Here is a 228,265-nt window from a genome sequence, read left to right on the forward strand (position 1 = left end):
TTGCGGTTCTCGTCCTCCAGCGCCTTCAACTTCCGGGCGTCAGAGACCTCCATCCCGCCGAAGCGGGAACGCCACTTGTAAAAGGTCGCATCGCTGATGCCGTGCTTTCGGCACACATCGCTGGCCGACAGTCCAGCAGCGTGCTCCTTTAAGATCCTGATGATCTGCTCTTCGCTGAACCTACTCTTACGCATCTCTGTCTCCTTGGCGGAGAACAGAACCCTAACTTAAAACCGAGGGCATTTCGGGGGAGCAGGTCAGCCGTTACTCAGCTTTGGCCCGCAACTTCCATCGCGTTACGAACGCTGGGTCAACTTCAGATTGAGCAGAGTGCCGCCATTCGCCCCGAAAGCCGTCGGCTTGTCACATTATTAACGCCGGAATGAGAATCATTCCAAAACTCGAGTCGAAAGCAAACCTGCTTTGGGATGAGGGTCAAGCATGCGCACTTTCTTGTGGGGGAAACGTATGGCGCCGAGCTTCGGATCAACGTCGAGAATTTCGATTGGTTTGCGCGCGAAGCTTTTAACGATCTTTGGTGCGACAACACTAACTTTAATCGGGACAGCCGCATTCGCGTTCTGGTCCTTTAGCGCTGCGCTTAATCAATTCGAAGATACGCTCGGTACGACACAAACGAACGCCATCGCGGTCGTTGCGATGGAAGCAGATTTCAAGAAACAGGTTCAAGAGTGGAAGGATACCCTGCTTAGGGGAAAGAACCCGGATGCCCTTAAAAAACACTGGGGCAATTTCCAGGTACTTGACAAGCAAGTCAGACAAGAGGCGGACACGCTTGCTAGTTCGATTGCAGACCAAGATGCCAACGCCCTTGTAAAAAAGTTCGCCGCTGCACACACGGTAATGAGCGAGAAGTATCATCGGGCGTTCGATAACTTCAAGGATAGCAAGTTTGATAGCGTTGTTGGCGACGCTGCCGTCGCCGGAATGGACCGCCCGCCAACAGAGTTTCTCACGCAAGCCAGGGCAAGACTGCAAACTTTGCTTCGCGCGTCGAACGAGCAGTCGGCGACTGCTGCAGCAAAGGGTCGTTCCGCTATCACTATCGATCTGATCTTGTTTGCGTTGGCGACAATCTTATCCGCAGTGGCGCTCGTCGCGATGACTCAGAAAATATTGATTGCGCCGATAAAGCAGCTCGGCAGCATCATGCGTAAAATGGCGGCCGGCGATATGCAGGTCGTTTATGAAGGATCAATTCAGAATGATGAGATCGGCGATCTAATCAGGTCTGCGTCTGATACAACGCGTCGGATCTCTAATAGTCTGGCCAATATCAAGTCTTCAACGAACGAGGTGAACAGCGCTTCCGCAGAGATTTCGACCTCGACGACTGATCTGTCGCAGCGCACCGAGGAACAAGCGGCAAGCCTCGAAGAGACTTCGGCCGCGATGGAAGAATTGGCCGCGACCGTGCGCAAAAATGCGGAAAACGCCCAACTCGCCAACCAAGACGCCGCGATGACTCGCGAGGTCGCGGAACGCGGCGGTCAGGTCGTAGCCAAGGCTGTCAATGCTATGGCGCGGATTGAGGAGTCGTCACGAAAGGTTTCAGACATCATCGGCGTCATCGACGAGATCGCCCGCCAGACCAACCTCCTGGCGCTGAATGCCGCGGTCGAAGCGGCGCGCGCGGGCGAGGCCGGCCGCGGCTTCGCGGTGGTGGCGTCGGAAGTGCGTAGTCTGGCGCAGCGCTCGTCGCAGGCGGCAAAGGACATTAAGGATCTGATCACCAACTCGAACGGTCAGGTGAAGGATGGCGTTGATCTTGTTAATAAAGCCGGAGCGTCGCTTAATGAGATCGTCGAGTCGATCAAAAAGGTGGCTGTTGTGGTCTCCGAGATCGCCAATGCCTCGGCCGAGCAGGCCACCGGCATCGACCAGATCAACAGAGCTCTGACTCAAATGGACGAGGTCACGCAGCAGAACTCGGCGTTGGTCGAGGAAAATGCTGCAACTGCCAAGACGCTCGAGCAGCAGGCCAAAGCGATGGACGAGCAAGTCTCAGTCTTCAAGATCGGCAAGGAGGTGTCGGCGAACGCGACGGCGATATCGACGAGACTCAAGCCCGCTGAAGCAAAAGCGGCCATGACGCGGTCGGCGAAGCCCGCTATCAAGCCGGCGGCCAATGCCCGCGAGATGCAGAGATCGCTTGCGACGGCTGTGGGCCAAGACTGGAAAGAGTTCTGAATCTTGCCCCCGACAGCGCTATCGTGCACGCCACGTCCGGTACGGTGGTGGCTTTTACCCAGCGGAAGGCACCCGGAGAAGGGGCTCAGCGCAGACGGAACTCCGCAAGTCCAACGGTTCCGGCTGTGACGTACGACACGGGACGCTACGTTGCGGTATCTGGGGCGACCCGTGCAAGCATGCGTTATTTGGCGATGCCGACTGACTTGCTCCCCTGAAATGCCTTCGGTTTTAAGTTAGGTTCTGTTCTCCGGCAAGGAGACAGACGATGCGTAAGAGTAGATTCAGCGAAGAGTAGATCATCGGGATATTGAAGGAGCACGCCGCTTCGGCGATCCGCCAGCGATGTGTACAGCAAGCACGGCATCAGCGATACGAACTTCTACAAGTGCCGGTCTCGCTTCGGCGGAATGGAGACCTCTGACGCCGGGATTGCGGAGACGCGCCGTGACCTGGGCGATCCCGAGAGAAGGGCTACTCGCAACGACGGGCTTGTCGCCTCTTTGGCCGGCATGCGTAGACCTGTCGCTATGTCTCCAAGAGCACTGGCGATGAAGGGCGCCGCAGCAAGCGGCGGGAGCTGACCTCACAGCGGCGGCGGTTTCGGCTACCGGCGTCTTGGGCTGCTGCAGCCATGGGGAGGAGTTGGATATCGGCCCCCCGAGGCAGGAACCAGAAAAGCGCTTGATCGTTTTTTCGGTTGGGAGGTGGAACATGGGAGTACGAGAATTTCTATTTTCCATTGTCGGGGCGTGCGTTGTGCTCGCGCTTCTCGTCTATGCCGTCATTCGGGTGCGTCCTACCCATCCAGCGCAGAAGGTGGAGCGGAACTTCCCCGAGGAAGGCTGATCGCACCGATGAACACCGTGCTTTTGATAGCCTTGGTACTTTCAATAGCCGCCGTACTCACCTTGGTGTCGGTGGTTTCGCGCGACTAGTTATTAATCCGCATCATGTGCTGGATCGTGAAGGCCTTCGCCTTGGCAGCCCATACCGCTGTTGACATACCGCAAAGCGGGGCCGTGGCCGCGTCCCCTATTCTAAGGCATGATCTATTCGGATGTGCCTATATGTCCGAAGTGCGGACAGCCGATGCGCCTCGTCAAAGTCATCCCAGGCTTCGGAGGACTACCAGCCCTGCGCGTGTTCCAGTGCAAGCCCTGCAACACGGCAGAAACTGTCGAGGTAGGCCATTCCTTCCTCAGAACGTCGAGCCAAGCACTCTAATGGAACTTGTCTACCCCGATGCGTTGCAATCTGATTTTTTGCAGTGGCGTGCGGGGGGCCATGGAAGCCGACGAGTTGACCGACCTCGTGGTCTAGGATGATTTTCTACTACAGGCTGAATTGGTCGAGCTTCTCGAATAGGCGGGTTTCCAGGTTCTCGGACCCGCTAAAGGCGAGGAAGCAATTGCCGTCCTGATGCGTGAAGGCGACAATCTGCAAGCGGTTGTTACTGATATTAACCTGGGGAGCACGGTTACTGGCTGGGTTCTCGCCCACAAAGGCCGCGAGCTCAATCCGAACCTCCCCGTGATCTACACCACCACCTGCGGCCCTGAAGAGTGGTCAGCACACTGTTGCAAACCGGGTGCAGGCCAACGGAATCCAATTTATCAACTATCGACGCCTTAAATTACACCGTACGCTCACTCCGCTCGCCGCCGTGAGGTCGGAAAAACCCTTAGTGGCTGTACAAAAATCAAATGTTGTGCCGTTACCTTCCGCGTGCCAGCGCAAATTTTGCGCATTCGCCCTCGTCAATTCTATAGGAAAGACCCTCCCACTTGAGATTTTTAAGAGCGTCATCGACTTCAAGGGGATAGGTCCTTCCGTTCTCCTTGCACGTATAGCTAAACGTCGGCACGTGCGGAGGAGGATAGGACGACGAGGATCGTGGAAGTAGCAGCGAGAGTTGTTCTTGCGATTGCCATTTTTCAATTTCCTCCTTCACCAGATTATCATCACCCCGGCGTTCTCGTAGTGGACGTCCGCCACGAGCATCATCCGGAGGGCGGCTTTTTAGTCGCCCTTGCAGATTTGCAGCACCTGCCAAAGGTCATCATCGACTGGTGCGCTTTTCTTCCTGGCATCCTCTGCCGGCCAGCCGACTCGAGCTCGAGATCACCGAGGCTGTGCTTCTCGAAGACAATGGAATTACTCTCGGCATTCTTCACGAACTGCGAAACCTGGGAGTCCTCATCTCGATGGACGACTTCGGGACAGGCTATTCCTCCCTCGGCTATTTGCGGAGTTTCCCCTTTGATAAGATCAAGATCGACCGTTCGTTCGTCCGAGACATCGCGAAGCGTGCCGATGCGATGGCGATCGTGCGTGCGGTGACCGGCCTCGGCCGAAGTCTTGGTATCCCGACAACCGCGGAAGGGGTCGAGACATCGGAACAAGCGCTGATGCTTCAGACCGAAGGCTGCACGGAGGTTCAGGGCTTCTATTTCAACGAGCCGCGGCCGGCCAATGAGGTCGAGGCGATGCTCGAAGGAAAGATCAAGCTCGTATCGTGAGGGAACGGGCGAAAGGCCCATCCGCGAAACCGAACGGGCCGAAGTCAGTCGCTCCGACCCCAGTGCCTAACTTTCCTTACGATGCAGCATTTAGGGCCTCGTCGCGGTTACACATGCAACGGTCACGCGCCTTAATTTGACGTGCTCGATGTCGGGGTAAGCGCCAGCATGTGGCGGGCATTGGATTCGGCGGCGTCCAAGACCACTCTGACCCTGGCGCGGATCGAAGGGCCTGCGTTGACGAATTCGCCGGTCGGGCTACGGACTTCGGCTTCCAGCTTCGCGAGGCTTTCTTCAGCGACCGCTCTGGCATGAAGTAGGCCATCATTGGGGGAATTTCCCACCACCTTCGCATGAGCAACCATAAGGTCCGTCACTATCGCAAATAGGCCCCCGGCAATCGCCTTTGTATTCAAAAGTTCTTGCTCAAATTTGAGAGTTTTCGGATCGGGCATCGCCGATGTCTTCCTGAACAAAAGATTGAGCGCAATGCGCCGCTAGCAGGTGTGTTGAGTTTTGGATTATTAGACTGCGATATGGCTGGACGCCGTCAACTGTCAAACCGGCGGCGGGTTCCCATCCCGGTCGACCGTACGCGTCGCCTCATGTCGGCATTGCCGACAGGTGAATCGCTGTTCTTCGTAAAGACTGCCCAGTTGTGGATCTGGGGAGCGTCGCGTTAGGATCATTTCGCCCCCGCAAAGCTTGCAGGTCAGCACGTCGGCGGCGCCGAAATTCCCCGGTTCGTGACGCATAAGAAACATGGGAACATTCAAGCACAGCTTCTGGCGGGCGGCCATATCTACCGCTGGTGACAGTGGGAACGGCCGGGGCGGTACTGCGTTACTCGGCAATGCCGCACTTTTATTTCGACACGAAGAACGAAGAACAGTTATCGGAATTCGATTGCTTCGACTTCGACGACGCCGAGCAAGCAAAGAAGCATGCAATTCGCTATCTCGCAGAGGCTGCGGCCGACCATGTCACGCACCTAACGCCTGCCATCACGTGCACGGTGATGGACGAGAAAAAGCGGCCGATTATCAGGTTAAGGCTCATCCTGGAAGTCGATAAAAGAAATTGAAGCAGGTCAGGTTTGCGCAGGTCGCGCGCACGGGGCTTTTCCCATACCGGCGGCCGATTGATGTCTTTGATCTCGGCCGTCATGCCCGTTTCGCGCTCGACGATTTCCACGGTCGATGAGAGATTGCGCATCTTCAGAAACGTCGCGGCCTCGATCGCGATTTCCTTGACGTCTCGGAAGGTGCGCGGGACGTCGTTGATGTAGATATCGTAGCCGGGGATAGCCAAAGATTACAGGCTCCTATTGGTCAGCCCCGTGAAGCATTCTACAAAGTCCGTAAGCACCCTCCGGTCGATCGCTTGTGCATTGTGAACGCCCCCCACCCTTCGCGGGCCGCTTGATCCCTAAACTGCTGCAGGTATCAGGGCGACCATTAAGGGTGTCTTCCAAGAGTTATTTGGCATTGCCGCCGGCAAAGACGTCGGGATGCGCCGAGACGCGCAGGTGCCCAAGAGGGCAAGCGATCGGCTGGATGCAATGCTCCGAGAGTGAGCCTCTTGCCTTCGATCATTGTTTAAGTCGCTTTAGGACCTCCGATTGCGACTGCCATTCCAGCGGCAAAGGCCGCGTGACGACTTTTAGGGTAAGATCACAGTTCTGTTTTCCATCCAGAATTGCCTCCACAGTCTCAGGAGCAAGCAAAGTCAGTCGCAAAAGCCGGCATGCATAAGAATCGTTTACGCTCTTTGCTCGCGCGAGCTCAGTGATCGAGGAAAAATCCCCCTCCTCGATCTGCTTGCGCCAACGGAAGGCCTTGGCCAGCGCCTTCAGAAGAGCGCTTTCCGTACGGTGCGGCATGGCCAGCGAAGGAATGACGTCTGCGACAATAGTCTTCCGTCCCCGGCCAAGTCTGAACGCCATCGGCACGTGCACAGTCACTGTTTTCGGCTCCGGTGGCTCCCTGCTCATGCAGCGCTCCTCTCGGAAGTGTTATGCAAGTCATTGAAAACCATTGCCAGACCGCTTACGCGGAGGCGGATGTCGGCTCCTGTTTCAGAAACATCGACGCGATCGACTAGTAGCTGGACGATGCGAGCTTGCTCAGCCGGAAACAGTTCGTTCCATAGTTCTTCAAATCGAAACAACTCGTCGCGCACAGCGCGTTCGGTGAGACCCTTGATTGACGCGCGCGCGAATCGCCAAGTCGCCACTATGATTTCTGGACTCTGGAGCAAGGTCTTGATCTGGGAGACGACGACGGCCTCGATGTCTGCCGCGGGGATGCGACGCAGCAGCGAAGAGGAGCCTGTCCGTTTCAGGCAGTCCGTTGAGGCGTAGTAGCGATAGAGCTTGCCGCGTTTTCGTGTGTGGCAGGGGGTCATAGCGACGCCCTTCGGACCGAACAGGAGGCCTTTGAGGAGAGCAGGCGTTCGTCCGAGTTGTCGCGTCTTTTTGGTGTGAGGGCCCCCCTTGATAAGCCCGTGGACTTGATTCCAGAGATCGAGTTCCACAATTGGGTCGTGCTCGCCAGGAAAGGCGGTCCCTTTGTGCACGGCATCCCCGAGGTAAACCCGGTTATTGAGCACCCGGTATAAATACCCTTTATCAATCGGCTTTCCCTGCTTATTGAGTTGGCCCTCCTGGTTAAGCTGTTCGATTAGGATCTGGGGCGGGGTGCCGCGACTGAATCGGATGAAGATCGAGCGCACCAGATCGGCTTCGGTCTCATTCACCACGAGCTTCCGCTCCTTTACGTCGTAGCCGAGGGGCGCCCATCCGCCCATCCACATGCCCTTCCGGCGTGAAGCAGCAACCTTGTCACGGATGCGCTCGCCAATGACCTCCCGCTCGAATTGGGCGAAAGACAGCAGGACGTTGAGAGTGAGCCGGCCCATCGACGTTGTGGTGTTGAAGGACTGCGTCACGCTGACAAAGGTGACCTGCCGACGGTCGAAAACTTCGACCAGCCGGGCGAAGTCCATCAGGGAACGGCTGAGACGGTCGATCTTGTAGACGACCACCACGTCGACCTTCCCCGCCTCGATATCAGCCAGCAGGCGCCTTAGCGCGGGCCGCTCAAGCGTTCCCCCGGAGAAGCCGCCGTCGTCGTAACGATCGGGCACCAGGAGCCATCCTTCGGCCTTCTGGCTGGCGACATAGGCTTCGCAGGCCTCCCGCTGGGCATCGAGGCTGTTGAACTCTTGGTCGAGGCCTTCCTCGCTCGATTTGCGGGTATAGACCCCGCATCGGACCTTGGGTTTGGTAGAAGTGAGCGGGGCCATCACGATCCACCACGCTGGCTTTTCAGTCCGAAGAAGACCAAGCCATTCCACTTGGTGCCTGTAATATGGCGCGCGACCGCCGACAGCGATTTGTAAGGCCGTCCTTGGTATTCGAAATCGTCCCGGCGAACGGTGACGCAATGCTCCACGCCCCGCCATTCTCGGATGAGGCGGGTTCCGGCAAGGGGCCGCCCCTCTACCTGCAGGGCCTTCTTGCGCGGCTTGCCCTCTAGCTCGTCGGCTATGGCGTCGAGGCGTTCCAGGGTCTCGGGGCTCAGCCCACCGAATGCCAGTTCCTGGATCCTGTAGGCCAGCCGGCTCTCCAAAAAGCGCCTGTTGTAGGGTGGTGGCTCCCGGTCGAAGAGTTCGCGCCATTTTTGCTTCAGGTCGCCAACAGGGGCCGATTTTAGGGCCGCCAACCGGGCCAGCACCGACTCGCTCATTTCCGCCTCTCCCGCCTATTCCGGGTGGGATCACTGCTCTTGGGGGGCGAGCTGTCGAGCGAACTCTCTGGCGCCTGAGCGCCAATTTGACTGGACTTCCGAGCGACAAGACGCATGAGGCCGGCGGCCAGAATGTCGCCGATTTCGGGGACGACGCTTGTGGCTGGGCCCGAAATATCGAGTTCAAAACTGCCACAGCGCCGAGACGGGATAGACCGTGCCATAGCGTTGCGGCTCAGGCCGCGGTCGAACGCTTGTCGCGCCGATCACATTCGTCGAGCCAGGCGTCGATCTCGTCCTTGAAATAATAAACGATCCGCGGCCCACAGCGATGAAACGCGGGTCCCTGGTCGCGCATTCGCCATTTAGCGAGGGTCGAGCGGCTAATACCGAGATAGACCGCCGCTTCGGCAGCTCTCAGACGCGTATGCGCTGGGGCGAGCATGGTCATCGCTATATCTCCTGGCTAACGCGATTCCGTTTCGCCAGTGAAGATGACAGCGATTCCGCTACGGCGTCAGATCCCAAAAAGGCACGATTTTTGTACCCGGGTAGACTGTGCCCGGCCAATTCAGTCCGATCTTAAAAGTGAAATCGCCCCACAAAAGATGGTATCGATGAGCCGCCACGCGATTGCGCATGGTTCTGCTGACGCGTTGATAAGCTCTTTTCACGGTGATTGGACTTGCCTGTGCCGGTCCACCTTTCAGCGCCATTGCAGCACATTCGAAGGTCCCGTGACGTAGCCATTTCCTTGCCTTCGACAAATGCGGATATGCGTGCTTTCGCTGGGGATCTTGAGCGACGATCTCAGCCTCCTCTTTAATACGACGTCGCAACTCGCGAACTTGGTAAACGGCGTCCCAGCGCTCAAAATCCAGAAGGTCCTGACGATATCTTCCGATCCGCCCCGCCGCACGACCTCTTCTTGCGGCCTTCTCGCGCTTAAGAAGTTCAATCAAAAGGTTGGCGGCGCCCTGCACCAGCCACGGCGGCGGACAAATTCGTTCGTTGGCGCAATGGTACATACCTGCAGCAAACGCGATCTCATTGTGAGAACTCATTTGCTTGATTCTATCCAGTTCCTCCTCATGAAGGCGATCGACCGGACGGTCGGGCCTGCAATGCAGCATGGTGGGCCTCCAGGAATCCGATATATTCTGACGCTCAGGAACGATCGCTGGTGCGCATAGGAACACGAATCTCGCTTGGGAACGATAATCGCAGCAATCGCGATATGTTTCTCGGGAAACAGTCGGTCGTCCACCAATTCGCCGTTGTCCGGTCGCTGTAAATTGATTTCCTGGTGGATGAGGGAATTCTGTTCACGCGAGGGAAACGCTCGGAATTATCTTCACAATTTCAATCGGAAGTTCGAGCTGCAAGCATTCCAGTGAGCCCGACTCACTGGTCGAAGATGTGAAATGCAGCCGCAACGGCTTGATATAACCCTCGCCTTTAAAGCGATTTGCCTTTCCGACGAGCTCTCAGGCACGGAGAAGCAAGTCGCTGCGGCCATTGTCGACAGCTTCAACTTCCGAACGCTGCAATGCGATCCGAGCTTTGATCGGATCGCTCATCTGGTCGGGAAAAGCCGTCGGACGGTTATCCGGGCGGTCGAGCGTCTGGAAAAAGGCAGGTTCCTAACGAAGATCAGGCATGGCGGCCAATTCCACCGCAACGCCTACCAACCCAATTGGCCGCAGTTCAGGTTGATCGAATCTCAATGGAACGCCCGCCGAAAGACGCGCCACTGGGGTTCAACGATGTCACCTACAAACGTGTCAGCAGTGGGTCACATTGCGGGTGACAAGTGTGTCACCCAAACCATACTAATCAATCAATCTAGTGAAACCAGTCCAGCAGCAACAACGTCAGCAGATCAAAATGCCGCTACGGCCGCTAAGGGAAGCGAACTTCCGACGAGGCAGATCGAAGTAAAGGTGCGACAGGAACTCTCTTCGAGACCGTCCCATCCCAACACGCCAGTCGCCTTAACGAACGCGAGGGCCGCTGCGCGGCTATCGGCCGAGAGAAGATGGAATACGGCGCTCCTTGCGCGGCTTCGCGATAGGCCTGACTTACTCGAAAAAGCCATCGAAGCCATCGACCCGAAGCTTCAGGTCGACGCGACTGAAGTTGAGCTGGCGCGCAAAGGCTCTGGCCTACGATACATTCTCGAACAACTGGTCACGCGAGGATTGCACCTATGATGACGGCAGTCGGGCAGGGGGGAGGGGGGTCTAAAACTCTGGGGAGTTACACTTCACCGGACCGGCGGTGGTCTCATACAGGGATTTTTTTTCCGAGGCGCGAAGATTTCGGGCTTCGCAGCCACTCGAAGAATCAAAAGCCTTTGCATTTCAATGGTCGGCTGCGTCGAGCCGCAGCATCGAAGGCATTTATTTTCACCACCCCCAGGGGGAAGGTCAAAACTCTCGGACCTTTCGATCGCGGACCGGTGGGCTAGGCGCGCGCATCTTTTCGGGAATTTCCGAGAACTTTTTTTCCAGCTCCGGCAGCCTCAGAAAAATGCGCGAAATTCAGGGTGGGGGGGGGNCAAGCTAGAGATGTGGCCGACAGATCGCGTCCTGCCGTCACCCCGAAACGCCCGTACCCATAAGGATGCCCAGGTCGCCGAGATCGCGGGCTCGATACGCGCATTCGGCTTCACGAATCCGATCTTGATCGGAGACGCGGGTGAAGTGATCGCCGGGCATGGTCGTCTCGCGGCGGCCCGCATGCTCCGCTTGACCGAAGTACCTGTCATCCTGTTGAAAGGATTGGACGAGACGCAGCGACGCCAGTTAATGCTCGCTGACAACCGGATTGCGCTGAACGCGGGGTGGGATCTTGAGCTACTTCACCTCGAGCTGAAGGACCTGTCGGTAATCGGAGCAGACCTTAAGTTGCTCGGATTCACCAAGGGTGAACTCGCGAAGGCACTTACGCCACCGGGCCGAGGCCTGACCGACGAAGACGCCACACCGGCTGTCGAAGACATCGCTGTTACGCGGCCCGGAGACATCTGGGTCTTGGGTCCGCATCGGATTGCCTGCGGGGACAGCACTGACGCGTCCATCGTTGAGAAAGTGCTGGCAGGTTCACTGCCCAACCTGATGGTTACGGATCCGCCCTACGGTGTGAACTACGATCCTGAATGGCGCCACCGGACCGGCGTCAATAATTCAAGCCGCACTGGCAAGGTCGAGAACGATAGTCGGGCCGACTGGGAGGCGGCATGGGCACTGTTTCCCGGCAACATTGCCTACGTGTGGCATGGTGCCCTCCATGCAGCCACAGTCGCCGCCAGCCTAGAGCGCCAGGGCTTTGCCATCCGGGCCCAGATCATCTGGGCAAAGGAGCGCCTCGTCATCGGCCGCGGCGATTATCACTGGCAGCATGAGCCCTGCTGGTATGCGGTCCGGTCGAAAGGCAACTGGACCGGCGATCGCAAGCAGACAACGCTCTGGACGATCTCCAGCAAGGACCAGGACGCCGAAACCGTTCACGGGACCCAGAAGCCGGTCGAGTGTATGCGCCGGCCGATCCTCAACAACACGAGCCCTGGCGACCTGATCTACGAGCCTTTTCTCGGGAGCGGCACGACCCTCATCGCGGCTGAGAGCTGCGGTCGGGTCTGCCGCGCTGTCGAGCTCTCGCCCCTCTATGTGGACGTGACCATCCGGCGCTGGCAGGCCTTCACGGGGCGCGCCGCAATTAGGGAAGGCGACGGCCTTTCATTCGATGAAGTCGTCGTAAAGGCAGCGGAAAATCCGGAGGGGTGACATGCGAGGCCGTCGACCAACACCCACACGTATGAAGGTCCTCACCGGCAATCCGGGAAAGCGGCCGCTCAACGAGCACGAACCGCGGCCTGAACCGAAAATTCCGGATTGTCCGCCTCAACTGGGGCCAATAGCTCGCGAGGAATGGGATCGGCTTATGGCCGAGCTCTCAAGCCTTCGTATCATCACCGCTTTGGATCGCTCAGCGCTCGCAGCTTACTGCAACGCGTACGGACTCTGGGCCGAGGCTACTGAGGCTGTTCAGAAATACGGAACGATGGTCAAATCGCCCACCGGCTATCCAATACAGTCACCTTACGTCTCAATCGCAAACCGCCAAGCTGAAATCATGATGCGTATTGCGTCTGAGTTTGGATTCACACCGGCAAGCCGTAGCCGAATTGTATCGGCTCCTGAACCGGAGGCTTCATTGTTTGACTGGCCTGAGCCAAAGGAATGACAGCAGTATTGGGCCTCGTATATGAGGGGCATGTAATTGATGGCCCGCCCCGCTATCGAGGCCGTAGGAAGAATAATGAATCTCGGGCCGACTTGATTTTCCGCAAAGCAAGTATGACAGTTTTTGGAGAACTATTTGATGCGGGTACCCGGGGACCCTCGGAGCCGGACGGCGCGAAATAACGCCGCCTCGACGCCGGGGGCTCTCTCTACGACCAGGGTCGCCATCCGTGAGAAGGTCTTAGACGTTAGACGTCTTTTTTGATGACAGACAAGTTGCCGCTGCGCTCAAGCCGCGCTTCCTTAACGTCCGCCGGACTTTCTATCCCGTGCGCACGCAGGTCTTCTGCCAAGTCGTCATTGGACATATGAGCCTGACGTCGTGCGGCCTCGTCCACCCGACCTCGTTCGATAATCTTGGTGCTATACCCTTTGATCAGCGTGCCTAGACGCGGCGAATCCCGCGAAATATAGGATAGCAGCCAATGGGCCAAGATAAGCGTTAGAGTTCCAGCAAAGGACGCGATAAATGGGGCCGTGCCGGATATCGCCCTGCTGGCAAGAGAGCCGATAATAATTACCAAGATGGCGTCAAAAGCGGTCGCGGAGCTAAGAAAGCGCTTTTTTGCTATCCGCACGTAGAAAATTAGTACGGCGAACACAACGACGGCGCGGGCGCAAACTTGAAGCACGCTGAGCTCTTGCGCTTTGTCGGCCGATAGACCCAGCACCGCATCCAACGTAATCGCAAACCACAGCCCATCGATTTGCATCAAGTGCCGAATCTTCGTCGGATTGCAGGCGAAGTCCTCGCCTCATGGAGAGGACTCAACCCGCTTTAGCTTCTTTGGCAGGGCTTTCGCCTTTTCCTCAACTAAGAGCCTTTGGATAGGCCGTGCAACTCCGCGTCCTTTCCGTCCTAAAACAAACGGCCTGGCGCTCTAACTTGCCCAGCCGACAAACCGCTCCGCGGTTAGCTTCCATGATTGTTTTGAACGCTTTATTTTAATATCTCGATACCGAAATTCAAGGCGACCAGTAGTCAGAATTATCCGTGTGCCCGGAAGCGCAGAGCTCTGGATTGACTCGTGCCACGCTCAACAAGTTTCGTTAGCGAATTGGCCGAAAATCTCGACGGCCGTCCAGTGTAAAGTTTCTTCTACCCTCGTTTGGCTCGATTCGGTATGCAAGAAGCGCCAAAGCGAGTGTCGCCTATATGTCTGAATTGGACCAATCCCTAGTCTCTGGGTTCCCCTTGTTTAGCGGTCTGCAAAAGGCCGATCTGGACGAAATCCTGAGAGAGGCACACCCATTGCATCGACCCAAGAACACGGTGGTGTTCGAACAGGGCGAAGATGCGCACTCCTTCTTCGTGCTACTGCATGGGCACGTGCGTGCGACGAAGATGACGCCGAATGGCCACCAGATTGTCGTGCGCTACGTCACCCCCGGTGAGACTTTCGGCGTCGCCGCCGCGCTCGGGTTGGACGCTTACCCGGCTACGGCGACTGCGGTCGATGACAGTCTTGTTCTGGCTTGGCCGTCGGCCTCGTGGCCGCGACTGTCGGCGAGATATCCGGTATTGGTGGCGAAAACCTTGCAGACCGTGGGCGAGCGTCTCCAAGACTCGCATACCCGGATTGTCGAGATGTCGACCGAGCAGGTCGAACGGCGCGTGGCTCGGGCGCTGCTGCGTCTCATCCGCCAAGCGGGACGCAAGACGGACAAGGGCATCGAGATCGATTTTCCCATAAGCCGCCAGGACATCGCCGAAATGACCGGGACGACGCTTTACAGCGTTAGCCGCGTCCTGAGCAGTTGGGAAGGGCAGGGCATCGTCGAGGGCGGACGCCAGAAAATCCTGGTGTGCAATCCGCATAAGCTGGCTCAGATCGGAGACGAAGTTAGTTGAACCGCTCGGGCTCTGTTCAAGGCGGCGAGGAATGTCGCCGTTTCGATTCCGTATTCCTCGCAGGAATCACGAATAGTGTGGAACGGCGCGATAGGACAGCCCACGCAGCCCATGCGAAAGTCAAGAAACACGCGGATCGTCGCCGGCCACGTGTGCATCACATCACCCACGAAGCTCTCGGATTGGATGTCTTCCATGTCGCCTGTCATGAAGAAGAGCGTAGCTGGCCGAAATGGTAATTTGTTGCGCGAGAGCAAACAGGTCCTCATTTCGGCGCTGCACAAACGGCCTCAAGGATCGGGCGTCTGGCCGGCGTAGCGGTGCAGGAACGCATTGAAGGCCTTCCATGAGGTCGGCGAATTTTCGCGCAGAGCGGCGCAGGCTTGCCCCGCAAGCCGGCAAGCGGCTTCAATCTGGCCGAGTGCCGCAAGCGCCTTTAGACTCTCCAGAAGAAGCTTCTCAAGCTGCGGCGGAATGGGTTCGGGCGGATCGATCGAGACTCGATGCGCAGTCATGTGTCGTTATCCGGACCGAAGCCGAGTTGCACGCGGGCCGAGGCCGTCATCATTTCCGGCGTCCAGGCGGGGTCGTAAGTGAGCGAGACTTCGGCGGAGGTTACGCCAGGGACGGCAATGGCCGCTTCGCGTGCGCCGTCCTTCAGGAATGACGACGCCGGGCAGCCACGCGTCGTCGTCGTCATGAGGATGCGCGCGCGGCCGCAATCGTTGACGCCGATGACATAGACCAATCCGAGGTCGACAATGTTGAGACCGAGCTCGGGGTCGATGACAAGGCGTAGCGCGTTTTCGATGCGCTGGCCGAGTTCCTCCTGAGGCGCCACCATCAGGAAGCCTCCGGTCGTCCGACCCGCACCAGAACCTTGTAGGTGGTGCCGTCCGGCTCAAAGCCGCCACGCCAGGTATGACCGCGCTTGGCGAGCTGCGGAAACAGGAAGACTGGCTCGCGGCAGAGCAGGGCGCTCAGCACGTCGCCGGGCTGCATGGTCTCGAGCCCGGCAAGGATGCGCACCATCGGCTCCGGTGGATCGAGGTCGCGATTGTCGAGATTGCGAACCGGGCTTGGCCACGGCTCATCGCAAGCGGCGCCTTTCGGCGCGGCTGTTTCCACCACCAAATCCGCGGGGGTGAGCAGCACCTCCCAGTCGCCGCCGTCGATTTCCTTGGCATCATGGGTAAAGCCTTTCGAGCCGAGCACGTGCAGCAGCGGTGTCGGCTTGAATGTCGCGTAGAGCCGCAAGCCTTGGCCGGGCGTGAGTGCATTCACGGCGGCCATGATCTCTCCGAAGGGCTCGCCGCCGGCCCTCAGGGTCGGCCGCACGTCAACTTCCACAAATTCTGTCATGATCATCTCCTCAGTGAGGGGGCTATGAAGAAAGCAAAGCCAGTCTCTGCGTCAGTTGTGGCAGCCGCATTTCCGGTTTGACGTCGAGCATCAGGCGGATGCGCACGATGTGCATTGCGACGCCGACCGTTCCGGCGAGCATCAGCGCCGCTGACAGGCGAAACCCGACGGGCGCCTCGAGCAACAGACAGGAGGTCGCGCTCCAAACGGCTGTGAAATAGAGCCAGAACCATTTGGCAGCCCGCGACTCGACAACCAGGTCCTGAACGCGTGGCGTCGCGGTTTTGCCGAGCACCGGGCCGTAGCATTCCAGCCAGGTCAGGAAGGCGACGATTTTGTAGAGCTTCGCGAGGCCGAGGCCCGTGAGCCAGCCGAAGACCGCCAGGAAGACGACGGCTCCGATCTGGGCCTCGAAGCGGCCAGCGGCGGCCAGAACGATCGACAGCAGGAGAACACCGCCAAGACAGACGAGCGCGACGGCGGCCATGCGAGCGTTGAGCTCGATCTTACGGCGTTTCCGGGCCTGGTACAGATGCAGGACATCTCTGCCATAACGTACCAGTGCGAAGGATCCGATTAGACTCGCGGCAAGGAGGATGGCGCCGGGGTCCCGACCGAGGCTGATCGCGCCGGCTCCACCCAATATGGCGAGTGCCAGCGCCGCCGTGCCGAAATTCAGAACTGCGCGCGATCGGGCCGTTTCGGCTTCCGGCGCCAGCATGAACATGGCGAGTAGCCGATAGCTGACGCCGATCGCGGTAAATGTCAGCCAGCCGGCGAGGCCCGCTGTTGCGTGTACGGGAATTCCGTAAGCCGCCATGTCACCGAGCGATGTGGCGCCGGTCGTGCCATCGAGGACCAACGCAAAGATGATGCCGAGCGCAACTGTGGCCGCGGCGCAGAGCAGGCCAATCGTAACGAAACGCGCCGCAAGCGGTAGCGGTCGCGCTCGCCACAAGGAGCGGCCAAGGTTCCACAGCGCCAGTGCGAAGCCTGTGCCGAGCAGGGCCGCCGCGGCAGTGAGACAAGAATGCGGCGCGGGAATGCGGCCCCCAAGCTGCAGAAAGCCGCCAAGCAGCGCGAGCAAACCTGCTACGAGCAGCACGAGGGTCGGCAAGGGCAGGGTGTTGCTGTAGATCGGCTTGGCGATCAGCACCGGCACAAACTGAAATAATGCGCCGAGCATCAGCAGGCTAAGCCAGCCGATCGCGATGAGGTGGACGACGACGAGCGATTCGGGACTACTGAGCGCGGCGGCGGGAAATCCGAATCCAGCCGCCATCAGCGCTTCACCTGCCAGTAGGCACGCCAGCGCAGCGGCGAAGTAGGACATCGACCAGCGGGAGAGGGTAGCGCCGATCACGAGGGCCGTCTTTCAGGTGAGGCACCGGCGGCGGGCCGCCGGCGCCGGTGGGTGGACGGGGTTATGCGGCCTTCTGCTGTCGGCCGATCTCGACGCGCCAGACCTCCGGACCGCGCTCGAGATAGGTCCAGGAGAACTGGCGCGGGTATTCGGCCTCGAGCTGGTAATAGAGCGGCTTCGGATCGTGATCGTTGACCAGGACGAAGGCGCCGCCGACCGCGAGTTGATTGACCAGTTCGAAAATCTTGCGATGCCGTTGGGCGGGCACGAGGCTTCGGACGTCGACTTCGCCAGGCGAGGATTGGGTCATTCAAGTTCTCCTTCGATTGATTCCAATTTGCAGGTGTGCCGCCGGGGCGTGACTGAAGCGGATGCTTACCGCTCACGCGTCGGGGCAGCGCGGATGCATCATTGATCGCAGTCAGCCTCGGCGAGTTTGCGCCAGCGCAAAGAAAACGCGCGACGTTGGCCGCACATACGCTCCCGTCGGCCTGAGGAGACCGCGCATCCTGCACGGGCGCCGCCTAGGGCGACGAAGAGGAGCGAAAGATGAGACTTGCGAAAGTTCTGCTTGCCGCGAGCGTGATCGTGCTCGCCAGCGGCGTTGCGGCCGGAGCGGCCGAATATCAGGTCCAGACACTGAACATGTCGGCCCACGGCATGTTCCAGTTTGAGCCGCAGCAGCTGAAGATTCAGCCGGGCGACACCGTGCACTTCATCGCCAAGGACAAGGGCCATAATGTCGAATCGATCGAAGGGATGCTGCCGGACGGTGCGACGCCGTTCAAAGGCGGCTTCGGCCAAGATCTCACCGTCACCTTCACGCAGGCCGGCGTGTACGGCATCAAATGCGCGCCGCACTACGGCATGGGCATGGTCGGCCTGATCGTGGTCGGCGATGCTGCCGTGAACCTGCAGAAGGCGGAAGTGGTCAACCACCCCGGCAAGGCCAAGCCGACCTTCGCGGCGCTCTTCAAGGCGATCGGCACGCAAACCGCGCAGCACTGACCTCCATACCCGAATCGTAAAATGGAACCTGGGCGGAGGACGAATAGCTCGTCCTCCTCAACCCGTGCCGTGGCGCGTTTGCCCGTTCAGCGGACCGGCCCATGGCCGAATGTATCGTATTGCGATGGATCAAGGACGCACACTGGTCCTCGCGGCAAGGTGCCGTCCGGCCGTGCCAAACGGCCGGCAACTGCCGGAATAGCATTCGATGATCCAAGAAATATGGCGTTGCAAGCACAGCCTGTGGGGCGCGCTGGTCGTTTGCCTGATGCTTGCTGCGACGGCGCTGCCGGCGGCGGCGCAGGGTACACCAAGCCGGCTTGCCGAGTTTCTCCAGCACCTCCAACCGCACGATATCGACCCGGCGGCGGATCAATTCGGCGCGGTGGCCGGCGCGGTGCCGGCGGCGCCACTGCTGCAGCAGGGCAAGCTTGTCGGTTACGCGTTCCTGAATTCCGACATCGTCGATTCGACCGGTTATTCAGGCAAGCCGATCAACATCGTGGTTGGCCTCGATAACGAGGCCCGCATCACCGGGGCCAAGCTCGTCGAGCACCATGAGCCTATCTTTCTGGTCGGCATTCCGCAGAGCAAGGTGGAAAAGTTCATCCACGACTACATCGGCCGCAGCGTGCTCGCTGCCGACAGCGAATCGGGTTCCGCAGCGGATATCGTCAGCGGTGCCACCGTCAGTTCGATGGTGATCGGCGACAGCATTACGCGCGCGGCGATCAAGGTGGCGCAAGCCTACAAGCTTGGCGGCGGCGCAGCGGCCGTCGCGACGGCAGAGCCGGTGTCACGCAAGATCGACCCGGGGAAAATCCTGTCGAAAAGCTGGGTCGAACTCACCGGCGATGGATCGGTGCGCCGCTTGCTGCTCACCAATGACGATGTCAACAAGGCCTTCGCCAAGTCCGGCAATACCGCCGCCATCGCGCGTCCGATACAAGGCGAGCCCGACGCGCCGTTCGTCGATCTCTACGTCGCGCTCGTGAGCGTGCCGAGTATCGGCGAGAGCCTGCTCGGATCGGCCGCATATAAAAATCTGAAGAAACGTCTTGGCGATGACGGCCAGGCCGTCCTCATTGCCGGCGCCGGTTCGTATTCGTTCCGCGGCTCGGGCTACGTGCGCGGCGGCATTTTCGATCGCATCGAGGTCATCCAGGGCCAGACCAGCATTCGCTTTCGCGACCGCGATTACGAACGCGTGGGTTCGCTGACAGCCGCCGGCGCGCCGGAATTTCCAGAGATTGGCCTGTTCTTTCTGGCCAAAGGACAGCAGTTCGATCCGGGCAAACCGTGGCGCTTGCAATTGCTGGTGCAGCGGGTGACGGGCGCTCTGGACAAGGCATTCCTCAATGTCGGCGTCGGTTATTCGGTCCCGGAGCCATACTTACTTCCGGTCGAAACCGCGGCGCCCGCTGCGCTGGTCCCGGTCACCGCAGGCGCGGCGGCCCAGCCGGCATCGGCCCAATTTGCGGCGCCCTCGGCAGGCGAACCGCTGTGGTTGAAGATCTGGCGAGGCAAAGCGATCGACATCGCCATCCTGCTTGTCGCCATCCTGGTGCTGACCGGCATCTTCTTCTTCCAGGACGTGTTGGTGAAGCGGCCGAAGCTGTTCGAGCGTATCCGGATGACCTATCTGGCGTTCACGCTGCTGTGGCTCGGCTGGTACCAGCACGCGCAGCTCTCCGTGGTCAATGTCTTCACCTTCTTCCAGGAGCTACGCGGCCACTTCCAGTGGGAGCATTTTCTCAACGACCCACTGATCTTCATCCTGTGGAGCTCGGTCGCGGCTGCCCTTCTGTTCTGGGGGCGCGGCGCCTATTGCGGCTGGCTTTGTCCCTTCGGTGCTCTCCAGGAGTGGATGAACAAGATCGCGCGCTGGCTGCACGTGCCGCAGCTGAAGGTGCCGTTCGGGCTGCACCAGCGGCTCTGGCCGATCAAATACATCATCTTTCTAGTGCTTTTCGGCGTGTCGCTGGGGTCATTAGCGCTCGCGGAAACCCTCGCCGAGGTCGAACCGTTCAAGACCGCGATCATCCTTCATTTCATGCGCGACTGGTGGTTCGTGCTTATCGCTGTCGCTTTCCTATTGCCGGGGCTTTTCGTCGAGCGCTTTTACTGCCGGTACATGTGCCCGCTGGGTGGTGCATTGGCGATACCGGCGCGCGTGCGCATGTTCGATTGGCTGCGACGTTATCGCGAGTGCGGATCGCCCTGTCAGCGCTGCGCGCAGGAATGCCCGGTCCAAGCGATACACCCTGAAGGGCAAATCAATCCGAATGAATGCATCCAGTGCATGAACTGCCAGGTGCTTTACCACCATGACCAGAAGTGCCCGGTGATGATCCAGTTGCGGCTCAAGCGCGAGAAGTTCCACGCGCTGTCTTCGCCGTCGATGAGACCAGGCGCCAGGACCGCGCCTGCCTTTCCCCCTGCCACCGCCGGCGAGAAATCGCTGGACAAGACCGAGGTGCGCCTGCCGGCCACCGATTAAAGGAGCAAACCAATGAAGGATCACGATAAGAATGAGGACGGCCTCAGCAGGCGCAAGTTACTCAAGCGCGGGACAAGTGCTGTTGCGCTGACCGGACTGGCGGCTGGCGGCGGCACGGCAGGCATGCTGGAGCTTTCGCAGGCGGCGCTCGCCCAACAGGCGTCGCGGCGACCGGGCGGCTCGGTTGAGGTGCGGCCCGGTGACCTCGACGAATATTACGGCTTCAGCAGCAGCGGCCAATGCGGCGAGATCCGCGTGATGGGCATCCCGTCGATGCGCGAAATCATGCGCATTCCCGTGTTCAACCGTGACAGCGCCACCGGCTGGGGCCTGACCAACGAGAGCCGCAAGGTTCTCACCGAGGGCCTGTTGCCTGCAACGCGCAAGTTCCTCGAAACGCGCGGCGGGTCCTTCGTCAACGGCGATGCGCACCATCCCCACATGTCGTTCACTGACGGCACGTATGATGGCCGCTACATCTTCATCAATGACAAGGCCAATTGTCGCGTGGCGCGCATCCGCTGCGACGTGATGAAGTGCGACAAGATCATCGAAATTCCGAACGCCTCGGACATCCACGGCCTGCGGCCACAGAAATATCCGCGCACGGGCTACGTCTTCGCCAACAGCGAGCACATCGTCCCGATTCCGAACGACGGCAGCGTACTCGATGACCCGAAGCAATATTGGTCGGTGTTCACTGCGATTGATGGCGACAGCATGACCGTCGCCTGGCAGGTGCTAGTCGATGGCAACCTCGACAACTGCGATGCCGATTACGAGGGTAAATATGCCTTCTCCAGCTGCTACAATTCGGAACGCGGCGTCACCCTGGCGGACATGACGTCTGCCGAACGCGATTGGGTCGTGGTGTTCGACATCAAGCTCATCGAGCAGGCGATCGCCAAGGGCGATTTCAAGACGATGGGCGGCGTCAAGGTCGTCGACGGGCGAAAGGGGGCGCCGTACACCCGGTATATCCCGGTCGCCAACAATCCCCACGGCTGCAACATGGCGCCGGACGGCATCCATCTGGTGCTCGCCGGCAAGCTGTCGCCGACGGTCACGGTGATTGATGTGCGCCAACTGGCCGACGTGTTCACCGACAAGATCAAGCCACGCGATGCCGTGGTCGCCGAGCCGGAACTGGGTCTCGGACCGCTGCATACGGCTTATGACGGCAAGGGCAACGCCTTCACCACGCTGTTCATCGACAGCCAGGTGGTGAAATGGAGCATCGACAAGGCCAAGCGCGCGTACAAGGGCGAGAAGGTCGATCCGATCATCGAAAAGATCGATGTACACTATCAACCGGGTCACAATCACACGTCGATGGGCGAGACCAAGGAGGCGGATGGCCGCTGGCTGATGTCGCTGAACAAGTTCTCGAAGGACCGCTTCCTGCCGGCCGGTCCCCTGCATCCCGAGAACGATCAGCTCATCGACATCTCCGGCGCCAAGATGGAGCTGGTTCACGACGGCCCGAGCTATGCCGAACCCCATGACATCTGCATCGTGCACCGCTCCAAGGTGAGCCCGCTGCGCGTGTGGAAGCGCGATGACCCGAGTTGGGAAGAGGCACGGAACTGGGCAGCCAAGGACGGCATCAAGCTGGAGGAGGGCGCCAATGTCGTTCGCGACGGCAACAAGGTGCGTGTTTACATGTACTCGGTTGCGCCGGCCTACAGCCTCGAGAAGTTCACGGTCAAGCAGGGCGATGAGGTCACCATCTTCGTCACCAATATGGATGACGTGGAGGATCTGACGCACGGCTTCACCATCGTCCGCTACGGCGTGATGATGGAGATCTCGCCGCAACAGACCGCCTCGGTGACGTTCGTTGCCGATCGTCCCGGCGTGCATTGGTACTATTGCCAGTGGTTCTGCCACGCCATGCACATGGAAATGGCCGGTCGGATGATCGTCGAGCCACATAAGGCATGAGGCAAGCGTACACCATAGCGCTCAGGCGACTTGCCGCGGCGTTCATCGCCGCGGTCGTCGCTGCCTGGCTGGGAACGGGCTGCACCCTTGCGGCGACAGTTTCGGTAACGGCCGGCGGCGAGCGCTTGCGCACCGCCATTGCTGCCGCTGCGGTCGGCGATGTCCTCCAGCTCGAGGCGGGTGTCCACGACGGCCCGGTGGTCGTCGACAAGCCGCTCACGCTGGAGGGCCGGCCTGGCGCGGTGGTCGATGGCGGCGGCCGCGGTCGCACCATCGAGGTGGTTGCCCCGGGTGTCACCGTCCGTGGCCTTGGCGTGCGCGGCTCCGGTATCGACCACGAAATGGACGCCGGCATTTACCTGGAACAGAGCGCCACCGGAGCGAAGGTTTTGGACAACACCGTCAGCGACAATCTGGTTGGCGTGTATGTCCACGGCGCGTCCGGTGCGATCGTGCGCGGCAATACGATCGTCGGGCGTACCGATCTGCGGCTCAACGACCGCGGTAATGGCGTCTATGTCTGGAACGCGCCGGGCGCGCAGGTGATCGACAATGACATTTCCGGGGGACGCGATGGCATTTTCACCAATACGAGCCGCCGCAACGTGTTTCGCGGCAACCGGATCCACGGTGTCCGTTTCGCGGTGCATTACATGTACACGAATGACAGCGAGGTCAGCGCCAACGTCTCGGTCGGCAATCACGCCGGCTACGTCATCATGTTTTCGGACCATCTGAAGATTCACGGCAACGTGTCGCGCGGCGACCGCGATCATGGTCTGCTGCTGAACTATGCCAACGACTCGCGCATTGACAGTAATGTGGTCAGCGGCAGTCAGAAGTGCGTGTTCATCTACAATGCCAACAAGAACGACATTGCCGCGAACCGCTTCGAGAACTGCGCGATCGGCATCCATTTCACGGCTGGATCGGAGCGCAATGCGGTCAGCGGTAATGCCTTCATCAACAATCAGACCCAAGTCAAATACGTCGGCACCCGTTCGATCGACTGGTCGGTAAAGGGTCGCGGCAATTACTGGAGCGACAATCCCGTCTTTGATCTTAACGGCGACGGCATTGCCGACGCCGCCTACCGGCCCAATGATCTCGTGGACCGCGTTGTTTGGGCTTACGGCGCCGCGAAACTGCTGCTGAATAGCCCGGTCGTTGAAGTCCTGCGCTGGGCGCAGTCGCAGTTTCCCGCCTTGCATCCCGGGGGCGTCGTGGACAGCGCGCCATTGATGACGCCGCCGCAAGTCGGCCCGGCAACCGAAACGGCACGCCTGAAGCAAGGGGAGGCCGCCAATGACCGTCGTTGAAGCCCATCACGTCAGTCGCCGTTACGGCGCGCAATTGGCGGTCGACGATGTCACAGTCACGTTCCAGTCGGGCCAGTGTACGGCCATCGTCGGCCATAACGGCGCCGGCAAGAGCACGCTAATCAAGATGCTGCTGGGCTTGGGGCGGCCGACGGCGGGCCGGATCACCATATTCGGTGAGGATCCCACCGCCGGAAACCGCCGCTGGCGCAGTCAGGTCGGGTTTCTCCCGGAGAATGTTAGTTTCCCGCCCAGCCTGTCGGGGCGCGAGACCCTCGACTTCTATGCCCGCCTCAAGGGCCAATCGACTGCCGCGAACGGGGACCTGCTTGATCGCGTCGGTCTGAGCGCCGCCGCGGCCAATCGGCGGGTCTCGACTTATTCGAAGGGCATGCGGCAGCGGCTGGGCCTGGCGCAGGCGCTGCTCGGCAGCCCGCGACTGCTCGTCCTCGACGAACCGACAAGTGGTCTCGATCCGAGCTCGCGGCAAAGCTTCTACGCGATCCTGCGCGACCTCGTCGCCGACGGCGCCGCCGTCCTGTTGTCGTCTCACGCGCTGGAGGAAATCGAGGGGCAGGCCGACCGCATCGCCGTAATGAGTCACGGCCGTCTGATGGCTTTCGGGAGCCTCGACGAATTGCGCGGGCTATCACAACTCCCCGTCCGGATCCAACTGCGCGTCGCCAACGGTCACGCCGCGGCGCTGGCTCACTCACTCGGTGTGCCGGCGACTGTGCAGGGGCATGACATTGCGCTGTCCTGTATGGCGACGGCAAAGATGGACGTGCTGCGTCGCGTCGCATCCTGCGAAGAGGTCGTCGACTTCCATGTCCAGCCGCCGAGCCTCGATTCACTCTACGCGTGGTTCATGGAGGTCGGGCGATGACAGCGGTGCTCACCGTCGCCGCTGGCGAAATTCGTTCCGCGCTGCGCAATCGCTGGGTGTTGTCGGCGACGCTGGTTCTGGCCGCTCTGGCGCTCAGCCTGGCGCTGCTCGGCAGCGCGCCGACCGGAACCGTCGGCGTCGCACCGCTCGATGTGACCGTGATCAGCCTGACCAGTCTGACGATATTCCTGGTGCCGCTTATCGCACTGCTGCTGTCGCATGATGCTATTGTCGGCGAAAGTGAGCGCGGCACATTGCTTCTATTGCTATCCTATCCGCTCTCGAGATGGCAGGTGATCACCGGCAAGTTCATCGGCCATACGGCGGTCGTCGTTATCGCCGTGACGCTCGGCTACGGCAGCGCTGGCCTGATGATCGGCTGGCTGTTCGGCGGCGTCGACTCCGAGAGTATAACCGCTTTTGCCGCGTTGATCGGTTCGTCAATCGTGCTTGGCGCAGCATTCCTAGCGCTGGGCTATCTGGTCAGCGTCTGTGCTCCTCAGCGTGCCACTGCGATTGGCGTCGCCATCGCGATCTGGTTGGTGCTGGTGCTCGCTTATGATGCGGCACTACTTGGCATCCTGGTTGCCGACACGAGTCGTTCGATCCCGGCCGAACTGGTGCAGGCGCTGCTCGTCCTCAATCCAGCCGATGCGTTCCGATTGTTCAATCTGGCTGGGCTCGGCAGGGTCGGAACCCTCTCCGGCATGGCGGCCGTCTCACAGCAGGCTCATGCCGGCGACGGCCTTTTGATATCGATGCTGATCCTGTGGACCGCTCTGCCGCTACTGGTCGCGGCGGTGGTTTTTCGCCGGAGGGAAGTGTGATGCGCCGCGCAGTGGTTGGAATACTCCTGATCCTCCTGGGCGGCGGCCTTGCCGGCTGCGATCGCGGGTCGGCCGACTTGCCCCACCCCATGGAGCCGACGGCAGAATCTACCTCGCATTTCTGCGGCATGCTTTTGGCCGAACATGCCGGGCCGAAAGGTCAGATATTCCTCAAGGGCCGTGCGCAGCCGATCTGGTTCAGTTCAGTTAGCGAGACTGTCGCTTTTACCTTCCTGCCCGAGGAGCCCGCGGGGGTGGCTGCCATTTACGTGAACGATATGGGGCACGTGGAGAACTGGGACCGCCCGAAACCCGGTACATGGGTGGAGGCGAGGCGCGCCTGGTTCGTGCTCGGTAGCGACAAACGCGGCGTGATCGGCATGGGCGATATACGGCGGGAGCCTATCCCATTTGCAGAGCAAGCGGCCGCCCAAAGCTATCAAGCCGACCACGGGGGACGCATCCTGCGATTCTCCGAAATTCCACAAGACGCAATCTTGGGGAGCGGTAGGGAAGCGGACAGCCGCGAGGGCGTCGGGTTCGCACCACCGGCCCACTGAGAGGACGATATGAATAGAAAAGTCACGCGTCGCCGATTTATCCGTATTGCAGCAATCGCCGGAGGTACTTCACTTCTCCCGAGTATAGCGTTCGCGCGCTCATCGTCCGCAGGACTGCGGCAATGGCGGGGCATTGCGTTGGGGGCCGACGCTTCGCTGCAGGTCTTTCATCCCGACCCTGCCGCAGCCGACCGGCTCATCGCCGCGTCACTGGACGAGGTGCTACGCCTAGAGGGCATCTTCAGCCTTTATAGACAGGACTCTGATCTCGCGCGCCTAAACCGGGACGGCCGTCTTGATGCGCCCGCGCCCGAAATGGTCGAACTCTTGTCGATCGCCGCTCAGTTCTCCCGCCTCACGGCGGGTGCCTTCGACGTTACCGTGCAGCCGCTGTGGGAGCTCTACGCGAAGCATTTTTCTTTACCAAACGCCGATCCTGCCGGGCCGACCGAAGCGGCACTAGCAGCAGCGCGTGCTCTTGTCGGCTACGAAGCACTCGAAATCGATGCAGCAAGGGTTTGTCTGTTGCAGCCCGGCGCCAAAGTTACGCTTAACGGGATCGCCCAAGGTTACGTTACCGATCGCGTCGCCGATGTTCTGCGGGCCGCGGGTTGTGAACACACCCTGGTAGATATGGGCGAAATCCGGGCCATCGGGGCTCACCCAGCTGGTCGGCCTTGGGATGTGGCAATTCGCGACCCGCGAGACGGGTCGCGCACGTTCGCCGGGCTGCAGCTGGACAACATGTCGGTTGCGACATCGAGCGGCATGGGCACTCCGTTCGACGCCACCGGGCGATTCAATCACATCTTCGACCCATCTAAGGGTACCTGTGCTTCAAAGTATCTGAGCGTGTCCGTCAAGACTATGCGCGCGACCTCTGCCGATGCACTTTCGACGGCCCTTTCTCTCATGCCGACAGAGGCCGCCACGAGCGTTCTCCAAGCGACTGGCGGGGGCGAAGCCTTATTCTGGGAGAAAAGCCGAACGCTGACCAGCATTCAAGTCGCCTAGACCACAACCCGCCGGGCGTGCCCTGTTGCGATTTTTTCGAACCCACAATCCAGTTAATGTCCCGATCCGGGCTCTATCTTGCCATCGTAGATCTCAGAATTCGGCGGACCTTCGACATGTAGAATGCCAACAAGGCCGCGCTCGGCGCGTGACAGAGCGTGGTCTACTAGCGTGTAATTTCCGGGTACGTCGACTTTGAATTCTGTGATCACGGCGCCGCCGGCGGGAACTGTAACCGTCTGGACGCCACGCAACGGTTCGCTAAGCACGCCACCGAGATTATAGACCTTATCAAATATTTCCCCAATCACGTGGAATGACGAAGTATGGTTGGGACCGCCGACACCGAAGAATATTCGAACAGTATCACCGACTTTGGCCCGAAGGGGATGGAGGCGGGAAAGTGCGCCAACTGAGCCGTTGAACACGAAATATTCGGGACGTTCGTTGAGCAGCTTTTCGACGTTAAATTCCTGGCTGCCATGCTGGCCAAAAGCGCCTTCGGTATAAATCTCGCCTTGCATGACATAAAACTCATGATCAACCGCAGGCAGACCTTCTTCTGGTTCGACCAGAATTAGTCCATACATTCCGTTTGCGATGTGATGCGCGACCATCGGTGTAGCGCAGTGATAAACGTAAAGACCCGGCGTCAGAGCCTTGAACTTGAAGCTCTTCTCCTCGCCCGGATTGGTCTGCGTCGACACCGCGCCGCCGCCTGGTCCGGTCGCGGCGTGAAAATCGACCGAATGGACCATGGCGCTGTTATCCGCATTCTTGAGATGAACTTCTACAGTGTCGCCTACCCGGACGCGCAACATTGGACCGGGCACCTTGCCATTAAAAGTCCAATAGCCGAACGTAGTGCCCTCCGCGAGACGACCCTCCAGTTCTACGGTCACAAGGTCGACCCGAACGGTCTGCGGCTCGCGCTTGCCGATTGGCTTTGGAACGTCAGACGCCACATGCGAAATGTCGGCCTCGGTGACTGTTTGCGGAGGCGGCTGTGGCGTAATGAGGAATTGGCCCTCCATTCCAGCGAGCCGGTGTCCAGGCACGCTACAGAAATAGACGTAATCGCCAGCCTTGGACGCGACAAAGGCTATATTTGTGCTGGCGCCCTTGCCGAAGACGTGCGGTGAGCTTCCGGCCGGTCCCTGACTGTCGAAGACAATGTCGTGCTCTGCGCCCTCGCCGTTGATCAGGGTAACCTGAACCAACTGCCCCTCGGCAGCCGAAAGTACAGGATTAGTCTGCCCATCAATTGTCCCACCGATCCCGATGAAGACCATGCGGCCCTCGGCAATACCCGAGCGAAGCGTGTACCGTATAGCGGGGATGTAGCTCGTGCCGGTGTCACGGCCCGAAGGAGTTGCAGCCTGGGTCGACGCTTGCGGCAGCGCAGGCACGGACTTCGCCGGTTGGGCTTGGGCGGTGGCAGACGCTGGCCCTGACGTAGGGGACGACGCGGAAGCAGCAAGATATGCAAGCAACCCCTTCCGTTCATTCTCAGTCTTCAACCCAGGAAAAGGCATCTTATTGCCGGGCACAACCTTCTGCGGGTCGGTTAGATAGGCATCAAGCGTCTTTTCATCCCATGTAAGCGCAATCGATTTCATCGCTTGGGAATAGTTGTAGCCTTCGACGCCAGCAGTCTTCTTGCCGATGATGTTTGCCAAGGATGGTCCGATACCGTTCTTTCCGGCTTGGAGCGAATGACAAGCTTGGCATTTGCGAAATACTTGACTACCTGCAGTCGCTTCCGCGGATAAGGTGGGTTGCGGCGACGCGGTTCTCGGTCCGGAGACGGTCGGTCGTTTCGGCGCAGACGGCTGTTGAGCCACAGTGTGATGTTCAGTTGCCGTGGCAGCGCCCGCGGACGTTAGGGCCGTCCGTTCGGTTGCGCGGGTCTCAGGAATTTCTTTACTGCCTTTGCCGGTTAACGTTTCTCGGGAAGGCAATGTTGATTGATTTTCAGAGGCAACCGGTGCTTCGGACGGTCTTCGCTGAACGAGTGAGGTCGCCGCAAATCCGCCGATCAAAAGCGCCAGCCCAATAATCAGAATGAACCACTCGCGAATCCGTGCAAAAACCCATTCCATTCGGTGACCTCATCGTATTCGATCGCTCCTACCGCCCTAGCACAAACCAATTAAGTTCAATAGAGTTTCGGACATGCGACCTAGTTGGCATCAGGATGACTCTCAGGCCCATGCGCGATGAATCCGTTCTTCACAATTGGCCATTCGACGCGTTCCGTCGTCGAATTCGTGGAATTGTTGCGCAGCGTCAAAGTCACGCTTGTTGTTGACGTCAGGACCGCACCACGCTCGCGGACGAATCCACAATATAACATTGATGTTTTGCCAAATACGCTGGCGCCGCTTCAAATTGGGTACGAACACATAGCGGAACTTGGCGGCCTTCGTGGGATCGAACGCAACGTCCCATCAAGCGTGAATGCTTTCTGGCAGAATAGGAGCTTTCACAACTATGCCGACTACGCCTTAGGCAGCGAATTCCAAAATGGTCTTATTCGACTGAGCGAGCTCGGCCTTCGGGAATGCTGCGCCATCATGTGCTCAGAAGCCGTCTGGTGGCGGTGCCATCGGAGAATAATTGCCGATTACTTGCTGGTCGCCGGCCGATCCGTCTTCCATATTATGGGACCGGCAAAGGTCGAGCCGGCCAAGCTGACAGAAGGTGCGCAGCTCTCGGCGATAGGCTTAACATATCCCGCGGCTACTCGAGGAGAGAATTAAACGTTGGGCATCCGACTAGCTTCCCGAAGCTCGCATGCTTTCGCAGCGACCGGCGGAGAATGTTAGTTTCCGGTTTCTCTCTCTCCGCCAATACTTTTTGGCTAACCGCCGCTTGCACCAACTTTGCCGGCAAAAATCGCGCCGTCTTTGCGAGATTTTCGAGCCGGCCGTTGAACTGTCGAATGCGGCTAGCTTACTAATTCCGTTCTCAGGAGCGCCGTTTTCTCTATGGCTCTGTACTTTCGCCCCCAGTAACGGTTTCGGAAACCTCCGGAAGCTAGGCACTTTATCAAACGCGGTGTCCGCCGAATTTGGTATATCTGGCCGATCTAATTCACAGGCCTGTCATTCTATTCAGCTGCTGATGCGCAGCAAACTCCTCCCGGAGCGCCCGCAGCCGTCCGTATTCCGATGGCGTGGAGTTCGCCAACAGTCCGTCGACTTCCACAAGCGCCTCTGGAAGTGTCATCCATGGGAACTCGCTCTTGGCGCCGCGCACTCGGCGCCTGACCTCTTCGTCAAACGCAAGACGATCACCGGGCCGCAAAAGTTCGGGCCGCTCGAAGTAGACGATGCGCCTGCCGAGCCGGCGGAACCGCGGGTCCGAAAGTCCCAAGGCGATGTCGAGCCTCGCCTCCCATGCCGCCTCATGAAACTGCCTGCACGCGGCGAGGTCGTCATTAGAGGGCCAACCGGTGCCGTATATCTGAAGTTCGACGTGCTCGGACGGCGGATACGTCCGGTCGGTCGTGCGCGCCGCAGCAACCAGCCGCGCAACGAATTCCTGGTCTGACTGAACAGCCTGGGCCGACCTCATGAGTTCATCTTCGTCGGCGGGCTCCAAATTGGCTACGCCGATTTCCCAAAGCGGCGAGACGAACGGAGAGGCGTTCACCTTCAGGCGACGGATCGGTGACGTGGATTTCGTCTGGACCGCTTCGGCAAGTTCGCTCTCGGTGAGCCTTCGCAGAGCGCCGATGTCATGCGTAAGGTCGAGACAGTAGTGGATGTTCGTGTCCAGCGCGCTGATGCCGATACGCGTGAGTGGCCGTACGCTTCGCGTGCCTTCAAAGTCGTCGAAATAGCCGAACGCCGGCTCCTCCCGGATGAAAGCAATAACCGCCTGCTTGGAGGCAAAGCGCATGAAGCTCGACCAGATGTCGGGAGCTCCTTCTCGCACGCGCTGGCAGAGCTGAAGGGTAAGCTCGACGTCGCGCATGGCGTCGTGCGCGCCCCCGGGAGCGACCCCGTTCGCGGCGGCGAGATCGGCAAGGCGGAACACCTGACGCCCTTCCGGGTCGCGCGGCACCTGAAGTACACCCGGGCGCAGGCACGCGACGGCGCGCATCATGTTGAGGACATCCGCGCGCGCGTTGTTGTTCGTGTTCGTCAGAAACGTCGGGTGTAGGCACTGATAGAACGCCTGACGGAGAAACTCCTCGTCAAAGCGTATGGAGTTGTATCCGAGAAACAGCGCGGGCGACCAATCAGCCAGCGTCCTCTGGATCTCGCAGACCATTTCGTAGTGCGAAGGCCGGCGGGGATCGGTTATGTCCCGAAGCGACGTTCCGGTGAGCAGGAGTGCCTTCGGCGAAGGCACGACGTAGGGCAGCCGGCATTGGTCGGGCAGCGTGATATCGTACCGAGTCTCAACGCTAAAATAATCTACCCCCACGGACCGGCGGCATTTTCAGTGTTTCGGTACGGCAAGAACGTTGATTGTTACGTGAGCACTCGCGGAATTTCAAATCTCGGCTGAAGCAGATGCGCACCTCCCGCAGCCGCGTACGGTCGCAATCGATGGTGATACCAGTGGGGGCTAGTCCTTCATTGGCGTTGATAAAGGCATTGACTACTTGGTTCGGAGTAACCCTCAACGGCACCGTAGTATCGGCATACTGCGATGGGATTTTCACGTTTGCCCGCGCCTTGCGAACAACATCAAAATATTCGCGCGCTTCAAGGCCAGAGCAGGTGCCGTGCTGATCCCATTCATGAAATATAAGCCCCGGTGCCGGCATTAAATCGAGCATGCTCGTCATAATTCTGCGGTCAAGTCGGGGTGGTGGCACCTGGCAGGACTCAGGGAAGCCCCGTTCATATTGTGGCCACAAGCCATGCACCACGAATGAGTAAGGGCGGGGACCGCATTGCTCGCGGCGGGCATTACCAGTTGCGGTCTCGCAGAATGACGGCGACCAAGATAAAGACAAAACGTAATAGTCAAATTGCCCTGGCGCATTTTGCCGATTGTCTTGGGCCCAGGCTGCGCCGAGCATCAGTTCGAACGCTGCAATAAGGAACAGGATCCTCATTCCGGAGAAGCGGAACATCGGCCAGGCACCTGTTGAATATAAGTTTGTAAGTCTAAAGCTATGTGCGCACAGCAGTCGGATTATATTCGAGGACCCGCACCGGGATCGGAAATAACCCGGTGAGCGACAAGTCGATTCCATACAAACAAGACGATTAGAGCGCCAACCGTCGCGCCGATGAATCCAGCTCCTTGGTCAGGACGGTACCAACCAATCGCCTGACCAATGAATGTTGCGAGAAATGATCCCGCGATGCCAAGGACCACCGTGAGAATAAATCCTGATGGATTGTTGGGACCTGACGACAGTAGGCGCGCGATAATTCCCGCAACGCCGCCGATTATAACGATCCACAAGATGCCCATGATAAAACCTCTAAAATGGTTGTTGAGCGTCAGTGTCAGATCAGACGTGATGCTTCGTGTTCAGTTGGAAGACGCCCGTTCGGGGTCAACTGATTGATCAGCTCCGGCAAGTGCTGACTGAGACTCGCGATTAATTCATCGCGTGACATTCCGCTATGCGCCATGAGCGTCTTGATCTGGTCTTCACTGAGCACTTTTGACAAATCGTCCGGAGAAATACCCTTGTTTGGTCCTGCGCCGACCCAAGACTGAGCGACATCGCTCTGTCCGCCCTGCTGAAATTGCTTGAGCAGATCGCTCAGCCCGCCACTCAACACGCTTCCGGCAGCCCCGCCGGCAAGCAAGCCACCCAGCGGACCCTGGAGCAAACTGCCAAGCCCGCCGGAAAGCATGCCGCCAAGCCCGCCACCGGACGGATTGGCAGAGGGAGGAGCATTCGGACTGGTCGTAGCAGGATTGGTTTGGCCAGGGCTCAGTTGCTTGATTGCTTTGTAAGCCAGAAGGCCCATCAGGGCTATGGTGACCGGCGACATGCCGCTACTGCTAGCGGGAGTGCTTGTAGAGTTGCCACGCGGCCCATTTTGCATGCCGTTGAGGATGTCGAGAAGTCCCATGTGTCCCTCCTGCCTATCGTTTATCGTCTATTCCTAAACCGCCGCTTTGCGAACGACGGCCTAGGATAGTTGCGGACCAAAATATCAGGTCTTGATGTCTGCAGGGAGCGTACCGCCGTTGGCGGCAAGCTTGCCCATGATTTGCTTATGCAACCAGATATTCATGGTGGCGGAGTCGTTCGTGTCGCCAGTGTAGTTCAATTCCTTGGCGAGCTCTTTACGGGCGGTCAGGCTGCTGTCGAGACCCAGCGCCTTCATCAGATCAACGATGGAGGTTCGCCATGCGAGTTTTTCACCTGTTGCCGCCGCCGCTTTATCAACGATAGCTGCGACGTCGACCGGCTGTGCTGGAGCTGCGGCCGGTGCTGCTGCGGGCGACGCGCTCGCTTGCGGTGAACCGTGCCCAAAGATTGCTCCCATAATGCTTCCGAAAATTCCCATGGTCGCTCTCCTTATTGTTGGTTATTGGCCGCCACCAATTATTAACGCATATTTCGTGTCAATTGGTCAAATTGGCGACGCGGGCGCTTTGCAGCCCGCCGCAAAGGTGCAACCATTGCCAAATCGAGTTGTTTTTTATTTTAATTCAACTGGAGGCCAAAATGGCGGATAACAAAGCGAAGCGTCGCGGCACCGACAGCAAGCTGATTGCCTTGCTTGAGCCTTACGAGGTTCGGTACTGGTCCAAGAAACTCAAAGTAACGCCGGCCAAGCTCAAATATGCCGTGAAGAAAGTCGGCCATTCGGCAAGGAAGGTTGAGGCTTACATCAAACTTCAAAAGCACAAAGCGCGTGACAAGGCTTTGATCGCGCTGAGCCAGCCTTACGAAGTCCGCTACTGGTCCAAGAAATTCAAGATCACGCCGGCAAAGCTCAAAGCGGCAGTAAAAGCTGCTGGCCACTCGTCGAAAAAAGTTGCTGCCTATCTAGCGAAGAAAAGGACAACGAAGCGCAAGAAGAAATGAACTGCTACTGGAATTGAAATTGGCGGTGCCAAACTACCCCCGGCTACGTTCAGAACAGATAAGCGGGGTTCTCATTGGCGGCCCAGTGTCCCGCAGGCCATGTCCGTCTCCGAATACGGATACCCACACTGCTTTAATGGCTCCACATTGGGATTGGTTTTCTGAGGGTTGAGTTACGGCTCAACCTTTTCGAGCTCGTTACGGTTGGCCGTCGTTTGGTAGTCAGCCGATGTTTGCCTTAAGCCTAGCACTAGTCTCACGATGCAAATGGGCGCGTAACGTTGGTGCTATCCTGAACATGCGGTTCGCCCGTTTCCTTTGCGAGACGTTCATGCGACATTCAGTTCGGCTAAATTAATGTCACCAAATAACCTTCAGGGAGTTGTGCCATGAGAATGCTATATGCGGTCGCCCTCTGCGCGACTGTCGGCCTTATTGCTGCATCGCCTTCAGCGCATGCCCAGCAAAAGACCGTCAAGGCATGCGAGGATGAATGGAAAGCCAACAAGGCAGCAAACCAAGCGGCTAAAATTACCCAAAAAGCATATGTGGCTCAGTGCAGAACGGGCGCTGCAGCTCCTGCCAAACCAGCCGCAGTTGCTCCTGCAGCCACAGCCCCTGCCAAGCCAGCTGCAGTTGCTCCGGCAGCGACAGCACCTGCCGCACCGGCGGTAGCGGCCCCCGTCGCAACCAGACCGGCAGCTCCAGTTTCGGCGGCTACCGATAAACCAAAGGATGGAACCGCGGCAATGCGTGCTCGGCAAAAGGAATGTGGCGCGGAGTGGAAAGCCGATAAAGCCGCCGGCAAGACTGGCGGTTTGACATGGCCGAAATATTGGAGCGCTTGCAATACACGTAAAAAAGCTGCGGGAATGTGATCGCCACTTAATTTGCTATCAAATTCAGAGGTCGCCTGAGTTGGCGGCCTCTTCTATTTAAAGCACGCGATGTCGCATTTTGGCACTTGGCGGATACCATGGCTGCGTTCTAGCGAGATGCCGAACAGTTTATGCCAGCAAGCTAGCCAGAATCGCGCGGGCATCCTTGACGTTCTTCGAAAGCCGCCGCTTTCGATTCCCCGTCAGCTTGAACAGCACCTGTGTGGAACCCATTAAATATTCAACGAAATCGATCGCGGTACTTATGATCCGAGGCAATCCAGCAACCTCGGTGCTCCAGCCCATCGGCGTGAAATGAGAAAAATTATTTCGGAATTCTGCGTGGAGCCTTATTACGTCCTTTAGTTGCTCCTCTGTGACCACCAATGGCTCATCTTCCATTAGTAACTTGTCCTGGCACCGCGCCAACAAGGTCTCAAATTCCGCCAGCCATTGGGTTGGCATCGTGCCTGCCCGCGTGTCGTGCCATTCAAGCGTTTTACGCGCGGACTTATCAGCTAGAACATTTACACTTGAGGTGTCGTTTAAAGCGCAAACCATTGATCCTTGAAGCGCATCATGGGCGGCGACAATGACCCATTTCCAATACGCTGGCTGTTTTCGAACTAGCCCAGCAACAAGCGCTAAAAGGTCTAGCGATGAAAGAACGTCCTCGATCTCGTCGAAACGCAGGTAGTGTTCGCTGTCGGTGGCCATAATCGGATTGACCCGCCCCCACTGAGTGGTCCGTTTGGCATGTTAGTTTAGGGATTGCATTTGCGCCACCGGTTTGGTTGAGACCAGACTAGGGCCTCAGGTGCCGTCGGCCGGTATCCCAGCGAAGAAAAGACGCTGTGGGCCATAAGCCGGCATCTTTCATCGCGCGGTCTTTACTTCGAACAATCCCGCAGTTCTGCCTAGGGGGGGGCCGACAATCGCACGCGATCCGAGGAGTTCCGATAGGATGCATGTCGGTCTCTCCTGCCGTTGCAGATTTATGGGGTGTAATCGTGTTTCAAACCGCAGTGGCGTTTCTTGATTGGTGCGGAGTGATCGTGTTCGCGATCTCGGGCGCTCTTGTGGCTTCGCGAAAGCAAATGGACATAGTCGGATTCGTGTTGCTGGGAACGGCCACAGGGATCGGCGGCGGAACACTCCGTGACGTTCTGCTCGGAGCTAGTCCGGTATTCTGGATCAACGCACCCATTTATCTGGTCGCGTGCGTAACTGTTTCTAGCGTTGTGTTCTTCACAGCTCACATCCCGCAGTCCCGGTACCAGTTTCTACTTTGGTTTGATGCGCTCGGCCTCGGCATTTTTGCCGTCGTCGGAGCTGAGAAGGCGCTATTAATGGGAGGCGGCCCGACGGTTGCCAATGGGAGTAATCACAGCCACCTTCGGCGGTATTTTGCGGGATCTACTTGGAGCGGAAAACCCGGTCGTGCTTAGCCGCGAAATATACGTCACGGCAGCCCTCGCCGGCGCCGCGAGTTTCGTAGCCGGTTCTGCTGCCGGCATGCCTCGCGAAGTCGCCGTTGTCGCGGGACTACTCATCAGTTTGGTAATGCGCGGCGCCGCCATACAGCGCGGCTGGTCATTGCCCCGTTACAAATCACGCCCTGACAGTAAATGAGACCGCTTGTTCATTGGCTAAGGCCGACGCTAGCACTTGGACGCCGCCACGCCACGCGACGAAAGCCCGGCCATGGAGGCTCGCATGTGGCGCAGGCCGACAAAGCTAATGGATGTTTGTTTTGCGTCGGCCATGAGATTTTCCCTTACGGTTGAATGTTCGCCGCGACCCACGCGGCATAAGCCTGCATGAAGCTTTCGAGAAATTTGCGCGTCCCGTCGTTCGTGAGCTTACCGGACGCGTCAAACAACTTGTCGGCGGCACCGAGATAGGCTTCCGGCTGTGCCATAGTAGGAACGTTCAGAAACACCAGCGACTGTCGCAGATGATGATTGGCGCCAAATCCCGCGATGGCGCCCGGTGACGCGCTGACGACCGCGCCAGGTTTGCTGTTCCAGGCGTTCTTGCCATAGGGCCGCGAGCCGATGTCCAACGCATTCTTCAGTGCGGCGGGCACCGATCGATTGTGTTCCGGCGTCACAAAGAGAACCGCGTCGGATGCCTTGATCCGCTCACGAAATTCTGTCCATGCCGCAGGCGGATTTTCATCACTGTCCTGATTGTAGATCGACAAGTGCCCGATATCGACGATGCTTAGTTTCATTCCCGCAGGCGCAAGTTCGGCGAGCGCGTTCGCCACCTTCCGGTTGATGGAATCCTTTCGGAGGCTGCCGACGATCACGGCGACGTTGCGTGTCTTATCCATGAGGCACTTTCCTTGTTCTGGTTGAATTTGTCAGTAACTATCCGATTTGCACCGACAGCATGGAGATCGACCCGCCATCGACACCCTCGACCGGGAAGTGGATGCGGTCGCTTTGCTGTCCGGTTGCAAGCACGTAGAGCAGCGGCAGATAATGATCTGGAGTGGGGATCGAGAGCGCTGCATCTTTCCCCAGGGTCTCGTAGTTGATGAGGGGGGTGAGGTCGCCGGTAAGGATCATATCCTTCGCCGCAGCCTCGAACCGAACCGCCCAGTCGTAAGGATCGCGTGGATGCCGTCCCCACGCGTAAGTATGGAGATTGTGCACAAGGTTGCCGCTGCCGACGATCAGAACGCCTTCATCCCGGAGCCGCGCAAGCTTTTTGCCGACCTCAAAATGAAACGACGCAGGCTTGGTCTCATCGATGCTGATCCGTACGATCGGGATGTCTGCTGCGGGATAAACGTGCCTGAGCACCGACCAAGTCCCGTGATCCAATCCCCAAGAATTGTCGAGCTTTACCTCTAGGGGCGATAGTAGCTTCTGCACGCGGAGCGCCAGCGCGGCGTCGCCAGGAGCGGGATATTGGATCTGATAAAGTTCCGAGGGAAATCCGCCGAAGTCGTGAATGGTCTTAGGCGCTGTCGAGATCGTCACGCCGGTTTCAGGAACGAACCAGTGTGCGGAGATGGAGAGGATTGCCTTTGGTCTTGGCGTTTCCAGTCCAATGCGCCGCCATGCTTCCGTGTAGCCATTGTTGGCAACCGCATTCATGGGATTGCCATGACCGAAAAGGATTGCAGGCAGCATATGTGGCCTTTTTACGCTGATCGATCTCCTATGTCTTCGCGTATCCTGCTTCTCGCAGCTGGCGTGAATGAAGTGACCCGCGCCCAAATAACTTACAATGTCAGCTTGATGTTTGAATTGTGCTCCCATGCTGGGGGATTAGCAACGGAGGAAACCGCTCACGCTTTCGTGACGAAATACGATAGTTGGCGGAAGATATCGGTTGTCCGACATCTCAATTTGCATGCGAGGCTCGCCTTACCGCTGCCCGTCTTGGTGGCGTGCCTGCTTCAGCGCATATATTTTGCGTAACCTACTCGTTGGCTTGTTGTTGGCTTCGGTTCGTGTCCGGCTCAATGGTTTCTTCGACCATGGTATACAAGTTGGCTTTCGACTAGATTGCTTACTGTGCTGAGCATTCCAAGGAGACTTCCATGTCGCGCGCGGAACTCGTCCAGTACGGTACCTTTCTTTTGCGCCTAGCCTTGGGAACTTTGTTTTTGGCGCATGGCTCGCTCAAATTGTTCGTCTTCAAGCCCGCCGGGACGGCGGCGTATTTCCGCTCGCTCGGCCTGCCCGGTGTCGTGGGTTATCTAACGATACTGGGTGAATTAGGCGGCGGGATATTGCTAGTCTTTGGCATCGCTACAAGTCTGGTGGCGATCGCGCTCGTGCCGCTCATCATAGGCACAATTGTTATGGTGCACGGCTCTAAGGGCTGGATGTTTTCCAACGAAGGTGGCGGATGGGAATTTCCGGCTTTCTGGGCGTTGGCCCTCGTAGTCCAAGCGTTGCTTGGCAGCGGCGCTTATTCACTTGGGCAGATGTTCAATATTGGTTGGTAGTGACTGTCGACCAATAGGTTCAGTTACCTCGACGAGGCGATGTGGCCTTGCGAAGTAAGGTAAACAATGTCCAGCCTCGATATCTTGGGTTGGGTGCTTCTGAACTAAACGGACCGACGAGCTAGCAGGTCGCGAATTTCTTCAAGCAGCTTTTCGGTGGGGCTCGGCGGTGCGGGAGCCGAAGGTTGAGCTTCTTCCTTTTTCTTCATTTTGTTGATGCCTTGAATCGCTAGAAACAAGACGAACGCGATAATCAAGAAGTTCAGTGTGGCGGTGATGAAGCTGCCATAAGCCAAGACCGCTCCTGCCTTCTTTGCATCGGCGAGCGGCATACCGGTTTTAACCGCCGCGCTCAGTGGCGTGTAGTAATTCGAAAAATCGAGGCCGCCTGTGATCGCGCCGATCACCGGCATGATTATGTCGCCTACTATCGAAGATACGATTGCTCCAAAGGCCGCGCCAATGATAACACCGACCGCGAGATCAACGACATTTCCTCGCAAGGCAAATTTTTTGAACTCAGCTAGCATCTCAATCTCCTCTCCCAAAAGGGTTGGATTGCCTCAGAAAAACTTTCCACTCTTCAGGCGTGGCTAGATTGAAGGCTACGCTTGCACGGAACTATTGTCGATAAGGCCTCCTTGAACCCGATATTGCGGGCGCTCTTATGCCCGTAACCGCCTATCTGGCCGGTCAACGCTTGGCTAAACGCATTCTGCAAAAAATGATTGCCCGAGCTGGCTGAATGGTCAGAATAAGAAGGTGACAGTCATGCTGACTGACGATAGCGCCTGATCCTGGAAATCGGAAATTGAAGGACTTATCAACCCAAGGAGAATAGCGATGAAAGGACTTGTTCTTACGGTCGCCTTCGTATTGGCCTCAAGCGCCGCATTTGCGGATTCATGTAAAATCGAAGCGGGCAATAAGAAGCTTGCCGGTGCGGCAATGAACAGCTTCATGAAAAAGTGCGAGACCGATGCCGCAGCGTCCTGCGACAAAGCTGCGGCCGAGAAAAAATTGGCTGGAGCTGCAAAGACCAGCTTTACTACTAAATGCGTCAAAGACGCTGTCGGCAGTTGAACGTAATCGTTATGAAGTTGACCCCAGCGGGTGAGCTCGTTGGGGTCAATTTTTATCCAAATGGTAAAGGATAATAGCCATTCCTCTCAGCGGAGATTGATAGCAGTGCAACTTCATGCGTGAGAACATTAAGCCGAAACTCTACGGCATGAACAGCAGTAATGATAAATGGGAGGCGATGATCTATTCCTCGTCTTTTCGAATTTGACGGCCAATCTCGTCTTATCCGCGTTGCGCGCTGTAGAAGAGCAAAAACATCAGCCCGCAGCCTATGACGATAGTAACGAAAATACCCCCGACCATTGAGCCTATCGCAAATCCACTTATCTCGACGTCGCCTGCGCTGTTCTAGCCGACGATCATAGGCCGCCCCCTCTTTCGTTTCGCGGGCTTTTAGCTCGAATTCGCCACACCGTTGGCGCCCCCAACCTGCAGGACGGTCAACGAACGCCAGCCGCCGGTAGGCGTCTCCCATTCGATCGATTGCCCGACCGATAGGCCGATTAGCGCCGCGCCGACCGGCGAGAGGACCGAGAGCTTGCCGTCGGCGAGGTCAGCCTGGTCGGGATAAACGAGGTTAAGCTGAGCGATGCTGTACGGACCAATATGAAGAAAGACAGCGATCCTGTCGTAATCGCGGAAGAAGTGGTCGCTTCACTTACAAGGCCGTGATTGCAGGCGCACCACAGCGACGGCTTGAATATTGCAGAGTACTCGCGGCGGCTAAATAGCTTTGAATGTCGCCTTCTGGCACTTAGCCGACAAACCGACCCCGTCCGAATTTGTCGCCTTTTGGACCAACAGCAGACAAAGGGCTGAGCAGGGTACTCAACAGATGCGTAGCGAATGACCCATGAGCGACAAAATGGCCGCCATACTAAGGGCGAACTATTCCAAGTTCCGAGGAACCCATAATGTCGCGCTGAAAATTATATCGTAATTTCAATAACATAATAGTTCGCAGTTTTATTCCGACTGGCGCGCCATTTAAGTCAGATGCTTCGCAAGCCGACGCTTGCTCCCTTAAGCGGCTGTCAGCGGCCGTCGCCTCTGGCCTCGCTTCTTGAGCAGTTCAGCCTTTCGCGCGCGTCCGCCGCGCTTGCCTGCCACGTCAACGAGCCGCCGGAAGGTGGGGCACTCCATATGCGAAGGCGCGGGGCATTCCGCGACATGTCGGAGCGTGTCGCGCAGCGCAGCCAATTCGCGTATCTGACGATCAAGCTCATCAGCCCTCTTTCGCAGTGTCTTGCGCGGAATTTGCGGAAGTCCATTGCGGCCGAACATGCCGGCGATCTCGTGAAGCGAGAAACCCGCGGATTTTCCCATGGCGATCAGCTTCAGCTGTAACAGCACCTCCGGCGAAAACTGCCGACGCAGCCCGTGCCGTGCAACTGAACAGATCAGCCCGGCCTCCTCGTAGTAGCGCAGCGCCGACGGCTTGATACCGCTCCTTGCGGCAACCTCTCCAATATCCAGCAGCTTCACGCTTGACCTCAAGTTGACTTGAAGTGGCAGGGTGCCCGCAGACCCGCATTTGGGCAAGAGGGCACGAGCATGGAAAAGGTGGAATCTCCCGCAACGACGGCGTCTTCAGCCGGTATCACCATCGCACTCTCCCTTGCGATGCTCCTGGCCTCGCTTGGCACCAGCATAGTCAATATTGCGCTGCCAATACTGGCTGAGGCGTTCGCGGCGCCGTTCTCCGAAGTTCAGGCGGCCGTCGTCGCCTATCTGGCGGCTCTAACGATCTCGGTGGTGGTCGCCGGGCGGTTCGGCGACAGCCGCGGGTTAAAGCCCATGCTTGTTGCCGGGCTTGTCATCTTCGCTATTGGAGCGTTGCTGTGCGCGATCGCGCCAAGTCTGTGGTTTCTGGTCGCTGCGCGGACTCTGCAAGGCATCGGCGCTGCTTTCCTGATGACGCTTTCAATGGCCCTGATGCGACAGACCGCGACCGAAGCGCGTGTCGGGCGGGCGATGGGTCTGCTTGGTACCGTATCGGCGGTCGGGACGGCGCTTGGACCCGCGCTCGGCGGTTTGCTGATCTCGGTGACGGGGTGGCGCGGCATCTTCTGGTTACAAGTCTGCCTGACGGTTCTTGCGCTGATCGCCGTCGTCACCACGCTCCCGAACACGCGCCGAAAAAACGGGCCATCCGCCAGCTTGCGCTCGGTAGTCGATCGAGGCCTCGCGCCAAACATCCTCGTCAACATGCTCGTGGCTGCCGTCATGATGACGACACTGGTGGTTGGTCCCTTCTATCTCAGCCGTGGCCTCGGCTTGGAAGCAGGAGAGGTCGGATTGATCATGGCGGTTGGCCCTGCCATTTCAATCTTCAGTGGGGTCCCGTCCGGTCGGCTTGTCGATTCCTGCGGAAGCCGCCGCATACTCGCCGCCGGGCTGATCCTGCTCACTGCCGGATCCTTCTTGCTCGCGCTCATGCCGAACATGGTGGGTGTCGTCGGCTATCTGGTGTCCATTTTCGTGCTGACCCCCGGCTACCAGCTCTTTCAGGCCGCTAACAACACCGAAGCACTCGCGGATGTGCCCAAGGAAAGACATGGAACAGTCTCGGGCGTTCTCAACCTGTCGCGCAACATAGGCCTGATCGCGGGCGCATCAATCATGGCCAGCATCTTCGCCATCGGTGTCGGAACTGGAGAGTTCACTAACGCCACCGCCCCGGATATCGCCGCAGGGATGCGCCTGACTTTCCTGATCGCCGGCGCAGTAATGCTCGGAGCAATCGGCATCGCAGTTGCACCGAGCAATCTCGCGAAAAGAAGTCCGGAGAGTATGAGCGGATGAACGATCTGGAATGATCCGGAAGCGTTCAGAGGACCTGAGCCGGTAGGTCCGGCGCAGTTCGCCTGGATCCCGTGATTGGCTTCGTTAGCGCTTTCGCAGGCTGCGGATCATCGACAGCTTGACGGCCAGAACATGCTGGCGCATCTGGCTCTCGGCCTCTCGCGGCTCGCGGCCGAGGATCGCCTCGTATATTCGATGATGCGATTCATGGCGCTTGCGTATGTCGTCCAATTCGAATGCCATCACATTGTGAGCGGAAGCCTGTGGCATGCGCTGGCAAAGCCGCACGACCTCCTGGATCAGACTGGATCCCGCCGCCTCGAATATCGCACGGTGGAAGGACTGATTGACGGCGGCATAGGCGGTCCGCTGCGCCTCGGCTGATGAGCGCCTCTGCAGCACCACGTCGCCCTCCGCCAGGATTTGCTCCAGTCGCTGCCGAACTTCATCGGTCACTCCCCGCTCGGCCGCCAGCCTCGCCGCCAGTCCTTCTGCAAGCGAGCGCATCTCAAAGGCGTCGATGATGTCAGAGACCGGGAATTCGCGAACGGTGAAACCCTTGTTGGGTGTGTGATGCAACAGGCCCTCGCCGGCCAGCATCTGGAGTGCGGCGCGAACCGGTGTGCGCGAGACCTTGAGTTCTTCGCTCAGGCGGACTTCGTTCAAGCGGCTGCCGAGCTTGAACTTTCCGTCGAGCAGGCGCTGACGCAGGTGCTCGAGGAGCCAAGCCCCCTGGCGCTTGGTTTTGCGGTCGATCATCGCGCTTCTTGCCATGTTGATAGGCACCGCCGCCCGGCTCGTGGTCGTCCGCCGCCAATCTCGATTCGCCCACCATATGCGCGGTCCTGCCTGTCGCATAGGCATATCTGCATACAAACAGTCATTGACGATGGCAAAGTGTGTACACTAGGCTGCATTGAAACAATGAATGTATACAGCTTGGTTGTGCCATGTCGGATCGTTTTGTCGTCGCCCCTACCGTTCACGCTTTGCCAGTCACCGGCTCTTCGGACCTTTTCGCCGTCCGTCGCATTTACTGCGTCGGCCGTAACTACCTGGATCATATTCGTGAAATGAAGGAGGCGGATGAGCGCGATCCGCCCTTCTTCTTTCAGAAGCCGACCGACGCCTTGGTCCAGAATGATGCGACCGTTGCGTATCCGATGGACACGCAGGATTTTCAGTTCGAAATCGAACTCGTCGTCGCCCTCAAGGCCGGCGGCCGCCGCATCCCGGTCGAGGCGGCGGAGGCGACGATCTTCGGTTATGCCGTTGGCCTCGACATGACGCGCCGCGATCGTCAGCGCGAGGCGCGGGACCGTTCGCTGGCCTGGGAGATGGGCAAGTCGTTCGACCAATCGGCGCCGTGCAGCGCGCTCTTTCCCGTGTCGGCGGTTGGACATCCCAAAAGTGGCTCGATCACGCTTTCGGTCAACGGCCAGGAGCGGCAGCGAGGTGATCTCTCGCAGCTGATTTGGAATGTGCCCGAAATCATTTCCAAGCTGTCGCACCAGTACGAGCTTAAAGCCGGCGATCTGATCTACACCGGCACGCCCGCCGGCGTCGGCCCCGTCGTGCCGGGCGATACGCTCGTCGGCGAGATCGACCGCGTCGGGCGGCTGACGATCACGATCGGTCCGGAGGACAAATAGATGTTGCCAAACGAGCGTCTCAAGTATTCGCCGATTTCGCAACGCAAAGCCCTGACGTTGCCCAATGGAGCGCGCTGCGTCGTCTGGGTGATCGTCAATATCGAAGAATGGAATCCGCTGGAAACGATGCCGCGGACCGTGTTGACGCCTCCGGCCGGAGGAGCGCCGATGCCCGACATTCCGAACTGGGCTTGGCACGAATATGGCAACCGCGTCGGCTTCTGGCGCATCGTCGACGTGCTCGACCAGCTCGGCCTGCCGGCGGCACTGGCGATCAACGGTTCGGCGATCGCCGCCTACGAGCCGATCTCGCGCGCCGCCCTAGACCGCAAATGGGAGTTCATGGGGCACGGCTTCTCGCAAAAGAATATGCAGAAGGTCGCCAATGAGCGCGAGGATATCGTCAAGACACGCCAGGCCATCGCCGATTTCACGGGTCGGCCCCCGCGCGGCTGGCTCGGCCCCGGACTGACCGAGACCTGGGAGACGCCCGACATCCTTGTGGAGGAGGGCTACGACTACGTGTGCGACTGGGTGCTCGACGACCAGCCGGTGTGGCTCAAGACCAAGACCAAGCCGATCTTGAACGTGCCTTACACGCAGGAGTGCAACGACGTTGCCATGATGCTGATTCAGCATCATACCGCCGCTGAATATCGCAATCGCGCCGTCGACCAGTTCGAACAGATTTACGCGGACGCCGCCGGTTCGGCTCGCGTCATGGCCTTGGTCGTGCACCCGTACATCATGGGCGCTCCGCATCGCCTGCGTTATTTCCGCGAGGCGCTGGAGCACATCAAGAAACACTCGGACGTCCTGTTCTGGACCGGCGAGCAGATACACGACTGGTATGTCGGCAACAATCCCGCAGCTTGATCGGCGCCTTAAACAGGAAGAGTCACCTCATGCAAAAGTCGATTGAAACCGTCAAACCCGCCACAGCCTATGTGCTCGTCGGCGCGGGAGTGTTGATCCTGTCCTATTGCGTAAATGCGATGGATCGCACGCTGTTTCCTCTGCTGCTAACCGATGTGCGTCGCGAATACGGCCTCGGCCTGCCCGAGGCTGGCCTGCTGTCGACCATCTTCACCCTCGGCATGGCCGTCGCGGGTTTGCCCACCGGTTATCTGCTGTCGCGCTATTCGCGCAAGGCCGTGATCCAGATCGGCATGCTGATCTATTCTGCCGGCACGATCATCACCATCATGTCGTACGGCTTTTCCGACATGCTGGTGTACCGCGCTCTCACCGGCGTCGGTGAGGCCATGCAGCTGACCGCACTGCTCGCCGTGTTCTCGAGCTACTTTGTGCGGCATCGCGCGGTTGCGGTCGGTGCGCTCAACTATGCTTATGCATTCGGCGCCATCATCGCGCCGATGCTCGGCACGAAGCTGCTGGTCAGCTACGGCAGCTGGCACGCGCCCATGATCGCGTTTGGGGTGCTTGGCTTCGCTTTGATGATCCTGGTGGCCGTGCTCGTCCGGTCCTGGCTCAGCGAAGCAACCGGCGAAGCCCAGGCCCATGCCGCCCTCGGCGGCGCCGCCACGCTGCAGAACCGAAATACCTACGTGCTGACGGCCCTGAGCGTCGTATTCGGCCTGGGCCTGTATGGCTATCTCGGCATGTATCCGACCTTCCTGCGTGAGCAACTGCACTTTGCGCCGTCAGACATTGGCCGTGTGATGAGCAGCTACGGGCTCGGTGTGCTCGTGTCCGCGCTGGCGGGCTGGCTCGGCGACCGATTCTCGCCTCGCGTTGTACTCAGCGTGAGCTTCTTGGCCGCTGCGGTTATTTCCGCCGCCTTGTTCAACGGGCCTGCCGCAGTTGGCACGCAAGCGGCCTTGTCGTTCTGTCTCGGCATGGCCTTCAGCGGTACAATTTTCGTCAATCTCGCCGCCTATCACGTCAAGGCGGTGCGCGGCGAACTTGCGGGTCGTGCCTCCGGCGTATTCGTGACCTCGGTCTATGCGTCGGCGACGGTCGCCGGCTATCTCATTGGCTGGCTCGTCAAGCTGTTCGGCTGGAGCACTGCCGGTGACGTCCAGCTTGCCGCGTTGTGCTTGCTGGCCGCCGTCCTGTCACTGTTAGTCCGTCCCGACTTGATGACTCGCCGTTTCGTCGAGCAGGCTTCGTGACCGCAATGTCGGAGCTGCCGCAACTCACAGTCAACGTCTTCCCGGGAGGCTTCAACTGGGGGCTCTATGTCGGCATCGACCAGGGCTTCTTCACCGGGCAGGGGATCGGTATCTCCGTGCTGCCGACACCGAATTCGGTCACGCAAATGACCGAACTGTCGGAAGGGAAGTTCGATATCGCGATGACGGCGGTCGACAACATCGTCGCCTATCGGGAAGGACAGGGCGAGGCCCCGATTGGGGTCCAGCCCGAATTCTTCGCGTTCATGGGCAGCGACAGCGGATTTCTCCGCCTGGTCGCAGCCGCGGTCATCGGATCGATCGGAGATTTGCGTGGCAAGCTGCTGTCCGTGGATGCGATGACAACGGGTTACGTCTTCGTTCTTTACGACATCCTGCGGCGCAACGGGATGAATCGGGACGATTATCAGCTTCGGCGCGTCGGCGGCATGATCCAGCGCCTCAACAGCATGCTGGACGGCAACGAAGTAGCGACGCTGCTGTCCGCGCCCTACAACCTCGTCGCCACGTCGCGTGGGCTGACACAACTCGTCTCCGCGGTCTCCGTCATCGGGCCTTATCAGGGCAATGTCGCCGCTGCGCGGCGCTCCTGGGCCGAGGCTAATCGCGACAAGGTCGTTGCGTTCATCCGGGCTTATCGACAGGCGATCGCGTGGCTCTACGCACCGGGCAATCGCGGGAACGCGATCGCGACACTGGTGCGGCACGTACCGGGAATGACGCAGGATCTTGCGGAGCTGAGCTATTCGGAACTGCTGGCCCCGGAAGACGGCTTCTTCCGTGAATGCAGGATCGATCTTGCCGGGCTTCGCTGCGTGCTCGAATTGCGCAGCCGATATGCGCTGCCGCGCAAGGATCTGACCGATCCAATGGCCTATTGCGATCTCAGCTATTTCGAACAGGCGACGGTCGGCTGACCGATCGCGCCCGCATCAAAAGAGGTTGTGCGAAATGATCAACGTACCGCCGTTGCCCGAGCAACTCGAGCGCTTGTCCCGCACCGAATATCCGCGATTTTCAGACGCGGAGATGCGGCGCCGGCGCGTGCTTGTCGAAGCCTTGCTCAGCGACAGCAACTGCGATCACTTGATCTTCTGCGGGGCGCAACGCTCCGGCTCGGTCGTACAATGGCTGACTCACTGGCCGGTGACCGCCGAGGCGGTAGGCGTTTTTACGCCTGGCGAGCGCACCGCGATGTTTGTGCAGTACGTCAACCACGCGGAGTTGGCGGGCATTATCGCGAAGGACAGCGATGTCAGCTGGGGCGATCCGACTTCGGTTGCAGCTGTTGTCGCGGAGCTGAAGAAGCGCAGGGCGAAGCCGGGGCGTATCGCATTCATGGGCCCGCTTGGGGTGCGCCAGTATGAAGCGCTGGCGAATGAGTTCGGGCGCGTTCATGACCTCAACGCCGACTATGTGCGGCTTCGGCAAGTCAAGTCTGACGAAGAACTCGACTGGTTTCGTATCGGCGCCTATTTCGCAGATCTTGGCATGGCCGCGCTGCGGAATCACCTGCAACCCGGGATCAGCGAAATCGAGCTTGGCGCCATAATCGAGCAAGCCTATGTGCCGCTTGGTGGCGGTCACGCAATTCATTTCGTCGGCACCACTCCAATGGACCAACCTACGGTGCCGGTGCCGCGGCAATATGCGTCACGCCGGCGCATCGAGGTCGGCGACGCGGTGAGCGCCGAGATCAGCGCCGCATTCTGGGATCACTCCGGTCAGGTCCTGCGCAGCTTCACTGTGGGGCGGGAGCCGAATTCGCTGTACCGCGACTTGCATCAAGCGGCGGACGCCGCCTTCGACGCGGTCTGCCGGGTGCTGCGACCCGGCGCTCGACCCATCGAGGTCATTGAGGCCGCCGGGGTCATAGAAGCTGCCGGGTTCACGATCATTGACGATCTGCTGCACGGTTATGGCGGCGGTTACCTCGCCCCAATTCTCGGCAGCAAGAGCCGCCCTGCAGGTCCGGTCCCGACTGAACCCTTCCGCCTCGGCCAGACGGTTGTGGTGCAGCCGAACGTTGTCACACGTGACCGCAAGGCGGGCGTGCAGATGGGTGAGTTCATGGTGATCACCGACAGAGGACCAGAACGCCTGCATCGCTATCCGCGCGGATTTGAAGTGATTACGGTTTGAGTCCGGCAGCAAGAACCGCACTCATCGAGATATAATTTACGGTGCGGCGGCGAGCGGCAGCGGTTAGTCGTTTAAGCCGACGCCGAGATATTTCGCTCACGTAGCGCAAGGCGCTGCTGAGGGCGACGCGGAAGCGCGGCCTTCCGCTCGATCGCCGGCAGCATCAATATAAACCCTTACCTCTATTGTGGACGCCTTGTTTGCGGCGACGCCGATTCCATCGGCGTGCTGTCCGGCCGCTATCCCATGCCCACTCGATGGCTCAAAGCGGAGGAAAGCGCTGACCAAAATATAGACCGCGGCTGCATATTAAAGTGACTTGCATAGGATGCATGAACATTTACAATTCATCCATCGACGGTAGGAGAGACCTGCATGAAGGATCTCGCTTCAGGGGCGGCAGCACCGCTCTCGCGTTACGCGCCCTTCCGCCGCGCCGGAGATATCGTTTATTTCTCCGGCATTATCGCCGCCGACCCGGCGAGCATGCGCATCATCAAGGGTTACGCCGATCTTCCGCCGGAGGCGCGCAAGATCGCCGGCGAGATCGGCGAGATGTCGTCTGATCTCAAGGACGGCCCGATCGCCGCGCAGTCGTGGTGGGTTTTGAACAGCTTGCGTCTCACGGTCGAGTCGGCCGGAGGCACGCTGAACGATGTGGTCAAGCTCACGCAGTTCTTCCGGAATTTGCGAGACTTCCCGATCTACAACCGCATCCGCGCCACGTTCTTCGAGATGCCGCCGGCGAGCACGGTGGTGCAGGTCTCTGAGCTGCTGCCGACCTCGGAAACGCTGATCGAAGTCGAGGCCGTTGCTTACATTCCACTCAAGGAGCGCCAGCCGTGACCTCGATCCGTCCGGCACCCGAGGCCACCGCGTCCGCGCAAGACGGCATTCCGCTCGTGGCGCTGCGCGATCTGGCGAAGGGCTATCCCGGCGTGCGGGCGCTGCGCGGCGTGTCGCTCGACCTGCGGCCGGGCGAAGTTCACGCCCTGGTCGGCGAAAACGGCGCCGGAAAATCGACGCTGATCCGCATCCTGTCGGGGGACGTCAAGCCGGACGGTGGCTCGATCGAGATCACGGGGACGACCACCGTGTTCGACAGCCCGCGCGATGCGCGGGCACGGGGCATCGTGACGATTTTCCAGGAACTGATGATCGCGCCCGATCTCAGCGTCGCGGAAAACATCTTTCTCGGCAACGAGCCAGGGCCCGGGCTTTTATATTCCCGCGGCAAGGCCGAGCGGATGGCTGCCGAGGTGCTCGCCGAACTCGGCGTCGGCTCCCGCATCGATCCGTCGGAACGCGCCGGCAACCTGTCGACCGCCCGGCGTCAGCTTATCGAGATCGCGCGCGCCCTGGTGCTGCGCGCGCCGGTCATCGTGATGGATGAGCCGACGGCGGCCCTGTCGGAGCACGAGGCGTCGGCACTGCGCGGCCTGATCATGCGAATGCGCGCCGAGGGCACCAGCTTCCTTTACGTCTCGCACCGGCTCGACGAGGTGATGGAGATCGCGGACCGGGTCACCGTGCTGCGCGGCGGCGAGCACGTCGCAACGATGAATGCGTCGGCGATCAAGGATACGGCCGAGCTGATCGGTCTGATGGTGGGCCGGCCGATGGCCGAGCTCTTCCCGCCGCGCAACGAAACGATCGGCGACGTCGTCTTGAGCGTATCGGGCCTGACCCGGCACGGCGCGTTCCACGACGTCGGCTTCCAGGTGCGCGCGGGTGAAGTCGTCGGCTTCGCCGGACTGGTCGGCGCCGGCCGCACCGAGGTCATGCGCGCCATCTTCGGCGCCGACGCGCTCGACGCCGGCGAGATCCGCAAGGACGGAGCGCCGATCGTCATCAGGAGCCCGCGCGACGCCATCGCCCGCGGCATCGCCTATCTCCCCGAGGACCGCAAGGACCAGGGCCTCGTGCTGACTATGTCAGGCACCGAGAATGTGATGATGGCCTCGCTCGATCAGGCCTGCGTCGCTGGCTTCGTGTCTGGGCCCGCGATGCGCAAGGCGGCACGACGGACCGCCGACAGCCTCCAGTTCAAAGGGCAGCTCGATGCGCCGGCGGGAACGGCGTCCGGCGGCAATCAGCAGAAGCTCGTCATCGGCAAGTCCATTCTGACGGGCGCCAAAGTTCTTATCTTCGACGAGCCGACGCGCGGCATCGATGTCGGCGCCAAGGCGGAAATCTATCGCCTGATCCATGAACTGGCAGCCAATGGTGCCGCGGTGATCATGGTGTCCTCCGAACTGCCGGAGCTGATGGGCACCTGCCATCGCATCTATGCAATGTCGGGCGGCCGCATTCGCGACGAACTGTCGCTCGCCGAGTTCGATGAGAAACGCATTCTGGCTGGAGCCTTCGCCGCTCATATGGCGCCGCAGGCCAGCTTGCGCGGGGTGGGAGCATCATGACGATGATTGTCTCGGAGAGGGGCCCGGCCCGCAACGACAGCCGCATTAAGCCGCTCGCCTTCCTTCAGCGCTACGGCCGGGAGATCGGTTTGCCGATCATCGTCGCGCTCATGGTGCTGGTCTTCTCCCTCAATTCCGCGGTGTTCATGTCGCTGCCGAACTTCCGCAACATCGGCGTGTCGGCCGCGGCCCTTGCTGCGGTCTCTTTCGGCCAGACCTTCGCCATCCTCACCGCGGGGCTGGATCTGTCCGTCGGCGCTATCGTCGCGCTGGTCAGCATCGTCGGCGCCCTGGTCATGCGCGACCACGGCGTGGCAGCCGGCGTGGCGGCGGCGCTTGCCACCGGAGCGGCCGTCGGCCTGGTAAACGGCCTGGTCATCACGCGATTCAAGGTCTTTCCGTTCATCGCCACGCTGGCGATGATGTCGATCGTCTCGGGGCTGGCGCTCGGCCTGAGCGGGGGTGTCGCGGTCACCGGCGTGCCGGGAGCGTTCTCGAACCTGGCCTATGCCCGCACCTTCGGCGTGCCGGTGCCGGTCGTCATCTCCGTCGGCGTGCTCGCGGCCTGTATCGTCATCCTGCGCTTCACCAAGCTTGGCCGCCGCATTTACGCCGCCGGCGGCAATGAAGAAGCGGCGCGTCTGTCGGGCATATCGGTCGGCAGCGTGAAGATCGCCGCCTATGTGCTCAGTGGCCTTTGTGCCTCGGTCGGTTCGCTCATTCTCACCGCACGCGTTGCCTCGGGACAACCGTCGCTCGGCGCGACGCTGCCGCTGGAGTCCGTCGCGGCAGTCGTGCTCGGCGGCGTCTCCTTGTTCGGCGGACGCGGCTCGGTGGTCGGCGTCGCCTTCGGCGTGCTGTTCATCAGCATCCTCTCGAACGGCCTCAACCTTCTCAACGTTCCTTCCTACACGCAGATGATGGTCATCGGCGGGGCGCTGATCCTCGCGGTCTCGCTCGACCAGATCTTCATCGGCGCCAAAGCCGGCAGAAAGTGAGCTTGGTAATCCAACATGACAGGAGAGATCAGATGAAGTCTCGCGTCGTTCACAAGACCTGGCTGGCAGCGCTCGCAGCCGCCGGTTTCGCGCTCATGGCCGCGCACCCCGCTCAGGCCGCCGACAAGATCGGCGTGACCATGCCCAATATCAAGGGCCCCTGGTTTACGCCGGTGCTCTATGGCATCTCGGACGAGGCGAAGAAGCTCGGCTATGAGGTCACGATCCAGGATGCCGGCGGCTACGCCAACGTCGACAAGCAGGTGAGCCAGTTCTCCAATCTGATCGTGCAGAAGGTCTCGGCCATCCTGATCGATCCGGCGAATCCATCCTCGTTCAACGGTGTCGTGCGCGAGGCGAAGGCCGAAAAGATTCCGGTGATCGGGGCGGGCAGCCCGATCGCCGCCAGCGACGTCGAGGCCGATGCCGCTGCATCGTCGAGCCACTGCAACATCGGCCACGAGTTGGCCAAGGGCGCCAAGACGTTGCTGCCGAACGGGGGCACCATTGCCGTGCTCGCCGGTCCGCCGGGCGCCTTCTGGGCCTCGGATCGTCTGCGTTGCTTCAAGCAGGATCTCGCCGGCGGCAACATCAAGATCATCGCCGAACAGACCAGCGAGCAGGACCCGGCCGTTGCGCTGTCACTCGCCAACGATTTCCTCCAACGGTTTCCTGATGTGAACGTGCTCTACGGCGCCGACGACACTTACGGCGTCGGCGCGGCGCGCGCGGCGCAAGGCGCCCAGAAGTGCGGCAAGGTGAAAATCCTGTTCGCCGTGCTCGGCGAAGCGGCCGAGGAGATGATGCGGGCAGGTTGCGCCGACTACGTGGTGGCGCAGCAGCCCGTCGTCATCGGCCGCACCGCGGTCCAGCTCATGGATGCGGTGGTGAAGGGCAAGCCGCTGCCGTCGAAGAGTGTCGAAGTGCCGCTCATCCCGGTCACCATGGCGAACCTGGACAGCATCAACAAGACCGGCATGCAGGCCCCGAAGGGCTGGACGCCGTAACTGACGCCGACCTGTCGCCCCCACGCCGCTCACGGCGTGGGGGACGACACTGAGGGAGCAGGGCACTATGGCCACGACGAAGGTGAAGCTGCGTCTCAATCAGCAGCAACTCGAACTGATCGACAACACCATCAAGGCCGGCGAGAGCAACAGCCGGGATGACCTGGTGCGGCGCGCCCTGCGCGAGTTTGCCAAGGCCCGGCTTCCCGCGGCGGAAGAGGATAAGTAATGCCGAGCGACCGCAAGCTGCTTCAGGAAATCGTCATCCTGCCGGGTACCGGAAAGGCGCTGGAAATGCGCCGTGGCCAGGTCTTGCGCATCGCGCAGACGGCCGGCCGGCAATGTGCCGACTTCAACTGCTTCAATCTGCACGATTACAAGGAATTCTTCCACACCGGCCGGACCCGCCATCTCCACGGGATGCACCCCACCAAGGGCGATTTCCTGTGGTCCGCGCCGCCTCGCGAACGTCCGATGATGGCGATCATCGAGGACACCGTCGGCACCAACGATGTGCTCTATCCGCGCTGCAGCGCTTTCCTGTTCGAGCACCATTACGGGCTCGCCGTGCATACGAACTGCCATGACATCCAGGCGGAGGCACAACGCGAATACGGCCTCACTCCGGACGACGTGCATGACTCATTCAATTTCTTTATGCACACCGGCATTTCGTCGGACGGTCATCCCTACATCGCGAAGAATACGGCCAAAGCCGGTGATTATGTCGAACTGCTGGCGCTGATGGACGTCCTGGCGGTACCGAATGTCTGCGGCGCTGATGTCATGATGACGAGCGATTTCGAGCTGAAGCCGCTCAAGCTGAGCGTATTCGAGGCGTCCGATGCCGATTGGGCCAAGGTCACCGAGCCGCCCCGCATGAAGAACCAGCGCAATCCGGACATGTTCAAAATCAAGAGCATCAAGGCCGATCGCGAACTGTACAAGGACGCCGCCTATCAGCCCGATTTCACCAACGTCCCGATCGAGATCTCGGAGGTCGAAGTCGACCTCAACGACGAAGAAATGGCATTACTGTCGCGGCTGGCGGCCACCGGAAAATATGGCGAAACCGATGCCGAGGTGCTGCGCTATGTCTTCCATACTTGGTGGATCGACAAGTTCATGCGCGGGCCCAAGCACGTGCCCAAGGATTGAAGTTTGACGAACTCCCCTGGGGACCGCAGGCGACACGTGTGGGCATCGAAACGGTTTGAACCTATAAACCAGATCGGACGACCGGCTGCACCGGCCGTCCAGTCCATGAACGGTCCTGGGAAGCAACGAATGAAGGCTGCGGCTCGGAAGAAGGCGAACGGCGTCAAGACGCCTGAAGGTCGGGTCGGCCTGAAGATGAAGCATATGAGGCTGCTCAAGGGGCTGACCTTGAAGGAGCTGGCGGGCCTCGCACATTGTTCGGAGTCGATGCTGTCTCGTATCGAGAACGGCAGCGCCAATCCGTCGATTAAGACCATGCACCGCGTCGCGCTCGCGCTGAACATGCCGGTTTCCGGTCTGTTTCAGGGTTCGGATGACGACGACGAGAATGTCGTTCTGCGTCAGGGCGAACGCCCGACCGTTCAGGCCGGACAGGGCAAGGGACACAAGCTCGAGGCGCTGATCCCAAGCCGACGCGGCAATCTCTTGTCCGGCTACATCAACGACATCGAGCCGGGCGGCGGCAGCGAAGGCATCATCAAGCACGAAGGCGAAGAATTCGGCTACGTGCTTGAGGGTGAGCTCGATTTGGTCGTGGACAAGAAGAAATATCGGTTGCGGGCCGGCGACAGTTTCCATTTCCGCTCGGAGCGGCCGCATTCCTACACCAACAGCCGGAAAAAGGTGGCGCGCATTCTGTGGCTCAACACGCCGCCATCATTCTGAATCAGTACGGGAGACCCTGACGTGGACAAGAAATTCATTCACCCGCCGGAGCTTTTCAAGCATCCGGCCTACAGCCGCGTCATAACGGTCACCGGCCCCAGCAAGATGATCTTTATCGCGGGCCAGACGGCTTCCGACGAGAACTACAAGCCGATGTTCGTCGGCGACATGCGCGGGCAGTATCAGCGTGTCATGGAGGCTCTGACGATCCAGTTGAAGGCCGCCGGCGCGACCTGGGACGATGTGGTTTTCCGGCGCCTGTTCGTCCTGGACATGGACGCTTTCATCAAGATCCAGACCGACCCGTCGATGAGCTTTCCGTGGCATCCCGACCGGCCGCCGCCGAGCACGCTCATCGGCGTGACGCGGCTGTCGCATCCCGACTTCCTCATCGAAATCGACCTGATGGCCGTCACCAACGGCTGAGTCGCGACGAAGTCCGCGCTTTATCCGATGCGGAACAGTCGCGCCGCGTTGTCGTGGAGAACGCCCTGGCGGTCGGCAGCCTTGATGCCTGCTTTGTCCAAGGTGCCGACCGGATCGTCATCGCCCATGTCGAACGGGTAGTCCGAACCCAGCATGACGCGGTCGGCGCCGACGGTTTCGACGAGGCGGGCGACCAGCACTGGGTCGAAGACGCAGGTGTCGTACCAGAAGCGCTTCAGATAAGTCGAAGGCGCTTGCGGGCACAGCCTGCGCACTTCCGGTCGCGCCTTCCAGGCATGATCGAAGCGACCGGCATAAAACGGATAGAAGCCGCCGCCATGGGCGATGATGACGTCGAGATTCGGGTGGCGGTCGAGCACGCCGCCGAGGATGAAATGCGAGATCGCGATGGTCTCTTCGAGCGGCTGCGCCACGGTGTTGACCATGAAGAACGGACTTAGCCGCTGGCCGTGCGAAAATCCGAGCGGATGAACGAACAGCGGCGCGTGCAACTCGGCGAGTCGCTTGTAGAGCGGATCGAAGGCCGCATCGGACAGTTCCAGCGCTTCGACGTGGCTGTCGATCTGGAAGGCGCGCAGGCCCAGCGTCTCGACGGCATGAACGGCCTCCTCGATGGCGCGCTTGGGAAAGCGCATCGGCAGTGTGCCCATGGCCACGAAGCGCGCTGGATCCTGTCCGGCCAGCGCGGCGAGGTCCTCGTTCTGGACCCGCGACAGCGCGACCTGTCGCTCTTCGTCGGCCCAGTAATGTTGTTGAGCCGGGGCCGGGGCGATGACCTGAACATCGACCCCCATGCGTTTCATGGTGCTGCGCCGTTCGTCGAGGTTGAGCATCCGCTCAGGAACGATCTTGCCCTGTTCGACATCGGTCGCCGCGCTTTCCGGCGACATGTCGCGGATATACGGGTTCGACTTCGGATCGAACACGCCGGCGATCAACGGATTGACGCGGCGGCTGAGCGCATGGGTGTGCATGTCGATGACAGGCATGGGTCAGTTCCAGTTCAGGTCGGCGGAAGGCGGGATGCGGGTGTGCCAGTCGGTCGCCTCCTGATAGGCGGCGGCCGCGTTCAGGATCGTCGTCTCGGCGAAGGGACGTCCGATAAGCTGAAAGCCGATCGGAAGCCCGGCGCTGTCGAAGCCGCAAGGCACCGATGCGCCCGGCAGACCGAGATAATTGATGCCGCGGGTGCAATGCGTCACTGAGGCGATGGCGCGCGCGACATCGGCCGGCGTTCCTTCTGTCGTCGCCGCAATCGTCGGCACCGGCACCGGAATCGCGGGAATGAAGGCGAGGTCCGCACCGCCGAGGCAGGCAGCGAGCCATTCTTCCGTTAACGTTGCGCGCATCGCCAGCGCCTCGACATAGCGCGTCGCCGGATAGAACAGGCCGGGCTCGATGCGGGCGCGCACCTGATCGGCATAGTCGCCGGGGCGCTCGATCAGCCAGCGGCGATGGATGGTCGCGGCCTCGACGCTCATCACGAGATGCATCATGGCGTTGATCAGCGCCATGTCGGGCGGCGCTGTCTCGACCAGCGTGGCGCCGCGATCGCGGAAGACCGCCTCTGCCTCGCCCAGCGCCTTGGCGATTTCGGGGTGCAGGGTCTCGCGGTAATAGCCACCGGGCAGAGCTATCGTCATGCCGCGCATGTCGCCCGCCACAGTGAATTCGCGGCCGGTGAGCACGCTCATCATCAAAGCGGCGTCGCGCGCGGTTCGCGTCAGCGGGCCGGGGCAATCGAGCGAGGCTGACAGCGGCATCACGCCGTCGCCCGGGACCAGCCCCCAGGTCGGCTTCAAACCGACCAGGCCGCACATCGCGCCGGGGTGGCGCAGCGAGCCGCCCGTGTCGGTACCGAGCGACGCGGCAACGCAACGCGCGGAAACGGCAATGCCCGAACCGGACGACGAGCCGCCCGGCACATGCGCGGCATTCCAGGGATTGAGCGGATGGCCTTCGTGCTCATTGTAACCGGTTGGGCTGAGGGCGAACTCGGCCAGTTGCAATCGGCCGATATCGAGCGCGCCGGCGGCATCGAGCCGCTCGATGACGGTCGCGGTTGTTTCGGCGCGAAATCCGGAACGGATCTTCGCGCCGCCTTCGGAGAGTTCGCCCTTGCGATAGAATAGGTCCTTGTGCGCCAGCGGCACGCCATGCAGCGGGCCGGGCGCGGCACCGGCGGCGCGGGCCTTGTCGGCGGCGCGCGCTGCTTCAAGGGCGCCGGTGCGGTCGAGCCGCTTCACGGCCTTGAGCTTGCGTCCGACCGTCTCGAGGCGATCGAGCGCGACCGTTGTCGCCGCTTCCGACGTCAGGTCGCCGGAGGCGATGGCGGAAGCTAGCGCGGTGAGATCGAGCGTTGCGACGCTAGCCGTCATTTCGAGCGCCGGGACGTGTCGAGGACCGCGAGCCATTGCGGGAAGGCGTAGGGCGTGCTGTCGAACGGCAGGGCCGTGGCGGCGTCGGCGATGCGCTTGTTGGTGTCGGCGACCAGGGACGCCGAACGTTCCGCACGCGCGCCGGTGCCGGGAACGCCGTTGAAATCGGCCGCAATCCGTCGCAGCAGGTCGTCGTCCATGGCGCCCCTCAATGAACGCCGAGATGCTTCATCAGCGTCTCGGTCTGTTGCGCCATCACTTTGGCGTCGCCTTGATGAACGACCTTGCCGGTCTCGAGAATGTAGACGCGGTCGGCGACCGCCAGCGCGCTGTAGAGGTTCTGTTCGACCAGCAGGATCGACAGGCCCTCGCGCTTGAGGTCGAGCACGATGCTTTCCAGGTGCTGCACCATGACCGGCGCGAGGCCCTCCGACGGCTCGTCCATCAGAATGAGGTCCGGATCGATCATCAGCGCGCGACCGACCGCCAGCATCTGCCGCTCGCCGCCCGACAATTGCCCGCCGCGATGATTGCGGCGTTCGGCCAGGCGCGGGAAAATGCCGAACACACGCTCGACGGTCCAGCCGGTCTTGACCCGTGCGCCTTTCAGCATGGTCAGATGCTCGATGACGCTCAGCGAAGGGAACAGCCGCCGGCCCTGCGGCACGATGGCGATCTTGCGCCCGGCGATCTCATGAGGCGTCAGCCCGACGAGGTCGTGGCCACGCCAGCGCACGCTGCCGCCCGTAACGCGCGGCGGCGTGAGACCCATGATCGAGCGGATGAGGGTGGTCTTGCCCATGCCGTTACGGCCGAGCAGGGCGACGACCTCGCCCTCGCCGACATCGAGCGACACGCCGCGGACGACCTGCGCCTCACCATAGCCGCTGTGCAGATCGCGAATCTCAAGCATGGCGCGGCTTTCCGAGATAGACTTCCTGCACCCTCTGGTCGTTGCGGATTTCCGAGGGCGGCTCCTCAACCAGCACCTGACCTTCGTGCAGGCAGGTGACGAAATCGACGAGGCCCAGCGCGAGGTCCATGTCGTGCTCGATGAGGATCACGGTCAGTTCGCGGCCGAGCGAGCGGATGATCTCGGCGACAATGGAACGCTCGGCCGGCGACAGACCGGCGGCCGGCTCGTCGAGCAATAACAGGCGCGGCTCGGTGACGAGCGCCAGCGCGATTTCAAGCTGACGCTGTTCGCCATAGGACAGCTCTTTGACCGGTATGTTCGCACGCTCGTGCATGCGCGAGGCCTCCAACGCGGCGGCGATGCGGCGAGCCTCGCCCGCATCGGCGTCCGGCGAGCCGAACAGCGAAAACTTGCGCGGCGACAGCCCGCGCACGGCCAGGATCATGTTGTCGCCGACGGTCAGCGTCGGGAACAGGTTGGTGATCTGGAAGGTGCGCGAAATGCCGAGCCGTGCGCGCTTGTGCGGCGGCAGCCGCGTGATCGTGTGGCCGTCGAACACGATCTGGCCGGACGTCGGCTGGATCACGCCGGTGATCGCATTGAACAAGGTTGTCTTGCCGGCGCCGTTCGGGCCGATGATGGCGCGGCGCTCACCCTTCGGGACGGCAATCGTCACGCCATTGACGGCCTTCAGCGCGTCAAAAGCGACCTCGACGTCGGTCAATGACAGGATGATGTTGCTCACGACATGCTTTCGTTATCCGGGCGCGGCGTCTCCGCCGCGCCCGCTTGCTGAACCGATCAGGTCTTCTTGATGCCCTGGAAGTTGCGCGAGTAGGGCGGCTGCTTCATGTAGGTCGCCGGGTCGTATTTCCAGAATTGCGACACCGCCGGATAGGTCTCGACCGGCACGTTCCAGAACTTGCCGTTCGGCGCCTTCTTCACCTCGCGGATATAAACGTCGTAGATCGGGTTGCCGTATTCATCGAGCTTGACCGTCTTGCCGAGCGGCGAGTTGTCGAGTTCGGTCTTGAGTACGGTGTCGATGAAGGCACTGCGGTCGTCCAGCTTGCCCTTGAGCGTCTCGATCGCCTTAGACACCCACATCACACCCGAATACATCGAGAAGCCGTAGAGCGACGGCGTCTTGCTGTACTTGGCCGTGTATTCCTTGACGAAGGCTGCGGTCGCCGGATTGTCGGACCCTTCGGCGAAGTGCGCCGCCGAGACGATGCCTTCGCACTCCTCGCCGAGCGTGCGGATCACCGACTGATCGGTGGCGTTCATGGCGCCGAGCAGCGGAATCTTGCCCTTCAGCCCGAAGCTCGCATACTGCGTGATGAAGCGCGTCGCGTCGGCGCCGGTCTCCATCGCGAACACGGCGTCGACCTGCATGTTGGCGATCTGGCCGAGATAGGGGCTGAAGTCCGCGGTGTTCAGCGGATGCCAGAACTGTTGCACGATCTGGCCGCCGCCTTCGGTGAAGACCTGGGCGAGCCCGCCGCATTGTTCGTGGCCGAACGTGTAGTCCTGACCGACGGTGACGATCTTCTTGTAGCCTTTCTTGAGCGCCCAGTCGCCGAGCGGATGCGCGAACTGGCTGGCAGAGTAGCCGGCGACGCGGATGACATTCTTGATGCGGTCGCGTTGCGTCAGGTCGTCGGCCGCGATGATCGGGATGAAGTAGGGCGTGCCGGTGCCCTTGACGTAGTTGGCGACCGCGAGGCCGGTATTGGCGAGCAGGTTGCCGATGAGGAAATCGACCTTGCCTTGTTCGACCAGTTTGCGTGCCTTCTGGATCGAAGTGTCCGGATTGGAGCCGTCATCTTCAATAACGAGTTCGATCGGCCGGCCGGCGACCTTGTTGCCCTGCTTCTCGAAAAAGAACTGGACGCCTTCGACCATTTCCTTGCCGCCGGAAGCGACAACGCCGGTGAGCGGCGCCAGCACTCCGACCTTGATGGGGGCGTCGGCGGCGCGTGCCGCCCACGGGCTGATGCCAAAGCCGGCCGCGGCGATCGTCAGGCCGGAAGTCTGCAGAAATTTTCTACGATCCATTGTCTGTCCTTTCTGGGTGTCAATGCTTCAGGCGTGCCACAAGGGCACGGATCGTCCCGACAATGCCTTCCGGTGCGAAGATCATGATCAGGATAAAGGTCACGCCGAGTACGGTCTGCCAGCGTTCGGTGTAGGAGCTGGCGATGTTCTCGAGCGCGATGATCGCCGCCGACCCGACGAAGGCGCCGAACAGGGTTCCGACGCCGCCAGCGATGGTCATCAGCAGCGCTTCGACCGACTGGGAAACCGCGACGGTGGATGGGCTGACGAAGCTGTTGAACAGCGCGTACATCGCGCCCGCGGCGCCGGCGAAGAGGCCGGACACCGTAAAGCCGATGAAGAGATGAAGCGACACATCGTAGCCGAGGCTGCGCATGCGGCTGTCGCTGTCGCGGATGCCGCGCAAAGTCAGCCCGAAAGGCGAGCGCACGAAGCGCCAGATCGCCAGCGACAGCACGGCAGTAACGGCAAGCACCATCCAGTAGAAGGCGCGGTAGTCGGAAAGCAGCGCCGGGCGGATGGCGCCGCGCAGGCCATTTTCGCCTCCCGTCACTTGCGTCCAGCGCAGGCAAATGCCCCAGACGATCATGCCGAGCGCAAGCGTCAGCAGAAGGAAATAGACGCCGGAGGTGCGCACAGCGAGCAAACCGAACACGGCGCCGAGCGCGGTCGCTGCCAGCACGCCGAGCAGGCAGGCGACGAGAGGCGACAGACCGGCAGTCATCACCGCGTAGACAACGACATAGGTTGAGACGCCGAAGATCGCCCCGTGGCCGAGCGAGGTGCGTCCGGCGAAGCCTGCAAGAATGTCGATCGACATCGCCAGCAGGCCGAAGATCAGCACTTCGGTGGCGAGGCCGAGGTGGTAGGTCGACAGCATAAGCGGCAGCAGCGCCGCCACCGTGATCACGGCCAGGGCGGTGATGATGGCGCCGGTGCTCAATGAGCGCGGTGCGCCGATGGCCGGTGAGGCGGTGATGTTCGACACGGGGTCAGGTCGCCTTTCCGAAAAGTCCGAGCGGCCGGAAGGCGAGAAGCAAAGCCATCGGCCCGAAGATGACGAAGTAGGCAAGCTCGGGGAACATCACCTGGCCCACGGTATTCAAGAGGCCGACCAGCAGGCTGCCGATGGCGACGCCAAGCAGGCTGCCGCGGCCGCCGATGATGACGACGGCCAGGCTGAAAACCAGGATTTCGGAATCCGCCGAGGGGTAAAGCGAAAGGAACGCGCCGCCCATCATGCCGCCCAGGCCGGCCAGCGCCGATCCGAGCACGAAGGTTGCGAGGAAGACGCGGCGGATATTGATGCCCGAGGCTTCCACCATCTCGGCGTCATCGACGCCCGCGCGGATGAGCGCGCCAAGGCGCGTTCTGAACAGCAGCAGATAGAGCGCGATCAGCACCAGGACGCCGACCAGCAGCACAAACAGGCGATACTTCGGATAAAATATGCCGAAGAAGGTCAGGCCGCCCTTGAGAGCGTCCGGAATCGGCACCGTGAAGCTGTCTCCGCCCCAGATCACCAGTGCCATGTCGTTGAGCACGAAGGCGACGCCAAGCGTCAGCAGCACCTGGCGCAGGTCGTTGCCGCGCACGAAGCGCAGCAGGCCCTGGTTGAGCGCGAGGCCGATCAGCGCCACCGCGATCATCGCGGCAATGGCGCCGAGCGTGAAGCTACCTGTCTTCACCGCAACCGTGTAGCCGACATAACCGCCGAACAGATACAGCGCGCCGTGAGCCAGATTGACGATCCGCAGCAGGCCGAAAATGAGCGTGAAGCCGCTCGCCACGATGAACAGCAGCGCGGCGAAGGTCAGCCCGTTCAGCAACTGGAATGCGTTCATTCCCATGAAATCAGGCCCAAATCGTCTTGTTCATGTCACGGCGCCTTCGGTCCGGCGCCGCGGTACCAGTCGTAGATCTGCTCGCCGGTCCAGAACAGGACGCCGGGCTTGGAGCGGATCTGCTCGAAGAACTTGCGGACGTATTTGAGCCGGTGCGGCGCGCCGACGATGTAGGGATGCTGCACGACCGCCATGATGCGCGCCGAGCCTTCGGCGTCTTCATAGATCTGGTCGAACTGATCGATGGCGCGCTCGTAGTATTCCGAGGCTTTGTGATGCTGGATCAACATCATCGCGACGTCGTTGCATTCCTGCGTATAGGGCACGTTGACGATCGGCCTGGTGCGTGTCTTCAGCCATACCGGCTGATCGTCGAGCACCCAGTCGCAGACATAGTCGTAGCCTTCCTCGACGAGATGATCCGGCGTCTCCCAGGTTTCGGTCAGGCCAGGCCCAAGCCAGCCGCGCGGCCGCTTGCCGGTGAATTTCTCGATCGCGTCGGCGGTCTTGCGGATGTCTTCGCGCTCGTTCTCCACCTTCTGCATGTTGCGCTGGGTGAAGCCGTGGCCCATGAATTCCCATTTGCGCTCCAGCGCTGCCTCGGCGATGGCCGGATAGGCGGAGAGCGCCGAGCCGTTGATCGCGAGCACACCTGGAATTTTGAGGTCGTCGAAGACCTTGAGCAGCCGCCAGAAGCCGACCCGGTTGCCGTATTCGTGCCAGCACCAGTTCGGAATGTCGGGCATCGGCGCGCCGCCGGCCGGCGGCGTCAGTACCGTGCGTGGCATCGTCAATTTCGGGTCCCATTCCTCGATATTGACGATACTCCACACCACCATGCGCGCCCCATCCGGCAGCTTGAGCGGCGGACGCTTATGGATCGGCGAATAATCGATACGCTCCGTCGGCAGCATGGCTATTTCTCTGGCGAGCGTGGTGTGATGGGGAAGGGGTCGCGCTCGCGGCGCGCCGGATAAACAGGGCGGCCGGCGACCGGCAGCGCATTCTGCTCGACCGGCAGCACTAGGCGCGCGGCGGCGTTCACTTCGAGCCTCCCAGCGCCGGATTGATGCCGCGATACCAGTTGTAAATCTCTTCGCCGTTCCAGTGCAGCACGCCGTCGAATTTGTTGACGTAGTCGTAGATGTCCCGCAGCGCCTTGATGCGGAACGGCTGGCCGCTGATGTAGGGGTGGATGGCGATCGCCATGATCTTGGCGCGGTCCTGGCCCTCTTCGTAAAGCGTGTTGAAGGACTCCACGGTGCGTTTGTAGAGGTGGTCGCTCTCGTGATGCTGCACCATCATCATCGGGATATCGTTGAGTTCGACCGTGTAGGGCAGGGTGACCAGCGGGCCGTTGGTGGTCTTGATGACGGTTGGCTCGTCGTCATAGACCCAGTCGCCAATATACTTGACGCCGGCGGCGGTCAGGTTGTCCGGCGTCTCCAGGGTTTGAGTGAGGCCGGGTCCGAGCCAGCCGACCGGGCGCTTGCCGGTGAATTTCTCGATCACGTCCATGCTGCGATGGATCATCGCCTTCTGGTCGGGATCCTTGTGGATCGGGCCCTGTTCATAGGCGTGGCCCATGAACTCCCAGCCGAGATCCTTGGCCTCCTGGGCGACGCGCGGATAATCCTCGCAGACACGGGCGTTGATCGAGAGCGTCGGGCGGATGCCGAGTTTCTTGAATAGATCGAAGAAACGCCAGCAGCCGACGCGCATGCCGTATTCGTGCCAGCTCCAGTTCGGCACGTCGGGCAGCAGCGGCACGCCGGTCGGTGCCGGAATCACCTGCCGCGCCATCGGCTTGGAAATATCCCAAACCTCGTAATTGACGATGGTCCAGATGACGATGCGGCTGTTGCCCGGGAGCTTGAGCGGCGGGCGATCGACGATCGCGGAATATTCGGCGCGCTCGCGCGGGATCATCGGCTGGGTCATCGTCTGGTCTCCTCAGGCGCGGCGCTGGGCGGGCGGCGCGAAGGCCGCGATCAATTCACTGGCGGTGGCGACCTGGCCGAAGGCGGTGCCGATGACGCGCAGCGCGGCGGCATGCAGCTCCGGCCCGTCCATCGTATCGACGCAGTCGGAGACGACGACGGTCGCGTAGTCGCGGCAGCAGGCGGCGGCCGCGGTCGCCATGACGCATGAATTGGTGTTGACGCCGGTGATCAGCACGGTGTCGACGCCGTGGGCGCGCAGGCTCAGATCAAGATCGGTGGCGATGAAGCAGTCATAGCGCTTCTTGGCGTCGACGATGAAATCGTTCGCCTCATAGACCTCCGGCATCACCTCGCAGCCGGGCATGCCGATGATGTTGTGCTTGAGCACATTCTTGCGCGGATTGTTCGGATCGGCGGCGCGGGCGCGCCAGGCCGGATTCGACGCGATTTCCTGGGAGTCGCGATAAGTGGCAAGGCAATGGAAGACCGGAATGCCGGCGGCCCGGGCCTTCTGAAAGAACGCCGCATTGGCGGCGACCACCTTGCGCGCGGCCTCGGCCTCGAGCGGCATGGTCGCCACCGACGGGTCGAGATGACCGCGGTGCAGGTCGATGGCGATAATGCCAAGGCGCGCGTTCTCGATTCCTTTGACCATCGGTCGGGTCCTCAGATCAGCGGCGCCCAGGAGCGCTTGAGCAGCGCTTCCTGATCGATGCCGAATTTGTCGGCCAGCCAGTCGCAGAGGACTTCCTGGCCGAGGGTGGGATTGTCGTGCTGGCAGTGTTCGGCGCCGGTCTCTTCCGTGTCGAGAATGCGCAGCGTGGCGTCGACGCCGTTGGCAATGGCGCTGTCGTAGGTCTGTTTCGCCGCCTTCACGGTGAGGACGTCGTGGCCGCCGTGCAGCACCAGGTAAGGACACTTCATATTCTTGAGATGGCCTTCGAGCGTAAAGGGCTCCATCTTCTTGTGCGCTTCGGCCATGGTCTTGGCGCCCATCACCCAGCGGATATGCATGGCGAGGCCGAAATCGTCGCCCTTGTTGCCCCACATCTCGGGCAGCGACCAGATGGCGCCGTGCGAGATGGCGGCGGCGAGGCGCGGCTCGTAGCAGGCGGCGCGCGCGGCATAGTAGCCGCCCATGCTGGACCCGCAAACGGCAATCCGCGCCGGATCGACGTCGTCGCGAGTCAAAAGCCAGTCGATGCACTTGCCGATCGGCACTTCGGTGTCATGGCGGCTGACGACGCCGTGGCGGCGCAGCGTGCCGCCCTGGCCGGGGCCGTCGATCATCAGGACCGAGATGCCGCGTTGCAGGCAGCCATGCGCCTGCATGAACCACATTTCGTCCTTGATGGAATCGAGGCCGCCCATGCAGATCAGCACGGGCAGCTTCTCGCCGGGGAACGGAGCGCGGACGAAATAGGCGCAGATCGGTTTGCCGGGTTCGTAGGGAATGTCGACGGCGATACCGGGCGGATTGAGCCGGGCGAGGAATTTCTGCGAGCAGGCTTCCATCTTCTCGAAGGTCGGCAGCCGGCGCGGGTCGGTCGGCTCGAGGTGGAATTCGGCCTGCCGGTAGTAATCGGCGGCGCGCAGGAAGCAGTTCATCGCGGTGCGGATATGGCCGGCTTTTTCCGCTTCATGACCGCGTGTCATGTTTCGGGCGGCAATACGCAACCATTCCGTATGCCAGCTCCCCAGATCGCCGGGGATCATGCGGCTGGCGGCCTGGAAAACCTCGCTGACGGCACCGCCGCCCTCCTGCGTTTCGCCGAGACCGCGGCGGAATTGATAGGAGAGCCACGGATGTTCGGGCCAGTGATGCCAGCCGAAGAGCTCGTAATGCGCCGAGCGATCTGCGGTGATCTGGTCGATCGTATCGTCGGCGGACATGACACCCCGTTCTGAAACAACGCCCAACCGAGCGCCGCGATAGCGGATCGTCGAATCCAAGGATCAGGGAGTCAAGGAAAAATGTATACACTTTTCAAAATGGCTGACATTTTTGCGGCAGGCCTACTTAGTGGGCATCTTAAACTCTTCGGATATACGCTTCATTCGAGCATCGCTTCCCGGAAATAGTCCGCAGCCAAGTGATAGTGTATCCACTTATGCCTTGATGCGAAGCCGATGGCGCGTATCAATAAGGCCGGAGACGACGCCATGGCGGAAAGCCCACTCGGTCAATCTACTCGCGATCATGAAATGGCCGGCTCGGTCCGTGATGGCCGCAGCGCCCTGTCGGTCACTGACCGGCTGCGCGAAGCCATCCTGGGCGGCGAGATCGCGACGGGCGTCCGCCTCAATGAAGTTCGGCTGAGTCAGATGATGGAGGTGTCGCGCACACCGGTGCGCGCAGCGCTGCAGGCGTTGGCTGGTGAGGGGCTGCTCGATTACGTGCCGAACCGCGGCTTCCTTGTACGCACGTTTCCACTGTCGGAAATTGTCGATGCGTACGAGATACGTGCCCAGCTCGAGGGTCTTGCCACGCGCTTCGCCGCAGAGCGCGGCCTGAGTGAGCAGGACCGTCACATCATCGAACAGGCTCTGGCCGATGGCGATGCGCTCCTCGCCAAGGGCGTGTTCGAGACCGGTGATATGTCGCGCTATCGCCGGATCAACGGTGATATCCATGATACCATTCTCGGCGCGGCCAAGAACCGTATGCTCGGCGAAATGATCCGGATCTGCCACCACGTGCCGGTGTCGTCGAACCGCAACATCGTGGCGTTCGAGTACCGTTACGTCCGGCGCCGCCATGACGATCACCACCGCATCTACGAGGCGATTCTCGCGCGCGAACCGCATCGCGCCGAAGCGCTGATGCGGGAGCATATCGCGGGTATCAAATCATCGCTGGTAAACTCGTTGCGTCACCAAGCCCCCGATACCAGTGAATATCGGACAAGCCTCTGACGCCTGCAAAGTGCAGATCCTGCGACGGGTCAATTAAGGGCGCATTACGACCTTGATGACGCCGTCCTTTTTGTCTCTGAACTTTTCATACATCTCGGGCGCGTCCTCGAGGCTCGCAGGGTGGGTCACCACGAAACTCGGGTCGATCCTGCCGGCTTCAATAAGCTTGAGCAGTGGCTTGGTATAGGCCTGCACATGCGTCTGGCCCATCTTGAGGGTCAAACCTTTATTCATTGCCGCGCCAATCGGAATGTTATCTCCCATCCCAACATAGACGCCGGGGATGGAAACCGTCCCTGCTTTGCGGCACGCCATGATGGCCTGACGTAGAACGTGGACTCTGTCGGTCGCCAGGAAAGCCGCTGCCTTGACCTTATCAAGCACAGCGTCCGCCGCACCGTGACCGGCCGCTTCGCAGCCAACCGCGTCGATGCAGCTGTCGGGACCGCGATTATTCGTGCGCGCCATTAACCCGTCGTGCACATCCGATTGAGAGAAGTCGATGGTTTCGGCGCCGCCCGCGCTCGCCATGGTCAGCCGCTCCGGCACTTCATCGATGGCAATTATTCGGCCGGCACCAAGCATGAGCGCCGAACGAATGGCAAACTGGCCGACCGGCCCGCATCCCCAGATGGCGACGGTATCGCCGTCTCTGATCTGAGCATTGAGTGCAGCCATGTAGCCAGTTGGAAAGATATCCGAAAGAAATAGGGCCTGTTCGTCGCTGACACTCTCAGGAACCTTGATGGGACCTATATCGGCCATGGGTACGCGCAGATATTCGGCCTGGCCGCCCGCGTATCCGCCCAACATATGACTGAACCCGAATAATCCTGCCGGGGATTGGCCCATCGCTTTACGAGCCATTTCGGCATTGGGATTAGTGGTGTCGCAGCAGGAGTAAAGCCCCTGTTTGCAGAACCAGCAATTGCCGCAACTGATGGTGAAGGGGACAACAACTCTGTCGCCCTTTTGCAGGTTGGTGACATCGGATCCGACCTCGACCACCACGCCCATATTCTCGTGGCCCAGAATATCACCGCTCTCCATCGTCGGCTGGTAGCCGTCGTAAAGATGAAGATCGGAACCGCAGATGGCGCATGCCGTGATCTTGATGATCGCATCGCGCGAGTGTTGGATCTTTGGGTCAGGTACAGTATCGACGCGCACGTCGCCTTTACCGTGCCAGCATAAAGCGCGCATGGGTCGAATCCTTAGATTTTGAGAATAATCTAAGGGCCAACACCGGTGAGGCATGCCGGTTCCGTCTTGGCTTGTACAATCGGCGCCGCGAACTCGTTACGGCAAGCCAGCGCCGCGGAGTGGTCCGAACGATGGCTAGCTCGCGACCTCGTGGAGAATGAACTCTGTCGATGCCGGATCGCGAACCCCGAATGCTGGAACCGCGTAGAAACATCGACCATTCGGAGGCCTTTGAGAAAGCCTCCGAACGGGCCGATAGTTTGTTTGCGGACTCTTTAGTGACTCGAGACTTCCGCGACCGGAACGCGGTTGAACTCGCGCAGTTCAGTCGCGGTAATGCCCGACGCGTTGATCGGCGCCGCGGCGAAGGCATAAGCCTCGGTGGCCGGCGAGGCGTTCTGGGTCTGCCAGTAGGCGTCGCGTTCCTTGGTGAGCATCGAACCATCACTGGCAAGAGCGGAAGTCGCGAAGCTGACAGCCAGCAGTGAAACGAGAGCGATCGTGATCTTGGTCATTATCGTAAGTCCTACTTGAGTAATTCGATTCGGTGGTCCGGCTCATTCCGGATCGTGTCTTTATGTAAAAGACGCCTCGTTCGGAGGCCATTATGCGTAGTGATGGAAGGCACAAACATTGGTTTGGGCAAGCGTCTGATCGGCGAATCTTCGGACGAAGGAGCGGCCCGCTGGACTCGGGTCAACAGGCGAGCGTTTAGCGACGCCCGCTATCTCGTTTGCTAGCTCCGGCTGATTGCGAATTTGGATCAGACGCGCCCTAAATCTCTTGGGTCGTCTGCCCAGAAGAACCGCGGCCGCAGCGTCGTGGCAGGCTCATGCGCGGGAGACTGTCCCTGGTTCGTCGCTGTGCGCGGTGCGGGGCGAACTTATCGGGAGGGGCGGCGGAATTTCTATCTGCTTCGATCGAGGGCCATTCCGACATACGCAAGCAGCCGCCCGGCGTCGAACGGTTTGCTCAAGAAGCCAACGGCGCCGAGTGCCTCGGCTTGTTGGCGCAGCCGCTCTTGAGGAAACGCGGTGATGAAGATGGTCGGGACACAGATGCCGCGATCGAGCAGCGCCTTCGACAGTTCCATGCCGGTCATGCCCGGCATCTGCACGTCGGTAATGACGCATCGAGACTTGGCCACGGCATTGGAATCGAGAAAGGCTTGCGCTGAATCAAAAGCGCAAGTCTCCAGTCCACAGGACTGAATTAAGTTCTCCGTCGCAGATCGGACCTCATCATCGTCATCGATAATTGCTATCATATCGTCTTCCGAGGTGGCTGCGGTCCTCTCCGCATCGTCGGAGAGCGTCTTCAATCCATACATAGACCTTCGCGATTGCAGCGCACATCTATACAGTGGTTTGCTTTTCCCGGTATCAGGCGCTTTGGTGCATACCGAGGGTCTCAGCCATGCGGACGAGGTCGGCCAGCGATCTGGCCACCATTTTCCGCATCACGTTGCCACGGTGAATTTTGACCGTGATTTCGGCGAGGCCCATTTCGCCGGCCACTTGCTTGTTCAATAGGCCTTTCGTGACATACCGCATGACTTCGACCTCGCGGGCCGTCAACGACTGATAATTGTCCCGGAGTGCCTGGACGGACTGCATAGACGTTCGACGTGTTCGGTCGCGTTCGATGGCAGTGGCAACGGCGTCCAGCATGTCCTGGTCACGAAACGGTTTGGACAGAAAATCGACCGCGCCCGCCTTCATGGCCCGCACCGACATCGGGATGTCGCCGTGCCCGGTCATGAAAACGATCGGTACGTCGATGCCGAGTTTCGCCAATTGACCCTGGAATTCCAGGCCACTGATACCGGGAAGACGAATATCGAGCACCAAGCAGCTCGGCGTTTCCGGGAATTTCGCCGCCAACAGTTCTTGTGCCGAGCCGAAAACTACCGCCTCCAGCCCTACCGAGTTGAAGAGATTGGCCAGCGCACCGCGCATGTCGTCGTCATCGTCAACGATGATCACGGTCGGGCCCTGCGCCTCGCCCGCCTTGGTCCGCGATTTCTGGTTCATGCTTCGCCTCTTTCGCGATCGATGGGCAGCCGAACGGTGAAGATCGCTCCGCCGAGCGGATTGGGCGTTGCGCCGATCTGGCCGCCATGGGCCTCGACGATCGACCTGCTGATGGAAAGACCCATTCCCATGCCGTCGGCTTTGGTCGTGTGGAACGCAGTGAACAGCTTATCCGCAATCTCGGGGGCGAGACCAGTGCCGGTGTCTATCACCTCCAGCAGGGCGATGGAGCTGTCCTGGCTGTCGGCGCCGGTGTTGATGCGGAGTTGTCGCGGCGATTCCGGCTGTGCCATCGCCTGCAAGGCGTTCATCACAAGGTTGATGATGACCTGCTGAAGCTGAACGCGATCGCCAAGGATTGGCGGAAGCGAAGGATCAACATTTAAGTGGAGTACGATCCGGCGATCCTCCATTTCGCGGCAGATGAACGCCAGGCACTCCTGGAGGACTTCGTTGAGGTTGATTGGAGCAAGCTCGGCATCCGATCGCCTCGCCATGGCACGCAGCCGGGCGATGACTTCGTGGGCGCGACGGGCGCTGCCGACCATTTTTTCAAGCGAAACTTTGGCCGCATCGAGATTTGGCGAGTCCCGGTTCAACCAGCGCATACCGGCCTCTCCATTCGAGACGATGGCGGCCAAAGGCTGGCTGGTTTCGTGCGCAATCGAGGCTGCGAGTTCGCCAAGCGTCGTCACTCGGGTCACATGAGCAAGCTCAGCCTGCGCCTTGCGCAAGCCCTGTTCGGCGACGCGGCGTAGCGTCACGTCGCTGTTCGTCTCCATCGTCGCCAGAGATTTGCCGTGCCTGTCGCGCCGTAGAGCCCATCGACTTTCGATGGTAACCGCGCTGCCGTCGCGCTTGGTTTGGGTCACTTCGCCCTCCCAGCGCCCGCTTTCGAGCAGGCCGGCGTTGATGAGCGCGAGGTCGGTCGGAAAGCGCGTTTGCAACAAATCGTCGGCGTTGCGTCCGATGGCCTCGGCCGCGCTCCAGCCGTACAGCCGTTCCGCGCCGCGATTCCAGTAGGTAATGATGTTGGCCCCGTCTCGGACAAAGACGGCATCGTGCGTGAGGTCGAGAAGAGCGGCCTGACTCGCCAGCCGACCATTCGCCGCCTTGTTGCTCAGCTCGAGAAACGCCGCGACCATAATGGCGCACAGGCTGATAGCAAATCTTACTACGGCGCCGGTGTGGAAACTGCCGAAATGACCGACCAGGAAAGCTACGCCGGTCAGCCCGGCGCAAATAAGCGCAACCGACCATACTCCGCGCTCGTCGAGAAAGTCCGCACTCAGGAGCACGACCAGAACGTACAGAACGGCAATCGCATAATCGAGCGGGGTCAATGTGTCGACAATGAAGATCGCGGCAGCAAGCAAAACTGCAGCGGCTGCCTTGACGACCGAGGTGGTGGGGGCTTGTTCGTCTGCGACCATTGGACAACCCGGTTGTGTGATTTGCCGCGCGTGCAGCTATCTTCTTTGCAGCCGGTTGCTTGAAATGGCCATCTCCAACGGCGTTGCGGCGGGTCCCGGACGCGAACACCAACCCTCGCCCGGGTGCCCGCAGGAGTCCGAAAAGCCCACTCGTCTTTAGAAAACGGCCCTTAAGCAAACCGTGATTGCACGCGTGCGATCCTGTTGCCAGCATACGAAGGTTTAGGTCCTCCGAACTGCGGGATAGATCTGCAACCCCCTGTATAATGGAGCCCCCCTCCGCGCTTTGCCTAGCCTGCAAATATCAAACAGCCGGCGTCACCGACGTGGCGACGGTCCTTGCGGCGTTATCGGAGCATCGCTTCGAACGAGCCAGGAGAGCGGGCCATGCCAGCACGAGCCGTTGAAAAGATTATCGGAATTTCCACGGAGCATCTTGCTGCATCAGCCATGCAGTCCGATTGGGACATGGCGCCCGGCGAACATGCGGTCCGGGTCGGCCTTAAACATTTGGATGTCGTCCTCAGGCTGTCCATCGAGCCGGCTGGCCTGGGGACAGGCCCCCGGGATTTTGATTTTGCCGGCGGTCTCGACGCCGACTCTTCGGACCCCGTCGTCAGCTGTCTTGTCAGCGCACTTGGCGCAGCGGCAATGAACGAAAGTGATGGCGGGGCGCATCTCGACGCTATCCGCCTAGCGCTCATAGTCCGCTGGCTCGGCAGGCGCATCATAACGGCAGCGCCGGACGACAGGCCGTCAGTTCGTCCGCTCCAGAAGTGGCGCATGAAGCTCGTTGAGCGCTTCATCGATCAACGCCTCGACAAGTCGATTTGTCTGGCCGATCTGGCCCAGGTCGCCGGTCTCAGCCCGATGTATTTTGCCGCCCAATTTCGCGCCGCCACCGGTCTGCGGCCTCACGACTTTCTGCTGCAACGGCGGATTGAGCGGTCCAAAGAACTGCTCACCCAGCCGAATCATCGGCTGGTGGAAATCGCGCTCGATGTCGGCTTTCAGACCCAGGCGCACTTCACCACAGTGTTCAAGCGCTTCGTCGGAACGACGCCCGGCCGTTGGCGGATGAGCCATTTAGCCGCGGCGTGAATCGCGGCGCCCGGTGTGCTCTCACCCGGGCTCGCATGAGAGCTGCTGCTAAGAGAGATCCAGCCTCAAGCTAACAATCGCTGATCGCCGGAAGAGAGGGAGCGGGGATGACTATGTCTTGCCAGTCATCCCCGCCGGTCGGGCGCTCGGGGAGGGTTGCGCCCTGTCCGCGGACCTCGAAGCTTAAGGGGGGTTCGAGGGCCGCAGATGTCTAGCTCATGCTCAGCGGCTGGCCTGTTGGAGGACTTGTCTCGCCGCCCGCGTGATCACGGCCGCCACTTCCTTCGGATGCGATTGAAAGACAACATGGCTCGCCCCAGGGATCTCGGTGAGCTTGCTGCCTGCGCGCTTGTAATAGAAACGCTCCAGATCGGGGCTGATGATCTGGTCGTTGTCAGCGACGATGCCCCAGCTCGGCTTGGTCTTCCAGGCGGCGGCGGTCAACGGCGTGGAAAACACGCTGCCGGCCGCAAGGACTTGCGAACGCGCGGCAAATTCGGCGTCTGACTTCCGGATGTCGGGGGCGAATAGCTTCAGGAAAATATCGCGCCTGAGGTACGTAAAGCCGTCGTTCGTTTTTTCGATTGCGTCGGCTGTTTTGCCGAGAACGCTCGGCATCTTCAGCCCGAGCGTGTGCTCTTCCTCGCCCACATCGGGAGCGTGAGCGGCAACGTAGACGAGTCCGACGACCTTGGGATGAATGCCGGCTTCGGTGATAACAGAACCGCCATAGGAGTGGCCGACCAGCAATGTCGGGCCGTTTTGTAGATCGAGAATGCGTTTGGTCGCGCTGACGTCATCGGCGAACGAGGTTTCGGGTTCCTGGACCATGGAGACATTGAAGCCTTCCTTCGTCAGGATGTCGTACACGGCTCGCCAGCCCGAGCCATCGACCCAGGCGCCGTGCACGAGAACGATGTTCTTGACCGGTTCGGCCTGTGCTCCAACCGTCGCGGTCGCTAAACTCAGCGCGGCGGCGAACGCGAGAGACGATTTACGAAAGTTCATGGACGTGGCTCCGGTGTTGCGACTGGCGCCACTCTAGAGTGCGGTGACCGTGCGTTATTCCCGATTGGAACGGCGCTTTCGGCAAAGCACGATGATCCGGCGCGCGCTTTAGGAACTCGGAGGTATTCCGGAAATAACGTGCTCTCTTCCGGCGCAGCGCGGCGACATCGACCACGTTCGCCAGAAGTTGCTAGGTTGCGCCGCCGCCGTTGCCTGCTGCGTCGATGTGCTGCATTCTTCTCAACGAACCAGCATTGCGAGAGCCGACATGAGTGCCGAAGCCAACCTCAAAGCGATGGACCTGATCCTGCCCGACGCCGTGGCGCCGTCGGCGACCTATGTCCGATATAAGAAAGTGGGTGATCTGATCTTCTTGTCCGGGCAAGGACCCCGCCGCGCCGATGGCTCGATGCCTGAAGGCATTGTCGGCGAGGATTTCACGGTGGAGGAGGCCTATGGCTTCGCCCGCCAGACCGGTCTTGGCTTGCTGGCTGCCATGAAGGACGCCTGCGGTTCACTCGACAAGGTAGAAGTCATCAAAGTCTTCGGCATGGTCAACGCCGCGCCGGGCTTTGCGCATCATCCGCAGGTCATCAACGGGTGCTCGGACTTGTTCGTCGCAGTGTTGGGTGACAATGGCCGTCACGCGCGATCGGCCGTCGGAATGGGATCGTTGCCGGGCAATATGCCGATAGAGATCGAGGCTATCGTCAGGCAACTACCTTAAGACCAGTCGCAGCCAGAACAATCCGATTGTCTTTATCGCCAGCGACAAGCTCGTCTCCGTAGCGAACTTCAACATGGTGGCGTTGGCGATGGCCTTGGATTTCGCGCGGCCGGCATTCTCGCCCGTCGTTACGTTGACAGCGGAGAGGCTGGCGCAGCAGGTCAACTCGTTCTGGTCCGGGCTCAGCGCGCCGGGCGGTGCCATATGCGGGGCGCGGTGACCGCCCCGCCGCATAGCTCGCCATTTGGAATTGCTCGATCGCAAAAAATCAGAGATCGACCCTTTGATAAACTGAACGACCTTCGACGAGATCGCACGTCTCTTTCAACCAGGACTCGTTCATTTTGAGAGCGAGAGCTGGGACCTTGGCGGAGAAGGTGAATCACATCAGACCGGGGCTGCTGCGCTTTCATGGCCCGCGAGGCCGCGGCCGCTGTCGATTTCGGCAAATCCGGCCTTGATGATTTCTTCGCGCTTATGCCGCAAATGCGCCCGCAGGATGTGGGCGAGACCCATGCCGTCCCGCCGCTCGAGCGCGTTCAGGATGGCTTCGTGTTCACGAATCGCCGTGGCCCAGCGCGGCGGTGTCATTGGTGTGAGGTAACGCGCCCGGCGGATGCGCGCCGTCACCGAATCGTAAAGGCCCGACAGCACCGGATTGCACGCTGCGGCAACGATCGCCTCATGAATCTGCCGGTTCCGCCGGTAATACTGCGTGAGATCGCCATCGCGGTAGTGTTCGACCATGGCGGCATGCGCTTCGGCAATTTCCTGCAATTGCGCGTCGGTGACGCGCTCGCAGGCCAGTTCGCCGGCCAACGCCTCGAGGCCCTGGCAAACCTCGAAGAGATCGTGGACGTCCTTGTCGGTAAGCCGGGCGGCGCGTGAGCCGCGGTGCGGCAGCAGCAGCACGAGACCTTCCGCAGCCAACACCTTCAGCGCCTCGCGTAATGGCGTGCGCGAAATCTTCAACTTGAGACAGAGCTCGCGCTCCGGAATGCGGGCGCCGGGCGGCACCTCGCCCTCCAGCAGGATGTCTCGCAGGCGGGACACAACCTCCTCATGGAGCATCGGATTTTGGCTTCCCGTACCGATTTTGCATTCAAACTGGAACTAGTTACGGAAAATAGCAGCATTGTCTCTTGAATAATACAATTTTTGAATTCAAAATCGTGGAAACACTAGGGTAGGAAACACCACGACAATGGACCAGCCGCATTCAGGCGCCGACGATCTCCTGTTCGAAATCAAGGGAGGTATCGGCTGGGTCACCTTCAATCGGCCCCAGGCCCGCAACGCCTTCACTTTCGCGATGTACGAGCGCCTCGCCGAGGTCTGCGAACAGGCGGACGGCGACCGCTCGATCAAGGCGATCGTGTTCCAGGGCGCCGGCGACAAGGCCTTTGCCTCCGGCACTGACATCAATCAGTTCCGCGCCTTCAAGACGCCTCAGGATGCGCTCGACTACGAAGGCCGCATCGACCGGGTGCTGACCAAGCTTGAGCAGTGCCGCGTGCCGACGATCGCCGCAATCTCCGGCGCCTGCACCGGCGGCGGCGCCGGAATCGCCGCCTGCTGCGATCTGCGGATCGGCACCAAAACCACCAAAGTCGGCTTCCCGATCGCACGCACACTGGGTAACTGCCTGTCGATGTCGAACATCAGCCGCCTCACGGCGCTGATCGGGCCAGCGCGCGTCAAAGACGTGATCTTCACTGCGCGCCTGATCGGCGCGGAAGAGGCCGCCCATGTCGGTTTGTTGCACGAAGTCGTCGAAGATCACCCCGCACTGATGCAACGTGCTGACGAGCTTTCCAAACTGATTGCCGGCCACGCGCCGCTGACCCTCGCCGCGACCAAGCAGGCGCTGGCGCGGCTGCAGAAGCGGCTTTCGCGCGAGGAAGGCGAGGATCTCATCGTCAGTTGCTATATGAGCCAGGACTTCCGAGAAGGCATGGACGCTTTCCTCAACAAGCGCGCGCCGCAATGGAAGGGCGAGTAGTGACGATGGGCAGCGAACGCCGTCCGCAGGGGCCGCTCACCGGTCTCAAGGTTGTCGATCTCACTCACGTCATGGCCGGCCCGACTTGCACCTTGATGCTCGCCGACATGGGTGCGGAAGTCATCAAGATCGAGAAGACGCCGAAGGGCGACGACACCCGGTATTCGGTGCCGCCGAAGATTGGCGACGAGGCGGCGTCCTTCCTGATGATGAACCGCAACAAGCGCGGCGTCGTCATCGATCTGAAAACCAAAGGCGGGGCGGCGATCCTGCGCCGGCTGATCGCCAAGGCCGACGTGCTGGTCGAGAATTTTGCCCCCGGTGCGCTTGATCGCATGGGCTTCGGCTATGACGCCCTGCACAAGGAATTTCCCGGCCTCATCTACTGCTCATTGTCCGGTTTCGGCCGTACCGGACCGTACAAGGAGCGACGCGGTTTCGATCTCGTTGCGCAGGCGATGAGCGGCATCATGAGCTTTACGGGCGAGCGGCCCGACGGCCCGCCGGTCAAATGCGGCGCGCCGCTGTCCGACATCACCGCCGGCATCCTCGCGGCACTCGGCATCCTCGCCGCCTACACGAACAAGCTGAAGACCGGGCAGGGCCAGTGGGTCGAAACCTCGCTCTATGAGGCTGCGCTGGTGCAGACCTACTGGCAGTCGGCAATTGCCCTTGCGACTGGCGTTGCCCCCAAGGCAATGGGCTCTGCGCATCCTTTGAACGCGCCCTATCAGGCGTTTGAAGCCTCGGACGGCTGGATTGTCGTCGGCGGCGCCAATCAGAAACATTGGGGCCTGATGCTCGACGCGATGGGCGCGAGCGAACTCGCGCAGGATCCGCGTTTTCTCACCGGCGCCGATCGCATGGCGAATCTGAAGGCGCTCGAAGCAGAGCTGAGCAAGCGTTACCGCGAGAAGCCGGCGCAGTACTGGCTGGACGCGCTGGACAAGCGCGGCGTGCCCTGCGGACCGGTCATGAACATGCTGCAGGCTCTGTCAGATCCGCAGACGCTGGCGCGCGAGATGGTCGTGGACGTCGAGCACGCCACGCTCGGCAGGGTCAAGACCATGGGGTTGCCGATCAAGTTTTCGGAGACGCCCGGCAAGGTGCGCACCGGTGCCCCGCTCTACGGCCAGCATACGCGCGAGGTGCTGCGCGAGTACGGGTTCGACGAGCAAGAGATTAAGGACTTCGAGGAGGAGGGCGCCGTGGTTGCGGCGCCGGAAGACAAGACGCGGCAGCGCGTCGCCTAAAGACTTCAGCGATAAAAAACAAAATCAGGAGGAAGCCCATGCGTTCGATTACTAAACTGCTCATGCTTTCGGGGGCCGCGCTTGCCGTGGTCGCGGCGCAGCCCGCCGCGAATGCCGCCTGGAAGCCCGAGAAGCCCATCGAATTCATCGCCACCGCCGGGCCCGGCGGCGGCACCGACATCATCGCCCGCACGGTTCAGGGTATCATTACCAAGTACAAGTTCGTCGATCGCCCGATCGTGGTGGTGAACAAGGGCGGCGGCAGCGGCGCCGAGGGATATACCTATGGCAAGTCGATGGCCGGCGACCCCTATAAGGTGATCTTCGGCACCTCGAACGCGTGGCAGCAACCCATGGTGTCGAAGGTTGCGTTTAATTACACGGATCTCACCCCGATCGCGGCGATGGCGCAGGACGAGTTCCTGATCTGGGTAAAGCAGGATTCGCCGTGGAAAACCGCGGGTGACTACCTCAAGGCGGCCAAATCCGGCAACCTGAAGATGGGCGGCGCGCAGTCCAAGGACACCGATGAGGTGCTCACGCGGATGATCGAGAAGATCGCCGATGTGAAGATCACCTATATCCCCTTCAAGAGCGGCGGCGAAGCCGCGGTGCAGCTTGCCGGTGGCCACATCGACTCGCACGTCAACAATCCGAGCGAAAGCGTCGGCCAGTGGCGCGGTGGCACGCAGCATCCGATCTGCGTTTTCAGCTCGAAGCGCCTGACCAATACCGACAAGGTGACGGCGACCGAAGGCTGGTCCGATATCCCGACCTGCGTCGAGCAGGGCCTCAATATCCCGACATATCAGCAACCGCGCACTGTTTGGCTGCCGGGCAAGGTCACGCCGGAGCAGGCAGCATTCTATGTCGATCTGATGAAGAAGGTCGAGGATACGCCGGAGTGGGCAGAATACATCAAGCGCACGTCGCAAACCAACACCTTCCTTACTGGCGATGAATTCCAGAAATTCATCAAGGACGACATCGAGCACGTGCATCAGATCGCCCAGGAGCAGGGCTGGCTGGTGAAGTGAACGCGGGATGATCTCGCAACGCGCCATCGAGGTGACGACGGCGGTCCTGACCGGAATGTTCGGTCTGGCCGTCGTCGTCTCGAGCACCGATAACGGCATCGGCTGGGGTGAAAAAGGCGTCGACGCCGGCACGTTTCCGCTGATCGTCGGCGCCACGATCATGTTTGGCAGCGTGTATAATCTCGCGCGCGGCACTCTTGTCGCGCACGAAGTTGCCGTGACCTGGCCGGCGCTACGGCGCGTCGCCGGTCTGTTCGTTCCGGCTGCGATCTTCATTGCCCTAATTCCGACCCTGGGCATGTATGTCGCGTCATTCGGTTACGTGCTGGCGACCGTCGGCTGGCAGCGCAAGCTGACGCAGTGGAAGACGTTTGCGATAGCGGTAGCCACGCCGCTGTTTCTTTACGTCGTATTCGAGAAGCTCTTCGTGGTGTCGCTGCCACATGGGGCCCTTTTCGAGATGATGGGGCTCTGAGGGGTTCATGGAAAGCAACATCGAATCCCTGATGCACGGCTTTGGCATCGCCATCACGGTGCAGCACATTCTGCTGATGACGATCGGTGTGCTGCTCGGCATCCTCGTCGGCGTGCTTCCCGGTCTCGGCGCGCCGAACGGCGTATCGCTGCTGCTGCCGCTGACTTTTGGCATGCAACCGGTGTCGGCGATCATTCTTTTGTCGAGCATGTACTGGGGCGCGCTGTTTGGCGGCTCGGTGACGTCTATCCTGTTCAATATTCCCGGAGAGCCGTCGTCGGTTGCGACGACCTTCGACGGCTATCCGATGGCGCGCGACGGCCGGCCGAGCACGGCATTGGCCACCGCCTTCGGCTCCGCCGCCTTTGGCGCGCTGGTCGGCGTCGTCCTCATCACGCTGGTGGCTTCGTGGGTGGCGCAGTTCGCCCTGCGCTTTGGTCCCCCGGAATACTTTGCGGTGTACTTCCTAGCGTTTGCGAGCTTCGTCGGCATGGGCGGCACGCCGCCGATCAAGACACTCGTCGCGCTGGCGATCGGTTTCGCCATCGCTGCGATCGGCATCGACACCGTCTCCGGCAGCGTGCGGCTCAACTTCGGCATTCCGGAGTTGGTCAAGGGCGTCGACTTTGTCGTCGCCGTCATGGGTCTGTTCGGGATCGGCGAATTATTGCTGGCGGTAGAAGAGGAACTGCATGCCAAAGCGGTCTCGTCGAAAATCGATTGGCGCGAGGTTTTCCGCACCGTCGTGGGTTTGCCGCGTTACGGCTGGACGCTCGTGCGCAGCGCCGCGATCGGCTGCTGGATGGGCATCACTCCGGGCGGCCCCACTGCGGCGTCGTTCATGAGCTATGGCATTGCCAAGCGCTTCGCCAAGAAAGGCGTGCGGTTCGGCACTGGCGTGCCCGAAGGCATTGTTGCCCCGGAGGCGGCTGATCATTCGGCCGGCACCAGCGCGCTGCTGCCGATGCTGTCGCTCGGCATTCCCGGCTCAGCCACCGCCGCGGTAATGATGGGCGGGCTGATGATCTGGGGTCTCAATCCGGGCCCCATGCTGTTCATCGACCAGCGCGATTTCGTCTGGGGCCTGATCGCCTCGATGTATGTGAGCAACATCGTCGCGGTCGTGCTGGTGCTGCTGACGGTGCCGATGTTCGCTGCGCTGATGCGCATTCCGTTTTTCATCATCGCGCCGCTCATCTTTATCATTTGCACGGTCGGCGCCTATTCGGTGTCGAACTCCTATCTGGATGTCGTGCTGATGTTCGGCTTCGGCGTCGTCGGCTACTTGTTCAAGAAAGCGTCGTACCCGCTGGCGCCTTTGGTGCTGGCGATCGTCATCGGCGACAAGGCTGAGGATGCATTCCGTCAGGCGATGCTGATGTCTAAGGGTTCGCTCGGCATCTTCTTCAGCAGTCCGCTGGTGACGTGCCTCGTGCTGGGCGGCTTCGCGTTTCTTCTGGTGCCCCAGTTGATGAAGCTCGTGCGACCGCATCGCCGGCGGGCGGGCCTCGAGCCGACCGAGATCTAAAGGAGCGTTTCAATGCCATCGAAGACGAAGCCGGTGATCGCCCTTGCCATGGGCGACCCGGCCGGCATCAGCCCGGAATTGACGGCGAAGGTCGTGGCTCTGCCTGAAGTGCGCGAAGCGGCGCGCCTTGTCGTGATCGGCGACCGGCGGGTCTACGCTGAAGGTGAGAAGATCGCCGGCGTGACAACCGCGATGGATGTCGTTCAGGCCGGCGAAAGCTTGCAGCCCGGCGAGACGCCGATCTTCGTCGATCTGAGGCATCTCGATCCCGCGACAGTGAAGCGTGCCGTCGCCGCCGAAACCGGCGGTCGGTTCGCGCTTGCCAACTATAAATATGCGCTGGAGTTGGCGCGCGATGGGAAGGCCGATGCGGTCTCGTTCACGCCGTTCAACAAAAGGGCAATGCGGCTTGCTCGTTCCGAGTACGACGACGAGATCGCCTTCTCGGCCGAGGTGGCAGGCCTTGTCGGTCCGGCGAGCGAGTTCAATGTGCTTGACCGACTCTGGAATGCACGCGTGACGTCGCATATCCCGATGGCGGCGGTGCCGGCGGCTTTGACTTTCGATCGCATCGAGCGAGCGCTGAGACTGACGGATGCGTGCATGCGTGCCGCAGGTTTCGAGCGCCCGCGTATCGCGGTCGCCGGCTACAATCCGCATGCCGGTGACAGCGGCAATTTTGGGCGGGAAGAGATCGATGTCATCGAGCCCGTCGTGGTGGCGGCGGGCAAAAACGGCATCGCGGCGGAAGGGCCGTTCCCCGCCGATACGGTGTTCCTGCGGGCCAAGAGCGGCGCATTCGATGCGGTTCTGACGATGTACCACGACCAGGGCCAGATCGCGATGAAGCTGATGGGCTTCGATCGCGGCGTCACGCTGCTAGGCGGCTTCAAGTTTCCGATCTGCACACCGGCGCACGGCACGGCCTATGACATCGCCGGCCAGGGCGTGGCGTCGGTGGGCGCCACCTGGGCGGCGCTGCTTTTGGCGGCGGAGATGGCTGCACGGCGCTGACCGCCACGGTCTGCCTGATTGTATGACGGTAGGATTGACCGGGTCCGAGGTGGCCCCTATGGTTCCGGCCTCGAAAAGGCCGGCCCATCACGCAAGTCGGCGCTCACCTCACGACGGTATCAAACATGAGCGATGACCAAAGTCTGGCCCTTCGTCTCGCCGGCTTCGCCACCGAGACGAAGCCATCGACCATTCCGTCGGTAGCCCTCGAGCGGGCGAAGATGAGCCTGGCGAGTACGGTGGCGAGCACCGCGATGGGCCAGAACATCGCGTCGGCTCGCATCATCCGCGATCTCGATCTGGCCAATGGCGGTACGCCCGATGCCACGATCTGGTTCGTCGGAAAAAAGCTGCCCGTGGCGGCCGCGGCACGCGTCAATGCTATCGCCAGCGATGCTGCCGCGAGTGACGACAGCGATCTGAGGAGTATCGCGCATATCGGCACGATTGTTTCGACAACGTCCGTGGCGCTCGGGGAGAAGCTTGGCTCCGGCGGCCTTGATATCCTGGCGGCGATGGTCGTCGGCTACGAGATCGCGGGCCGCATCGATGAAGCGCTGACGCCGGGGCGCATGCAGCGCGGCTTTCACGGCTCGGTCTCTACCGTGTTCGGCGGCACCGTGGCAGCCGGGCGCCTGCTCGGGCTGAGCACACAGCAAATGGCACACGCCATCGCGCTTGCCGCGACCTCGATCGGCGGCATGGCTATCTCGGCGGACACGAGTTGCGGCCGCGAGTATCACGCCGGCTGCTCAGCCGCGGCCGGCCTGCAGGCGGCGCTGGCGGCACAAGCGGGCTTTGAAGGTGAACTTGGTGTCCTCGACAAGCCGCGCGGCTTTCTCTCAGCCATGGGCGGCCAGGCACTCGAGGACATCACCCGCGATCTCGGGGCGTCATGGGACATCGTGACCGACATGGCGATCAAGCTCATGCCGGGCGCACACCCGTTTCACGCCACCGCAGAAGCGGCGTCGGACGCGGCGCGCCTCGGTCATGTCGACCCCAATGAGGTCGAGGCAATCACAATTTCCTCGTCCGTGCAGTGGACGAAGTTCAAAGGCGAGCCGCATCCGCGCAACCTCGTCGATGCGGCACACAGCCTGTACTACTTCGTCGCGGCGTCCATCGTCGATGGTCGGTTTAGCTGGGAGCACATGGATCCGCAGAAAATGGCCGATCCTGTCATCGCCGCCCTGCAAGACAAGGTCGCGTTCGATCCGAACCCGACGCCGCTGCCCGACCGGTTTCCGCATCGCCACGGCGGCACTGTCATCATCAAGATGAAGAACGGCAAAGAATATCGAAGCACCTGCAAGGCGCCGCGCGGATCAGGTCCGCGCGGAGTCGAATGGAGCGATGTGGAAGCGAAGTATCGCGCCCTGGTCCCGCTATGCGGACTTCCCGGCGAGCGGATCGAAGCCAGCCTGGCACTAATCAAAGGCTTTGAAAGCGGCCATCCGTCAGCGCGGCTCACATCGCTGATCAGCCTGGCATAAGGCGACGCCGCCAGTCAGGCTAGCGCGAGCCGAGGCGAGACGCCGTTTCCGTCGGCTTGGCAGCGCGCTTGGGCTTCGTCGGCGCCGGTTCTGGCTGCGCATAGAGAAGGGCGATGGCTGTTTTTGCTGCGTTGCGCACATGAAGTTCGGCCAGCGTGCGCGCCTTCTTACCGTTCTTCTCGTCAAGCGCAGTCATCATGTCACTGAGCTCGGCAAGGCTCGCAGTGGTGCGGCCCGGTGCCCGCAGCGACGTTGCGCGCAGCAACATGATGCGGGCGTTAAGCAGGCGCAATGTATCACCGAGCGCCTGATTGCCGGCGCCTTCGACGAGACATTCGTAGAAATGGTTCTTGGCGCGCAGCCGCGCCAGCGGGTCCGTGTCCTTCAGCGACTTCTTGAGGTTGCGGAACGCCTCGTGCAGCGCAGTCCGTTGTTTGTCGGAGGCGTGCTCGGCGAAAAGCTGGCACGCGAGCCCTTCGAGTTCGGTGCGCACCTGATAAACGCCTTCGGCCTGTTCGGCCGACAACCGCGTGACCATGGGGCCGCGGTTCGGCACGACCTCGATGAGGCCTTCGGATTCGAGCTGGCGCAGCGCCTCACGCACCAACGTCCGGCTCACACCGGTCATTTCGCACAGCGCGCGTTCTGTCAGCCGCTCGCCGGCGCTGAAGTGACCCAACGCGATGGCGTAACGGATGCTCTCAGTAACGCTCTGGCGCAGCGGCGCGGCAACCTTCTCGACCCGGAAATCAGGCTTCATGAAAGGCGCGGTCAAAGGCCAATTCCTCCGATATCTGGGCCCAGGACGGGCCGAATCCGTACATCTCTACAACGGAACGACGGGCGCAGGAATGCTCGTCTCCGGACAGGGCAGGGGAATTCTGACCCATGCCGTGGCGCCGGGTCATCGCGCCTGCCACCCTCCGTCGATCGGAAGGGTCGCGCCGGTGATGTCCTTGGCAGCCGGACTGCACAGGAACACCGCCAAGGCGCCGACATTGTCGGGCTCGACGAAACGCTCGGTCGGGTGCCGGGTCGCGACATAGCGATGCTCGGCCTGCGCCGCGCTGATGCCGTCACCGGCGGCCATTTCCGCGATGCGCGACAGCAGCGGCGGCGTCGGCACCGCGCCGGGGGCGATGGCATTGCAGGTTATGCCCGTGCGCGCGGTCTCTATGGCGACGGCGCGGGTCATGCCAAGCAGAGCTGTCTTGGTGGTTACGTAGTCGATGCGGTTTTCGGCGCCGCGTGCGCCGAAGATCGAGGACATGTTGATGATGCGGCCCCAGCCCTGGGCCCGCATGGCCGGCACCGCCAGACGGATACAGTGAAACGCAGCCGAGACATTGACGGCGAGCGAGCGATTCCAGTCTTCGGTCTTGAAGCTCTCGACCGCAGAAAAGTGCCGCACCACAGCGTTGTTGACCACGATGTCGACAGGCCCGAAGCGGCGCATGGCATTTTCGAACATGCGCTCGATCCCGGCGACGTCGGTCAGGTCGGTGCCGTCGAACGTGGCTTCACGGCCGGTGTCGGACGACAGACGCCGGGCGGCGGCGTCACCATCTGCCGCATCGACGAGGCCGTTGATGATGACCCTGGCGCCGGCAGCGGCGAGGCTCCTCGCGACGGCATAGCCAATGCCGCCGGTGGAACCGGTGACGAGCGCGCAACGGCCCTCGAGCAGGCCGCCCGACTTTTCGTCATTCATCCTTGCATCGGCCATTTTGCATCGGCTCTGTGCGGAGTTGGTCCTTGACCCTCTCGGGCCTCTATTTTACATACCGTACTACTATCAGACAATATCAGGCTTTCCGCGTCCGGTCCTTGGTTGGCCGAAAAAAAGCGGGCGGTACACACGGAGGAAATTTGAAGCCCGGCCCGCGAGTGGCGCATCGCCGTGTGACTTCAGCATAAATTCCTGCGACCCAGGGTGCGTCGCGGGACACCGTCTCAGAATTCGGCGTCGCTCTGGTCCTGCGGTACGGCATGGCGCCGTTTCCGCAGGAAAGAGCACAAGTCCCTCCAAATATCCCTCAAGCACAGGAAGTGATCATGAGCAGCGAAATGGATAAAGCCGCGAAGGTGATGTTCGACGAAGGCCTCAAGCACCGCCGCGAGGTTCTTGGCCCGGAATATGTCGACGGCTCCATCGCCAACGCCAACGATTTCATGATGGCATTCCAGCACATGACCACCGAATGGTGCTGGGGCTACGGCTGGGGCCGTCCGGGTCTGCCGCGCAAGACGCGCAGCCTGCTCAACCTCGCGATGCTCACGGCGCTGAACCGCGGCCCGGAAATCAAACTGCACGTGCGCGGCGCCATCAACAACGGCGTGACCGTCGACGAGATCAAGGAAACCCTGTTGCATGCTACGATCTATTGCGGCATTCCGGCCGGTCTCGATGCCTTCAAGATCGCCAACGAAGTGCTGAAGGAAATGGGCAAGGTTTCCGCCACGCCGGCCAAAAAGCCGTAAACCTGCCCTTCGGTCATGAATCAGGAAAGCGCACATTGATGTCTGCAAAGCAGGAACTGGGGTTCATCGGCGTCGGCCGCATGGGTATCCACATGGCCGGCCGGCTGCTCGAAGCCGGCTATGGCGTCACCGTCTATGACCTGAACGAGACGAATGTCGCCCGGCTGGTGCAACGTGGCGCCAAGCGCGCCGGCTCGCCCGCTGAAGTGGCGTCCGCCGCCGAAACGGTGCTCGCCAGCCTGCCGACTCCGGACATCGTCAAGTCGGTGGCGGCGAATGTCGCCACCGGCAGCAAGGTGAAGACTTTCATCGATCTGTCGACCACCGGTCCGGTGGTCGCCAAGGAAGTCGCTGCTGCGCTTGCCGCCAAGGGTATCGCCGCCGTCGATGCGCCGGTGAGCGGCGGTCCCGGCGGCGCTGAGAAGGGCACCGTCGCCGTCATGGTCGCCTGCCCGAAGGATCTCGCCGAGAAGCTGCGACCGATCGTCGAGGTCATCGGCAAGATGTTCTGGGTCGGCGCCGAGCCCGGACAGGGCCAGGCGATGAAGCTCGTCAACAACATCCTCTCCGCCACCGCCGTCGCCATGACGTCGGAAGCGCTGGCGATGGGCACCAAGGCCGGTCTCGACGCCGACACCATGATCGCCGTCATCAACTCCGGCAGCGGCCGCAACACCGCGACCGAAGACAAGTTTCCACGGTGCGTGCTGAACCGGCGCTTCGACTTCGGATTCGCCATCGGCCTCATGCACAAGGACGCCAAGCTTGCCGTGTCGTTCGCTGAATCGCTCGGCGTGCCGATGATCGTCGGCAATGCGGTGAACCAGCTCCTGTCGATCACCGAAGCGATCGAGGGCTTCGACGGCGACCTGACGACCACGGCGCGCACGGTCGAGAAGTGGGCCGGCGTCGAGATCAAAGGCAAGGCCGCCAAGTAGGCGGCGGCCGACCGGGAGACATCGATGTCCGACAAGATCCTGTCACGCAAGGACGGCGCGGTCGGTCACCTGATCTTCAACAACCCGGAGCGACACAATGCGGTGTCGCTCGACATGTGGGGGGCGGCGGAGGCTGTCGTCGCCGACTTCAAGTCGGACCCCGCCATCCGCGTGATGGTCGTCTCGGGCGCCGGCGGCAAGGCCTTCGTCTCCGGCGCCGATATCTCCCGGTTCGAAAAGGACCGCTCGACCGAGGCAACGGTCAAAAGCTACGCCGTCCGCGTCGAGCGCGCCTACGCCGCGTTCTACGACTTTCCCAAGCCGAGCCTCGCGATGATCCGCGGCTATTGCATCGGCGGTGGTATGGCGATGGCGATGTGCTGCGACATGCGCATCTGTACGAACACGTCGAAATTCGGCATTCCGGCTGCGAAACTCGGTCTCGGCTACGGCTTTAAAGGCATCAAGCGGCTGGTCGATGTCGTCGGCCCGTCCTTCGCTAAGGAAATCTTCTACACCGCGCGTCAGTTCACCGCCGCGGAAGCGGCGGCGATAGGGTTGGTCAATCGCGTCGTGCCGGACAGCGATCTTGAGAGCTACGTTGCCGGTTACGCCACGGCCATGGCGTCCAATGCGCCGCTCACGGTGGATTCGGTCAAGTTCATCGTCGGCGAAGTCGTGAAGTCCTCGAACGAGCGCGATCTCGCCGCCTGTGAGGCCATGGTGCAGGCGTGTTTCGCCAGCGAGGACTACAAAGAAGGCCGCAAGGCCTTCATGGAAGAGCGCCCGCCCAATTTCACAGGGGCGTAGCGCAGGCCGCCGTGCAGGTGACAACAATTCGAGAGGGTTTCGATGCTCGACCGCCTCAACGTCACGCAAAGACTGGCCCAGTTCGTCGCCCAGACCCGGCTCGACGACATTCCGGCCGACGTCATGCATCAGGCCAAGCGCTCGGTGATGAACTTCTTCGCCGTGGCCTTGGCCGGCTGCCGAACCGCGCCGGTCGAGATCGCCCTCGCCACGCTGGCGCAATTTTCCGGCGGCAAACAGGCAACGCTGGTCGGACGCGGTGAGCGCATCGACGCGCTCAGCGCCGCGTTCCTCAATGCCGCCGGCGCCAATGTCTATGACTTCTGCGACACCCACACCCGCACCGTGATCCATCCGACCGTGCCGGTGGTGCCGCCACTTCTGGCGCTGGCGGAGTTGCGCCGCGTCAGCGGTCCGGACCTGTTGTTCGCCATCGTGCTCGGCAACGAGATCGAGGACCGCATCGGCCTTGCGGTTTCGCCGCAGCATTATTCATTGGGCTGGCACGTCACCTCGACCTGCGGCGTCTTTGGCGCGGCGGCCGCGGTGGGCAAGCTGATCGGCCTCGATGCGCAGCGGCTGGTCTGGGCCCTGGGCACGGCGGCGACGCAATCCTCCGGCCTGTGCGAGTGCCTCGGCACCGCGTCGAAAAGCGCCAGCGTCGGCAATGCGGCGCGCAACGGTCTGCTGTCGGCGCTCCTCGCGGAGAAGGGCTTCGACGGGCCGCCCGAGCCGCTGAACGGCGTGCAGGGCTTCTACAACGCCATGGGCGTGCCGCCAGACCTGTCGTTCCTGACCGACGGTTGGGGCAAGAGCTGGCAGATCATGGAGACCGCTTACAAGCCGTATCCTTGCGGCTTCGTCATCAACCCGGTGCTCGATTGCGTGCTGGATTGGCGGCGCGATCACCGGGACGCCGAGGTCGTCAAGGTCGTGGTGCGCGGCAATCCGTTGCTCGCCGACCGTACCGACCGTCCCAACGTGACCAATGGCCGGCTGTCGCAAGTCAGCGTGCAGCACGCCGTCGCCGCGGCGCTCATGCGCGGCAAGGCCGGGCCTGACGAGTTCAGCGACGAATGCGTCGCCGATCCGAAGGTCGCGGCGTTGCGGGCCAAGGTCGAGGTCGTGCGCGACTCGTCGTTCTCCACCATTGCCGCCGCGGTCGATATCGCCACCGCGGACGGCCAGGTCTACCGGCTATCGACGCAGGCGGCGCGCGGCAGCGACGTCAATCCGATGAGCGACGGCGATCTCGAAGCCAAGCTGCGCCACGCCGCGGCGGGGTGGAACGGGAGTCACGACATTCAGCCGCTGATCGACGCCATCTGGGGCCTGGACCAGAGCGCGGACGTTGCCGGTCTCTGCGCGCTGACCGTGCCGCGGCAATGAAGGATCAGTAGCGATTGACCGGCAACACCATCATCTCCGCGACCTGAACATGCGGCGGCTGCGCGAGCGCAAACATGATGGAGCGGGCGATGTCCTCCGGATCGAGCGCCATCTTGAACTGGTCGAAATAGGCTTTGGTCATCGCCTCGTCACCGCGGTAGCGGGTCTTGATGATGCCGGTGCGGGCAAGGCCCGGCATGATCTCGGTGACGCGGATCGCGGTTTCCGCCAGTTCGGCACGAATGATTTCCGTCAGCATGTGGATGCCGGCCTTGCTGGCGTTGTAGGGTGCCATGTCCGGCACGATCCGAACGGCGGCGACCGAACTCATGTTGACGAGGTCGCCTTTGTTGCGGCGGACCATGTCGGGCAGGATGGCGCGGGTGACGCGCATCAGGCCGTTGAGGTTGGTATCGACGATGGCGGCCCAGTCGTCGGCCGAGCCGACATCGAAGCGTTTACGGCCGCCGATGTCGTGCCCGGCATTGTTGATCAGAACATCGATCGGCTGGAATTCGGCCGGCACCAGTTCGAGAATGCGCGCGGTGCGGTCGGGATCGGTGACATCGAGGATGAGAGGCGTGACGGCGGCGCCGAGCTCGGCGGCCAGCGGCTTGAGCTTCGCCTCGTCGCGGTCGGCCAGCACGACGCGATAGCCCGCCGCGACCAGCGCGCGCGCGATTGCCGTGCCCATGCCGCCGGCCGCGCCGGTCAGGAATGCATTGCCTTTGTTTGCCGAATTCGCATGGGCCATGGCGATCTCCCCCGTGTCTGTGAGATTGGCTCTCACTGTCCGGTGGAGATTGTCGCAGCTTCCGCACCGTCATCTGCGGATGAAATTGTGCTATCTGTTATGCGGATTTCGGTGGACCGGTCGTTTGCCCGGCAAGGAAAGCGCGCCGCCGCATGGATATAAAGCAGCTCAAGGTATTCTCGACGGCGGCGTCATGCGGCAGCTTTTCGCGCGCCTCGGTTGCGCTGTCGATCGCCCAGCCGGCACTCAGCCGCTATGTAAAGGCGCTCGAGACCGAACTCGGCGTCAAATTGTTCTATCGCAACGGCCGCGGCATCATCCTGACCGAAGCAGGCAAGATGCTCGAGCAGCATGCCAAGGGCATTCTCGAACAAGCGGCGCGCGCGGCGTCGGAAATCGCGGCGCTGCAAACCAGCCCTCATGGCACCGTTGCCGTCGGCATGCCGCCGTCGGTCGGTGCCGTACTGACCGTGCCGCTGGTCGAGCGCTATCGCGAGCAATATCCGCAAATTGCGATGCGCGTCGTCGAAGGATTCAGCGGCCACGTTCTGGAGTGGCTACTGACCGGCAAGATCGATGTCGCGGTGCTCTACAACGCACCGGCGTTGAGCAATGTGCTGTCGGAGCCGCTGCTGCGGGACGAACTGGTGCTGCTGGGCGCAATGAAGGATCCGTGCAAGCTGCCGGCGGGCTCGGTGCAGGCCAAGGTGCTTGCCGACATTCCGATGATCCTGCCCAGCCGGCCGCATGGCCTGCGCGTATTGGTCGATCAGGTGTTCGGCAAGGCAGGGATCAAGCCGAACATCGTCATCGAGATCGACGCCATGCCGTCAACTCTCAATCTCGTCGAGAAGGGCGTCGGCTACACGATCCTGTCGTTCTCGACCGTGCATCACCTGGTCAAGGCCGGCCGCATCAAGTGCTTCACCATCGTGCGGCCGCAGCTCACGCGGCAGCTCTTGCTTGCCACCTCGAGCCAGCGGCCGATGACGGTCGCGACGCGCGCCCTGACCAAGATGATCGCCACCCAGGTTCGCGAACTGGCCCGCGAAGGCCGCTGGAACCCGCGCTAGGGCTCCACGGCCCTAGTGCTGCATGCCCCAACGGCGCACCGTCACCTTCTCGGTGGTGAGGAAGACGAGGTTCTCCACCGCAAGGCCGAGCAGGATGACGGTCAGAAGACCGGCGAACACTGAGGGAATCTCCAGCGAGTTCTTGCTCTGGAAGATGAACCATCCCAAGCCGCCGCCGCCGGAATTGGCGCCGAACACCAGTTCCGCCGCGATCAGGGTGCGCCAGGCAAAAGCCCAGCCGATTTTGAGGCCGGTGAGGATGTTGGGAAATGCGCCGGGAATTAGGATGCGGACGACATAACCGAGATTCGATAGGCCGTAGTTCTGTCCCACCATACGCCAGGTCGGGCTGACGCCGCGGAAGCCGGAATGCGTATTGAGTGCAACCGACCACAGAACGGCGTGGACAAGCACGAACACGATGCCGCCGGTGCCGAGCCCGAACCAGATCATCGCCAACGGCAACAACGCGATCGACGGCAGGGGATTGAACATGGCCGTGAGCACTTCGAGCAGGTCGGCACCGATCCGCGTCGCGCTGGCAAAGGCCGTCAGCAGGCCGGCAAGCAGCAGGCCGGCGGCATAGCCCTGGAACAAGATCTTCATCGAGAACCAGGTGGCGGCCGGCAATTCGCCGCTGATCATGGCCTGCCAGAAGGCGACGACAGTCGCGCTGAACGTCGGAAACAGCAGATCGTTGCCGAGCCAGCGCGCGTAACCTTCCCAGAGCAATGCCAGGATGACGAGCACCAGCGACTTGCGCAGCGCACCCTGGTTGGCGAGGCGCTGGCCCAATGACAGCGGCCGCTGCACGACGCCGATGCCGGCCGTGCTGACCTGGTAGATGACCTCGGGGCGGGTGTGAAGAACGGAGCGGGCGTCAGTCATGAGACGCAGTCCTTTCGCCGATATTCTGTTCAAAAAGAAGGTGTTCGATGCGGTCGGACAGCGGGCGGCCATCGGCGCCGATGTCGTCGGTGCCGTTGCTGTTGATCTCGCCCTTGACCTGGCCCGGATGCGCCGAGAGCAGGAGGATGCGGTTGCCGACGCGCACGGCTTCCGTGATGGAGTGGGTGACGAACAGCACAGTGAATTTGGTGCTGTCCCACAACTGCAGCAGCTCTTCCTGCATCTTGGCGCGCGTCAGCGCGTCGAGCGCCGCGAAGGGTTCGTCCATCAGCAGGATTTCCGGCTCCATGGCCATGCCGCGGGCAATCGCCACGCGCTGCTTCATGCCGCCGGACAAAGTGTGCGGATAGTTGTTGGCGAACTTGGTGAGCCCGACCATGTCGATATAGTGCAAGGCGCGTTGCTCGGCCTCGCGCTTGCCCATCTTGCCGCTCGCGGTCAGCGCGAAGGCGACGTTCTGCTTCACCGTCTTCCACGGCAATAACTGGTCGAACTCTTGGAACACCAGAACACGATCGGGGCCCGGCTTGCTGATCGAGACGTCATTGAGCCGGATTTCGCCTTCGACCGGGCGGATGAAGCCGCCGACGGCTTTCAGCAGGGTCGACTTGCCGCAGCCGGAGGGCCCCAGGATGACGTAGCGATCGGATCGATAGATATCGAAACTGACGCGGTAGGTGGCCGTAACCAGATGATCGCGGGTCTGATATTGAAGTGTCACGCCCTTGACAGCCAGAATTGGGGCGGCGCCGTTACTCATTTTTTGCAGGTCTCCGAATGAAGGAGCCAGTGGCGACGCCGTGCGGCGCCGCCACTGGCTATTGCAGTTAAGCGTATCGGCCTTAGTTGCCGCCGCCGAGCGACTTGGCGTCGAAGAACAGATCGTCGAGCGAAGCCGCCTTGTTCTTGAGGGTGCCGATCGAGTGCATGAAGTCGGCATACTTCATGACACCCTCGGGCGTCGTCGTGTACTTGGTGTCCTTGTCGTCAAGCATCGCGGCAAGTTCGTTGACGTCCCAGCCCTTGCCGCCCATCGATTCAAGCAGAACCTCGGCCGCGGCCTTCTTGTCCTTCTTGATCATGTCGAAGGCATCCTTCAGCGCCGCAACGAATGCGGCGTAGGCCTTCGGGTTCTCGTCGTGGAACTTCTTCGTCGTCGAGATCATGGTGAAAGTCTGCGGGCCGCCCATCACGTCATCGGTCGTCTGGATGGTGCGGGCTCCTTCCTTGATCTCGCGCTGGTGGAACGGCGCCGAGGCATAGTGCGCCGTGACCTGCTTGTTGCCGGACAGGATCGCGACCACCGCATCGGGATGCGTCATCGACACCGTGAACTTGTCGTACTTGAAGGTAGCGTCCGCGCCTTCCTTTTGGCGGGCGTACATTTGCATGATGATCGAAGGGATCGAGACCTTCACCGCGGTCACCGCGATCTTGTCGCCGTCCTTGAGATCTTCGATCTTCTTGAGGTGGTCGGACTTGGTGTTGAGATACATCGGGATCGTGCTCATGGCGGCGACGCCCTTGACGTCGCCCTTGCCCTTGGTGCGGTCCCAGAGGATCAGGAAGGCCGGCGGGCCGGCGGAGATGAAGTCGGCCGAGCCCGACAGCAGCGCGTCATTCATCACCGACGGGCCGCCGACATTGGCGTAGTTCACCGTCAGCTTGATACCGAGCTTTTCAGCCTCCTTCTCGACCAACTGATACTTCTTCATCATGTGCAGAGGCAGGAAGCCGAAGCCGCCGGCGCCGAGCGGGACGCGCAATTCGCTGGTCTCGGCATGGGCCGAAACCGTCATCAGCGCCATCGCGCCAAGGGCAAGACAAGCAATCGATTTTTTCATTCTTCGTTTCCTTCCATTATCGTTCTTTGGGACTTGGTAACACGGCCTTCGCGCCGTCGGTTGAAAATCAGCCTTGCGCCGCGGCGGATCTGGCTTTCGGGTCGGCATCGAGTCGTGCGGCCCAGCCTTCCATGTTCGGTCGCGCCGCCGGGTAGATGTCGAGCACGATCGGATCGTGACCGGGCACAACATGCGCCTTCGACGACGCCAGCGCCTCGACCTTGTCATAGCCGGCGAGCACATCGGCGACGTTATAGGTGATGGGAAAGACGCGGCGCTGATCGAGATGGGCGTAGAAATGCGCCACGTCGGAGGCCAGCACGACCCAACCGCGCCGTGTCTTGACGCGCGTCGCCTGAAGGCCCTTGGAGTGGCCGCCGATGTGGTGCACCGACAGGCCAGGCGCGATCTCGGCCGTTCCGTCGTGGAACACGACGCGATCCTTGAAAACCTTGTCGACCATGGCGGTGACATCGGCAGCCTCGAACGGCATGCGCATCATGGCCTGGCACATGCAGCGTCCCGTGGCGTAGGCCATCTCGCATTCCTGCAGGTGGTATCGCGCGTTCGGAAACAGGTCGTGGTTGCCGGCGTGGTCGTAATGCATGTGCGAGATGATGACGTCCTTGACCGAGGCCGGGTCGACGCCGAGCGCTCGCAGGCCGTCGCCGACCGGCTTCGAGATCTTGCGCTTGCGTGCATCGGCCCGCATCTGGTCGAAGCCGGTGTCGAGGATGATGGTACGGTCCTTGCCGACGATCGCCCAGACGAAATAGTCGAGCGGCATCGGCACGTCATGGGTGTCGCCGCCGATGAAATTGTCGGCTGAATTCCGCTCGTGGCGGCCGTACTTGATCGCATAGATTTCGTAGGTGTCGTCGCTCATTCGCGTCCTCCCGCTCCGGTGTCTTTGTCCGCGATCCTATTTCTTGCCGTCGATTTCGGCAAAGACTTCGCGGGCAATGCGGAAAGAATCGACCGCCACCGGCACGCCGGCATAGATGGCAATTTGCATAAAGACCTCTCGGATTTCCTCGCGGGTCATGCCGTTCTTGAGGGCTCCTTTGATATGGGTCTTCAATTCGTGCGGACGATTCATCACCGACAGCATGGCGAGATTGATCATGCTGCGGGACTTCAGCGGCAAACCGTCGCGGCCCCAGACATAGCCCCAGCAATATTCGGTCAGCAGTTCCTGCAGCGGCATGCTGAAATCGTCGGCGTTCTTGAAGGCATTGTCGACGAATTCGGCGCCGATGACCGACTTGCGGATTTCCAGGCCGCGGTCGAAGGTTTCCTTACTCATGCTGCGTCTCTGCCAATCTGTTGATGGGATGCCGTCACGCTGCAACGTGGTCGAGCGCGTCGAGCAGATAGGGGCGGAAGTCAGGATAGTTCTCGATCATGGGGAAATGCCCCATGCGTTTCATCAGGGTGTAGCGCGAGCCCTTGATCGCGGCCGCGACCTGTTCGGTCATGGCCGGCGTGCAGGAATAGTCGAATTCCCCGGTCAGCAGCGCGACCTTGCAGCGGCCGGTGTCGATCGTCTTGATGTCCTCTCGTGCGTCCCAGTCGTTGCTGTAGAAGTGCACGTCGCCCTGATACACGCCCGGGCCGGACTGGCTGTAGTACCACCAGTTCTCGCGGCGGTTCTGCTCGGGGCTGTAGGGTGAGTTGAGTCCGTAGGTGTAGCTCGCGCACAGTTCGCCGCCGTGGATCGCAGGATGGTGCAGGAAGTCGTTGTAGCGGCCCGGGGCATGGGCTGAGCTTTCCAGACCGACGATGCCGCGGATCTCGTTCTGATAGTCGGCCGCCACCTTGAGCACGATGGCGCCGCCCATTGAGCAGCCCATCACGACCGGGCGCTCAAGCTCGAGCGTGGTCCAGACGGCGCGGACGATCTCCAAGTAGAGCTTCGTGGTCAGGCGCGGCTTCTTCAGCCACCATTGATCAGGCGGCGTCGAGCGTCCGTGATAGGGCATATCGAAGGCGACGACGCGGAAGCGGTCGGTCACCTCCTTGTCGTTCATGACATGACGAAACTGGCGGCTGTCATTGCCGGCGGTGTGCAGGCAGAGCAGGGGAATGCCGCGGCCGGCTTCCTCGATGAACAGTCGGTGCTGTTCACCGCCGATCTCGACGGTGAGATAGCGGCCGACGATGGCTTCGAAATCAGGCATTGGGCGCTCCCGTCTCGCGCATGATGTTCATCATGCGATGAAGCGCACGCGCGTTCTGCATGGCGATCAGGCTGTCGCCTTCGATGACGAAGTCCGGGACGCGCATCAGCATGGCGAAGAAGTCGTGATAGAGCGGCGGCGGATCGGGGCTCAGGAACTTGCGCCAGACATCGACCGGCGCGCGGAAGCCGAAGGGCGCGCGGACGTCGAAGCGCGGCGAGGGGATCAGCTTGGTGATCCTGCCTTTGTCGACGACGACGGCGTAACGGGCGTCGCCGAAGGTGAGCGTGAAGGTCGCGCTCAGCCAGTCTCCGATGACACCCATTTCGGCGTCGGCATTGACGCGCGAGACATAGCGATCGAGCCAGGACGTGCCAGGAAACTCACTCATTACCAGTCCATTTTCGACAGAATTCGTCGGGATTTAAACGGCATATCCGGCGGCCGGGCGGCCGCCGGACCGGATGTTGTCAATACTTACTTCTTCGACCAGATCGGCTTCCCCACCGCGAGGCTTTCCGGATAGATCGTCACCGGCGTGCCGGACTGCCATTGGATGATTGCCAGACCGGCATCGACACGACGTCCCTTTTCATCGAATTTGATCGCGCCGCCCGGGTAGTATTTCGACGGCCCGCCGTCGAGCGTATGCAGCGAGTTCGCGAGAGACTCGCGGTCGGCTTTGCCGGATTTCTCCAGCGCGTCGCGCATCACGATGAAATCGCCATAGGTCGAGATGACATTCTGATCGACCCAGGGCTCCTTGTATTTGGCCTTGAGTTCGGAGGCGATGCCTTCGTGGCCCTTGCCGCCCCAGCTGCCGATCGAGCCGATCATGCCCTGCAGCAGGTCGGGTGACATGGTCTGCAGCATGTCGGGTTCGAACATGGCGATGCCGAAGGCCATGGTCGGCACCCGGCCCTGACCCATGCCGAACTCGTTCATCTTCTCGAGCACGAGCTTGGCGTCGGAGATGACGGTCGGCAGGAAGAACAGCAGGTCGGGCCGCGCGGAGCGCACCTTCTGCACCAGCGGCGTTGCGTCGGCGAGCGGCGGCGTGAAGGTCTCGTCGACTACGATCTTGAGGCCGACTTCGGCGAGCAGGCCCTCACGCATCGGCTTCACCGAGGCGACCGAGGCCGCGGTGTTATCGGTGATGATGGCGACGGTCTTGGGATCGCCGCCGGCCGATCTCGCGACCTTGAGGACGACTGGCATCGCCTGCTTGGCTTGCGATGCGGCCGTCGCCGAGGTCTGGAAGATGTATTTGAAGCCGCGGTCGGTGATCAGGTCCGAGTAGGAGAGCGTCAGCATCGGCAGCTTGGCGCGCTCCGTCACTTCGCTGACGGCCAGCGTCAGGGTCGACAGATAGGCGCCGGAGACGCCGACCATGTTCGGATAGTCCGCGACCATGCGCTGGGCGGCGCTCTTGGCCTTCTCCGCGGTGTCGCCGGCATCGACGACCACCAGCTTCATCTTGGCGCCGCCGAGCGACTTGATGCCGCCTTCCTTGTTGATGCGTTCGACCGCCATCTCCGCGCCCTGACGGCACGAGGTGCCGAAGCGCGCATAGAGACCCGAGAGCGGCACCAGCAGGCCGACTTCGACCTCCTTTGCTGCTTGCGCCCAGGCGGTCGGCGCGGAGAGCGACGCGGTCAACGCCGTGGCGCCGGCCGAAGCGAGAAATTGTCTGCGTCCCAGTTTCATTTTGACTCCTCCCTGTTTTCCGCGAGCGATGCGGTTTTTCTTCAAGCTACATTCCGAGATAGGCCGCGCGAATACGGTCATTCGCGCGGAGAGTCTGATTGTCGCCTTCGAGCACGACGCGGCCGGCCTCGAGCACGTAGCCGTGATCGGCGGTCTGCAGCGCCTCGGCGACACGCTGCTCGACGAGCAGAATTGTCAGCCTGGTCTGGCGGCGGATTTCGGTGAGCTGGTCGAAAATGAAATCGGCGATGGTAGGTGCGAGGCCCATCGACGGCTCGTCCAGCATCAGCAGCTTGGGCGAGGAGGCCAGCCCGCGGCCGATCGCCAGCATCTGCTGTTCGCCGCCCGACAGGGTACCGGCGAACTGGCGGCGGCGCTCCGAGAGGACCGGGAAGAGCCCGAGGATGCGATCTATATTGGTTTTCCAGTTCTGCCGGCCGGCCTCGGTAAAGGCGCCCAGTTCGAGGTTCTCCATCACCGTCAGCGACGGAAAGACGTGACGGCCTTCGGGCACGTGAGCGATGCCGAGATGCGCGCGGCGGCTTGCCGGCAGCGCGAGCAGGTCGTTGCCCTCAAATCGGATCGCACCGGCGGAGGGCTTCAGGATGCCAGAGATGGTTCTGAACAGCGTGCTCTTGCCGGCGCCGTTCGGGCCGACGACGGAGACGAACTGGCCTTCGGCGACGGTGATCGACACGTCGCGCAGGACCGGAACGCTCGAGTAGCCTGCGCTGATGCCTGCGATCTCAAGCATGGGCGCTCCACTTGGTGCCGAGATAGGCTTCGATGACGCGGCTGTCGCGCGTGATGGCCTGCGGGGTGTCCTCGACCAGCACGGCGCCATGATCGAGCACGACGAACCGATCCACGAGCCGCACCATCGTGTGCATGGTGTGTTCGATGATGACGATGGTGATGCCTTGCTTGGCCAGCGCCCTGAGCACGGTGACGACTTCGGCCGCCTCGTTGGCGCCGAGGCCGGCCAATGTCTCGTCGAGCAGCAGCAGGCGGGGCGCGCCGGCGAGCGCACGCGCGAGCTCCATCAGCCGCAGCTCCTTGGTCGTCAGTTCGCTGGCGACGCGGTGCGCGACGCTCGTCAGGCCGACGCGGGCGATCGCGTCGGCTGCGTGCGCGCGCGCTTCGGCGTCGTTGGCCGCACGGACATAGGCGCCGATGATGACATTGTCGGCGACGGACAGGCGCGCGAAGGGACGCATGACCTGGAACGTGCGGCCGACGCCGGCCTCGCACAATCGGTGCGGCGTTACGCCGAACACATCGCGGCCGTCGAGACGCACTTCGCCGGCGTCCGGGTGCTGGAAGCCGTTGAGCAGGTTGAAAAGGGTGGTCTTGCCGGCCCCATTCGGGCCGATGATGCCGAGAATGCTGCCACGCTGGACGTCGAAGCTGACGTTCTGAACGGCCTTGAGACCGCCGAACGACTTCGACAAATTGCGGACCGACAGGATGATTTCGCCACCGGCTTGCGGCGTGACCGCCGGGGGAAGGGGCTCGGCAGCGACGGGAACGTCGGTCGCCACGGCTTCCGCGATCGCCGGCGCTCCAGAACGCTTGCGCCACTTGTCACGCACGCGCCAGAAGATGCCTTCGGGAGCGACGAGGATGACGACAACGATGGCGAGGCCGTAGATAACGCCCTCAATGCCAGGAAATTGCGCGCCGAGCTTGGCCTGGAGGATTTGGCTCGTGGGGATGAGGATGGCCGCGCCAATCAGCGGTCCCCAAACGGTGCCGACGCCGCCGAACATGGTTACGGTGAGCGCCTGCGCCGAGACCAGCATGCCGAACACCGATTCCGGCGTGACGACCAGCAACACCATCACATAGAACGCGCCGATCGCGCCGGTGACTGCTCCGCTCAAGGTGATAGCGCGCAGCTTCCAGACCAGCGTATTGATACCCGCGGCTTCCGCCGCCGCTTCGTTCTGCTTGATGGCGATCAGCGCCATGCCGAAGCGCGAGCGCTCGACGGCTTGCGACAGCACGACGATGGCGAACGTCATACCGATGGCCAGCAGGGTGTACATGCGGCCGTCGGTGAACTGCATGTACAGCACCGCGTCCTTATGCTTCATCGGGATCGTCAGTTCCTGATACCCGAGCCACATGAACACGTTCAGGATCGCCAGCGGATAAGCCAGCATGGCGAGCGCGAAATAGTGGCTGCGCAGGCGGAACGTCAGCGCCCCGATCAGCAGCCCGGCCGCGCCGCCGACCAGTGCGGCGACCGGGATCAGCAGCCACGGCGTCAGATCGAAATAGATCTGTCCCAGCGCGGTGAAATAGGCGCCGAGACCGAAGAACACCGCGTGGCCGAAGGAAATGAGGCCGGTGTAGCCGCTGAACAGGTTCCAGGCGAGGCCGAACGACGCCCAGATCAGCACCAGCGTCATCACGAGCTGATAGTAGGAATTAGTGACGAGAAACGAGAGCGCGGCATAGGCGACCGCGAGCAGCACGAGTGGGAGCAGTGTGCGCATTCGCATGGCTCACGTTCTCTCGGTGACGCGGCCGAACAGGCCTTGCGGGCGCAGCAGGACGATGAGCAGGAAGAACACGAAGATTGCCGAATTCTGCAGTTGCGTCGGCAGCACAAGCGCGGACATCTGCTGAACGATGCCGATGGTCATGCCGCCCCAGAACGCGCCGATGATGCTGCCGAGGCCGCCGAGCACGACCCCCGCGTACATGATGATGACGTATTCGAGCCCGACGAAGGGATGGAAGGGATAGTTCGGCGCCAGCAGGCCGCCGGCGAGCGCCGTAATGCTAATGCCGAGCGCAAAGGCGATACGATGGGCGAAATTGACGTCGATGCCGATATAAGTGGCGGCAGTCGGATCGTCGGCGGAGGCGCGCAGCGCCTTGCCGAGCCGTGTGCCGCCGATGACCAAAGCCAGCCCAGCAATGACGAGAAGCGACACGATCGCGGCGATCGCGCGCGCCTTGTTGACGAAGATCTCGATGAAATCTCCCCAGAGCGGCCCGATGATCCAAGCCGTGCTGGACAGCGGCGTTCTGACCGACACGACCATCGAGCCGAAGATCATCTGGCTGGCGTTTTGCAGAATGAGGGCGATGCCGAGCGTGAGAATGAGCTGCGCGTAGTGGCCTTCGCCATCGAGCTGTGCGGTGCGTGTGCCGCTGACCCGCGAGATGAGAAACTGGTGCGCGAAATAGCCGACACCGAACAATACCGGCGCGGCCAGAAATGCCGCGACATACGGGCCGAAGATGCTGCCGAACAGCGGCTGCACACCCAGAGCCGCGAAGAAGAAATAAGCCACGTACATGCCAAGCATCATGAAATCGCCTTGGGCGAAATTGATCACCCTCATGATGCCGAAGATCAGCGCCAGGCCGACGCACATCAGGCCGTAGATGGCGCCGACCAGAAGGCCGGCCATCAATGACTGCAGAACATTCTCGACGAGAATTGGAAATGTCATGAGGCGCACCCCGTGAGGCGGGCCGACCTCAGCGCGTGACATTCAAACTCGCAACAGCGATGCTTGAGGAAGCCTCTCACGCAAGTAGGATCGCCGTGCCGGCGGGCCATAGGTGTGTCCTCCCCGTCATTTGCTTTTGTTTTATTGACCAGGGCGCGGCCGCCCCGGTGTCAGGCTTTGGATCAATCAGTGGCAGGTGCTCCCTGATCGGGGGGCGCCGCCGTGCGATAGATGTCAGGTCGTTTTGCTGCGCATTTCCACGTGGGCCCATTCCTCGATTACCTTCGCGATCGAAGTGAAATCGGACTCGGGGCCGAATTTGGCGTTCGTCACTGCCAGCATTTGCCGGATAACGGCCCCAGCGATCATCGGCACGCCGAGCGCTTCGCCTTCGTCGATGCAGAGGCGCACATCCTTGTAGGACAGCGCGGTAGCGAAGCCGTAATCGAAGGTTCCGGTGAGGATGGCTTTCGGGAATTTGTCTTGGGTCGCGCTGTTGCGGCCGCTGCCGGCGTTGATGATGTCGATCATCACCTTGGGATCGAGGCCGGCCTTGACGCCCATGGCGACCGCTTCCGACGACAGCACGATGGCCGCTGCCGCGAGCAAGTTGTTGCCGAGTTTCGCGACCTGGGCGAGGCCGGGCTTTTCGCCGGTATAGAAAGTCTTGCCGAACACCTTGAGCAGCGGGTCGATCGCGTCGGCGGTGGCCTTCGGCCCTGACACCATGACCGCGAGCGTGCCCTTTTCCGCGCCCGGCACGCCGCCGCTGACCGGCGCATCGATCCAGGCGACCTGCCGTTCGCCGAGCGCCTGCGCGATGATCTTCGCCGCGCTGGGTCCGGTGGTCGACAAGTCGATCACGGTCTTGACGGCGTTGCCCTGGTTGACGCCGTTCGGACCGAGGACGACTGCCTGGACGATCGGCGGCGTTGGCAGACTGAGAAAGACGATTTCCGAAGCCGAAGCGACCTCGGCAGGAGACTTGGCGAGCTTGGCGCCGCGCGCCACCAAGGGCTTGGTCGCCTCCGGATTGGTGTCATAAACGCACAGCGAATAGCCGGCATCCATCAGCCGTCCCGACATGGGGGCGCCCATGCGGCCGACACCAATGAAGCCGAGAACCTGACCTTCGGTCATGAACGTTCCTTCCCCGCGGCCGGGCGAGGGACGTTCGCCGTCGCGCCGCCAATTGTATTATTATATTATTGTAACGCCAGATCGCCGGGGAAAGCGACATGCAAGTTTCGTATATCAGAATTTCGCATTCCGGCGTGGGCAGTGGAGCCCCGCAACAGCGGGCCGCCGCCGTCTGACGCCGCCGCCGGCACTCAAAGCCGCCAAAAAAATCCAGAGGAAACGCAATGCCCGCCGACCTGCCGCAATTCGAGCTCACCGCCATCCGTTACGCCACGCGAAACGGGCAGCGCCGCGACCATTTCATCGGCGGCGATCCGCATGACGGCCCGATGCCGATGGACTATTTCCTCTGGGCCGCGGTGTCGGCCGACAAGACGTACGTCATCGACTGCGGCTTCACCGCTGAAGTGGCGGCGCGGCGCCAGCGCACCTTCCTGCGCGATCCGATCGACGGCCTCAAACTGATCGGCATCGATGCCGACGACGTCACGGACGTCATCCTCACCCATCTGCATTACGACCACGTCGGCAACCTCCACCGCTTCCCCAAGGCGCGCTTCCATCTGCAGGAGCCGGAGATGCATTATGCCACCGGCCACTACATGGCCTATCCGCGGCTGGCGCATTCGTTCGAGCCGGACGACGTCTGCGGCATCGTGCGGCTGAACTTCGCGCAACGCGTCGCCTGGCACTTCGGCTCCAAGGAGCTGGCACCCGGCATCTCGCTGCATGTGGTCGGCGGTCATTCCGCCGGATTGCAGTTCGTCCGTGTCCACACCAAGCGCGGCTGGGTGGTCGTGGCTTCCGATGTTTCGCACTTCTATGAAAACCTGGAGAGCCGTCGCCCGTACACGACGTCGTTCCATGTCGGCGAGATGCTCGATGGCTTCGAGGCGTTGCTGGCACAGGCGCCGACGCCCGATCATGTCGTGCCCGGTCACGACCCGCTGGTCATGCAGCGCTATCCGGCGCCGCGCCTCGATCTCGAAGGCATCGCCGTGAGCCTCGATGTCGCGCCGCATGCGATCGGGCCTCGCGGAACCTGAAACTCCCGTAAAGGTGCAGGCGCCGCGGCCGCGCCACGCGCGATCGCGGAACCATGCGCTGTCCAGCCCGTTTCAAGTGCACACAGACAACGTGAAATTGAACGGGACGAGGCAATCGATGACGACCGCGGACATGGAACGATTTGCCAAAGCGGCGGACAAGGTCGCGGCCGCGGGACGCGCGATCCAGAGCAAGATTGACGCCAAGGATAAGAAGAGCAAGTCCAAGGGCGAGACCGGCGCGATGCAGGCCGGCTCGCGGCCTTATCCCGAACCGCCGCTGCCGGCGCAGCACTTGAAGAAGCCCGGCGTCGAGGCCGATCTCGAACTCGCGCCGATGGTCGATGCGCCGCACTACAAAGGTTCGGACAAGCTCAAGGGCAAAGTGGCGCTGATCACCGGCGCCGATTCCGGCATCGGCCGTTCCGTGGCAATCCTGTTCGCGCGCGAAGGCGCCGATGTGGCGATCGCCTATCTCAACGAGCACGAGGATGCGCGCGACACGGCCAAAATGGTCGAGAAGGAAGGCCGACGCTGCATTGTCATGGCCGGCGACGTCGCCGATCCGGAATTCTGCAAGGCCAGCGTCGCCAACACCGTCGATAAGCTCGGCGGTCTCGACGTTCTGGTGAACAACGCCGCGTTCCAGGAGCACGTGCAGGATTTCGAAGACCTCACCGAGGAGCACTTCGACCTCACGCTCAAGACCAATCTTTACGGCTATTTCCACATGGCCAAGGCCGCGGTGCCTCATATGAAGCCGGGCAGCGCCATCGTCATGACCGGCTCGGTCACCGGCCTGATGGGCAGCAGCCTGCTGCTCGACTATTCGATGACCAAAGGCGGCATTCATGCCTTCGTGCGTTCGCTGGCCACGCATCTCGTGGACAAGGGGATTCGCGTCAATGCCGTCGCGCCCGGTCCGGTGTGGACGCCGCTCAATCCGGCGGATCGCGACGCCAAGGGCGTCGAGAAATTCGGTAGCGGGGTGCCGATGAAACGGCCGGCGCAGCCGGAAGAAATCGCGCCCGCCTATGTGTTTCTCGCAGCGCCGAGTTGCTCCAGCTACATCACTGGAGAAATCCTGCCGATCATCGGCGGTTATTCGGGCGGCTAGACGCGGCGGCACCTCAGAAAGGCCGGCTGCGCGCCGCAGTGCGCGCGGGCCTCGGAACAATCCGTGCGGCGAGCCGTTCGTTCATCCAGGGGCGGCCGAGGATATCCAGATGTCAGAAACAAGGCCGCGAACCGCGGTCGGTATCCGCTATCCGTTCTTTCCGGTGGCGCTTGCCGTCCCGACCGTTTGCTTCATAGCAACTCTCCTGACCGATCTCGCGTACTGGAAAACCGCTGAAATGATGTGGGCGGATTTCTCCGCCTGGCTCGTCACCACAGGCGTGATCTTCGGTTTCGTCGCGCTGGTCGTCTGGGTCGTCGATCTGCTTAGAGGCCCGTTCGTCCGCGCGCAGTTGCCGCCGTGGCCCTGTGCGATCGCCCAGGTGGTCGCGCTCGCGCTCGCCAACGTCAACATGCTCGTTCACACGCACGATGCGTGGACCTCGGTCGTGCCGTGGGGCCTCGTCCTGTCGGCGATCGTCGCTGTCCTCGTCCTGGTCGCAGGCTGGATGGGACGTGCAGCGATGTATCGCGAGCGGATTGCAGTTCAGCAGGTTGGAGTCGCGCCATGATCAGCAGGACAACGATGACATGGCTTGCCGGCGCGCTGGTGCTTTGCGGCGCCACGGGGGCTCTCGCTGCTTCCGAGGAAGCGCCGTTCGATACGTCGACGCAGATCGGCTCCAATCCGAAACTGCCCGAGCCGCAGCAGTCTCTGCTGCCGTCGATGCACCTGGCCAAGGTGGTCGGCTGGAAGGACGGCGAAACGCCGACGGTGGCGCCGGGCCTCAAGATCGAAGCGCTGGCGACCGGGCTGCAGCATCCGCGCTCGATCTACGTCCTGCCGAATGGCGACATCCTGGTGGTGGAATCGAAATCGCCCGCGCTCGACCCGATCAAGCGGCCGAAAGACCTGGTCATGGGCATCGTTCAGGCGATGGTGACGTCCGGCGGCGGCAGCGGCAGCGGGCCGAGCAACCGCATCACGCTGCTGCGTGACACCAACGGCGACGGCAAGCCGGAAACGCGCAGCGTTTTCCTCGACCATCTATACTCGCCGTTCGGCGTCGCGCTGGTCGGCTCCGATCTCTACGTCGCCAATACCGACGCGATCATGCACTACACCTATACGGAAGGTGACACCAAGATCACGTCACCGGGTGAGCGCTTTCTCGACCTGCCGGGCGGACCGATCGACCATCACTGGACCAAGAGCCTGGTGGCGAGCCCCGACGGCAATCTGCTCTATGTCGGCGTCGGATCGAACAGCAACATCACCGAGAACGGCATCGAGGCGGAGAAGAATCGCGCCGCCATCTGGCAGGTCGATCGCGCTTCCGGACGCTGGCGCATCTTCGCCAGTGGCTTGCGCAATCCGAACGGCCTGAGTTTCCAGCCGCAAAGCGGCGCACTCTGGGCGGTCGTCAACGAGCGCGACGAACTCGGCCCCAATCTCGTGCCCGATTACATGACCTCGGTGAAGGACGGCGCGTTCTACGGCTGGCCCTACAGCTATTACGGTCAGCATCTCGATCCGCGCGTGATGCCGCAGCGGCCGGATCTGGTCGCCAAGGCCATTCCGCCGGATTACGCGCTGAGCTCACATGTCGCACCGCTCGGCATGACCTTTTATACGGGCGATGCGTTGCCGCAGAAGTATCGCGGCGGTGCTTTCGTCGGCGAGCACGGCAGCTGGAACCGCGATCACTTCAACGGCTACAAGGTGGTGTATGTGCCGTTCGCGAACGGCACACCCTCCGGCAAGGCCGAAGACGTGGTCACCGGCTTCCTCAACGACAAAGGTGAGGCGCGGGGCCGGCCGGTCGGCGTCGCCGTCGACAAGACCGGCGCGTTGCTGGTCGCCGACGATGTCGGCAACACCGTGTGGCGCATAACCGCCACCGGCACTCAGTAAATCGAACAGGGCGAGATCATGGGACTTCAGGAACTAATGTGGGGCGTCGGAGCGGTGGTGCTGCTGGGCGCGCTTATGTTTGCCGTCATGCGGGGCGGACGCCGCGGAACGCAGCAGCGGGCCGCCGACGAAGCGACCCGGCGCAACTTCAACAAGCTGTAAAAACGCGCGGCGGCCTAGCGGCCCTGCCATCGTGGCGGCCGCTTTTCGACGAACGCCTTGACGCCTTCGCGGAAGTCCTCGCTGCCATAGGCGGCGCGGACCAGATCGTCGCCGTCGGGCAGTCCGGCATTCTGCAAGCGGCGGATCGCTTCCTTGGTGACGCGCATGGTCACCGGCGCGTGGCCGGCAAGCTGTGTGCAGATCGCTCCGATGCGCTCGTCGAGCGTCGCGGGCTCGACGACATCCATGATGAAGCCGGCGGCCATGGCGTCTTCCGCCGAGACATTTTCCGCCAGCAGCATCATGCGCTTGGTGCGCGCCGCACCGATGCCGGCGACCAGCCGCGCGTAATTGGCAACCGACAGGCAATTGCCCAGTGTTCGCGCGATCGGCACGCCGAATTTCGACCCGGGCGTGGCGATGCGCAGGTCGCAGCACGCGGCGATCGCCAGACCGCCGCCGATGGCCCAGCCTTCGACCACGGCGAGCGTCGGCATCGGCAGCGATTCCAGCGCGGTGAGATAACGCTCCATCTTCTCTTCATAGGCGGAGCCTTGCTCGGGTTTTGAGAATTCGAGGAACTGGGCGATGTCGGTGCCGGCAATGAAGGCCTTGCCGCCGGCGCCGCGCAGCACGGCGACGCGAATGCTGGTGTCGCGCGCCAGCTCGGCGCAGGCGCTCGCGAGCCCTTCATACATGCTCCAGGTCATCGCGTTGCGGGCCTGCGGCCGATCGAACAGGATCGTCGCCACATTGCCCTCGCGGGTCAGCCGCACTTCGCCGTCATTCATCGCATGATCCTCGGTGTTCAGATGGTTGCGGCGCAGATTGCGGGGCGCCGCGGTGAAGCGCAAGGGCGGCACGCGGATGGCGCAGCCGTGATCGGCCCCGGGTGTCGGCGGCGGCTGCGGCATGCTACGCAGGGCCGGCTTTCCTGCGGCACCGGGCGTCAATGATCTCATTCACCCACGCTCTGATTTGCGCCTGCCTGGCGCTCGCCCTGTACGGGCTGATCGGCCTGCCGCTGGCGCAGCGCGTCGTCATGCGGCCGCTGGTGCCGTGGCTCGCCCCGGCGCTGGGCTGGGCGGCGCATTCGGCGCTGGCGCTGCCGCTGTGCTTTGTCATCGGTTTCAACCGCGTCACGGTGGTCGCCGTCTTCGCCGTGCCGCTCATCGCCGCAGCGCTGGCACTGGCGCGGCAGCGGCCCGCGATGTCGAAGGACGGTCCGCCGCTGCCGTGGTGGCTGCTCGTTATTGTGTTTGGCGGCGCGGTGCTGATCGCCTTCGATTTCATGGCGGTCGATCTGCCGAAAGTCTCAAGCCAGGGCGTGACGCTCGCGGCGCCGATCTTCGATCATTCCAAGATCGCGATGATCGACGAGATGGCGCGGCTTGGCGTGCCGCCCGGCAATCCGTTCTATGGCGGCGAGGGGCCGGCGCGGCTGTCTTATTATTATCTATGGCACTTCAGCGCCGCCGAGCTGTCGGTGCTGACCGGCCTGCCGGGCTGGGCGACCGACGCCGGCATGAGCGCCTTCACCGGCTTTGCCGCCATCATGGCGATGGCCGGCCTGGCGATGTGGCTGAGCGGGCGCGCCAGCGCCGCGCTGTGGATCGCGCTGCTGTCGCTTACCGCTTCGGCGCGGCCGGTGCTCGAGTTCATCCTCGCGACCGACGAGGTCGAGCAGTTTGCCGGTTACCAATCCGGCCTCGGCGGCTTCCTGTTCCAGACGTCGTGGGCGCCGCAGCACACGATGGCGGCGCTCACCGCCGTGCTGGCGCTGCTTCTGCTGCTGGCCGCGATCGAACGGCCGCGATGGCTGGTGACCGTCCTGTTCGGCCTGACGATGGCGGCCGGCTTCGAGAGCTCGACCTGGATCGGCGGCATTGCGTTTCCGCTGATGGCGGCGCCGGTGGCGCTGACCATGCTGTGGCGCGCGGCGCCGGCGCTGCGGCTGCGCATCATCATCCATTTAGTCGCCGCGGCCTTTATCGCATTGGCGCTGATCGCGCCGTTTCTCTACGACCAGTCGCATATGACCGCGCTGCGCAACGAAGGTGCGCCGGTCACGGTCGCCGCCGTGCAGGTGCTCAACGACGGCGTATTCGATGCGATCGGATCCTTCGGCAATCTGCTGGCCTACTGGCTGATCTATCTGCCGGTCGAATTCCCGGCGATCTATTTCGCCGGCATCGGCGGCCTGATCATCCTGCTCCGCGACCGCAACCTGCCGCTCGGTCATCGCGATGCGACGCTGGCTTTCGCGCTCGGCGCATGGATGAGCCTGATCTGCGGCTGGCTGCTGGTCAGCACCTTGGGCGACAACAACGATCTCGGCTGGCGCGCGGTGCTGCCGGCGGTGCTGATCCTGATGGTCGTCGCCGCTGCCGGGCTGGCGCGGCTTGAAGCGAAAGCGCGGCCCGTCATGCTGGCCGCCGCGCTGGCGCTGATCGCGGTCGGCCTCGTTGACGGCCTGCGCTTCGGTTACGGCAACGTCGTGGTCGCGGCCAATGCGTCGAGCCCGGCCCTGGCCGGTTCGCAGGCGCTGTGGCGCGCGGTGCGCCGCGTCACGCCGCCGGGCGAGCGCATCGCCAACAACCCGGATTATCTCGACAAGGCGACACCGTGGCCGGTCAATATTTCATGGGCGCTGCTGGCGGACCGCCGTTCGTGCTTCGCCGGGCGTGATCTGGTGCGGCCGTTCTCGGCGCTGTCGCAGGCCGGCGTCGACACCGCCGACACCTTGTTCAAGCGGGTATTCGCCGGCAGCCCCGAACCGGGCGACATCGAGCACCTGGCAACGCGCTATCATTGCGACACCGCGGTGGTGGCGCCGAGCGACGGCGCCTGGATGCGCGATCCGTTCGCGGCGAGCGCGCTGTATCGGATGGTCGAGGAGACCCCGGCCTGGCGCATCTACCGGCGCGCGGCGCGCTAGATCCCGGCGAACCAGTTGAAGCCCTGCTTCGACCAGAAGGTCGGGATGAAGGTGTTGGTCACCTCCATGGCGGTGATCCATTTGGCGTTCTTGAAGCCGAGCTTGGTGGCGCTGCGCAGCCGCAACGGAAAGCCGAACGGATCGGTGATCGGCTCGCGGGCGTATTTGGTGGCGAGGATAGTCTGCGGATGCAGCGCCGTCGCCATGTCGAGCGTCTCGGTGTAGTCGTCGGCGCATTTGAACGACACGTATTTCGCCGTGGTGTCGGCGCCGATGCGCTTGAGGAACTGGCCCAGGTTCACGCCCGACCACTGGCCGATATAGTCCCAGCCTTCGACGCAGATGTGGCGGACGATCAGTTCCTCCTCGGGCAGCTGATAGATCTGCTGTGCCGTCCACGGCCGCTTGTCCTGGATGAGTCCGGCAAGTTCGAGCTTCCACGACGCGCCATCGACCGGCTTGACGTCCTCGACGTCGTAATAGGCATTGAAGCGCGGCGGCTTCACCACCTGATCTTCGCGGTAGGTCGGCGCCAGATGGTGGGGCCGGAAGATCGCCTCCTGCACCTTGTCGTTGAACGCCGAGATGGTGCGCAGGAAGCTCTGCACCGTGTCGGTGTCGCTGACGGTGCAGCCGGTGAGCATGGTCAGGGCGCCGAGGCTCAACGTGCCGCGCAGCAGGTTGCGGCGGTTGATGTCGCGCACCAGCTTGCGGTTCTCGTCCATGACGCTCTGATCGACGCCCTGCTTGGGGCGGAAGATCGACGGCGAGGGGGAACGGGCCATGTCGCTGATCCTTTATTCGGCCGGTACGGCGTCGGGCGCTGTATCGTCGACCAGCGGGCCGCCGGTGACCATGGCGCCGATCGTCTTCGGCACCAGCAGCGCCAGCGCGACGTGGACGACGAGGAAGCCGACGATCGCCGCCATGCCGATGAAGTGAATGAGCCGCACCGCCTGGAAGCCGCCGAACAGCGCCAGCGCCTCGGAGAACTGGATCGGCTTCCACAGCAGCCAGCCGGTGACGACCTGCAGCACGATCACCAGGATGACGCCGACGTAGAGCAGCTTCTGCACGGCGTTGTAGTGCGTGATGTCGTCATGCGCGAGCTTGAAGGCGAGCGCCTTGCGCACCTCGGCGACGACCTCGGCCGGCCTTATCGGTACCAGCTTGCGGCGGAAGCGGCCGCTGGCAAAACCGTAGGCGAGATAGATGAGGCCGTTCACCATCAGGATCCACATGGCGAAGAAATGCCACTGCAGGCCGTGCTGGGCCCAGACGCCGAGCGTCAGCGCGTCGGGAAAGTGCAGCCAGCCGAATAGCACCTCGTCGTTGTAAATCTTCCAGCCGCTCATGATGAGCAGGACCATCGCCAGCGCGTTGAGCCAATGCATCGCGCGCAGGCCCGCGGGGTGTAAACGATGACGTCGAGTTGATTTGACCGTGAAGCTGTTGCTCATGAAGTTGCGGCCTTGTCAGGGGCTCATTTTCCCCGGCGATTTGTTCGCGGCATAGAACGGAAATGACTTTTGACGTGCAACACACGACTTCGTGTAACGGCCCAAGTCACGCGCATGTTATTCGAGGACGCACCGTGCGATTGTTTAATCGGATGCTAATGTTTGCCGCGCTCGCGGCGCTGCCGCTTCTCGCGATGACGGCGGCTGCGCCGGCGGGTGACGGTCTCGTGCGCGTCGCATCCGGCGGCCCGCAGCCGCCGCGGCAGGACGCGCAGAACAAAGACAGTGACGACGAGCCGACGCTCGACCAGAAATTCGAGCGGCGCTTTCCGCAGCCGGTGCAGGTCGGTGACCTGATCGGATTGCCGGTTCTCGATTTTGACGATTCGACGATCGGCTACGTCAAAAGCGTGGTGCGCCGGAGCGACGGCGAGATCGATCTCATCGTGCCCTACAGCGCCTGGTTCGGCTGGCTGCATGCCGACTGGGGCAAGCGTCTGGTCGCGGTGCCGATCAAGTCGGTGGCCATTCTGGGCCGGCAACTCGATGCGCTCGAATTCACCCGCGACGACTTCGCCAGCGCGCCCACCTGGACTTCATCGGATGGCGCGCCGATCGGACTTCACGAAAAAGCCCTTATCGCCCTCGGCCGCCGGTAGAAGAAGATTCCCTGGAACTGCCGCGGCGCAGCATGGTTGTAGCTCTCATGGACGACCTGACCAGAGCCAGATTGAGCGCGCGCACCTTGGTCGCTCAGGGCGTCGGCTTTCACGAGCCCGTCACCAAAGGTATTGTGCCGCCCATTCACATGACCACTACATACCTGCGCGATTCCGATAACGGCTATCGCTCGGGTCATGTGTACGGACATACCGACAATGTCTCGGTGCAGCAGGCCGAGCAGTTGATCGCCGCGCTGGAAGGTGCCGAACAGGCGCTGCTGTTCGGCTCAGGCATGGCGGCGGCGACCTCGGTCATTCTCGGCCTCGAGAAGCCCACTCATATTGTCGCCTCACAGGTGATGTACTGGGGCTTTCGCTCCTGGCTGCGCGACGTCGAGCGCTATGGCCATCGCGTCACCTTCGTCGATACGTCCAATCTCGACGCGGTGCGCGAAGCCGTTGTGCCGGGGCGCACCGGATTGCTCTGGATCGAAACGCCGAGCAACCCGACCTGGACGGTGACGGACATCGCCGCGGTGGCGGAGATCGCGCACGCCGCGGACGCCATCCTGTGCGTCGACTCCACGGTGGCGACGCCGATCCTGACGCGGCCGCTGGCGCTCGGCGCCGACATCGTCATGCATTCGGCGACCAAATATCTCAACGGCCATTCCGACGTCATCGCCGGCGCGCTGGCTTGCGCGCGTGAGACGCCGCTGTGGCGGCGCGTCGCCAAGAATCGCGGCCAACTCGGACAGGCGCTCAGCCCGTTCGATGCCTGGCTGCTGACGCGCGGCATGCGCACGCTCGATCTGCGTGTCCGCACCCAGTCGAAGTCGGCGCTCATTCTGGCGACTCGTTTGCAGACGCATCCGGCGGTCGCGGCGGTGCTCTATCCCGGTCTGCCGACGCATCCCGGCCACGAGGTCGCCATGCGGCAGATGTCGGGCGGTTTCGGCGGCATGCTGTCGCTGCGTGTCGCCAAGGGCGAGAAGGCGGCGATTGCTGTGGCCGCCTGCGTCGAGCTATGGAAACGCGCCACCTCGCTCGGCGGCGTCGAAAGCCTGATCGAACATCGCGCTTCGATCGAGGGCGAAGGTTCGCCGTGTCCGGCCGATCTGTTGCGCCTGTCGGTCGGACTCGAAGATGTCGATGAATTGTATTTCGATTTAACCCGTGCACTCACCATGGCTGTTTGACCCATGAAGCCCATTGCCGTTGCCATCATTTGCAAGACGCCAATGCCCGGCAAGTCGAAGACGCGGCTGTCGCCGCCGCTCGCGCCGGAGGAATGCGCGGCGATATCCGCCTGCTTCATCCGCGACCTGGGGCAGACCATCGGCTCGCTCGCCGCTGACGGCGACGCCGCCGCTGCCGCGGTCTATACGCCGTTCGGCACCGAGCCGGCGCTGCGCCGCCTGCTGCCCGAGGGCTTTCATTTCATGCTGCAGGGCGACGGCGATCTCGGCGCACGTCTGTTGAAGGGCACGGCCGACCTGATCGATGCCGGCTTCGGCGGCGCCATTCTGGTCAATTCGGATTCGCCGACCTTGCCCAAATCGATCCTGCGCCAGGCGGTCGATGCGGTGAGGCAGGGCGACAATGTCGTGCTCAGTCCCGCTTTGGACGGCGGCTACACGCTGGTCGGCCTGTCGCAGCCGCATGCGCGGCTGTTCGACAACATGCCGTGGAGCACGCCGGAGGTGTACGACCTCACTCTAGCCCGCGCGCGCGAGATCGATCTGCCGGTGGTCAACGTGCCGGGCTGGTACGATGTCGACGACGCCGAGTCCTACGCCATGCTGGAAGACGAAGTCTTGCGCGGCGTGGCGCCTTCCTTTGCCGAACCCGGCCTGAGCGGCGCGGCGGCACCCGCCACCGCACGGTTCGTGCGCGAGCGGCAAAGCGCGCTGCTGCGGGCTTGATGCCATGCGGCTGGGATCGGGGGAAGCCTTCGTCAGCGTCGTTATTCCTTGCCTCAACGAGGAGGAGCCGATCGCCGACGTCGTGCGCGAGGTTCTGGCGCAGGGGGTCGATGAGGTGATTGTGGTCGATAACGGCTCGACCGATCGAACCGCGGCGCGGGCCGTGGAAGCGGGCGCCCGCGTGATCGCCGAGCCGGTGCGCGGCTATGGCCGCGCCTGCGCCGCGGGTGTTGCCGCCTTGTCCGCACGCACCGAGATCATCTGCTTTCTCGACGGCGACGGCAGCGACGTGCCGGCTTTCATGACCGACGTGGTCGGCCCGATTGCCGACAATCGCGCCGACTTCGTCATGGGCTCGCGGCTCAAGGGCAAGCGCGAAGACGGCAGCATGACGCCGCAGCAGGTTCTCGCCGGCTGGCTTGCCGGCCTGCTGCTGCGCATGACCTATGGCGCGCGCTTCACCGACATGTCGCCGTTCCGAGCGCTGCGCGTGGATCGACTGCGCGGGTTGGGCATGCAGGAAATGACCTATGGCTGGAATCTCGAAATGCAGATGCGTGCCGCTGCCGCGGGCTGGCGCATCCTCGAAGTGCCGGTCGATCACCGCTGCCGTCAGGGCGGCGTTTCCAAGGTGTCCGGCAATCTGATGGCCGGGCTCAAGGCGGCGTGGAAGATTACCACCACATTCCTGCGTCTGGCGGCGACGCTGCGACGCGATCCGCCGCGGCAATTGCATCTGCGCGGCGAGAAGGTCTGAACACCATGCATGTTCTCCTGACCGGTGGCGCCGGGTTCATCGGCCGGCACGTGCTTCGCGAATTGCTGGCGCGCGGTCATGACGTGCGCGTGCTGGATTCGCTGCGGCCCGACGTTCACGCCGATGGCAAGACCGCGCCGCTCGACGGCGCGGAACTCGTAGTCGCCGACGTGCGCGATGCCGGCGCCGTCGATCGCGCGCTCAAGGGCATCGACGCGGTCCTGCATCTTGCGGCCAAGGTCGGTCTCGGTGTCGCCGTCAGCGACCTGCCGGATTACGCTTCGTCGAACGATGTCGGCGCCGCCGAGATTCTTGCCGGCATGGCGCGCGCCCGGATCACGCGGCTGACACTGGCAAGTTCGATGGTCGTCTATGGCGAGGGCGTCGGCCTGTGCGACGAGCATGGCGAGGTGCGGCCCGGGCCGCGGATCGAATCCGAACTTAAGAACAAGAATTTCGAGCCGCCGTGTCCGCTGTGCGGCAAGCCGCTGAAGCCGGCGCTGGTCACCGAGGATACGCCGTTCGATCCGCGCAACGCCTACGCCACCAGCAAGCTTGCGCAGGAATATTATGCGTCGAACTGGGCGCGCGTCACCGGCGGCTCGGTCGCGGCACTGCGCTATCACAATGTCTACGGTCCCGGCATGCCGCGCGACACGCCCTATGCCGGGGTCGCCGCGATCTTCACCTCCGCGCTCAAGAACGGTGAGGCGCCGAGCGTGTTCGAGGACGGCCGCATGCGCCGCGATTTCGTGCATGTCCGCGACGTCGCCGCCGCGACCGTCGATGCGGCCGAGAAGCACGAGAGCGGCGTGCGCGCCTTCAATGTAGGCTCCGGCACGCCGCGTAGTGTCGGCGACATGGCGCTGGCTTTGGCGCAGGCGCTGAAAGGCCCGCTGCCGATCGTTACCGGCGGCTATCGCCTTGGCGATGTGCGGCACATCACCGCCGATTCATCGCGGCTGAGGCGCGAGCTTGGCTGGTCGCCGAAAGTCGCTTTTGCCGACGGCATGGCGGAGCTGGCGGGGCTTTAAACTTGTACAAATGTCCGCTCGTCCCCGCGGAAGCGGGGACCCAGACTAAGCGGCAAACGCCATCCACACGATAAAGACTGGACCCCTCGCATCCGCGGGGGTGAGCTGAGCGAGAGTTAAACCTGCAAATATCTCTGCCGCACGCTGGCGTCGGCGCCGAGTTCGGCCGAAGTGCCGGTCCACATCACGCGGCCTTTTTCGACCACGACATGGCGGTCGGCGATCTTCATCAGCGCGTTGAGGTGCTTGTCGACGACGAGAATGGCCTGGCCTTCCTTCTTCAGCAGCGACAGGCAATTCCAGATCTCGGCTCTGATTTTCGGCGCGAGACCCTCGGTGGCCTCGTCGAGGATCAGGAGTTTGGGATTGGTCATCAGCGCGCGGCCGATCGCCAGCATCTGCTGCTCGCCGCCGGACAACTGGTTGCCCATGTTGGTCGTGCGCGCCGCGAGCGACGGGAAGAATTGATAGACCCGCTCCAGCGTCCACTGCGCCTTGCCGAAGCGGGCGGCGTTGGTGGCGATCAGGTTCTCTTCGACCGTCAGCGTCGGGAAGATCTGGCGGCCTTCCGGCACGAGGCCGATGCCGGCCTGCGCGATCGAATAAGGCGGCAGGCCGATCAGCGATTTGCCGTTGAAGCGGGCATGTCCCGACAACGGCGGCACCAGCCCCATCAGCGCGAAGATCGTCGTCGTCTTGCCCATGCCGTTGCGGCCGATCAGTGTCACCACTTCGCCGTCGTTCACGGCGAAGGAAATATCGAACAGCACCTGGGCGGGGCCGTAGGCGGCGGCGAGGTTCTCGACCTGGAGCATTATTCCAGCTCCTCGCCGAGATAGGCTTCGGTTACCGCGCGGTCGTTGCGCACGGCATCCGGCTCGCCGCTCGCCAGCACGCGGCCGTAAGTCAGCACTGAAATGCGGTCGGCCAGCGCGAACACCGCGTTCATGTCATGCTCGACCAGCAGCATGGCGAAGCGGCCCTTGAGCTTCTTCAGCACCGTGACGATGCGCTCGGACTCCTCGGGGCCGGTGCCGGCCATCGGCTCGTCGAGCAGCAGCAATTTGGGTTCGAGCGCCAGCGCAATCGCCAGCTCCAGCGCGCGCTTTTCGCCGTGCGACAGGTGCGCGGCGACGATATCGGCGCGATGCTCGAGGCCAACCTCGGCGAGCGCCGCCATGGCCTCGTCATTCAGCGCGGCCTCGGCGGCGGCCGGCCGCAGGAAGCTGTAGCTCGAGCCGCTGCGCGCCTGCACCGCCAGCGCGACATTCTCCAGCGCCGAAAAGCGCGGCAGCACCGAAGTGATCTGGAACGAGCGCGCCAGCCCGAGTTTGGCGCGTTCGTAAGGCGGCAATGGCAGGATGTCGGTGCCGTTGAGCAGGATGCGGCCGTCGTCCGGCGTCAACGTGCCAGAGACCTGATGGATCAGCGTCGTCTTGCCGGCGCCGTTCGGGCCGATGACGGCATGCAGTTCGCCCGGACCGATTTCGAGCGTGACGCCGTCGGTGACGACGAGGCCGCCGAAGCTCTTGCGCAGGTTCTCGATCAGCAGCACCGCTTCAGTCACGGGAGAACCTCGCCCTGACCGAGGCCGCGAGGCCGACCAGGCCGCCGCGCGCGAACAGCACGATGATCACCAGCAGCGGGCCGAAGATCAGCTTCCAGTTTTCGGTGAGGCCGGCGAGGCCTTCCTCCAGCAGCAGATAGGAGGCGGCGCCGACGATGGCGCCGTACAGGGTGCCGAGGCCGCCGAACAGCACCATGATGATCAGTTCGCCCGAGCGCTGCCACGACATATAGGCCGGGCTGACGAACTCCGCCGCGTTGGCGAGCAGGAAGCCGGCCAGGCCGCCGAGGCTGCCGGCGATCACGTAGCCGACGCGCTGGTAGCGGAACACGTCGTAACCGATGGTCGCCATGCGCGTCGGGTTCTCGCGCGCGCCGCGAAAGACGCGGCCGAAGCGCGAATAGACCACGGCGCGGCACAGCAGGTAGGACGCGACGAGGAAGCCGAGCGTCGCGTAATAGAGCGCGCGGTCATTGCCGAATACGGCAAGGCCGAACAAGGTCGAGCGCGTCGGCAGCGTGATGCCGTCGTCGCCGCCATAGGGCGCCAGCGAGCCGGCGATGAAATAGGCCATCTGTCCGAACGCCAGCGTGATCATGATGAAATAGACGCCGTTGGTGCGCAGGCAGATCGTGCCGGTGACGTACGCGAAGGCGGCGCTGACGATCAACGCCAGCGGCAGCGTGACGGTCATGTCGGTGACGCCGTGCGCGCCGGCGATCGCCACCGTGTAGGCGCCGAGGCCGACGAAGGCGGCGTGACCGAAGGTGACGAGGCCGCCGAAGCCGCAGAGGAAATCGACCGCCAGCGCCGCGATGGCGAAGACCATGACGCGGGTGACGAGGCCGAGCACATAGCTTTCCGGGCCGAAGGCGGCGGCGAACGGCACCAAGGCCAGCACGGCGAACATCAGGGCGACGCCGACGTTGAAGCGCGCCGCGCGCGGCACCGGCTTGTCGGCGGCGAGGCTGGTCATCACGAACGTCCCTTGGCCGGGAACAGGCCGGCGGGCCGGAAATACAGCACCAGCGCCATCAGCACGTAGATCAGCATCGAGGCGATGGCCGGGCCGACGGTGCGCGCCGGCGACGGCGGCATCACCAGGCGCAGAATGTCGATCATGAAGGAGCGGCCGAGCGTATCGACCAGACCGATCAGCAGCGCGGCGATGAAGGCGCCGCGCATCGAGCCGATGCCGCCGATGACGATGACGACGAAGGCGAGGATCAGCACGCTGTCGCCCATGCCGGGCTCGACCGACAGGATCGGCGCGATCATGACGCCGGCGAAGGCGGCGAGCATGGTGCCGAAGCCGAACACGATCATGAACAGGCGGCGGATATCGACGCCGAGCGCCGAGACGATGCGGGCATGGGTCGCGCCGGCGCGCACCAGCATGCCGACGCGGGTCTGGCTGACGAGGAAATAGAGGATGAGAGCGACGATAAGGCCGGAGGCGATGATGACCAGCCGCCACACCGGATAGGTCAGCCCCGGCATCAACGTCACGACGCCGGCGAGGCCATCGGGGATCGGCAGGTTGAGCGGCGCGGCGCCCCATACCACCTTCACGCCCTGGTTCAGGAAGATGATGATGCCGAAGGTCGCGATCACCTGCTCGAGATGATCGCGATCATAGAGCTGGCGGAAGACGGTGAATTCGAGCAGCAGCCCGAAGGCCAGCGCGGCGAGCAGCGCCAGGATCAGCGCCAGCACGAACGAGCCGGTCCACGCGTAGAACATCACCGCCAGATAGGCGCCCAGCATGTACTGGACGCCGTGCGCGAGGTTGATGAAGTCCATGACGCCGAACACCAGCGTCAGCCCGGCGGCGATCAGGAACAGCAGCACGCCGAACTGCAGGCCGTTCAGTGTCTGGATGAGGAGGAGGGTGAAGCTCATATCGGTTCGCGTTGTCTTTTCCCTCGCCCGGCGCAGCGGGGAGAGGGTGCCGAGCGAGCTTTAGCGAGCGAGGCGGGTGAGGGGCGATTCATCTTGATCGGCGACAGCCCCTCACCCGGCTCGCACTTTAACAGGTGCTCGCCACCCTCTCCCCATAAGCAGGGGAAGAGGGTGGCCAAGCAGAGCTACTTCATCTTGCAATCCTTGGCGTGCGGATCCGCGTAATCCGTGAACACCTTCTTGTCGATCGAGGTGGCGAACTTGTCGCCGACCTGCACCACCTTCACCTGGTAGAAGTCCTGGATCGGGTAGTGATTGGTGTTGAACTTGAACTTGCCGCGCAGCGAGGTGAACGGCGCCTTCATCAGGGCCGCGCGCAGCGCGTCCTTGTTGTCGGTCTTGCCACCGGTCGCCTTCAGCGCGCCGTCGATCAGCAGGCCCGCGTCATAGGCCTGGAAGGCGTAGGTCGCCGGGATCGCGCCGCCGTATTCCTTCTCGTAGCCGGCGACGAACTTCTTGTTCTGCGGGTTGTCGAGGTCGGGCGCCCAGTTGGCGCCGCCGAAGAAGCCGAGCGCGGCCTCCTTCTGCGCCGGCAACGTCGATTCATCGACGGTGAAGGCGGACAGGAACTTGACCTTGTCGGCGAGGCCGGCCTGGCGGAACTGCTTGACGAAGTTCACGCCCATGCCGCCGGGCAGGAACACGAACACCGCGTCGGCCCCCGAGGCCTGGATGCGCGACAGCTCGGCCGAATAGTCGAGCTGGTTGAGCGGCACATAAACTTCGTCGGCGAGCTCGCCCTTGTAGAAGCGCTTGAAGCCGGCGAGCGAATCCTTACCGGCCGGATAGTTCGGCGCCATGATGAAGACCTTCTTGAAGCCCGCATCCTGCGCGTATTTGCCCATCACCTCGTGGTTCTGGTCGTTCTGGTAGGAGGTGACGAAGAAGTTCGGGTTGCAGTCCTTGCCGGCGAAGTTCGAGGTGCCGGCGTTCGGCGAGATCAGGAAGGCGTTGCCTTCCGTCACCGGCTTCATGATGGCGACGAGGATGTTGGAGAAGATCGGACCGACGACGAAGTCGACCTTGTCGCGGTCGATCAGCGCCTTGGCCTTGCTCACGGCAACGTCGGGCTTGAGCTCGTCGTCCTGGACGATCAGTTCGACCTCGCGGCCGCCCAGCTTGCCGCCATTGTCCTTGATCGCGAGCTGCAGGCCGTTGCGCAACTGCTGACCGAGCACCGCGGCCGGACCCGACAAGGTCGTCACGACGCCGATTTTCAACTTTTCCTGCGCAAAGGCCAAACCTTGCACGCCGGCAACCATCAGTGCAGTCGCCGCGGCTGACATCAAAAACTTGTTTTTCATTGCTCCACCCCTTCCCGAGAAACGCGCGCCGGGTTTGTGCGCCGAAACTCGCCCCCGTGGCGCGCCGCCAAACTATGCCCGGACGGGTTCGTCCTGGCTACTGGAGCTTGGCTGCTGGACCCTGGCTCTTGGATCCGGGATATTTTAAGTATAAAATAACTCGCCTGGGAAGCATTATCTTTAAGCATGGGCGGGTGAATCTGATGCCATTTACCGCAATGCACGGTTTGTCGCGGGGACGGATACGGGCGTGCTAAATTGCTGCTTGGGTTCCGCTCGAAAGGATGAACGCGTTGCCGCACGGCATCTTACCCGCGACGCTGAAATCATGGCTCGACCAGCGCGCCGCCGCAGCCGCGCGCGCGCCCGGGCCGTCCAATGTGAACAACCGGAGTGAAGACATGACGCTGACCGCAGGGATCACCAAGGCCGGCACCGGCATCGAGGGGATCAGCTGGAATATTCTCGGCCAGACCTATGTGCCGAAGACATTGTGCGAGAGCTCGTTCTCCTGGCATGCGACATTTCCGCCCGGCACCTTCGTCCCGCCGCACATCCACCCGACGCAGGACGAGTTCATCTATCTGTTCGAAGGCCGGCTCGACCTGATGCTCGACGGCAAGGACTTCATCGCCACCGCCGGCGACGTCATTCGCCTGCCGATGGGGCTGCCGCACGGCATCTTCAACAAGCAGGACCAGACGGTGAAGTGCTTCTTCTGGGTGTCGCCGACGCGCAAGCTCTACGACCTGTTCTGGGCGATTCATTCGATGAAGGAACAGAAGCCCGAGGAAGTGGTCGCGCTGTCCGCGCGCCACGAAGTGATGTTCCTGCCGCCGCCGGCGGAGTGAAACCCGGTTCGTCGAGCTAAAAGGCCGGGCACATTGCCCGGCCTTTTTCGTTGTCCGTCGATCGCGACAATTCGAACGACCGGGTACCGACTCCGTTCACTGTCACCGTGCTGCACTCCGAACCCGGGCGCACGTGCAGGTGTTACCTTGCCGACGGGGTAAGGCAGTGAAAATCGTCCTGATTATGGAAATCGTGCTGTTCATCGCAGCGTTCGTGGCGCTGCACCGGGCGCTGCGCCGCCGCGTGGACGAGGCGGTGCGGTGGGAGGTCTCGGTGACGTCCCAGATCGACCGGTCGACGCGCCGGCTGCCGCCGCGAACCCGGCCGCGGTCGGACGACGACCCGGCGCCGGATCGTCTTGGCGGTTATTCAGCAGTCATGCCCGCAGAAGCGGGAATGCAGTAACTAAGCCGCCTTGTTGACCTGCTTCTTCTCGAAACCCGCCGTCGAAGCATAGCCGCGCACGATCGCCTTACGCTCTTCGTAACTCAAAACGTCGTCGATATTGTTGAAGCCCTCGGGCGCGCGGGACTCAATCGCGTCGATGACGCCTTCCGGGCCGCCCTTGCGGTTCATGCGCACGATCTGCGCCGTCATCGGCAGGCGTTCTTGCTCGTACTGCCACAGCGCGTGCATGGCGTTGTCGCCGGTGAGCAATTTGTCGGCGAGGCAGCGCGCGTCGAGGATCGCCTGCGACGCGCCGTTCGAGCCGACCGGATACATCGGATGCGCGGCGTCGCCGAGCAGCGTGACACGGCCATGCGACCAGCGCGGCAACGGCTCGCGGTCGCACAACGGATATTCCCAGAATTCGCCGGTGGCCTCAATCAGATGCGACACGTCGAGATAAGGCAGCCTGAACTTCTCGACATAGGGGCGCAGGTCATCCCAGCGGCCGGGCCGCGACCAGTCCTCCTTGCGCGGCGGCTCGCCGCCGTCGGAGACCTTCGCCATGACCGCCCAGTTGGTGAGACGGCGGTCCGGCGCCGAGCCGGCGGCGATCGGATAGAGCACGAATTTCGCTTCCATGCCGCCGGCGATGATCATCGAGCGGCCGGTCGCGAATTGCGGCCAGTCCACCGCGCCGCGCCACAGCATGGTGCCGTTCCACAGCGCCGGGCCTTCGTTCGGGAACAGCTTGCCGCGGACGAAGGAGTGGATGCCGTCGGCGCCGATCAGCACGTCGCCGCGCGCGGTCTTGATGTGGCGGCCCTGGCGGTCGAAGAAGTAAGCCGAAACGCCGGACTCGTCCTGCATGAAATGGCCGAGGCGGTGGCCGACGCTGATCTTGCCTTCGCCGAGACGGGCGCGGGCCGCCTGGTAGATGACGCCCTGCAATCGGCCGCGGTGGATCGAAAACTGCGGCACTTCGAAGCCGGCATCGGTGCCGCGCAGTTCGTGCCACACGGTCTGGCCGAAGCGGTTCGCATAAGTGAGTTCGTAGGTGCGGATCGCGACCGCATCGAGCCGCTCGAGCAGGCCGAGATCCTTCAACTCCTTGATCGCATGGGGCAGGGTGTTGATGCCGACGCCGAGTTCGCGGATTGTGTCCGACTGCTCATAGACCTCGCAGTCGATGCCGCGGGCATGACACATCAGAGCCGTGGTCAGTCCGCCGACGCCGCCGCCGATAATGATCGCCTTCATCACGAACACTCGTTGTTACGCGCATTCCCAGCGGTAAATTCATCGCACCCAAGGGGTTAGCGGGCAACCCCGCTCGCACAACAGGGTGAACAGCCGCTCCCTCGGCACGGTCTTTTCCACACGAAGAAGGAACAACAGGCCAGATACTTTAAACCTAAAATATTTAGGTTGCCAATATCGCCTGACTTGCGCAGACTGCCGAGGTCGAGCGATGGAGCGGCCGATGCGTGCGGCAATGCGAACGGTCATTCTGGGCGGCGGCCCGGGCGGCCTTTATTTTGCTATCTCGCTGAAACTGCGTAACCCCGCCCACGAAGTGGTGGTGGTCGAGCGCAACCGGCCCAACGATACCTTCGGCTGGGGCGTGGTGCAGTCGGAAGACACGCTCGGCAATCTCGATGCCAACGATCCCGTCAGCGCCAAGGCGATCCGCGACGGCTTTGTCTACTGGGACGACGTCGCCGTGCACTACCGCGGCGCGGTGATGCGCTCGGGCGGTCACGGCTTCTCCGGCATCGGCCGCATGCGGCTTCTCAACATCCTGCAACAGCGCGCTCAGGAACTCGGCGTCGAGATCCGCTACGAGACCGAGGCGCAGGACGTCTCCGCCTACAAGGACTTCGACCTCATCGTCGGCGCCGACGGCGTCAACTCGCGCGTCCGAGCGCAGTTTGCCGATGTGTTCAAGCCGGATATCGACGTGCGCGCCTGCAAATATATCTGGCTCGGCACGCACCAGAAGTTCGACGACGCCTTCACGTTTATCTTCGAGGAAACCGAGCACGGCTGGGTCTGGGTGCACGCCTACCAGTTCAATGCCGACACAGCGACTTTCATCGTCGAATGCTCCGAAGAGACCTGGAAGAAGTCCGGTTTCGACACGATGTCGACCGACGAGACCATCGCGGCATGCGAGAAGATCTTCGGGCGCTATCTCAAGGGCAACAAGCTGATGTCGAACGCGCGGCATCTGCGCGGCTCGGCCTGGCTCAATTTCAACCGCGTGCTGTGCGAGCGGTGGTCGACCGGCAATGTCGTTCTGCTCGGCGATTCCGCCGCCACCGCGCATTTCTCCATCGGCTCCGGTTCCAAGCTGGCGATGGAAAGCGCCATCGCGCTCGCCAACTATGTCGACACCGAGCCGACCCTGTCCGGCGCCTTTGCGCGTTATGAGGACGAGCGCCGTTTTGAAGTGCTGCGTTTGCAGAGCGCCGCGCGCAACTCGACGGAATGGTTCGAGGAGGTCGAGCGCTACCTGCATCTCGATCCGGTGCAGTTCAATTATTCGCTGCTCACCCGCTCGCAGCGCATCAGCCACGAGAACCTGCGTGAGCGCGACGCCGACTGGCTCGCCGCCGCCGAGATGTGGTTCGAATCGCGCGCCACCGGCGGCGTGCCCAAGGCGGCGCACCGGCCGATGTTCGTGCCCTTGCGCGTGCGCGGCATCGAACTGAAGAACCGCGTCGTGGTCTCGCCGATGGCGCAGTATCGCGCCGTCGATGGCACGCCGACCGACTGGCATCTGGTGCATTACGCCGAGCGCGCCAAGGGCGGCGCCGGGCTGGTGTTCACTGAGATGACCTGCGTATCGCCGGAAGGCCGCATCACGCCCGGCTGCACCGGTATGTATGCGCCGGCGCACGAGGCGGCGTGGAAGCGCGTCGTCGATTTCGTGCACAGCGAAACCGACGCCAAGATCGCGTTGCAGCTCGGCCACGCCGGGCCGAAGGCCTCGACCCAGCTCGGCTGGGAAGACAGCGATGCGCCGCTGGCCACCGGCAACTGGCCGATCGTCTCGGCTTCCGACGTGCCATGGAGCCCGCAGAACCAGACACCGCGCGCGGTGACGCGCGCCGACATGGACAAGATCCGCGACGACTTCGTGCGGGCCGCCGAAATGGGGAACCGTGCCGGCTTCGACTGGCTGGAACTGCATTACGCCCACGGCTACCTGATGTCGGCCTTCATTACGCCGGTGAGCAACAGGCGCACCGACGAGTACGGCGGCAGCCTCGATAACCGCATGCGTTTCCCGCTCGAGGTTTTCCATGCGGTGCGCAAGGTGTGGCCCAATGACAAGCCGATCTCGGTGCGTATCTCCGCCAATGACTGGGTCGGCGCCAACGGCATCACGCCGCAGGACGCCGTCGACATTGCGCGCCTCCTGCACGAGGCCGGTGTCGACATGGTCGATGTCTCGGCCGGACAGACCTCGCGTGACGCCAAGCCGGTCTACGGCCGCATGTTCCAGACGCCGTTCTCGGACCGTATCCGCAACGAGGCCGGCGTCGCCACGCTCGCGGTTGGCAACATCTACGAGCCCGACCACGTCAATTCGATCCTGATGGCCGGCCGCGCCGATCTCGTCTGCCTGGCCCGACCGCACCTCGCCAATCCGTACTGGACGCTGCACGCGGCGGCCGAGGCCAACGAGCGCGGCATCACCTGGCCGAAGCCGTACTGGCCCGGCCGTGACCAGATGTATCGCCTCAAGTCGCGGCCCGACGTCATGACGGGGAAGGTGTGATGGCCCTGCTGGCCGGCAAGCATGCGCTGGTGACAGGCGGCGGCTCCGGCATCGGCGCCGCGATTGCCCGCGCACTCGCCGCCGAAGGCGCGGCGCTGTCGCTCGCCGGCCGCCGCAAGCAGCCGCTCGAGGCGATGGCGAAGCAATTGCCGAACGCGACGGCGATCGTCGCCGACGTGACCCATGAATTCGACTGTCAGGCGATGGCGGATCTCGCGCACTCGGCGCACGGTCCGATCGACATCGTCATCGCCAATGCCGGCATGGCGGCGAGCAGCCCGGCGGCGAAGATCGACGCCGCGCACTGGCAACAGATGATCGGCGTCAATCTCACCGGCGCGTTCAATACGGTTCATGCAACGCTCGCCGACGTCACGCGGCAGCCGGGCGGCCGCATCGTGTTCATTGCCTCGACCGCGGGACTCAAGGGCTATCCCTATGTCGCGGCCTATGTCGCGGCAAAGCATGGCGTCGTCGGCCTGATGCGCGCGCTCAGCATCGAACTGGCGGGCAAGGGCACGACCGTGAATGCGGTATGCCCCGGCTTTACCGAAACGCCGCTGCTTGCCGGCGCCGTCGACAACATCATCGCCAAGACCGGCCGCAGCGCCGAAGCCTCGCGCGCCGAACTGGCGAAGGACAATCCGCACGGCCGGCTGATCACGCCGGAGGAAGTGGCGCAGACCGTCGCTTTTCTCTGCGCGCCGTCGTCCGCTTCCGTGAATGGACAGGCCATCGCCGTAACCGGAGGTCCGGTATGACGACTGCGAAGCTGAATGCCGCTCCGCGACCTCTCAGCAAGCAGCGGCTGCGGCTGTGGCTGCGGTTGTTGCGCGCCGCCCGCGGCATCGAAGGCGAGTTGCGGGAACGGCTGCGCAAGGAATACGCGATCACCATGCCGCAATTCGACGTCATGGCCGCGCTGGCGCGCAAGCAGGGCGGCATGAACATGACCGAGCTGTCGCGCATGCTGATGGTGTCGAACGGCAACGTCACCGGCATTATCGACCGTCTCGCCGCCGAGAAACTGGTGCTGCGTCAGGCGCCGGCGACCGACCGGCGCTCGTTCATTGTGCGGCTGACGCCGAAGGGCGCATCGCAGTTCGCCGTCGTCGCCAGGGCGCATGAAGGCTGGGTCGACGAACTGCTCGCCGATTTCGACGCTGCCGAGGCTGACCATCTGATCGAGATGCTGGGCGGACTTGCTTCGTCCAGCCGGGGAGAAACGCAATCATGACCATGGCCCATCACAAGCCGAGGCATTTCAACTGGCGCGTCGAGGGCAAGGTGGCGGTAATGTCGCTCAAACGCCCGGAGCGCAAGAACCCGATCACCTTCGAGTCCTATGCCGAGATGCGCGATACGTTTCGCGAGCTGGTCTATGCCGACGACATCAAGGCGGTGGTGATCGCCTCGAACGGCGGCAATTTCTGCTCGGGCGGAGACGTGCATGACATCATCGGCCCGCTGCTCGACAGGGACATGAAAGGTCTGCTCGCCTTCACGCGCATGACCGGTGACCTGGTCAAGGCGATGAATGCCTGTCCGCAGCCGATCATCGCCGCGGTGGACGGCGTCTGCGTCGGCGCCGGCGCCATGATCGCGCTGTTCTCCGACATGCGCATCGGCACGCTGGCGGCGAAGACCGCGTTTCTGTTCACCCGCGTCGGTCTCGCCGGATGCGACATGGGCGCCTGCGCCATGCTGCCGCGCGTGATCGGTCAGGGCCGCGCCGCCGAACTGCTCTACACTGGCCGGGTGATGTCGGCCGAGGAAGGCGAGCGCTGGGGCTTCTTCAACAGGCTGACCGATCCGAGCCAGCTCGAGGCCGACGCCATCGAACTGGCGCAGCGGCTCGCCGCCGGGCCGACCTTCGGCCACATGATGACCAAGACAATGCTGGCGCAGGAATGGTCGATGTCGCTGCCGATGGCGATCGAGGCCGAAGCGCAGGCGCAGGCGATTTGCATGCAGACCCAGGATTTCCGCCGCGCCTACGAGGCCTTCGTCGCCAAGGGCAAACCGGTGTTCGCGGGGGATTGAGCGGTGCCGGACAAGAGCTTCCTCACCTGGCCGTTCTTTGACGACACGCACCGCGCCTATGCAGGCAAGATCGACGCCTGGGCGCAGGCCAATGTGCACGACGTCGATCATCACGATGTCGATGCCGCCTGCCGCAGGCTGGTGACGGCTCTGGGACAGGGCGGCTTCCTGATGCACACCGCGCCGGCGACTGAAGGCGACAAGCTCGACGTTCGCACGCTGGCGCTGTCGCGCGAGACGCTGGCGCGCTATTCCGGCCTCGCCGATTTCGCTTTCGCCATGCAGGGTCTCGGCGCCGGGCCGATCTCGCTGTTCGGCTCACCCGTGCAGCGCGCCGCGTGGCTGCCGAAGACGCGGGCGGGCGAAGCCATTGCCGCCTTTGCGCTGTCGGAAGCCGCGAGCGGTTCCGACGTCGCCAACATCACCACGACGGCGCGACGTGATGGCGACGGCTACGTCATTGACGGCGAGAAGACCTGGATCTCCAACGGCGGCATCGCCGATCTCTATGTCGTCTTCGCCCGCACCGGCGAAGCCCCGGGGGCTAAGGGTCTGTCCGCCTTCATCGTCGAGGGCGCCAATCCGGGCCTGTCCATTGCCGAGCGCATCGAAGTCATCGCGCCGCATCCGCTGGCGCGCATCGCATTCAAGGACTGCCGTGTGCCGGCGTCGTCGCTGATCGGGAAACCGGGCGACGGCTTCAAGATCGCCATGGCGACGCTCGATGTGTTCCGCACCACGGTCGGCGCCGCCGCGCTTGGCTTTGCCCGCCGCGCGCTCGATGAAACCGTGCGCCGCGCCGGTTCGCGGCAACTGTTCGGCGCGCCGCTCGGCGAGCTGCAGATGGTGCAGGGCCATATCGCCGACATGGCGCTCGATATCGATGCCGCGGCGCTGCTGGTCTACCGCGCGGCATGGACCAAGGACATGGGCGCCGCCCGAGTCTCGCGCGAAGCGGCGATGGCCAAACTCTATGCCACCGAAGCGGCGCAGCGTGTCATCGATGCCGCGGTGCAGATCCATGGCGGCGACGGCGTGCGCTCCGGTCATTCGGTCGAGACGCTGTATCGCGAGATCCGGGCGCTGCGCATCTACGAAGGCGCGTCCGACGTGCAGAAAATCATCATCAGCCGGGCAGTCACTTCAATGACGGAGCGATAGGATGCCTGACATCAAACTCGGCCCCACCGCGCATGTCGATACGTTTGCGCGCGACAATCTTCCGGCGTTCGATCTGTGGCCGGAAATCCTGCTCGACCGGCCGGAATTCCAGTATCCCGATTACCTCAACGCCGCGGTCGAACTGACCGACCGCAACGTCGAGCGCGGCTTCGGCGACAACATCGCGCTGATCGGCAATGGCCGCCGCCGCACCTACAAGGAGCTGACCGACTGGTCGAACCGGCTCGCTCATGCGCTGGTCGAGAACTACGGCGTCAGGCCGGGCCATCGTGTGCTGATCCGGTCCGGCAACAATCCGGCACTGGTCGCCGCCTGGCTCGCCGCCACCAAGGCCGGCGCCGTCGTCGTCAACACCATGCCGATGCTGCGCGCCGGCGAACTGACCAAGATCGTCGATAAAGCCGAGGTCAGTCTGGCCCTGTGCGACAGCCGCATCACCGACGAACTGATCGCCTGCGCCAAGACCAGCAAGTTCCTCAAGCAGGTCGTGCCGTTCGACGGCACGCAGAACCACGATGCCGAGCTCGACCGCATCGCGCTCGACAAACCGGTGAAGTTCGATGCGGTGAAGACCGGGCGGGACGACGTCGCGCTGCTCGGATTTACCTCGGGCACCACCGGCGAGCCGAAGGCGACCATGCATTTCCATCGCGATCTCCTGATGATCGCCGACGGCTATGCCCGCGAAGTCCTGCATGTGACGCCGGACGACGTGTTCGTCGGTTCGCCGCCGCTCGCCTTTACCTTCGGCCTTGGCGGGCTGGCGATTTTCCCGCTGCGCTTTGGCGCTGCCGCGACCCTGCTGGAGAACGCGACGCCGCCGAACATGATCCAGATCATCGAGACTTATAAAGCGACGATCTGTTTCACGGCGCCGACCGCCTATCGCGCCATGATGGCGGCGATGGACAAGGGCGCCGATCTGTCGTCGCTGCGCATTGCCGTGTCGGCCGGCGAAACGCTGCCCGCGCCGGTGTTCGAGCAGTGGACGGCGAAGACCGGCAAGCCGATCCTCGACGGCATCGGCTCGACCGAGATGCTGCACATCTTCATCACCAACCGCGTCGGCGATGCGCGCGCCGGCGCCACCGGCAAGCCGGTGGCCGGCTACGTCGCCCGGGTGGTCGATGACGCGATGAACGAGGTGCCGCGCGGCGAGATCGGCCGCCTGGCGGTGCGCGGGCCGACCGGTTGCCGCTATCTCGCCGACAAGCGCCAGACCAATTACGTGCGTGACGGCTGGAATATCACCGGCGACACCTTCAAGCAGGACGCCGACGGCTATTTCCACTTCGTCGCTCGCGCCGACGACATGATCATCTCCGCCGGCTACAACATCGCCGGGCCCGAGGTCGAGGCGGCGCTCCTGTCGCACGCCGATGTGGCGGAATGTGCCGTTATTGGGCACCGCGACGCGGAACGCGGCGAAATCGTCGCCGCCTACGTCGTCCTCAAGCCCAACGTCGAAGCCGATGATCTGTGCCGCAAGAAGCTGCAGGATCACGTCAAGGCGGTGATCGCGCCGTACAAATATCCGCGCGCCTTGCATTTCGTCGCAGCATTGCCGAAGACCCAGACCGGCAAGATTCAGCGCTTCAAGCTACGCGAGCAGACGTGACACCGCATCGAATTTGACGAAGAGCCCGGGATTTCCAATGACCAATAAACTGATTGAAATTCTCCAGCCCGACGGTTGGCTGCCGGCGAAAGGCTACGCCAACGGCATGGCTGCTGAAGGCCGGCAGGTCTTCATCGCCGGGCAGGTCGGCTGGAACGAACGTTGCGAATTCGTCAGCGACGATTTTGTCGATCAGGTCGAGCAGACGCTGAAGAACATTGTCGCGGTGCTCAGGCAGGCCGGTGGCGAGCCGCACCATATCGTACGGCTGACTTGGTATCTGACTGACAAGCGCGAATATCTCGCCCGCCCGAAGGAACTTGGTGAAGCTTACCGTCGTGTGATCGGCCGGCATTTTCCGACGATGTCGGCGATCGTGGTGGTGGCGCTGATCGAGGATCGCGCCAAGGTCGAGATCGAGGCGACCGCGGTTATTCCGCGCGGCTGAGCCGCATCTATCCCGCTTCAGCTCAGGCGCTGCGCCACCGGCTCATTGCTGGAATCCATGGCAAAGGGCGTTTCCGGCTCGTCGCCATCATGGGCCAGCATGTGCCGGTAAAGCTGTTCAAGCCTGAGATAGCGCTCGCGGCTTTCCGCGTCATAAGTCGCGGCGGCCAGTTGCGCGCACGTATTGGCTTGTTGCTGCAGGCGTTTTGCGATCGTCATCGTCGATCCCTCCGACCAAGCGAATGCCGCATTGCACCATCGGTTCCAGTGCATTGCAACAAGAATTCACGCAGACGTCATGGTTCTGCCATGCAAGTTTGCCGGGCAGCCGCGACCGCTTTCAGCGGAGGCCGGCGAAACGGGCGAGCAGAAGCATCACCGCCACGGCAAGAAGTCCGCAACTTATCTGCCAGAACAGTAGCGGATTGCGCTCCAGTAAAGGCACCGGCGCTTCGTCCAGATATTCGGCCCGGGGGTGGCGCAGGTCGAATACGAATTCGGACAACGCCTCGTAGCGCCTGGCGGGATCGGGATGAACCGCGCGCCTGATGGCGCCGTCGACCCAGGCCGGCACCTCGGGATTGATCGTCGCCGCCGGCCGATATCTCAGCTTCTGAAACTGCGACCGCGTTCGCGCCGTGGCGCCGTCCGAGCCATAGGGCAGCCGGCCGGTCAGCATCTGGTAGGCGATGACGCCGAGCGAGAACAGGTCGGAGCGAGGCGTGCCGGTCTCGCCGAGCAGGCACTCCGGCGCTGTGTATTGCACGGTGCCCAGCACCGGCTCGGCGGTGGCCGCGGCCGCGGCCTCCGCAACGCCGGCAATCCGGGTCGAACCGAAGTCGATAATCTTCGCCGTTCCGGTCGCGTCGATCATGATGTTGTGGGGCCGCAGATCCTGGTGAAGCATCTCCAGGCGGTGAAAGGCACCCAGACCGAGGGCGACCTGCTCGACAATCTGCCGCACTGCTTCGAGAGGCGGCTTCGGATTGTCGATGATCCATTGATGCAGGGTCTGGCCTTCGACGAATTCGACGATGGTATAAAGAAAGTTGCGCTTTCGAGTCAGCGTGTGTGGCTTCAAGACGTAAGGGCTGGCGACGCGCCGCGCGACCCATTCCTCCATCATGAATCGCTTCAAGTATTCGGGATCGCCCCGCAGATCGATCGACGGGATCTTCAGCGCCACTGCCGTATTGGCTTCGATATCGACTGCCAGATAGATGTGGCTTCGGCTGCTGGCATGGACTTCCCTGACGATCCGATAGCCGTCGAAGATCCCGCGTGCTTCCGGCAGCGGCGGCAGCGGTAGGTCAGTGGCGGCACCGAGCACTTCGCTGGCGTCGCCGTCCGGCACCTGGTCGATGCGGACGATTTGAATCGTCAGGTTGTCGGTGCTGCCATTGTCATAGGCGTCTTTGACGAGAAGCGTCGCGGCACGATCGAGATCGCCGGCGCCGCGTTCAATCGTCTCGACGATCGTTCGCGCCGGCAGGTGCTCATAGACGCCGTCGGTTGCCAGCACGAAGGTGTCGCCCGTGGTGACCGGCAGGGTGAGATAATCGATTTCGACCTGGGAATCGACGCCCAGCGCCCTGCTGAGGTAACTCTGTTCGGACGAAATGACGACGCGGTTGTCCTGCGTGAGTTGCTCCAGCGACCGCCCGGCGACTCGGTAAACGCGGGTGTCGCCGATGCTGAAGATGTGTGCGGTCGCCGACTTGATGACGATGGCGCTGAAGGTGCAGACGTAGCCCTTGTCCTTATCGTACTGATAGGGACTGTGCCTGGTTTGCGAATTCAGCCAGGAATTGGTAGCCGCCAACACCCGGTGAACCGAGGTCTTCACCGACCAGGTTTCCGAGGTGCAGTAATAGTCGCTGAGAAAGCCCGTCACCGCGGACTCGCTGGCGATGTGGCTGACATTGCTGCTGCTGATGCCGTCGGCCAGCGCGATGGCGGCGCCCTTCAGGCTGAGCTGCGGCTCGTTCGGAACGATGGCGCCGTGAAAATCCTGATTGGCGGCCTTGCGGCCTTTATCGGAATGCTGCCCGATCGAGATGCGCAATTCGCCAGGCATGGTTCATCCGGGCAAAAGGGGGCTTCATTCCGACCGGGAATGAAGCCCCTGAATCTTCGTCAGATCAAGCCGCGACCTTGAGCGTGCGCTTCGGCGCGGTCATGACGTGGGTTGTGTAGAGCGTCAGGCCGGTGAAGGCGAGGCCGCCGACAAGGTTGCCGAGCGCCGTCGGGATCTCGTTCCAGATAAAGTAATCGAGAATTGAGAACTTGGCATGCAGCATCAGGCCGGCCGGGAACAAGAACATGTTCACGACCGAGTGCTCGAACACCATGTAGAAGAACAGGAAGATCGGCATCCACATAGCGATGACCTTGCCCGACACGTTGGTCGATACCATCGCGCCGACGACGCCGGTTGACACCATCCAGTTGCACAGCATGCCGCGGATGAACAAAGTGGCCATGCCGGCGGCGCCGTGCGCTTCGTAACCGAGCGTGCGGCCCTCGCCGATGCTGCCGATCACGGTGCCGACCTTGTCTGGAGCCTGTGTAAATCCGAAGGTCGTGACGAAGGCCATCATGAAGGCGACGGTGAGGGCGCCTGCGAAGTTGCCGACGAAGACGAGGCCCCAGTTGCGCAGCACACCTTTCACCGTGACGCCCGGGCGCTTGTCGAGCAAGGCAAGCGGCGCCAGCACGAACACGCCGGTCAGCAAATCGAAGCCCAGCAGATAGAGCATGATGAAGCCGACCGGGAAAAGTATGGCGCCGGCCAGCGGCTGCCCCGTGTTCACGTTGATAGTCACGGCCATCCAGGCGGCCAGCGCGAGAATGGCGCCGGCCATATAGGCGCGGATGACGGTGTCCCGGGTCGACATGAAGACCTTGGACTCGCCGGCGTCCACCATCTTCGTGACAAATTCAGAAGGCACCAGATATGACATTGCGTCTCCTTTTCTCGCGTTCGATTCGCGGCGCACCACAGCGGCGACATCGCGGCTCGCGAGAAACTGACGGCCTCTCAATCCGGTGGGACATGGTCGATTGTTGTGACCACATCGGGAGCGCCGGGCGGACCCGCCGGGCAGCTCCCGCGTTCACACGCGGTGTCCTCGATTTGAGAATGCGCCAGCGCCAGCTGAGCCAAAATATCAGCTGTGGTCGCCATTGACCGCTGCGGTCGTCATTGACCTTGGAACTACAAAGCAATCGCTGTGCCAATAGCTGCCGCGCCGTAAACGTCGCCGCTTTTTAAATAAATTTCGTGATCCCGGCCGGCATTGTCCCAAGGCGGTGCGTCGGTATGGTGAGAATTGTTGCCTATTAATTGGCCGCGTCCTGCACATTAGTGCGACAACACAACTTCAAAAAGACGGTTATCGTTGGCACCGACCATGTTCGCTCAAGGAGACAACGATGAACCGTGCCGACCTCACCGAGAAGCTTCTCGATATCAAGCGTGAGAAGGGGTGGACCTGGAAATACATCTGCGACCAGATCGGCGGCATGTCGCCGATCCTGATCACCGGCGCAATCCTCGGGCAGATGAAGCTGACGAAGCCGCAGGCCGCCAAGGCCGCCGAACTCTTTGGGCTGTCCAAGTCGGAACAGACGCTGATCAATGAGACGCCGATGCGAGGCACTGGAACACCGATGCCGCCGACTGATCCGCTGATCTACCGTTTCTACGAGATGATCCTCGTCAACGGCCCGGCGTTGAAGGCGCTGATCGAAGAGGAGTTCGGCGACGGCATCATGTCGGCGATCGACTTCGACATGGACATCACGCGGCAGACTGACCCCAAGGGCGATCGAGTCAAGATCGGCCTGACCGGCAAATTCCTGCCGTACAAATACTATGGCGCAACGGGCAATGCGCTGGCTGTCGGTCTCAAGGAGGATTGAGTCGATCGCGCCCGCTCGCGGCGGCGGGCGCATGGAATAGTTTTTGCATCGTCATTGCGTGGGAGGGTCGGCAGGCGGCGCGAGCCGGCTGCCTGGGAACCGCTTTCTGTTTCGCAGGATGGAGAACCCGAATGACTCCCGAGCAAGTGACGATGGTGCAGGACAGTTTCAAGAAAGTGGTGCCGATTGCCGGCACAGCAGCGGATCTGTTCTACAACCGGCTTTTCGAGATCGCGCCGGATGTGCGGCCTCTGTTTCCTCACGATCTCAGCGAACAGAAGAAGAAGCTGATCGCGATGCTCGCCACCGCGGTCACCAATCTGCACCAGGTCGAGACGATCCTTCCGGCCGTCGAAAACCTCGGCAAGCGCCACGTCGCCTATGGTGTTACCGACAAGATGTACCAGCCGGTCGGCGCCGCGTTGCTCTGGACGCTCGAGCAGGGCCTGGGTCCTGACTTCACCCCGGAACTCAAAGGCGCCTGGACGGAGACCTACATGGCCCTCGCGGGCGTGATGCAAAAGGCCGCGGCCACCGTGGCGCCTCCACCGCTTGCGGAGAAAAAGGGCTTTTTCGCCCGCATGTTCGGCTAGTTAGCCGACCCGGTCGGCGCCCAAGCGCGCGCCGCCGGCATGGAATAGGTCTTGCATGAAGAGAGCCCAGGAACAGAAGGCGTTAGCCCGCGTGCCCCGATACCGTGGCGCGGCGGCGGAGATCGTGTCAGTGGCGGAAACTCGCAAAGGTCCGGAGCCCGGCTCCCCGCCACAGGGCGGTCCGCGCGATGCGTCGCTGAAACTCGTCATCGTCGACGAAAGCCCGATCCGCGCCGCCATCCTGGAAGACGGCCTGCGCGAGGCCGGCTTCGTCCAGGTCGAGCGGATCACCGAAACGCGCAATCTGCTCGCGCGCATCTACGCGCTCGACCCCGACGTCATCCTGATCGATCTGGAAAACCCGAGCCGCGACGAACTCGAGCAGATGTTTCAAGTTAGCCGCATCGTCAAGCGGCCGATCGCCATGTTTGTCGACCAGAGCGACACTGCCTCGATCCAGGCCTCGGTCGACGCCGGCGTGTCGGCCTATATCGTCGGCAATCTGCAGAAAGATCGGATCAAGACCATCCTCGATCTCTGCATCTCGCGCTTCAACGCCTTCTCCCGCCTGCAAAGCGAGCTGGACGAGGCCAAGGGCGCGCTCCAGGAGCGCAAGATCATCGATCGCGCCAAGGCCGTGCTGATGAAGGCCAAGGGTCTTACCGAAGAGCAGGCCTATTCGCTCATGCGCAAGACGGCGATGAACGAGAACAAGAAGATCGCCGACATCGCGCAGTCGGTTCTCACCGCGGCGGAGCTATTCAAATGAAGACCCATCTGCGCATCGGCTACATCCCGCTGATCGACGCCACGCCGATTCTGGTCGCCGCCGATCACGGCTTTGCCGAGGCCGAAGGGCTCACCATCGATCTCGTCCGCGAGGTCTCCTGGTCGAACGTCCGCGACAAGCTCAACCTGGGCCTGTTCGACGCGTCGCATATGCTGGCGCCATTGCCGGTCGCGTCGAGTCTCGGCATCGGCCACGTCAAAGTGCCGCTGATTGTGCCCTTTACGCTGGCCCTCAACGGCAACGCCATCACCGTTTCTCCGTCGCTTTACAGCGAGCTCGCGGCGGTGGCCGACGGCGACATCACCGATCCGCGCGTCTCGGCGCGGGCGCTGCACCGCGTCGTCGCCGATCGCCGCGCGCGCGGCGCGCCGGTTCTGAATTTCGGCATGACATTCCCGTTCTCCAACCACAATTATCAGCTCCGCTTCTGGATGGCGGCGGGCGGCGTCGATCCCGATGAGGATGTCCGTCTCGTCGTCCTGCCGCCGCCTTACATGGTGGAAAGTCTGACCAGCGGTCACGTCGATTGCTTCTGTGTCGGCGCGCCGTGGAATTCCGTCGCTGTCGATAACGGCGTTGGACACATCCTGCATTTCGGCTGCGACATCGTGCGCCGCATGTCGGAGAAGGTACTGGCCGTTCGCGAGAACTGGGCGAACGACAATCCGGATACCTTGTCCGCATTGATCCGCGCGCTGGCGAAGGCCGCCGCCTTTGCCGAAGATCCGGCCAATCTCGCCGCGGTCTGCGAGACGGTGGGCGTGCGAGTCGGCGCCGATGCCGAAGTGATCTCCCGCACCCTCAAGGGCGCGCTGAAGACAACGACCGAAGGCGAGACGCGCTCGAGCGACGAATACATCCTGCTGGAACGAGGGCAGGCGAACCGGCCCGACACAGCGCATGCCGCCTGGATGTATGCCGACATGGTGCGCTGGCGGCAAGCGCCGCTCAGCGCCGAACACCGCGCCATCGTGGAGAGCGTCTTCCGGCCTGAACTGTACGATCGCGCCGTCGGCCACGCGCCGCCGGCCGAGGTGATCGATCCGCCGGACCGCATCGGCGCCTTTGTCGGCCCCGCCTTTGTGCCGTCTGACATCGCTGGCTACCTGGATTCGTGGCGCTCGCGCCCGAACGGCCGGCCGCGCCTCACCGTCGTACGCTGATCTTGCACTGCACAAAAAGTTTGCAGGCTGCGCACCACTCGGGCACGGCATAAAGCCGAGCACCTCTGCTGCCATTACTCGAACTCATTGATCTATAGGGCGTTTTAATGCCGCCCAGATCTGGCACGCGTCTTGAATATGAAAGATGACGAAGCGCGCCGCGTATGCGCCGCGCTTCGGGTCCAACGAGGGGCCAACGGGCAACGCCGCTGTCTTCGGTTCGCGCTTAGAGCGCTGCCGCGAGACTGCGGCTTTTTTGTTTGGGCACGTGCCGAAAGGATAATGGGAATGACGACGCAGAGCGATGACAAGCCCTCCCGCCGCCCAATTCGCGGCGGAGTCGGCCGCCGCACGTTTCTCAAGCAGAGCGTCAGCCTGGCGGCCATTGCCGGGCTTGCTCCGGCCTTCGACATATTCATGCCGCACGTCGCGCGGGCGGCAATTAAGCCGGAAAAGGAAGAACTCAAGTTCGGCTTCATCAAGCTGACCGACATGGCGCCGATCGCCATAGCCAAGGAGAACGGCTACTTCGAGGATGAAGGCCTTTTCGTCTCGGTCGAGGCGCAGGCGAATTGGAAGGTTCTGCTCGACCGCGTCATCACCGGCGAACTCGACGGCGCGCATATGCTCGCCGGTCAGCCGCTCGGCGCGACCATCGGCGTCGGCACCAAGGCGCATGTGATCACGCCGTTCTCGATGGATCTGAACGGCAACGGCATCACGGTCTCCAACGCCATCTGGGAGCAGATGAAGCCGTTCGTGCCGACGGGAGCAGACGGCAAGCCGGTGCATCCGATCAAGGCTGACGCGCTCAAGAAAGTGGTCGAAAAATTCAAGGCTGACGGCAAGCCGTTCAACATGGGTATGGTGTTCCCGGTCTCCACCCACAACTATTATTTGCGCTACTGGCTCGCCGCGGCCGGCATCAATCCTGGCTTCTATTCGCCGAGCGACATCACCGGGCAGATCATGGCCGACGTGCTGTTGTCGGTGACGCCGCCGCCCCAAATGCCGGCGACGCTCGAAGCCGGCACCATCCTCGGCTATTGCGTGGGCGAACCCTGGAATCAGCAGGCGGTGTTCAAGGGCATCGGCGTGCCGGTGATCACCGACTATGAAATCTGGAAGAACAATCCCGAAAAGGTGTTCGGTTTCTCCGCCGACTTTCAGAAGAAAAATCCCAACACCGTGCTTGCCGCGACGAAGGCGCTGATCCGCGCCGGCATGTGGCTCGACGAGAACAACAACGCAAATCGTCTGAAAGCCGTGAGCATCCTGGCCAAGCCCGAATATGTCGGTGCCGATGCCAAGGTGATCGCCAATTCGATGACCGGCACCTTCGAATACGAGAAGGGCGACAAGCGCAGCGTGCCCGATTTCAACGTGTTCTTCCGCTACTTCGCGACCTATCCCTATTACTCCGACGCCACCTGGTTCCTGACGCAAATGCGGCGCTGGGGCCAGATCGCCGAAGCCAAGACCGACTCCTGGTACGCCGACGTCGCCAAGGACGTTTACCGGCCCGACATCTACCTCGCCGCGGCGAAGCTTCTGGTCGCTGAAGGTAAGGCGAAGAAGAGCGACTTCCCGTGGGACACCGACGGCTACAAGGCTCCCAACAAGGACTTCATCGACGATGTCGCATACGACGGCAAGAAACCGAACGAGTACCTCAAGAATCTCGGCATCGGCCTGAAGGGCGACCAGAAAATCTCCGGCACCAAAGTGGTCGCCAACTGAGGAAGGCGGCCGGGCGAATATCCTCGCCGCCCGGCCGCCGTCCGTTTGAATTTTCTGAGCATGCAAGGTGAAAGTGAATGTCTACCGCCAGCGATATTCTGTCCAGGCCCGCCGTTTCGGCCGACACCGCGCGAGCCGTGAGGCGCGAACGCTGGCAGACGCGGATTTCGCGCGTGGCCGGCTTTTTCAACATGGTTGGTCTCGGCTTCGTGGTGCCGATCCTGCGCATCGCCGCCGGCGAAAACGTCAAGCCGCAGTTGAAGGAGCTGTGGCGCTCTTTCGGCATTCCGGTCGCGGCCATTGTCATTTTCCTCGCCGCCTGGGGCTTCCTGGCGCCGAAGGTGAAAACCAGCCTCGGCACCTTGCCGGGGCCGGCGGAAGTCTGGCAGCAGGCCGGTAATTTGTGGTCGAGCCATTTCGCCGAGCGCGCCAAAGAACACGCCTTTTACGAGCGGCAGGAAAAGCGCAACGCGCGTTTGCTGGCCGACGACCCGAAGGCGGAAGTGAAGATCAGGTCCTACACCGGCGCACCGACCTTCATCGATCAGATATTCACTAGTCTCGAGACCGTGTTCGCGGGCTTCGTGTTCGCAACCTTGTTCGCGGTACCACTCGGTGTGCTGTGCGGCCTGTCGAAGACCGTGAACACCGCGATCAACCCGCTGGTGCAGATTTTCAAGCCGGTGTCGCCGCTCGCCTGGCTGCCGCTGGTCACCATGGTGGTCAGCGCGCTTTACGTCTCGGCTGATCCATTATTCCCGAAATCCTTCCTGGTCTCGGCGATCACGGTGACCTTGTGCTCGCTATGGCCGACCTTGATCAATACGGCGGTCGGCGTCGCCTCGATTGACAAGGACCTCATCAATGTCGGCCGTGTGCTGCGGCTGTCTTGGTATACCAAGGTGGTGAAGATCGTGCTGCCGTCGTCGCTGCCGCTGATCTTCACCGGCCTACGGCTGTCGCTCGGCGTCGGCTGGATGGTGCTGATCGCCGCGGAAATGCTGGCGCAGAACCCGGGCCTCGGAAAATTCGTCTGGGACGAGTTCCAGAACGGCTCCTCCGCCTCACTGTCGCGCATCATGGTGGCGGTGTTCACCATCGGTATCATCGGCTTTCTGCTCGATCGCGTGATGCTGGCGTTCCAGGTGGCGTTCACCCAGTCGACGACCCGTTAGAGCGCGCATGATCCCCAGAAGTGGATACCGGTTTTCGGATCAGATCATGCGCACAAGAAAGTAGTCCAATGCCCATTCTCGAACTCAAGCAGGCCTCGAAGTCCTACGGCGAGGGCGATCAGCGGGCGCGTGTTCTCAAGAACGTGTCGCTTTCGGTCGAAGACGGCGAATTCGTCGCCATCGTCGGCTTTTCCGGTTCGGGCAAGACCACGCTGATCAGCCTGATGGCCGGCTTGACCGCGCCGGATGCCGGCGAGGTGCTGTTCAAGGGCAAGCAGGTACAGGAGCCCGGCCCCGAACGTGGCGTCGTGTTCCAGAGCTATTCGCTGATGCCGTGGCTCTCAGTGCGGGGCAACATTGCGCTCGCGGTCGATGCTGCCTTCGCCGGAAAGCCATCGGCGGAGCGCCGCGAACGCACCGCGCGCTATGTCGGCATGGTCGGGCTGTCGCATGCGATGGAACGCAAGCCGGCGGAACTGTCGGGCGGCATGCGTCAGCGCGTCGCGGTGGCGCGCGCGCTCGCTATGGATCCGGAAGTACTTCTGCTCGACGAGCCATTGTCGGCGCTCGACGCGCTGACCCGCGCCAAGCTGCAAACCGAGATCGAGGATATCTGGTCGCAGGAGAAGAAGACCGTCGTCCTCATCACCAACGACGTCGATGAGGCGATCTTGCTCGCTGACCGCATCATTCCGCTCAATCCGGGCCCCGATGCCAGCTTCGGGCCGGAATTCAGCGTGCCGTTCGAACGGCCGCGTGACCGCACGGCAATGAATTCGAGCCCGGCATACAAGAAGCTGCGCGCCGCGATTACCGAATACTTGATGGATGCCGGCATCCAGCGCGCCGCCGTCAGTGAGAAAGCGGGCGAGCTGCCGAACATCCTGCCGGTCCGTTTCGATTCTGGCCCGCCGCCGGCCTACAAGCAGGCCGCCGAGACGCCGTTCGATCAGCGCTATGTTGAGTTCTACGACGTGCACAAGGCGTTTCCGACGCCGAAAGGGCCGCTGACCGTGGTCGACGGCTTCGACCTCTTGATGAAGAAGGGCGAGTTCATTTCACTGATCGGCCATTCCGGCTGCGGCAAATCGACGGTGCTGTCGATGGTCGCCGGATTGCAGAACGTGACTTCCGGCGGCATCGTCCTCGACAACAAGGAAGTGGCGAGCGCGGGCCCGGACCGCGCCGTGGTGTTCCAGGCGCCGTCGTTGCTGCCGTGGATGACGGCGCGAGAGAACGTCGCGCTCGGCGTCGATCGCGTCTATCCGCATGCGTCGAAGGCCGAGCGTGACGATATCGTCACTTACTACCTCTCGCGCGTCGGTCTCGCCGACGCTATGGGCAAGCGCGCTAACGAACTATCGAACGGCATGAAGCAGCGCGTCGGCATCGCACGCGCCTTCGCGCTGTCGCCGAAGCTGCTGTTGCTCGACGAACCCTTCGGCATGCTGGATTCGCTGACGCGATGGGAGCTGCAGGAGGTGCTTATGGAAGTGTGGTCACGCACGAAGGTGACGGCGATCTGTGTTACCCACGATGTCGACGAGGCGATTCTGCTCGCCGACCGCGTCGTGATGATGACCAACGGTCCGAATGCCCGCATCGGCAAGATCATGAGCGTCGATATCGAGCGCCCGCGCACGCGCCGCGCTCTGCTCGAGCACACGCGTTACTACGAATACCGCGATGAGCTGCTGACCTTCCTCGAAGACTTCGAACACGGCGCTGGCGGCAAGCCAGCGGCGTCTGTCGCAGCATGACGGGAGGCATTGGGCCCGGAACCATGAGCGAACCTCTCGTCATCATCGGCAACGGCATGGCCGCCGCGCGTCTGGTTGAGGAACTCAACAAGCGTTCACTCGGCCGTTATGCCATCGCCGTGATCGGCGAGGAGCCGCGGCTTGCCTATAACCGGGTGCTGCTGTCCTCGGTGCTGGCGCGTGAGGTGTCGCGCGGCGATATTGAACTCAAGACGGCCGCCTGGTGGCGCAAGCATGGCGTGACGCTGCTCTACGGCCACCGCGCCGTGTCGATCGATGCCGATATCCGGCGGGTCAGGCTCGCCAATGGCGCGACCCTGCCGTTCGCCAAGCTGGTGCTGGCGACGGGCTCGCGCGCGATCAGGCTCAATGTGCCGGGCATGGACTTGCCGGGCGTCATCACCTTCCGCGATCTCGGCGATGTCGCGTCGATGGAGCAGGCGGCGAAGACGCACAAGCGTGCCGCGGTGATCGGCGGCGGCCTGCTCGGGCTCGAGGCGGCCTATGGCCTCGCCAAAGCCGGCATGGACGTGTCGGTCATCCACCTGATGGACCGGCTGATGGAGCGCCAGCTCGATGCGCGCGCTTCCGCCATGCTGAAAGATACTGTCGAGGCCAAAGGCATCGCCGTGCACCTCAATGGCGAGACGGCGGCGATCAAGGGCGACCGCCGCGCCGGCCAGGTGCTGCTGAAAGACGGTCGCTCCATCGACGCCGATCTGGTCGTGGTCGCCGCCGGCATTCGCGCCAACAGTGACCTCGCGGTGACCGCCGGCCTCGACATCAATCGCGGCATCGCCGTCGATGATCATCTGCAATCGACCAAGGCCGATATCTACGCGATCGGCGAATGCGCCGAGCATCGCGGCGTCTGCTATGGGCTGGTCGAGCCGGCCTACGAGCAGGCGCGTGTTCTGGCCGCCCATCTCGCCGGCGAGAAGGCTGCATATGCGGGCAGCGTGCTCGCCACCAATCTGAAAGTGTCTGGCGTCAACGTGTTCTCCGCCGGCGACTTCACCGGAGCGCCGGGCACCGAAAGCATCGTGCTCAGCGACCGCGGTCTTGCGACTTACAAGAAGCTTGTCCTCAAAGACGGCCGTCTGGCCGGCGCGGTTCTGTTCGGCGATACGCTCGACGGTCTCTGGTATTCCGAGCTGATCCGCACCGGGGCGGCGATCGGCGCGATGCGCAGCGACCTCATCTTCGGCCGAGCGCTGGCCGAGCGTTCCTTGGCCGAGGCTGCGCCGCCACAGCCCAAACCTCTCGCGGCTTGAGGTCGGTTATGTCCAGCGACTTCTCTCCCGATCAGAAACGCTATCTCGAAGGCTTTGCTTCGGGCTTGACCGCGGCGCGGGCCGCGCGCGGCACTTTACCCAAAGGCGGAAGTGGCGAGCCGAGCGGGCCCGACGCCATCCATATCAAGGCGCAGGACGCCACTCTCGCTAAAGGCGGCAAGCTCAACGACCAGGAAAAGATCAAGCGCGAACTGCATCCGTTCGATGCCTATGAGCGGCTGAAGGATCAGGCGCGCAAGAACGAGGCGCCGAAAACCGCCGACAATTTCCGCTGGCGCTATTACGGCCTGTTCTACGTTGCGCCGGCGCAGTCCTCTTATATGTGCCGGCTGCGCATTCCGAACGGAATCCTCAAGCATTGGCAGCTTGCGGGCCTCGCCGATCTCACCGATCGCTGCGCCGGGCCGTATAGCCACGTGACCACGCGTGCCAACCTGCAGATCCGCGAGATCGAGCCAAAGAACGCCCTCGAGGTCGTTGAAGGCATCATGGAACTGGGCCTCGGGTCGCGCGGCTCCGGCGCCGACAACATCCGCAACGTCACCGGCACCGCGACCGCCGGCATTGATCCGCAGGAGTTGCTCGACACGCGGCCTTATGCCCGCGAGTGGCATTATCACATTCTCAATGAGCGCGCGCTCTATGGGCTGCCGCGCAAGTTCAATGTCGGCTTCGACGGCGCGGGGCGCATCCCGGTTCTCGAGGACACCAACGACATCGGCTTCCAGGCCGTCGAGGTCAAGCCAGGCTTCGGCGTCGAGTCTGGCGTCTATTTCCGTCTGGCGCTCGGCGGCATCACCGGCCACCGCGATTTTGCCCGCGACACCGGCGTCATCCTCAAGCCGGAGGAGGCGACACCGATCGCCGACGCCATCGTCCGCGTCTTCATCGAGCACGGCGACCGTACCGACCGCAACAAAGCCCGGCTGAAATATGTGCTCGACGCCTGGGGCTTCGAGAAATTCCTCGCGCATGTCGAGGAAAAGCTCGGCCGTAAGCTCGTGCACGTCACGGCCGAAGCCATTGCTCCGCGCCCGGCCTTCGATCGCAGTGCGCATATCGGCGTGCATCCGCAGAAGCAGGCAGGGCTCAACTGGATCGGCGTGGTGTTTCCGGTCGGCAAGATAGACACGGCGCAGATGCGCGGGCTTGCCAAGGTAGCGCAGGAGTTCGGCGACGGCGATATCCGCCTCACCGTATGGCAGAACCTGCTGATCTCCGGCGTCGCAGATGCGCGCGTGCGCGAGGCGGTCGCGGCCATCGAAGCATTGGGTCTCAAAACGGAGGCGACGCCGATCCGCGCCGGACTGATTTCATGCACCGGCGCGACCGGTTGCCGTTTCGCCGCCGCGCATACCAAGGAGGATGCCGAAGCTATTGCGCAATGGTGCGAGCCGCGCGTCAGGCTCGACAGCCCGGTCAACATCCATCTGACCGGCTGCCATCATTCCTGCGCGCAGCACTATATCGGCGATATCGGACTGATCGCCTGCAAGATCGACGCCGGCGACGACGCTGATCCGGTCGAGGGCTATCACATTCTCATCGGCGGCGGTTTTGGACCGGAGGCGGCGATCGCGCGAGATCTCTATCGCGACGTCAAGGCGACGGATGCGCCGCGCATCATCGAGCGCATGCTCAAGAGCTATCTTGCTCACCGCGAGGCGGACGAGACATTTCTCGCGTTCTCACGCCGACATGATGCCGAGGCGTTGCAGGCGATGTTCAAGGCGGAGCACAGCGAATGACGCAGAACGTGCCTTCACCGCTGCCGTCGCTGGTGCCGGAGACCGCGCCCTTCACCGAGGAGCAGCGCTTCTGGCTCAACGGCTTCTTTGCCGGTCTGATCGCGCTGGACAGCACCGGGGTCACGGCGCTGTCGACCGATCAGGCTGCGGCTCTGCTGAGCGGCGCGCCAGGCGCGAATGCCGAAGACGATGACGGCGGTGCGCCGTGGCACGACCAGACTTTGCCCATCACGGAGCGCATGAAGCTCGCAGAAGACAAGCCGCTGCGCTGGAAGATGATGGCGGCCATGGCACAGCAGGACTGCGGCCAGTGCGGCTATGACTGCAAGAACTACTCGGGCGCCATCATTTCCGGCACCGAGACTCGGCTGAACCTTTGCGTGCCGGGCGGCAAGGAAACCGCGCGCATGGTCAAGGCGCTCTATGAGCAGATCGGCAGCGAACCGAAGGCCTCGGCGCCGGTGGTTCCCGCCGCCGTGGTCGAGCCGGTGGTGAAGGCGAAAGCCGGCACCTCGCGTGACAATCCGTCGGTGGCCAGGGTTCTGTCGCGCACGCTGCTCAACAAACCCGGCTCCGAAAAGGAGACATGGCACGTTGAAATCGATCTCACCGGCTCCGGCATAGAGTACCAAGTCGGCGACGCTTTCGGCCTGTTTCCGCACAATGATCCGATGCTGGTCGAGCAGGTGATGAAGGCGCTCGGTGCGCCGCCGGATCACGACATCGGCGGCCGCACTTTGCGCCAGGTGCTGACCGACAGCGTGTCGCTGTCGCCGGCGCCGGACATGCTATTCCAGCTTTTCTCCTACATCACCGGCGGCGACCGGCGGAAGAAGGCGCGCGCGCTGGCGACCGGCGATGATCCGGACAAGGACGCCGCGACCCTGGACGTTCTGGCGGCGCTGGAGAAGTTCACCGGCACGGCGCCCGATCCGGAAGCCTTCATCGAAGCCCTCGATCCGATGCAGCCGCGGCTTTATTCGATCTCGTCATCGCCGAAGACCGATCCGAATCGTGTCACCCTGACGGTTGATACCGTGCGCTACACGATCAAGAACAGGCAACGGCTCGGCGTCTGTTCGACGCTGCTCGCCGAGCGCATCGATCCCGGCGCGGTGCTCAAGGCTTATGTGCAGAAGGCGCACGCTTTCGCGCTACCGGCCGACCCGAATGTGCCGATCATCATGATCGGCCCCGGCACTGGCGTTGCGCCGTTCCGCGCCTTCCTGCAGGACCGCATGGCGGATCAGGCGCCCGGGCGCAACTGGCTGTTCTTCGGCCACCAGCGCTCGGCTTGCGACTTCTTCTATGAGGAAGAGATGAAGGCAATGCGCGCCTCCGGCCTGCTGACCCGGCTTTCGCTCGCCTGGTCCCGCGACGGCGACGAGAAGATCTACGTGCAGGACCGTATGCGCGAAACCGGCCGCGACCTCTGGGCCTGGTTGAGCGAAGGCGCGCATGTCTATGTCTGCGGCGATGCGAAGCGCATGGCCAAGGATGTCGAACTGGCGCTGGTGGATATCGTTGCGCAGCACGGGGGCAAGCCCGGCGAGGAGGCGGTGCTGTTCGTCTCCGACCTGAAGAAGAAGGGCCGCTACCAGCAGGACGTTTATTGATGAACGCGCCGGCGCAGCATCCGGCCGCGGTGCGCACCACCTGTCCGTATTGCGGCGTCGGCTGTGGCGTGCTGGCCAAGCCCGATGGCCGTGGCGGCGCGGTGATCGCCGGCGACCCGGAGCATCCGTCGAACTTCGGTCGGCTGTGCTCGAAAGGCGCGGCGCTCGGCGAAACGCTTGGCCTTGAAACGCGGCTTCTACATCCGATGCTGCGGCAGAACGGCGCGCTGAGGCGCGCAGGCTGGGACGACGCGCTCGACCGGGTGGGGGACGGCTTTTCCCGGATCGTGAAGGAGCATGGCCCGGACTCGGTCGCCTTCTATCTCTCGGGACAACTGCTCACCGAGGACTACTATGTGGCCAACAAGCTGATGAAGGGCTTCATCGGCAGCGGCAACGTCGATACCAATTCGCGCCTGTGCATGGCGTCATCGGTCGCCGGCCATCGCCGCGCTTTCGGCGCTGATACGGTGCCAGGCACCTATGCCGATCTCGACGAGGCGGACCTTATCGTGCTGGTCGGCTCCAACGCGGCGTGGTGTCACCCGGTGCTGTACCAGCGGATGATCGCCAACAAGCGCGAGCGCGGGGCAAAGCTCGTCGTGATCGATCCGCGCCGCACCGCGACGGCCGAGGAGGCCGACTTGTTCCTGCCGGTCGCGCCCGGCATGGACACCGCCTTGTTCTGCGGGCTGCTGGTGCATCTCGCCGGGACGCAGGCTTTCGACTCCGCCTATGTCGATTCCTACACCACCGGTTTCGCCGAGGCGCTGATCCGTGCGCGCGAGATCGCTCCGGACGCCAAGGCGGCCGCGCAGCTTGCCGGCCTCGCGCCGTCCGATGTTGCGCGCTTTTTCGACCTGTTCACATCAACGCCAAAGGTGGTCACTTGCTTTTCGCAAGGTGTGAACCAGTCCGCCCAGGGCACCGACAAGGTGTCGTCAATCATTAATTGCCATCTCGCCACCGCCCGCATCGGCAGGGCTGGCATGGGGCCATTCTCGCTCACCGGTCAACCGAATGCGATGGGTGGACGGGAGGTCGGTGGCCTCGCCAATCAACTGGCGGCGCATATGAGCTTCTCGGCTGTCGAGATCGACCGCGTCGGCCGCTTCTGGAACGCCGCGGCGATGGCGCAACGCGAGGGCCTCAAGGCAGTCGACATGTTCGACGCCGTTTCCCGCGGCGAAATCAAGGCGTTATGGGTGATGGCGACCAACCCGGCGGTGTCGCTGCCACGCGCCGGCTTCGTGCGCGACGCGCTCGGCAAGCTCGAGCTGTTGGTCGTCTCCGAGAATGTCACCAGTAACGACACGGTGCGCGCCAATGCCCATGTGCTGTTGCCGGCGGCGGCCTGGGGCGAGAAGGATGGCACCGTGACCAACTCGGAACGGCGCATCTCGCGGCAGCGGCCGTTCCTGTCGCTGCCCGGCGAGGCGCGGCCGGACTGGTGGATCGTCACCCAGGTCGCCCGCCGCATGGGCTTTGCCGACGCCTTCGCCTACCGAAGCGCCGCCGACGTGTTCCGCGAACACGCCGCCCTGTCGGAGTTCGAGAATGACGGCGCGCGCGATTTCGATATCGGCGCGCTCGCTCAGATCGGCGACAACGCGTTCGACGCGATGCCGCCCGTGCAATGGCCGGCGCGCGCCGGCGTCGCCAAGAACGAAACGCGGTTCTTCGCCGACGGCCGCTTCTATACGGCCGACGGCAAGGCCCGCATGATCGCGCCGGAGATGCCGCGGCCACAGGCCGACCTGTCGGCGGAATTTCCGTTCCGGCTCAACACCGGCCGCGTTCGCGATCAGTGGCACACGATGACGCGCACCGGTTTGAGTCCGCGTCTCGGCGCGCATTTGCCCGAACCTTTCGTCGAGGTGCATCCGGACGACGCGGCGGAGAACGGGCTGCGTTCCGGCGGCTTCGCGCGGCTGACGTCGCCATACGGAAGTTGCGTCCTCAAGGTGATCGTCAGCGAAGGCCAGCGGCGCGGTTCGCTGTTCGCGCCAATCCATTGGAGCGATGAATATGCATCGGCGGCGCGCGTCGGCGGGCTTGTGACGCCGGCCGTCGATCCTTATTCCGGCCAGCCGGAAGCGAAGGCGACGCCGGTTTCCGTCGCGCCCGTCGAATTCAAGTATCGCGGCTTCGCCTTGTCGCGGCACAGGCTGACGATGCCGGCAGGCTGCTGGTGGGCGCGCGCCGCGGTGGCGGGCGGTGAGGGCGTGCTGCTGGCGAGCGATGATGCGCCGGATGATTGGCGCGCCCGGGCGCGGTCGGCTTTCGGCGCGGACTGCGAGATCGCTGAATATATCGATGCGCCGGCCTCGATCTATCGCATGGCCGCTTTCGACGGCGGCCGTCTCGTCGGATGCCTGTTCATCGGCCCCGCCGCGCATGCACCGCAATGGGATGCGGTGAAAGCCCTGTTCGAAGTTGAACACCTCGGCGCCACTCAGCGCCGCGGTGTACTGTCGGGCAAATCGACCGATGGTCTCGCCGAGCCTGGACCGGTGGTCTGCGCCTGCTTTGGCGTCGGCCTCAATACAATTCGCGCGGCGTTGCGCGACAGCACGGCCACGACTGTCGAAGACATCGGCAAGGCTTTGCGCGCCGGCACGAACTGCGGCTCGTGCCTGCCTGAACTGAAAAAGATCGTCAGCGAAAAAAGTTGCGTCGCGCAGCCGGCGTGACGCGTGCGACGATCACTGCGAGCAACCAGCAACGCTGTCGCGTCCGGCGTGCACGCGCCTCGATCACCATCGCGTTCATGTGAAAGGCCCGCACTTTGTGGGCGCAATAGGCATTGACCGCAGCGGTATCGAGCGCTCTAATAGTTCAACAAATAAATTTCGCAATCCGAAAAATCGGAAGTGTCCTTCAGGGCGGACGATGCAGGGAGAAAAACGCAGCAAGATCGCTGGCGAGAGAACGGCCGTTGCAGGTCGTTCCGATGCCGATGAAGACTCCCGCAACCTGGTCAATTCGCTGGCCAAGGGTCTGCGCGTTCTGGAGTCGTTTACGGCAGAGCGCCCCGAACTGACGCTGAGCGAAGTCGCCAGCCTGGCGAAGATCGATCCCGGCACTGCGTTTCGCATGCTCAACACGCTGGTGATGGCCGGCTACGTCGCGCGCGTACCGGACAGCAAGCGATTCCGCCTCACTCTGAAAGTCACTGATCTCGGCTTTCATGCCATTGCCCGCGCCGATCTGCGCGAACTGGCGCGGCCGATCCTGCGCTCGCTGGTCGGCGAGGTGAACGAGGCGGCGTCGCTCGGCGTGCTCGATGGCGCCGACATTCTCTATGTCGAGCGCGTGCGCGCCGGTTTGACCCGCATCGGCGTCGATATCCGCATCGGCACCACGATCCCGGCGTTCTGGAGCACGATCGGTGAGGCAATGCTCGCCTTCCTGCCCTCGGCAGAACTCGAGCGCGTGTTGTCGCTCAAGCCGAGGCCCGGCGTGTTCCCGCACAAACCCATGAACCGCAGCGAGATCGAGGCCAGCCTGAAGAATGTCCGCGAATGTGGCCACGCGCTGCGCGACTCCTATTTCGGCAGCGGCCTGCGCGTGCTCGCCATGCCGGTGCTCGATGTCGACAACTATCCGTTGGCCGCGGTCAGCGTCGCGGTTCCGCAGATCCAGATGTCGTCGAAGGAATTCCGCGAGCATGCGCTCGATGCGGTGCGAAGGGCGACGGTCGATATCGCCCGCGCCATCCAGGCAAGCGGATCGGTCTCAGCGATAGCGTGACGCGCTATCGTCTAAGGGTTCAAAAGCCGAAGATAAAAAGCAACAGGAGGAGACGAAAATGAAGAAACTGGTTGGAGCGATCGCGTTCGCAACCGCACTCGGCGTAGCCGGGGCGGCCATCGCCGCGGATACGATCCGCATCGGCTCGATGCCGGTCGGCTCGGGCTGGTATGTCGCCGCGGCGGCACTCGAACAGGCGCTGAAGCCTGAAATGGGCGGCACGCCGGTCGAAATCATTGCGCGTGGCGGCGGCGTTGCCAATCCGATGGTAGTTGAGCAGGGCAAGGCCGAAATCGCGATGTCCAACGTCGCCACCTCGGTGTGGGCGATGAACGGCGAAGAACTCTACAACGGCAAGAAGGCGACGCACATCCGTTCGCTCGTCGGCGGTCTCAACCCAGTCTATATGGCGATGATCGTGAAGAACGACTTCATCAAGAAGTCCGGCCTCGACACGATGGACAAGATCTTCACGTCCGGTAAGCCGCTGCGTATCGTGATGAAGCCGCAGGGTTCGAACGTGCCCCCGACGGTGGATATGATTCTTGCGGCCTACGGGCTCGACCGCGCCAAGATCAAGGCGCAGGGCGGCGAAATCATCCAGGTCAACCCCGAGCAGACGCCGGATATCATGCGTGAAGGCCGCGCAGATATCCTGCTCGACACCGTGCTCAAGGGGCACCCGATGATCACGGAAGTTGCGCTCACCGCCGACGTGACTTTCATGGATTTGTCTGAGAAGGCCCGCAAGAAGCTTGCCGACAACGGTCTGAAGCCGGCCCAGTATCCGGAGTGGTTCAAGGGCCAGAAAGGGCCGATCTGGGGCGCCGATTTCGGCACGCATCTGATCGCGCGTGACGATCTGCCGGACGACATCGCCTACAAGATCGTCAAGACCTTCATCGAAAAGCGCGCAGACCTGGTGAAGGCCTATCCGGCATTCAATGCTTTCGACCCGAAGGCCGCGGCGAAGCCCGAGAACAACGGCATTCCGCTGCATCCGGGCGCGGCCAAGTACTACAAAGAACATGGCATGATGTAGCGCTCTGAGCGATCGGCGCGGCCGGTGAACCTCGAGGGTTCGCCGGCCGCCGCCAAACCCACTTCACGGCGCACGGCGCCGTATACCGCCAACACTAAACCCAATTTTCGCCCGCGAACGCGGTGCAGTCCGAAAGCACGCCGCCATGGATAACTCACACGACGAAATTATCGTTTCTCCCATGCCGGCGGGCTGGCGCGCGCTGACAGATATCCGCCTGTGGTTCGGCCTGGTCCTGGTCGCGTTTCAGTACTACATCCTGATACACCCGCAGCCGCCGCTGGTGCAGCGGCCGATCCATTTGCTGCTCGCACTGCTGCTGGTTTTTCTGTGGAAGCCGCTGGAGCTGCCGCGTTTGCCGAAGTGGCTGTGCCGCGCCGCCGATATCGCCGTGATCGGCGGCACCATCGCCTTCTCCGTCTATTATTGGCTGTCACTGACGCGCATCGAGACCCGCATCGAGAATGTCGATCCGGTTCTCACACAGGACGTCATTTTTGGCATTCTCTTCGTTCTGTTGCTCATCGAAGGCGTGCGCCGAACCACCGGCATGATTCTGGTCTGGGTCATCCTCGGCTTTCTTGCCTACGGCGCTTTCGCCTATGTGCTTCCAGTCGGTGGCTTCCGCGGTTTCGGGCTCGAGGAATATGTCGAGATCCTGCTGCTGACGACCAGCGGCATCCTCGGCGTCACGACTGAGACGTCGGTCACCTTCGTCTTTTACTTCATCGCCTTCGGCGTCGTTTACGCAGCAATCGGCGGCGGCAAACTATTCATCGATCTCGCCATTCGCCTGGTCGGCCGCGCCACCGGCGGAAGTCAGAAGGTCGCCGTGGTCGGCTCCAGCCTGATGGGCACGATCAGTGGAAGCGCCGTGGCCAATGTCGCCGCCGTCGGCGTCTTCACCATTCCGCTGATGCGCAAGTCGGGTGTCAGCGGCGATCGCGCCGCTGCGACCGAAGCCATCGCCTCGACCGGCGGGCAGTTGATGCCGCCGGTGATGGGTGTCGCCGCCTTCGTTATGGCCGAACTGCTCGGCATTCCCTACGCCAAGATCGCGCTCGCCGGCGTCATTCCCGCCGTCGCCTATTACGTGGCGCTGTACATGCTTGTCGATCTCAACGCACGCAAGACCGGCACCGGCACGCTGCCAGCAGAGACCGTCGAGAATGTCGAACCGGTGCTGCCGCGGCTGCATCTCCTGTTGCCACCGCTGGTGCTGATCGGCTGCATGATCATGGAATACTCGGCGCAGACCGCGGCGATGTACGCGACCATCGCCTGCTTCCCGGTCGCCTTCATCCGCAAGGCAGACTGGATCAAGCCGCGCCAAGTACTCGGCATGATCCGCGACACAGGTCGTCAGGCGGCCGAGATCGCGGTGCCGATCGGTGCCATCGGCATCATCATCGCCATCGCCATCCAGTCGAATCTCGCGCTGAACTTCTCCGCGGGTCTGATCTCGGCGGGCGGCCAGACTTTGGCCGGATCGCTGCTGCTGATCATCGCTGGCTGCATCATCATGGGCATGGGCCTGCCCACGGTGGCGGCCTACATCATCGGCGCGGTGCTCTATGCGCCGGCGCTGCAGAAGCTAGGCGTGCCACAGCTCACCGCGCATTTCTTCGTCATGTATTACTGTGTGCTGTCGATGGTGACGCCACCTGTCGCGCTCGCGGCCTATGCGGCGGCCGGCATCGCCCGCACCAGCCCTTGGAACACCGGCTGGATCGCGTTCCAGATGAGCTTCGTCGCGTTCCTTATTCCGTTCGCCTTCGTCGCCGATCCAGCGCTGCTGGCGCAGGGCCCGATCCTCAACATTATCGTCGCCTCGATCGGCCTTTTCATTCCAACCGCCCTGTGGGCCGTGGGCCTGACCGGCTACTTCCGCCGCGACATCGGCTGGCCGGATCGCATCCTGCTCATGGTTTGCGGCGTCGTCGCCATCGTCGCGCCGACCGGCGCGATGCCTTGGTGGCTCGGCAACGGCGTAGGCGTCGCATTTCTGGCCCTTAACTGGCGTTTCCCGGTGGTGAGCCTGTCGACGCTCATTCCCGGGTTCCGCGCGCCGGGCGTCACGGAGCCGAAGTCGGTCGAGGGCTAGGGCATTGAAGGGAAGCCGCGACAAGTCAGGCGCGCACCTCACGGTGGATCCGCGCTCGAAACGGAAAGTGCGTCAGGTGACCGATCACCCGAGCATTCATCATCATCCGTTCTTCTTCGTGCCGGCCTATGACCGCGCCGGAGCGAAACTGTTTTTTATTTCGCACCGTACCGGCAAGCCGCAGATCTATTTCGAAGATCGGACGGCGAACGAGATCGTGCAGGTGACCGACCGCGACGACCTCGCGGAGTGGTCGGTCTATCCGTCGCCCGACGGCCGCTCGGTCTATTACGTCGCGGGCACTGGCGCCTGGCGCGCCGATCTGCACGATTACAGCGAGACCCAACTTGCCGATTTCGGCGCCGTCGAAATGCGCGAAAAGGGCATGGTCGGCGCCGCCATGGGCACCACGGCGCTGTCGGCGACCGGCCGCTGGTGGGCGATCCCGGTGAAGTCCGGCAAGGTGTCGCGCTTCGTGCTTGTCGATACCGAGACGGGCAAGAGTGAGGTTATCCTCGAACGCGACACCATCGGCCATCCGCAGTTCTGTCCGGATGACGACAACCTCATTCTCTATGCCGGCCCGCTGACCGATCGGGTCTGGACCGTGACGCGCGGCGGCATCAACAAGCGCGTCTACGAACGCGAAGACCGGATGCAATGGGTGACCCACGAAGTGTGGTTGCCCGGCCGCAAGGCCATCGCCTTCATCGACTGGCCGCGCGGCATGCGGCTGGTCGATATGGAAACGGGCGAAGCAAGCTGGCTCAACCGTTTCCCGGCCTGGCACGCCGCGCCGGACGCGTCCGGCAAGCGCTTCGTCTGCGACACCAACTTCCCCGACAAGGGCCTGCACATTCTGCCGCTTGGCGGCGGCGCGGAATTCCTCTGCGCCAGCGAAGCCACGTCGGAAGGCGCGCATTGGGCGCACCCGTTTCCCTACAACGACGGCCCGGTCGCTGTCGAAGCGCGCCAGCACACGCATCCGCATCCGCGCTTCTCACCGGACGGCAGGCGCGTGGTGTTCACCTCCGACCGCACCGGCTTTGCGCAACTCTACGAAGTCGAACTCGAAGGAGGGCGCCGTGAAAGCTGACGCGCTCCTCGAAAGCCAGCGCGTGCGCGCCGACATTCGCGCCGGCCGTCATACCGGCAGCAGCCGCGGGCTCGCGCATGGCTTCGTGCAGTGCAATCTCGCGATCATGCCGAAGGCCTATGCCTTCGACTTCATGCTGTATTGCCAGCGCAACCAGCGCGCCTGTCCGGTTCTGGAAGTGCTGGACGTCGGCGATCCGGTGCCGCGCAAGCTGGCGCCGGCCGCGGACCTGCGCACCGATCTGGCGCGCTACACCGTGTTCATCGACGGTGTGCGTCAGGACGACCGCACCGACATCAGCGATCTGTGGCGCGACGACCTGGTGTCGTTCCTGATCGGCTCCGGCATCACCTTCGACGACGCCTTCGAGCGCGCCGGCGTACCGACCGGCAAGGACCGCTGGGTGCTGCGCACGAATACGCCGACCGAACCGGCTGGCCCGTTCAAGGGCGACCTGTTTGTCACCATGCGCTGGCTGACGCCGCAGCAGGCCATCGTCGCGACCCAGGTGTCGGCGCGGTTTCCGTTCAATCACGGCGCGCCGATTCATGTCGGCGATCCGGCCGGCATCGGCGCCGATATCGAAAACCCGGTGTTCGGCGGTCCGGTCGGGCCGATGCCGAAGGACAAGACGGCGCTGTTCTGGGCTTGCGGCGTGACACCGCAATCGGCGGCGGAGGCGGCGAAGCTGCCGCTGTTCATCGTGCATGCCGCCGCGCACAGCTTCATCACCGATCTTCCGGCGACAAGCCTGATGACCCCTTAGCGAAGAGTGGAGTGACTAAACGTGGACGCGAAGTTAGTTCAAGGCCGGTTGCGCCTGTCGGCCGACGTCGGCGGTACATTCACCGATGTCGCCTCGTTCGATGAGCCGACCGGCAAGCTGATGCTCGGCAAGACGCTGACCACGCATCAGCGGCTGGTGACCGGCATCGAGACCGGCGTCGAGAAGGCCGGCGCCTCGTTTCCGCAGGCGCAGTTGTTCCTGCACGGCACCACGGTGGCGATTAACACCATCCTCGAGCGCACCGGCGCGCCGTGCGCGCTGCTGACGACGCAGGGCTTCCGCGACATCTACGAGATCGGCCGCGTCAACCGGCCGGAGGCCTACAATCTGTTCTTCCAGAAGCACAAGCCGCTCATCGACCGCGATCTGCGCTTCGACATCCGCGAGCGCTGCGATGCGCAGGGCCGCGTGCTCATTCCGCTCGACGAGCAGCAGGTGCTCGACACCGTCGCCGAGGCGGTGAAGAAGGGCGTCAAGGCGGTCGCCATTCTTTTCCTGCACTCCTACCGCAACCCCGCGCACGAAAAGCGCGCCAAGGCGCTGGTCGAGCAGGCGTTCCCGGATCTGTTCGTCACCGCGTCGCACGAACTGTCGCAGGAATATCGCGAATACGAGCGCACCTCGACGACCGCGGCCAATGCCTATGTCGGTCCGCGCGTGCGCACTTACCTCGGCGAGATGGACAAGCATCTGACCGAGACGGGCTTTACCGGCACGTTCCTCGTAGTGCAGTCCACCGGCGGCCTGTTCGACATCGAGGAAGCGCAGCAGTCCTGCATCCGCATGCTGGAATCCGGCCCGGCAGCCGGCGTCATCGGCTCGAAGATGCTTTGCGACCAGATCGGCCTGAAGAACGCCATCGCCTTCGACATGGGCGGCACCACGGCCAAGGCCGGCGTCATCTATCAGGGCGACGTGCTGATGACCGGCGGTCAGATCGTCGGCGGCTATGCCTCGGGCCTGCCGCTGCAGATCCCGATGATCGACATCCAGGAAGTCGGCACCGGCGGCGGCTCGATCGCGCGCATCGAAGCCGGCGCGCTGCGCGTCGGCCCGGAAAGCGCCGGCTCGTCGCCCGGCCCGGTATGTTACGGCCTTGGCGGCACCGAGCCGACCGTCACCGACTGCAATCTGGTCCTCGGCCGTCTGGCGCCGGATCGTTTCCTCGGCGGCGAGATGAAGCTCGACCTCAAGAGCGCCGAAAGGGCGATCGAAAACGGGATCGCCGAGCCGCTCGAACTCGGCACGCTGGAAGCGGCCGATGGCATCCTGCGCGTCGCCGTCACCAAGATGTCGCACATGGTGCGCTGGGTGACGACGGAACGCGGTCTCGACGCCGCCGATTTCGCCATGGTCGCCTATGGCGGCGCCGGCCCGCTGCACGCAAGCATGATCGCCCGCGAATTGCGTATCGGCAAACTGATCATCCCGTTCGCGCCCGGGCATTTCTCGGCTTACGGCATGCTGTTCGCCGATCTGCGCCGCGATCTGGTCAACACCTGGTTCAAGCCGTTCGCCGACGTCTCGTTCGACGAAATGGAGGCGCTCTATCAGGCGATGGAAAAGGCCGGAGCCGAAGATCTCGAACGCAGCCGCGACATGACTGTCGATACGATCTCGCTGCGGGGCGCCGACATGCGCTATGTCGGCCAGGAGCACGCAGTGACCGTCGATATCCCGACGGAGCTGTTCAAGAGCAAGGATCGCGACGGCATCAAGAAGCTGTTCGATGCAGTGCATGAAACCCGTTACGGCTATCACAATCCGCAAGAGAAGGCCGAAATCGTCTCGCTGCGTTCAGCGACGGTCGGCCGGATGAAGAAGCCCGAGCGCGAGAAGCTCGATCACGGTGGCGCCGCGCCGAATGCCGCCTTCAGCGGCAACCGCCCGGTCTATTTCTCGGGCGTCGGCATGGTCGATACGCCGACCTACGATCGCGCCAAGCTGGTCGCCGGCAACCGCATCAACGGTCCGGCGCTCATCGAGGAGCACGCCTCGACCACCGTCGTATTCCCTCAAGACAATGTCGAAGTCGATGCCTTCGGCAACCTGCATATCGAAATCGGAAGGGCTTGATCATGGACGCCATCATCAGGAAGGGTTCGGCCCGAACGACGATCGATCCGGTCGTTACCGAAATCGTGCGCAACGGTCTCATCGCCGCCACCGAGGAGATGAAGACCAATCTGATGCGCACCGCCTACAATATGATCATCTACGAGGCACTGGACTTCACGGTCGGCCTGTTCGACGCCGACGGAAACACGGTTTCGATCGGCCTCGGCCTGCCGATGTTCATCCGCGGCATGAGCGAAACGGTGAAGGCCAAGATCGCGCATTTCAAGGGCGATCTCGATCCGGGTGACATCCTGCTGACCAACGACGCCTACATTACAGGCTCGCATCTCAATCACATGACCTTCACGGTGCCGATCTTCCATGACGGCGACCTGGTCGGTTTCTCCTGCTGCATGGCGCATTGGCCGGACGTCGGCGGTACGTTGTCGGGCTCGACCACGGATATCTATTCCGAAGGTCTGCAGATGCCGATCGTCAAGATCTACCGCAAGGGCGTGATCAGCGACGAATTGGTGTCGATCATCAAGACCAATGTGCGTCTCGCCGACCGCGCCATGGGCGATTTCCGCGCCCAGGTCGCCGCGGTGAAGACCGGGGAGAAGCGCTTCCTGGAGATGCTGCGCAAATATGGTCGCGACGACGTGCTGGGGGCCATCGACGCCATCATGGACCAGAGCGAGCGGCTCGCCCGCCAGCGCGTCGCCGCCATGCCCGACGGCGTTTATGAGGCGGAGTCGTTCATGGACGACGACGGCGTCTCGGTCGGCGTGCGTGTGCCGATCCGCGTCAAGGTCGAGATCAAGGGTGACCGCATGTCGGTCGATCTGTCCGAGGTCTCGAAGCAGGTCGGCGGCTTCTACAATTCAGGCGCGACGGCCGGTATGTCGTGTTGTCAGGTGGCTTTCAAATGCCTGACATCGCCGCTCGACATGCCGATCAATGAGGGCCAGTTCCGTGCGCTCGATATCATCCTGCCGCCTGGCAGTGTGGTTTCCGCGGTAAAGCCGGCCGCTATGCGCATGTGGATGACCTATCCCATGACGGTGGTGGATACGATCTTCAAGGCGGTCGCGCCGGCGATGCCGGATCAGGTGGCCGCCGGCCATCACGCCGACCTCGTCGTCGGCCGCGTCAACGGCCGCAAGGCATCGGACAATTCGTTCTACATCTATCTCGGCGGTCTGATCGGCGGCGGCTGGGGCGCCAAGCACAATAGCGACGGCATGAATGCGACCATCGCCATGAATGACGGCGACACCCACAATGGCCCGTCCGAGCAGGTCGAGGCGAAGTATCCGCTGCTGGTCGAGCGCTATTGCCTGCGGCCGGACTCCGGCGGTGCCGGCCAGTATCGCGGTGGCCTCGGCACCGAGCAGGTGATGCAGGCCATCAATCAGATCAATTTCTCCTCGCAGATGGACCGCGTCGTCTGCAAGCCGTGGGGCGTGTTCGGCGGCCTGTCCGGTTTCGGCAACTCGGTCGCCATTCATCGCGGTGGCGCCGACAAGGAGACGCTGTTCCCGAATGGCAAAGCGATCAACCAGGTTCTCAAGCCGGGCGACGCCTACATCCTGCGTTCCGGCGGCGGCGGCGGTTACGGCTCGCCACTGGAACGCGACATCGCCAGCATCGAGCGCGACGTCCGCTGCGGCTATGTTACGCGGGAGCAGGCGGAGACCGGTTACGGCATTGTCTTCGCCAAGGACGGGGCGATCGACGCCAAGGCAACGGCGAAACGCCGGGCCGAGATGAAGAAGGACGGCCTGCCGATCGACGAGCCGATCGCGCCGACGCCGGTCTTCCCGACGCAGATGGCGTTCGAGCAGCCACAGCGCAATGAGATTCCGGAGAAGCTCACGGAGGAGGAGCGGGTGGTGTTCGCGATGAACTGCCGGTGTTGTTCTTAGGCGAGCGAGCAGGCTAAGTAGGGACGTCCATTTCCGCTGTTCGTCCTTACCCCAGCGGGGCCTCAGGAGCCGAGAATTCTGCAGTCGAGATTTTCCATTCCGGGCTTCCGCTGGCGCGCGGGCAAACGGAGATCGGGAGAAGCAGCCTCATGCTAGGCGGCCTTTTCTCGGTGCTTTCGGCGATCAGTTTCGCCTATGCCAATGCGACGGCACGGCGCGGCGTGCTCACCGGCTCCGTGCTGCAAGCGGTGGCGATCAGTTGCATCGTCGCGCTGCCGATGTTTCTACTTGCGCTGTCGCCCTTCGGCGTTCTGGAAACACTCAATGCCTTCAGCGGGCGTTCGGTCTTGCTGCTGTCGATCGCCGGCATCATCCATTTCGCGGCGGCCCGCTATGCCAACTATCGCGCTGCCAAGGCGATGGGCGCGAATCTCGTCGGCCCGGTGCAGAACTACAGTCTCGTCATCAGCCTGGTGCTGGCGGTGTTCTGGCTCGGCGAAGCGGTCACGGCGCTGCGCGTCGTCGGCGTCATCATGATCGTGATTGGCCCTGTGCTGGTGCGCCGCGCCGGCCAAGCGCCGCCGCCACAGCCGGTTGCCGGCGTCGCGCACTTCAAGCCGAATTATCGCGAGGGTTATTTCTTCGCGGTGCTCTGCGCCATGGGTTACGGCGTCAGCCCGATCCTGATTGGCATGGCGCTGCCGGCCAAGACTTTGGCCAATGGCATTGCCGCGGGACTCATCTCGCATCTCGCGGCCACGATCCTCATTCTCGTGCCGATGCTGATGCCGGCGCAGTGGCCAGGCCTGAAGGTCATGGATTGGGTCGCGACGAAGTGGTTCGTCCTTTCCGGACTCGCGGTCAGTCTGTCGCAAATGTTCCGCTACATGGCGTTCGCGCTGGCGCCGATCGCGGTCGCGACCTCGATCCTGCAACTGCACCTGATGTTCCGTGTTCACTTCTCGAGGCTGCTCAATCCGCATCACGAGGTATTCGGCGGCGGCATGATTGCCGGCACGATCATCTCGCTCCTGGGCGCAGTCGTGCTCTCGCTCAGTGCCGATACCTTGATCCGGATGTTGTCGCCTCCGGCGCCCCTGGCCGCCATTCTGGGCTGGAGCTGGCATTTCGGCTGGCATTGAGCGGTGCTAGGACTTCCCGGCCCCATACGCTAAACAGGGGAGCCGCGCCTGCGGCCGAGGGGACGATGGAAGGTTCGACGCCGAAAAGCCGGGAGACGCTGCGCGCCAATGCCACGACGCGCGATCCCGAGCGCACGCGCGCCGCGATCCTGCGCGCCGCGACGGCCGAGATTACCGCCAAGGGCCTGACCGGCGCTCGTGTCGATGCCATCGCCAAGCGCGCCGGCGTCAACAAGCGCATGCTGTATCACTATTTCGGCGACAAGCAGGGGCTGTATCTCGCTGTACTCGAAGAGACCTATTCCGCGATCCGCCATGCCGAGCAGGATCTGCACCTGACGGAGCTCGACCCTGTCGCCGGCATGCGCAAGCTGGTGCTGTTCACCTGGCAGTATTTCATCGACCACCCGGAATTTCTCAGCCTGCTCGCCACCGAAAACATGAACCGGGCGGCCTATCTGAAGAAGTCGCAGAGCATCCGGCCGCTGCACCGGCCGCTGACCGGCATGATCGAGGTGCTGCTCCAGCGCGGCGAGGCCGAGGGCACCTTCAGGCCCGGCGTCGATCCGGTCGAGCTCTACATCACCATCGCCAGCCTCGGCTTCTTTTACATGCAGAACCGGCACACCTTGTCGGTGATCTTCGGCGAGGATCTGAATGCCCCCGCGCGGCTCGCCGCCCGTGGCGAGCACATTTGCGATGTCGTCCTCGCCTATCTCCAACCCCCTCCAAAGAAATGAGTTTTCGAGCCTCTTGACGGCGGTCCCGGACTTGCTCAATAGTAACCATCTAGTTACTTAGCGACGCCGCGAGGGCGCGCGAGACAAGACATCGGAGGAAGACGCGTGGCAACCCGCAGGCTCGGCATCGTTATGAATGGCGTCACCGGACGCATGGGGCTCAACCAGCATCTGGTGCGCTCGATTGTGGCCATCCGTCAGCAGGGCGGTGTCGCGCTGCCGAACGGCGACCGTATCATGCCCGACCCGATCCTCGTCGGCCGCAACGCCGAAAAGGTTGCCGCGCTGGCCAAGCAATACGGCATCGAGCGCTACACCACCGATCTCGACAAGGCCGTGAACGACAAGAACGACGAAGTGTTCTTCGACGCGGCAACCACGCAGATGCGCGCCGACCTGCTGATGCAGGCGATCGCCGCCGGCAAGCATGTCTATTGCGAAAAGCCGATCGCCGACACGATGGAAAAGGCCATGGCCGCGGCCAAGGCCGCCAAGGCCAAGGGCATCAAGAACGGTGTGGTGCAGGACAAGCTGTTCCTGCCCGGCCTGCGCAAGATCAAGCTGCTGAACGACGCCGGCTTCTTCGGCAAAATTCTCTCGGTACGCGGCGAGTTCGGCTACTGGGTGTTCGAAGGCGACTGGGGCCAGCCGGCGCAGCGCCCGAGCTGGAACTACAAGCTCGCCGAAGGCGGCGGCATCATCCTCGATATGCTGTGCCACTGGCGCTACGTGCTCGACAACCTGTTCGGCAATGTCGAGGCGGTGAGCTGTCTCGGCGCCACGCATATCCCGACGCGAGTCGATGAGAACGGCAAGACCTACAAGGCCGATGCCGACGACGCGGCCTATGCCACGTTCCAGCTCGCCGGCGGTGTCATCGCTCACATGAACTCGTCATGGTGCGTGCGTGTGCAGCGCGACGATCTCGTGACCTTCCAGGTGGACGGCACCCACGGTTCGGCGGTCGCCGGCCTCACCAAGTGCGTGACGCAGTCTCGCGTCAACACGCCGCGCCCGGTCTGGAATCCCGACGTGCCGCAGACGATGAAGTTTGCCGAACAATGGGAAGAGGTGCCGGACAACGTTGTTTACGAGAACGGCTTCAAGATCCAGTGGGAAGACTTCATCCGCCACGTCTGCGCCGACACGCCGTGGAAGCACGATCTGGTCGAGGGCATCAAGGGTGTGCAGCTCGCCGAACTCGGCCTCAAGAGCTGGAAGGAACGCCGCTGGATCGACGTTCCCGCCATCAAGATCTAACGCGAACGCAGGAGAGACGCATGGCGACAATTTCGCTGCCGAATGCCGATCGTAAATTCGCGTCGTACTCGACCGGCGAGCCGATCAAGTTTCCATCCAAGGAAGAGACGGCGAAATTCAACCGTGTCGCCTATGCGGCGGCGCATGTCGTCGCCGATCCCTTGGCCGACAACGATCCCTGGCTCGATGTCGCCATCGACTGGGACAAGACCATGGCGTTCCGCCACTACCTGTGGGACCTCGGCCTCGGTGTCGCCGAAGCCATGGACACGGCGCAGCGCGGCGGCGGGCTCGACTGGAACGGCGCCAAGCAGCTCATCAAGCACGCGCTGGAGGCGGCCAAAGGCCGCCCCGGCGCCAAGATCGGCTGCGGCTGCGGCACCGATCACCTCGAGGCCAGTGACCGCGTCACGCTCGACGACATCATTCGTGCTTACGAGGAGCAGATCGAAGTCATCGAGGGCATGGGCGGCAAGCTCATCCTGATGGCCTCGCGCGCGCTCGCCCGCACCGCGAAATCGCCGGCCGACTACGAGAAAGTCTATGGCCGCATTCTGCGCCAGGTGAAGGAGCCGGTGATCATCCACTGGCTCGGCGAGATGTTCGACCCGGCGCTGGCGGGCTACTGGGGCTCCAATGATCACATGGCGGCCATGGAAACATGCCTCGCCATCATGACCGACAACGCCGAGAAGATCGACGGCGTCAAGATCTCGCTGCTGTCCAAGGAGAAGGAGATCGTGATGCGCCGTCGCCTGCCGCAGGGCGTGCGCATGTATACCGGAGACGACTTCAATTACGCCGAACTCATCGCCGGCGACGAGCAAGGTCATTCCGACGCGCTGCTGGGCATTTTCGACGCGATCGCCCCGGCGGCCTCGGCCGGCCTCGCCAAACTCGCCAATAACGACCTGCAGGGCTTCCACGGCATCATGGAGCCTACGGTGCCGCTGTCGCGGCACATCTTCAAGGCGCCGACCCGCTTCTACAAGACCGGCGTCGTATTCCTGGCCTGGCTCAACGGCCTGCAGGACCACTTCTCGATGATCGGCGGTCAGCAGAGCGCTCGCTCGGTGCTGCACTTCAGCGAGCTGTTCAAGCTCGCCGACAAGGCGCGCGTGCTGCACGACCCGGATCTCGCCGCCTCGCGCATGGGCAAGTTCCTGAGCGTGCAGGGCATGGCCTGAGCCGAACGCGGGCGCCAAAGAAAAAGGCCGGGCATTTCCCCGGCCTTTTTTATTGGCTTCTTGCGGAAGGCGCCTACGCCCCGTCGGACTGCGCGTTGAAATGCTTGCGGATGATCTTGGTCATCTCTACAAAACGCGGCTCCGACAGCACATCGAGCGTGCGCGGCTTCGGCAGGTCGATGTCGTAGACCGCCGCGATGGTGCCGGGCCGCTCGCTCATCACCAGAACGCGGTCGGCGAGGAACACCGCTTCCGGGATCGAGTGGGTGATCAGCAGCACGGTCTTCCTGGTCTCGCGCTGGATGCGCTGCAGCTCGACATTCATGCGTTCGCGCGTCATGGCGTCGAGCGCGCCGAACGGCTCGTCCATCAGCACGATCTTCGGGTCGTGCACCAGCGCCCGGCAGATCGAGGCGCGCTGCTGCATGCCGCCCGACAGTTGCCAGGGATATTTCTTCTCGAAGCCCTGCAGGCCGACCATCTTCAAGAGCGCCATCGCCCGTTCGCGGTATTCCGCCTCGGGCAGGCCCTTGACCTCGACCGGCATCATGACGTTGCGCAAGACGTTGCGCCACGGCAGCAGCATGGCCGACTGGAACACGATGCCGACGTCGCTGTGCGGCTTGGTGATGACCTTGTTGCCGACACGGATCTCGCCTCCGCTCGGCGGCAACAGGCCGGCGACCATCTTGAGCAGTGTGGTCTTGCCGCAGCCCGACGGGCCGACCACCACGACGAATTCGCCGTCATAGATGTCGAAATCGATCGGACGCAGCGACGGCACTTCGCCGTCCTGCGTCTTGTAGGTTTTCGAGACGCCCTTGATCTCGATGCTGACGGGCCGCGCCGCCTCCAGGGAGGCGGCGCGGTACTCGCGTTTAAGCGGCGTGACGTTGCTCACGGACTCTCTGCTCATTCTTAGTTCGTTGCAGCAGGCAGATAAGCGTCGGTGTAGTAGTTCTTGTAGTCGGTCTTGGCCTTGGCATCGAGACCGCCATACTCGACCATCACGTCGACCGTATCCTTCATGTTGCTGTCGGATACGCGCAGCGGCTGCTTCGACTTGCCCGCCGGATCCTTGTACAGCGGGATGGTCAGCTCGAAGCCCTGGGTGAGGGTGTCGATCTTGCCGCCCTTCGGGTTGGCGTTGAGAATGGCCTGCGCGGCGTCCTTCGGATGCTTTGAGGCTTCCTCGATCGACTTCACCGACGCCGCCATGAAACGCTTCACCAGATCCTGGTTTTCCTTGAGATAATCGGTGTTGGTGATGATGCCCGACGACACCAGGTTGATGCCGTAGTCCGAGAACTTGATCGGCGTCACGTCCTTGCCGGTCGCGTCCTTGATCTTCATCGACTGGTCCATGACGTAGCCGAGCAGCAGGTCGGCCTGGCCGTTGATTACCGCGTTGAGCTTGGTGGTGGCATCGCCGGAAACCGTCTTGAAGTCGGTCTCCTTGAGGCCGGTCTTCTTCAGGAACAGCGGCCAGATCTGCGACATCGAATCGCCCGGCGTGGTGGCGACGGTCTTGCCCTTAATGTCTTCCGGCTTGCGGATGTTCTTGTCGGTGAAGCCCATGGCCGACATCGGGTTGGTCTGCAGCGCGACACCGACGGCAACCACCGGGGCGCCCTTGACGGCGGCGCGCATCATGGTCGGGACGTCGACGTAGCCGAACTGCACGGTCTTGGCGGCAACGACCTGCGTCACCGTGGCCGAGCCGCGGCCTTCCTGGATCTCGAGGTCGATACCCTGATCCTTGAAGTATCCCTTTTCCTTGCCGTAATAGAACGGCGCGTGTTCGCCATAGACGTACCAGTTCAGCATCAGCGTCACCTTGTCAGCGGCGAAGGCCGGGCTGGCGACGAGAATGGCGGCGAGCGCAACGACTGTCTTTTTCAACATGCTTTTCTCCCTTGAGGTTTATTTTTTCAGGCGGCGACAATTAAATCCTGGCGCTGGCTGGCGTGCCACGGAATGCACAGGCGCTCGATGACATCGACGATCCAGAACAGGATCACGCCAATCAGTGACAGCATGACCAGCGCCGCAAACATGGTCGGCAGTTCGAAGTTGCCGATCGAGCGCTGAAGGACGAAGCCCAAGCCGTTATTGGAGCCGACGAATTCGCCGACCACGGCACCGACGACGGCCAGCGTAATGGAAACCTTGAGGCCGGAAAAGATTGCCGGCATGGCATGCGGCAATCGGACCATGCGGAAGATCTGCAGACGGTTGGCTTCCATGGCGCGGGCAAGATCGAGCATGTCCGGCTCGACCGACTTGAATCCCTGCACCGCCGAAACCACGACCGGAAAGAAGCCAAGCAGGAAGGCCGACAGCACCTTCGGCAGCATGCCGAAGCCGAACCAGACGACGAACAGCGGCGCGATCGCGATCTTCGGAATCGACTGCGAGAAGACGAGGAGCGGGTAGACGTAGCTCTCAACCGTGCGCGAGCCGACGATCAGCATGGCCATCGGGATGCCGAACAGCGCCGAGAGGACGAAACCCTGGACGGTGGCGATGGTGGTCGGCACCGACTGTGCCAGCAGGCTCGGCCAATCCGTCCACAGGGTCTCGATGACGTCGGCGGGCTTGGGAATCTGATAGGGCGGAATGTGGAACAGGCGGATCACCAGGTCCCACGCGACAGTTAGAAAGACCAAAAATATCAATGGCTTGAGCCAACCGGCCTGCAGCAGCCGAACCCAGCCTCGTTTCGATTCCGCCATCGTTTCCTCCGGGCAAGGCGTCTTGCAGCGCGCCGATGCCAGATGTAACCATTTGGTTATTTAAGGAGGTGCGTGGGTCCCGGTCAAGTCTGCCGGGACGCGGCGAAAGCGCCGAACGCGCCGGAGCGAGCCGGAGGAAGTCCATGGAAAGCGCCGCGCCGCGGCTGCGGTTGATCGCCGTTGAATGTTTCGAGCGTCCGGTGACGCTGCGGCTGCCGTTCCGGTTCGGCGTCGTGACCTTGCGCGAGGCGCCGCAGCTATTCGTGCGAGCCCGCATTCGCACAGCCGACGGCCGCGAGGGCGGAGGGATTTCGGCTGAACTTCTGGTGCCGAAATGGTTCGATAAGACGCCTGAGCTGTCCAACGACGACAATTTTAATCAGCTCCGCCGCTCATTTGAGAGCGCGCAGCGCCATGCCATCGCCGTTGGTGACAACACCGCCTTCGGGATCACCGCGTCCGCCAATGCCGCGCACCGGGCCGAGTGCACCAAGGCCGGCCTGAACGGCCTGGTCGCCTCGTTCGGTCAGGCGTTGACGGAACGCGCCATCATCGACGCGCTCGGACGTCTGGAAGGAGCGTCGGCGGCGGCGCTGGTGCGCGACAATCGTCTCGGCATCACCACGGCGCTGACGCCGGATCTCGACGGCTTCGATCTGGGGACGTTCCTGGCATCGCGCCAACCGGCCGATACCATTGCCGCCCGGCACACCGTCGGGCTGGTCGACGCCATTACCCGCGCCGACACAGCAGGTAAGCGACTCGATGACGGCCTGCCGGAAAGCCTGGAGGAAGTCATCGCCGCTTACGGCCAGCGCTACTTCAAGCTCAAGGTCGGCGGCAAGATCGACGAAGATATGGAGCGTCTCGCAGCGATTGCAGCCGTGCTCGACCGCGACGCCGGCGCCTACAAGGCGACGCTCGATGGCAATGAGCAATACGAGAATGTCGATGCGGTCCTCGCGCTGTGGAAGCGCATGGGCGAAGACCGGCGCCTCGCGCGGCTCAAGGCTTCGCTGCTGCTGATCGAGCAGCCGATCGCGCGCGGCGAGGCGCTGAGCAAGCCGGTCCATCCGCTGGCGAAAGACATCCCGGTCGAGATCGACGAATCCGACGCCGACTTCGACGTCTTTCCGCGCGCCAAGGCTCTCGGCTACACCGGCATTTCGTCGAAGTCCTGCAAGGGCTTCTATCGCGCGTTGCTCAACAGTGCCCGCGTGGCGAAATACAGCGCCGAAGGCGGCCATTTTGTCATGTCTGCAGAAGACTTGACGACCCAGGGCGGCGTCGCCGTGCAGCAGGACCTCATGCTGGCGTCGCTGGTCGGTGCGACGCACGTCGAGCGCAATGGCCACCACTATGTTGACGGCATGGCCGGCGCGCCGCAGGCGGAGCAGGATGCGTTCCTTGCCGCGCACGGCGATCTCTATGCTCGTGCCGCCAATGGCCGCGTGCGATTGCGGATCAGAAACGGCGACATCTCACTGCGCTCGATCGCGCGGGCGCCGGGTCTTGCCGCTGCGGTCATGCCCGACTGGTCGGCGATGCGGCCCAGTACAGCACTCGCTAACTCATAAGAATTCACGACAAGGAAACGACCATGAAGACCGAAGGCCTTTCGATCAATCTCGCCACCGTGCGCCAGCAGTGGAAGCTGCCTGAAGCGGTGGAAGCCTGCCGCCGCCACGGCATCACCTGGGTCGATCCGTGGCGCGATCAGGTTGCGGCGGTCGGCCTCGACACCGCGGTGAAAGCGATCAAGGACAATGGCATGCGCGTCTCCGGCTACTGCCGCGGCGGCATGTTTCCCGCCGCCGACGCCGCCGGCCGCCAGGCGGCGATCGACGATAACAAGCGCGCGCTCGACGAAGCTGCCGCGCTGGGCGCGCAATGCCTCGTTCTGGTTGTCGGCGGGCTGCCGGCGGGTTCGCGCGACATCGGCGCGGCGCGTCAGATGGTGCTGGACGGTCTCGCGGCGATCCTGCCGCATGCGCGCGCCGTCAAGGTGCCGCTCGCCATTGAGCCGCTGCATCCGATGTACGCGGGCGACCGCGCCTGCGTGAACACCCTCAAGCAATCGCTGGATATGGCCGGGCAGCTCGGCGACGACGTCGGCGTCGCCATCGACGTCTATCACGTGTGGTGGGACCCGGAGGTCGAGGCCCAGATCGCGCGCGCCGGTCGCGAGAAGCGCATTCTCGGCTATCACATTTGCGACTGGCTGGTGCCGACCAAGGACCTGCTGCTCGACCGCGGCATGCCGGGCGACGGCGTTGTCGACCTGCCGCGCTTACGCAAATGGATCGAGGCCGCCGGTTACACCGGCCCGACCGAGATCGAGATCTTCTCGGCCAAGGACTGGTGGACCCGGCCGGGCGACGAGGTGCTCAAGACCTGCATCGAGCGCTACACCGATACATTCAAATAGGCGTCGCGCCGCGCTGGCAAAATCGGCAGGACGCGCTAAAACGCTTCCGGTGCGCCCGTAGCTCAGCTGGATAGAGCATCAGACTTCGAATCTGAGGGTCGGGAGTTCGAATCTCTCCGGGCGCGCCAGGATCTTCACTCGCCATTTTTGGGCGGACGACGAAGGCAGTCTTCGCTGCCTGTCGGGTTCCTCAATCTGACCCATGCCAGCAGGAGAGGCTCACGCGGGGTGTAGTCCCCCGTCAGAAGCCGGACGCGTTCTATAAGAATCGTACGATGAGACGCCTCGCATCGGGAGCGATGCAGGCGCGCGGCAAAGCCTTCGATCTGGACGATCCCGTCGCCAATGCCGGCTCTCCGCTTTCAGACCACGGTGCCGAACAGCTTGCCGATGCCGGCCGTAATCGCCAATGCCAACGCGCCCCAGAAGGTCACGCGGGCCGTGGCGCGGAGCATGTTCGCGCCGCCCGCTCGCGCGCCGATCGCGCCGAGCAGTGCGAGAAAGGCCAAAGAGGCCCCCGCGACGACGGGCACCAGTGCGTACGAAGGCGTTACGACGACCATGAGAAGCGGCATCGCCGCGCCGATGGAAAACGTCGCGGCGGATGCCAACGCCGCTTGCACCGGCCGCGCGGTGGTTATTTCCGAGATTCCGAGTTCGTCGCGGGCATGGGCGGTCAATGCGTCACCCGCCATAAGCTGTTGAGCCACCTGGCGGGCCAAGGCCCGGTCGAGGCCGCGCTTGACGTAAATTTCCGCCAGCTCGTCGAGTTCGAAAGCCGGATTGTCGCTCAATTCCTTCCGTTCGCGCGCGAGGTCCGCGTGTTCCGTATCCGATTGAGAACTGACCGAAACGTATTCGCCGGCGGCCATCGACATGGCTCCCGCCACCAAGCCGGCGCTCCCGGCGATCAGGACCTCGTGCTGTGTCGTGGCCGCCGCTGCGACGCCCACGATCAGGCTTGCGGTGGAGATGATGCCGTCATTCGCCCCGAGCACCGCCGCGCGCAGCCAGCCAATTCGGCTGACGAGATGGTTCTCGGTGTGAAGTCGGGCCATCATATGCCGCCTGTCATATCCGCCCGAGCAGCATCAGAATGATGACGATGATCAGGATCGTGCCGATCAGCCCAACGCCGCCGTGGCCGAAGCCGTAGCCGTAGCCGCCGAAACGGCCGCTGAAGCCGCCCAGCAAAAAGATAATCAGGATGATGACGAGAATGGTACCGAGTGACATGGTCGATCTCCCCTTGTTGTGAATGCACGGATATCGAGCTGGTTATCAGTTTATCTCCGCTGCGAAGCTCACTCTTTCTTCTCGATGGAAATTCCGCCTTTACCGACATTGATCTCGATGCCGGTCGTCTTCTGACGCTCCTGGTAGAGCTGATAGCTGACCACTCCGGCAACGACGACCAGCGCGGCAATGGCGACGTAGAGAAAATTGCGGTTCATGATTGTGTGTCCTGAGGCTTTACCGAAAGCAGGGCGGCCGCGGCTGCCGTTGTAATTTGACGTAAATCTGCGTGGTCCGTAGAGCGATGATCTTCACGCGAAAATCCGGACCCGCCGTAACCGGGAACGGGAAACAATATCCTCGCCTATCGTTTATTCTTTCCCGTTAGTTGCATTGAGCTATGTCAATTATGATTCCGGCCGCTTCATCGTGCCGTTGAATTGGCTCGACTGGGAAATCCGCAGGTGAGGGCGGTCTTGGCAGCCGCTTCATCGCTTCGCGAGGATTGGCGGCGAACTCAAAACACGGCGCCAGCGGCCGGGGCTGGCGCCGGTGAGTCGCTTCAGCGTGCTGTTGAAATGGCTTTGACTGGCAAACCCGCAGGCGAGGGCGATCTCGGCCAATGAAATTTCCGACTGCGACAACAGCGTCTTGGCACGGTCGATGCGCCGGCCCAGAAGCCACTGATGCGGAGCGACGCCGGTCGTCTTCCGGAAGGCGCGTCTGAACTGTGAGACCGACAGTCCGCATTCCCTCGCCAGGTCCGCCAGGCTGATGTCGAGGTTTGCCTCCATGAGGCCCTTGGCATGGCGTTCCTGCCAGGGGGCGAGGCCATAGGCACGTTGCTCGCGAGCGCTCCGGGAGGATGCCCCGTATTTGACGAGGACGTGAACCCCGGCCGCCGTCAGAATCGAATCTAGCAAGAGATTGCTTCCCGCGTGGCGGTCGTCGAAAGCCGCAAGCGTCGCCGCCGCCAGATGGCGCATCACAGGATCATCTTTGCCGACGCTTTGCTTGTAATCGAAATCCGATATCGGCTGAACATTCTCCTGCTCGGCGAATAGGTTCAACGTGGCCAGCGGCATATAGAAATGCAGGACGTGCGACGGCCGCCGGAACAGGCCTTGCGGCTTCTGCCGCAGATCGAAGAAATGCGTGTGGCCGGCTTGCCTTACGTCATTGACCGATACCGGCCGGCCATTCTTCCAGAGTTCGTGATCGGCCACGGGAAGAAGCAGGACTGACACGAGAAACGCATCGTCATAAGGAAGCGGTTCGCTGAGATCGGGGGTCGGCTTATCAAACTTCAGTTCGGTGACCGCCAGCGAGCCTCTGCCCATGGTGCGCTCGCGGTGCCATCGCGAACTCGACATGCGGTACACGGCCGCAAAGTCGTCGCCGATCGGTTTCCGGTCGGGAGAGGCCTTGCCCATTGCAGTCTCCGGATAAAATTCCGACGGGCATTGCTACGGCTTATTGCGCATCACCAAAACTTGAAAACCCTAGCGCCGCGCCCCTGTTGATACAATGATTGTCGGCTTTTTCTTATGAATCAGCACGATAAGTCCGTGGAATTTGTCGGACCGGTCGCGGCCGATAATGGCGCGGCCGGAAGATGAAAATTACGCACGTTTTTTGAAAGACCGTGCCCCAGTCTGCTTATTTAATACGGTTCATTAGTGTTCAAATGAATCCTGGCCGTGAGCCAGGGGGGCGTTGGCGCCCCGATTTCTATCGACAGTTGCTTTCGAGTGTCAGCGCAGGGGCGAGCCGGAACATGATGGACGCGGTCGCACACACCCAATTGATCGAGCAGGGCAGGCCCGTCAGCGAGAGCCTGTATGAGCTGGAAGCGGAGCTGATCGATCAGCTCGTCGGCCAGTGGTACGTCGAACTCCCGCGGCAACGCGGGTCGATCGAGGATCTCCTGGTCAGCACAAGGCTGACCGATTTGAACGGCGAGGCACGCCGATTGCTGCAGGCGTCATCGGCCGATGAACTGGCCGGCGCCAGCCTCGCGCGCTTCGTGGCCACCTCGTCGCGTCCCGCCATGGCGGAGCTGCTGGAGAAAGCGCGTGTCGGTTCGACCGAGGTGACGAACTTATGCCTGTTGACGACGGAGGGAGCGCCCGTCGGCATTCGGCTCCTGGCCGCGCGAACGGGCGAGGGTGACGACCGTCTCGTCCTGGTGGGCAGCGAAAGTCCGCTGCCCGATGCCACGGTCGACGAACTGATCAAGAACGAGGAGCGCTACCGTCGGCTTTTTCAACGGATGCCGATTGCGCTGTGGCGCGTCGACCCCCGGGGAGTGAAATCGCTCCTCGGCGACGCGCGCGATGCCGGCGTGACCGACCTCGTCGCCCATTTCAATCGTCACCCCGAGCTCTTCGAGCTGGCGATGGATTCCATCACCATCGCCGAAGTCAATGAGCTGACGGTGCAGCTTTTTGGCGGGACATCAAGCGTCGACTTCATTCGCCCCATCCGTAGCTACTGGAAGGCGCGGCCTGACACCCTGCGCCGGGTGATCGGCGCCCGATATCGCGGTCTGCCGCAGTATACCGAGGAGACCCAGGTCTGCGGCATTGACGGGCGAGTTGTCGATGTCGTGATGTCGATGGCATTCCCGCCGCCGGACGACATCGACGGCGATTGTCTGGTCGGCATGATCGATATCACGAACCGCCGGCAAGCGGAGGTGCAGCTTCGCGAGTTGCAGGACGAGTTCGCGCGCGCGGCCCGTATCTCGATGCTCAGCGAATTGACGGCCTCCATTGCCCATGAACTCAGGCAGCCTCTGGCGGCGATCACGACGCATGGCGACGCGGCGATGCGCTGGCTCGCCGCGACGCCGCCAGTTGTCGATCGGGCCGTCAAAGGCCTGGAAGGCATGGTGAAGGCGGCGGATAGGGCGAGCGCCATCATCCAGCGCATCCACCGAATGGCGATCAATGAGGCTGCTCAGTGCACCAGCGTCGACATCAACGCGGCGATCGCCGACATCGCGATATTCGTCAAACACGATCTGCAGTCCCGGCAGGTCGAGTTGGTTCTCAATCTCGAGGATGGCTTGCCGGCCGTATTCGGCGATGAAGTGCAGTTGCAGCAGGTGATGCACAACCTGGTCAGGAACAGTGCGCAGGCCATTGCGGATGGCCAGTGTCCGCTTCGCTGCATCACGGTCTCGACGGCACGACGAGGCGACCACATCGAGATCGTGGTCGAGGACACCGGGCCGGGAATCCCGCCCGAACAGATCGACAGGCTGTTTACGGCCTTTGAGACGACGAAGGCGGGTGGCATGGGCATCGGCCTCACGCTGTGCCGCTCGATCGTCATTTCTCACGGCGGCACCATCGAGCCGGACGTGTCTGTCTGCGATGGAGCCAGATTCCGCATTACTCTGCCGGTTCAGGTCGACCCCTGACGTTCGGCACAACGCTGCGGCCTCGGCGGCGCCGCGGCAACGGCATCGGCCGTCCGGAGGGCTGAGGGGGAGCCTCCGGACGGACCGATTGTCGAGCCTGAATTAGCGGCTCGACTCTTCCGCGAACGGCACGCGATTGAACTCGCGCCGCTCGGCCTTCGAGTAGCCGGACACGTTGGCCCGCACCCGCGCCGGAGCGTAGGCATAGGCGTTGAGTCCATTCGTTTCCTGGTTCTGGATCGCCTGGGGGACCTGGCCGAACTCGTCGAGACCGGAGTCCGACGCGAAGGCGGTGTTGGCAAAGCCGAGGGCGAGCAGCGCAGCGAGAGCGATCTTGGTCTTGGTCATGGTGATTGTCCTTATTTGAAAGTTTGAATTCGGCGACCCGGGTCAGTCCGGATCGTGATGCACACTTAGAAGCTGCCGCGTGCCACGACCATTATGCGGAATGGTGGATGGCCCAAACATTGGTTTGGGTGAGGCCGGCGTTCGGCCGTCCTATCGCAATGGCTTTGGTGGTCCGGTAACGAGCGCGTGCGATAGCAACGTGAACGCATCTCTGTCATGTCACGCCGATCGGCTGCCGCGCGAACCAATCTCGTGCCGTCTCGTAATGAACGCCGATGATTGTATGCAGCGCCGAGGATGATGGCTCGGCTCGCGCGTCGGTCCGCCTTTGAGCAGGCCCTGGCCGGACTTGCGGCAGCAATACATACGTTCGTATGGGGTCCTAAACTTATTGGCGATCGACGAAAACTCATGTCGGGGCGGAGCAGCCCCAGCCATGCCGTAGCATCAGCTCAATCAGAAGCGATCGAGTTTCTCTTCGCAAGTTCGTGATCGCAGCCTCGCAAGGCGCGGCGGCGACCTTTAGATGTTCACGCGAACCAAGGTGCTGGCGATGAAAGTCAAGCTTTGTGAGTCTTGCCCCTATACCCCCACCGACATCGGCCCGCATTACTCCGTCGACGCCACAGAGTACTGCTGCTTGGCATGCCCGTCGCTTGTCGCGAAGACCGTGGTTGTTGCCAAGCGTCGGCGCCGCCGCCGGGTCTTTCGCCCCGTCGAGCCGGGTGCGGCGCTTGCCGTGACGGCCGGAGCGGGGCCGGGAATCTGACCACAGGAACAGCCGATGCGCCGGTCATTGTTATTGCCGATTGCGTGTGTAGTCGCCGTCTTCGTGGCGGGCGGCATCACATGGCGGCACCTGAGTTCGTTTGCCTCGACGAAGCAACAAGTCCCTCACCGTGAAGTGCCACCTCCCATCCCCGCAACGCTGGGCGCAGCCGAGCGCAAGAACGTGCCCGTCTTTCTTGACGGCCTCGGCACGGTGCAGGCTTACAACACCGTGACGGTCAATACGCGTGTTGACGGCACGCTCGACAAAGTGAGCTTCGTCGAGGGCCAGAAGGTCCAGGCCGGCGACATTCTCGCGCAGATCGATCCGCGGCCCTTCAAGGCGTCGCTCGATCTGGCTATTGCCACAAAGGCCAAGGATGAAGCGCAACTGGTCAATGCGCGGCTCGATCTCAAGCGCTTCCAGCAAAGCGGCACGCTCGCCACGACCCAGCAGCAGATTGATACGCAAGAGGCGCTGGTGAACCAGCTAGTCGCCACGGTGCAGGGCGACCAGGCGAATATCGAAGCGGCGCAGGTCCAGCTCGACTACACGACGATTCGCGCGCCGATTTCGGGCCGCACCGGCATCCGATTGGTCGATCAGGGCAACATCGTTCACGCCGCCAATACGACTGGCCTGGTCGTCATTACACAGTTGCAGCCAATCTCGGTGATCTTCACCCTGCCGCAGGACGAGGTGCAGAATGTTATCCATGAAATGGAGGCCTCCAGAGTGCCGCTGATGGCGGTCGCGCAGGGGCGGGACGACCGCCGCACGCTCGATACCGGAACGCTGAGCCTCGTTGACAACCAGATCGATCCGACATCCGGGAACGTCCGCCTCAAGGCCACCTTTCCCAACGCCGAATACGCGCTGTGGCCAGGACAGTTTGTCAATGTGCGGCTGCAGCTCAAGACGCTCGATAACGTGGTGACCGTGCCATCGACCGCCGTGCAGCGCGGTCCAGATGGCATGTTCGTCTACACCGTCAAGCCTGACACCAGCATCGCCATTCAGCCCGTCAACGTCGCGCAGATGTCGCAAGGCGTATCGGTCATCGACAAGGGCATCTCCGTCGGAACGCCCATCGTCGTTGCGGGCCAGTTCCGCCTGAAACCCGGCAGCCGCGTGCAAAGCGTGCCCGGCACCGCCGAAGCCGGCGGGAAATAGGGCGCCATGTCGATCTCAGCCCCCTTCATCCGCCGGCCGATCGCCACATCGCTGCTGATGGCGGGGATATTCCTGATCGGCGCCGCCGCTTACCCGTTCCTGCCCGTGGCCGCGCTGCCCGACGTCGAATTTCCCACCATTCAGATCACGACGCAGCTTCCCGGCGCCGATCCGGTCACGATGGCGACGTCGGTAACGGCGCCCCTGGAGCGCCAGTTCGCGCAGATCCCCGGCGTTACGCAAATGACTTCGAGCAGCGTGCTCGGCGTCAGCTCGATCACCGTACAGTTCGATCTCGGCCGCAATATCGACGGCGCCGCGGGCGACGTTCAGTCCGCCATCAATGCCGCCGGCGGGCAGCTTCCGAAAAATCTGCCGTCGCCGCCGTCCTATCGAAAGGTCAATCCGGCCGATCCGCCGATCATGGTGCTAGCCTTGCATTCGGACGCGTTGCCGATCACGACGGTCGACGATTATGCCGAGAATATTTTCGTTCAGAGTCTGAGTCAGATCAACGGTGTCGGCCAGGTCCTGGTGTTCGGCCAGCAAAAGCCGGCGGTCCGTATCCAGGTCGATCCGCAAAAGCTCGCCGCCTTCGGGCTCGGGCTGGAAGACCTGCGGGGGGCCATTACCAACATTACTACCGACAGTCCCAAGGGCAGCGTCGACGGCGCGACGCGCACCTTCACGATCTACGGCAATGATCAGTTGCTGGCGGCGAAGCCGTGGAACGACGCCATCATTGCCTACAAGAATGGTGCGCCGGTACGCGTGCGCGACATAGGTCGGGCGATCGAGGGCCCGGAGCGAAGCAAGCTCGCCGCCTGGGCCAACGGAAAGCGCGCCGTCATCCTCGCGATCCTCAAGGAGCCGGGCGCCAACGTTATCGATACGGTCGATCAGATCAAGGCGCAGCTGCCCCAACTTCAGGCGACCATTCCGCCCGCTATCTCGGTCGATACGATCATCGATCGGACCACGACCATCCGGGCGTCGGTCGCCGACGTTCAGTTCACACTGATGCTGACGATCGTCTTGGTCGTCATGGTGATCTTCCTTTTTCTGCGCAATCTATCTGCGACGGTCATTCCGAGCATCACCGTTCCCTTGGCGCTCGTCGCCACCTTTGCCCTGATGTATCTGGCCGGGTTTAGCATCGACAATCTGTCGTTGATGGCTCTGAGCATCGCTGTGGGGTTCGTCGTCGATGACGCCATCGTGATGCTGGAGAATATTGAGCGGCATGTCGAAGAAGGGCTGACGCCGCTGCAGGCGGCTTTCAAGGGCGCCGAGGAAATCGGATTCACTATTCTGTCGATCAGTCTGTCGCTCGTGGCGGTGTTTATCCCGCTGCTGCTGATGGGCGGCATCGTCGGTGCGCTGTTCCGCGAATTCGCCATCTCGGTCACACTGACCATCGCGGTCTCGGCCCTAGTCTCGTTGACGCTCACGCCGGTGATGGCATCCCGGTTCCTGAAGGAGAAGAAGCGTGTCCATCACGGCAGGCTTTATCTGGCGTCCGAGCGCATGTTCGACATGCTGCAAGAGGGTTACCGGCGCAGTCTCGACGTGGCGCTGCGACATCGCGGCGTGATGCTCGGCGTGTTTTTCGCCACCGTGGCGCTTTCGGTCTATCTGTTCGCGGTCATTCCCAAGGGCTTCTTCCCGACCGAGGATAACGGCTTCATCATCGGCACCTCGCAGGCCTCCCAGGACGTGTCCTTCGCCGAAATGTCGCGCCTGCAGCAGGAGCTGGGCAAAATCGTTGCGAGTGATCCGGACGTGACGAACGTCGGCATGCTGGTCGGTGCGACCGGCAATCAGACCCAGAACAACGGGCGCATGTTCATCGCCCTCAAGCCCAAAGAGCAACGCAAAGCGTCGGCGAGCCAGATCATCGAGCGCCTGACACCGAAGCTTGCGAAGGTGGAGGGTGTGTCACTTTTTATGTTGGTTGGCCAGGATATCAATATTGGCGGCCGGCAATCGCAAACGATGTACCAGTATTCACTGCAGAGCGCCGACCTCGATCAGCTTAACGAATGGGCGCCGAAGATTTACGAGAAACTTAAGACATTGCCGCAATTGACCGGGGTTGCGACGGACCAGCAAACCGGTGGCACGACACTGACCCTGACAATCGACCGCGACCAGGCAGCGCGTTTCGGCATTCAGCCGCAGCTGATTGACGATACCCTCGACGATGCTTTCGGCGAGCGCCAGGTCACTCAATACTTCACGCAGGTCAACAGCTATCACGTCATTCTGGAGGTTCTGCCCCAGTTCCAGAATGCGCCGGACGTGCTGTCGCGTCTATATGTCAAGTCGCCGCTGACCGGCCAGCAGGTGGCGCTCAGCACGCTGGCGAAATGGACCACGGCGCCGACCGCGGCGCTGTCCGTCAGCCATCAGGGCCAGTTCCCGGCGGTGACCTTGAGCTTCAATCTCGCACCCGGCGCCGCGCTCAGCGACGCGGTAACGGCGATCCGGCAGGCAGAGACGGACATGAACGTGCCGGCGGGCATTAACGGGACTTTTCAGGGATCCGCCGCGGCGTTTCAGGACTCATTGAAGTCCGAGCCGCTGCTCGTACTCGCCGCGCTGGTCGTTATCTATCTCATCCTCGGCATTCTCTACGAGAGCTACATCCATCCCCTGACCATCCTGTCGACGTTGCCGTCGGCCGGCGTCGGCGCCTTGCTGATGCTGATGGTGTTCGGATTCGACTTCAGCATCATCGCGCTGATCGGCGTCATTCTCCTCATCGGCATCGTCAAGAAGAACGGCATCATGATCATCGACTTCGCCATCGTCGGCGAACGCGAACGCGGCCTCACGCCGCTCGAAGCGATCCGCGAAGCATGCCTGCTGCGCTTCAGGCCGATCATGATGACGACAATGGCGGCGCTGCTTGCCGGCTTGCCGTTGATGTTCGGCAACGGCACAGGGTCCGAACTGCGCCAGCCGCTGGGCTATTCCATCGTCGGTGGTCTGATCCTGAGCCAGGCGCTGACGCTCTACACCACGCCCGTGGTGTTCCTCTATCTCGATCGCGTGAACCGGTGGCTGTCGAGTCTGCGGCGGGCGCCGCAGACGGCGGCTGCCGATGAGCAGCCTGCGGAGTAAAGCAAGATGACGACTGAAATCCAGGCTGACATAGGAGCCCGAGCGGCGCGCGGCGCGTGCCGCTCGGGCGATGTCGTGGCGCGAATCCGCCCCGAAGCGCCGCCGCTCGAGCAGCCGCCAAGTGCGAAAGCGCCGCCGACCGCGCCCACGGCCGCCGGAGCGTCGATCCAGCAGGAGCACGGGCGTTGGCTGTCGCTGCGCACGGCGCTGATGGCGGGTGGCATCATCGTCGCCGCCGTCGGCTCGCTCATATTCTGGCTGGAAGGCGGGCGATACGCCACCAGCGACGACGCCAATGTGGCTGCCGCAAAGGTGCTGGTTACGACCGACGTCTCCGGTCTGGTGTCGAGCGTGAAGGTGCGCGAGGGTCAGAACGTCAAGGCCGGCCAGGTGCTGTTCCAGGTCGACCCGTTGCAGTTCCAGATTGCGCTCGACAGCGCTCGCGCCAATCTCAATCAGGTCGCTCTCAACATCCGTTCCATGAAGGAGACCTACAAGGAGCTCCTGAGCAATGTCGAGTCGCAGAAGGCGCAGGTCGCGCTCGATGTCGTCACCAACGACCGTAACGCCAATCTCGTCAGCAACAACGACGTGCCACGCCAGGTTTACGATCAGTCGCGCTACACGTTGCAACTCGATCAGGCTCGCCTGAAGTCGCTGCAACAGCAGGCCGAGGTGCAACTCGCGACTCTGGCCGGCAATGCGGACATTCGCGTCGAGGATCACCCGCTGTACCAGCAGGCCAAGGCCGCGGTCGACGAGGCGCAGCGCCAGCTCAATCATGCGACGGTACGCGCCCCGTTCGATGGCGTCGTCACGCAAGTCGATTCCTTGCAGCCGGGGACTTATCTGGTGTCGCAAACCGCGGCGCTGACCGCGACCGGCGCTGTGGCGCTGGTGTCGGCCTCCGACGTCTGGGTGACGGCGCAGATGAAGGAGACGGAACTTACCTACGTGAAGGCGGGCGATCGCGTTGACGTCACGATCGACACCTATCCGGGCATGACCTTCAAGGGCACCGTGGAGAGTATCAGTCCGGCCAGCGGCTCCGAATTTTCCATCCTGCCGCCGGAGAATTCGAGCGGCAATTTCGTCAAGGTGGTGCAGCGCGTCCCGGTGAAGATCGCGATCGATCAAACGCCGGGCGGGCCGGTTCTGCGCGCCGGCATGAGCGCTTATGTGAGCATTGGCACAGGTCACCGCCGCAGCCTGTCGGATCTGTTCTGATGGAGTGAAGGCCATGGGGTCGGCAACGGCTGGAGCGTCGGCGGTCGTGCCGCAGCGCACTTTCATCACGGTTTGCGTGATGCTCGCGACTTTGATGCAGACCTTGGACACGACCATCGTCAACGTCGCATTGCCTTATATCCAGGGCTCGCTGGCGGCATCTCCTGATCAGATCACCTGGACGCTGACCGCTTATATTGTCGCCGCCGCGATCATGACGCCGCCGATTGGCTGGGTGGCAGCAAGAATCGGCCGTAAGAACCTGTTTCTCATCTCCATCGCGGGCTTCACCGTGGCGTCGATGCTGTGCGGCACGGCGCAGACGCTGACCGAGATCGTCCTGTACCGCGCGCTGCAGGGCGTGTTCGGCGCCTCGCTGGTACCGCTGTCGCAGACGACGATGCTCGACATCTATCCGCCGGAACTGCACGGTCGCGCCATGTCGGTCTGGACGATGGGCGTCGTTGTCGGGCCGGTGCTGGGGCCGACCTTGGGCGGCTACCTCACTGCCTATGAATCGTGGCGCTATGTCTTCTATATCAATCTTCCGCTCGGCATTCTTGCCTTTGCCGGCCTGTGGTTCTTTATGAAGGACGAACGGCCGCCGACCACTCCGAAGTTCGACTGGATCGGCTTTGCCGTGCTCGGCCTTGCGGTGGCGTGTCTGCAACTGTTGCTCGACCGCGGCGAGACCAAAGACTGGTTCGGTTCGACCGAGATCATCGTCTATGCGGTGCTCTGCGGACTCGGCTTCTATCTTTTCATCGTTCACCTCTTCACGGCGAAGGACGTCCTCGTTCCGCTGCGCATTTTCAACGATAGGAATTTCGCGGCCGGGCTGGTGCTGGTCTTCGCCGTCGGCATGCTGATTCTGGCAACCTCGGCACTGTTGGCGCCGTATCTGCAGACGCTTTCCGGCCGCTCGGTCGAGAACACCGGCTTGCTGCTGGCGCCGCGCGGCCTTGGTACCATGATCGGCGTCGTCATTGCCGGGCGTCTCTCCGACCGCATGGACCCGCGCATCCTGATGGCGATTGGCATTCTCATCATCGCCGAGACCCTGCGCGAGATGACGCACTGGACGCCGGATATCGATGCCTGGTCGCTGGCGGTGAATTCGATCGGGCAGGGCTTTGGCCTCGGCTTTGTGTTCACGCCGCTGCAGGTCCTGGCCTTCGCCACGCTGGCGCCCGGCCTGCGCACCGACGGCACGGCGCTGTTCAGTCTGCTGCGCAACATCGGTCTGGCCATCGGCGTGTCGGCGACCTCCGTGCTGCTGACCCAGGCGACTCAATACGAGCACGCGGTGATCGGCGCAGCCATCACACCTTTCAATCGTAATCTGCAGACCGACGGTGCCTATTTTTCCTGGAATCCTGTCGTGCCGAGCGGTGTCGCTGCTCTGAACGCCGAGGTGACGCGACAGGCGGCCATCATCGGATATGTCGATGATTTCAAGTTTCTGCTGGTGGTCAGTTTGTTGATGTTGCCGTTGTTGTTGGCAATGCGGGCGCCGAAACACGAAACCAGCGGTGTTCGACTCGCCGCAGAATAAGTGGGCTGCTTCATTATTGGTCGCTCCGCTGCCTTCGGCTCACGCCATTAGCGTTAATTCCGCTTGCCAATATCGACACACGTTTCGGTCGATATAATTCCCATACGCAATCCACAGTACTTATATACTACCGGGGACGGGCGATGAGGGCAGCGGGCGTTTGGTCAGCTTCAGTGTTTCTTGTCCTGGCCGGCGTGGCCGGGAAGCCGGTCGCCGTGGCGGAAACGGCGCCGGGGCAAGGTCCGCCGGTTGCGCGCGAAAGGCTGTTCGTCGCTCCGCCAGTGGCGCGGTCGCGCCAAGCGACGGCGGCACCTCATAAGGCAAAAGCTAAGTCTACAAATGTCAGGGCAACTTCGCACCCGCGGCCCGCCAAGCCGGATCAGCCGGCGCGAGAAGCGCGCCCGCATGCCGAGGAGAGAGCAAAGTCCGCGGCAGCGGAACCACAACGTTTCTCTGAGCCTAGCCCCCCCACGCCGCGACGGCGCGCCATCCCGCGCGACGAGATCATCATGCCGTTGCCCGAGCCGGGCGCGGGCGCGCAGGTCCCGGCTGCGCTGCCGAGCGCGCCACCCGCCGCGTCGCAAGGGCCGCCGCTGCCGGTCAATATGCAACCAGTTCCGCCGGCCATTGCGCCGGCTGCAATCCCACCGCCGTCGGCGCCTTCGGCCGCGCCGCCACTCGTGACGGCGGAGCCGGACCGCAACAGGCTGAACATCATCCGCAGCGCTCCCGAGCAGATCGGCGAGACGCCGAGCCAGTTCATGTGGATCCGCGACGGCCTGATGGCGGCGCGCGACCCGCTCGACGGCATGCTTGTCTTCTTTGGTGACGACGGCCGCGTGCTCGGGCGCGCCAAACTGCCTGACGGCTTCGATACCGAGGACATCGTCAGTCTGCCGACCGCGATCCGGCTGATCGACTCATCCCATCGCACGCAGATCACCATCCAGCGCACAATCGACCCGGCGACGACGACACTCCTGCAATCGACGCCCAACAGCTCCGACTCGACGGTGCGCGCCCGGCGACTGACGCGCCGCGGCCCGCAGGAACTCATTGTCAACGACGAACGGCAGAACGGTTCGCGCCCGCTGACGGTCCGCTCGTTAACCGGCGCCCGGCTGGCACAGGCCTATGAAATTTCGCCGGGAACCAATGACAATCGCTATGTCGCCACCGAGGAAATCACCGCCGTAAAGCCCGCCCTGACGGTGCGCGTGGTCGTGCAGCGTTTCGACAAGGACGGCAAGCTCACCGGTATCGCTTATGTGCCGCTCGACAGCTTCGAGCCGGTGTCGCGCAACTTCATTGCCATCACCGGCGGCGGGCTGCTGCGTGCGCTGCGGCCGACGGCCGATGGCGTCAAGATCGACGAGTACGATTTCGTCGCGCCGCCACGCGTCGGCAACCGCCGCCTCAATGACAGCGAGCTCAAGAGTTTGTCGCGAAAGGTGCGCGAGATCGCCGTCGACGCGAACGTACAGGGTGACAGTTCGACACCTTTCAACGACGGCGGGCCGCATCTCGACCTCGCTATTCCGTCGCCGCCAAAGATCACGCGCGCCCAGGTGCTGGAAAATGCCCGCGCTTTTTTGACCGTCGACTGGGTGATGCGACGCGAGAACTTTTCCCGTCCCGGCATCGTCAATCGCTGCGATCCCGCGCGCTCCTATGTATGGCAGCGGCCGCATCATTTCACTGAAGACATGATCGGCACGACGATAGGTCCGATGCCGTATCGTTGGGGCGGCGAGGACACGCCGCAATCATTCCGCACGCGCACCGGATGGGGCGCGCTGGCCGGCAGCATCTGCACCTGCCGTCAGGCCCAATACAATTATTGCATCTTCGCCGATTCCGCCGGCGTCGATTGCTCCGGCTTCGTCTCCAGGGCCTGGGGAATCGAGAAGCGCGGCACCAGCGGCCTTCTCGATGTTGCGACCGATGTGGAAAGTCTCGAAGCCTTGAAGCCGGGCGACGCCTTCGATTGGCCACAGCGTCACGTGCGGCTGTTCATCGGTCTCGTCGAAGGCCCGGCGATCAGCTTCAACACTCTGGAATCATCGACGCGCTCTCAATGCGAAGGCGTGTGCGAACGCGCCTATCGGCCGAGCGAACTGAATGGCTTCCGGCTCATCCGCTTCAAGAACATCATCGACAACGGCGTTGTCGCGTCGACCGGCCAAAACGGTGGCGCCAAACCGGATGGCCCAGCGGCGGCGCCGGCGCAAAGTACCGAAGTGACAGCAGCCACCACCATAGCAAACAACGGAAGTGCGACGACGGCGAAGAGGCGTGCAGTGAATCCACCCAGACGAGCGGTGCCCCGCGTTCACGTAACGCAAAGGCGGGCCCAATGGCGATGATACGCGCGCTGCTCCTTCTGGTGATTCCGCTGATGGCACTGCTCGGCGTAGATGAGCGCGCGGGGGCGATCACGAGAGAGGAAGACATCGTTCGCGATCTCAACGAAACGTTCAAAGCGCCATCGACATTTCCGCCCAATAACGCATTGAGGCCGGCTGGAGAGGGCACGCATAATGATAATCGCGATAGTGGCGGCCGCACCGTAACGCCGTTTCAGGATGAGGGGCCGCCCCCTGATGAGACGCTCGACGTTGTGCCCGACCGGACCTATCCATTTCTCGTGGCCATCGTTGACGGCAAACGTTCGCCGCAAGAAGGTTACGTCTGTGCGGGCACGCTGATCGCTCCGCACTGGGTCGTCACGGCCGCACATTGCACTTTTAGCTGGGTGCGGCGCTGGCCGACCGATCCCGATGTTGTCGTGCTGTTCAACACGACGCGGCTGTCGCAGCCAGGCCCTAAGGTGGCCGTCACACGCGTGATCCCGCATCCCGATTACGACGCGCGCACCCTCAAGAACGATATAGCGCTGCTGAGGATCGACATTCAGGGCCGCCGCTTCGGCCCACCGCTCAAGCTGGAAGGGCCGCCAATAGCAGGGCAAAGGGGCGAAATCGCTCACGTGGTCGGCTGGGGTGTGACCAATCGCGATTTACTGGCTCGCCGGAAGGCCGAAGTGCAGCAACTGCTGCAAGTCGTCGTGCGCGGTGACGCCTGCTTTTCCGCCGGCAGTTTTCCCAAACTCCGCGGCACCGGTGTGTTCTGCGCAAGCTCGCTTCTAGCGCACCACGACACCTGCTACGGCTTTGGCGGCGGCCCGATTGTCATGCGCGATCAAGCGGGTGAACGCTATCGCGGCGGCATGGTGGCGTGGCCGGCGGCCTGCCCGCCACCGACTGAAAAGATGAACGCTTATCTCGACGTCCAACGATTCGTGCCCTGGATCAAAGGCATCATTCAATCCAATGGCGGGGCGGGCGGATGATGGGGGGGCTTACGCGAAGCCTGATTGCCGCCGCGCTTGCTATGGCCGCTTTGCACGGCCTGCATGCGCAAACACAAGAGAATCCTTTGCGATCTTTGCCGCAGGTACAGAAGCTCTACGAGCAGCGTCTGGACAGTCTCAGGTCAGGGGCGCCGTCCCGGGTCTTTTCGGGCACCGCCAGCGTGGTGCCGAGCCGGGCCCAAACCTATGCCGTGTCGCTCGGCGTCGCCGGCGTGCCCCAACAGCGCGGCCATTTCTGCGGTGGTGTTCTCGTCAATCCGCATTGGGTACTGACAGCGGCGCATTGCGTTGCCGACCCGGCGGGCGCGAGCGGATCGTCGCCACGATCGCCTCTCGATCCCGCAAACTTGCAGATCAGGATCGGCACCAACGTGCTGCACACTGGCGGCGTCTCGAGGCCAATTGCGCGCATCGTGATCAACCCGGAATATCGCGTTACGGCGGAAGGCGTCCCGGAAAACGATCTTGCTTTGTTGCAGTTTGCTGAACCGCTTCCGGGTCAGCCGGTGTCAATTGCCGATGACGCGCTGGTGCGGATCGGTATTCGCGATGGCGATCGCCTGCTGATCATGGGCTGGGGCACAGCAAGCTTTGCAGCCGACAGTCCGATCTCCAACAACCTCTTACTGGCGGTTGTGCCGGTGGTCGGCACCGCTAAGTGCAACGAAGCCTATGGCGGCGCGGTGACCGACAGAATGTTCTGCGCCGGCCTCGGCGCTGCCGATGCCTGCCAGGGCGACAGCGGTGGGCCTGCATTCATTTACAACGAGCGAGGAATGACGGAGTTGACCGGGATCGTCAGTTGGGGTGCAGGCTGCACAGAAAAACGCTCTCCCGGCGTTTACGTCAACGTCACCAAATATCGGGATTGGATCAATGGCGTCACCGGTGCGCGTACAGCGCTGCAGTAGCGTACGCAGGATTGTTGCCGCCCTGGCAGTGTTCGCCGCATTCGCGGCGGCGCCCGCGCGTGCGCAATACGAGCAGTCGCTTGGCCCCACCGCGCTTTATCCCCCCGTGCTCCGTCAAATCGACCATTCCAATTTGCCGTTGTTGATGCGTGACGCCATCCAGGCCATCGCCATCGGCACGCGGGCAGTTGCGATGAAGCCGCGCATTTTGGGCGGCGAGCAGTCGCCGTCCGGCATCTATCCCTGGGCGGCTTCGATAGGGCTCAAGGGCATCGCGCCGCGCGACGGCCATTTCTGTGGCGGCGCGTTCATCGCGCCCGACTGGGTGCTGACCGCGGCACATTGCGTGCAACCCGATCCGGCCGGCAAGATTCAGGCCTACGGGGAAAGCAACTTTCTCGAGACGGGCGGCAAGATCTTTGCAATCGATCGCGTCGTCGTTCACGAACGCTATGACGAGGAGACTCGAGAGAACGATATCGCGTTGCTGCACACGACCGAGCGATACGGCGGCGAACTCCTGCGTCTGCTTTCGCCGGCGGACGCCGATCGGCTGGCATCTGTCGGCACGCTCGCAGCGGCGGTCGGCTGGGGGCTGACCGCCGAGGGCACGCAGACACAGAACGCGCAGCGGCGAATCACCGTGCAGATCGTGTCCAACCAGACTTGCAACGGGCTCGCGTCTTACGCCGGCACCGTCACCGACGGGATGCTGTGCGCCGGGTTCGCCGAAGGCGGCAAAGACTCCTGCCAGAGCGACAGCGGTGGGCCCCTGGCGGTGGGAGACGGCAAAGGCATGCGTTTCCATGTCGGAATCCAGAGTTGGGGCGAGGGCTGCAGCCGGCCGATGAAATTTGGCGTCTATACGCGCACTTCCGTTTATTTCGGCTGGATCAAGGATCGCCTTGCAGGGAAGTCGCAGCCGCCACGGCCGCCTAAACCGCAGGTCGCCCAGACGCCGGCCTTGCCGGTGCCGGCGGCCACTCCATCGCGCACCGCGGCAGCGATCCCGACTCAACCGCAGACGCGCTCGGCCACGGCCCCCGCAGCGCCGTCGCAACCGCTGCAACTCGGGCCGCGCTCGCTCTATCCGCAGACTGCCGCCGCGCCATCCGAAGTGCCGATCGTGATGCGCGATGCGTTACAGTATTTGCAGAACAGGACGCGCCTGCTGGCGCTGAAACCGCGCATCATGGGCGGCGAAACCGCACCAGCCGACGGCTATCCGTTCATAGCCTCGATCAGCGTTCGCAATTCAAATCCGCGCGACGGCCATTTCTGCGGCGGCTCGTTCATCGCCGCCGACTGGGTGCTGACGGCGGCGCACTGCGTGAAGCCGGAGCAGGCGGCGAACATCCAGGTCTATGGCGGCAGCAACCAGCTCTCGAGCGGTGGCCGCATCTCTTCGGTGGATCGCATCATCGTGCACGAAAACTACAACACGGTCACGCAGGAGAATGACCTGGCCTTGCTACATCTGACGCAGCGTGCCGCGAACGCCACGGTGCGGCCGCTGCCGGGCGCCGAGGCCGACCGACTCGCTGCCGCCGGGGGAGCGGCGACCGCCGTCGGCTGGGGCTACACGGCGGAAAACGGCAACGTCCAGGATGTGTTGCGCCGGGTCGGCCTTGAGATCGTCTCCAACGAAGCTTGCAACGCGCCGAGCGCCTATGCCGGCGGCATTACTTCCGGCATGCTGTGCGCCGGCTTCCGCGCCGGCGGCAAGGACTCCTGCCAGGGCGACTCGGGTGGGCCGCTGGTGGTCAGCGATGGCAGTGGCGGCTTCTATCAGGCCGGCGTCGTGAGCTGGGGCGAGGGCTGCGGCACGCCGAACAAATACGGCGTCTATACACGCGTCTCGTCCTATCAAACCTGGATTGCCGACCAGATGGCGGGCCGCTCGGTGAGCGCTGCGCCGCCCTCCCGCGCGTCGACGCCGGCAACGCGTTCCGCGGCGCCTGCTGCCGCACCGGCTGCGCCGCCGCGCCCGCGCGCGACGCCGGGCAGCAACAGCCGTGCCCAGGCGCCAATGGCGAAGAAGCTAACGGCCAGGGAGAAGCGGATCATCCGCGCGCGACCGGTGAGGCGCGAGATAAGACGACCGGTTGCGGAACGCTGAGACATTGCGACGCGGCGCTATCGTGCCCGGATATCAACCGGTCGGGTGTCCCTGTTTGGCGGACCGAATTGGCGCCCAAGTTACTTCGGATTCAAAGTAAGGCGCATTAGGTCAGCGTTATTGCCTATAAATATATGATGATACCAGTGAGGCCAACTTCGGAGGCATTATCAGAATTCGTTACAACCCATGGGCGCGCTGTGTTATATTACTAGAATAAAGACAGTCGCGAGGCCCAAGCCATGACTGAAACACCATCGCGCAATGTCAATGCCGGCAGGGACGCCTCTGCCGCTGTGCGTCCAGGCCATAAGCTCTCGTATCCGGAAAACAGCGGATATCTTCGCTCTCGGGTGCTCAAGCGCTCGATCGTCGTCGGCCGTCACAAAACCAGTGTCAGCCTTGAGGACGTGTTCTGGAATGAATTGCGCCGCATCGCGCAGGAGCTTGGCGTCCATCTTTCGGAGTTGGTGGCGCGCATCGACGCTGATCGGCAGCACGGCAATCTATCGTCTGCGATTCGCCTCTTCGTTTTTGAAGAGCGGTGCAAGCACTCCGAGCCGAAGTATCATCAAGAGGCGCAGTCCGCCTGAGGCATGCGGCCGCAGGCAAGGTTGCTACCGTGAACGGGCGTGCACTCTGCGACCGCTACGGGTCGGCGGAGGCGCGTGGCATAATGTGCTTGCCAATGAGCAGGTTTGTGGCGTCGCCGGCCGGTACCGGCTTGCTGTAGTAATAGCCTTGGACTTTCGCCACCGGCGATTTGGCGAGGAACAGCCACTGCGCCTCCGATTCAACCCCTTCGGCAATGACTTCAATGTTGAGCTCGCGCGCGATTCCCAGAATTGCTCGGGCCATGGCCGCGCTGTCCTGATCCTGGCTCGCCGCATCGATCAAAAGCTGCGGGACCTTGATCCGGTTCACATGATAGGTCCTGAGATAATCCAGCGATGAATACTTCATGCCGAAGTCGTCGATCGCGATCTTCACGCCGAGTTTCTGCAGCCTCTCCAGAACGTCGTTCTGTGCCAGCGTGGCCCGCGCAATCGTGGATTCGGTGACATCCAGCTCCAGATCCGATGGGGCAAGATGCCATTTCTCCAGCGTCGCGGTGACAAGCTCAACGAATTCAGTGGCGCCTTTGATCTGAACCGCGGACACGTTGACCGCGATGGACTGTGGGGCCACCCCGGCGGCGCGCCATGTGCTCATCTGCCGACAGGCGGCATCGAGCACCCAGTGTCCGATAGGCACAATCGTCCCGGTCCGCTCGGCGAGTTCGATGAACTGCCCAGGAAGAAGGAGCCCGCGTGTGGGGTGGTTCCAGCGGATAAGGGCTTCCATGCCGACAATCGCATTGGTGCTGAACTCGATCTGCGGCTGGTAGTAAAGCTCGAGTTCGTGGTGCTCGAGCGCCTTCCGCAGTTCATCCGAGAGGGCGACCTCCTCGCGCACCGCCGTGTCGAGTTCCTCCGTATGGAAACGATACTGGTCGCGCCCGTCGTCCTTGGCGCGATACAAGGCGACATCCGCCTGCGCCAGCATGTCTTCAGGCTTTGACGTCTCCGGCCCATATATGGCGATTCCGATGCTCGCAGTGATATGCAACTCATTGCCGGCGATCTGGATCGGCGCGGCGACCGCAGCGCGCAGCTTATCGGCAAGAGCTCCGGCGCTGGTTGAATCGGCAAGGTCGGACTGCAATACAGCGAATTCGTCGCCGCCCACCCGCCCGGCGAGGTCTGTGTCGCGAATACATTGCTGCAGACGTTCGCCGACTACGACAAGGAGTCGATCGCCAACTGGATGGCCCAGCGTGTCGTTGATATTCTTGAAGCGGTCCAGATCAATATAATGCACGGCGAATCCCGCGGCGCCGCGCCGGCTGGCCGCAAACAGCTGAAGCAGCCGTTCGTTGAAGGTTGCCCGGTTCGGCAGGCCGGTGAGGGAATCGGTACGCGCCAGATGAGCAATTTTCTCCTCGGCCGCCTTGCGCTCCGTGATATCCGACAACAACCCCTCGACTTCGATCAGTCGGCCCGTTCTATCGAGCAAGGGCATAAAGTGATTTTCGACCCAGCGGAATTCGCCCTTGCTCGTCATTATGCGAAATTCGTTGATGCCCGATTGGCCAGCAAGCGCCTGACTCATGGAATTGATGAGAGTGTCGAGATCATCGGGGTGGATGAGACTTCGATAAAGCATCGGTGAGGCTGTCAGGATCGCGGGGTCGTGTCCGAACAGCTTTATGTTCTGCGAGACGTAGATCATCGGGAGCGACGGCTCGCCGCGCATGCGGTAAAGAATGGTCGGCGTATTTTGCACGATGCGGTTGGCATCGGCGAGTTCGCGGACGTAGCGGTCGCGCTGAATTGCGGTGCCAAGCAGCTCGGCTATGGTCTGCAGCGCCTCGCTTTCGTAGGGAGCCCAGACGCGCTCCGGGTCACAGCTATCAAATCCGATCTGGCCCCAGTATCGCCCGTCCACCATGATTGGCACCAGGAGCACCTTTGCGACGCCAATCTTCTCAAGCATAACTTTGACGCTCGGAGGTGCGGTGTGCAGGTCGGCCCACACAATATGTCCCATCGACAGCGGCCTGACCCAGGCCAACATGTCCTCAGTCTCAATCGCAGAGCCCTGGAAGTAAGCCTGATCGATTTTGATCGCGATCCGGGGGCTCTCCCAAAGATAGCGCAACACAGGCCCGTGCCGCGCCTCCGCATTTTCCAGAACGATGATGCGATCCACCTGAATGACCTGACTGATCAGGCGCAAAGCTTGCTCAATGGCGTCGTCGAGGCTGGATGCGGTCACCAGTTTGCCGGCAATCGCATAAGCAGCGTGGACAAGCGCATCGCGCTGCTCTAGAGCGCGCTCGGACCGCTTGCGCTCGGTGATATCGCGGGCGATGCCACGGTAACCGCAGTACTTGCCGTGCTGATCGAACACCGGAGCGGCGCTGGTTTCCACGAAGGCGTCGCGGCCGTCCTTGCCGACGAATGTGACTTCCAGCATAGCGTATGCTTGCCGATTCGCCACGATCGGAGCAATTCGCTCTTCGAACCGTTCGGCTTCATCGGCGTGCAGGATCATAAACATCGGCTTGCCAACCAGCTCTTCGGACGTATAGCCCAGCAGTTTTGTAACGCTGGGGCTGACGTAGGTATAAAGCCTCTTCTCGTTAATCTCCCATACATAGTCGGTTGTCGATTCCACGAGGTCGCGATACCTCTTCTCGCTTTCGCGTATTGCCTCCTCCAGCCGCTTGCGTGCGGAGATGTCCATATAGGTGCCGACGATGCCGATCACTTGGCCATCGGAACCGAGCAGGGGCGCCTTGTTCGTCAAGAGCGTGATATGTCGCCCGTCAGGCGTCGTTTGCGGTTCCTCGATCAGGAGCTTGCTGTGACCACTCTCGATCACCTGACGGTCGTCCGCTCGGTACAGATCCGCCTGTTCGCGCCAGACCATCTGATAATCGTTCTTTCCGATGATCTCCTCGGGACGGGAAAATCCTGCGTCCTGCGCGAATGCTGTGTTGCAGCCCAGATAGACGGAGTTTCGGTCCTTCCAGAAGATTGTCGCGCCGACCGTATTGACGATGACGTCAAGCAGCTGTCTGGATTCCGAAAGTGCCGAGACGCGGATCATCCGGAAGGTATCGATCAGCAGCGCGACAAGCACACAGACGTAAGATGCGATCTTGAGAGTCGCGGCCATATCGACCATCGCGTCGTAAGGCTGTGTTGACAATGACATAGCGGTCTGTCCGGCAAGGCCGATGATGAGTGCCAATACGAGCCACTGTTCAAACAGATCGCTCCGCCATTTGCCTTTGGCCAGGTACAAGGCCAGAGCCAACGCGAAGATGGCCGCAGGGATCAACTCCAGCGGACGCGGAATGATCGGACTTAAACCATACGCTGGTGACGGTGGCACAATGGCGATGATCAGCAGACTTACGAACAGCAGCGTCAGAGTAATGCCATAGGCGGTGCGTTCGATTGGCGGTCCGGGCGGGATTGCGATCCGGTCACCAGACCCGAAAGCCGAGCTTAAGAGGAGCGCGATCGAGAGGAAGAAGCGCGACTCCAGCCAGCTCCAGGACGTGGCAAGAAGTGGTGCCGACGCCGCCAGCTTGGCGGAATAGGCCACGGTCACAAACGCGTAGTAGCCATCGAGAAGACCGGCGGCGAGAAAGCCACAGCCGATGAATAGAAAGGTACCGTCCTTGCGGCTGTAGTAACGAATGAGGGCAAAAATGCCGGCGATAAAAGCCAGCAACGTCGCAACGATCTCAATAGTCGTGTGGGTCTCGACATTGCCGCGCCACGCTGATCCTCGCAGCATAAAGGTGCCAGCGACACATGCCGCAAATACGGCTGCGTAAATGACGGGCCTGCGAACGGCGACCGCAGATGCGCTCATGGGCTTTCACCTTTCGAAGTCCATCGGCTTGGAAGCGGCGTCTGCCATCGCGTGTCGACCTAAGACCGGTCGAGGCGCAGTGCTGGTCCATGCGGCCGTTCGCGGGCAGAATTATCCGTCCGCGTCTTCATGGCAGTTTGATCTCAATCAAGAAGTGTTTTCGGCGTCACTCCACGCTGAGCTTAAATAGAAGGAACTGTTTCGGCATCATTTGATTTGAACACGTGTGACTTGGCGCTGTCCGACGAGGCGCGATGAGTATCGTTCCCATGTTTTGAATTAGGTAATACGCATAGGTGTCATCATTGTACCAAACAGGGCCTGAGATCGGGCCATTGCAGAATGTGCACGGCGCGGTCTGCTCAGTACAACGCTGCCAACCGAGAGTCCCCAACGGTGTGGCCGTTCATTTGGCGCCCTTGGAAGCCTTCGGCGACTTCGGACGCGACTCGCTCCATTGACCCTAATCAAAGCCGAATTACGCCCCCACGCGACAATGTGGTAGTTTTTGCGTGGTGAAGTTCATTAATGCACCGCGGCGACGATTCGCGTCACTTCGGTAGCCACTTCGTGCGGTGGGAACCGCGAGGTCGGCGCGCGGGCGGCAAACATCAATGGCACAGCTGTTCGATGATGGCGCGCATCAAGGTGCTGACGAACCGGCACGACCGAACCCGTCGGCCGCGGGCGACGACGCCATCCGGCTGGCAACGGTTGTCAGTGCGATCGCCCTGCTGCATTCGTCGGCGCCGGATTCGCTGATCCCGGAAATCCTGGAAAGGATCGGTCAGGCCTGCGGCGTCAGCCGCGTCCAGCTCTATGAGTACAAGCGGCAGCCCGCTGGCGCCATTGTTGCGGCGCTGCGTTACGCGTGGCGTGCCGTCGGCGTTGCGGCGCCGATGCAGAAGATCGGCGCGGAGGTCTCGGAGGGCCGCGATTCTGGCCGGCCGGCGTCGCTATCGGCAAAGGGCGAAACCGTAGCGCTTCTCACACGCGATGCAACCGAGCCGCTTCGAGGTTTCCTGACGCAGATGGGCGTTAAGTCGGTGTTGACGACCCCGGTGCTGGTCGGCGGAGAGCGTTGGGGCGAGATTGATTTCGAGGACTGCGTGTATGAACGCGCGTGGTCGGGGATCGAGATCGACGCCCTGGATCTCCTGGCCGAAATGATCGGCGCCGCCATCGGTCGCGCGCGCGACCTCCAGGAGGCGTCGGACGTCAACTGGATCGTCGAACATAGCCCGGTCGTTCTCTACAGGATCAGCGCGACCCCGCCTTATCCGCTGGTCTATATTTCGCGCAGCGTCAGCCGCTACGGTTACGATGCGCGTGACCTGGTGGCATCGCCCGGTCGTTATCTCGAATTGTTTCACCCCGACGACCTAGCCGTCGCGATAGCCGACATCAACGGCATTGTCGCGGGCCGCATCAGCGAAGCGCGGCGGGAGTGGCGCCTGCGTTCCGCCGACGGACGATACGTCTGGTTTGAGGATCGTACCCACGGACGCATCGGCACCGATGGCAAGATCCAGGAGATTGAAGGGCTTCTTGTGGACATCAGCGATCGCAAGTCTGCGGAAGCCAAAATCAAGGAGATTTCAAGCGTCGATCCGGTCACCGGGCTGCCCAATCGCAAGGCTTTCATGGCCGAGCTTGAGCGCGCCTTCGCAGCAGCGCGCCGCGGCGGGCCGGCCTTCGCAATCCACTACATCGATCTCGATCGCTTCAAGGATATCAACGACGTATTCGGCCACTCTAAGGGCGATGACCTGTTGAAAGCAGTCGCCGATCGGCTTCGCAGGCTGCGCCGCGGCAATACGGATGTGATCGCACGGTCAGGCGGCGATGAATTCGTTGTCCTGCAATCCGACATCTCTGAACCCTCCGGCGCCGGCGCCCTGGCGGCGCGTCTGCTCAAGGCAATCGCCGAACCGTTCAACATCGGAATCGAAGTTCACACCACGGCGAGCATCGGCATTGCCGTCTTCACGCCGGAAGTGACCGGGACCGAGGAGATGATCAAGCAGGCCGATCTTGCGCTCTACCGGGCCAAGGATCTCGGGCGCAACCAATTCCATTTCCATTCCGAAGCACTTGATGATGCGACCATCGAGCGCGTGATGCTGGGCGGCGATCTGGCGCGGGCGCTCGATCGCGACGAGTTGCGGCTCGACTACCAGCCGCTGGTGGAGGTCGCAACCGGCCGAATTGTTGGGCTTGAGGCGTTGGCGCGTTGGGACCATCCCCGGCTTGGGCCGATCGGTCCGTCGCGTTTCATTCCCATCGCCGAAAGCAACGGCACCATCCATCGACTCGGCCGCTGGGTCGTTGACGCTGTCTGCCACCAGATCTCCGATTGGCGCGCCGCCGGACTGAAGCCGCCACCGATTTCGTTCAACGTGTCGGCCGGGCAGTTGAAGGGCACCGTCGATTTCGACCGGCACCTCGCCGAGCGACTGAAGCACTGGTCGGTTGGGCCGAAGGCGATCGAAATCGAATTGACCGAGACCGTTCTGATGGAAACGACCCAGCACCATCGCGAGATCATCGCCCGCCTGTACAGCCTGGGGGTGCCGATCGCGATTGACGATTTCGGCACCGGCTATTCCTCGCTCAGCTATCTGCGCACCTATCGCGTCGATCACATCAAGGTCGCGCAGGAGTTCATCAAGGACATCAAGCCAGGTTCCGGCGACATCGCCATCGTTCGTGCCGCCATCAGCCTCGGTCGCGAGCTTGGAATTCCGGTGATCGCGGAGGGCGTGGAAACCGAATTTCAGCTCGACCTGGTGCGCCAAGCCGGCGGCCAGCTGGTCCAAGGCTTCTATTTCAGTCCGCCGGTGCCGGCGGCCCGCGCCGCCGAACTGTTGCGGCAGGGCACGCTGTCGCCAGAAGTCGCCGCAGGGCCGTCAAGCTGACCGCTACGCCCTCAGCCGCGTCGGGGCTCTACAGCGGCCATCACCTCGGGTAAGATTCTCCGCATGAACCGGCGGCAAAGCCGGGCGGGAACAGGGCCAGGGGAAATGCCTTTGCAGGACGGAAATTCCTTCGATTACATCGTTGTCGGCGCCGGCAGCGCCGGTTGTGTGCTGGCGGAGCGGCTCTCGGCCTCGGGCCGGCATCGCGTGCTGCTGATCGAGGCCGGCGGCCGCGACCGCAACATCTGGATTCATATCCCGCTCGGTTACGGCAAGCTGTTCACCGACGCGCGCGTCAACTGGCTCTACCAGACCGAGCCGGAACCCGAACTTAAGGGCCGCCGCGTGATCCAGCCGCGGGGCAAGGTGCTCGGCGGTTCGAGTTCGATCAATGGGCTGCTTTATGTCCGAGGCCAGCGCGAGGACTTCGATCACTGGCGCCAGCTCGGCAATGCCGGCTGGAGCTTCGACGACGTGCTGCCGTATTTTCGCCAGGCCGAGGACCAGCAGCGGGGAGCCGACGATCTGCACGGCGCCGGCGGCCCCCTCTGCGTATCCGATGTCGAGCCACACCCGTTGTGCGAGGCCTTCATCGCAGCCTCGGAACAGGCCGGCTTCCCCCGCAACGATGATTTCAACGGCCCGACTCAGGAGGGCGCCGGGTATTACCAACTGACGGCGCGTAACGGCCGCCGCTGCTCGACGGCCAGAGGCTATCTCAAGCCGGCGCTGAAGCGTCCTAATTTGAAGGTGGTCTCGGAAGCCTTGGCGACGCGTATCCTGTTCGACGGCAAGCGCGCGGTCGGCGTAGAATATCGCCACCACGGAATGCTGGTTCAGGCGCGCGCTGCGGGTGAGATCGTACTGTGCGGCGGCGCGTTCAATTCGCCGCAGATCCTGCAGTTGTCCGGTGTCGGTCCCGGCGATCTCCTGAAGTCGCACGGCATCGAGGTGCGGCACGAGATGCCGGGCGTCGGCGCCGATTTGCAGGATCACTTCCAGACGCGTTTTCAATATCGCTGTACCGAGCGCATCACCGTCAACGACACCATGGCAAGCTTCACCCGTCAGGTGGGGGCCGCGCTCAATTATGCCATCAATCGCAAGGGGCCTTTGAGCATCGGCGCCGGCTATGCCGGCGGCTTCTTCAAGACCGACCCATCACTGGCATCGCCCGATGTGCAGATCCACTTCATCCTGTTCACCGCGGAATCGGTGGGGCAGAAACTGCACCCGTTCCCCGGCTTCCTGGCCTCGATCTGCCAGTTGCGGCCGCATAGCCGGGGCACGGTGCACATCAAGTCAGCCAATCCGGAAGAGGCTCCGGCGATCCAGGCCAACTATCTCAGCGCCGCTTTCGATCGCGACGTCATGGTCGCGGGCATGAAACTGACGCGCAAGATCATGAGCCAGCCGGCGATCGCCCGCTACGTGGCGGAAGAGATGAACCCCGGGCCGTCGGTCATGAGCGATGAGCAGTTCCTGGCGTTCGCCCGGGACAAGGGCACGACGGTGTTCCACCCGGTCAGTACTTGCCGCATGGGGCCGGACGCCAACGCCGTAGTCGATGAGCGTCTGCGCGTGCGCGGCCTCGATGGCCTGCGCGTCGCCGATGGCTCCATCATGCCGAGTCTGGTGTCGGGCAATACCAACGCCGCGATCATCATGATCGCGGAAAAGGCGGCCGCGATGATGCTCAAGGACGCCATGCGTCCAGCCGCGGCGGCTTAGTTCGGCCTCCGAGCCATTCACCGTTCATTCCCGCGCAAGCGTGAATCCATCGCTGGGTCCCCGCTTTCGCGGGGACAAACGGTTTTGGTGCTAAACGCCCAGATATCTTTGCAGGACGCCGGGGTCGGCCTTGATCTCGGCTGCCGGGCCCTCGTGCACGATATGGCCGTTGTTGATGATGTAAATGCGGTTGGCGAGCGCCAGCGTCGCCGCTAGGTTCTGCTCGACAAGGACGATGGTCTGTCCGGCGGCGGCGAGATCGCGGCAGGCTTTCATCAGGTCGCGCACGATCACCGGAGCCAACCCCTCGAATGGCTCGTCGAGCAGAATAATCTTGGGGTCGCGCACCAAGGCACGCGCGATCGCCAGCATCTGCTGCTCACCGCCGGACAGATCGGTGCCGCGGCTCAGCCGCCGTTCCTTCAGCCGCGGGAACATCTCGTAGATGCGGTCCAGCGGCCATTTGTTCTCTGCCGTCAGGCTGGCGAGGATGATGTTCTCCTCGACATTGAGGCTGCCGAAGATGCGGCGGTCTTCCGGCACCAGTTGCATGCCGGCCTGGGCGATGACGTGCGCCTTGCGGCCGGCCAGATCCTGACCGTCGAGCACGACGTGTCCGTTGCGCGGCGTCACCACGCCCATCAGGCTCTTCAGCGTCGTCGATTTGCCGGCGCCATTGCGGCCGATCAGGGCAACGACTTCGTTCTTGTCGACGTGCAAATCCAGGTCAAACAGGATGTGCGAGTCGCCGTAATAGCTGTTCAGGCCCTTGACCTCGAGCAAGCTCATCAGTGGACCTCCTCATGCATGCCGCCGAGATAGGCCTCCTGCACCGCTGCGTTGCCCTTGATTTCCTCGGGCGTGCCTTCGACCAGCACGCGGCCTTCCTGGAGAACGGTGACGCGCTCCGCCAGTTCGAAAAGGGCGTCCATGTCATGATCGATCACGATCATCGTGCGGCCCTTGCTGATCGACTTCAGCAGCTTCACGGTCTCCACGCGCTCCTGCGGGCTCATGCCGGCCAGCGGCTCGTCGAGCAGCAGCAGGCTCGGCCGTGTCGCCAGCGCAAGCCCGATCTCGAGACGGCGCTTCTCGCCGTAGGCGAGATCAGACACCTTGGTATCGACACGGCTGGTGAGGCGCACGAGGCGCAGCGTCTGTTCGACCTGTTCCTTGAGGCCGGGGATCGACTGAGGATCGCGGAACATGTCGAGCCTGAATTTGCCACGCAAGTCGGCGAGTACGGCGACGACGAGATTCTGCCGCACCGTCAGGTTGGTGAAGAGCTGATTGACCTGATAGCTCTTGGTCAGGCCGAGCTGGCAGGCGTCGGTGACGCTCTTGCCGGTGATGTCGCGGCCCTCGAACAGGATGGTGCCCGAGGTCGGCGGGATTTCGCAGGTCAGCATCTTGAAGAAGGTCGATTTGCCGGCGCCGTTAGGGCCAATGACCCCGCGCAGTTCGCCATGGTTTACAGTGAAATCGATATCGCTGTTGGCCATCAAGCCGCCATAGCGCTTGGTCAGCCCCGTCGCTTGCAGGATCGGCCCACTGGCGCGATCGCTATCGCGCTTGTGCGGGGCAATGATGTCGTTGCCGCCGGCCGGCTCTTTGAAATCGGCGAGCGCATCTGCCTCGGTGGCTTCGCGCTTCTTCTTGGCGCCCGTCGCGAGATCGTAAAGGTCCTTGATGCCGCCGATGATGCCCTTGCGCAGAAAGACAACGAGGATCACGAAAACGAGACCGAGCACCAGCTTCCACGCGGCGCCGAGATGCACCGCCGATTGCAGAAAGTCCTGGAGGAATAGCCAGATCGCAGCGCCGAGCAACGGCCCGAACAGCGTGCCGGTGCCGCCGATCGCAGTCTGCATGACGAGCTGGCCGGAGGTTTCGAACATGAATGCGTCTGGCGGCATAAACGCCTGCATTACGCCGAGCAGCCCGCCTGCGAAGCCCGCGTAGGCGGCGGCGATGACGAAGGCCGTCAGCTTGTAGCCGTGGATGTTGTGGCCGACAGCTTGGGCGCGCAGCGGGTTGTCGCGGATCGCGCTCAAAACAGCGCCGACCGGCGAGCGCACGATGCGCAGCGCGATGACGATACCGACGAAATAGCAGACCGCGAGAAACTGATAGAGGGACCAGCCGGTGGTGAAATGCAGCGTCGTGAAGCCGAGATTGAAGCTCGGCGTCGGCACTCCGGGCAAGCCGTTCTCGCCGCCGGTAAAATCCGCCAGCGGATTGAACTCGACGAAGAAGAATACTTCGGCGATGGCCACCGTGATCATCGCGAAATAGATGCCGGTGCGGCGGAGGGCGATGAGACCGACGAGATAGCCGACCGCGGCGGCGGCGACCATGCCGATCACCAGCGCGATAAAGACGTTGGGAAAGCCGGCGCGCGTCAGCAGCCATGCGGCGACAAAGCCGCCGGTGCCGTAGAAGGCCGACTGCCCGAACGACAGTAGCCCGGTAAAGCCGAACAGGATGTCGAAGCCGACGCCGAACAGGCCCCAGACCAAAATGCGGTTTACCGTGTTCGGGGCGAAGCCGAGGTGCGGCAGGATGAACGGTGCGACGATCAGACCGGCGGCCGTGCAAAGTTCGATGAGGTAGCGCTTGTTGCTGTGCATTGCGGGCTGCCTTTATTCGCGCCCGCGGGTGCCGAGCAGCCCGTAGGGCCGCAGCACCAGCACCAGCGTCATTGCCGCAAACAGCATCACGTAGGCGTAGCCGGGATTGATCATCGACGTGATCGAGATAATCTCGCCGGCGATCAGGCCGCCGAGAATGGCGCCGGGGAACGAGCCGACGCCGCCGATCACGACGACCACAAAGGTCTGCACCAGGATATCGTCGCCGATGCCCGGCGTCAGCGACACGACTGGAGCGTTGACGATCCCGGCGAAGCCCGCCGCCATGGCGCCGATGCCGAAAACGATCATGAACACGCGGTAGACGTTGATGCCGAGGGCATCGACCATCATCGAGTCCTCAATGCCGGCGCGCACGATCATGCCGATTCGGGTGCGATAGAGGACGAGGAAGAGGGCGGTCAGCGCCACGGCGATGATGCCGACGACGGCGAGACGGTAGGTTGGGTAGAACATGAAGCCGAGCGAGGTGATGCCGGAGAAGATGGCCGGCGCCGGCACCAGTTGCGACTGGCTGCCGAAGGCGAGGCGCACCAGCTCCACGAAGACGATGCCGAGGCCGAAAGTGACGAGGAGCTGATCTTCGTGCGGCCGGCTATAGAAATGACGGATGATGACGCGTTCCATAAGGATGCCGACGAGGCCGACGAACAACGAGCCGGCCAAAACCGCGACAAGGAACGACCCGGTGTAGGAATAGGCGACATAGCCGGCGTAGCCGCCGAGCATGAACATGGCGCCATGCGCCAGGTTCAGCACGCCGAGCGTGCCGTAGATGATGGTGAGGCCGGAGCTGATGAGCGCTAGAAGCGCGCCCAGAGCCAAGCCGTTGAATACTTGAGATACGAAATTAGCCCAATTGATCATGATTGCTATTGTCGCGAAATGCGGCTCTTCGAGGAACGGTCAGGCAGCGAGCTTCGCTGAAATATGCGGATACTACGATCGCGCCGCGGGCGGGTTGTCCGCCCGCGGCGCTGTATCAGTCTCGCCGGATCAGGTGTAGTCGCCGAGCTTGCAGCCGAACTCATCCGGCTTCTGCATCAGATCCTTGCCGGGCACGATTTCGACGACTTCATAGAAGTCCTCCTTGCCCTTCATGTCCTTTTGCATCTTGCCCTTGACGATGACCACCGGGCGAACGCACTGGTGGTCTTCCTTGCGGTAGTGAACGTCGCCGACGAGCGAAGGAATGGTCTCTTCCTTCTCGTACTGCTTGATGACGTCCGGCGGATAGAAACTGCCCGCTTCTTCGACCATCCGGGCCCAGTGCAGGAAGCTGATGTAGGCGTTCTCCGCGCCCCATTCCGGCTTGTAGCCAAACTTCTTCTCGAAGGTGTCGTTGAACATCTTCGCCAGCGGGAATTTGTCTTCGATGGTCCACCAGTAGTCGGTGGCGGCATAGACGCCCTGCATGAGTCCGCCGGTCTCGCGCGCCAGGAACGGCACCTGATACGGCACCACCAGCTTCATCTTGTCGAGAACGCCGAACTGTTTGGCCTGCTGGATCGACAGCACGGCGTCGTGGCCCCAGTTGACGTTGATGAGGATGTCAGCGCCGGAATTGGCGACGTTGAGCAGGTACGAAGAGAAGTCAGGCGCACCGAGCGGCGAAATCTGGTTCGTCACCGTGGTCCAGCCGGCGTCCTTGGTGAAGTCCTGCATCGACTTCGTCACGGTGTGGCCGTAGGTGTAGTCCGGCGTCATGTAGGCAACTTTTTTATTCTTGCCGAACGTCTTGACGAGAAGTGGCGCGATCGCGGCGGCAGCGGTCTGGCCGAAGAAGTTCTGACGCACGCCGTAGCGGACGCAGTCCTTGCCGGTGGTGTCATTCGAGCCGGAAATGCCGCACACGAACAGAACCTTTTCGCGTTGCGCCAGCTTGTTGAGGGCGACCGCGACGGCCGACGAGGTGCCGCCGGTGATCATTACGGCCTTGTTCTCGGAGATGAAGCGCTGTTGCGCCTGCACCGCTTCGTTCGGCTTCGCGGCCGAATCGGCGACGACGAGGTTCAACTGCTTGCCAAGCACGCCCTTTTTAGACTTTGGCGAGACTTTCTTGACGAGTTCATGGCCTTCGTTGATGTGCTCGACGGCAAGCTGGTAGCCCTTGAGTTCGTCTTCGCCCTGCACCGCGTAGGTGCCGGTGCGCGGCACCGAAGCGCCGATGGTCACGCTGGAACCTTGTGAGCCGGCCGGCCACGTGCCGATAGCGGGCTTATCGTCGGCGAAAGCCGGCATGATAAATCCGCCGGGCAACAGCGTCGCGCCGGCGAGACCAGCACCGACGGTCAGAATGTTACGGCGCGATAGGCCGTTCTTGTCATGAGATGACATGATTGTTTCCTCCTTGACTTAGGTTTGCAAACCCCGAGTCGCCCCCGGCTATTTGCCCGAAATATTTTCATTGCTGACATCCGAGCCGGACGTCAGGTGCAAAAAAATGGCCTCCCGAGGCGCACCGGTTGCTTGTAGTGCGACGCCAGAAGCCATCGCCCTTATGGCGAACTTAAAAGGTATCAGCGTCAATGCCACTTTGGTCGGACGTACGCTGTGCAGTGCGTCGAAGACGTTGATGTTTGATCGTGATTTCAATGTTGATTGGCGCTGTGCGATGCACGCGCTGCAAATGAAATAATTTTGCACCGAACGGCGCTGTTCAATGTCGCGCGTTAACGAAATTCAGTGGACATAAAGTTCCGTCAGCGCGCGGACGCGCTAGACTTTTGTCTAAATGGCGCGGTGATGACATTGAATGTGTGAAGTAAATTCTGTCTGCTCAGACTTGCTCGGCGTTCAAATAAGCGAGCCGCGCCCCGCAGAATGCGCAAAGCAGGCCCAACCCGAGTGCGGTGAGCCCGGCGATCACATCGATGGTGCCGCCGACGCTGCCGCTCTTGCTCATAACGCCGCCGGCGGTTGCCGCCGCGAAGACGACGGCGATCAGGAAGCGCTGCGCGAGGCGAAAGACGAATGCGCGCTCGCGCGCGGCGGCGATGAGATAGGCGCCGGTGCCCCAGCCCCCAATGAACCCAGCGCCGCCGATCGCCCACCAGGCGATCGCCGATGCGAGCTGACGCGCCGAGCCGGCCCCGTCCCGCAGCACGGCGTCGACGCCGACGCCGAGCACGGTGAGCACGATGTGCACGACGAGCGCGGCGAACACACCGCAGCCGATGGCCGCGGCATAATGCAGTCTACGTAGGACGTCGGAATCCATGAGGGGCTCGAAGGTCGGCGGTGAGGATTGCCGCGGCGCCAGATTAGCCGATTGAACTTGCAAGGGCGATGCCGGCCTCAGTTAGCGGCTGCGGTTCGCAGGGCCTGTCTTCAGGATGGCAGCCAGTTCGCGCTCCAGTTCGTCGAGCGCCGCCCGGCGGGCGGGAGTCAGGCCTTCGCCACGGCGGCCACCGCCGTGCTCGGATTGTTCGACCAAGTGACGGTCGTCGGTATCAAGGGGCATGGTCGGTCCTTTGCGGGCGCAAGCGGCCCGACACCTAGCTGAGTCGGCGGCCTGTGGATAAGGCCTCCCGGGCGACATCCGTGAACGTGAGTCCGATCAAGGCGTTACCAAGGTGGGCAAGGTGACGTCAGAGGGTGGCCGATGGTCGAGGAGGTTCAACACAGCACGCTTCGCGGCGCTGCGGGCATCGTCGAAACCGATATTCCAGCGCGGCTCGACCGGCTGCCGTGGGGTCGATTCCACAGTCTGGTGGTTGCCGCGCTCGGCATCACATGGGTCCTCGATGGTCTCGAGGTGACGCTGGCGGGCAGCCTCGCCGGGGCGCTGAAGCAGAGTCCCACACTTCAATTCACCAATACCGATATCGGCATCGCCGCGAGCGCCTATCTCGCCGGCGCCGTGCTCGGGGCTTTGTTCTTCGGCTGGCTGACCGACCGCCTCGGCCGCAAGAAGTTGTTTTTTATGACACTCGTCGTGTACCTCACGGCCACGGCGGCGACGGCGCTATCATGGAATATCGCGACCTTTGCCTTGTTTCGGTTCATCACTGGCGCCGGCATCGGCGGCGAATATGCCGCGATCAACTCGACCATCCAGGAGCTCATCCCGGCGCGTATGCGCGGCTGGACCGATCTCGTCATCAACGGAAGCTTCTGGGTCGGCGCGGCGATCGGCGCCGCAGGTTCGCTGGTGCTGCTCGATCCCGACATCATCGATCCGGATCACGGCTGGCGGCTCGCCTTCCTGATCGGCGCGGCGCTGACGCTTGTCATCTTCTTCATGCGGATGTGGCTGCCGGAAAGTCCGCGATGGCTGATGACGCACGGTCACATTGAGGCGGCGGACCGCGTGGTGGCATCGATTGAAGCGGGCTTTGCCAGGCTGCCACCGACCCATGACTTGCCGCGCGTCCGCTTGCGCACGCGCCGCAGTACGCCGCTCATTGAGGTCGCGCGGATTCTCATCGGACGATATCGTCAACGCACCTGGGTCGGTCTCACGCTGATGGCGGCGCAGGCCTTCTTCTACAACGCCATCTTCTTCACCTATGCGCTGATCCTCACCGATTTCTACGGTGTGCCCGCGGATCATGTCGGCTGGTACCTCTTACCCTTCGCCGCTGGCAACTTCCTCGGGCCGGTGCTGATCGGCCGACTGTTCGATACTATCGGCCGGCGCGTCATGATCACGTTCACTTACACGATCTCGGGAATTCTGCTCGCGGCTACCGGCTATCTGTTCATGGAAGATCTGATCGGCGCCGAGACACAAACCTTGTGCTGGATGGTGATCTTCTTCTTCGCCTCTGCGGCGGCGAGCTCGGCCTATCTGACTGTCAGCGAAATATTTCCGCTGGAGATGCGCGCACTGGCGATTGCGCTGTTCTATGCGTTCGGCACCGGCGTCGGCGGCATCGTCGGGCCGTGGCTGTTCGGCGCGCTGATCGATACCGGTTCACGCGTCAGCGTGTTCTGGGGCTACCTGCTCGGCGCCATGCTGATGGTGATCGGAGGCTTTGTCGCCTGGCGCTGGGGCGTCGCCGCCGAGCGCAAACCGCTCGAACACGTGGCGCGTCCGCTCACTTTCATCGATTGATCGCCGATCACGTATCGGGAAAGATCTTGCTTTCGAGCCATCCCAGTCCGAACAAGATGATGAGCGTCAGCACCAGACCGGCAATCACCAGATGCCAGGCCGCCAGCGCGCAGGCGATGCCGAGCGCCGCCGTGACCCAGACCGAGGCCGCGGTGGTCAGCCCCTGAATGGTCGAGGACTTCGGGTCGCGCAGCACCACGCCGGCGCCGATGAAGCCGATGCCGGTGAGCACGCCTTGCAGTACACCCTGAACGACGCGGCTGAGCGCGTCGGGATGATCGCCGAGACCGCGAAAGTCGATCGCCGTCATCGCCGCAATGGCCGAGCCGACGGCCACCAGGGCCAGCGTGCGCATGCCCAGCGGCTTGCCATGCATCTCGCGGTTGATGCCGATCACGACGCCGGCCCCGGCGGCGACCATGAGGCGCAGGATTTCATCGAGGGCGTTGCTGTCCATGGCATGGGAAACTTGGCAGGCCGCCGCCGGGTTCCGTGGCGGCGCCGCGACAAGATCGGCCGTCAGCCCTTCTTGCCGGCCTGGTTCTTGCCGGCCTGTTTGGCGCTCATTTTCAGGGCTTCGCGGAAATCGGCGGTGCGGCCGTATTTCTTCAAGAGGTCGCGGAAGGCCTCTTCGGTGATCTCGGGCAGGTCCTTCATCTGTTCGCGCGCCATCAGCGAGATGGCGTCCCAAGTGGCACGCTCGATCTGGATGCGCTTGCCGACCAGGTCGTCCTCGCCTGCCGCCGCCTTGCGGCCCTTGGCGGCCGCCTTGCGATTTCTCTTTGCCATGGCGCCAGCATAACGCATCCCACGGAAATTGGCTCCTGCAGTCGCCCGGTTCGGTTGGCGGCACGCCGCGCGGCGGTTATGAATGTCCCGTCAATCCTGGACCCGCCGCATGAGCCTCTTTGCCGCCCGAACCAGTCAAATGCGCGTCCGCGGCCAGCACGAGAGCGGCCGCGTCACCTTCGTCGAGCTGTTTTTCGACCTGGTGTTTGTTTTTGCAGTTACTCAGCTCTCGCACGGACTGTTAGCTCATCTTAGCCTTGCCGGCCTTGCCCAGATGTCCGTGCTGCTGCTCGCAGTATGGTGGTCGTGGATCAATGCCGCCTGGGTCACCAACTGGCTGGACCCGGCGCGGCCCGCCGTGCGGATGATGTTGTTTGCCCTGATGCTGGCGGGCTTGGTGTTTGCCGCGGCGATCCCAAAGGGCTTCGAGGATCGCGCGGTCGTCTTGGCGGTGGCCTATGTGTCAATGCATGTCGTGAGTGACCTCATGATGCTGTGGTCGCTCAACCGGCATGACGCCGTCAACTTTCGCAATTTCGTGCGCATCTCGCTATGGCACCTCGCTGCGGCACCGATCTGGCTGGCCGGTAGTTATGCCGATGCGACGCTGAGGCTCGAACTGTGGGTGCTGGCCGCGGCCATCGAAACGGTGGCACCGATTCTCGGTTACTGGGTGCCATGGATAGGCCGCTCGACCACCAGCGAATGGGTCGTCGCCGGCAACCACATGGCGGAGCGCTGCGGCCTGTTCATCATCATCGCGCTTGGCGAGTCAATTCTGATCACCGGCGCGACCTTTGCCACGCTGACCTGGACTGCCGAACATATCGCGGCGTTTCTGACGGCCTTTGTCGGCAGTGTGGCGCTATGGGCCGTGTACTTCAACATTGGCGCCGAACGGGCCAGCCGGCAGATCGAAACGTCAAGCGACCCAGGTCGGCTGGCGCGCTCGGGCTACACCTTCATGCATTTGCCAATCGTCGCCGGCATCATCGTCATCGCCGTCGGCGATGAACTGGTGCTGCACCACCCCGGCGGCCACATCGAGCTGCCGGCGCTTGCCGCGCTGGTCGGCGGGCCGGTGCTCTACCTCGTCGGCAATGCCTTGTTCAAGCGGCTGTCGGCGCCGAACCTACCGCTGTCGCACCTGATCGGGCTCGGCCTTCTCGTGCTGGCGATCCCGGCGTCGCTTTATCTGACGCCGCTCACGCTGTCGGCCGCGACGACAGCGATCATGATCGTCGTCGCCGTGTGGGAATGGCTGTCCTTGCGCCGGCGCGAGGAGCGCTGAGCGAAGGCTGATCAGCCTTCGCCGATCTCCTTGAGGATTTCCGCGGTGTGCTCGCCGAGCTTCGGCGAGGGACGGTCGCTCGCCGCCCGCCAGCCGTCCATTACGATCGGTGTGCGCACGCCCGGAATCTTGCCGCTCTTGGCGTCGGCGCTCGGATATTCGAGCTTCATGCCGCGGTGCACGACCTGCGGGTCGTTGAACACCTGCTCGACATTGTTGATCGGGCCGGCGGGCACGCCCTGCGTCTCGAGCTGCGCCAGCAGGTCGTCGCGCTTCAGCTGCGACGTCAGTGCCGACAGTTTGCCGATCAGCTCCTCGCGGTGCGTCAGCCGCCCGGTGTTGTCGGCGTAGGCCGGGTTCTGCGCCAGATCCGGCGCGCCAAGAATGTTGCACAGCTTGACGTACTGACCGGTATTGCCGGTGGCGATGATAATGTGACCGTCGGCCACCGGGAAAACCTGGTAGGGAACGATATTGGCGTGGGCGTTGCCGATGCGCTTTGGAATGTTTCCGGAGACCATGTAGTTCAGCGCCTGATTCGACAGCACGCCGACCGTCGAGTCGACCAGCGCGGTATCGACGTAGCAGCCTTTACCGGTCGTCTTGCGTTGATGCAGCGCAGCAAGGATGCCGATCACCGAATAGACGCCGGTGAAGATGTCCGACATCGGAATGCCGATACGCGTCGGCTCGCCATCCGGCATGCCGGTCAGCTCCATCACGCCGCCCATACCCTGCGCCATCAGGTCGTAGCCGGCGCGCTTGGCATAGGGCCCATCCTGGCCAAAGCCCGTGACCGAGCAGTAGATCAGGTGCGGAAATTCCTCTTTCATGCTCGCGTAGTCGAGCTTGAATTTGGCCAGCCCACCGACCTTGAAGTTCTCAATCAGCACGTCCGATTTCGCCGCCAGCTTGCGCACAATGCGCTGGCCTTCGGGGTCCTCGAAATCGAGTTCGATCGAGCGCTTGCCACGATTGGCGGCGTGAAAATAGGCAGCGCCCAGATGGTCGCCTTCCTTCGCCTCGACGAAGGGCGGGCCCCACTGGCGGGTATCGTCACCGGCGCCCTTGCGCTCGACCTTGATCACGTCCGCGCCGAGATCGGCGAGGGTCTGTCCAGCCCATGGCCCGGCGAGAATGCGGGCGAGTTCAAGGACGCGGACGCCCTGCAGCGGCTTGGACATGATCGGGTCTCCGGCAGAAGGTGTAGATTTATCAGGCTCGGCGCGCCTTATAGTGACATCGCTCCGCTCTGGCCAGACCGGCGATCTGCCGACAGGCAAGGGGACGGCTTGGCAATATGCTGCCGGCTATGGCACTGAAGGGCCGCCGCCGCTACAGTAGCGAGGGGCTAACCAATCATAATGAGTTGCTCGAGATGTCCGCGGCCTCGACGCCGTGGACGGGTTGGGCGGCCAAAAGACTTTAAATGGAGGAGAACCTGATGAGGAAAATGACGACGATTCTGGCCGGCGTTGTGGCGGCCGTTGCGCTGACTGCGTCGGCGCAAGCGCAGGTGACGCTGAAGGCGTCCCATCAGTTTCCGGGCGGCAAGGGCGACGTCCGAGACGATATGGTGCAGATGATTGCCAAGGAAGTCGGCGCAGCCAATGTCGGGGTGACGATCCAGGTCTATCCGGGTGCCTCTCTGTTCAAGCCGAATGACCAGTGGAATGCCATGGTCAATGGTCAGCTCGACATGACGCTGTTCCCGCTTGATTACGCCAGCGGCAAGGTCCCGACCTTCTCGGCGACCTTGATGCCCGGCCTGATCCGCAGCCAAGAGCGCGCCAAGCGCATCAACAACTCGCAATTCATGAAGGACATCCGCGCGGAAATCGAAAAGCACGGTGTCATCGTGCTGTCGGATGCGTGGTTCGCCGGCGGCGTCGCCGCGAAGGGCGGCTGCATCGTCAAGCCCGATGACCTTAAGGGCAAGAAATTCCGCGCTGCCGGTCCGACTTTTGCCGGCATGTGGGAAATGGCCGGCGCTTCCATCGTCTCGCCGCCGTCGAACGAAATCTATAATGCGTTCCAGAGCGGCGTCGTGAGCGCCACCGACACCAGCCTCGGCTCATTCCAGTCGATGCGTCTCTACGAAGTGACCGACTGTCTCACTGCGCCAGGCGACAACGCGTTGTGGTTCATGTACGAGCCGGTGCTGATGTCGAAGAAGAGCTTCGCCAAGCTCAACAAGCAGCAGCAGGACGCCGTGATTGCCGCCGGCAAGAAGGCGCAAGCTTTCTACGAAGGCAAGGCGGACGCGGTCAACGAAGCCGCCATCAAGGCTTTCAAGGATCACAACGTCAAGGTGGTGACGCTGAGCGACGCCGACTACGACCTGTGGATCAAGGAAGCCAAGAAGAGCTCCTATGCCAAGTTCGCCAAGGATGTGCCGAACGGGCAGAAGCTCATCGACGAAGCCCTCGCGGTCAAGTAACGAGCTGGCGGCCGGCCGGCGGGAAACCGCCGGCCGGCGTTTGCTTTTCATTCCTGACGGTCTGGATGAAATTCATGGATAGTTTCGTGCGTGCCGTGGCCTTCGCGTCGCGTGTCGCAGGTGTGATCGGGGCGCTGCTGATACTCGCCGCCGTCCTCGTCATTTGCGACATCGTCGTCGAGCGCTACATTCTCAACCTGACGACGATCTGGCAGATCGACGTGGTGACCTATTGCATCGTAGGTGCCACATTCATCTCGAGCCCTTACGTGCTGATGACGCGCGGCCACGTCAATGTCGACGTGCTGCCGATCTATCTCGGCCAAACGGCACGCTACTGGCTCGCCCTGGCGACCAGTCTCGTGGCGCTGGCTTTCTGCGTCGTCATGTTCATCCTCTGCACGGCCTATTGGCACCAGGCCTTTAGCGAAGGGTGGCTTTCCAATACGGTCTGGCGAGCTCGGCTCTGGGTGCCCTATCTGTCGATGCCGATCGGGCTCGGTCTGCTTGTGCTGCAATACGTCGCCGACATCTATTGCCTGGCGACCGGCCGCGCGCCGCCCTTCGGTCTCAAGCCTAATGAAGACGCCGAGGCGATCGCCCGCGCGCACGCCGAACAGGCGCTCGGAGGTGCAGGATGAGCCCGCCCGTCCAAGGAGGCATCGTCCTCCTCGTCACGCTGCTGATGCTGGTGTCCGGCATCCCAGTGGCGTTCGGTCTCGGCGCCATCGCGGTGGCGTTCCTGATGCTGTTCCAGGGCTTCGATGCCATTCACGTCGTCGCGGAGACATTCTGGTCCGGTCTCGACGAGTTTACGCTCGTCGCCATTCCGATGTTCGTGATGATGGGCGCCGCGATCGGCTCGTCGCCGGCCGGCAAGGATCTTTATGAGGCGCTCGATCGCTGGCTGTACCGTCTGCCCGGCGGGCTTGCGATCTCCAACATCGGCGCCTGCGCGATTTTCGCGGCGCTGACCGGTTCGTCACCTGCATGCTGCGCCGCCATCGGCAAGATGGGTATCCCCGAGATGCGCAAGCGCGGATACCCGGACGACGTCGCCACCGGTTCGATCTGCGCCGGCGGCACCCTCGGCATTCTCATCCCGCCCTCGGTGACGTTCATCCTCTACGGCATCGCGACGGAATCTTCGATCGGGCGGCTCTTCATCGCCGGCATCATGCCGGGGTTGTTGCTGACGGCGATGTTCATGGCGTGGACAATTTTCATCATCTGGAAGCGAGGGTTCCGTTCGCACGACATCAACTTCCGCTATTCGTGGAAGGAGAAGTTCGCGTCGATCCCGAAGATCGCGCCGTTCCTCTTCATCATCGTCGGCGTAATGTACGCGCTGTATGGCGGCGTCGCGACGCCGTCTGAAGCCGCGGGCGTCGGTGCCGCGCTCTGCCTGTTCCTTGCGGTCCTGATCTACCGGCTGTGGAGCAAGGACCAGATCTGGCACATTCTGCGCGACACGATGCGCGAGTCGGTGATGATCCTGACCATCATCGCCGCCGCCGTCCTGTTCGGCTACATGCTGACCTCGCTCTATCTCACCCAGACTTTGGCGCAGGCGATCGCCGACGCGCACTTCAACCGCTGGGTGCTGATGGGGATGATCAACCTGTTCCTCTTGGTGTCTGGCTTCTTCATCCCGCCGGCCGCGATCATCCTGATGACGTCCCCGATCCTGCTGCCGATCATCGTGGCCGCCGGGTTCGACCCGATCTGGTTCGGCGTCATTTTGACGATCAACATGGAAATCGGCCTGATCCATCCGCCGGTGGGGTTGAACATCTACATTGTCAACGCCATCGCGCCGGATGTGCCGCTGGCGAAGGTCATGTGGGGGACGCTGCCCTACGTTGGTTGCATGGTGCTATGCATCATCATCCTGTGTATATTCCCCGAAATCGCCACCTGGTTACCCAATCATCTGATGGGGCCCGGAAAGTAGGGCGCCGGTCGGGCGCCCGGTCTGTAGGGAATGCTCGATGAACACGTCCTTTTTCGGGGAACTGTTGCAGACGATTTCCGACCGCGGCCGGGCCTTGCTCGACCGCGGCCGGGATCGCCGCGGCGACACCGAGGCCCGTTCGGAAAGTCTCGTCGAACGCTGCGAGCATTTGCTGTCGGGGCGCGGTGAGGCCTCTGGCGTCGCCCGGGCCCGCGACATTCTGACCAGTTACGCCGAATTGACCACCGGGCCGCGTATCGCCTTCTTCGAGGCGTTGGCGGATCGCTTCGGCGCCGACAGCGAGCGGATGAAGGCTGCCTTTGCTTCCTGGGAGCGCGAGCCGGGCGACAAGACTGCCGCGGCGTTGCATGCCGCTTCCGAGCCGCGCCGCCAGGAGCTGTTCCGCCGGCTCAACTTGGCGCCGGGTGGCACTGCGGCCCTGGTTCACATGCGTGAACAACTCATGGACGTGCTGCCGAACCGGCCCGAGCTGCAGGCCGTCGACGACGATTTCGTGCATCTGTTCACGTCGTGGTTCAACCGCGGCTTCCTGGTGCTGCGGCACATCGACTGGTCGACGCCCGCGAACATCCTGGAGAAGATCATCCGCTACGAGGCGGTGCACGAGATCCGTGACTGGGACGATCTGCGCCGCCGCATCGATCCGGAAGACCGCCGCTGCTACGCCTTCTTCCACCCGGCGCTGATCGACGAGCCGCTGATCTTCGTCGAGGTCGCGCTGACCCGTGACATTCCCGAGGCGATCGCGCCGATCCTGGCGCAAGCCCGCGATACGATCGAACCGGAAAAGGCGCGCACCGCGGCGTTTTATTCGATTTCCAATTGCCAGCGCGGTCTTGCTGGCGTGTCGTTTGGTAACTTCCTGATCAAACAGGTCGTTGAGGAGATCTGCCGCGAACTGCCGAAGCTGTCCAACCTCGTCACGCTGTCTCCGGCGCCGACGTTCGCCAAGTGGCTGAAGCGTGAGCGCGCCGCCGAAACCTCGGCGGTATTGAACGACGCCGACAAGGCATTGCTGGCGAACCTCGACGCGCCGGGCTGGTGGAACGATGCCGAAAAGGTCGAAACGTTGCGCGACACCATGAAGCGTGCCGCCGCTTATTACTATCTTCGCGCCAAGACGCCGCGCGGCATGCCGCTTGACCCGGTGGCGCGGTTCCATCTCGGGAATGGCGCGCGGCTCGAGCGCATCGATTGGCTCGGCGACGCCTCCGACAAAGGCATCTCGCAGTCCTACGGGTTGATGGTGAATTACCTGTACGATCTCGAAGACATCGAGAAGAACCACGAAGCCTTCGCCGAGCAGCGCACCGTGGTCGCATCGAGCGCCGTGCAGCGCCTGCTGCGGCCGTCGCTCGAACTCGTTCCGATCGCCGGCTAAGAGCGCCCGTACACCGGCACGACGCCGCCACGCGCCACCGCGTTATCTGCCGAGGCGAGATAGACGATCGTCGCCGCGACCTCCTCGACCTTCGGCCATTTGGCGAAATCCGCCTTCGGCATCGCCTTGCGGTTAGCGGCGGTGTCCATGATCGACGGCGCGATCGCGTTGACGAGAATGCCGTCCTTGGCGACCTCTTCGGCCAGCGCGGCAGACAGGGCGGCAACGCCCGATTTGGCAACAGTGTAGGCGGTCATGCCGGCACCGCTGCGCGGCTCGAGCGCGGGTCGCGCCGCGACGTTGACGATGCGGCCGCCTTTGTTGCCGCTTTGGCCGGCGGCCTTGATCGCCTTCACCGCTGCGCGGCAGCACAGGAAGCAGGAGACCAAATTGCCGTTGAGCTGCGCCATCAGCGCGGTCTTGTCGGTGTCCTCGATGGCGCCCATGGCGAAGCCTCCGGCGATGTGAATTGACGCCCAAAGCTTGCGGCCGTCGTAAATGCTCGCGACCACGGCTTCATCGGAGAGATCGCCGGCCGCGACCAGAGTGACGCTTTTGCTGTCGCGATGGGTAAAGCGCTGTGCCTCGGCCTCGTTGCGGTACGGCACGATGCATTCGGCGCCCGCCTCGATCAGGCCGCCAATCACGGCGGTGCCGAGTGCGCCGGTGCCGCCGGTGACGACGATGGTCTTGTCGGTGAAAAACATGCGCGGCGTTCTCCTGGTGTCATCGTACGCGAAAGCGGGCGATCCAGTATCTGCCGACGCGGCGTGACAGTCGAGCGGCAACGATTACAGGTTGTCCAACTTCAGGGAGCATGACGGCGCAGGGCGCCGGGAGCTCAACCCCGCCCGCGCTTCACGCGTATCGGCAGCACCTGGTACTCGACCCAGTTCGCGACCTCGCTGACGCGCAGCTTCTTGTCGAGGACGTTCTGGCTGATGCCATGGCGCCACGACAGTCGCTTGCACCCGGGGTCCCGATCGAGGTCATCGAGATCGCGCGCAAATTCCTTCATGTCGGCTTCATCGGCGAAAAAGCCTTCGCCAATCAGGCGCGTGCCTATGCGCCGGACGATCACTGCGAGTTCGCGCAGCGGATATTCCGGATGATACTGCACGCCCCAGGCGGTAGAACCGGGCGTGCGAAACTCCACCGCCTGAACTTGCGACACGGCATTGCTGGAAAGCACCGTGGCGCCAGCCGGCAGTGTCTCGACTTCGTCGAGATGGACGGTCGGCGCATTGAAGACATCGAGCTTGCCCACATACATTGGATGCTTGCGACCCGCTTCCGTCAGTCTTATGCCGCGGCCAAAACCGATCTCGCGGCCCTTCGGATTCCGGCGTACGACGCCGCCGCTCGCGACAGTAATAACCTGCAGCCCCCAGCACGAGCCGAACACCGGCGTGCCGGTGCCGAGCGCAGTGCGCACCAAATCGATCTGCCGGATCACTTCGGGGCCGCCGTTATAGATATGCAGGCCGGAGCCGGTGATGGCGATGCCGTCGTAACCTTCCAGCGCCTCGCCGGCCGGCAATTGCGCGGCGGTATCGGCCGGGTGGCAGATGTCGACCTGGGCCACCGGCAACAGTTCGCGCAGCAGGGCCGCATAGCCCTTGCTGGCTTCGGTGCCGCCGAACGATACATGTTCGGCCATGGTGGCGGGGTTATTGCCTTCTATGACGAGCAGACGGGGGGTAGGCATGGAGTCCCAAGGAAACAGGCGTCAAATGAGACGCGGAAAGAACAAGAGAGATATGTCGAAGCCAAGGCATTTTGCAACGGCCGGGGAAATTTATGGCTTTAAGCCGCGTTAACAGGGCGGACGTTAGATTATACGAGGCCGGCTGGCCTTCCGCCGCTGGCAAGGCGAATCATGCGAACCGGGATGCCCCATGGCCGAGAATGACAGGGCCCGCCGCGACCTAGGACGCGCCGACGGGGCGGATTTCGACATCGCCATCATTGGCGGGGGCATCAACGGCACCGGCCTTGCGCGCGATGCCGCCGGGCGGGGTCTCAAGGTTTTGCTGGTCGAGATGAACGACCTCGCGAGCGGCACGTCGTCAGCCTCGTCCAAGCTGATCCATGGCGGTTTGCGTTATCTCGAGCACGGCGCTTTCCGCCTGGTCCGCGAGGCGCTCAACGAGCGCGAGGTCCTGCTCGACATCGCCCCGCATGTGGTGCGGCCGATGCGTTTCGTGCTGCCGCCGGCGCCGGACATGCGCGCGCCGCTGATCCTGCGTTTCGGCCTGTTCCTCTACGACTGGCTCGGCGCCCGCAAGAATCTGCCGGCATCGCGCACCATCGATCTCACTCACAATGTCGTCGGCCAGCCGCTCAAGCGCTCATTCCGCTATGGCTTCGAGTATTCGGATTGCTGGGTCGACGACAGCCGGCTCGTCGTTCTAAACGCGCGTGATGCGGCCGATCGGGGTGCCTCGATCCGCACGCGCACCCGGTGTGTGCGCGCGGAGCGCAAGGAGCGGTGGGAGTTGGTGCTGCACGATCACGGGCGCCGCGACGTGGCGACCGCCCGGGTTCTGGTCAATGCCGCCGGTCCGTGGATCGGCGAAGTCGCGGAAAACGTGCTGCGCCAGAAACTCGCCGCCGGCGTGCGGCTGATAAAGGGCAGCCACATCGTCGTGCGCAAGCTGTTCGATCACGACAGCGGCTACATTCTGCAAGCGCCGGACAAGCGCGTCGTTTTTGCTCTGCCATTCGCCGAGGACTTCACCCTGATCGGGACCACGGACGAGAATTTTGTCGGTGATCTCAATTCGCCGGCGCCAGGCCCGGAGGAGATTCTGTATCTCTGCGATGTCGCCAACCGCTATTTCCGCCAGACACTGACGCCGGACGAACTGGTCTGGTCCTACGCCGGCGTTCGCCCTCTGTATGACGACGGTAAGGGCAAGCCAGAAGACGTGACGCGCGACTACCATCTTGAGCTCGATGCCCGCCGTCATGAAGCGCCTCTGTTGACCATCTACGGCGGCAAGATCACCACCTACCGCCGGCTAGCCGAAGCAGCGATGGACAAGCTCCGCCACTATTTACCCGGCCGCCCGTCATGGACGTCGCATGAGAAACTGCCGGGCGGCGAATTCGCATCCGCCAACGTGAAAGAAGTGCTGGCCGAGATGCGCACGCGCTGGCCTTTCCTAACCGAACCGATGGCGCGTCGCATTCTGCGTGCCTACGGCTTGCGGGCCGAGCGCTTCCTCGGCGATGCGCAAAGCTTGGAGCAACTTGGGCCGGTCCTCACGGGCGATCTGACCGCCGCGGAAGTGCGCTATCTGGTGGAAAGCGAATGGGCCGAGAGTGCCGGCGATATTCTGTGGCGCCGCGGCAAATTCGGCCTGACGGCTACGCCCGAGGAACGTGCTGGCATCGACAGGCTGATCGCCACGCTCCGCCATCCCCCCGCTAAAGGTTAACGGATCGTCGCCGCCATCGGGGCAATTCGGTTTACAATATTCACGTTGTAGCGACGCGGCTGTGTTTACATAGCAATCTGGAAGACGCACCAGAATGGGGCCGCACATGGCGTATGACGTGCGTGAATTGGAACGTCGTCTGGAGAAGCTGAAGGTTCTCGTCGTTGATGACGAGCCCTACATGCGCAAGGTCGTGCGTACACTGCTGACCGGCATGGGCGTCCGCACCGTTATGGAGGCGGGCGACGGCCTGGCGGGTCTGGAATCGATCCGCCGCAACTTGCCGGATGCCGTCATTCTCGACTGGAGCATGCCCGGCATGGACGGCCCGGCATTCGTGCGGATGGTGCGCTCGCCCGAGACCTTCCCACTGCCGGACATCCCGATCATTATGCTCACGGGGCATGGCGAGCGCGCCAAGGTGATCGAAGCCGTCGAAATCGGCATCAACGAATTTCTGCTCAAGCCGGTATCGACCAAGTCGTTGCGCGATCGTTTGGCCGCTGTGCTGCTGCAGCCACGGCCGATGATCCGTTCGGGTGACTATTACGGGCCGGTGCCGCGCCGTTTTTCCGATGTCCAGCGCGACAGCGACGACGCCTCGACCTTGGTGTTCCTGAACTGACCCCGCTTCAAATCGGCGCTGTTCCGCTTTAGCCTCGGCGGACACGCCACCGGGGCCCCGCTTTGCCAAGCCATCTCATCGCCATCGACCAGGGCACCACGTCGACGCGGGCGATCGTGTTTGACTTGGGCCTGAAGCCGCGCGCCACCGCGCAGCAGGAACTTCCGCAGATTTTTCCCGCGCCGGGCTGGGTCGAGCACGACCCGGAGGAAATCTGGCGCGCCACAGTGGCCGTTGTTCGCGCGGCGATCGCCCAGGCCGGGCTCACCGCGAAGGACGTTGCCGCAATAGGAATCACTAATCAACGTGAGACGACGGTGGTCTGGGATCGTGCCTCAGGCCGGCCAATTCACAATGCCATCGTCTGGCAGGATCGGCGCACAGCCCATTTTTGCGAGGGCTTGCGCGCCGGCGGTCATGAAGCAGGCATCGCGGCTAAGACCGGGCTGGTGATCGATCCATATTTCTCCGCCAGCAAGATCGCCTGGCTGCTCGAGCACGTCGAAGGCGCACGCGCCAAGGCCCAGGCGGGTGCACTGGCGTTCGGCACCATCGACAGCTTCCTGTTGTGGCGGCTGACCGGCGGCAAGGTGCACGCCACCGACGCCAGTAATGCAGCGCGCACCAGCCTGCTCGATATTTCCACCGCACAGTGGGATGACGATCTTTGTCGCCTGTTCGGCGTTCCGGATTCGATGCTCCCTGAGGTCAAGGACTGCGCCGGAGCGTTCGGGGTCACCACGCCCGAACTGTTCGGCACCGCAATTCCCATTCTCGGCATGGCCGGTGATCAACAGGCGGCGACCGTCGGGCAAGGCTGCTTTTCGCCGGGCATGATGAAATCGACTTACGGCACCGGCTCGTTCATGCTGCTCAACACCGGCGCCGAACGCGTCGCCTCGAAAAACCGGTTGCTGACGACGATCGCCTATCAACTCGACGGCAAGCGCACCTATGCCCTCGAAGGTGCGATCTTCATTGCCGGTGCCGCGGTGCAGTGGCTGCGCGACGGCTTAAAGATCATCGCTAAATCGTCCGACGCCGGCGCACTCGCCGCCAAGGCGGATCCGGCGGAGGACGTTTATCTCGTTCCGGCGTTCGTCGGGCTCGGCGCGCCGTATTGGGATGCGCAATGCCGCGGCGCGATCTTCGGGCTGACACGCAATTCCGGCGCGCCCGAGATTGCGCGCGCCGCGCTCCAGGCCGTCGGCTTTCAAACGCGCGATCTCATCGAAGCGATGCATGCCGATTGGCCAGCGTCACGCCGGGCGAAAATCGTGCTGCGCGTCGATGGCGGGATGACGGCAAGCGATGAGTCCATGCAGTTTCTCGCCGATATCCTCGCGGCACCGGTCGATCGTCCCGTGGTGATGGAAACGACGGCGCTGGGCGCCGCCTATCTGGCCGGCCGCGCCGCCGGGTTATGTCCCGATCTTGATGGCTTCGCCGCGCAATGGCAGCGCGACCGCCGCTTCGAGCCGAAAATGGAAGCGGCGACTCGCGAGAATAAATATGCCGGCTGGAAAGATGCGGTGCGGCGCACGCTCACGAAGCAGTAAGGCGTTCAGGGCTTCGCCGGTGCCGCAGCGGTATCTGCCGCCGGCGCGGCGCTGCCGCCGGTCAGCCGTTCGATAGCCGAGCGCACCGTATCGCGAGTGCTGCGTTCGCGCACCGCATTGAGCAGCGGTGCCGCTGCTCCGGAGCGGCGGATGAGCGCTTCGGCATCGGGCAGCATGATCGGATCGTCCCACGAACCCTGGACGACGAAGGGCAGCCCAAAGGGCGGGGCGCCGGCGCGGGTCGGACTGACCAAGGCAGCGGTGCCCTTCAGATCGAGTTCGCGGTCCGGAATCGAGGCGGACCCGGCCAGCGCCAGCCGCACCGCGGTGCTTTCGACCTTCATGTCCTGTACCTCGACGGTGCCCTGCGTCGTGCGCAGGCTGACGTCGATGCGATCGTAGGGCGTGCTGCCGGTGCGGAAATCGCCGCCGCCGGACAGCGGCCGCCGTTCGAGGCGCTTCAGCAACTGCTCGATGTTGATACCGGATATAGCGCCGTCGCGGCCCGTAAGCGAGGCGGTGCCACTCACCGTCCGCGTCAACGCCAGCACGCTGTCGCCGGTGCCGTCGATCGTCATCGACATGGTACCTTTGCCCTCGAGGCGCTTGAAGCCGAACAGTTGCCCAAGGCAGCTTTCCAGATCGACGTCGGCAAACTGAACCTGAGACCTGAAGTCCACGCCTGAATCAAAATTGGTCAGCGCCACCGAGCCCTTGACCACGCCGCCAAACGCCTGCGCCTCGCCGATCGAAATCATCAATCGGCCGTCATGAAGATTGGCACCGATCGCGGTGCGCCCCACCTTGGTGCTCCCCATTATCACATTGGCGGCCGACACCCGCAGGTCGAAATCCATGCCGTTAAGGCCGTCAGGGGTGAGCCGTGATTCATCCCAAGCGCGCTGATTGCTGGCGAGCAGCCGGACAGTGGAAATGTATGGCGACAGGTTCAGGGTTTCTGCCGCGAGTGTGCCCTGCAGCGTTTGCCGCCCTTCGTTGGCGAAGGATAAAACGCCCTCGGCGCTGTTGCCGTCGAGCTCGACATTGACGCCGGCAAGGCTGATGGTGTCGCCGACGATGCTGGTCTGCGCTTTGATCGCGAAGCGGCCGAAGCCACCGCCCGGCAGCGGCTCATGACCGGCCCAGGTCAGCGTGCGTCGAAGCGAGGCAGCATCGGCCGCGAGCGTCCCCTCGACTTTCAGCGTCGGTTTGAAGCTGAACGCGCCTTCGAATGCCGCATTCATCGGCGCGCCGTTCAATCGCAGTTTTACGCCCGTGCGATTGCCGGCCAGTGCCGCCGCGAAATCCGCAAGCGTAACGCTGGCATCCAGCTTTTCGCCATGCCAGACGAAGTGACCGGTGGCGCCGAGGCTCTTGGAGATCGATGGCCACGCCAGCGAGAAGTCCACGTCGTTCAGCGTTTCGACGGTGCGGCCTTCGTCGTTTCGCAGGAGCAGAGTGCCGTTATCGACGCGCATTTCGGAAAAGGCGGCGACCGAGCGGACGGCCTGCGGCTTCTGGCCGCGGGCGAGTGCGGCAATCAGCACCGACCAGTTCGATCCGCCGTCGCGATCGATATCGACGGCGATGGTCGGCTTCTCAAGCGAGATATCGGCGATCTCGACACGGCCGACCAGCAGCGGGAAAAACCGCAGCCGTGCCGTCAGGCGCTCGGCCGTCAGCGCTGGCCGTTTCGGGTCGCCGAGCACGACGTCGGCGAAGCTGACGCTGCCCTTAGGGAATAAGGTGACGCTGGCTTTGCCGCCGAGGATGGGATCGAGGCCGGTGGCCGAGCGAATGCCGCTCAACACCTCGCTGCGCACGGTTTCAGGCGAGATGAGGTAGCCCGCGGTCGTGAGGACGCCTACCGCCACCGCAGCGATGGCGAGCAGCACAAATCCCAAGCGTCGAATGCCAGCAAAAGCCGTCAAAATAACTATATCCGATGGGTCGGTGGAAGGCCCGGTCTTGGCCGATGACTATACCATCGGGCCTGCCGACGCCAACATTAGCGGGTTCTGTGACCCTTTTAGGGCCGCGCGTCGCGCAACGGGCCGGCGCGCAGGCCCGGTCGATTGCGGCGGATTTAACGAACCGGCCCGCGCTCGCGGGCGTCGGCGAGCCGCATCAGGAGGATGATCGGCGGTATCCCCGCCGCAACAATCAATAGTGCCGCGAGCGCGCCCTCCTCGAAGCTGCCGCGGGTCGCGTGTTGGTAAATCGATGTTGCCAGCGTCTCAAGATTGAGCGGGCGCATCAGCAGAGTCACCGGCAGTTCCTTGAGGCAATCGACGAAAACGAGGAGAGCGGCCCCGACCAGCGCGGGCCTGATCAAGGGCAGGTGGATGAAGCGCAGGATCGGCCCGGTGCCGCCCCCGTCAAGGCGGGCGCTGTCGTCGAACTCGCGCGGTATCTGAGCCAGACCGGACTGGACGAGGCCAATTGCGATTGAAGCGAAGCGGGCGCTGTAGGCGATAACTAGCGCGATTACCGAGCCGGCCAGAACCAGGCCGGGGCGGACGCCAGCCACTCTCTGGAGCAGCCCGTTGATCAGGTTGTCGGCCGCGATCAAGGGTGACATGAGGCCAAGCGCGAGCACCGTGCCGGGGATGGCATAGCCCAGGCTGGCGATCGCCAGCAGTGCGCGGCCGAATCGAATGGGCGCAAGCCGCAGCGGCAGGGCTGCGGCAATGCCGAGCGCCAGGACCACCGCCGTGGCGCCGGCGGCCAGCGTCACAGTGGTGATGAGAGCCTGCAGCAGTGCCGTCTCGACGCCGGAGGTCGCGACGCGAGAGACTGCCTCGCGCATCAGGTAACCGGCGGGAATGAGAAAGCCGAAGCCGACCGGGATCGCACAGACGATCGTGGCCAGTGCCGCAGCGCCGCCCTGCAACGGCAGGCGTCGCGTCACCGTGGCGTCCTGCACGTCGCTTTCGACCGACTGGCGGCTGCGGGCGCTCCGCTCGACGGCGATGAGCAGAATGACGATGGCAAGCAGCGCCAACGCAATCTGGGCGGCGCCGCCAAGACTGCCGCGGTTGAGCCAGGTGGTGAAGATCGACAGGGTCAGCGTCTGCACGCCGAGATATTCGCTGGCGCCGATGTCGTTGAGCGTTTCGAGCAGCGCCAGCGCCAGGCCGACGGCGATCGCCGGACGGGCCAGCGGCAGCGAAATATAGCGCAGCACTTGAGTGAACGATGCGCCGAGCGTGTAGGCGGATTCGGCTAAACTTGCGCTCTGCGTCTTGAACAGCGCGCGGGCCGCCAGGTAAACGTAGGGATAAACAACGACGCCGATGATGAGGATCGCGCCGCCGAGCGAGCGCACCGGGGGAAACCAGTAATCACCGCCGGCCTGCCAGCCGAACATCGCGCGTAGCGCGCTTTGCACCGGTCCGGCGGCGTCGAGGAGGTCGGTGTAAATATAAGCCGCGATGTAGGTCGGTATCGCAAGCGGTAACGGCAGCAGCCATTCGAGCGGCCCGCGCCCGCGAAACTCGAAACACGCCACCAGCCAGGCGGGCAGAATGCCGCATAGCGCCGTGACGATCGCGACTCCGGACAACAGCAGCGCGGTCTGCACCGCCGCGACCGGCAGTACGTAGACGGCGAGGTGCGGCCACAGCTCCGGGTCGCCGGCCGAGGCAAGGCTTATCAGGCTTAGAAGTGGCAAAGCGATTAGCGTTGCCATCGCGATGGCGATCGTAAGACTCGCAATCTTGTCTGCTGGAAAACGGCGAACGACCCCGCTTGAGGCGGGGCCGCCGGATAACGCTGGCAAGGTCAGGCCTTGATCAGTTGTCGAATCCGACCCTGTCGACCAGCACAGAAGCGGCCTTCCTCGACTCCGCGATCTTCGACAAGGGGAGCGGATCGGGGGTGAGCGTGCCGTAGCCGGCAATGATCGGATTGACCGCGATGCCGGGGCGCAGCGGATATTCGAAGTTGACGTCAGCGTACAGGTGCTGGGCCTTCTCGCCAGCGAGCCATTCGATCAGCTTCATCGCATTGGCTTTGTTGGGCGCATGCTTGGCGAGCACGACACCGGAGACGTTCACATGTGTGCCGCCGCCTTCGAATGTGGGCAGGACCACCTTGGTGGCGTCTGCCCAGGGCTTCTGCTGCGGGTTCTGTGTCATCAGCGCCCAGTAATAGGTGTTGCCGATGCCGAGATCGCATTTTCCCGCCGCGACGTCGCGTGCTGTTTCTCGGTCGCCGCCCGAGGGCTTCTGCGCCAGATTGGCCTTCACGCCCTTGAGCCAGGCCTCGGCCTTGGCCTCGCCGTGTTTGGCGACATAGGCGGCGAACAGCGCGTTGTTGTACATGTGCTGGCCGGAGCGTATGCAGATCTTGCCTTTCCATTTCGGGTCCGCGAGTTCGTCGTAAGTGATCGCGGTCTGCTTCACGCGTTCGGTCGAGGCATAGATGACGCGGGCGCGCATCGAGATGGCGTACCAGTGGCCTTCCGGATCGCGGAACTGCGCCGGGACCACCTTGTCGAGTTCGGAAGATACTATCGGCTGGCTGATGCCTGCCTTCACCGCTTCTTCCAGACGACCGATGTCGACCGTCAGCAGCACGTCGGCGGGGCTGTTCTCGCCTTCGCTCTTGATGCGCTGCTCGAGACCGGCGCTCGCCGAGATAACATTGACTTTGACGCCGGAGTCTTTGGTGAAGGCCTCGAACAGCGGTTGGATCAGCTTGGTTTCGCGATAGCTGTACACGTTGACCTCGCCTTGCGCGAAAGCCGGTGCTGCGGCGATGGCCGTCGCGAACGAAGCGGCGAAACACACGACAATCGATTGCTTCAACATGTTCAATCTCCGGGGCTGCACCCTGCGCGGGGGTCGGGCGCCATGTGGGGGCGCAGTCGGCCGCCGGTCAACAGAAATACGCTTTTTAAAACAATAGTTTAGAACAATTACAGGCTGTAAAGACCGGGCAGTATTCTTGCAGAATTGCCTGATGCGACAGGGAGATAAGCGACTGCCAAGCGGCAGATACGCCGACGGTGTCGTCACGTCACGCACTGCTTGCGACAATGTGCCGTATGCCGGGATGAACCAATGTGATGCTCAGCGGACCACGTTACCGCGGCCCGCATCGGCGATCTCCGCGATCATCTTCTTCAGGATCGCGTCACCGAACGATCCGAAATTCTGCGCTTCCATGACGAAACTGCCCGGGCCGCCGGTGACATTGTCGCGATAGTACTTGGCGAGACCGCCGGGCGGATTGGTATGTTCGGGATTCCACGGCATCGGCGAGTCCGAAAGGATTACCAGACCGTTGATGACGATGCCCTTGGCCAGCGCTTGGTCACGTACCGCGGAAACATCGCGCCCGGCATTGTTGGTGCCGTCACCGGACACGTCGATGGTCTGCCGCTCGGACTCAAGCGGCGCCTTGTCGAGTTCTGCCATCGCGGCTTCGATGCCGCTGCTGATCGAGGTGCGATCGGCGAAGGCGCGTGGCTCCTCGAGAAGTCTGGTGGCGAAGCCCTGGGCCGCCTGTTCGCCGTCAATGATGGTCCAGTCGATGACCACCTTCTGATTGGTAGTCCCTGACCATTCAAGAAACAGCACCGCAATGCGACCGTTACGACCGCCCTTGATGGCGTCGAGCACGCGGGGATTGGCGATGGCCGCGGCGTACCCGTCGCGCTGCAGCTTGAACTTCTCCGGGGTGACGCTGCGCGAGACGTCCGACGCCAACACCAGCAACAGATCGACCTTTTCGGCCGCGCGTGCCGCGTCGGTGAATCCCGATGCCAGCAGGACCAGGCCCAGCAGCGCTGATCGCACCAGATGCCGCATGAGGATACGTCCTCCGTCACCCCGCCGCCGGACAGGATAACGCGCCATCGCTTAGGCTTTGCGTAAATTTATTCGGCCAGCACCCGGGTCGCGGGGAAGGCGACTTCGACCAAGGTTCCATCGTCCGGCCTGCTGGTGATGCGGAATCGGGCGTGGTTGGCTTCCGCCAGCGCTTTGGTAATCGGCAAACCGAGTCCGGTGCCACTGGCGCCCCAGCGCGAGGCGGTGGCGAGCTGCCGGAACGGCTCCAGCGCCGTCTGCAATTCGAGCTCGCTCATGCCGGCGCCTGTGTCGCGAACCCGGAGGCTCGCCTCATTGTCGTCGTTGACCGCCGTAGAGACTATCACTTGGCCGCCAGCGCCTGTGAATTTGATCGAGTTCGACAGGATGTTGAGCGCGATCTGGCGAACCGAGCGCGCGTCGGCGACGATCGGCGGCAGGTTAGGCGACAGCGAGGTGCGGATGATGACGCGTTCGCGATTGGCTTGCTGCTGCAGCATCGCCACGCATTCCTGCACGATGTCGTTCAGGTTGACGCTGACAAAGGTGAGATCGAGTTTTCCGGCTTCGATCTTCGACAGATCGAGCAGGTCGTTGAGCAGCGAGATGAGATGGTCGCCCGAGGAATGGATGTCCTTGAGGTATTGCTTGTAGCGCTCATTGCCAATCGCGCCGAAGCGCTCGTCCATCATCACTTCAGAGAAGCCGATGATGGCGTTGAGCGGCGTGCGGATCTCGTGGCTGATCTTGGCGAGAAATTCCGATTTGGCGGTCGAGACGCGCTCGGCCTCGCGCCGCGCATTGATGAGCTCTTCCTCGGTGCGCTTCCAGGCGGTCAGATCGCGCAGCACGGCGCAGAACTTGTCACCGTTCTCGAGGCGTCCCATCGTCACATAGAGCGGCACCAGCCCGCCGCGCTTGAAGCGGCCGATGGCTTCGCGGCCGGCATCGGGCAGGGCGCCGCGGTCGCCGGCGACCCGGTCGAGATAATCGAGCATGCTGCGGCGGCTTTCCGGCGCGAACAGCTCGTTTAGGCCCAGATCGGTCAAGTCGGCCGCGTCGTAGCCGAAAAGCGCCTGCGCCGAGCGGTTGGCGGAAATGACGCGGCCGGCACGATCCAGCACCAGTACGCCGTCAGTCGCCGTATCGAGAATGGCGCGCAGCTCGGTCGTTTCGCTTTCCAGGCGGCGAAGCGAGGCTTCATTGGCCTGGGTGGGCGCTTCGGCGATTCCGTTGGTCTGGATCATCAGCACCAGCGCGTTCTCGCCGCCCCACGGCACGCTGAACAGCTTGCCTTGCACCGGCTTGCGCTCACCGTGAACCGTGTTGATCGTCAGCAATTTGGCGCCGCTGCCGTTCGAGGCGGGCGCGCCACCTGCATCGCGCGCCGGCTCGATGAACAGACTGTCGAGCCCGCCGGCCTCGGTCAGCGCCGCGAGGCTGTCGTAGCCGGTCCAATCGAGAAAGGCCCGATTGGCGTAGAGTAGATTGTTGAGCCGATAGACGAGGATGCCAGTCGGCAGACGGTCGAGAATCACGCGGCTGTTGTCGGGCGCGGCGTTCGCCGCGGCAGGCACCGCAGGTGCCTCCATCATCGGCGGTTTGGCTGTGAAGTCGGGCGTGTCGTCGGGCGCAGGCGTCCGCCGGGCTGCCGCTCCTTTCAGTCGCGCATTGAGTTCGCGTGCCAACTCTTCGAAATTGCTGTGCTCACCAGCCGACAGGGACCCCGGTTGTGTCGGCTCAGGCTGTGACGTCGCAACGACCGGCGCAATCGGCGGTGTCGGCAGCACGGGCGCCTCGGGCGTGACCGGACGGAAGCTGAGCACTTTCCCCTCGGTGAGCAGCGGCGCCGAACGCGGCGGCACGACGCTCAAATTGCGGATTCCGGTGCGGCATATGCCGAAACCGCGGTAGCCGGTGAACTTGCGCTCGCGGTCGTACATAGGCAGGCCGGACATCTCGATCGCCACGCGCTCATTCGAGCCATCGACCGGCCAGTGCACGACGATGCCGCTCCAGGTCTCGCGCGCCGCCAACGCGCGCGCGATGCGGCCTTCGGAGTCGATGCCGAGGGTCTGAGCGATATCGGCCCAGGCTCGCAACAGAACTGACGCCGTTTCCGGCCCGAGCAGTTGCGCGAAGTTCTCCATGCCTTGCGTGAAATGCGTCGCCGCGTCCATCTGCCAGACGAATCGGTAAGGCTGCGGCCGCGACGATGTTTCTGCCGGCGATCGCGGTGCGATGCTCGGCGCCGATGGCTTCACGAACACAACATCATTCACCGGCGAAAGCGGCGCTTGCAGTGCTGGCGCCTCCGGCTTGGCGCCGAATTCCAGCATTAGCGCATCGGTCGCGCCGGCGCCGAGCTTGCGCAACATCACCGGCCCGACGGTGCTGTCGCCTTCGGCACGGCCATTATGGGTTGCCTCGCGCGCCAGCTTGACGAGATCGAGCGCGACGAGATCCGCTTTGTTACCGAGACGCGTCCGCGCTTTGACATTGGCTTCGATCAGTTCGCCGTCGGCGGTGAAGAGGGCAACCGGCTTGTCGACCGTCGCGATCAGACGCCGCGCCCGTTCCGGCAACGTGAATTCCGGTCCGGCCCGTTCGGTGGCCGCAACCAGAATGGCCTCGCTGTTGTCGGCGAGCTTGAGGCGCGAACACAGGCAGGTCAGGACTCCGCCGAGCGGCGCGCCAAACCCGCGGAGCCGCTCCAGCCTCTTGATTCCGGCCGGAGGCAGGGTGCCGGCGAGGCGCTTAATCTGCGCGGCGGCGGGGTGGTCCGGCCCGAAATCAAGCTGCGACAGGTCGGCGGCGGTCGTGGTGTTGAAGATCGCGGCGGCTCCCGCGTTCGCCCACAGGATATGCCGGGCATCGGGTCCCCACAGCCAGACCGGCCCGGGCGCGAGCGCATATTCCGCCAGACGTGCATCGTCGAGCCAGTCTTGTTGGTGGGTCGCCCGATTCATTTCGCGCCGAAAAAGCCGAGGTGTTACAACTAACAAAGCATTAATACGGCGGGGGCCTTGGCAGGTCCATGCAGACCGGGCTGTCACCCACGTTCATACGGCAGTAACCTTAATCCGTCCGGTTTTACGGAAGCCGCCGCGATAGCGCGTCACACATCCGCTGGACAGACAGGCTAGAATTCGCCGACCGTGAGGCTCGACACCATCCAAGGAGTTCCGATCATGGCCCAGGATATGAAGTTCGAAATTCGGCCGGAAATGCGCGAATTTGCTGAGAAAAGCATGGACCAGGCGAAGCAGGCTTTCGATAGTTTCGCAGCCGCTACCCGGCACGCCGTCGGTACGGCCGAAACCCAGGCCAAAACCCTTCACAGCAGTGCGCGGGAAGCCGGCCAGCTCGCAATGAGCTTTGCCGAGCGCAATCTCTCCGCCTCGTTCGATTTCGCCCACCGTCTGCTGAAAGCCAAAGACGCCAAAGAGGTCACCGATCTCCAGGTCGATTACATCAAGAGCCAGATCGCGGCGCTCTCCGATCAGGCCAAGGCGCTGTCTGAGCACGCCTCGAAAATGGCGGCCAAATAGGGAAACGGGCCTCGCATGGGCGGAACCCGCCGCCCGCCGCGCAGTTATTCCGCATCGCGACATCCTCAGCAGCGCGCCGCCGCCCACTCTTACTGAAGTGGACGGGGGTATATAAAAATCTAAAATAATTTCAGTGGCTTAAAAGGCCGCTCGGCCCTGTCGCGCT

General features: G+C 62.5%; 212 protein-coding genes, 1 tRNA gene and 5 pseudogenes. 118 read left to right on the plus strand and 100 right to left on the minus strand.

Annotated elements, in window-relative coordinates; genetic code table 11:
* Positions 1-194 (minus strand): transposase (locus ASD45_RS23225; protein ID WP_156380898.1); only part of this gene is annotated, 194 nt, incomplete at its 3' end.
* Positions 195-441: 247 nt separating this feature from the next.
* Between ASD45_RS23225 and ASD45_RS23925 the strand changes: the two genes are divergently transcribed.
* From ASD45_RS23925 to ASD45_RS00135, 3 genes and pseudogenes are all read left to right on the plus strand, one after another.
* Positions 442-2,211 carry a methyl-accepting chemotaxis protein gene (locus ASD45_RS23925; protein WP_082540540.1) on the plus strand — a complete coding sequence of 590 codons (1,770 nt, stop codon included), beginning with the start codon at positions 442-444 and terminating at the stop codon, positions 2,209-2,211.
* 298 nt (positions 2,212-2,509) lie between these two features.
* Positions 2,510-2,815, plus strand: a pseudogene (locus tag ASD45_RS23930) (IS3 family transposase); the annotation flags it as partial.
* A gap of 1,492 nt (positions 2,816-4,307) precedes the next feature.
* Positions 4,308-4,733, plus strand: a pseudogene (locus ASD45_RS00135) (EAL domain-containing protein); the annotation flags it as partial.
* A gap of 131 nt (positions 4,734-4,864) precedes the next feature.
* On the opposite strand, the gene ASD45_RS00140 reads toward ASD45_RS00135, so the two are convergent.
* The 7 genes from ASD45_RS00140 to ASD45_RS23230 all read right to left on the minus strand — a co-directional run bounded on the left by ASD45_RS00140 (position 4,865) and on the right by ASD45_RS23230 (position 9,615).
* Entirely contained in the window at positions 4,865-5,188 is a 324-nt protein-coding gene (locus ASD45_RS00140; RefSeq protein ID WP_056909626.1) for a hypothetical protein, read from the minus strand.
* Between the two features lie 499 nt (positions 5,189-5,687).
* Positions 5,688-6,044, minus strand: a complete 357-nt coding sequence (locus ASD45_RS00145; RefSeq protein ID WP_056909627.1) for a hypothetical protein — start codon at positions 6,042-6,044, stop codon at positions 5,688-5,690.
* Between the two features lie 280 nt (positions 6,045-6,324).
* Positions 6,325-6,726, minus strand: a complete 402-nt coding sequence (locus ASD45_RS00150; RefSeq protein WP_056909628.1) for a hypothetical protein — start codon at positions 6,724-6,726, stop codon at positions 6,325-6,327.
* Positions 6,723-8,039 carry a recombinase family protein gene (locus ASD45_RS00155; protein ID WP_056909629.1) on the minus strand — a complete coding sequence of 439 codons (1,317 nt, stop codon included), beginning with the start codon at positions 8,037-8,039 and terminating at the stop codon, positions 6,723-6,725. Before ASD45_RS00155 ends, ASD45_RS00150 begins: the two co-directional genes overlap by 4 nt.
* Entirely contained in the window at positions 8,039-8,482 is a 444-nt protein-coding gene (locus ASD45_RS00160) for a DUF2924 domain-containing protein (RefSeq protein ID WP_056909630.1), read from the minus strand. The genes ASD45_RS00155 and ASD45_RS00160 overlap by 1 nt, the downstream gene beginning before the upstream one ends.
* Positions 8,483-8,717: 235 nt before the next feature.
* Positions 8,718-8,933, minus strand: coding sequence for a helix-turn-helix domain-containing protein (locus ASD45_RS22800; protein WP_082540541.1), 216 nt, complete (start codon positions 8,931-8,933; stop codon positions 8,718-8,720).
* A 58-nt stretch (positions 8,934-8,991) separates the two neighbouring features.
* A complete protein-coding gene (locus ASD45_RS23230) occupies positions 8,992-9,615 on the minus strand; it encodes a hypothetical protein (protein ID WP_156380650.1) in 624 nt (207 codons plus the stop codon).
* Between the two features lie 291 nt (positions 9,616-9,906).
* Between ASD45_RS23230 and ASD45_RS00170 the strand changes: the two genes are divergently transcribed.
* The 3 genes from ASD45_RS00170 to ASD45_RS22805 all read left to right on the plus strand — a co-directional run bounded on the left by ASD45_RS00170 (position 9,907) and on the right by ASD45_RS22805 (position 12,730).
* A complete protein-coding gene (locus ASD45_RS00170) occupies positions 9,907-10,695 on the plus strand; it encodes a helix-turn-helix domain-containing protein (protein ID WP_056909632.1) in 789 nt (262 codons plus the stop codon).
* 357 nt (positions 10,696-11,052) lie between these two features.
* Positions 11,053-12,270 (plus strand): site-specific DNA-methyltransferase, encoded by a 1,218-nt coding sequence (locus tag ASD45_RS00175; RefSeq protein WP_056909633.1) that lies wholly within the window; start codon positions 11,053-11,055, stop codon positions 12,268-12,270.
* Positions 12,271-12,391: 121 nt separating this feature from the next.
* Positions 12,392-12,730, plus strand: a complete 339-nt coding sequence (locus ASD45_RS22805; protein WP_280136407.1) for a phage terminase small subunit P27 family — start codon at positions 12,392-12,394, stop codon at positions 12,728-12,730.
* Positions 12,731-12,977: 247 nt separating this feature from the next.
* Here ASD45_RS22805 and ASD45_RS00180 read toward each other — a convergent pair whose 3' ends face one another.
* Positions 12,978-13,502 carry a YetF domain-containing protein gene (locus tag ASD45_RS00180; RefSeq protein ID WP_056909634.1) on the minus strand — a complete coding sequence of 175 codons (525 nt, stop codon included), beginning with the start codon at positions 13,500-13,502 and terminating at the stop codon, positions 12,978-12,980.
* A gap of 443 nt (positions 13,503-13,945) precedes the next feature.
* Between ASD45_RS00180 and ASD45_RS00185 the strand changes: the two genes are divergently transcribed.
* The gene (locus tag ASD45_RS00185; protein WP_056909635.1) at positions 13,946-14,641 is read left to right on the plus strand and encodes a Crp/Fnr family transcriptional regulator; all 696 of its coding nucleotides are present in this window, start codon (positions 13,946-13,948) and stop codon (positions 14,639-14,641) included.
* Here the strand turns inward: ASD45_RS00185 and ASD45_RS22810 are convergent.
* The 6 genes from ASD45_RS22810 to ASD45_RS00210 all read right to left on the minus strand — a co-directional run bounded on the left by ASD45_RS22810 (position 14,617) and on the right by ASD45_RS00210 (position 17,676).
* Positions 14,617-14,838, minus strand: a complete 222-nt coding sequence (locus tag ASD45_RS22810; RefSeq protein WP_082540899.1) for a DUF1858 domain-containing protein — start codon at positions 14,836-14,838, stop codon at positions 14,617-14,619. The two genes, ASD45_RS00185 and ASD45_RS22810, sit on opposite strands and share 25 nt — an antisense overlap.
* Before the next feature lie 93 nt (positions 14,839-14,931).
* Positions 14,932-15,156 (minus strand): hypothetical protein, encoded by a 225-nt coding sequence (locus ASD45_RS00190; protein ID WP_056909636.1) that lies wholly within the window; start codon positions 15,154-15,156, stop codon positions 14,932-14,934.
* Positions 15,153-15,485, minus strand: coding sequence for a metal-sulfur cluster assembly factor (locus tag ASD45_RS00195; protein ID WP_056909637.1), 333 nt, complete (start codon positions 15,483-15,485; stop codon positions 15,153-15,155). Before ASD45_RS00195 ends, ASD45_RS00190 begins: the two co-directional genes overlap by 4 nt.
* Complete coding sequence (locus tag ASD45_RS00200; RefSeq protein WP_056912504.1) at positions 15,485-16,006, minus strand: DUF2249 domain-containing protein; 522 nt, start codon at positions 16,004-16,006, stop codon at positions 15,485-15,487. The genes ASD45_RS00195 and ASD45_RS00200 overlap by 1 nt, the downstream gene beginning before the upstream one ends.
* A 19-nt stretch (positions 16,007-16,025) precedes the next feature.
* The gene (locus ASD45_RS00205; protein ID WP_082540543.1) at positions 16,026-17,366 is read right to left on the minus strand and encodes a hypothetical protein; all 1,341 of its coding nucleotides are present in this window, start codon (positions 17,364-17,366) and stop codon (positions 16,026-16,028) included.
* A gap of 61 nt (positions 17,367-17,427) precedes the next feature.
* The gene (locus tag ASD45_RS00210; protein ID WP_056909639.1) at positions 17,428-17,676 is read right to left on the minus strand and encodes a DUF2249 domain-containing protein; all 249 of its coding nucleotides are present in this window, start codon (positions 17,674-17,676) and stop codon (positions 17,428-17,430) included.
* 239 nt (positions 17,677-17,915) lie between these two features.
* Between ASD45_RS00210 and ASD45_RS00215 the strand changes: the two genes are divergently transcribed.
* The 8 genes from ASD45_RS00215 (at position 17,916) to ASD45_RS00250 (ending at position 27,424) form a co-directional block, all read left to right on the plus strand.
* Positions 17,916-18,374 (plus strand): pseudoazurin, encoded by a 459-nt coding sequence (locus ASD45_RS00215; protein ID WP_056909640.1) that lies wholly within the window; start codon positions 17,916-17,918, stop codon positions 18,372-18,374.
* A gap of 208 nt (positions 18,375-18,582) precedes the next feature.
* Positions 18,583-20,874, plus strand: coding sequence for a NosR/NirI family protein (locus ASD45_RS00220; RefSeq protein WP_082540544.1), 2,292 nt, complete (start codon positions 18,583-18,585; stop codon positions 20,872-20,874).
* A 12-nt stretch (positions 20,875-20,886) separates the two neighbouring features.
* Positions 20,887-22,818, plus strand: coding sequence for a TAT-dependent nitrous-oxide reductase (nosZ, locus tag ASD45_RS00225; RefSeq protein WP_056909641.1), 1,932 nt, complete (start codon positions 20,887-20,889; stop codon positions 22,816-22,818).
* Positions 22,815-24,137, plus strand: coding sequence for a nitrous oxide reductase family maturation protein NosD (locus ASD45_RS00230; RefSeq protein ID WP_056909642.1), 1,323 nt, complete (start codon positions 22,815-22,817; stop codon positions 24,135-24,137). Before nosZ ends, ASD45_RS00230 begins: the two co-directional genes overlap by 4 nt.
* The gene (locus ASD45_RS00235) at positions 24,124-25,023 is read left to right on the plus strand and encodes an ABC transporter ATP-binding protein (RefSeq protein WP_056909643.1); all 900 of its coding nucleotides are present in this window, start codon (positions 24,124-24,126) and stop codon (positions 25,021-25,023) included. The genes ASD45_RS00230 and ASD45_RS00235 overlap by 14 nt, the downstream gene beginning before the upstream one ends.
* Positions 25,020-25,850 (plus strand): ABC transporter permease subunit, encoded by an 831-nt coding sequence (locus ASD45_RS00240; RefSeq protein WP_056909644.1) that lies wholly within the window; start codon positions 25,020-25,022, stop codon positions 25,848-25,850. The genes ASD45_RS00235 and ASD45_RS00240 overlap by 4 nt, the downstream gene beginning before the upstream one ends.
* Positions 25,850-26,410 carry a nitrous oxide reductase accessory protein NosL gene (locus ASD45_RS00245; protein WP_056909645.1) on the plus strand — a complete coding sequence of 187 codons (561 nt, stop codon included), beginning with the start codon at positions 25,850-25,852 and terminating at the stop codon, positions 26,408-26,410. Before ASD45_RS00240 ends, ASD45_RS00245 begins: the two co-directional genes overlap by 1 nt.
* A gap of 9 nt (positions 26,411-26,419) precedes the next feature.
* Entirely contained in the window at positions 26,420-27,424 is a 1,005-nt protein-coding gene (locus ASD45_RS00250) for an FAD:protein FMN transferase (RefSeq protein ID WP_056909646.1), read from the plus strand.
* A 53-nt stretch (positions 27,425-27,477) separates the two neighbouring features.
* Here the strand turns inward: ASD45_RS00250 and nirK are convergent, their stop codons facing one another.
* Positions 27,478-29,526, minus strand: a complete 2,049-nt coding sequence (nirK, locus tag ASD45_RS00255; RefSeq protein WP_056909647.1) for a copper-containing nitrite reductase — start codon at positions 29,524-29,526, stop codon at positions 27,478-27,480.
* A gap of 117 nt (positions 29,527-29,643) precedes the next feature.
* Here nirK and ASD45_RS22815 point away from each other — a divergent pair, with 117 nt between their 5' ends.
* Complete coding sequence (locus tag ASD45_RS22815) at positions 29,644-30,186, plus strand: DUF488 domain-containing protein (protein ID WP_082540545.1); 543 nt, start codon at positions 29,644-29,646, stop codon at positions 30,184-30,186.
* A gap of 334 nt (positions 30,187-30,520) precedes the next feature.
* Here the strand turns inward: ASD45_RS22815 and ASD45_RS00260 are convergent, their stop codons facing one another.
* The 5 genes from ASD45_RS00260 to ASD45_RS00270 all read right to left on the minus strand — a co-directional run bounded on the left by ASD45_RS00260 (position 30,521) and on the right by ASD45_RS00270 (position 33,921).
* Entirely contained in the window at positions 30,521-31,705 is a 1,185-nt protein-coding gene (locus ASD45_RS00260) for an exodeoxyribonuclease I (protein ID WP_156380652.1), read from the minus strand.
* A gap of 136 nt (positions 31,706-31,841) precedes the next feature.
* A complete protein-coding gene (locus tag ASD45_RS22820) occupies positions 31,842-32,519 on the minus strand; it encodes a ribonuclease T2 (RefSeq protein WP_082540546.1) in 678 nt (225 codons plus the stop codon).
* Between the two features lie 62 nt (positions 32,520-32,581).
* Positions 32,582-32,866 (minus strand): GlsB/YeaQ/YmgE family stress response membrane protein, encoded by a 285-nt coding sequence (locus ASD45_RS22825; protein WP_082540547.1) that lies wholly within the window; start codon positions 32,864-32,866, stop codon positions 32,582-32,584.
* 35 nt (positions 32,867-32,901) lie between these two features.
* Positions 32,902-33,480 (minus strand): YidB family protein, encoded by a 579-nt coding sequence (locus ASD45_RS00265; RefSeq protein WP_056909649.1) that lies wholly within the window; start codon positions 33,478-33,480, stop codon positions 32,902-32,904.
* A gap of 84 nt (positions 33,481-33,564) precedes the next feature.
* Positions 33,565-33,921, minus strand: coding sequence for a DUF3597 domain-containing protein (locus ASD45_RS00270; protein ID WP_056909650.1), 357 nt, complete (start codon positions 33,919-33,921; stop codon positions 33,565-33,567).
* A gap of 161 nt (positions 33,922-34,082) precedes the next feature.
* Between ASD45_RS00270 and ASD45_RS00275 the strand changes: the two genes are divergently transcribed.
* Complete coding sequence (locus ASD45_RS00275) at positions 34,083-34,445, plus strand: DUF3606 domain-containing protein (protein ID WP_056909651.1); 363 nt, start codon at positions 34,083-34,085, stop codon at positions 34,443-34,445.
* A 389-nt stretch (positions 34,446-34,834) separates the two neighbouring features.
* Complete coding sequence (locus tag ASD45_RS22830; protein WP_082540548.1) at positions 34,835-35,323, plus strand: hypothetical protein; 489 nt, start codon at positions 34,835-34,837, stop codon at positions 35,321-35,323.
* 129 nt (positions 35,324-35,452) lie between these two features.
* On the opposite strand, the gene ASD45_RS00280 is transcribed toward ASD45_RS22830, so the two are convergent.
* A complete protein-coding gene (locus ASD45_RS00280; RefSeq protein ID WP_056909652.1) occupies positions 35,453-36,040 on the minus strand; it encodes a hypothetical protein in 588 nt (195 codons plus the stop codon).
* Positions 36,041-36,333: 293 nt separating this feature from the next.
* Here ASD45_RS00280 and ASD45_RS22835 point away from each other — a divergent pair.
* Positions 36,334-36,955, plus strand: a pseudogene (locus tag ASD45_RS22835) (trimeric intracellular cation channel family protein).
* Between the two features lie 145 nt (positions 36,956-37,100).
* Here the strand turns inward: ASD45_RS22835 and ASD45_RS00285 are convergent.
* Both ASD45_RS00285 and ygiD read right to left on the minus strand, forming a co-directional pair.
* Positions 37,101-37,661 (minus strand): NAD(P)H-dependent oxidoreductase, encoded by a 561-nt coding sequence (locus ASD45_RS00285; protein WP_056909653.1) that lies wholly within the window; start codon positions 37,659-37,661, stop codon positions 37,101-37,103.
* A gap of 37 nt (positions 37,662-37,698) precedes the next feature.
* Positions 37,699-38,469 (minus strand): 4,5-DOPA dioxygenase extradiol, encoded by a 771-nt coding sequence (ygiD, locus tag ASD45_RS00290; protein ID WP_056909654.1) that lies wholly within the window; start codon positions 38,467-38,469, stop codon positions 37,699-37,701.
* A gap of 413 nt (positions 38,470-38,882) precedes the next feature.
* Here ygiD and ASD45_RS00295 point away from each other — a divergent pair, with 413 nt between their 5' ends.
* Positions 38,883-39,293, plus strand: a complete 411-nt coding sequence (locus tag ASD45_RS00295; protein ID WP_056909655.1) for a DoxX family protein — start codon at positions 38,883-38,885, stop codon at positions 39,291-39,293.
* Positions 39,294-39,397: 104 nt separating this feature from the next.
* Here the strand turns inward: ASD45_RS00295 and mscL are convergent, their stop codons facing one another.
* Entirely contained in the window at positions 39,398-39,823 is a 426-nt protein-coding gene (gene mscL, locus ASD45_RS00300) for a large conductance mechanosensitive channel protein MscL (RefSeq protein WP_056912505.1), read from the minus strand.
* A gap of 313 nt (positions 39,824-40,136) precedes the next feature.
* Here mscL and ASD45_RS00305 point away from each other — a divergent pair, with 313 nt between their 5' ends.
* On the plus strand, positions 40,137-40,376 hold the full coding sequence (locus tag ASD45_RS00305) for a hypothetical protein (protein WP_056909656.1): 240 nt from the start codon (positions 40,137-40,139) through the stop codon (positions 40,374-40,376).
* Between the two features lie 393 nt (positions 40,377-40,769).
* Here the strand turns inward: ASD45_RS00305 and ASD45_RS22840 are convergent.
* Both ASD45_RS22840 and ASD45_RS22845 read right to left on the minus strand, forming a co-directional pair.
* Positions 40,770-40,952, minus strand: a pseudogene (locus tag ASD45_RS22840) (GreA/GreB family elongation factor); the annotation flags it as partial.
* 447 nt (positions 40,953-41,399) lie between these two features.
* Complete coding sequence (locus ASD45_RS22845) at positions 41,400-41,861, minus strand: helix-turn-helix domain-containing protein (protein WP_082540901.1); 462 nt, start codon at positions 41,859-41,861, stop codon at positions 41,400-41,402.
* A gap of 69 nt (positions 41,862-41,930) precedes the next feature.
* On the opposite strand from ASD45_RS22845, the gene ASD45_RS00310 reads away from it, so the two are divergent.
* Positions 41,931-43,181, plus strand: a complete 1,251-nt coding sequence (locus tag ASD45_RS00310; protein WP_056909657.1) for an MFS transporter — start codon at positions 41,931-41,933, stop codon at positions 43,179-43,181.
* Between the two features lie 84 nt (positions 43,182-43,265).
* Here ASD45_RS00310 and ASD45_RS00315 read toward each other — a convergent pair whose 3' ends face one another.
* Positions 43,266-43,940, minus strand: coding sequence for a GntR family transcriptional regulator (locus ASD45_RS00315; protein WP_056909658.1), 675 nt, complete (start codon positions 43,938-43,940; stop codon positions 43,266-43,268).
* Between the two features lie 191 nt (positions 43,941-44,131).
* On the opposite strand from ASD45_RS00315, the gene ASD45_RS00320 reads away from it, so the two are divergent.
* The 13 genes from ASD45_RS00320 (at position 44,132) to ASD45_RS00375 (ending at position 55,866) form a co-directional block, all read left to right on the plus strand.
* Positions 44,132-44,833 carry a fumarylacetoacetate hydrolase family protein gene (locus ASD45_RS00320; RefSeq protein ID WP_056909659.1) on the plus strand — a complete coding sequence of 234 codons (702 nt, stop codon included), beginning with the start codon at positions 44,132-44,134 and terminating at the stop codon, positions 44,831-44,833.
* Entirely contained in the window at positions 44,834-45,709 is an 876-nt protein-coding gene (locus ASD45_RS00325; protein WP_056909660.1) for a polysaccharide deacetylase family protein, read from the plus strand.
* 29 nt (positions 45,710-45,738) lie between these two features.
* A complete protein-coding gene (locus tag ASD45_RS00330) occupies positions 45,739-46,968 on the plus strand; it encodes an MFS transporter (protein ID WP_056909661.1) in 1,230 nt (409 codons plus the stop codon).
* A 5-nt stretch (positions 46,969-46,973) separates the two neighbouring features.
* A complete protein-coding gene (locus ASD45_RS00335) occupies positions 46,974-47,906 on the plus strand; it encodes an ABC transporter substrate-binding protein (protein ID WP_056909662.1) in 933 nt (310 codons plus the stop codon).
* Between the two features lie 34 nt (positions 47,907-47,940).
* Positions 47,941-49,131 (plus strand): M24 family metallopeptidase, encoded by a 1,191-nt coding sequence (locus ASD45_RS00340; RefSeq protein ID WP_056909663.1) that lies wholly within the window; start codon positions 47,941-47,943, stop codon positions 49,129-49,131.
* A gap of 375 nt (positions 49,132-49,506) precedes the next feature.
* Positions 49,507-49,977, plus strand: a complete 471-nt coding sequence (locus ASD45_RS00345) for a RidA family protein (protein WP_056909664.1) — start codon at positions 49,507-49,509, stop codon at positions 49,975-49,977.
* Complete coding sequence (locus ASD45_RS00350) at positions 49,974-51,551, plus strand: sugar ABC transporter ATP-binding protein (RefSeq protein WP_056909665.1); 1,578 nt, start codon at positions 49,974-49,976, stop codon at positions 51,549-51,551. Before ASD45_RS00345 ends, ASD45_RS00350 begins: the two co-directional genes overlap by 4 nt.
* A complete protein-coding gene (locus ASD45_RS00355) occupies positions 51,548-52,549 on the plus strand; it encodes an ABC transporter permease (protein ID WP_082540550.1) in 1,002 nt (333 codons plus the stop codon). The genes ASD45_RS00350 and ASD45_RS00355 overlap by 4 nt, the downstream gene beginning before the upstream one ends.
* 32 nt (positions 52,550-52,581) lie before the next feature.
* Complete coding sequence (locus ASD45_RS00360) at positions 52,582-53,556, plus strand: substrate-binding domain-containing protein (protein ID WP_056909667.1); 975 nt, start codon at positions 52,582-52,584, stop codon at positions 53,554-53,556.
* Positions 53,557-53,623: 67 nt separating this feature from the next.
* Positions 53,624-53,785, plus strand: a complete 162-nt coding sequence (locus tag ASD45_RS22850) for a ribbon-helix-helix protein, CopG family (RefSeq protein WP_082540551.1) — start codon at positions 53,624-53,626, stop codon at positions 53,783-53,785.
* A complete protein-coding gene (locus tag ASD45_RS00365) occupies positions 53,785-54,714 on the plus strand; it encodes an urea carboxylase-associated family protein (protein WP_056909668.1) in 930 nt (309 codons plus the stop codon). The genes ASD45_RS22850 and ASD45_RS00365 overlap by 1 nt, the downstream gene beginning before the upstream one ends.
* 129 nt (positions 54,715-54,843) lie before the next feature.
* Positions 54,844-55,440, plus strand: coding sequence for an XRE family transcriptional regulator (locus tag ASD45_RS00370; protein WP_056909669.1), 597 nt, complete (start codon positions 54,844-54,846; stop codon positions 55,438-55,440).
* 21 nt (positions 55,441-55,461) lie between these two features.
* Entirely contained in the window at positions 55,462-55,866 is a 405-nt protein-coding gene (locus ASD45_RS00375) for a Rid family hydrolase (protein ID WP_056909670.1), read from the plus strand.
* Between the two features lie 20 nt (positions 55,867-55,886).
* Here ASD45_RS00375 and ASD45_RS00380 read toward each other — a convergent pair whose 3' ends face one another.
* From ASD45_RS00380 to ASD45_RS00435, 12 genes are all read right to left on the minus strand, one after another.
* Positions 55,887-56,876 (minus strand): amidohydrolase family protein, encoded by a 990-nt coding sequence (locus ASD45_RS00380; RefSeq protein WP_056909671.1) that lies wholly within the window; start codon positions 56,874-56,876, stop codon positions 55,887-55,889.
* A 3-nt stretch (positions 56,877-56,879) separates the two neighbouring features.
* Positions 56,880-58,265, minus strand: coding sequence for an amidase (locus ASD45_RS00385; protein ID WP_056909672.1), 1,386 nt, complete (start codon positions 58,263-58,265; stop codon positions 56,880-56,882).
* On the minus strand, positions 58,262-58,465 hold the full coding sequence (locus tag ASD45_RS00390) for a hypothetical protein (protein WP_056909673.1): 204 nt from the start codon (positions 58,463-58,465) through the stop codon (positions 58,262-58,264). Before ASD45_RS00390 ends, ASD45_RS00385 begins: the two co-directional genes overlap by 4 nt.
* An 8-nt stretch (positions 58,466-58,473) precedes the next feature.
* Positions 58,474-59,178, minus strand: coding sequence for an ABC transporter ATP-binding protein (locus tag ASD45_RS00395; protein WP_056909674.1), 705 nt, complete (start codon positions 59,176-59,178; stop codon positions 58,474-58,476).
* Entirely contained in the window at positions 59,171-59,926 is a 756-nt protein-coding gene (locus ASD45_RS00400) for an ABC transporter ATP-binding protein (protein WP_056909675.1), read from the minus strand. The genes ASD45_RS00395 and ASD45_RS00400 overlap by 8 nt, the downstream gene beginning before the upstream one ends.
* Before the next feature lie 56 nt (positions 59,927-59,982).
* The gene (locus ASD45_RS00405) at positions 59,983-61,239 is read right to left on the minus strand and encodes an ABC transporter substrate-binding protein (RefSeq protein ID WP_056909676.1); all 1,257 of its coding nucleotides are present in this window, start codon (positions 61,237-61,239) and stop codon (positions 59,983-59,985) included.
* A gap of 19 nt (positions 61,240-61,258) precedes the next feature.
* Positions 61,259-62,227: a branched-chain amino acid ABC transporter permease gene (locus ASD45_RS00410; RefSeq protein WP_056909677.1), complete on the minus strand. Its 969-nt coding sequence runs from the start codon at positions 62,225-62,227 to the stop codon at positions 61,259-61,261.
* A 4-nt stretch (positions 62,228-62,231) separates the two neighbouring features.
* The gene (locus ASD45_RS00415) at positions 62,232-63,083 is read right to left on the minus strand and encodes a branched-chain amino acid ABC transporter permease (protein ID WP_200949613.1); all 852 of its coding nucleotides are present in this window, start codon (positions 63,081-63,083) and stop codon (positions 62,232-62,234) included.
* A gap of 35 nt (positions 63,084-63,118) precedes the next feature.
* Positions 63,119-63,997, minus strand: coding sequence for a polysaccharide deacetylase family protein (locus tag ASD45_RS00420; protein WP_056909679.1), 879 nt, complete (start codon positions 63,995-63,997; stop codon positions 63,119-63,121).
* A 127-nt stretch (positions 63,998-64,124) separates the two neighbouring features.
* A complete protein-coding gene (locus ASD45_RS00425) occupies positions 64,125-65,024 on the minus strand; it encodes a polysaccharide deacetylase family protein (protein WP_244485123.1) in 900 nt (299 codons plus the stop codon).
* Between the two features lie 12 nt (positions 65,025-65,036).
* Positions 65,037-65,681, minus strand: a complete 645-nt coding sequence (locus ASD45_RS00430) for an isochorismatase family cysteine hydrolase (RefSeq protein ID WP_056909681.1) — start codon at positions 65,679-65,681, stop codon at positions 65,037-65,039.
* A gap of 11 nt (positions 65,682-65,692) precedes the next feature.
* Positions 65,693-66,919, minus strand: a complete 1,227-nt coding sequence (locus tag ASD45_RS00435; RefSeq protein WP_056909682.1) for a prolyl oligopeptidase family serine peptidase — start codon at positions 66,917-66,919, stop codon at positions 65,693-65,695.
* 237 nt (positions 66,920-67,156) lie between these two features.
* On the opposite strand from ASD45_RS00435, the gene ASD45_RS00440 reads away from it, so the two are divergent.
* Positions 67,157-67,942, plus strand: coding sequence for a GntR family transcriptional regulator (locus ASD45_RS00440; RefSeq protein WP_082540553.1), 786 nt, complete (start codon positions 67,157-67,159; stop codon positions 67,940-67,942).
* 33 nt (positions 67,943-67,975) lie between these two features.
* On the opposite strand, the gene ASD45_RS00445 is transcribed toward ASD45_RS00440, so the two are convergent.
* The 5 genes from ASD45_RS00445 to ASD45_RS00465 all read right to left on the minus strand — a co-directional run bounded on the left by ASD45_RS00445 (position 67,976) and on the right by ASD45_RS00465 (position 72,611).
* A complete protein-coding gene (locus ASD45_RS00445; RefSeq protein WP_056909684.1) occupies positions 67,976-69,145 on the minus strand; it encodes a zinc-dependent alcohol dehydrogenase in 1,170 nt (389 codons plus the stop codon).
* A 275-nt stretch (positions 69,146-69,420) separates the two neighbouring features.
* The gene (locus tag ASD45_RS00450) at positions 69,421-69,660 is read right to left on the minus strand and encodes a hypothetical protein (protein ID WP_056909685.1); all 240 of its coding nucleotides are present in this window, start codon (positions 69,658-69,660) and stop codon (positions 69,421-69,423) included.
* A gap of 392 nt (positions 69,661-70,052) precedes the next feature.
* The gene (locus tag ASD45_RS00455) at positions 70,053-70,466 is read right to left on the minus strand and encodes a response regulator (RefSeq protein ID WP_244485125.1); all 414 of its coding nucleotides are present in this window, start codon (positions 70,464-70,466) and stop codon (positions 70,053-70,055) included.
* A 61-nt stretch (positions 70,467-70,527) separates the two neighbouring features.
* Positions 70,528-71,178 (minus strand): response regulator, encoded by a 651-nt coding sequence (locus ASD45_RS00460; RefSeq protein ID WP_056909686.1) that lies wholly within the window; start codon positions 71,176-71,178, stop codon positions 70,528-70,530.
* Positions 71,175-72,611 (minus strand): ATP-binding protein, encoded by a 1,437-nt coding sequence (locus ASD45_RS00465; RefSeq protein WP_056909687.1) that lies wholly within the window; start codon positions 72,609-72,611, stop codon positions 71,175-71,177. The genes ASD45_RS00460 and ASD45_RS00465 overlap by 4 nt, the downstream gene beginning before the upstream one ends.
* A gap of 387 nt (positions 72,612-72,998) precedes the next feature.
* On the opposite strand from ASD45_RS00465, the gene ASD45_RS00470 reads away from it, so the two are divergent.
* On the plus strand, positions 72,999-73,712 hold the full coding sequence (locus tag ASD45_RS00470; protein ID WP_056909688.1) for an AraC family transcriptional regulator: 714 nt from the start codon (positions 72,999-73,001) through the stop codon (positions 73,710-73,712).
* 222 nt (positions 73,713-73,934) lie between these two features.
* Here the strand turns inward: ASD45_RS00470 and ASD45_RS00475 are convergent, their stop codons facing one another.
* Positions 73,935-74,720: an alpha/beta hydrolase gene (locus tag ASD45_RS00475; RefSeq protein WP_056909689.1), complete on the minus strand. Its 786-nt coding sequence runs from the start codon at positions 74,718-74,720 to the stop codon at positions 73,935-73,937.
* Positions 74,721-74,988: 268 nt separating this feature from the next.
* Here ASD45_RS00475 and ASD45_RS00480 point away from each other — a divergent pair, with 268 nt between their 5' ends.
* The gene (locus ASD45_RS00480) at positions 74,989-75,447 is read left to right on the plus strand and encodes a RidA family protein (protein ID WP_056909690.1); all 459 of its coding nucleotides are present in this window, start codon (positions 74,989-74,991) and stop codon (positions 75,445-75,447) included.
* Here the strand turns inward: ASD45_RS00480 and ASD45_RS23890 are convergent.
* Both ASD45_RS23890 and ASD45_RS00490 read right to left on the minus strand, forming a co-directional pair.
* Positions 75,439-75,651: a hypothetical protein gene (locus tag ASD45_RS23890; protein WP_156380653.1), complete on the minus strand. Its 213-nt coding sequence runs from the start codon at positions 75,649-75,651 to the stop codon at positions 75,439-75,441. The genes ASD45_RS00480 and ASD45_RS23890 overlap by 9 nt on opposite strands.
* A gap of 183 nt (positions 75,652-75,834) precedes the next feature.
* Positions 75,835-76,500, minus strand: a complete 666-nt coding sequence (locus ASD45_RS00490; protein ID WP_244485128.1) for a GntR family transcriptional regulator — start codon at positions 76,498-76,500, stop codon at positions 75,835-75,837.
* A 151-nt stretch (positions 76,501-76,651) separates the two neighbouring features.
* Here ASD45_RS00490 and ASD45_RS00495 point away from each other — a divergent pair, with 151 nt between their 5' ends.
* From ASD45_RS00495 to ASD45_RS00525, 7 genes are all read left to right on the plus strand, one after another.
* Positions 76,652-77,449: an enoyl-CoA hydratase/isomerase family protein gene (locus tag ASD45_RS00495; RefSeq protein ID WP_056909693.1), complete on the plus strand. Its 798-nt coding sequence runs from the start codon at positions 76,652-76,654 to the stop codon at positions 77,447-77,449.
* A gap of 5 nt (positions 77,450-77,454) precedes the next feature.
* The gene (locus tag ASD45_RS00500; RefSeq protein WP_056909694.1) at positions 77,455-78,702 is read left to right on the plus strand and encodes a CoA transferase; all 1,248 of its coding nucleotides are present in this window, start codon (positions 77,455-77,457) and stop codon (positions 78,700-78,702) included.
* A gap of 38 nt (positions 78,703-78,740) precedes the next feature.
* Complete coding sequence (locus tag ASD45_RS00505) at positions 78,741-79,739, plus strand: tripartite tricarboxylate transporter substrate-binding protein (protein ID WP_082540554.1); 999 nt, start codon at positions 78,741-78,743, stop codon at positions 79,737-79,739.
* Between the two features lie 7 nt (positions 79,740-79,746).
* A complete protein-coding gene (locus ASD45_RS00510) occupies positions 79,747-80,214 on the plus strand; it encodes a tripartite tricarboxylate transporter TctB family protein (protein WP_056909695.1) in 468 nt (155 codons plus the stop codon).
* Positions 80,215-80,221: 7 nt separating this feature from the next.
* Entirely contained in the window at positions 80,222-81,742 is a 1,521-nt protein-coding gene (locus tag ASD45_RS00515; RefSeq protein WP_056909696.1) for a tripartite tricarboxylate transporter permease, read from the plus strand.
* A gap of 12 nt (positions 81,743-81,754) precedes the next feature.
* Entirely contained in the window at positions 81,755-82,756 is a 1,002-nt protein-coding gene (locus tag ASD45_RS00520) for a 4-hydroxythreonine-4-phosphate dehydrogenase PdxA (protein WP_056909697.1), read from the plus strand.
* A 125-nt stretch (positions 82,757-82,881) separates the two neighbouring features.
* The gene (locus ASD45_RS00525) at positions 82,882-84,252 is read left to right on the plus strand and encodes an MmgE/PrpD family protein (protein ID WP_056909698.1); all 1,371 of its coding nucleotides are present in this window, start codon (positions 82,882-82,884) and stop codon (positions 84,250-84,252) included.
* Between the two features lie 19 nt (positions 84,253-84,271).
* Here ASD45_RS00525 and ASD45_RS00530 read toward each other — a convergent pair whose 3' ends face one another.
* On the minus strand, positions 84,272-85,012 hold the full coding sequence (locus ASD45_RS00530; protein ID WP_082540555.1) for a GntR family transcriptional regulator: 741 nt from the start codon (positions 85,010-85,012) through the stop codon (positions 84,272-84,274).
* A gap of 144 nt (positions 85,013-85,156) precedes the next feature.
* Positions 85,157-85,963 carry an SDR family oxidoreductase gene (locus tag ASD45_RS00535; protein WP_056909699.1) on the minus strand — a complete coding sequence of 269 codons (807 nt, stop codon included), beginning with the start codon at positions 85,961-85,963 and terminating at the stop codon, positions 85,157-85,159.
* A gap of 344 nt (positions 85,964-86,307) precedes the next feature.
* On the opposite strand from ASD45_RS00535, the gene ASD45_RS00540 reads away from it, so the two are divergent.
* The 4 genes and pseudogenes from ASD45_RS00540 (at position 86,308) to ASD45_RS00555 (ending at position 89,870) form a co-directional block, all read left to right on the plus strand.
* Positions 86,308-86,733: a carboxymuconolactone decarboxylase family protein gene (locus ASD45_RS00540; protein WP_056912508.1), complete on the plus strand. Its 426-nt coding sequence runs from the start codon at positions 86,308-86,310 to the stop codon at positions 86,731-86,733.
* Positions 86,734-86,771: 38 nt separating this feature from the next.
* Complete coding sequence (locus ASD45_RS00545) at positions 86,772-87,671, plus strand: NAD(P)-dependent oxidoreductase (RefSeq protein ID WP_056909700.1); 900 nt, start codon at positions 86,772-86,774, stop codon at positions 87,669-87,671.
* A gap of 21 nt (positions 87,672-87,692) precedes the next feature.
* Positions 87,693-88,481, plus strand: a pseudogene (locus ASD45_RS00550) (enoyl-CoA hydratase); the annotation flags it as partial.
* 42 nt (positions 88,482-88,523) lie between these two features.
* Entirely contained in the window at positions 88,524-89,870 is a 1,347-nt protein-coding gene (locus tag ASD45_RS00555; RefSeq protein ID WP_056909702.1) for an MmgE/PrpD family protein, read from the plus strand.
* A 4-nt stretch (positions 89,871-89,874) separates the two neighbouring features.
* Here the strand turns inward: ASD45_RS00555 and ASD45_RS00560 are convergent, their stop codons facing one another.
* Positions 89,875-90,624, minus strand: coding sequence for an SDR family oxidoreductase (locus ASD45_RS00560; protein WP_056909703.1), 750 nt, complete (start codon positions 90,622-90,624; stop codon positions 89,875-89,877).
* A gap of 152 nt (positions 90,625-90,776) precedes the next feature.
* On the opposite strand from ASD45_RS00560, the gene ASD45_RS00565 reads away from it, so the two are divergent.
* Positions 90,777-91,697 carry a LysR substrate-binding domain-containing protein gene (locus tag ASD45_RS00565; protein ID WP_056909704.1) on the plus strand — a complete coding sequence of 307 codons (921 nt, stop codon included), beginning with the start codon at positions 90,777-90,779 and terminating at the stop codon, positions 91,695-91,697.
* A gap of 12 nt (positions 91,698-91,709) precedes the next feature.
* Here the strand turns inward: ASD45_RS00565 and ASD45_RS00570 are convergent, their stop codons facing one another.
* The 12 genes from ASD45_RS00570 to ASD45_RS00625 form a co-directional block, all read right to left on the minus strand.
* Positions 91,710-92,585 carry an ABC transporter permease gene (locus ASD45_RS00570; RefSeq protein WP_056909705.1) on the minus strand — a complete coding sequence of 292 codons (876 nt, stop codon included), beginning with the start codon at positions 92,583-92,585 and terminating at the stop codon, positions 91,710-91,712.
* Entirely contained in the window at positions 92,578-93,366 is a 789-nt protein-coding gene (locus ASD45_RS00575) for an ABC transporter ATP-binding protein (RefSeq protein ID WP_056909706.1), read from the minus strand. Before ASD45_RS00575 ends, ASD45_RS00570 begins: the two co-directional genes overlap by 8 nt.
* 82 nt (positions 93,367-93,448) lie before the next feature.
* Positions 93,449-94,450: an ABC transporter substrate-binding protein gene (locus ASD45_RS00580; RefSeq protein WP_162249375.1), complete on the minus strand. Its 1,002-nt coding sequence runs from the start codon at positions 94,448-94,450 to the stop codon at positions 93,449-93,451.
* 67 nt (positions 94,451-94,517) lie between these two features.
* Entirely contained in the window at positions 94,518-95,336 is an 819-nt protein-coding gene (locus ASD45_RS00585) for an N-acyl homoserine lactonase family protein (protein ID WP_056909708.1), read from the minus strand.
* Positions 95,337-95,372: 36 nt separating this feature from the next.
* A complete protein-coding gene (locus ASD45_RS00590; RefSeq protein ID WP_056909709.1) occupies positions 95,373-95,756 on the minus strand; it encodes a carboxymuconolactone decarboxylase family protein in 384 nt (127 codons plus the stop codon).
* 34 nt (positions 95,757-95,790) lie between these two features.
* Entirely contained in the window at positions 95,791-96,630 is an 840-nt protein-coding gene (locus tag ASD45_RS00595) for an alpha/beta hydrolase (protein ID WP_056909710.1), read from the minus strand.
* Positions 96,623-97,021 (minus strand): hypothetical protein, encoded by a 399-nt coding sequence (locus ASD45_RS00600; protein ID WP_056909711.1) that lies wholly within the window; start codon positions 97,019-97,021, stop codon positions 96,623-96,625. Before ASD45_RS00600 ends, ASD45_RS00595 begins: the two co-directional genes overlap by 8 nt.
* An 86-nt stretch (positions 97,022-97,107) precedes the next feature.
* Positions 97,108-98,337 (minus strand): ABC transporter substrate-binding protein, encoded by a 1,230-nt coding sequence (locus ASD45_RS00605; RefSeq protein WP_056909712.1) that lies wholly within the window; start codon positions 98,335-98,337, stop codon positions 97,108-97,110.
* A gap of 46 nt (positions 98,338-98,383) precedes the next feature.
* Positions 98,384-99,091: an ABC transporter ATP-binding protein gene (locus ASD45_RS00610; RefSeq protein ID WP_056909713.1), complete on the minus strand. Its 708-nt coding sequence runs from the start codon at positions 99,089-99,091 to the stop codon at positions 98,384-98,386.
* Complete coding sequence (locus tag ASD45_RS00615) at positions 99,084-100,838, minus strand: branched-chain amino acid ABC transporter ATP-binding protein/permease (RefSeq protein WP_244485130.1); 1,755 nt, start codon at positions 100,836-100,838, stop codon at positions 99,084-99,086. The genes ASD45_RS00610 and ASD45_RS00615 overlap by 8 nt, the downstream gene beginning before the upstream one ends.
* Before the next feature lie 9 nt (positions 100,839-100,847).
* A complete protein-coding gene (locus ASD45_RS00620; protein ID WP_056912509.1) occupies positions 100,848-101,807 on the minus strand; it encodes a branched-chain amino acid ABC transporter permease in 960 nt (319 codons plus the stop codon).
* A 234-nt stretch (positions 101,808-102,041) separates the two neighbouring features.
* On the minus strand, positions 102,042-102,947 hold the full coding sequence (locus ASD45_RS00625) for an NAD(P)-dependent oxidoreductase (protein WP_056909715.1): 906 nt from the start codon (positions 102,945-102,947) through the stop codon (positions 102,042-102,044).
* A gap of 224 nt (positions 102,948-103,171) precedes the next feature.
* Between ASD45_RS00625 and ASD45_RS00630 the strand changes: the two genes are divergently transcribed.
* From ASD45_RS00630 to ASD45_RS23235, 5 genes are all read left to right on the plus strand, one after another.
* On the plus strand, positions 103,172-103,993 hold the full coding sequence (locus tag ASD45_RS00630) for an N-acyl homoserine lactonase family protein (protein WP_056909716.1): 822 nt from the start codon (positions 103,172-103,174) through the stop codon (positions 103,991-103,993).
* A gap of 133 nt (positions 103,994-104,126) precedes the next feature.
* Positions 104,127-105,110 (plus strand): SDR family oxidoreductase, encoded by a 984-nt coding sequence (locus tag ASD45_RS00635; RefSeq protein ID WP_156380901.1) that lies wholly within the window; start codon positions 104,127-104,129, stop codon positions 105,108-105,110.
* Positions 105,111-105,219: 109 nt separating this feature from the next.
* Positions 105,220-105,681, plus strand: coding sequence for a DUF2231 domain-containing protein (locus ASD45_RS00640; protein WP_056909718.1), 462 nt, complete (start codon positions 105,220-105,222; stop codon positions 105,679-105,681).
* The gene (locus ASD45_RS00645; protein ID WP_244485132.1) at positions 105,678-107,024 is read left to right on the plus strand and encodes a sorbosone dehydrogenase family protein; all 1,347 of its coding nucleotides are present in this window, start codon (positions 105,678-105,680) and stop codon (positions 107,022-107,024) included. The genes ASD45_RS00640 and ASD45_RS00645 overlap by 4 nt, the downstream gene beginning before the upstream one ends.
* 18 nt (positions 107,025-107,042) lie before the next feature.
* Positions 107,043-107,186, plus strand: a complete 144-nt coding sequence (locus ASD45_RS23235) for a hypothetical protein (RefSeq protein WP_156380654.1) — start codon at positions 107,043-107,045, stop codon at positions 107,184-107,186.
* A 14-nt stretch (positions 107,187-107,200) separates the two neighbouring features.
* Here ASD45_RS23235 and ASD45_RS00650 read toward each other — a convergent pair whose 3' ends face one another.
* The gene (locus tag ASD45_RS00650; RefSeq protein ID WP_056912510.1) at positions 107,201-107,977 is read right to left on the minus strand and encodes an enoyl-CoA hydratase/isomerase family protein; all 777 of its coding nucleotides are present in this window, start codon (positions 107,975-107,977) and stop codon (positions 107,201-107,203) included.
* A gap of 161 nt (positions 107,978-108,138) precedes the next feature.
* Here ASD45_RS00650 and ASD45_RS00655 point away from each other — a divergent pair, with 161 nt between their 5' ends.
* The gene (locus ASD45_RS00655; protein WP_056909720.1) at positions 108,139-110,124 is read left to right on the plus strand and encodes a hypothetical protein; all 1,986 of its coding nucleotides are present in this window, start codon (positions 108,139-108,141) and stop codon (positions 110,122-110,124) included.
* On the opposite strand, the gene ASD45_RS00660 is transcribed toward ASD45_RS00655, so the two are convergent.
* Complete coding sequence (locus ASD45_RS00660) at positions 110,121-110,909, minus strand: molybdopterin-dependent oxidoreductase (RefSeq protein WP_056909721.1); 789 nt, start codon at positions 110,907-110,909, stop codon at positions 110,121-110,123. The two genes, ASD45_RS00655 and ASD45_RS00660, sit on opposite strands and share 4 nt — an antisense overlap.
* A gap of 12 nt (positions 110,910-110,921) precedes the next feature.
* Entirely contained in the window at positions 110,922-111,584 is a 663-nt protein-coding gene (locus ASD45_RS00665; RefSeq protein WP_056909722.1) for a cytochrome b/b6 domain-containing protein, read from the minus strand.
* Positions 111,585-111,742: 158 nt separating this feature from the next.
* Between ASD45_RS00665 and ASD45_RS00670 the strand changes: the two genes are divergently transcribed.
* Genes ASD45_RS00670 through ASD45_RS00690 form a run of 5 tightly spaced genes read left to right on the plus strand, consistent with a single transcriptional unit; the run spans position 111,743 to position 115,962 of the window.
* Positions 111,743-112,243, plus strand: coding sequence for a PRC-barrel domain-containing protein (locus ASD45_RS00670; RefSeq protein ID WP_056909723.1), 501 nt, complete (start codon positions 111,743-111,745; stop codon positions 112,241-112,243).
* A gap of 32 nt (positions 112,244-112,275) precedes the next feature.
* Positions 112,276-113,445, plus strand: a complete 1,170-nt coding sequence (locus ASD45_RS00675; protein WP_244485135.1) for a PLP-dependent aspartate aminotransferase family protein — start codon at positions 112,276-112,278, stop codon at positions 113,443-113,445.
* Positions 113,446-113,448: 3 nt separating this feature from the next.
* Entirely contained in the window at positions 113,449-114,171 is a 723-nt protein-coding gene (locus ASD45_RS00680; protein WP_056909725.1) for a TIGR04282 family arsenosugar biosynthesis glycosyltransferase, read from the plus strand.
* 4 nt (positions 114,172-114,175) lie between these two features.
* Entirely contained in the window at positions 114,176-114,928 is a 753-nt protein-coding gene (locus ASD45_RS00685; RefSeq protein WP_056909726.1) for a glycosyltransferase family 2 protein, read from the plus strand.
* 5 nt (positions 114,929-114,933) lie between these two features.
* Positions 114,934-115,962 (plus strand): NAD-dependent epimerase/dehydratase family protein, encoded by a 1,029-nt coding sequence (locus ASD45_RS00690; RefSeq protein ID WP_056909727.1) that lies wholly within the window; start codon positions 114,934-114,936, stop codon positions 115,960-115,962.
* A gap of 116 nt (positions 115,963-116,078) precedes the next feature.
* Here ASD45_RS00690 and ASD45_RS00695 read toward each other — a convergent pair whose 3' ends face one another.
* The 5 genes from ASD45_RS00695 to ASD45_RS00715 form a co-directional block, all read right to left on the minus strand.
* Positions 116,079-116,777, minus strand: coding sequence for an ABC transporter ATP-binding protein (locus ASD45_RS00695; protein WP_056909728.1), 699 nt, complete (start codon positions 116,775-116,777; stop codon positions 116,079-116,081).
* On the minus strand, positions 116,777-117,529 hold the full coding sequence (locus ASD45_RS00700) for an ABC transporter ATP-binding protein (protein ID WP_056909729.1): 753 nt from the start codon (positions 117,527-117,529) through the stop codon (positions 116,777-116,779). Before ASD45_RS00700 ends, ASD45_RS00695 begins: the two co-directional genes overlap by 1 nt.
* On the minus strand, positions 117,522-118,505 hold the full coding sequence (locus ASD45_RS00705) for a branched-chain amino acid ABC transporter permease (RefSeq protein WP_056909730.1): 984 nt from the start codon (positions 118,503-118,505) through the stop codon (positions 117,522-117,524). Before ASD45_RS00705 ends, ASD45_RS00700 begins: the two co-directional genes overlap by 8 nt.
* Positions 118,505-119,431, minus strand: a complete 927-nt coding sequence (locus tag ASD45_RS00710; protein WP_056909731.1) for a branched-chain amino acid ABC transporter permease — start codon at positions 119,429-119,431, stop codon at positions 118,505-118,507. Before ASD45_RS00710 ends, ASD45_RS00705 begins: the two co-directional genes overlap by 1 nt.
* A gap of 185 nt (positions 119,432-119,616) precedes the next feature.
* Positions 119,617-120,777: an ABC transporter substrate-binding protein gene (locus ASD45_RS00715; RefSeq protein ID WP_056912511.1), complete on the minus strand. Its 1,161-nt coding sequence runs from the start codon at positions 120,775-120,777 to the stop codon at positions 119,617-119,619.
* A gap of 419 nt (positions 120,778-121,196) precedes the next feature.
* On the opposite strand from ASD45_RS00715, the gene ASD45_RS00720 reads away from it, so the two are divergent.
* On the plus strand, positions 121,197-121,646 hold the full coding sequence (locus ASD45_RS00720) for a cupin domain-containing protein (protein ID WP_056912512.1): 450 nt from the start codon (positions 121,197-121,199) through the stop codon (positions 121,644-121,646).
* A 166-nt stretch (positions 121,647-121,812) separates the two neighbouring features.
* Complete coding sequence (locus tag ASD45_RS00725) at positions 121,813-122,052, plus strand: hypothetical protein (RefSeq protein WP_156380655.1); 240 nt, start codon at positions 121,813-121,815, stop codon at positions 122,050-122,052.
* On the opposite strand, the gene ASD45_RS00730 is transcribed toward ASD45_RS00725, so the two are convergent.
* Positions 122,053-123,294 (minus strand): flavin-dependent oxidoreductase, encoded by a 1,242-nt coding sequence (locus ASD45_RS00730; protein ID WP_056912513.1) that lies wholly within the window; start codon positions 123,292-123,294, stop codon positions 122,053-122,055.
* A 235-nt stretch (positions 123,295-123,529) separates the two neighbouring features.
* Here ASD45_RS00730 and ASD45_RS00735 point away from each other — a divergent pair, with 235 nt between their 5' ends.
* From ASD45_RS00735 to ASD45_RS00765, 7 genes are read left to right on the plus strand one after another with little or no spacing between them, the layout of a single operon-like run.
* On the plus strand, positions 123,530-125,821 hold the full coding sequence (locus ASD45_RS00735) for a bifunctional salicylyl-CoA 5-hydroxylase/oxidoreductase (RefSeq protein ID WP_056912514.1): 2,292 nt from the start codon (positions 123,530-123,532) through the stop codon (positions 125,819-125,821).
* Positions 125,821-126,582: an SDR family NAD(P)-dependent oxidoreductase gene (locus tag ASD45_RS00740; RefSeq protein ID WP_056909733.1), complete on the plus strand. Its 762-nt coding sequence runs from the start codon at positions 125,821-125,823 to the stop codon at positions 126,580-126,582. The genes ASD45_RS00735 and ASD45_RS00740 overlap by 1 nt, the downstream gene beginning before the upstream one ends.
* Positions 126,579-127,058: a MarR family transcriptional regulator gene (locus ASD45_RS00745; protein WP_056909734.1), complete on the plus strand. Its 480-nt coding sequence runs from the start codon at positions 126,579-126,581 to the stop codon at positions 127,056-127,058. Before ASD45_RS00740 ends, ASD45_RS00745 begins: the two co-directional genes overlap by 4 nt.
* A gap of 2 nt (positions 127,059-127,060) precedes the next feature.
* Complete coding sequence (locus ASD45_RS00750) at positions 127,061-127,864, plus strand: enoyl-CoA hydratase family protein (protein WP_056909735.1); 804 nt, start codon at positions 127,061-127,063, stop codon at positions 127,862-127,864.
* 3 nt (positions 127,865-127,867) lie between these two features.
* Positions 127,868-129,025 (plus strand): acyl-CoA dehydrogenase family protein, encoded by a 1,158-nt coding sequence (locus ASD45_RS00755; protein WP_056909736.1) that lies wholly within the window; start codon positions 127,868-127,870, stop codon positions 129,023-129,025.
* 1 nt (position 129,026) lies between these two features.
* Positions 129,027-130,664, plus strand: a complete 1,638-nt coding sequence (locus ASD45_RS00760) for a benzoate-CoA ligase family protein (RefSeq protein ID WP_056909737.1) — start codon at positions 129,027-129,029, stop codon at positions 130,662-130,664.
* 49 nt (positions 130,665-130,713) lie between these two features.
* Positions 130,714-131,112 (plus strand): RidA family protein, encoded by a 399-nt coding sequence (locus ASD45_RS00765; RefSeq protein ID WP_156380902.1) that lies wholly within the window; start codon positions 130,714-130,716, stop codon positions 131,110-131,112.
* Between the two features lie 17 nt (positions 131,113-131,129).
* Here ASD45_RS00765 and ASD45_RS00770 read toward each other — a convergent pair whose 3' ends face one another.
* The 3 genes from ASD45_RS00770 to ASD45_RS00780 all read right to left on the minus strand — a co-directional run bounded on the left by ASD45_RS00770 (position 131,130) and on the right by ASD45_RS00780 (position 134,074).
* Entirely contained in the window at positions 131,130-131,330 is a 201-nt protein-coding gene (locus ASD45_RS00770) for a hypothetical protein (RefSeq protein ID WP_056909739.1), read from the minus strand.
* A 121-nt stretch (positions 131,331-131,451) separates the two neighbouring features.
* Entirely contained in the window at positions 131,452-133,188 is a 1,737-nt protein-coding gene (locus ASD45_RS00775; RefSeq protein WP_056909740.1) for a bifunctional protein-serine/threonine kinase/phosphatase, read from the minus strand.
* Positions 133,189-133,252: 64 nt separating this feature from the next.
* Positions 133,253-134,074, minus strand: a complete 822-nt coding sequence (locus tag ASD45_RS00780; protein ID WP_056909741.1) for a formate/nitrite transporter family protein — start codon at positions 134,072-134,074, stop codon at positions 133,253-133,255.
* Between the two features lie 472 nt (positions 134,075-134,546).
* Here ASD45_RS00780 and cynS point away from each other — a divergent pair, with 472 nt between their 5' ends.
* From cynS to ASD45_RS00890, 22 genes are all read left to right on the plus strand, one after another.
* Positions 134,547-135,035 carry a cyanase gene (gene cynS, locus ASD45_RS00785; RefSeq protein WP_056909742.1) on the plus strand — a complete coding sequence of 163 codons (489 nt, stop codon included), beginning with the start codon at positions 134,547-134,549 and terminating at the stop codon, positions 135,033-135,035.
* 131 nt (positions 135,036-135,166) lie between these two features.
* A complete protein-coding gene (locus ASD45_RS00790; protein ID WP_056909743.1) occupies positions 135,167-135,628 on the plus strand; it encodes a globin family protein in 462 nt (153 codons plus the stop codon).
* A gap of 196 nt (positions 135,629-135,824) precedes the next feature.
* On the plus strand, positions 135,825-136,397 hold the full coding sequence (locus ASD45_RS00795) for an ANTAR domain-containing protein (RefSeq protein WP_244485416.1): 573 nt from the start codon (positions 135,825-135,827) through the stop codon (positions 136,395-136,397).
* Entirely contained in the window at positions 136,394-137,581 is a 1,188-nt protein-coding gene (locus tag ASD45_RS00800; RefSeq protein WP_056909745.1) for a CmpA/NrtA family ABC transporter substrate-binding protein, read from the plus strand. Before ASD45_RS00795 ends, ASD45_RS00800 begins: the two co-directional genes overlap by 4 nt.
* A 417-nt stretch (positions 137,582-137,998) precedes the next feature.
* Positions 137,999-139,321, plus strand: a complete 1,323-nt coding sequence (locus tag ASD45_RS00805; RefSeq protein ID WP_056912515.1) for a CmpA/NrtA family ABC transporter substrate-binding protein — start codon at positions 137,999-138,001, stop codon at positions 139,319-139,321.
* Positions 139,322-139,398: 77 nt separating this feature from the next.
* Positions 139,399-140,496 (plus strand): ABC transporter permease, encoded by a 1,098-nt coding sequence (locus tag ASD45_RS00810; RefSeq protein ID WP_056909746.1) that lies wholly within the window; start codon positions 139,399-139,401, stop codon positions 140,494-140,496.
* 68 nt (positions 140,497-140,564) lie between these two features.
* On the plus strand, positions 140,565-142,256 hold the full coding sequence (locus tag ASD45_RS00815) for a nitrate ABC transporter ATP-binding protein (protein ID WP_056909747.1): 1,692 nt from the start codon (positions 140,565-140,567) through the stop codon (positions 142,254-142,256).
* Positions 142,257-142,279: 23 nt separating this feature from the next.
* Positions 142,280-143,530 (plus strand): FAD-dependent oxidoreductase, encoded by a 1,251-nt coding sequence (locus ASD45_RS00820; protein ID WP_056909748.1) that lies wholly within the window; start codon positions 142,280-142,282, stop codon positions 143,528-143,530.
* A gap of 8 nt (positions 143,531-143,538) precedes the next feature.
* On the plus strand, positions 143,539-145,299 hold the full coding sequence (locus ASD45_RS00825) for a NirA family protein (protein WP_056909749.1): 1,761 nt from the start codon (positions 143,539-143,541) through the stop codon (positions 145,297-145,299).
* A complete protein-coding gene (locus ASD45_RS00830; RefSeq protein ID WP_056909750.1) occupies positions 145,296-146,915 on the plus strand; it encodes a sulfite reductase subunit alpha in 1,620 nt (539 codons plus the stop codon). Before ASD45_RS00825 ends, ASD45_RS00830 begins: the two co-directional genes overlap by 4 nt.
* A complete protein-coding gene (locus ASD45_RS00835) occupies positions 146,915-149,608 on the plus strand; it encodes a nitrate reductase (protein WP_056909751.1) in 2,694 nt (897 codons plus the stop codon). The genes ASD45_RS00830 and ASD45_RS00835 overlap by 1 nt, the downstream gene beginning before the upstream one ends.
* Positions 149,609-149,807: 199 nt before the next feature.
* Positions 149,808-150,668, plus strand: a complete 861-nt coding sequence (locus tag ASD45_RS00840; RefSeq protein ID WP_082540561.1) for an IclR family transcriptional regulator — start codon at positions 149,808-149,810, stop codon at positions 150,666-150,668.
* A gap of 58 nt (positions 150,669-150,726) precedes the next feature.
* Entirely contained in the window at positions 150,727-151,710 is a 984-nt protein-coding gene (locus tag ASD45_RS00845) for a TAXI family TRAP transporter solute-binding subunit (RefSeq protein WP_056909752.1), read from the plus strand.
* A gap of 145 nt (positions 151,711-151,855) precedes the next feature.
* Complete coding sequence (locus ASD45_RS00850) at positions 151,856-153,814, plus strand: TRAP transporter fused permease subunit (RefSeq protein ID WP_200949615.1); 1,959 nt, start codon at positions 151,856-151,858, stop codon at positions 153,812-153,814.
* Between the two features lie 4 nt (positions 153,815-153,818).
* Positions 153,819-154,910, plus strand: a complete 1,092-nt coding sequence (locus ASD45_RS00855; protein ID WP_244485137.1) for an oligogalacturonate lyase family protein — start codon at positions 153,819-153,821, stop codon at positions 154,908-154,910.
* Complete coding sequence (locus ASD45_RS00860) at positions 154,900-155,676, plus strand: DUF1445 domain-containing protein (protein WP_056909754.1); 777 nt, start codon at positions 154,900-154,902, stop codon at positions 155,674-155,676. Before ASD45_RS00855 ends, ASD45_RS00860 begins: the two co-directional genes overlap by 11 nt.
* 21 nt (positions 155,677-155,697) lie before the next feature.
* The gene (locus ASD45_RS00865; protein ID WP_056909755.1) at positions 155,698-157,773 is read left to right on the plus strand and encodes a hydantoinase/oxoprolinase family protein; all 2,076 of its coding nucleotides are present in this window, start codon (positions 155,698-155,700) and stop codon (positions 157,771-157,773) included.
* A gap of 2 nt (positions 157,774-157,775) precedes the next feature.
* Positions 157,776-159,683 carry a hydantoinase B/oxoprolinase family protein gene (locus ASD45_RS00870; RefSeq protein WP_082540562.1) on the plus strand — a complete coding sequence of 636 codons (1,908 nt, stop codon included), beginning with the start codon at positions 157,776-157,778 and terminating at the stop codon, positions 159,681-159,683.
* A gap of 149 nt (positions 159,684-159,832) precedes the next feature.
* A complete protein-coding gene (locus ASD45_RS00875) occupies positions 159,833-160,825 on the plus strand; it encodes a DMT family transporter (RefSeq protein ID WP_056909756.1) in 993 nt (330 codons plus the stop codon).
* 65 nt (positions 160,826-160,890) lie between these two features.
* Positions 160,891-161,565: a TetR/AcrR family transcriptional regulator gene (locus tag ASD45_RS00880; RefSeq protein WP_056909757.1), complete on the plus strand. Its 675-nt coding sequence runs from the start codon at positions 160,891-160,893 to the stop codon at positions 161,563-161,565.
* 132 nt (positions 161,566-161,697) lie between these two features.
* A complete protein-coding gene (locus ASD45_RS00885) occupies positions 161,698-162,825 on the plus strand; it encodes a Gfo/Idh/MocA family oxidoreductase (protein WP_082540563.1) in 1,128 nt (375 codons plus the stop codon).
* A gap of 20 nt (positions 162,826-162,845) precedes the next feature.
* Complete coding sequence (locus tag ASD45_RS00890; protein ID WP_056909759.1) at positions 162,846-164,012, plus strand: dihydrodipicolinate synthase family protein; 1,167 nt, start codon at positions 162,846-162,848, stop codon at positions 164,010-164,012.
* Positions 164,013-164,085: 73 nt separating this feature from the next.
* On the opposite strand, the gene ASD45_RS00895 is transcribed toward ASD45_RS00890, so the two are convergent.
* From ASD45_RS00895 to ASD45_RS00905, 3 genes are read right to left on the minus strand one after another with little or no spacing between them, the layout of a single operon-like run.
* On the minus strand, positions 164,086-164,928 hold the full coding sequence (locus tag ASD45_RS00895) for an ABC transporter ATP-binding protein (protein WP_082540564.1): 843 nt from the start codon (positions 164,926-164,928) through the stop codon (positions 164,086-164,088).
* A gap of 2 nt (positions 164,929-164,930) precedes the next feature.
* A complete protein-coding gene (locus ASD45_RS00900) occupies positions 164,931-165,914 on the minus strand; it encodes an ABC transporter substrate-binding protein (RefSeq protein ID WP_056912518.1) in 984 nt (327 codons plus the stop codon).
* A 29-nt stretch (positions 165,915-165,943) separates the two neighbouring features.
* Positions 165,944-166,747 (minus strand): ABC transporter permease, encoded by an 804-nt coding sequence (locus tag ASD45_RS00905; RefSeq protein ID WP_056909761.1) that lies wholly within the window; start codon positions 166,745-166,747, stop codon positions 165,944-165,946.
* Between the two features lie 143 nt (positions 166,748-166,890).
* Between ASD45_RS00905 and ASD45_RS00910 the strand changes: the two genes are divergently transcribed.
* From ASD45_RS00910 to ASD45_RS00920, 3 genes are all read left to right on the plus strand, one after another.
* Positions 166,891-168,324: an enolase C-terminal domain-like protein gene (locus tag ASD45_RS00910; RefSeq protein ID WP_056909762.1), complete on the plus strand. Its 1,434-nt coding sequence runs from the start codon at positions 166,891-166,893 to the stop codon at positions 168,322-168,324.
* Positions 168,325-168,347: 23 nt separating this feature from the next.
* Positions 168,348-169,175, plus strand: coding sequence for a sugar phosphate isomerase/epimerase family protein (locus ASD45_RS00915; RefSeq protein ID WP_056909763.1), 828 nt, complete (start codon positions 168,348-168,350; stop codon positions 169,173-169,175).
* Between the two features lie 51 nt (positions 169,176-169,226).
* A tRNA-Arg gene (locus tag ASD45_RS00920) sits at positions 169,227-169,303 on the plus strand.
* Positions 169,304-169,537: 234 nt separating this feature from the next.
* Here ASD45_RS00920 and ASD45_RS00925 read toward each other — a convergent pair.
* The 4 genes from ASD45_RS00925 to ASD45_RS00930 all read right to left on the minus strand — a co-directional run bounded on the left by ASD45_RS00925 (position 169,538) and on the right by ASD45_RS00930 (position 171,844).
* Complete coding sequence (locus ASD45_RS00925) at positions 169,538-170,233, minus strand: VIT family protein (protein ID WP_056912519.1); 696 nt, start codon at positions 170,231-170,233, stop codon at positions 169,538-169,540.
* A gap of 13 nt (positions 170,234-170,246) precedes the next feature.
* Positions 170,247-170,411 carry a DUF3309 family protein gene (locus ASD45_RS22855; RefSeq protein WP_082540565.1) on the minus strand — a complete coding sequence of 55 codons (165 nt, stop codon included), beginning with the start codon at positions 170,409-170,411 and terminating at the stop codon, positions 170,247-170,249.
* A gap of 68 nt (positions 170,412-170,479) precedes the next feature.
* Positions 170,480-170,629, minus strand: a complete 150-nt coding sequence (locus tag ASD45_RS23780) for a hypothetical protein (protein ID WP_164488354.1) — start codon at positions 170,627-170,629, stop codon at positions 170,480-170,482.
* Between the two features lie 270 nt (positions 170,630-170,899).
* Positions 170,900-171,844: an AraC family transcriptional regulator gene (locus tag ASD45_RS00930; protein ID WP_056909764.1), complete on the minus strand. Its 945-nt coding sequence runs from the start codon at positions 171,842-171,844 to the stop codon at positions 170,900-170,902.
* Positions 171,845-172,188: 344 nt separating this feature from the next.
* Between ASD45_RS00930 and ASD45_RS00935 the strand changes: the two genes are divergently transcribed.
* Entirely contained in the window at positions 172,189-173,838 is a 1,650-nt protein-coding gene (locus ASD45_RS00935; protein ID WP_162249376.1) for a PAS domain-containing sensor histidine kinase, read from the plus strand.
* A 102-nt stretch (positions 173,839-173,940) separates the two neighbouring features.
* Here the strand turns inward: ASD45_RS00935 and ASD45_RS00940 are convergent, their stop codons facing one another.
* A complete protein-coding gene (locus tag ASD45_RS00940; protein WP_056909766.1) occupies positions 173,941-174,186 on the minus strand; it encodes a hypothetical protein in 246 nt (81 codons plus the stop codon).
* Between the two features lie 526 nt (positions 174,187-174,712).
* Here ASD45_RS00940 and ASD45_RS23240 point away from each other — a divergent pair.
* From ASD45_RS23240 to ASD45_RS00985, 10 genes are all read left to right on the plus strand, one after another.
* Positions 174,713-174,955: a hypothetical protein gene (locus tag ASD45_RS23240; protein WP_156380657.1), complete on the plus strand. Its 243-nt coding sequence runs from the start codon at positions 174,713-174,715 to the stop codon at positions 174,953-174,955.
* A gap of 15 nt (positions 174,956-174,970) precedes the next feature.
* Positions 174,971-176,128 (plus strand): efflux RND transporter periplasmic adaptor subunit, encoded by a 1,158-nt coding sequence (locus tag ASD45_RS00945; RefSeq protein WP_082540567.1) that lies wholly within the window; start codon positions 174,971-174,973, stop codon positions 176,126-176,128.
* 6 nt (positions 176,129-176,134) lie between these two features.
* Positions 176,135-179,254: a multidrug efflux RND transporter permease subunit gene (locus ASD45_RS00950; protein WP_056909767.1), complete on the plus strand. Its 3,120-nt coding sequence runs from the start codon at positions 176,135-176,137 to the stop codon at positions 179,252-179,254.
* A gap of 6 nt (positions 179,255-179,260) precedes the next feature.
* On the plus strand, positions 179,261-180,481 hold the full coding sequence (locus tag ASD45_RS00955) for an HlyD family secretion protein (RefSeq protein WP_082540568.1): 1,221 nt from the start codon (positions 179,261-179,263) through the stop codon (positions 180,479-180,481).
* Positions 180,482-180,494: 13 nt separating this feature from the next.
* The gene (locus ASD45_RS00960; RefSeq protein ID WP_056909769.1) at positions 180,495-182,036 is read left to right on the plus strand and encodes a DHA2 family efflux MFS transporter permease subunit; all 1,542 of its coding nucleotides are present in this window, start codon (positions 180,495-180,497) and stop codon (positions 182,034-182,036) included.
* A gap of 509 nt (positions 182,037-182,545) precedes the next feature.
* Positions 182,546-184,402 (plus strand): hypothetical protein, encoded by a 1,857-nt coding sequence (locus ASD45_RS23655; RefSeq protein WP_056909770.1) that lies wholly within the window; start codon positions 182,546-182,548, stop codon positions 184,400-184,402.
* Positions 184,393-185,388: a trypsin-like serine protease gene (locus tag ASD45_RS23660; RefSeq protein WP_056909771.1), complete on the plus strand. Its 996-nt coding sequence runs from the start codon at positions 184,393-184,395 to the stop codon at positions 185,386-185,388. The genes ASD45_RS23655 and ASD45_RS23660 overlap by 10 nt, the downstream gene beginning before the upstream one ends.
* Before the next feature lie 41 nt (positions 185,389-185,429).
* A complete protein-coding gene (locus tag ASD45_RS00975) occupies positions 185,430-186,320 on the plus strand; it encodes a serine protease (protein WP_162249377.1) in 891 nt (296 codons plus the stop codon).
* Between the two features lie 145 nt (positions 186,321-186,465).
* Positions 186,466-188,439, plus strand: a complete 1,974-nt coding sequence (locus tag ASD45_RS00980; protein ID WP_162249378.1) for a trypsin-like serine protease — start codon at positions 186,466-186,468, stop codon at positions 188,437-188,439.
* A 296-nt stretch (positions 188,440-188,735) separates the two neighbouring features.
* Entirely contained in the window at positions 188,736-189,032 is a 297-nt protein-coding gene (locus ASD45_RS00985) for a ribbon-helix-helix domain-containing protein (protein WP_056909774.1), read from the plus strand.
* A gap of 55 nt (positions 189,033-189,087) precedes the next feature.
* On the opposite strand, the gene ASD45_RS00990 is transcribed toward ASD45_RS00985, so the two are convergent.
* The gene (locus ASD45_RS00990) at positions 189,088-192,870 is read right to left on the minus strand and encodes an EAL domain-containing protein (protein ID WP_082540572.1); all 3,783 of its coding nucleotides are present in this window, start codon (positions 192,868-192,870) and stop codon (positions 189,088-189,090) included.
* A 614-nt stretch (positions 192,871-193,484) separates the two neighbouring features.
* Between ASD45_RS00990 and ASD45_RS00995 the strand changes: the two genes are divergently transcribed.
* Together ASD45_RS00995 and ASD45_RS01000 are read left to right on the plus strand one after the other, a co-directional pair.
* A complete protein-coding gene (locus tag ASD45_RS00995) occupies positions 193,485-195,788 on the plus strand; it encodes an EAL domain-containing protein (RefSeq protein WP_056909776.1) in 2,304 nt (767 codons plus the stop codon).
* A gap of 111 nt (positions 195,789-195,899) precedes the next feature.
* The gene (locus ASD45_RS01000) at positions 195,900-197,519 is read left to right on the plus strand and encodes a choline dehydrogenase (RefSeq protein ID WP_244485139.1); all 1,620 of its coding nucleotides are present in this window, start codon (positions 195,900-195,902) and stop codon (positions 197,517-197,519) included.
* A gap of 90 nt (positions 197,520-197,609) precedes the next feature.
* Here the strand turns inward: ASD45_RS01000 and ASD45_RS01005 are convergent, their stop codons facing one another.
* The 6 genes from ASD45_RS01005 to ASD45_RS23255 all read right to left on the minus strand — a co-directional run bounded on the left by ASD45_RS01005 (position 197,610) and on the right by ASD45_RS23255 (position 203,633).
* Positions 197,610-198,308, minus strand: coding sequence for an ABC transporter ATP-binding protein (locus tag ASD45_RS01005; RefSeq protein ID WP_056909778.1), 699 nt, complete (start codon positions 198,306-198,308; stop codon positions 197,610-197,612).
* The gene (locus tag ASD45_RS01010) at positions 198,308-200,149 is read right to left on the minus strand and encodes a branched-chain amino acid ABC transporter ATP-binding protein/permease (RefSeq protein WP_056909779.1); all 1,842 of its coding nucleotides are present in this window, start codon (positions 200,147-200,149) and stop codon (positions 198,308-198,310) included. Before ASD45_RS01010 ends, ASD45_RS01005 begins: the two co-directional genes overlap by 1 nt.
* A 12-nt stretch (positions 200,150-200,161) precedes the next feature.
* Complete coding sequence (locus tag ASD45_RS01015; RefSeq protein ID WP_056909780.1) at positions 200,162-201,037, minus strand: branched-chain amino acid ABC transporter permease; 876 nt, start codon at positions 201,035-201,037, stop codon at positions 200,162-200,164.
* 129 nt (positions 201,038-201,166) lie between these two features.
* Positions 201,167-202,507: a substrate-binding protein gene (locus ASD45_RS01020; RefSeq protein WP_056909781.1), complete on the minus strand. Its 1,341-nt coding sequence runs from the start codon at positions 202,505-202,507 to the stop codon at positions 201,167-201,169.
* A 442-nt stretch (positions 202,508-202,949) separates the two neighbouring features.
* Positions 202,950-203,390, minus strand: a complete 441-nt coding sequence (locus tag ASD45_RS01025) for a hypothetical protein (protein WP_056909782.1) — start codon at positions 203,388-203,390, stop codon at positions 202,950-202,952.
* Positions 203,391-203,471: 81 nt separating this feature from the next.
* Positions 203,472-203,633, minus strand: a complete 162-nt coding sequence (locus ASD45_RS23255; protein ID WP_156380660.1) for a hypothetical protein — start codon at positions 203,631-203,633, stop codon at positions 203,472-203,474.
* Positions 203,634-203,774: 141 nt separating this feature from the next.
* Between ASD45_RS23255 and ASD45_RS01030 the strand changes: the two genes are divergently transcribed.
* Positions 203,775-205,229, plus strand: a complete 1,455-nt coding sequence (locus ASD45_RS01030) for an MFS transporter (protein ID WP_056909783.1) — start codon at positions 203,775-203,777, stop codon at positions 205,227-205,229.
* Positions 205,230-205,236: 7 nt separating this feature from the next.
* Here the strand turns inward: ASD45_RS01030 and ASD45_RS01035 are convergent, their stop codons facing one another.
* Together ASD45_RS01035 and ASD45_RS01040 are read right to left on the minus strand one after the other, a co-directional pair.
* Complete coding sequence (locus ASD45_RS01035; RefSeq protein WP_056909784.1) at positions 205,237-205,686, minus strand: MgtC/SapB family protein; 450 nt, start codon at positions 205,684-205,686, stop codon at positions 205,237-205,239.
* A gap of 62 nt (positions 205,687-205,748) precedes the next feature.
* Entirely contained in the window at positions 205,749-206,018 is a 270-nt protein-coding gene (locus ASD45_RS01040; protein ID WP_156380661.1) for a hypothetical protein, read from the minus strand.
* Between the two features lie 109 nt (positions 206,019-206,127).
* On the opposite strand from ASD45_RS01040, the gene ASD45_RS01045 reads away from it, so the two are divergent.
* Positions 206,128-207,309 (plus strand): low temperature requirement protein A, encoded by a 1,182-nt coding sequence (locus ASD45_RS01045; RefSeq protein WP_056909786.1) that lies wholly within the window; start codon positions 206,128-206,130, stop codon positions 207,307-207,309.
* A gap of 11 nt (positions 207,310-207,320) precedes the next feature.
* Here the strand turns inward: ASD45_RS01045 and ASD45_RS01050 are convergent, their stop codons facing one another.
* Positions 207,321-208,493 carry a CaiB/BaiF CoA-transferase family protein gene (locus ASD45_RS01050; RefSeq protein WP_056909787.1) on the minus strand — a complete coding sequence of 391 codons (1,173 nt, stop codon included), beginning with the start codon at positions 208,491-208,493 and terminating at the stop codon, positions 207,321-207,323.
* A gap of 269 nt (positions 208,494-208,762) precedes the next feature.
* On the opposite strand from ASD45_RS01050, the gene dctP reads away from it, so the two are divergent.
* The 4 genes from dctP (at position 208,763) to ASD45_RS01070 (ending at position 213,105) form a co-directional block, all read left to right on the plus strand.
* Positions 208,763-209,749 carry a TRAP transporter substrate-binding protein DctP gene (gene dctP / locus ASD45_RS01055; RefSeq protein WP_056912521.1) on the plus strand — a complete coding sequence of 329 codons (987 nt, stop codon included), beginning with the start codon at positions 208,763-208,765 and terminating at the stop codon, positions 209,747-209,749.
* A gap of 74 nt (positions 209,750-209,823) precedes the next feature.
* Positions 209,824-210,390 carry a TRAP transporter small permease gene (locus ASD45_RS01060; RefSeq protein WP_056909788.1) on the plus strand — a complete coding sequence of 189 codons (567 nt, stop codon included), beginning with the start codon at positions 209,824-209,826 and terminating at the stop codon, positions 210,388-210,390.
* Positions 210,387-211,703 carry a TRAP transporter large permease gene (locus ASD45_RS01065; protein WP_056909789.1) on the plus strand — a complete coding sequence of 439 codons (1,317 nt, stop codon included), beginning with the start codon at positions 210,387-210,389 and terminating at the stop codon, positions 211,701-211,703. The genes ASD45_RS01060 and ASD45_RS01065 overlap by 4 nt, the downstream gene beginning before the upstream one ends.
* Positions 211,704-211,740: 37 nt before the next feature.
* Positions 211,741-213,105, plus strand: coding sequence for a malonyl-CoA decarboxylase (locus ASD45_RS01070; protein WP_056909790.1), 1,365 nt, complete (start codon positions 211,741-211,743; stop codon positions 213,103-213,105).
* Here ASD45_RS01070 and ASD45_RS01075 read toward each other — a convergent pair.
* Both ASD45_RS01075 and ASD45_RS01080 read right to left on the minus strand, forming a co-directional pair.
* On the minus strand, positions 213,102-213,812 hold the full coding sequence (locus ASD45_RS01075) for an SDR family NAD(P)-dependent oxidoreductase (RefSeq protein WP_056909791.1): 711 nt from the start codon (positions 213,810-213,812) through the stop codon (positions 213,102-213,104). The two genes, ASD45_RS01070 and ASD45_RS01075, sit on opposite strands and share 4 nt — an antisense overlap.
* A gap of 134 nt (positions 213,813-213,946) precedes the next feature.
* Positions 213,947-214,813 carry a type 1 glutamine amidotransferase gene (locus ASD45_RS01080; RefSeq protein WP_056909792.1) on the minus strand — a complete coding sequence of 289 codons (867 nt, stop codon included), beginning with the start codon at positions 214,811-214,813 and terminating at the stop codon, positions 213,947-213,949.
* Positions 214,814-215,003: 190 nt separating this feature from the next.
* Between ASD45_RS01080 and ASD45_RS01085 the strand changes: the two genes are divergently transcribed.
* The 3 genes from ASD45_RS01085 (at position 215,004) to glpK (ending at position 218,732) form a co-directional block, all read left to right on the plus strand.
* Positions 215,004-216,548 carry a glycerol-3-phosphate dehydrogenase gene (locus ASD45_RS01085; RefSeq protein ID WP_056909793.1) on the plus strand — a complete coding sequence of 515 codons (1,545 nt, stop codon included), beginning with the start codon at positions 215,004-215,006 and terminating at the stop codon, positions 216,546-216,548.
* Between the two features lie 118 nt (positions 216,549-216,666).
* Positions 216,667-217,173 carry a response regulator gene (locus tag ASD45_RS01090; RefSeq protein ID WP_162249379.1) on the plus strand — a complete coding sequence of 169 codons (507 nt, stop codon included), beginning with the start codon at positions 216,667-216,669 and terminating at the stop codon, positions 217,171-217,173.
* A 62-nt stretch (positions 217,174-217,235) separates the two neighbouring features.
* Positions 217,236-218,732, plus strand: a complete 1,497-nt coding sequence (gene glpK / locus ASD45_RS01095; protein ID WP_056909795.1) for a glycerol kinase GlpK — start codon at positions 217,236-217,238, stop codon at positions 218,730-218,732.
* A 5-nt stretch (positions 218,733-218,737) separates the two neighbouring features.
* On the opposite strand, the gene ASD45_RS01100 is transcribed toward glpK, so the two are convergent.
* The 5 genes from ASD45_RS01100 to ASD45_RS01120 all read right to left on the minus strand — a co-directional run bounded on the left by ASD45_RS01100 (position 218,738) and on the right by ASD45_RS01120 (position 227,517).
* On the minus strand, positions 218,738-220,663 hold the full coding sequence (locus ASD45_RS01100) for an AsmA family protein (protein WP_082540574.1): 1,926 nt from the start codon (positions 220,661-220,663) through the stop codon (positions 218,738-218,740).
* A 155-nt stretch (positions 220,664-220,818) separates the two neighbouring features.
* Positions 220,819-222,423 carry an iron ABC transporter permease gene (locus ASD45_RS01105; RefSeq protein ID WP_056909796.1) on the minus strand — a complete coding sequence of 535 codons (1,605 nt, stop codon included), beginning with the start codon at positions 222,421-222,423 and terminating at the stop codon, positions 220,819-220,821.
* A gap of 103 nt (positions 222,424-222,526) precedes the next feature.
* Positions 222,527-223,546, minus strand: coding sequence for a Fe(3+) ABC transporter substrate-binding protein (locus ASD45_RS01110; RefSeq protein WP_056909797.1), 1,020 nt, complete (start codon positions 223,544-223,546; stop codon positions 222,527-222,529).
* A gap of 261 nt (positions 223,547-223,807) precedes the next feature.
* Positions 223,808-224,548 (minus strand): DUF1194 domain-containing protein, encoded by a 741-nt coding sequence (locus ASD45_RS01115; RefSeq protein WP_056909798.1) that lies wholly within the window; start codon positions 224,546-224,548, stop codon positions 223,808-223,810.
* Between the two features lie 68 nt (positions 224,549-224,616).
* Positions 224,617-227,517: a PAS domain-containing sensor histidine kinase gene (locus ASD45_RS01120; protein WP_056909799.1), complete on the minus strand. Its 2,901-nt coding sequence runs from the start codon at positions 227,515-227,517 to the stop codon at positions 224,617-224,619.
* Positions 227,518-227,706: 189 nt separating this feature from the next.
* On the opposite strand from ASD45_RS01120, the gene ASD45_RS01125 reads away from it, so the two are divergent.
* The gene (locus ASD45_RS01125) at positions 227,707-228,099 is read left to right on the plus strand and encodes a phasin family protein (protein WP_156380662.1); all 393 of its coding nucleotides are present in this window, start codon (positions 227,707-227,709) and stop codon (positions 228,097-228,099) included.
* Positions 228,100-228,265: the final 166 nt, after the last annotated feature.

Origin of the sequence: Pseudolabrys sp. Root1462 (genome assembly GCF_001426945.1) — a bacterium.
Classification (GTDB): domain Bacteria; phylum Pseudomonadota; class Alphaproteobacteria; order Rhizobiales; family Xanthobacteraceae; genus Pseudolabrys.

Excerpts from the sequence above, each read along its gene's own strand:
- ASD45_RS23925 (WP_082540540.1), top strand. The coding sequence starts at position 442 with ATGCGCACTTTCTTGTGGGGGAAACGTATGGCGCCGAGCTTCGGATCA.
- ASD45_RS00140 (WP_056909626.1), bottom strand. The coding sequence starts at position 5,188 with ATGCCCGATCCGAAAACTCTCAAATTTGAGCAAGAACTTTTGAATACA.
- ASD45_RS00150 (WP_056909628.1), bottom strand. The coding sequence starts at position 6,726 with ATGAGCAGGGAGCCACCGGAGCCGAAAACAGTGACTGTGCACGTGCCG.
- ASD45_RS00155 (WP_056909629.1), bottom strand. The coding sequence starts at position 8,039 with ATGGCCCCGCTCACTTCTACCAAACCCAAGGTCCGATGCGGGGTCTAT.
- ASD45_RS00160 (WP_056909630.1), bottom strand. The coding sequence starts at position 8,482 with ATGAGCGAGTCGGTGCTGGCCCGGTTGGCGGCCCTAAAATCGGCCCCT.
- ASD45_RS22800 (WP_082540541.1), bottom strand. The coding sequence starts at position 8,933 with ATGACCATGCTCGCCCCAGCGCATACGCGTCTGAGAGCTGCCGAAGCG.
- ASD45_RS23230 (WP_156380650.1), bottom strand. The coding sequence starts at position 9,615 with ATGCTGCATTGCAGGCCCGACCGTCCGGTCGATCGCCTTCATGAGGAG.
- ASD45_RS00170 (WP_056909632.1), top strand. The coding sequence starts at position 9,907 with ATGCAGCCGCAACGGCTTGATATAACCCTCGCCTTTAAAGCGATTTGC.
- ASD45_RS00175 (WP_056909633.1), top strand. The coding sequence starts at position 11,053 with ATGTGGCCGACAGATCGCGTCCTGCCGTCACCCCGAAACGCCCGTACC.
- ASD45_RS00180 (WP_056909634.1), bottom strand. The coding sequence starts at position 13,502 with ATGCAAATCGATGGGCTGTGGTTTGCGATTACGTTGGATGCGGTGCTG.
- ASD45_RS00185 (WP_056909635.1), top strand. The coding sequence starts at position 13,946 with ATGTCTGAATTGGACCAATCCCTAGTCTCTGGGTTCCCCTTGTTTAGC.
- ASD45_RS22810 (WP_082540899.1), bottom strand. The coding sequence starts at position 14,838 with ATGGAAGACATCCAATCCGAGAGCTTCGTGGGTGATGTGATGCACACG.
- ASD45_RS00190 (WP_056909636.1), bottom strand. The coding sequence starts at position 15,156 with ATGACTGCGCATCGAGTCTCGATCGATCCGCCCGAACCCATTCCGCCG.
- ASD45_RS00195 (WP_056909637.1), bottom strand. The coding sequence starts at position 15,485 with ATGGTGGCGCCTCAGGAGGAACTCGGCCAGCGCATCGAAAACGCGCTA.
- ASD45_RS00210 (WP_056909639.1), bottom strand. The coding sequence starts at position 17,676 with ATGACCCAATCCTCGCCTGGCGAAGTCGACGTCCGAAGCCTCGTGCCC.
- ASD45_RS00215 (WP_056909640.1), top strand. The coding sequence starts at position 17,916 with ATGAGACTTGCGAAAGTTCTGCTTGCCGCGAGCGTGATCGTGCTCGCC.
- ASD45_RS00220 (WP_082540544.1), top strand. The coding sequence starts at position 18,583 with ATGATCCAAGAAATATGGCGTTGCAAGCACAGCCTGTGGGGCGCGCTG.
- nosZ (WP_056909641.1), top strand. The coding sequence starts at position 20,887 with ATGAAGGATCACGATAAGAATGAGGACGGCCTCAGCAGGCGCAAGTTA.
- ASD45_RS00230 (WP_056909642.1), top strand. The coding sequence starts at position 22,815 with ATGAGGCAAGCGTACACCATAGCGCTCAGGCGACTTGCCGCGGCGTTC.
- ASD45_RS00235 (WP_056909643.1), top strand. The coding sequence starts at position 24,124 with ATGACCGTCGTTGAAGCCCATCACGTCAGTCGCCGTTACGGCGCGCAA.
- ASD45_RS00240 (WP_056909644.1), top strand. The coding sequence starts at position 25,020 with ATGACAGCGGTGCTCACCGTCGCCGCTGGCGAAATTCGTTCCGCGCTG.
- ASD45_RS00245 (WP_056909645.1), top strand. The coding sequence starts at position 25,850 with ATGCGCCGCGCAGTGGTTGGAATACTCCTGATCCTCCTGGGCGGCGGC.
- ASD45_RS00250 (WP_056909646.1), top strand. The coding sequence starts at position 26,420 with ATGAATAGAAAAGTCACGCGTCGCCGATTTATCCGTATTGCAGCAATC.
- nirK (WP_056909647.1), bottom strand. The coding sequence starts at position 29,526 with ATGGAATGGGTTTTTGCACGGATTCGCGAGTGGTTCATTCTGATTATT.
- ASD45_RS22815 (WP_082540545.1), top strand. The coding sequence starts at position 29,644 with ATGAATCCGTTCTTCACAATTGGCCATTCGACGCGTTCCGTCGTCGAA.
- ASD45_RS00260 (WP_156380652.1), bottom strand. The coding sequence starts at position 31,705 with ATGGTCTGCGAGATCCAGAGGACGCTGGCTGATTGGTCGCCCGCGCTG.
- ASD45_RS22820 (WP_082540546.1), bottom strand. The coding sequence starts at position 32,519 with ATGTTCCGCTTCTCCGGAATGAGGATCCTGTTCCTTATTGCAGCGTTC.
- ASD45_RS22825 (WP_082540547.1), bottom strand. The coding sequence starts at position 32,866 with ATGGGCATCTTGTGGATCGTTATAATCGGCGGCGTTGCGGGAATTATC.
- ASD45_RS00265 (WP_056909649.1), bottom strand. The coding sequence starts at position 33,480 with ATGGGACTTCTCGACATCCTCAACGGCATGCAAAATGGGCCGCGTGGC.
- ASD45_RS00270 (WP_056909650.1), bottom strand. The coding sequence starts at position 33,921 with ATGGGAATTTTCGGAAGCATTATGGGAGCAATCTTTGGGCACGGTTCA.
- ASD45_RS00275 (WP_056909651.1), top strand. The coding sequence starts at position 34,083 with ATGGCGGATAACAAAGCGAAGCGTCGCGGCACCGACAGCAAGCTGATT.
- ASD45_RS22830 (WP_082540548.1), top strand. The coding sequence starts at position 34,835 with ATGAGAATGCTATATGCGGTCGCCCTCTGCGCGACTGTCGGCCTTATT.
- ASD45_RS00280 (WP_056909652.1), bottom strand. The coding sequence starts at position 36,040 with ATGGCCACCGACAGCGAACACTACCTGCGTTTCGACGAGATCGAGGAC.
- ASD45_RS00285 (WP_056909653.1), bottom strand. The coding sequence starts at position 37,661 with ATGGATAAGACACGCAACGTCGCCGTGATCGTCGGCAGCCTCCGAAAG.
- ygiD (WP_056909654.1), bottom strand. The coding sequence starts at position 38,469 with ATGCTGCCTGCAATCCTTTTCGGTCATGGCAATCCCATGAATGCGGTT.
- ASD45_RS00295 (WP_056909655.1), top strand. The coding sequence starts at position 38,883 with ATGTCGCGCGCGGAACTCGTCCAGTACGGTACCTTTCTTTTGCGCCTA.
- mscL (WP_056912505.1), bottom strand. The coding sequence starts at position 39,823 with ATGCTAGCTGAGTTCAAAAAATTTGCCTTGCGAGGAAATGTCGTTGAT.
- ASD45_RS00305 (WP_056909656.1), top strand. The coding sequence starts at position 40,137 with ATGAAAGGACTTGTTCTTACGGTCGCCTTCGTATTGGCCTCAAGCGCC.
- ASD45_RS00310 (WP_056909657.1), top strand. The coding sequence starts at position 41,931 with ATGGAAAAGGTGGAATCTCCCGCAACGACGGCGTCTTCAGCCGGTATC.
- ASD45_RS00315 (WP_056909658.1), bottom strand. The coding sequence starts at position 43,940 with ATGATCGACCGCAAAACCAAGCGCCAGGGGGCTTGGCTCCTCGAGCAC.
- ASD45_RS00320 (WP_056909659.1), top strand. The coding sequence starts at position 44,132 with ATGTCGGATCGTTTTGTCGTCGCCCCTACCGTTCACGCTTTGCCAGTC.
- ASD45_RS00325 (WP_056909660.1), top strand. The coding sequence starts at position 44,834 with ATGTTGCCAAACGAGCGTCTCAAGTATTCGCCGATTTCGCAACGCAAA.
- ASD45_RS00330 (WP_056909661.1), top strand. The coding sequence starts at position 45,739 with ATGCAAAAGTCGATTGAAACCGTCAAACCCGCCACAGCCTATGTGCTC.
- ASD45_RS00335 (WP_056909662.1), top strand. The coding sequence starts at position 46,974 with ATGTCGGAGCTGCCGCAACTCACAGTCAACGTCTTCCCGGGAGGCTTC.
- ASD45_RS00340 (WP_056909663.1), top strand. The coding sequence starts at position 47,941 with ATGATCAACGTACCGCCGTTGCCCGAGCAACTCGAGCGCTTGTCCCGC.
- ASD45_RS00345 (WP_056909664.1), top strand. The coding sequence starts at position 49,507 with ATGAAGGATCTCGCTTCAGGGGCGGCAGCACCGCTCTCGCGTTACGCG.
- ASD45_RS00355 (WP_082540550.1), top strand. The coding sequence starts at position 51,548 with ATGACGATGATTGTCTCGGAGAGGGGCCCGGCCCGCAACGACAGCCGC.
- ASD45_RS00360 (WP_056909667.1), top strand. The coding sequence starts at position 52,582 with ATGAAGTCTCGCGTCGTTCACAAGACCTGGCTGGCAGCGCTCGCAGCC.
- ASD45_RS22850 (WP_082540551.1), top strand. The coding sequence starts at position 53,624 with ATGGCCACGACGAAGGTGAAGCTGCGTCTCAATCAGCAGCAACTCGAA.
- ASD45_RS00365 (WP_056909668.1), top strand. The coding sequence starts at position 53,785 with ATGCCGAGCGACCGCAAGCTGCTTCAGGAAATCGTCATCCTGCCGGGT.
- ASD45_RS00370 (WP_056909669.1), top strand. The coding sequence starts at position 54,844 with ATGAAGGCTGCGGCTCGGAAGAAGGCGAACGGCGTCAAGACGCCTGAA.
- ASD45_RS00380 (WP_056909671.1), bottom strand. The coding sequence starts at position 56,876 with ATGCCTGTCATCGACATGCACACCCATGCGCTCAGCCGCCGCGTCAAT.
- ASD45_RS00385 (WP_056909672.1), bottom strand. The coding sequence starts at position 58,265 with ATGACGGCTAGCGTCGCAACGCTCGATCTCACCGCGCTAGCTTCCGCC.
- ASD45_RS00390 (WP_056909673.1), bottom strand. The coding sequence starts at position 58,465 with ATGGACGACGACCTGCTGCGACGGATTGCGGCCGATTTCAACGGCGTT.
- ASD45_RS00395 (WP_056909674.1), bottom strand. The coding sequence starts at position 59,178 with ATGCTTGAGATTCGCGATCTGCACAGCGGCTATGGTGAGGCGCAGGTC.
- ASD45_RS00405 (WP_056909676.1), bottom strand. The coding sequence starts at position 61,239 with ATGGATCGTAGAAAATTTCTGCAGACTTCCGGCCTGACGATCGCCGCG.
- ASD45_RS00415 (WP_200949613.1), bottom strand. The coding sequence starts at position 63,083 with ATGAACGCATTCCAGTTGCTGAACGGGCTGACCTTCGCCGCGCTGCTG.
- ASD45_RS00420 (WP_056909679.1), bottom strand. The coding sequence starts at position 63,997 with ATGCTGCCGACGGAGCGTATCGATTATTCGCCGATCCATAAGCGTCCG.
- ASD45_RS00425 (WP_244485123.1), bottom strand. The coding sequence starts at position 65,024 with ATGACCCAGCCGATGATCCCGCGCGAGCGCGCCGAATATTCCGCGATC.
- ASD45_RS00430 (WP_056909681.1), bottom strand. The coding sequence starts at position 65,681 with ATGGTCAAAGGAATCGAGAACGCGCGCCTTGGCATTATCGCCATCGAC.
- ASD45_RS00435 (WP_056909682.1), bottom strand. The coding sequence starts at position 66,919 with ATGTCCGCCGACGATACGATCGACCAGATCACCGCAGATCGCTCGGCG.
- ASD45_RS00440 (WP_082540553.1), top strand. The coding sequence starts at position 67,157 with ATGGCGCGTATCAATAAGGCCGGAGACGACGCCATGGCGGAAAGCCCA.
- ASD45_RS00445 (WP_056909684.1), bottom strand. The coding sequence starts at position 69,145 with ATGCGCGCTTTATGCTGGCACGGTAAAGGCGACGTGCGCGTCGATACT.
- ASD45_RS00450 (WP_056909685.1), bottom strand. The coding sequence starts at position 69,660 with ATGACCAAGATCACGATCGCTCTCGTTTCACTGCTGGCTGTCAGCTTC.
- ASD45_RS00460 (WP_056909686.1), bottom strand. The coding sequence starts at position 71,178 with ATGAACCAGAAATCGCGGACCAAGGCGGGCGAGGCGCAGGGCCCGACC.
- ASD45_RS00465 (WP_056909687.1), bottom strand. The coding sequence starts at position 72,611 with ATGGTCGCAGACGAACAAGCCCCCACCACCTCGGTCGTCAAGGCAGCC.
- ASD45_RS00470 (WP_056909688.1), top strand. The coding sequence starts at position 72,999 with ATGCCAGCACGAGCCGTTGAAAAGATTATCGGAATTTCCACGGAGCAT.
- ASD45_RS00475 (WP_056909689.1), bottom strand. The coding sequence starts at position 74,720 with ATGAACTTTCGTAAATCGTCTCTCGCGTTCGCCGCCGCGCTGAGTTTA.
- ASD45_RS00480 (WP_056909690.1), top strand. The coding sequence starts at position 74,989 with ATGAGTGCCGAAGCCAACCTCAAAGCGATGGACCTGATCCTGCCCGAC.
- ASD45_RS23890 (WP_156380653.1), bottom strand. The coding sequence starts at position 75,651 with ATGGCACCGCCCGGCGCGCTGAGCCCGGACCAGAACGAGTTGACCTGC.
- ASD45_RS00495 (WP_056909693.1), top strand. The coding sequence starts at position 76,652 with ATGGACCAGCCGCATTCAGGCGCCGACGATCTCCTGTTCGAAATCAAG.
- ASD45_RS00500 (WP_056909694.1), top strand. The coding sequence starts at position 77,455 with ATGGGCAGCGAACGCCGTCCGCAGGGGCCGCTCACCGGTCTCAAGGTT.
- ASD45_RS00505 (WP_082540554.1), top strand. The coding sequence starts at position 78,741 with ATGCGTTCGATTACTAAACTGCTCATGCTTTCGGGGGCCGCGCTTGCC.
- ASD45_RS00510 (WP_056909695.1), top strand. The coding sequence starts at position 79,747 with ATGATCTCGCAACGCGCCATCGAGGTGACGACGGCGGTCCTGACCGGA.
- ASD45_RS00515 (WP_056909696.1), top strand. The coding sequence starts at position 80,222 with ATGGAAAGCAACATCGAATCCCTGATGCACGGCTTTGGCATCGCCATC.
- ASD45_RS00520 (WP_056909697.1), top strand. The coding sequence starts at position 81,755 with ATGCCATCGAAGACGAAGCCGGTGATCGCCCTTGCCATGGGCGACCCG.
- ASD45_RS00525 (WP_056909698.1), top strand. The coding sequence starts at position 82,882 with ATGAGCGATGACCAAAGTCTGGCCCTTCGTCTCGCCGGCTTCGCCACC.
- ASD45_RS00530 (WP_082540555.1), bottom strand. The coding sequence starts at position 85,012 with ATGAAGCCTGATTTCCGGGTCGAGAAGGTTGCCGCGCCGCTGCGCCAG.
- ASD45_RS00535 (WP_056909699.1), bottom strand. The coding sequence starts at position 85,963 with ATGAATGACGAAAAGTCGGGCGGCCTGCTCGAGGGCCGTTGCGCGCTC.
- ASD45_RS00540 (WP_056912508.1), top strand. The coding sequence starts at position 86,308 with ATGAGCAGCGAAATGGATAAAGCCGCGAAGGTGATGTTCGACGAAGGC.
- ASD45_RS00545 (WP_056909700.1), top strand. The coding sequence starts at position 86,772 with ATGTCTGCAAAGCAGGAACTGGGGTTCATCGGCGTCGGCCGCATGGGT.
- ASD45_RS00555 (WP_056909702.1), top strand. The coding sequence starts at position 88,524 with ATGCTCGACCGCCTCAACGTCACGCAAAGACTGGCCCAGTTCGTCGCC.
- ASD45_RS00560 (WP_056909703.1), bottom strand. The coding sequence starts at position 90,624 with ATGGCCCATGCGAATTCGGCAAACAAAGGCAATGCATTCCTGACCGGC.
- ASD45_RS00565 (WP_056909704.1), top strand. The coding sequence starts at position 90,777 with ATGGATATAAAGCAGCTCAAGGTATTCTCGACGGCGGCGTCATGCGGC.
- ASD45_RS00570 (WP_056909705.1), bottom strand. The coding sequence starts at position 92,585 with ATGACTGACGCCCGCTCCGTTCTTCACACCCGCCCCGAGGTCATCTAC.
- ASD45_RS00575 (WP_056909706.1), bottom strand. The coding sequence starts at position 93,366 with ATGAGTAACGGCGCCGCCCCAATTCTGGCTGTCAAGGGCGTGACACTT.
- ASD45_RS00580 (WP_162249375.1), bottom strand. The coding sequence starts at position 94,450 with ATGAAAAAATCGATTGCTTGTCTTGCCCTTGGCGCGATGGCGCTGATG.
- ASD45_RS00585 (WP_056909708.1), bottom strand. The coding sequence starts at position 95,336 with ATGAGCGACGACACCTACGAAATCTATGCGATCAAGTACGGCCGCCAC.
- ASD45_RS00590 (WP_056909709.1), bottom strand. The coding sequence starts at position 95,756 with ATGAGTAAGGAAACCTTCGACCGCGGCCTGGAAATCCGCAAGTCGGTC.
- ASD45_RS00595 (WP_056909710.1), bottom strand. The coding sequence starts at position 96,630 with ATGCCTGATTTCGAAGCCATCGTCGGCCGCTATCTCACCGTCGAGATC.
- ASD45_RS00600 (WP_056909711.1), bottom strand. The coding sequence starts at position 97,021 with ATGAGTGAGTTTCCTGGCACGTCCTGGCTCGATCGCTATGTCTCGCGC.
- ASD45_RS00605 (WP_056909712.1), bottom strand. The coding sequence starts at position 98,337 with ATGAAACTGGGACGCAGACAATTTCTCGCTTCGGCCGGCGCCACGGCG.
- ASD45_RS00610 (WP_056909713.1), bottom strand. The coding sequence starts at position 99,091 with ATGCTTGAGATCGCAGGCATCAGCGCAGGCTACTCGAGCGTTCCGGTC.
- ASD45_RS00615 (WP_244485130.1), bottom strand. The coding sequence starts at position 100,838 with ATGCGCACACTGCTCCCACTCGTGCTGCTCGCGGTCGCCTATGCCGCG.
- ASD45_RS00620 (WP_056912509.1), bottom strand. The coding sequence starts at position 101,807 with ATGACATTTCCAATTCTCGTCGAGAATGTTCTGCAGTCATTGATGGCC.
- ASD45_RS00625 (WP_056909715.1), bottom strand. The coding sequence starts at position 102,947 with ATGACCGAAGGTCAGGTTCTCGGCTTCATTGGTGTCGGCCGCATGGGC.
- ASD45_RS00630 (WP_056909716.1), top strand. The coding sequence starts at position 103,172 with ATGCCCGCCGACCTGCCGCAATTCGAGCTCACCGCCATCCGTTACGCC.
- ASD45_RS00635 (WP_156380901.1), top strand. The coding sequence starts at position 104,127 with ATGGAACGATTTGCCAAAGCGGCGGACAAGGTCGCGGCCGCGGGACGC.
- ASD45_RS00640 (WP_056909718.1), top strand. The coding sequence starts at position 105,220 with ATGTCAGAAACAAGGCCGCGAACCGCGGTCGGTATCCGCTATCCGTTC.
- ASD45_RS00645 (WP_244485132.1), top strand. The coding sequence starts at position 105,678 with ATGATCAGCAGGACAACGATGACATGGCTTGCCGGCGCGCTGGTGCTT.
- ASD45_RS23235 (WP_156380654.1), top strand. The coding sequence starts at position 107,043 with ATGGGACTTCAGGAACTAATGTGGGGCGTCGGAGCGGTGGTGCTGCTG.
- ASD45_RS00650 (WP_056912510.1), bottom strand. The coding sequence starts at position 107,977 with ATGAATGACGGCGAAGTGCGGCTGACCCGCGAGGGCAATGTGGCGACG.
- ASD45_RS00655 (WP_056909720.1), top strand. The coding sequence starts at position 108,139 with ATGATCTCATTCACCCACGCTCTGATTTGCGCCTGCCTGGCGCTCGCC.
- ASD45_RS00660 (WP_056909721.1), bottom strand. The coding sequence starts at position 110,909 with ATGGCCCGTTCCCCCTCGCCGTCGATCTTCCGCCCCAAGCAGGGCGTC.
- ASD45_RS00665 (WP_056909722.1), bottom strand. The coding sequence starts at position 111,584 with ATGAGCAACAGCTTCACGGTCAAATCAACTCGACGTCATCGTTTACAC.
- ASD45_RS00670 (WP_056909723.1), top strand. The coding sequence starts at position 111,743 with ATGTTTGCCGCGCTCGCGGCGCTGCCGCTTCTCGCGATGACGGCGGCT.
- ASD45_RS00675 (WP_244485135.1), top strand. The coding sequence starts at position 112,276 with ATGGTTGTAGCTCTCATGGACGACCTGACCAGAGCCAGATTGAGCGCG.
- ASD45_RS00680 (WP_056909725.1), top strand. The coding sequence starts at position 113,449 with ATGAAGCCCATTGCCGTTGCCATCATTTGCAAGACGCCAATGCCCGGC.
- ASD45_RS00685 (WP_056909726.1), top strand. The coding sequence starts at position 114,176 with ATGCGGCTGGGATCGGGGGAAGCCTTCGTCAGCGTCGTTATTCCTTGC.
- ASD45_RS00690 (WP_056909727.1), top strand. The coding sequence starts at position 114,934 with ATGCATGTTCTCCTGACCGGTGGCGCCGGGTTCATCGGCCGGCACGTG.
- ASD45_RS00695 (WP_056909728.1), bottom strand. The coding sequence starts at position 116,777 with ATGCTCCAGGTCGAGAACCTCGCCGCCGCCTACGGCCCCGCCCAGGTG.
- ASD45_RS00705 (WP_056909730.1), bottom strand. The coding sequence starts at position 118,505 with ATGACCAGCCTCGCCGCCGACAAGCCGGTGCCGCGCGCGGCGCGCTTC.
- ASD45_RS00710 (WP_056909731.1), bottom strand. The coding sequence starts at position 119,431 with ATGAGCTTCACCCTCCTCCTCATCCAGACACTGAACGGCCTGCAGTTC.
- ASD45_RS00715 (WP_056912511.1), bottom strand. The coding sequence starts at position 120,777 with ATGTCAGCCGCGGCGACTGCACTGATGGTTGCCGGCGTGCAAGGTTTG.
- ASD45_RS00720 (WP_056912512.1), top strand. The coding sequence starts at position 121,197 with ATGACGCTGACCGCAGGGATCACCAAGGCCGGCACCGGCATCGAGGGG.
- ASD45_RS00730 (WP_056912513.1), bottom strand. The coding sequence starts at position 123,294 with ATGAAGGCGATCATTATCGGCGGCGGCGTCGGCGGACTGACCACGGCT.
- ASD45_RS00735 (WP_056912514.1), top strand. The coding sequence starts at position 123,530 with ATGCGAACGGTCATTCTGGGCGGCGGCCCGGGCGGCCTTTATTTTGCT.
- ASD45_RS00740 (WP_056909733.1), top strand. The coding sequence starts at position 125,821 with ATGGCCCTGCTGGCCGGCAAGCATGCGCTGGTGACAGGCGGCGGCTCC.
- ASD45_RS00745 (WP_056909734.1), top strand. The coding sequence starts at position 126,579 with ATGACGACTGCGAAGCTGAATGCCGCTCCGCGACCTCTCAGCAAGCAG.
- ASD45_RS00750 (WP_056909735.1), top strand. The coding sequence starts at position 127,061 with ATGGCCCATCACAAGCCGAGGCATTTCAACTGGCGCGTCGAGGGCAAG.
- ASD45_RS00760 (WP_056909737.1), top strand. The coding sequence starts at position 129,027 with ATGCCTGACATCAAACTCGGCCCCACCGCGCATGTCGATACGTTTGCG.
- ASD45_RS00770 (WP_056909739.1), bottom strand. The coding sequence starts at position 131,330 with ATGACGATCGCAAAACGCCTGCAGCAACAAGCCAATACGTGCGCGCAA.
- ASD45_RS00775 (WP_056909740.1), bottom strand. The coding sequence starts at position 133,188 with ATGCCTGGCGAATTGCGCATCTCGATCGGGCAGCATTCCGATAAAGGC.
- ASD45_RS00780 (WP_056909741.1), bottom strand. The coding sequence starts at position 134,074 with ATGTCATATCTGGTGCCTTCTGAATTTGTCACGAAGATGGTGGACGCC.
- cynS (WP_056909742.1), top strand. The coding sequence starts at position 134,547 with ATGAACCGTGCCGACCTCACCGAGAAGCTTCTCGATATCAAGCGTGAG.
- ASD45_RS00790 (WP_056909743.1), top strand. The coding sequence starts at position 135,167 with ATGACTCCCGAGCAAGTGACGATGGTGCAGGACAGTTTCAAGAAAGTG.
- ASD45_RS00800 (WP_056909745.1), top strand. The coding sequence starts at position 136,394 with ATGAAGACCCATCTGCGCATCGGCTACATCCCGCTGATCGACGCCACG.
- ASD45_RS00805 (WP_056912515.1), top strand. The coding sequence starts at position 137,999 with ATGCCGCACGTCGCGCGGGCGGCAATTAAGCCGGAAAAGGAAGAACTC.
- ASD45_RS00810 (WP_056909746.1), top strand. The coding sequence starts at position 139,399 with ATGTCTACCGCCAGCGATATTCTGTCCAGGCCCGCCGTTTCGGCCGAC.
- ASD45_RS00815 (WP_056909747.1), top strand. The coding sequence starts at position 140,565 with ATGCCCATTCTCGAACTCAAGCAGGCCTCGAAGTCCTACGGCGAGGGC.
- ASD45_RS00820 (WP_056909748.1), top strand. The coding sequence starts at position 142,280 with ATGAGCGAACCTCTCGTCATCATCGGCAACGGCATGGCCGCCGCGCGT.
- ASD45_RS00825 (WP_056909749.1), top strand. The coding sequence starts at position 143,539 with ATGTCCAGCGACTTCTCTCCCGATCAGAAACGCTATCTCGAAGGCTTT.
- ASD45_RS00830 (WP_056909750.1), top strand. The coding sequence starts at position 145,296 with ATGACGCAGAACGTGCCTTCACCGCTGCCGTCGCTGGTGCCGGAGACC.
- ASD45_RS00835 (WP_056909751.1), top strand. The coding sequence starts at position 146,915 with ATGAACGCGCCGGCGCAGCATCCGGCCGCGGTGCGCACCACCTGTCCG.
- ASD45_RS00840 (WP_082540561.1), top strand. The coding sequence starts at position 149,808 with ATGCAGGGAGAAAAACGCAGCAAGATCGCTGGCGAGAGAACGGCCGTT.
- ASD45_RS00845 (WP_056909752.1), top strand. The coding sequence starts at position 150,727 with ATGAAGAAACTGGTTGGAGCGATCGCGTTCGCAACCGCACTCGGCGTA.
- ASD45_RS00850 (WP_200949615.1), top strand. The coding sequence starts at position 151,856 with ATGGATAACTCACACGACGAAATTATCGTTTCTCCCATGCCGGCGGGC.
- ASD45_RS00870 (WP_082540562.1), top strand. The coding sequence starts at position 157,776 with ATGGACGCCATCATCAGGAAGGGTTCGGCCCGAACGACGATCGATCCG.
- ASD45_RS00875 (WP_056909756.1), top strand. The coding sequence starts at position 159,833 with ATGCTAGGCGGCCTTTTCTCGGTGCTTTCGGCGATCAGTTTCGCCTAT.
- ASD45_RS00880 (WP_056909757.1), top strand. The coding sequence starts at position 160,891 with ATGGAAGGTTCGACGCCGAAAAGCCGGGAGACGCTGCGCGCCAATGCC.
- ASD45_RS00885 (WP_082540563.1), top strand. The coding sequence starts at position 161,698 with ATGAATGGCGTCACCGGACGCATGGGGCTCAACCAGCATCTGGTGCGC.
- ASD45_RS00890 (WP_056909759.1), top strand. The coding sequence starts at position 162,846 with ATGGCGACAATTTCGCTGCCGAATGCCGATCGTAAATTCGCGTCGTAC.
- ASD45_RS00895 (WP_082540564.1), bottom strand. The coding sequence starts at position 164,928 with ATGAGCAGAGAGTCCGTGAGCAACGTCACGCCGCTTAAACGCGAGTAC.
- ASD45_RS00905 (WP_056909761.1), bottom strand. The coding sequence starts at position 166,747 with ATGGCGGAATCGAAACGAGGCTGGGTTCGGCTGCTGCAGGCCGGTTGG.
- ASD45_RS00910 (WP_056909762.1), top strand. The coding sequence starts at position 166,891 with ATGGAAAGCGCCGCGCCGCGGCTGCGGTTGATCGCCGTTGAATGTTTC.
- ASD45_RS00915 (WP_056909763.1), top strand. The coding sequence starts at position 168,348 with ATGAAGACCGAAGGCCTTTCGATCAATCTCGCCACCGTGCGCCAGCAG.
- ASD45_RS00925 (WP_056912519.1), bottom strand. The coding sequence starts at position 170,233 with ATGGCCCGACTTCACACCGAGAACCATCTCGTCAGCCGAATTGGCTGG.
- ASD45_RS22855 (WP_082540565.1), bottom strand. The coding sequence starts at position 170,411 with ATGTCACTCGGTACCATTCTCGTCATCATCCTGATTATCTTTTTGCTG.
- ASD45_RS23780 (WP_164488354.1), bottom strand. The coding sequence starts at position 170,629 with ATGAACCGCAATTTTCTCTACGTCGCCATTGCCGCGCTGGTCGTCGTT.
- ASD45_RS00930 (WP_056909764.1), bottom strand. The coding sequence starts at position 171,844 with ATGGGCAAGGCCTCTCCCGACCGGAAACCGATCGGCGACGACTTTGCG.
- ASD45_RS00935 (WP_162249376.1), top strand. The coding sequence starts at position 172,189 with ATGATGGACGCGGTCGCACACACCCAATTGATCGAGCAGGGCAGGCCC.
- ASD45_RS00940 (WP_056909766.1), bottom strand. The coding sequence starts at position 174,186 with ATGACCAAGACCAAGATCGCTCTCGCTGCGCTGCTCGCCCTCGGCTTT.
- ASD45_RS23240 (WP_156380657.1), top strand. The coding sequence starts at position 174,713 with ATGTTCACGCGAACCAAGGTGCTGGCGATGAAAGTCAAGCTTTGTGAG.
- ASD45_RS00945 (WP_082540567.1), top strand. The coding sequence starts at position 174,971 with ATGCGCCGGTCATTGTTATTGCCGATTGCGTGTGTAGTCGCCGTCTTC.
- ASD45_RS00950 (WP_056909767.1), top strand. The coding sequence starts at position 176,135 with ATGTCGATCTCAGCCCCCTTCATCCGCCGGCCGATCGCCACATCGCTG.
- ASD45_RS00955 (WP_082540568.1), top strand. The coding sequence starts at position 179,261 with ATGACGACTGAAATCCAGGCTGACATAGGAGCCCGAGCGGCGCGCGGC.
- ASD45_RS00960 (WP_056909769.1), top strand. The coding sequence starts at position 180,495 with ATGGGGTCGGCAACGGCTGGAGCGTCGGCGGTCGTGCCGCAGCGCACT.
- ASD45_RS23655 (WP_056909770.1), top strand. The coding sequence starts at position 182,546 with ATGCCGTTGCCCGAGCCGGGCGCGGGCGCGCAGGTCCCGGCTGCGCTG.
- ASD45_RS23660 (WP_056909771.1), top strand. The coding sequence starts at position 184,393 with ATGGCGATGATACGCGCGCTGCTCCTTCTGGTGATTCCGCTGATGGCA.
- ASD45_RS00975 (WP_162249377.1), top strand. The coding sequence starts at position 185,430 with ATGGCCGCTTTGCACGGCCTGCATGCGCAAACACAAGAGAATCCTTTG.
- ASD45_RS00980 (WP_162249378.1), top strand. The coding sequence starts at position 186,466 with ATGCGTGACGCCATCCAGGCCATCGCCATCGGCACGCGGGCAGTTGCG.
- ASD45_RS00990 (WP_082540572.1), bottom strand. The coding sequence starts at position 192,870 with ATGAGCGCATCTGCGGTCGCCGTTCGCAGGCCCGTCATTTACGCAGCC.
- ASD45_RS00995 (WP_056909776.1), top strand. The coding sequence starts at position 193,485 with ATGGCACAGCTGTTCGATGATGGCGCGCATCAAGGTGCTGACGAACCG.
- ASD45_RS01005 (WP_056909778.1), bottom strand. The coding sequence starts at position 198,308 with ATGAGCTTGCTCGAGGTCAAGGGCCTGAACAGCTATTACGGCGACTCG.
- ASD45_RS01010 (WP_056909779.1), bottom strand. The coding sequence starts at position 200,149 with ATGCACAGCAACAAGCGCTACCTCATCGAACTTTGCACGGCCGCCGGT.
- ASD45_RS01015 (WP_056909780.1), bottom strand. The coding sequence starts at position 201,037 with ATGATCAATTGGGCTAATTTCGTATCTCAAGTATTCAACGGCTTGGCT.
- ASD45_RS01020 (WP_056909781.1), bottom strand. The coding sequence starts at position 202,507 with ATGTCATCTCATGACAAGAACGGCCTATCGCGCCGTAACATTCTGACC.
- ASD45_RS01025 (WP_056909782.1), bottom strand. The coding sequence starts at position 203,390 with ATGGATTCCGACGTCCTACGTAGACTGCATTATGCCGCGGCCATCGGC.
- ASD45_RS23255 (WP_156380660.1), bottom strand. The coding sequence starts at position 203,633 with ATGCCCCTTGATACCGACGACCGTCACTTGGTCGAACAATCCGAGCAC.
- ASD45_RS01030 (WP_056909783.1), top strand. The coding sequence starts at position 203,775 with ATGGTCGAGGAGGTTCAACACAGCACGCTTCGCGGCGCTGCGGGCATC.
- ASD45_RS01035 (WP_056909784.1), bottom strand. The coding sequence starts at position 205,686 with ATGGACAGCAACGCCCTCGATGAAATCCTGCGCCTCATGGTCGCCGCC.
- ASD45_RS01040 (WP_156380661.1), bottom strand. The coding sequence starts at position 206,018 with ATGGCAAAGAGAAATCGCAAGGCGGCCGCCAAGGGCCGCAAGGCGGCG.
- ASD45_RS01045 (WP_056909786.1), top strand. The coding sequence starts at position 206,128 with ATGAGCCTCTTTGCCGCCCGAACCAGTCAAATGCGCGTCCGCGGCCAG.
- ASD45_RS01050 (WP_056909787.1), bottom strand. The coding sequence starts at position 208,493 with ATGTCCAAGCCGCTGCAGGGCGTCCGCGTCCTTGAACTCGCCCGCATT.
- dctP (WP_056912521.1), top strand. The coding sequence starts at position 208,763 with ATGACGACGATTCTGGCCGGCGTTGTGGCGGCCGTTGCGCTGACTGCG.
- ASD45_RS01060 (WP_056909788.1), top strand. The coding sequence starts at position 209,824 with ATGGATAGTTTCGTGCGTGCCGTGGCCTTCGCGTCGCGTGTCGCAGGT.
- ASD45_RS01065 (WP_056909789.1), top strand. The coding sequence starts at position 210,387 with ATGAGCCCGCCCGTCCAAGGAGGCATCGTCCTCCTCGTCACGCTGCTG.
- ASD45_RS01070 (WP_056909790.1), top strand. The coding sequence starts at position 211,741 with ATGAACACGTCCTTTTTCGGGGAACTGTTGCAGACGATTTCCGACCGC.
- ASD45_RS01075 (WP_056909791.1), bottom strand. The coding sequence starts at position 213,812 with ATGTTTTTCACCGACAAGACCATCGTCGTCACCGGCGGCACCGGCGCA.
- ASD45_RS01080 (WP_056909792.1), bottom strand. The coding sequence starts at position 214,813 with ATGCCTACCCCCCGTCTGCTCGTCATAGAAGGCAATAACCCCGCCACC.
- ASD45_RS01085 (WP_056909793.1), top strand. The coding sequence starts at position 215,004 with ATGGCCGAGAATGACAGGGCCCGCCGCGACCTAGGACGCGCCGACGGG.
- ASD45_RS01105 (WP_056909796.1), bottom strand. The coding sequence starts at position 222,423 with ATGGCAACGCTAATCGCTTTGCCACTTCTAAGCCTGATAAGCCTTGCC.
- ASD45_RS01110 (WP_056909797.1), bottom strand. The coding sequence starts at position 223,546 with ATGTTGAAGCAATCGATTGTCGTGTGTTTCGCCGCTTCGTTCGCGACG.
- ASD45_RS01115 (WP_056909798.1), bottom strand. The coding sequence starts at position 224,548 with ATGCGGCATCTGGTGCGATCAGCGCTGCTGGGCCTGGTCCTGCTGGCA.
- ASD45_RS01120 (WP_056909799.1), bottom strand. The coding sequence starts at position 227,517 with ATGAATCGGGCGACCCACCAACAAGACTGGCTCGACGATGCACGTCTG.